This window comes from Brevibacillus agri (assembly GCF_004117055.1).
Taxonomy (GTDB): Bacteria; Bacillota; Bacilli; order Brevibacillales; family Brevibacillaceae; genus Brevibacillus; species Brevibacillus agri.
The window spans coordinates 1,383,427-1,610,828 of sequence record NZ_CP026363.1 but is presented as its reverse complement, the minus strand read 5'-3'; the positions used below and the strand labels follow the sequence as shown (position 1 = coordinate 1,610,828).

Annotated in this window: 230 protein-coding genes, 10 pseudogenes and 4 riboswitches (2 of these 244 only partly in view); of the genes and pseudogenes, 71 read left to right on the top strand and 169 right to left on the bottom strand. The window is 54.3% G+C overall.

Going from position 1 to position 227,402, the window contains the following annotated elements; genetic code table 11:
* The 7 genes and pseudogenes from BA6348_RS08080 to lplA form a co-directional block, all read right to left on the bottom strand.
* Positions 1-1,054, bottom strand: the 5' portion of a protein-coding gene (locus tag BA6348_RS08080; RefSeq protein ID WP_007783902.1) for a penicillin-binding transpeptidase domain-containing protein. It extends 263 nt beyond the left edge of the window; the window shows 1,054 of its 1,317 coding nt (coding positions 1-1,054); it begins with the start codon at positions 1,052-1,054; its stop codon lies beyond the left edge, outside the window.
* Positions 1,038-1,568 carry an RNA polymerase sigma factor gene (locus BA6348_RS08075; RefSeq protein ID WP_007783904.1) on the bottom strand — a complete coding sequence of 177 codons (531 nt, stop codon included), beginning with the start codon at positions 1,566-1,568 and terminating at the stop codon, positions 1,038-1,040. Before BA6348_RS08075 ends, BA6348_RS08080 begins: the two co-directional genes overlap by 17 nt.
* Positions 1,569-1,719: 151 nt before the next feature.
* A protein-coding gene (locus tag BA6348_RS08070) for an IS3 family transposase (RefSeq protein ID WP_375371914.1) occupies positions 1,720-2,870 on the bottom strand; the annotation gives its coding sequence in 2 pieces (ribosomal slippage) (positions 1,720-2,612 and positions 2,612-2,870; 1,152 coding nt in all).
* Positions 2,871-2,973: 103 nt separating this feature from the next.
* A pseudogene (locus tag BA6348_RS28185) lies at positions 2,974-3,045 on the bottom strand (SRPBCC family protein); the annotation flags it as partial.
* 236 nt (positions 3,046-3,281) lie between these two features.
* Positions 3,282-4,219, bottom strand: a pseudogene (locus tag BA6348_RS08065) (ABC transporter substrate-binding protein).
* 360 nt (positions 4,220-4,579) lie between these two features.
* On the bottom strand, positions 4,580-5,452 hold the full coding sequence (locus BA6348_RS08060; RefSeq protein ID WP_122952996.1) for an aminoglycoside 6-adenylyltransferase: 873 nt from the start codon (positions 5,450-5,452) through the stop codon (positions 4,580-4,582).
* A 181-nt stretch (positions 5,453-5,633) separates the two neighbouring features.
* On the bottom strand, positions 5,634-6,626 hold the full coding sequence (gene lplA / locus BA6348_RS08055; RefSeq protein WP_007781102.1) for a lipoate--protein ligase: 993 nt from the start codon (positions 6,624-6,626) through the stop codon (positions 5,634-5,636).
* A 321-nt stretch (positions 6,627-6,947) separates the two neighbouring features.
* On the opposite strand from lplA, the gene BA6348_RS08050 reads away from it, so the two are divergent.
* Positions 6,948-7,400, top strand: a complete 453-nt coding sequence (locus BA6348_RS08050; RefSeq protein WP_007781104.1) for a cache domain-containing protein — start codon at positions 6,948-6,950, stop codon at positions 7,398-7,400.
* 32 nt (positions 7,401-7,432) lie between these two features.
* Here BA6348_RS08050 and BA6348_RS08045 read toward each other — a convergent pair whose 3' ends face one another.
* The 3 genes from BA6348_RS08045 to BA6348_RS08035 all read right to left on the bottom strand — a co-directional run bounded on the left by BA6348_RS08045 (position 7,433) and on the right by BA6348_RS08035 (position 8,842).
* Positions 7,433-7,807 carry a hotdog domain-containing protein gene (locus BA6348_RS08045; RefSeq protein ID WP_025849067.1) on the bottom strand — a complete coding sequence of 125 codons (375 nt, stop codon included), beginning with the start codon at positions 7,805-7,807 and terminating at the stop codon, positions 7,433-7,435.
* A gap of 64 nt (positions 7,808-7,871) precedes the next feature.
* Positions 7,872-8,285 carry an AraC family transcriptional regulator gene (locus tag BA6348_RS08040; protein WP_007780284.1) on the bottom strand — a complete coding sequence of 138 codons (414 nt, stop codon included), beginning with the start codon at positions 8,283-8,285 and terminating at the stop codon, positions 7,872-7,874.
* 26 nt (positions 8,286-8,311) lie between these two features.
* Entirely contained in the window at positions 8,312-8,842 is a 531-nt protein-coding gene (locus tag BA6348_RS08035; RefSeq protein ID WP_007780281.1) for a LysE family translocator, read from the bottom strand.
* A 197-nt stretch (positions 8,843-9,039) separates the two neighbouring features.
* Between BA6348_RS08035 and BA6348_RS08030 the strand changes: the two genes are divergently transcribed.
* A complete protein-coding gene (locus tag BA6348_RS08030) occupies positions 9,040-9,747 on the top strand; it encodes an ArsR/SmtB family transcription factor (RefSeq protein ID WP_122952997.1) in 708 nt (235 codons plus the stop codon).
* Positions 9,748-9,765: 18 nt separating this feature from the next.
* On the opposite strand, the gene BA6348_RS08025 is transcribed toward BA6348_RS08030, so the two are convergent.
* From BA6348_RS08025 to BA6348_RS07975, 11 genes are all read right to left on the bottom strand, one after another.
* Complete coding sequence (locus tag BA6348_RS08025; RefSeq protein ID WP_007780273.1) at positions 9,766-10,662, bottom strand: DMT family transporter; 897 nt, start codon at positions 10,660-10,662, stop codon at positions 9,766-9,768.
* Between the two features lie 96 nt (positions 10,663-10,758).
* Positions 10,759-11,919 carry a GNAT family N-acetyltransferase gene (locus BA6348_RS08020; RefSeq protein WP_051353958.1) on the bottom strand — a complete coding sequence of 387 codons (1,161 nt, stop codon included), beginning with the start codon at positions 11,917-11,919 and terminating at the stop codon, positions 10,759-10,761.
* Entirely contained in the window at positions 11,897-13,234 is a 1,338-nt protein-coding gene (locus tag BA6348_RS08015) for a F390 synthetase-related protein (RefSeq protein WP_122952998.1), read from the bottom strand. Before BA6348_RS08015 ends, BA6348_RS08020 begins: the two co-directional genes overlap by 23 nt.
* A complete protein-coding gene (locus tag BA6348_RS08010; protein ID WP_005827454.1) occupies positions 13,222-14,079 on the bottom strand; it encodes an MBL fold metallo-hydrolase in 858 nt (285 codons plus the stop codon). Before BA6348_RS08010 ends, BA6348_RS08015 begins: the two co-directional genes overlap by 13 nt.
* Positions 14,069-15,070, bottom strand: coding sequence for an NAD-dependent epimerase/dehydratase family protein (locus BA6348_RS08005; protein ID WP_025849078.1), 1,002 nt, complete (start codon positions 15,068-15,070; stop codon positions 14,069-14,071). The genes BA6348_RS08010 and BA6348_RS08005 overlap by 11 nt, the downstream gene beginning before the upstream one ends.
* A gap of 45 nt (positions 15,071-15,115) precedes the next feature.
* Positions 15,116-16,315: an ATP-grasp domain-containing protein gene (locus tag BA6348_RS08000; protein ID WP_005827457.1), complete on the bottom strand. Its 1,200-nt coding sequence runs from the start codon at positions 16,313-16,315 to the stop codon at positions 15,116-15,118.
* Positions 16,305-17,300, bottom strand: a complete 996-nt coding sequence (locus BA6348_RS07995; protein ID WP_025849082.1) for a beta-ketoacyl-ACP synthase III — start codon at positions 17,298-17,300, stop codon at positions 16,305-16,307. The genes BA6348_RS08000 and BA6348_RS07995 overlap by 11 nt, the downstream gene beginning before the upstream one ends.
* A 159-nt stretch (positions 17,301-17,459) precedes the next feature.
* Positions 17,460-17,960 (bottom strand): hypothetical protein, encoded by a 501-nt coding sequence (locus BA6348_RS07990; protein WP_026558138.1) that lies wholly within the window; start codon positions 17,958-17,960, stop codon positions 17,460-17,462.
* 27 nt (positions 17,961-17,987) lie between these two features.
* On the bottom strand, positions 17,988-18,683 hold the full coding sequence (locus BA6348_RS07985) for a response regulator transcription factor (RefSeq protein WP_005827462.1): 696 nt from the start codon (positions 18,681-18,683) through the stop codon (positions 17,988-17,990).
* Complete coding sequence (locus tag BA6348_RS07980; RefSeq protein WP_122952999.1) at positions 18,661-20,157, bottom strand: sensor histidine kinase; 1,497 nt, start codon at positions 20,155-20,157, stop codon at positions 18,661-18,663. The genes BA6348_RS07985 and BA6348_RS07980 overlap by 23 nt, the downstream gene beginning before the upstream one ends.
* A gap of 60 nt (positions 20,158-20,217) precedes the next feature.
* Positions 20,218-21,123, bottom strand: coding sequence for a hypothetical protein (locus BA6348_RS07975; RefSeq protein WP_122953000.1), 906 nt, complete (start codon positions 21,121-21,123; stop codon positions 20,218-20,220).
* Between the two features lie 213 nt (positions 21,124-21,336).
* Between BA6348_RS07975 and BA6348_RS07970 the strand changes: the two genes are divergently transcribed.
* Complete coding sequence (locus BA6348_RS07970; protein ID WP_005827466.1) at positions 21,337-22,215, top strand: proline iminopeptidase-family hydrolase; 879 nt, start codon at positions 21,337-21,339, stop codon at positions 22,213-22,215.
* Positions 22,216-22,580: 365 nt separating this feature from the next.
* Here the strand turns inward: BA6348_RS07970 and BA6348_RS07965 are convergent, their stop codons facing one another.
* From BA6348_RS07965 to cuyA, 9 genes are all read right to left on the bottom strand, one after another.
* Entirely contained in the window at positions 22,581-23,165 is a 585-nt protein-coding gene (locus BA6348_RS07965; protein WP_007780251.1) for an NTF2-like N-terminal transpeptidase domain-containing protein, read from the bottom strand.
* A 344-nt stretch (positions 23,166-23,509) separates the two neighbouring features.
* Entirely contained in the window at positions 23,510-24,202 is a 693-nt protein-coding gene (locus BA6348_RS07960; protein ID WP_007780247.1) for an FHA domain-containing protein, read from the bottom strand.
* Between the two features lie 200 nt (positions 24,203-24,402).
* Positions 24,403-24,675 (bottom strand): cupin domain-containing protein, encoded by a 273-nt coding sequence (locus BA6348_RS07955; protein WP_005827474.1) that lies wholly within the window; start codon positions 24,673-24,675, stop codon positions 24,403-24,405.
* A 314-nt stretch (positions 24,676-24,989) separates the two neighbouring features.
* Positions 24,990-25,886 carry a LolA-like protein gene (locus BA6348_RS07950; protein ID WP_025849093.1) on the bottom strand — a complete coding sequence of 299 codons (897 nt, stop codon included), beginning with the start codon at positions 25,884-25,886 and terminating at the stop codon, positions 24,990-24,992.
* Positions 25,887-26,038: 152 nt separating this feature from the next.
* Positions 26,039-27,022: an ABC transporter substrate-binding protein gene (locus BA6348_RS07945; protein ID WP_007780240.1), complete on the bottom strand. Its 984-nt coding sequence runs from the start codon at positions 27,020-27,022 to the stop codon at positions 26,039-26,041.
* A 242-nt stretch (positions 27,023-27,264) separates the two neighbouring features.
* Positions 27,265-28,275, bottom strand: a complete 1,011-nt coding sequence (locus BA6348_RS07940; RefSeq protein ID WP_005832578.1) for a helix-turn-helix transcriptional regulator — start codon at positions 28,273-28,275, stop codon at positions 27,265-27,267.
* Between the two features lie 123 nt (positions 28,276-28,398).
* Positions 28,399-29,292 carry an AEC family transporter gene (locus tag BA6348_RS07935; RefSeq protein ID WP_005832580.1) on the bottom strand — a complete coding sequence of 298 codons (894 nt, stop codon included), beginning with the start codon at positions 29,290-29,292 and terminating at the stop codon, positions 28,399-28,401.
* A gap of 202 nt (positions 29,293-29,494) precedes the next feature.
* A complete protein-coding gene (locus tag BA6348_RS07930) occupies positions 29,495-29,794 on the bottom strand; it encodes a PfkB family carbohydrate kinase (protein ID WP_007784498.1) in 300 nt (99 codons plus the stop codon).
* Positions 29,795-29,860: 66 nt separating this feature from the next.
* Positions 29,861-30,865 carry a D-cysteate sulfo-lyase gene (gene cuyA / locus BA6348_RS07925; RefSeq protein WP_005832585.1) on the bottom strand — a complete coding sequence of 335 codons (1,005 nt, stop codon included), beginning with the start codon at positions 30,863-30,865 and terminating at the stop codon, positions 29,861-29,863.
* A gap of 293 nt (positions 30,866-31,158) precedes the next feature.
* On the opposite strand from cuyA, the gene BA6348_RS07920 reads away from it, so the two are divergent.
* A complete protein-coding gene (locus tag BA6348_RS07920) occupies positions 31,159-31,527 on the top strand; it encodes an HsmA family protein (RefSeq protein WP_007784503.1) in 369 nt (122 codons plus the stop codon).
* Positions 31,528-31,738: 211 nt separating this feature from the next.
* Positions 31,739-32,293: a hypothetical protein gene (locus BA6348_RS07915; protein ID WP_007784504.1), complete on the top strand. Its 555-nt coding sequence runs from the start codon at positions 31,739-31,741 to the stop codon at positions 32,291-32,293.
* A 146-nt stretch (positions 32,294-32,439) separates the two neighbouring features.
* On the opposite strand, the gene BA6348_RS07910 is transcribed toward BA6348_RS07915, so the two are convergent.
* From BA6348_RS07910 to BA6348_RS07875, 8 genes are all read right to left on the bottom strand, one after another.
* Positions 32,440-33,219 (bottom strand): IclR family transcriptional regulator, encoded by a 780-nt coding sequence (locus tag BA6348_RS07910; RefSeq protein WP_005832591.1) that lies wholly within the window; start codon positions 33,217-33,219, stop codon positions 32,440-32,442.
* 50 nt (positions 33,220-33,269) lie between these two features.
* The gene (locus tag BA6348_RS07905; protein ID WP_122953001.1) at positions 33,270-34,541 is read right to left on the bottom strand and encodes a M20 family metallopeptidase; all 1,272 of its coding nucleotides are present in this window, start codon (positions 34,539-34,541) and stop codon (positions 33,270-33,272) included.
* Positions 34,538-35,485: a DUF1177 domain-containing protein gene (locus BA6348_RS07900; protein ID WP_005832596.1), complete on the bottom strand. Its 948-nt coding sequence runs from the start codon at positions 35,483-35,485 to the stop codon at positions 34,538-34,540. The genes BA6348_RS07905 and BA6348_RS07900 overlap by 4 nt, the downstream gene beginning before the upstream one ends.
* A 19-nt stretch (positions 35,486-35,504) precedes the next feature.
* On the bottom strand, positions 35,505-36,485 hold the full coding sequence (locus BA6348_RS07895) for an ABC transporter ATP-binding protein (protein WP_025849105.1): 981 nt from the start codon (positions 36,483-36,485) through the stop codon (positions 35,505-35,507).
* Positions 36,478-37,488, bottom strand: a complete 1,011-nt coding sequence (locus BA6348_RS07890; protein WP_026558134.1) for an ABC transporter ATP-binding protein — start codon at positions 37,486-37,488, stop codon at positions 36,478-36,480. Before BA6348_RS07890 ends, BA6348_RS07895 begins: the two co-directional genes overlap by 8 nt.
* A 37-nt stretch (positions 37,489-37,525) precedes the next feature.
* The gene (locus BA6348_RS07885) at positions 37,526-38,425 is read right to left on the bottom strand and encodes an ABC transporter permease (RefSeq protein ID WP_007784508.1); all 900 of its coding nucleotides are present in this window, start codon (positions 38,423-38,425) and stop codon (positions 37,526-37,528) included.
* A gap of 6 nt (positions 38,426-38,431) precedes the next feature.
* Complete coding sequence (locus tag BA6348_RS07880; RefSeq protein ID WP_005832604.1) at positions 38,432-39,391, bottom strand: ABC transporter permease; 960 nt, start codon at positions 39,389-39,391, stop codon at positions 38,432-38,434.
* Between the two features lie 96 nt (positions 39,392-39,487).
* The gene (locus BA6348_RS07875) at positions 39,488-41,104 is read right to left on the bottom strand and encodes an ABC transporter substrate-binding protein (protein ID WP_005832606.1); all 1,617 of its coding nucleotides are present in this window, start codon (positions 41,102-41,104) and stop codon (positions 39,488-39,490) included.
* A 199-nt stretch (positions 41,105-41,303) separates the two neighbouring features.
* Here BA6348_RS07875 and BA6348_RS07870 point away from each other — a divergent pair, with 199 nt between their 5' ends.
* A complete protein-coding gene (locus BA6348_RS07870; protein ID WP_005832608.1) occupies positions 41,304-42,257 on the top strand; it encodes an aminopeptidase in 954 nt (317 codons plus the stop codon).
* Between the two features lie 170 nt (positions 42,258-42,427).
* On the opposite strand, the gene BA6348_RS07865 is transcribed toward BA6348_RS07870, so the two are convergent.
* The 9 genes from BA6348_RS07865 to BA6348_RS07825 form a co-directional block, all read right to left on the bottom strand.
* Complete coding sequence (locus tag BA6348_RS07865) at positions 42,428-42,658, bottom strand: DUF1450 domain-containing protein (RefSeq protein WP_005832609.1); 231 nt, start codon at positions 42,656-42,658, stop codon at positions 42,428-42,430.
* 206 nt (positions 42,659-42,864) lie between these two features.
* Complete coding sequence (locus BA6348_RS07860) at positions 42,865-43,800, bottom strand: cation diffusion facilitator family transporter (RefSeq protein ID WP_025849111.1); 936 nt, start codon at positions 43,798-43,800, stop codon at positions 42,865-42,867.
* Between the two features lie 211 nt (positions 43,801-44,011).
* On the bottom strand, positions 44,012-45,157 hold the full coding sequence (locus BA6348_RS07855; protein ID WP_005837477.1) for an IS4 family transposase: 1,146 nt from the start codon (positions 45,155-45,157) through the stop codon (positions 44,012-44,014).
* A 389-nt stretch (positions 45,158-45,546) separates the two neighbouring features.
* Positions 45,547-46,455 (bottom strand): N-acetylmuramic acid 6-phosphate etherase, encoded by a 909-nt coding sequence (gene murQ / locus BA6348_RS07850; RefSeq protein ID WP_122953452.1) that lies wholly within the window; start codon positions 46,453-46,455, stop codon positions 45,547-45,549.
* A gap of 42 nt (positions 46,456-46,497) precedes the next feature.
* The gene (locus tag BA6348_RS07845; RefSeq protein WP_122953451.1) at positions 46,498-48,099 is read right to left on the bottom strand and encodes a glycoside hydrolase family 3 protein; all 1,602 of its coding nucleotides are present in this window, start codon (positions 48,097-48,099) and stop codon (positions 46,498-46,500) included.
* A gap of 50 nt (positions 48,100-48,149) precedes the next feature.
* Entirely contained in the window at positions 48,150-49,121 is a 972-nt protein-coding gene (locus tag BA6348_RS07840) for a GNAT family N-acetyltransferase (RefSeq protein WP_007784521.1), read from the bottom strand.
* A 23-nt stretch (positions 49,122-49,144) separates the two neighbouring features.
* On the bottom strand, positions 49,145-49,972 hold the full coding sequence (locus BA6348_RS07835; RefSeq protein ID WP_005832618.1) for a carbohydrate ABC transporter permease: 828 nt from the start codon (positions 49,970-49,972) through the stop codon (positions 49,145-49,147).
* A 36-nt stretch (positions 49,973-50,008) separates the two neighbouring features.
* The gene (locus BA6348_RS07830) at positions 50,009-50,965 is read right to left on the bottom strand and encodes a carbohydrate ABC transporter permease (RefSeq protein WP_005832620.1); all 957 of its coding nucleotides are present in this window, start codon (positions 50,963-50,965) and stop codon (positions 50,009-50,011) included.
* A gap of 30 nt (positions 50,966-50,995) precedes the next feature.
* Positions 50,996-52,327, bottom strand: a complete 1,332-nt coding sequence (locus BA6348_RS07825; RefSeq protein ID WP_122953450.1) for an ABC transporter substrate-binding protein — start codon at positions 52,325-52,327, stop codon at positions 50,996-50,998.
* A 562-nt stretch (positions 52,328-52,889) separates the two neighbouring features.
* Here BA6348_RS07825 and BA6348_RS07820 point away from each other — a divergent pair.
* Positions 52,890-53,489, top strand: a complete 600-nt coding sequence (locus BA6348_RS07820) for an undecaprenyl-diphosphatase (RefSeq protein ID WP_005832622.1) — start codon at positions 52,890-52,892, stop codon at positions 53,487-53,489.
* Between the two features lie 60 nt (positions 53,490-53,549).
* Here the strand turns inward: BA6348_RS07820 and BA6348_RS07815 are convergent, their stop codons facing one another.
* Entirely contained in the window at positions 53,550-54,056 is a 507-nt protein-coding gene (locus tag BA6348_RS07815) for a DUF1648 domain-containing protein (RefSeq protein WP_005832623.1), read from the bottom strand.
* Between the two features lie 122 nt (positions 54,057-54,178).
* On the opposite strand from BA6348_RS07815, the gene BA6348_RS07810 reads away from it, so the two are divergent.
* A complete protein-coding gene (locus BA6348_RS07810; protein ID WP_122953449.1) occupies positions 54,179-55,519 on the top strand; it encodes an MFS transporter in 1,341 nt (446 codons plus the stop codon).
* Between the two features lie 333 nt (positions 55,520-55,852).
* Here the strand turns inward: BA6348_RS07810 and BA6348_RS07805 are convergent, their stop codons facing one another.
* From BA6348_RS07805 to BA6348_RS07780, 4 genes and pseudogenes are all read right to left on the bottom strand, one after another.
* Positions 55,853-56,317, bottom strand: a complete 465-nt coding sequence (locus tag BA6348_RS07805) for an OsmC family protein (RefSeq protein ID WP_007780521.1) — start codon at positions 56,315-56,317, stop codon at positions 55,853-55,855.
* 262 nt (positions 56,318-56,579) lie between these two features.
* Positions 56,580-57,132, bottom strand: a pseudogene (locus tag BA6348_RS27225) (IS3 family transposase); the annotation flags it as partial.
* Between the two features lie 701 nt (positions 57,133-57,833).
* Positions 57,834-58,979 (bottom strand): IS4 family transposase, encoded by a 1,146-nt coding sequence (locus BA6348_RS07785; protein WP_005837477.1) that lies wholly within the window; start codon positions 58,977-58,979, stop codon positions 57,834-57,836.
* 122 nt (positions 58,980-59,101) lie between these two features.
* Entirely contained in the window at positions 59,102-59,542 is a 441-nt protein-coding gene (locus BA6348_RS07780; RefSeq protein WP_242507461.1) for a hypothetical protein, read from the bottom strand.
* A 524-nt stretch (positions 59,543-60,066) separates the two neighbouring features.
* Between BA6348_RS07780 and BA6348_RS26555 the strand changes: the two genes are divergently transcribed.
* Both BA6348_RS26555 and BA6348_RS07775 read left to right on the top strand, forming a co-directional pair.
* Positions 60,067-60,207, top strand: a complete 141-nt coding sequence (locus BA6348_RS26555) for a hypothetical protein (protein ID WP_165328980.1) — start codon at positions 60,067-60,069, stop codon at positions 60,205-60,207.
* Between the two features lie 303 nt (positions 60,208-60,510).
* Complete coding sequence (locus BA6348_RS07775; RefSeq protein ID WP_005836460.1) at positions 60,511-61,107, top strand: sulfite oxidase-like oxidoreductase; 597 nt, start codon at positions 60,511-60,513, stop codon at positions 61,105-61,107.
* 171 nt (positions 61,108-61,278) lie between these two features.
* On the opposite strand, the gene BA6348_RS07770 is transcribed toward BA6348_RS07775, so the two are convergent.
* From BA6348_RS07770 to BA6348_RS07760, 3 genes are read right to left on the bottom strand one after another with little or no spacing between them, the layout of a single operon-like run.
* Positions 61,279-61,710 (bottom strand): CoA-binding protein, encoded by a 432-nt coding sequence (locus tag BA6348_RS07770; RefSeq protein WP_005836458.1) that lies wholly within the window; start codon positions 61,708-61,710, stop codon positions 61,279-61,281.
* Positions 61,711-61,737: 27 nt separating this feature from the next.
* Positions 61,738-63,237, bottom strand: a complete 1,500-nt coding sequence (locus BA6348_RS07765; RefSeq protein WP_005836456.1) for a leucyl aminopeptidase — start codon at positions 63,235-63,237, stop codon at positions 61,738-61,740.
* Between the two features lie 54 nt (positions 63,238-63,291).
* The gene (locus tag BA6348_RS07760) at positions 63,292-63,666 is read right to left on the bottom strand and encodes a DUF309 domain-containing protein (RefSeq protein ID WP_005836454.1); all 375 of its coding nucleotides are present in this window, start codon (positions 63,664-63,666) and stop codon (positions 63,292-63,294) included.
* A gap of 217 nt (positions 63,667-63,883) precedes the next feature.
* Here BA6348_RS07760 and BA6348_RS07755 point away from each other — a divergent pair, with 217 nt between their 5' ends.
* Both BA6348_RS07755 and BA6348_RS07750 read left to right on the top strand, forming a co-directional pair.
* Positions 63,884-64,360, top strand: a complete 477-nt coding sequence (locus BA6348_RS07755) for a divergent PAP2 family protein (RefSeq protein ID WP_005836453.1) — start codon at positions 63,884-63,886, stop codon at positions 64,358-64,360.
* Positions 64,361-64,384: 24 nt separating this feature from the next.
* Entirely contained in the window at positions 64,385-65,152 is a 768-nt protein-coding gene (locus BA6348_RS07750) for a cobalamin-binding protein (protein WP_007785710.1), read from the top strand.
* Between the two features lie 153 nt (positions 65,153-65,305).
* On the opposite strand, the gene BA6348_RS07745 is transcribed toward BA6348_RS07750, so the two are convergent.
* From BA6348_RS07745 to BA6348_RS07725, 6 genes are all read right to left on the bottom strand, one after another.
* Positions 65,306-65,923, bottom strand: a complete 618-nt coding sequence (locus BA6348_RS07745) for a 3D domain-containing protein (RefSeq protein WP_026558128.1) — start codon at positions 65,921-65,923, stop codon at positions 65,306-65,308.
* A gap of 145 nt (positions 65,924-66,068) precedes the next feature.
* Positions 66,069-66,329: a YuiB family protein gene (locus tag BA6348_RS07740; protein WP_005836445.1), complete on the bottom strand. Its 261-nt coding sequence runs from the start codon at positions 66,327-66,329 to the stop codon at positions 66,069-66,071.
* Between the two features lie 196 nt (positions 66,330-66,525).
* The gene (locus BA6348_RS26550; RefSeq protein ID WP_005836443.1) at positions 66,526-66,687 is read right to left on the bottom strand and encodes a YuiA family protein; all 162 of its coding nucleotides are present in this window, start codon (positions 66,685-66,687) and stop codon (positions 66,526-66,528) included.
* A gap of 153 nt (positions 66,688-66,840) precedes the next feature.
* Positions 66,841-67,323, bottom strand: a complete 483-nt coding sequence (locus tag BA6348_RS07735) for an NUDIX domain-containing protein (RefSeq protein ID WP_005836441.1) — start codon at positions 67,321-67,323, stop codon at positions 66,841-66,843.
* 88 nt (positions 67,324-67,411) lie between these two features.
* Complete coding sequence (locus tag BA6348_RS07730; RefSeq protein WP_005836438.1) at positions 67,412-67,663, bottom strand: hypothetical protein; 252 nt, start codon at positions 67,661-67,663, stop codon at positions 67,412-67,414.
* 3 nt (positions 67,664-67,666) lie between these two features.
* The gene (locus BA6348_RS07725; RefSeq protein ID WP_005836436.1) at positions 67,667-68,857 is read right to left on the bottom strand and encodes an NAD(P)/FAD-dependent oxidoreductase; all 1,191 of its coding nucleotides are present in this window, start codon (positions 68,855-68,857) and stop codon (positions 67,667-67,669) included.
* A gap of 337 nt (positions 68,858-69,194) precedes the next feature.
* Between BA6348_RS07725 and BA6348_RS07720 the strand changes: the two genes are divergently transcribed.
* From BA6348_RS07720 to BA6348_RS07705, 4 genes are all read left to right on the top strand, one after another.
* A complete protein-coding gene (locus BA6348_RS07720) occupies positions 69,195-70,205 on the top strand; it encodes an NAD(P)/FAD-dependent oxidoreductase (RefSeq protein ID WP_005836434.1) in 1,011 nt (336 codons plus the stop codon).
* Between the two features lie 225 nt (positions 70,206-70,430).
* Positions 70,431-70,700 carry a hypothetical protein gene (locus BA6348_RS07715; protein WP_005836432.1) on the top strand — a complete coding sequence of 90 codons (270 nt, stop codon included), beginning with the start codon at positions 70,431-70,433 and terminating at the stop codon, positions 70,698-70,700.
* Between the two features lie 209 nt (positions 70,701-70,909).
* Positions 70,910-71,869, top strand: a complete 960-nt coding sequence (locus tag BA6348_RS07710; protein ID WP_122952387.1) for an AAA family ATPase — start codon at positions 70,910-70,912, stop codon at positions 71,867-71,869.
* Entirely contained in the window at positions 71,859-72,515 is a 657-nt protein-coding gene (locus tag BA6348_RS07705) for an RNA ligase family protein (protein ID WP_005836429.1), read from the top strand. Before BA6348_RS07710 ends, BA6348_RS07705 begins: the two co-directional genes overlap by 11 nt.
* Positions 72,516-72,781: 266 nt before the next feature.
* Here BA6348_RS07705 and BA6348_RS07700 read toward each other — a convergent pair whose 3' ends face one another.
* The 4 genes from BA6348_RS07700 to BA6348_RS07685 all read right to left on the bottom strand — a co-directional run bounded on the left by BA6348_RS07700 (position 72,782) and on the right by BA6348_RS07685 (position 76,383).
* Entirely contained in the window at positions 72,782-73,420 is a 639-nt protein-coding gene (locus tag BA6348_RS07700) for a hypothetical protein (RefSeq protein WP_007785720.1), read from the bottom strand.
* Positions 73,421-73,574: 154 nt separating this feature from the next.
* Positions 73,575-73,937, bottom strand: a complete 363-nt coding sequence (locus BA6348_RS07695) for a hypothetical protein (protein ID WP_035317468.1) — start codon at positions 73,935-73,937, stop codon at positions 73,575-73,577.
* A gap of 607 nt (positions 73,938-74,544) precedes the next feature.
* Positions 74,545-74,937 carry a cupredoxin domain-containing protein gene (locus tag BA6348_RS07690; protein WP_005836423.1) on the bottom strand — a complete coding sequence of 131 codons (393 nt, stop codon included), beginning with the start codon at positions 74,935-74,937 and terminating at the stop codon, positions 74,545-74,547.
* A gap of 114 nt (positions 74,938-75,051) precedes the next feature.
* Positions 75,052-76,383 (bottom strand): helix-turn-helix domain-containing protein, encoded by a 1,332-nt coding sequence (locus tag BA6348_RS07685; RefSeq protein ID WP_122952386.1) that lies wholly within the window; start codon positions 76,381-76,383, stop codon positions 75,052-75,054.
* A 530-nt stretch (positions 76,384-76,913) separates the two neighbouring features.
* Here BA6348_RS07685 and BA6348_RS07675 point away from each other — a divergent pair.
* Positions 76,914-77,462 (top strand): hypothetical protein, encoded by a 549-nt coding sequence (locus tag BA6348_RS07675; protein WP_026558124.1) that lies wholly within the window; start codon positions 76,914-76,916, stop codon positions 77,460-77,462.
* A gap of 24 nt (positions 77,463-77,486) precedes the next feature.
* Here BA6348_RS07675 and BA6348_RS07670 read toward each other — a convergent pair whose 3' ends face one another.
* The 5 genes from BA6348_RS07670 to BA6348_RS07650 all read right to left on the bottom strand — a co-directional run bounded on the left by BA6348_RS07670 (position 77,487) and on the right by BA6348_RS07650 (position 81,500).
* Entirely contained in the window at positions 77,487-78,974 is a 1,488-nt protein-coding gene (locus BA6348_RS07670) for a DUF4153 domain-containing protein (RefSeq protein ID WP_025845303.1), read from the bottom strand.
* Positions 78,975-79,172: 198 nt separating this feature from the next.
* Positions 79,173-79,946: a hypothetical protein gene (locus tag BA6348_RS07665; protein WP_007785730.1), complete on the bottom strand. Its 774-nt coding sequence runs from the start codon at positions 79,944-79,946 to the stop codon at positions 79,173-79,175.
* Between the two features lie 103 nt (positions 79,947-80,049).
* Positions 80,050-80,634 (bottom strand): RNA polymerase sigma factor, encoded by a 585-nt coding sequence (locus tag BA6348_RS07660; RefSeq protein ID WP_005836412.1) that lies wholly within the window; start codon positions 80,632-80,634, stop codon positions 80,050-80,052.
* Positions 80,635-80,777: 143 nt separating this feature from the next.
* Positions 80,778-81,137: an iron-sulfur cluster insertion protein ErpA gene (erpA, locus tag BA6348_RS07655; protein ID WP_005836410.1), complete on the bottom strand. Its 360-nt coding sequence runs from the start codon at positions 81,135-81,137 to the stop codon at positions 80,778-80,780.
* Positions 81,138-81,281: 144 nt separating this feature from the next.
* Positions 81,282-81,500: an aspartyl-phosphate phosphatase Spo0E family protein gene (locus BA6348_RS07650; RefSeq protein ID WP_005836408.1), complete on the bottom strand. Its 219-nt coding sequence runs from the start codon at positions 81,498-81,500 to the stop codon at positions 81,282-81,284.
* Between the two features lie 323 nt (positions 81,501-81,823).
* Here BA6348_RS07650 and mqnE point away from each other — a divergent pair, with 323 nt between their 5' ends.
* Complete coding sequence (mqnE, locus tag BA6348_RS07645; RefSeq protein WP_005836406.1) at positions 81,824-82,927, top strand: aminofutalosine synthase MqnE; 1,104 nt, start codon at positions 81,824-81,826, stop codon at positions 82,925-82,927.
* Positions 82,928-83,035: 108 nt separating this feature from the next.
* On the opposite strand, the gene BA6348_RS07640 is transcribed toward mqnE, so the two are convergent.
* The gene (locus tag BA6348_RS07640; RefSeq protein ID WP_005836405.1) at positions 83,036-83,299 is read right to left on the bottom strand and encodes a DUF1450 domain-containing protein; all 264 of its coding nucleotides are present in this window, start codon (positions 83,297-83,299) and stop codon (positions 83,036-83,038) included.
* Between the two features lie 173 nt (positions 83,300-83,472).
* Between BA6348_RS07640 and BA6348_RS07635 the strand changes: the two genes are divergently transcribed.
* Positions 83,473-84,540: an NAD(P)/FAD-dependent oxidoreductase gene (locus tag BA6348_RS07635; protein ID WP_007785734.1), complete on the top strand. Its 1,068-nt coding sequence runs from the start codon at positions 83,473-83,475 to the stop codon at positions 84,538-84,540.
* A gap of 134 nt (positions 84,541-84,674) precedes the next feature.
* Here BA6348_RS07635 and BA6348_RS07630 read toward each other — a convergent pair whose 3' ends face one another.
* The 5 genes from BA6348_RS07630 to BA6348_RS07610 form a co-directional block, all read right to left on the bottom strand.
* Positions 84,675-84,950 carry a M55 family metallopeptidase gene (locus tag BA6348_RS07630; RefSeq protein ID WP_007785736.1) on the bottom strand — a complete coding sequence of 92 codons (276 nt, stop codon included), beginning with the start codon at positions 84,948-84,950 and terminating at the stop codon, positions 84,675-84,677.
* A gap of 316 nt (positions 84,951-85,266) precedes the next feature.
* Positions 85,267-86,655, bottom strand: a complete 1,389-nt coding sequence (locus BA6348_RS07625) for an AAA family ATPase (RefSeq protein ID WP_122952384.1) — start codon at positions 86,653-86,655, stop codon at positions 85,267-85,269.
* Entirely contained in the window at positions 86,656-87,537 is an 882-nt protein-coding gene (locus BA6348_RS07620; protein ID WP_025845294.1) for a tetratricopeptide repeat protein, read from the bottom strand.
* Positions 87,527-87,934 (bottom strand): hypothetical protein, encoded by a 408-nt coding sequence (locus BA6348_RS07615; RefSeq protein WP_025845292.1) that lies wholly within the window; start codon positions 87,932-87,934, stop codon positions 87,527-87,529. Before BA6348_RS07615 ends, BA6348_RS07620 begins: the two co-directional genes overlap by 11 nt.
* Before the next feature lie 613 nt (positions 87,935-88,547).
* Entirely contained in the window at positions 88,548-89,330 is a 783-nt protein-coding gene (locus BA6348_RS07610) for a hypothetical protein (RefSeq protein WP_007785742.1), read from the bottom strand.
* Positions 89,331-89,606: 276 nt separating this feature from the next.
* Between BA6348_RS07610 and BA6348_RS07605 the strand changes: the two genes are divergently transcribed.
* Entirely contained in the window at positions 89,607-89,939 is a 333-nt protein-coding gene (locus BA6348_RS07605) for a transposase (protein ID WP_005837502.1), read from the top strand.
* A gap of 497 nt (positions 89,940-90,436) precedes the next feature.
* Here BA6348_RS07605 and BA6348_RS07600 read toward each other — a convergent pair whose 3' ends face one another.
* From BA6348_RS07600 to cysK, 5 genes are all read right to left on the bottom strand, one after another.
* Positions 90,437-90,778 carry a hypothetical protein gene (locus tag BA6348_RS07600; protein WP_122952383.1) on the bottom strand — a complete coding sequence of 114 codons (342 nt, stop codon included), beginning with the start codon at positions 90,776-90,778 and terminating at the stop codon, positions 90,437-90,439.
* 144 nt (positions 90,779-90,922) lie between these two features.
* Entirely contained in the window at positions 90,923-91,816 is an 894-nt protein-coding gene (locus BA6348_RS07595) for a hypothetical protein (protein WP_122952382.1), read from the bottom strand.
* A gap of 409 nt (positions 91,817-92,225) precedes the next feature.
* Positions 92,226-92,561 (bottom strand): YuzD family protein, encoded by a 336-nt coding sequence (locus BA6348_RS07590; RefSeq protein ID WP_005836047.1) that lies wholly within the window; start codon positions 92,559-92,561, stop codon positions 92,226-92,228.
* A gap of 49 nt (positions 92,562-92,610) precedes the next feature.
* On the bottom strand, positions 92,611-93,744 hold the full coding sequence (locus BA6348_RS07585; RefSeq protein WP_005836046.1) for a bifunctional cystathionine gamma-lyase/homocysteine desulfhydrase: 1,134 nt from the start codon (positions 93,742-93,744) through the stop codon (positions 92,611-92,613).
* Between the two features lies 1 nt (position 93,745).
* Entirely contained in the window at positions 93,746-94,669 is a 924-nt protein-coding gene (gene cysK / locus BA6348_RS07580; protein WP_026558117.1) for a cysteine synthase A, read from the bottom strand.
* Between the two features lie 191 nt (positions 94,670-94,860).
* Between cysK and BA6348_RS07575 the strand changes: the two genes are divergently transcribed.
* Positions 94,861-95,082, top strand: a complete 222-nt coding sequence (locus tag BA6348_RS07575; protein ID WP_005836042.1) for a NifU family protein — start codon at positions 94,861-94,863, stop codon at positions 95,080-95,082.
* A gap of 52 nt (positions 95,083-95,134) precedes the next feature.
* On the opposite strand, the gene BA6348_RS07570 is transcribed toward BA6348_RS07575, so the two are convergent.
* From BA6348_RS07570 to BA6348_RS07560, 3 genes are read right to left on the bottom strand one after another with little or no spacing between them, the layout of a single operon-like run.
* Entirely contained in the window at positions 95,135-96,085 is a 951-nt protein-coding gene (locus BA6348_RS07570; RefSeq protein ID WP_122952381.1) for an alpha/beta hydrolase, read from the bottom strand.
* Entirely contained in the window at positions 96,082-97,041 is a 960-nt protein-coding gene (locus BA6348_RS07565; RefSeq protein ID WP_122952380.1) for a 2-hydroxyacid dehydrogenase, read from the bottom strand. Before BA6348_RS07565 ends, BA6348_RS07570 begins: the two co-directional genes overlap by 4 nt.
* Positions 96,998-98,083 (bottom strand): protein kinase family protein, encoded by a 1,086-nt coding sequence (locus BA6348_RS07560; RefSeq protein ID WP_122952379.1) that lies wholly within the window; start codon positions 98,081-98,083, stop codon positions 96,998-97,000. The genes BA6348_RS07565 and BA6348_RS07560 overlap by 44 nt, the downstream gene beginning before the upstream one ends.
* Before the next feature lie 123 nt (positions 98,084-98,206).
* Between BA6348_RS07560 and BA6348_RS07555 the strand changes: the two genes are divergently transcribed.
* Positions 98,207-98,728, top strand: coding sequence for a phosphatidylglycerophosphatase A family protein (locus tag BA6348_RS07555; protein ID WP_025843829.1), 522 nt, complete (start codon positions 98,207-98,209; stop codon positions 98,726-98,728).
* Here BA6348_RS07555 and BA6348_RS07550 read toward each other — a convergent pair.
* Both BA6348_RS07550 and BA6348_RS07545 read right to left on the bottom strand, forming a co-directional pair.
* Positions 98,711-99,490 carry a TIGR01457 family HAD-type hydrolase gene (locus BA6348_RS07550; RefSeq protein WP_122952378.1) on the bottom strand — a complete coding sequence of 260 codons (780 nt, stop codon included), beginning with the start codon at positions 99,488-99,490 and terminating at the stop codon, positions 98,711-98,713. The two genes, BA6348_RS07555 and BA6348_RS07550, sit on opposite strands and share 18 nt — an antisense overlap.
* A 159-nt stretch (positions 99,491-99,649) precedes the next feature.
* On the bottom strand, positions 99,650-99,904 hold the full coding sequence (locus BA6348_RS07545; RefSeq protein ID WP_122952377.1) for a hypothetical protein: 255 nt from the start codon (positions 99,902-99,904) through the stop codon (positions 99,650-99,652).
* A gap of 3 nt (positions 99,905-99,907) precedes the next feature.
* On the opposite strand from BA6348_RS07545, the gene BA6348_RS07540 reads away from it, so the two are divergent.
* The gene (locus BA6348_RS07540; RefSeq protein ID WP_122952376.1) at positions 99,908-100,093 is read left to right on the top strand and encodes a hypothetical protein; all 186 of its coding nucleotides are present in this window, start codon (positions 99,908-99,910) and stop codon (positions 100,091-100,093) included.
* Positions 100,094-100,202: 109 nt separating this feature from the next.
* On the opposite strand, the gene BA6348_RS07535 is transcribed toward BA6348_RS07540, so the two are convergent.
* Together BA6348_RS07535 and BA6348_RS07530 are read right to left on the bottom strand one after the other, a co-directional pair.
* The gene (locus tag BA6348_RS07535) at positions 100,203-100,829 is read right to left on the bottom strand and encodes a helix-turn-helix transcriptional regulator (RefSeq protein ID WP_005836603.1); all 627 of its coding nucleotides are present in this window, start codon (positions 100,827-100,829) and stop codon (positions 100,203-100,205) included.
* Between the two features lie 94 nt (positions 100,830-100,923).
* A complete protein-coding gene (locus BA6348_RS07530; protein WP_122952375.1) occupies positions 100,924-101,358 on the bottom strand; it encodes a DUF86 domain-containing protein in 435 nt (144 codons plus the stop codon).
* 240 nt (positions 101,359-101,598) lie between these two features.
* Between BA6348_RS07530 and glpX the strand changes: the two genes are divergently transcribed.
* The 3 genes from glpX to BA6348_RS07510 all read left to right on the top strand — a co-directional run bounded on the left by glpX (position 101,599) and on the right by BA6348_RS07510 (position 103,265).
* Positions 101,599-102,573, top strand: a complete 975-nt coding sequence (gene glpX, locus BA6348_RS07520; protein WP_005836600.1) for a class II fructose-bisphosphatase — start codon at positions 101,599-101,601, stop codon at positions 102,571-102,573.
* Positions 102,574-102,585: 12 nt separating this feature from the next.
* On the top strand, positions 102,586-102,855 hold the full coding sequence (locus BA6348_RS07515) for a DUF3055 domain-containing protein (protein ID WP_005836598.1): 270 nt from the start codon (positions 102,586-102,588) through the stop codon (positions 102,853-102,855).
* A gap of 155 nt (positions 102,856-103,010) precedes the next feature.
* Positions 103,011-103,265, top strand: a complete 255-nt coding sequence (locus BA6348_RS07510; protein WP_007777841.1) for a hypothetical protein — start codon at positions 103,011-103,013, stop codon at positions 103,263-103,265.
* 873 nt (positions 103,266-104,138) lie between these two features.
* Here BA6348_RS07510 and BA6348_RS07505 read toward each other — a convergent pair.
* Positions 104,139-104,777, bottom strand: coding sequence for a YutD family protein (locus tag BA6348_RS07505; protein WP_007777835.1), 639 nt, complete (start codon positions 104,775-104,777; stop codon positions 104,139-104,141).
* Between the two features lie 125 nt (positions 104,778-104,902).
* Here BA6348_RS07505 and BA6348_RS07500 point away from each other — a divergent pair, with 125 nt between their 5' ends.
* Positions 104,903-105,799, top strand: coding sequence for a YhcN/YlaJ family sporulation lipoprotein (locus BA6348_RS07500; RefSeq protein WP_005829443.1), 897 nt, complete (start codon positions 104,903-104,905; stop codon positions 105,797-105,799).
* Positions 105,800-105,879: 80 nt separating this feature from the next.
* Here BA6348_RS07500 and lipA read toward each other — a convergent pair whose 3' ends face one another.
* The 3 genes from lipA to BA6348_RS07485 form a co-directional block, all read right to left on the bottom strand.
* On the bottom strand, positions 105,880-106,788 hold the full coding sequence (gene lipA / locus BA6348_RS07495; protein WP_005829441.1) for a lipoyl synthase: 909 nt from the start codon (positions 106,786-106,788) through the stop codon (positions 105,880-105,882).
* Between the two features lie 99 nt (positions 106,789-106,887).
* Entirely contained in the window at positions 106,888-109,092 is a 2,205-nt protein-coding gene (locus BA6348_RS07490) for an ATP-binding protein (protein ID WP_122952374.1), read from the bottom strand.
* Positions 109,089-110,213: a metallophosphoesterase family protein gene (locus tag BA6348_RS07485; RefSeq protein ID WP_025843838.1), complete on the bottom strand. Its 1,125-nt coding sequence runs from the start codon at positions 110,211-110,213 to the stop codon at positions 109,089-109,091. The genes BA6348_RS07490 and BA6348_RS07485 overlap by 4 nt, the downstream gene beginning before the upstream one ends.
* A gap of 132 nt (positions 110,214-110,345) precedes the next feature.
* Between BA6348_RS07485 and larC the strand changes: the two genes are divergently transcribed.
* Complete coding sequence (gene larC, locus BA6348_RS07480; protein ID WP_005829434.1) at positions 110,346-111,107, top strand: nickel pincer cofactor biosynthesis protein LarC; 762 nt, start codon at positions 110,346-110,348, stop codon at positions 111,105-111,107.
* 54 nt (positions 111,108-111,161) lie between these two features.
* Here larC and BA6348_RS07475 read toward each other — a convergent pair whose 3' ends face one another.
* Both BA6348_RS07475 and larC2 read right to left on the bottom strand, forming a co-directional pair.
* Positions 111,162-111,713 (bottom strand): DJ-1/PfpI family protein, encoded by a 552-nt coding sequence (locus tag BA6348_RS07475; RefSeq protein WP_005829432.1) that lies wholly within the window; start codon positions 111,711-111,713, stop codon positions 111,162-111,164.
* A 45-nt stretch (positions 111,714-111,758) separates the two neighbouring features.
* Complete coding sequence (gene larC2 / locus BA6348_RS07470; protein ID WP_122952373.1) at positions 111,759-112,802, bottom strand: nickel pincer cofactor biosynthesis protein LarC2; 1,044 nt, start codon at positions 112,800-112,802, stop codon at positions 111,759-111,761.
* Between the two features lie 164 nt (positions 112,803-112,966).
* Here larC2 and BA6348_RS07465 point away from each other — a divergent pair, with 164 nt between their 5' ends.
* The 3 genes from BA6348_RS07465 (at position 112,967) to BA6348_RS07455 (ending at position 116,265) form a co-directional block, all read left to right on the top strand.
* Entirely contained in the window at positions 112,967-113,974 is a 1,008-nt protein-coding gene (locus BA6348_RS07465) for a M23 family metallopeptidase (RefSeq protein WP_005829427.1), read from the top strand.
* A 108-nt stretch (positions 113,975-114,082) separates the two neighbouring features.
* Positions 114,083-114,733 (top strand): TetR/AcrR family transcriptional regulator, encoded by a 651-nt coding sequence (locus BA6348_RS07460; RefSeq protein WP_122952372.1) that lies wholly within the window; start codon positions 114,083-114,085, stop codon positions 114,731-114,733.
* A 2-nt stretch (positions 114,734-114,735) separates the two neighbouring features.
* The gene (locus tag BA6348_RS07455; protein ID WP_005829423.1) at positions 114,736-116,265 is read left to right on the top strand and encodes an aldehyde dehydrogenase family protein; all 1,530 of its coding nucleotides are present in this window, start codon (positions 114,736-114,738) and stop codon (positions 116,263-116,265) included.
* A 114-nt stretch (positions 116,266-116,379) separates the two neighbouring features.
* Here the strand turns inward: BA6348_RS07455 and BA6348_RS07450 are convergent, their stop codons facing one another.
* From BA6348_RS07450 to BA6348_RS27975, 4 genes are read right to left on the bottom strand one after another with little or no spacing between them, the layout of a single operon-like run.
* Positions 116,380-117,399, bottom strand: coding sequence for a Ger(x)C family spore germination protein (locus BA6348_RS07450; RefSeq protein ID WP_242507460.1), 1,020 nt, complete (start codon positions 117,397-117,399; stop codon positions 116,380-116,382).
* Positions 117,396-118,481 carry a GerAB/ArcD/ProY family transporter gene (locus BA6348_RS07445; protein ID WP_025843844.1) on the bottom strand — a complete coding sequence of 362 codons (1,086 nt, stop codon included), beginning with the start codon at positions 118,479-118,481 and terminating at the stop codon, positions 117,396-117,398. The genes BA6348_RS07450 and BA6348_RS07445 overlap by 4 nt, the downstream gene beginning before the upstream one ends.
* Before the next feature lie 4 nt (positions 118,482-118,485).
* Positions 118,486-119,985, bottom strand: coding sequence for a spore germination protein (locus BA6348_RS07440; protein ID WP_122952371.1), 1,500 nt, complete (start codon positions 119,983-119,985; stop codon positions 118,486-118,488).
* A gap of 58 nt (positions 119,986-120,043) precedes the next feature.
* On the bottom strand, positions 120,044-120,427 hold the full coding sequence (locus BA6348_RS27975; RefSeq protein ID WP_122903161.1) for a transposase: 384 nt from the start codon (positions 120,425-120,427) through the stop codon (positions 120,044-120,046).
* Between the two features lie 337 nt (positions 120,428-120,764).
* Between BA6348_RS27975 and BA6348_RS26545 the strand changes: the two genes are divergently transcribed.
* The 4 genes and pseudogenes from BA6348_RS26545 to BA6348_RS27970 form a co-directional block, all read left to right on the top strand.
* Complete coding sequence (locus tag BA6348_RS26545; protein WP_165328979.1) at positions 120,765-120,920, top strand: hypothetical protein; 156 nt, start codon at positions 120,765-120,767, stop codon at positions 120,918-120,920.
* Between the two features lie 103 nt (positions 120,921-121,023).
* Positions 121,024-121,593, top strand: coding sequence for a hypothetical protein (locus BA6348_RS07430; RefSeq protein WP_141333640.1), 570 nt, complete (start codon positions 121,024-121,026; stop codon positions 121,591-121,593).
* Positions 121,594-121,912: 319 nt separating this feature from the next.
* Positions 121,913-122,056 (top strand): annotated as a pseudogene (locus BA6348_RS07425) (IS256 family transposase); the annotation flags it as partial.
* Positions 122,051-122,197 (top strand): annotated as a pseudogene (locus BA6348_RS27970) (IS256 family transposase); the annotation flags it as partial. The pseudogenes BA6348_RS07425 and BA6348_RS27970, both read left to right, overlap by 6 nt.
* Positions 122,198-122,550: 353 nt before the next feature.
* Here the strand turns inward: BA6348_RS27970 and ribH are convergent.
* From ribH to BA6348_RS07395, 5 genes are all read right to left on the bottom strand, one after another.
* Complete coding sequence (gene ribH, locus BA6348_RS07415) at positions 122,551-123,015, bottom strand: 6,7-dimethyl-8-ribityllumazine synthase (RefSeq protein WP_005829418.1); 465 nt, start codon at positions 123,013-123,015, stop codon at positions 122,551-122,553.
* Positions 123,016-123,029: 14 nt separating this feature from the next.
* Positions 123,030-124,229 (bottom strand): bifunctional 3,4-dihydroxy-2-butanone-4-phosphate synthase/GTP cyclohydrolase II, encoded by a 1,200-nt coding sequence (locus BA6348_RS07410; protein WP_005829416.1) that lies wholly within the window; start codon positions 124,227-124,229, stop codon positions 123,030-123,032.
* Between the two features lie 18 nt (positions 124,230-124,247).
* A complete protein-coding gene (locus BA6348_RS07405; RefSeq protein ID WP_005829414.1) occupies positions 124,248-124,919 on the bottom strand; it encodes a riboflavin synthase in 672 nt (223 codons plus the stop codon).
* Between the two features lie 107 nt (positions 124,920-125,026).
* Positions 125,027-126,127 carry a bifunctional diaminohydroxyphosphoribosylaminopyrimidine deaminase/5-amino-6-(5-phosphoribosylamino)uracil reductase RibD gene (gene ribD / locus BA6348_RS07400; RefSeq protein WP_005829412.1) on the bottom strand — a complete coding sequence of 367 codons (1,101 nt, stop codon included), beginning with the start codon at positions 126,125-126,127 and terminating at the stop codon, positions 125,027-125,029.
* Positions 126,128-126,260: 133 nt separating this feature from the next.
* Positions 126,261-126,412: riboswitch (FMN riboswitch) on the bottom strand.
* Between the two features lie 105 nt (positions 126,413-126,517).
* Positions 126,518-126,663, bottom strand: a riboswitch (FMN riboswitch).
* Between the two features lie 86 nt (positions 126,664-126,749).
* A complete protein-coding gene (locus tag BA6348_RS07395) occupies positions 126,750-127,400 on the bottom strand; it encodes an HAD family hydrolase (RefSeq protein ID WP_025844110.1) in 651 nt (216 codons plus the stop codon).
* A gap of 187 nt (positions 127,401-127,587) precedes the next feature.
* Between BA6348_RS07395 and BA6348_RS07390 the strand changes: the two genes are divergently transcribed.
* Entirely contained in the window at positions 127,588-128,004 is a 417-nt protein-coding gene (locus BA6348_RS07390; protein ID WP_025844111.1) for a hypothetical protein, read from the top strand.
* An 11-nt stretch (positions 128,005-128,015) separates the two neighbouring features.
* Here BA6348_RS07390 and BA6348_RS26540 read toward each other — a convergent pair whose 3' ends face one another.
* Genes BA6348_RS26540 through BA6348_RS07380 form a run of 3 tightly spaced genes read right to left on the bottom strand, consistent with a single transcriptional unit; the run spans position 128,016 to position 130,168 of the window.
* Complete coding sequence (locus BA6348_RS26540) at positions 128,016-128,162, bottom strand: hypothetical protein (protein ID WP_157179491.1); 147 nt, start codon at positions 128,160-128,162, stop codon at positions 128,016-128,018.
* A 32-nt stretch (positions 128,163-128,194) separates the two neighbouring features.
* A complete protein-coding gene (gene yunB, locus BA6348_RS07385; RefSeq protein ID WP_035316748.1) occupies positions 128,195-128,920 on the bottom strand; it encodes a sporulation protein YunB in 726 nt (241 codons plus the stop codon).
* Between the two features lie 42 nt (positions 128,921-128,962).
* Positions 128,963-130,168 carry an MFS transporter gene (locus tag BA6348_RS07380; RefSeq protein WP_122952370.1) on the bottom strand — a complete coding sequence of 402 codons (1,206 nt, stop codon included), beginning with the start codon at positions 130,166-130,168 and terminating at the stop codon, positions 128,963-128,965.
* 341 nt (positions 130,169-130,509) lie between these two features.
* Between BA6348_RS07380 and BA6348_RS07375 the strand changes: the two genes are divergently transcribed.
* A complete protein-coding gene (locus tag BA6348_RS07375) occupies positions 130,510-130,989 on the top strand; it encodes a cysteine dioxygenase (RefSeq protein ID WP_025844114.1) in 480 nt (159 codons plus the stop codon).
* A gap of 69 nt (positions 130,990-131,058) precedes the next feature.
* Here BA6348_RS07375 and BA6348_RS07370 read toward each other — a convergent pair whose 3' ends face one another.
* The gene (locus BA6348_RS07370; protein ID WP_122952369.1) at positions 131,059-132,375 is read right to left on the bottom strand and encodes a globin-coupled sensor protein; all 1,317 of its coding nucleotides are present in this window, start codon (positions 132,373-132,375) and stop codon (positions 131,059-131,061) included.
* A 179-nt stretch (positions 132,376-132,554) separates the two neighbouring features.
* Complete coding sequence (locus BA6348_RS07365; RefSeq protein WP_025844116.1) at positions 132,555-133,346, bottom strand: hypothetical protein; 792 nt, start codon at positions 133,344-133,346, stop codon at positions 132,555-132,557.
* Positions 133,347-133,703: 357 nt separating this feature from the next.
* Between BA6348_RS07365 and corA the strand changes: the two genes are divergently transcribed.
* Entirely contained in the window at positions 133,704-134,639 is a 936-nt protein-coding gene (gene corA / locus BA6348_RS07360; RefSeq protein ID WP_005829396.1) for a magnesium/cobalt transporter CorA, read from the top strand.
* Positions 134,640-134,644: 5 nt separating this feature from the next.
* On the opposite strand, the gene BA6348_RS07355 is transcribed toward corA, so the two are convergent.
* The 6 genes from BA6348_RS07355 to BA6348_RS07330 form a co-directional block, all read right to left on the bottom strand.
* The gene (locus BA6348_RS07355) at positions 134,645-135,739 is read right to left on the bottom strand and encodes an HD-GYP domain-containing protein (RefSeq protein ID WP_122952368.1); all 1,095 of its coding nucleotides are present in this window, start codon (positions 135,737-135,739) and stop codon (positions 134,645-134,647) included.
* A 162-nt stretch (positions 135,740-135,901) separates the two neighbouring features.
* A complete protein-coding gene (locus BA6348_RS07350; protein ID WP_005829391.1) occupies positions 135,902-136,204 on the bottom strand; it encodes a YunC family protein in 303 nt (100 codons plus the stop codon).
* A gap of 83 nt (positions 136,205-136,287) precedes the next feature.
* Positions 136,288-136,527: a DUF6154 family protein gene (locus tag BA6348_RS07345; RefSeq protein WP_005829389.1), complete on the bottom strand. Its 240-nt coding sequence runs from the start codon at positions 136,525-136,527 to the stop codon at positions 136,288-136,290.
* Positions 136,524-138,002, bottom strand: coding sequence for a bifunctional metallophosphatase/5'-nucleotidase (locus tag BA6348_RS07340; RefSeq protein WP_007787461.1), 1,479 nt, complete (start codon positions 138,000-138,002; stop codon positions 136,524-136,526). Before BA6348_RS07340 ends, BA6348_RS07345 begins: the two co-directional genes overlap by 4 nt.
* Positions 138,003-138,030: 28 nt before the next feature.
* Positions 138,031-138,855 carry a sulfite exporter TauE/SafE family protein gene (locus BA6348_RS07335; RefSeq protein ID WP_005829385.1) on the bottom strand — a complete coding sequence of 275 codons (825 nt, stop codon included), beginning with the start codon at positions 138,853-138,855 and terminating at the stop codon, positions 138,031-138,033.
* A 21-nt stretch (positions 138,856-138,876) separates the two neighbouring features.
* Complete coding sequence (locus BA6348_RS07330) at positions 138,877-139,728, bottom strand: DUF72 domain-containing protein (protein WP_007787458.1); 852 nt, start codon at positions 139,726-139,728, stop codon at positions 138,877-138,879.
* Between the two features lie 112 nt (positions 139,729-139,840).
* Here BA6348_RS07330 and BA6348_RS07325 point away from each other — a divergent pair, with 112 nt between their 5' ends.
* Positions 139,841-140,284 carry a M67 family metallopeptidase gene (locus tag BA6348_RS07325; protein WP_238502922.1) on the top strand — a complete coding sequence of 148 codons (444 nt, stop codon included), beginning with the start codon at positions 139,841-139,843 and terminating at the stop codon, positions 140,282-140,284.
* On the opposite strand, the gene BA6348_RS07320 is transcribed toward BA6348_RS07325, so the two are convergent.
* On the bottom strand, positions 140,209-141,618 hold the full coding sequence (locus tag BA6348_RS07320) for an aspartate kinase (protein WP_122952367.1): 1,410 nt from the start codon (positions 141,616-141,618) through the stop codon (positions 140,209-140,211). The genes BA6348_RS07325 and BA6348_RS07320 overlap by 76 nt on opposite strands.
* 174 nt (positions 141,619-141,792) lie before the next feature.
* Between BA6348_RS07320 and BA6348_RS07315 the strand changes: the two genes are divergently transcribed.
* Positions 141,793-142,548: a polysaccharide deacetylase family protein gene (locus BA6348_RS07315; RefSeq protein ID WP_007787453.1), complete on the top strand. Its 756-nt coding sequence runs from the start codon at positions 141,793-141,795 to the stop codon at positions 142,546-142,548.
* 105 nt (positions 142,549-142,653) lie between these two features.
* Here BA6348_RS07315 and BA6348_RS07310 read toward each other — a convergent pair whose 3' ends face one another.
* The 3 genes from BA6348_RS07310 to BA6348_RS07300 form a co-directional block, all read right to left on the bottom strand.
* Complete coding sequence (locus BA6348_RS07310; protein ID WP_005829374.1) at positions 142,654-144,240, bottom strand: flotillin lipid rafts scaffold protein FloT; 1,587 nt, start codon at positions 144,238-144,240, stop codon at positions 142,654-142,656.
* Positions 144,241-144,257: 17 nt separating this feature from the next.
* Positions 144,258-144,779: an NfeD family membrane protein gene (locus tag BA6348_RS07305; protein WP_005829372.1), complete on the bottom strand. Its 522-nt coding sequence runs from the start codon at positions 144,777-144,779 to the stop codon at positions 144,258-144,260.
* 110 nt (positions 144,780-144,889) lie between these two features.
* On the bottom strand, positions 144,890-146,149 hold the full coding sequence (locus tag BA6348_RS07300; protein ID WP_005829368.1) for an Nramp family divalent metal transporter: 1,260 nt from the start codon (positions 146,147-146,149) through the stop codon (positions 144,890-144,892).
* 481 nt (positions 146,150-146,630) lie between these two features.
* On the opposite strand from BA6348_RS07300, the pseudogene BA6348_RS27220 reads away from it, so the two are divergent.
* The 3 genes and pseudogenes from BA6348_RS27220 to BA6348_RS27655 all read left to right on the top strand — a co-directional run.
* Positions 146,631-147,566 (top strand): annotated as a pseudogene (locus BA6348_RS27220) (spore germination protein).
* On the top strand, positions 147,560-147,889 hold the full coding sequence (locus BA6348_RS27660) for a Ger(x)C family spore germination C-terminal domain-containing protein (RefSeq protein ID WP_081414767.1): 330 nt from the start codon (positions 147,560-147,562) through the stop codon (positions 147,887-147,889). The pseudogene BA6348_RS27220 and the gene BA6348_RS27660 overlap by 7 nt, the downstream one beginning before the upstream one ends.
* Positions 147,890-147,908: 19 nt before the next feature.
* Positions 147,909-148,064 (top strand): annotated as a pseudogene (locus tag BA6348_RS27655) (Ger(x)C family spore germination C-terminal domain-containing protein); the annotation flags it as partial.
* A 264-nt stretch (positions 148,065-148,328) separates the two neighbouring features.
* Here the strand turns inward: BA6348_RS27655 and BA6348_RS07275 are convergent.
* Positions 148,329-149,765 (bottom strand): aminotransferase-like domain-containing protein, encoded by a 1,437-nt coding sequence (locus BA6348_RS07275; protein ID WP_026558095.1) that lies wholly within the window; start codon positions 149,763-149,765, stop codon positions 148,329-148,331.
* Positions 149,766-149,914: 149 nt separating this feature from the next.
* Between BA6348_RS07275 and BA6348_RS07270 the strand changes: the two genes are divergently transcribed.
* Positions 149,915-151,099, top strand: a complete 1,185-nt coding sequence (locus BA6348_RS07270) for a DMT family transporter (RefSeq protein ID WP_026558094.1) — start codon at positions 149,915-149,917, stop codon at positions 151,097-151,099.
* A 109-nt stretch (positions 151,100-151,208) separates the two neighbouring features.
* Here the strand turns inward: BA6348_RS07270 and BA6348_RS07265 are convergent, their stop codons facing one another.
* Together BA6348_RS07265 and BA6348_RS07260 are read right to left on the bottom strand one after the other, a co-directional pair.
* Positions 151,209-151,673, bottom strand: coding sequence for an NUDIX domain-containing protein (locus BA6348_RS07265; RefSeq protein ID WP_005829358.1), 465 nt, complete (start codon positions 151,671-151,673; stop codon positions 151,209-151,211).
* Between the two features lie 16 nt (positions 151,674-151,689).
* Entirely contained in the window at positions 151,690-152,226 is a 537-nt protein-coding gene (locus BA6348_RS07260) for a suppressor of fused domain protein (protein WP_005829356.1), read from the bottom strand.
* A gap of 505 nt (positions 152,227-152,731) precedes the next feature.
* Between BA6348_RS07260 and BA6348_RS27965 the strand changes: the two are divergent.
* Positions 152,732-153,184, top strand: a pseudogene (locus BA6348_RS27965) (protoglobin domain-containing protein); the annotation flags it as partial.
* 60 nt (positions 153,185-153,244) lie between these two features.
* Positions 153,245-153,754 (top strand): methyl-accepting chemotaxis protein, encoded by a 510-nt coding sequence (locus tag BA6348_RS27960; RefSeq protein ID WP_375371911.1) that lies wholly within the window; start codon positions 153,245-153,247, stop codon positions 153,752-153,754.
* A 262-nt stretch (positions 153,755-154,016) separates the two neighbouring features.
* Here BA6348_RS27960 and BA6348_RS07250 read toward each other — a convergent pair whose 3' ends face one another.
* The 3 genes from BA6348_RS07250 to BA6348_RS07240 all read right to left on the bottom strand — a co-directional run bounded on the left by BA6348_RS07250 (position 154,017) and on the right by BA6348_RS07240 (position 157,355).
* Positions 154,017-154,601, bottom strand: a complete 585-nt coding sequence (locus tag BA6348_RS07250; protein WP_051353956.1) for a hypothetical protein — start codon at positions 154,599-154,601, stop codon at positions 154,017-154,019.
* Between the two features lie 254 nt (positions 154,602-154,855).
* Positions 154,856-156,058, bottom strand: coding sequence for a transposase (locus tag BA6348_RS07245; protein WP_129552163.1), 1,203 nt, complete (start codon positions 156,056-156,058; stop codon positions 154,856-154,858).
* Positions 156,059-156,299: 241 nt separating this feature from the next.
* Entirely contained in the window at positions 156,300-157,355 is a 1,056-nt protein-coding gene (locus tag BA6348_RS07240; protein WP_007780192.1) for a hypothetical protein, read from the bottom strand.
* A 392-nt stretch (positions 157,356-157,747) separates the two neighbouring features.
* On the opposite strand from BA6348_RS07240, the pseudogene BA6348_RS27200 reads away from it, so the two are divergent.
* Positions 157,748-157,909: pseudogene (locus BA6348_RS27200) on the top strand (AbrB/MazE/SpoVT family DNA-binding domain-containing protein); the annotation flags it as partial.
* A 285-nt stretch (positions 157,910-158,194) separates the two neighbouring features.
* Here the strand turns inward: BA6348_RS27200 and sufB are convergent.
* The 10 genes from sufB to BA6348_RS07180 all read right to left on the bottom strand — a co-directional run bounded on the left by sufB (position 158,195) and on the right by BA6348_RS07180 (position 168,479).
* Positions 158,195-159,592, bottom strand: a complete 1,398-nt coding sequence (gene sufB, locus BA6348_RS07230) for a Fe-S cluster assembly protein SufB (RefSeq protein WP_025844056.1) — start codon at positions 159,590-159,592, stop codon at positions 158,195-158,197.
* A gap of 40 nt (positions 159,593-159,632) precedes the next feature.
* Complete coding sequence (gene sufU, locus BA6348_RS07225) at positions 159,633-160,070, bottom strand: Fe-S cluster assembly sulfur transfer protein SufU (protein WP_005832076.1); 438 nt, start codon at positions 160,068-160,070, stop codon at positions 159,633-159,635.
* Complete coding sequence (locus tag BA6348_RS07220; RefSeq protein ID WP_007780199.1) at positions 160,057-161,283, bottom strand: cysteine desulfurase; 1,227 nt, start codon at positions 161,281-161,283, stop codon at positions 160,057-160,059. Before BA6348_RS07220 ends, sufU begins: the two co-directional genes overlap by 14 nt.
* On the bottom strand, positions 161,283-162,581 hold the full coding sequence (sufD, locus tag BA6348_RS07215; protein WP_025844055.1) for a Fe-S cluster assembly protein SufD: 1,299 nt from the start codon (positions 162,579-162,581) through the stop codon (positions 161,283-161,285). Before sufD ends, BA6348_RS07220 begins: the two co-directional genes overlap by 1 nt.
* A 21-nt stretch (positions 162,582-162,602) precedes the next feature.
* Complete coding sequence (sufC, locus tag BA6348_RS07210) at positions 162,603-163,391, bottom strand: Fe-S cluster assembly ATPase SufC (RefSeq protein ID WP_005832072.1); 789 nt, start codon at positions 163,389-163,391, stop codon at positions 162,603-162,605.
* A 525-nt stretch (positions 163,392-163,916) separates the two neighbouring features.
* On the bottom strand, positions 163,917-165,497 hold the full coding sequence (gene pckA, locus BA6348_RS07200) for a phosphoenolpyruvate carboxykinase (ATP) (protein WP_005826578.1): 1,581 nt from the start codon (positions 165,495-165,497) through the stop codon (positions 163,917-163,919).
* A gap of 360 nt (positions 165,498-165,857) precedes the next feature.
* Entirely contained in the window at positions 165,858-167,018 is a 1,161-nt protein-coding gene (locus BA6348_RS07195; RefSeq protein ID WP_122953063.1) for a M20 peptidase aminoacylase family protein, read from the bottom strand.
* 78 nt (positions 167,019-167,096) lie between these two features.
* Positions 167,097-167,438: a hypothetical protein gene (locus BA6348_RS07190; protein WP_005826582.1), complete on the bottom strand. Its 342-nt coding sequence runs from the start codon at positions 167,436-167,438 to the stop codon at positions 167,097-167,099.
* Between the two features lie 185 nt (positions 167,439-167,623).
* The gene (locus BA6348_RS07185) at positions 167,624-168,016 is read right to left on the bottom strand and encodes a VOC family protein (RefSeq protein ID WP_005826584.1); all 393 of its coding nucleotides are present in this window, start codon (positions 168,014-168,016) and stop codon (positions 167,624-167,626) included.
* 28 nt (positions 168,017-168,044) lie between these two features.
* A complete protein-coding gene (locus BA6348_RS07180; protein WP_005826586.1) occupies positions 168,045-168,479 on the bottom strand; it encodes a hypothetical protein in 435 nt (144 codons plus the stop codon).
* 304 nt (positions 168,480-168,783) lie between these two features.
* On the opposite strand from BA6348_RS07180, the gene BA6348_RS07175 reads away from it, so the two are divergent.
* On the top strand, positions 168,784-170,838 hold the full coding sequence (locus BA6348_RS07175; RefSeq protein ID WP_007780223.1) for a methyl-accepting chemotaxis protein: 2,055 nt from the start codon (positions 168,784-168,786) through the stop codon (positions 170,836-170,838).
* 307 nt (positions 170,839-171,145) lie between these two features.
* On the opposite strand, the gene gcvH is transcribed toward BA6348_RS07175, so the two are convergent.
* From gcvH to BA6348_RS07145, 6 genes are all read right to left on the bottom strand, one after another.
* The gene (gene gcvH / locus BA6348_RS07170; protein ID WP_005826591.1) at positions 171,146-171,526 is read right to left on the bottom strand and encodes a glycine cleavage system protein GcvH; all 381 of its coding nucleotides are present in this window, start codon (positions 171,524-171,526) and stop codon (positions 171,146-171,148) included.
* 59 nt (positions 171,527-171,585) lie between these two features.
* On the bottom strand, positions 171,586-171,849 hold the full coding sequence (locus BA6348_RS07165) for a hypothetical protein (protein ID WP_005826592.1): 264 nt from the start codon (positions 171,847-171,849) through the stop codon (positions 171,586-171,588).
* Between the two features lie 56 nt (positions 171,850-171,905).
* The gene (locus tag BA6348_RS07160) at positions 171,906-173,093 is read right to left on the bottom strand and encodes an aminotransferase class I/II-fold pyridoxal phosphate-dependent enzyme (RefSeq protein ID WP_025844052.1); all 1,188 of its coding nucleotides are present in this window, start codon (positions 173,091-173,093) and stop codon (positions 171,906-171,908) included.
* Positions 173,094-173,096: 3 nt separating this feature from the next.
* Positions 173,097-173,459 carry an arsenate reductase family protein gene (locus tag BA6348_RS07155; RefSeq protein WP_005826597.1) on the bottom strand — a complete coding sequence of 121 codons (363 nt, stop codon included), beginning with the start codon at positions 173,457-173,459 and terminating at the stop codon, positions 173,097-173,099.
* Between the two features lie 139 nt (positions 173,460-173,598).
* Positions 173,599-173,787: a hypothetical protein gene (locus tag BA6348_RS07150; RefSeq protein ID WP_005826599.1), complete on the bottom strand. Its 189-nt coding sequence runs from the start codon at positions 173,785-173,787 to the stop codon at positions 173,599-173,601.
* Positions 173,788-173,845: 58 nt separating this feature from the next.
* Positions 173,846-174,658 carry a DUF2797 domain-containing protein gene (locus tag BA6348_RS07145; protein WP_005826602.1) on the bottom strand — a complete coding sequence of 271 codons (813 nt, stop codon included), beginning with the start codon at positions 174,656-174,658 and terminating at the stop codon, positions 173,846-173,848.
* Positions 174,659-174,799: 141 nt separating this feature from the next.
* Here BA6348_RS07145 and BA6348_RS07140 point away from each other — a divergent pair, with 141 nt between their 5' ends.
* On the top strand, positions 174,800-175,501 hold the full coding sequence (locus BA6348_RS07140) for a polysaccharide deacetylase family protein (protein ID WP_122953064.1): 702 nt from the start codon (positions 174,800-174,802) through the stop codon (positions 175,499-175,501).
* A gap of 55 nt (positions 175,502-175,556) precedes the next feature.
* Here BA6348_RS07140 and BA6348_RS07135 read toward each other — a convergent pair whose 3' ends face one another.
* Positions 175,557-176,285, bottom strand: coding sequence for an amino acid ABC transporter ATP-binding protein (locus BA6348_RS07135; protein ID WP_005826607.1), 729 nt, complete (start codon positions 176,283-176,285; stop codon positions 175,557-175,559).
* Between the two features lie 181 nt (positions 176,286-176,466).
* Between BA6348_RS07135 and sppA the strand changes: the two genes are divergently transcribed.
* From sppA to BA6348_RS07120, 3 genes are all read left to right on the top strand, one after another.
* Positions 176,467-177,438: a signal peptide peptidase SppA gene (gene sppA, locus BA6348_RS07130; RefSeq protein ID WP_005826609.1), complete on the top strand. Its 972-nt coding sequence runs from the start codon at positions 176,467-176,469 to the stop codon at positions 177,436-177,438.
* A gap of 15 nt (positions 177,439-177,453) precedes the next feature.
* On the top strand, positions 177,454-177,927 hold the full coding sequence (locus tag BA6348_RS07125) for an RDD family protein (RefSeq protein WP_007776457.1): 474 nt from the start codon (positions 177,454-177,456) through the stop codon (positions 177,925-177,927).
* Between the two features lie 132 nt (positions 177,928-178,059).
* Entirely contained in the window at positions 178,060-179,070 is a 1,011-nt protein-coding gene (locus BA6348_RS07120) for a CAP domain-containing protein (RefSeq protein ID WP_005826615.1), read from the top strand.
* A gap of 95 nt (positions 179,071-179,165) precedes the next feature.
* Here BA6348_RS07120 and BA6348_RS26535 read toward each other — a convergent pair whose 3' ends face one another.
* From BA6348_RS26535 to BA6348_RS07080, 9 genes are all read right to left on the bottom strand, one after another.
* Positions 179,166-179,306: a hypothetical protein gene (locus tag BA6348_RS26535; RefSeq protein ID WP_165328977.1), complete on the bottom strand. Its 141-nt coding sequence runs from the start codon at positions 179,304-179,306 to the stop codon at positions 179,166-179,168.
* Positions 179,307-179,483: 177 nt separating this feature from the next.
* Entirely contained in the window at positions 179,484-180,668 is a 1,185-nt protein-coding gene (locus BA6348_RS07115) for an MFS transporter (RefSeq protein WP_005826616.1), read from the bottom strand.
* Positions 180,669-180,707: 39 nt separating this feature from the next.
* A complete protein-coding gene (locus tag BA6348_RS07110) occupies positions 180,708-182,795 on the bottom strand; it encodes an ABC transporter ATP-binding protein (RefSeq protein WP_122953065.1) in 2,088 nt (695 codons plus the stop codon).
* Positions 182,796-182,822: 27 nt separating this feature from the next.
* Positions 182,823-184,565, bottom strand: coding sequence for an ABC transporter ATP-binding protein (locus tag BA6348_RS07105; protein WP_005826618.1), 1,743 nt, complete (start codon positions 184,563-184,565; stop codon positions 182,823-182,825).
* A 227-nt stretch (positions 184,566-184,792) separates the two neighbouring features.
* Positions 184,793-185,347: a GNAT family N-acetyltransferase gene (locus tag BA6348_RS07100; RefSeq protein WP_007776467.1), complete on the bottom strand. Its 555-nt coding sequence runs from the start codon at positions 185,345-185,347 to the stop codon at positions 184,793-184,795.
* Positions 185,348-185,506: 159 nt separating this feature from the next.
* Entirely contained in the window at positions 185,507-186,547 is a 1,041-nt protein-coding gene (gene mtnA, locus BA6348_RS07095; RefSeq protein WP_005826621.1) for an S-methyl-5-thioribose-1-phosphate isomerase, read from the bottom strand.
* A complete protein-coding gene (gene mtnK, locus BA6348_RS07090) occupies positions 186,544-187,773 on the bottom strand; it encodes an S-methyl-5-thioribose kinase (RefSeq protein ID WP_005826623.1) in 1,230 nt (409 codons plus the stop codon). Before mtnK ends, mtnA begins: the two co-directional genes overlap by 4 nt.
* A gap of 180 nt (positions 187,774-187,953) precedes the next feature.
* Positions 187,954-188,099, bottom strand: a riboswitch (SAM riboswitch).
* A 92-nt stretch (positions 188,100-188,191) separates the two neighbouring features.
* Positions 188,192-189,385 carry an anti-sigma factor gene (locus tag BA6348_RS07085; protein WP_122953066.1) on the bottom strand — a complete coding sequence of 398 codons (1,194 nt, stop codon included), beginning with the start codon at positions 189,383-189,385 and terminating at the stop codon, positions 188,192-188,194.
* A complete protein-coding gene (locus BA6348_RS07080) occupies positions 189,382-189,900 on the bottom strand; it encodes a sigma-70 family RNA polymerase sigma factor (RefSeq protein ID WP_035316625.1) in 519 nt (172 codons plus the stop codon). The genes BA6348_RS07085 and BA6348_RS07080 overlap by 4 nt, the downstream gene beginning before the upstream one ends.
* A gap of 157 nt (positions 189,901-190,057) precedes the next feature.
* Positions 190,058-190,211, top strand: a riboswitch (SAM riboswitch).
* A 119-nt stretch (positions 190,212-190,330) separates the two neighbouring features.
* Between BA6348_RS07080 and BA6348_RS07075 the strand changes: the two genes are divergently transcribed.
* The 4 genes from BA6348_RS07075 to BA6348_RS07060 are packed head-to-tail and all read left to right on the top strand — an operon-like array spanning position 190,331 to position 193,397.
* Positions 190,331-191,545 carry a 2,3-diketo-5-methylthiopentyl-1-phosphate enolase gene (locus BA6348_RS07075; protein ID WP_122953068.1) on the top strand — a complete coding sequence of 405 codons (1,215 nt, stop codon included), beginning with the start codon at positions 190,331-190,333 and terminating at the stop codon, positions 191,543-191,545.
* The gene (locus BA6348_RS07070) at positions 191,542-192,210 is read left to right on the top strand and encodes a 2-hydroxy-3-keto-5-methylthiopentenyl-1-phosphate phosphatase (RefSeq protein WP_005826634.1); all 669 of its coding nucleotides are present in this window, start codon (positions 191,542-191,544) and stop codon (positions 192,208-192,210) included. Before BA6348_RS07075 ends, BA6348_RS07070 begins: the two co-directional genes overlap by 4 nt.
* 3 nt (positions 192,211-192,213) lie before the next feature.
* The gene (locus tag BA6348_RS07065; protein WP_005826636.1) at positions 192,214-192,867 is read left to right on the top strand and encodes a methylthioribulose 1-phosphate dehydratase; all 654 of its coding nucleotides are present in this window, start codon (positions 192,214-192,216) and stop codon (positions 192,865-192,867) included.
* Positions 192,868-192,884: 17 nt separating this feature from the next.
* Positions 192,885-193,397, top strand: coding sequence for a 1,2-dihydroxy-3-keto-5-methylthiopentene dioxygenase (locus BA6348_RS07060; RefSeq protein WP_005826638.1), 513 nt, complete (start codon positions 192,885-192,887; stop codon positions 193,395-193,397).
* Between the two features lie 78 nt (positions 193,398-193,475).
* Here BA6348_RS07060 and BA6348_RS07055 read toward each other — a convergent pair whose 3' ends face one another.
* The 3 genes and pseudogenes from BA6348_RS07055 to BA6348_RS07045 form a co-directional block, all read right to left on the bottom strand.
* Positions 193,476-194,531, bottom strand: coding sequence for a Ger(x)C family spore germination protein (locus tag BA6348_RS07055; RefSeq protein ID WP_242507459.1), 1,056 nt, complete (start codon positions 194,529-194,531; stop codon positions 193,476-193,478).
* A gap of 65 nt (positions 194,532-194,596) precedes the next feature.
* Positions 194,597-195,688, bottom strand: a complete 1,092-nt coding sequence (locus BA6348_RS07050; protein ID WP_122953070.1) for a GerAB/ArcD/ProY family transporter — start codon at positions 195,686-195,688, stop codon at positions 194,597-194,599.
* Positions 195,685-197,218 (bottom strand): annotated as a pseudogene (locus BA6348_RS07045) (spore germination protein). The gene BA6348_RS07050 and the pseudogene BA6348_RS07045 overlap by 4 nt, the downstream one beginning before the upstream one ends.
* A gap of 450 nt (positions 197,219-197,668) precedes the next feature.
* Here BA6348_RS07045 and BA6348_RS07040 point away from each other — a divergent pair.
* Complete coding sequence (locus BA6348_RS07040) at positions 197,669-198,127, top strand: GerAB/ArcD/ProY family transporter (protein WP_206699385.1); 459 nt, start codon at positions 197,669-197,671, stop codon at positions 198,125-198,127.
* A gap of 49 nt (positions 198,128-198,176) precedes the next feature.
* The gene (locus BA6348_RS07035) at positions 198,177-198,824 is read left to right on the top strand and encodes a Ger(x)C family spore germination C-terminal domain-containing protein (protein WP_025844040.1); all 648 of its coding nucleotides are present in this window, start codon (positions 198,177-198,179) and stop codon (positions 198,822-198,824) included.
* 84 nt (positions 198,825-198,908) lie between these two features.
* On the opposite strand, the gene BA6348_RS07030 is transcribed toward BA6348_RS07035, so the two are convergent.
* The 7 genes from BA6348_RS07030 to BA6348_RS07000 form a co-directional block, all read right to left on the bottom strand.
* The gene (locus BA6348_RS07030; protein WP_005826652.1) at positions 198,909-200,687 is read right to left on the bottom strand and encodes an acyl-CoA dehydrogenase family protein; all 1,779 of its coding nucleotides are present in this window, start codon (positions 200,685-200,687) and stop codon (positions 198,909-198,911) included.
* Between the two features lie 36 nt (positions 200,688-200,723).
* Positions 200,724-201,902, bottom strand: coding sequence for an acetyl-CoA C-acetyltransferase (locus tag BA6348_RS07025; protein WP_005826653.1), 1,179 nt, complete (start codon positions 201,900-201,902; stop codon positions 200,724-200,726).
* Between the two features lie 19 nt (positions 201,903-201,921).
* Positions 201,922-204,330: a 3-hydroxyacyl-CoA dehydrogenase/enoyl-CoA hydratase family protein gene (locus BA6348_RS07020; protein WP_005826655.1), complete on the bottom strand. Its 2,409-nt coding sequence runs from the start codon at positions 204,328-204,330 to the stop codon at positions 201,922-201,924.
* A 368-nt stretch (positions 204,331-204,698) separates the two neighbouring features.
* Positions 204,699-205,814: an S-layer homology domain-containing protein gene (locus BA6348_RS07015; protein ID WP_025844037.1), complete on the bottom strand. Its 1,116-nt coding sequence runs from the start codon at positions 205,812-205,814 to the stop codon at positions 204,699-204,701.
* 259 nt (positions 205,815-206,073) lie between these two features.
* A complete protein-coding gene (locus BA6348_RS07010; RefSeq protein WP_005826658.1) occupies positions 206,074-207,741 on the bottom strand; it encodes a putative ABC transporter permease subunit in 1,668 nt (555 codons plus the stop codon).
* The gene (locus tag BA6348_RS07005; protein ID WP_005826659.1) at positions 207,734-208,459 is read right to left on the bottom strand and encodes an ABC transporter ATP-binding protein; all 726 of its coding nucleotides are present in this window, start codon (positions 208,457-208,459) and stop codon (positions 207,734-207,736) included. Before BA6348_RS07005 ends, BA6348_RS07010 begins: the two co-directional genes overlap by 8 nt.
* A gap of 171 nt (positions 208,460-208,630) precedes the next feature.
* Positions 208,631-209,047, bottom strand: coding sequence for a hypothetical protein (locus BA6348_RS07000; protein WP_005826661.1), 417 nt, complete (start codon positions 209,045-209,047; stop codon positions 208,631-208,633).
* Between the two features lie 196 nt (positions 209,048-209,243).
* Between BA6348_RS07000 and BA6348_RS06995 the strand changes: the two genes are divergently transcribed.
* The 7 genes from BA6348_RS06995 to BA6348_RS06965 all read left to right on the top strand — a co-directional run bounded on the left by BA6348_RS06995 (position 209,244) and on the right by BA6348_RS06965 (position 215,238).
* Complete coding sequence (locus BA6348_RS06995) at positions 209,244-209,858, top strand: hypothetical protein (RefSeq protein ID WP_025844035.1); 615 nt, start codon at positions 209,244-209,246, stop codon at positions 209,856-209,858.
* Between the two features lie 374 nt (positions 209,859-210,232).
* Positions 210,233-211,345, top strand: a complete 1,113-nt coding sequence (gene proB / locus BA6348_RS06990) for a glutamate 5-kinase (RefSeq protein ID WP_122953071.1) — start codon at positions 210,233-210,235, stop codon at positions 211,343-211,345.
* Positions 211,346-211,377: 32 nt separating this feature from the next.
* The gene (locus tag BA6348_RS06985) at positions 211,378-212,646 is read left to right on the top strand and encodes a glutamate-5-semialdehyde dehydrogenase (protein ID WP_005826665.1); all 1,269 of its coding nucleotides are present in this window, start codon (positions 211,378-211,380) and stop codon (positions 212,644-212,646) included.
* Between the two features lie 20 nt (positions 212,647-212,666).
* A complete protein-coding gene (proC, locus tag BA6348_RS06980) occupies positions 212,667-213,509 on the top strand; it encodes a pyrroline-5-carboxylate reductase (RefSeq protein WP_122953072.1) in 843 nt (280 codons plus the stop codon).
* A gap of 146 nt (positions 213,510-213,655) precedes the next feature.
* Complete coding sequence (locus tag BA6348_RS06975) at positions 213,656-214,471, top strand: hypothetical protein (protein ID WP_005826668.1); 816 nt, start codon at positions 213,656-213,658, stop codon at positions 214,469-214,471.
* 110 nt (positions 214,472-214,581) lie between these two features.
* On the top strand, positions 214,582-214,890 hold the full coding sequence (locus BA6348_RS06970; RefSeq protein WP_005826669.1) for a ferritin-like domain-containing protein: 309 nt from the start codon (positions 214,582-214,584) through the stop codon (positions 214,888-214,890).
* Between the two features lie 15 nt (positions 214,891-214,905).
* Positions 214,906-215,238: a spore coat protein gene (locus BA6348_RS06965; protein WP_005826671.1), complete on the top strand. Its 333-nt coding sequence runs from the start codon at positions 214,906-214,908 to the stop codon at positions 215,236-215,238.
* A gap of 180 nt (positions 215,239-215,418) precedes the next feature.
* Here the strand turns inward: BA6348_RS06965 and BA6348_RS27955 are convergent, their stop codons facing one another.
* Both BA6348_RS27955 and BA6348_RS27645 read right to left on the bottom strand, forming a co-directional pair.
* On the bottom strand, positions 215,419-215,508 hold the full coding sequence (locus BA6348_RS27955) for a hypothetical protein (RefSeq protein ID WP_375371915.1): 90 nt from the start codon (positions 215,506-215,508) through the stop codon (positions 215,419-215,421).
* A gap of 130 nt (positions 215,509-215,638) precedes the next feature.
* Positions 215,639-216,610: a transposase gene (locus tag BA6348_RS27645; protein ID WP_165328976.1), complete on the bottom strand. Its 972-nt coding sequence runs from the start codon at positions 216,608-216,610 to the stop codon at positions 215,639-215,641.
* A gap of 125 nt (positions 216,611-216,735) precedes the next feature.
* Between BA6348_RS27645 and BA6348_RS06950 the strand changes: the two genes are divergently transcribed.
* Positions 216,736-217,068, top strand: a complete 333-nt coding sequence (locus BA6348_RS06950; protein WP_005833669.1) for a hypothetical protein — start codon at positions 216,736-216,738, stop codon at positions 217,066-217,068.
* A 50-nt stretch (positions 217,069-217,118) separates the two neighbouring features.
* Here the strand turns inward: BA6348_RS06950 and BA6348_RS06945 are convergent, their stop codons facing one another.
* The gene (locus BA6348_RS06945) at positions 217,119-218,567 is read right to left on the bottom strand and encodes an aminotransferase-like domain-containing protein (RefSeq protein WP_005833671.1); all 1,449 of its coding nucleotides are present in this window, start codon (positions 218,565-218,567) and stop codon (positions 217,119-217,121) included.
* Positions 218,568-218,711: 144 nt separating this feature from the next.
* On the opposite strand from BA6348_RS06945, the gene BA6348_RS06940 reads away from it, so the two are divergent.
* From BA6348_RS06940 to BA6348_RS06925, 4 genes are all read left to right on the top strand, one after another.
* Positions 218,712-219,326, top strand: a complete 615-nt coding sequence (locus BA6348_RS06940) for a LysE/ArgO family amino acid transporter (protein ID WP_005833673.1) — start codon at positions 218,712-218,714, stop codon at positions 219,324-219,326.
* Between the two features lie 76 nt (positions 219,327-219,402).
* The gene (locus BA6348_RS06935; RefSeq protein ID WP_005833675.1) at positions 219,403-220,020 is read left to right on the top strand and encodes a DUF47 domain-containing protein; all 618 of its coding nucleotides are present in this window, start codon (positions 219,403-219,405) and stop codon (positions 220,018-220,020) included.
* A gap of 19 nt (positions 220,021-220,039) precedes the next feature.
* Positions 220,040-221,047, top strand: coding sequence for an inorganic phosphate transporter (locus tag BA6348_RS06930; protein ID WP_005833676.1), 1,008 nt, complete (start codon positions 220,040-220,042; stop codon positions 221,045-221,047).
* Between the two features lie 67 nt (positions 221,048-221,114).
* Positions 221,115-221,642 (top strand): GNAT family N-acetyltransferase, encoded by a 528-nt coding sequence (locus BA6348_RS06925; RefSeq protein ID WP_081414677.1) that lies wholly within the window; start codon positions 221,115-221,117, stop codon positions 221,640-221,642.
* A gap of 179 nt (positions 221,643-221,821) precedes the next feature.
* Here the strand turns inward: BA6348_RS06925 and BA6348_RS06920 are convergent, their stop codons facing one another.
* From BA6348_RS06920 to BA6348_RS06900, 5 genes are all read right to left on the bottom strand, one after another.
* Positions 221,822-222,373, bottom strand: coding sequence for a DUF4825 domain-containing protein (locus tag BA6348_RS06920; protein WP_122953075.1), 552 nt, complete (start codon positions 222,371-222,373; stop codon positions 221,822-221,824).
* Between the two features lies 1 nt (position 222,374).
* Positions 222,375-223,052, bottom strand: a complete 678-nt coding sequence (locus tag BA6348_RS06915; protein ID WP_122953076.1) for a permease prefix domain 1-containing protein — start codon at positions 223,050-223,052, stop codon at positions 222,375-222,377.
* Positions 223,052-223,399, bottom strand: a complete 348-nt coding sequence (locus tag BA6348_RS06910; RefSeq protein ID WP_005833681.1) for a PadR family transcriptional regulator — start codon at positions 223,397-223,399, stop codon at positions 223,052-223,054. Before BA6348_RS06910 ends, BA6348_RS06915 begins: the two co-directional genes overlap by 1 nt.
* Before the next feature lie 210 nt (positions 223,400-223,609).
* Entirely contained in the window at positions 223,610-224,548 is a 939-nt protein-coding gene (locus BA6348_RS06905) for an ATP-grasp domain-containing protein (RefSeq protein WP_025846279.1), read from the bottom strand.
* Positions 224,549-224,608: 60 nt separating this feature from the next.
* Entirely contained in the window at positions 224,609-225,664 is a 1,056-nt protein-coding gene (locus BA6348_RS06900; RefSeq protein ID WP_005835715.1) for an LLM class flavin-dependent oxidoreductase, read from the bottom strand.
* A gap of 322 nt (positions 225,665-225,986) precedes the next feature.
* Between BA6348_RS06900 and BA6348_RS06895 the strand changes: the two genes are divergently transcribed.
* A complete protein-coding gene (locus BA6348_RS06895; RefSeq protein ID WP_005835716.1) occupies positions 225,987-226,373 on the top strand; it encodes a cupredoxin domain-containing protein in 387 nt (128 codons plus the stop codon).
* On the opposite strand, the gene BA6348_RS06890 is transcribed toward BA6348_RS06895, so the two are convergent.
* On the bottom strand, positions 226,363-227,402 hold the 3' portion of the coding sequence (locus tag BA6348_RS06890; RefSeq protein ID WP_025846280.1) for an MFS transporter. 181 nt of this gene lie beyond the right edge of the window; 1,040 of the gene's 1,221 nt are visible here — the last part of the coding sequence; its start codon lies beyond the right edge, outside the window; the stop codon is at positions 226,363-226,365. The two genes, BA6348_RS06895 and BA6348_RS06890, sit on opposite strands and share 11 nt — an antisense overlap.

Here is a 227,402-nt window from a genome sequence, read left to right as displayed (position 1 = left end):
CAACTCCGGAGCCGTGAACGCGGTTGACCACAGAGTCCAATATGTCGCGAACTTTTTCCGCCGTTTCCTCCGAGACGACCTGGCGGATCATGTAACGGCTGTTCTCCCCCGCTCCCGCCTGTTTAAACAGATGCGGCTGCATCAGTTTTCCGCCATTGGCGATCGCCCCCACCGCAGCAACCTGTTGCAGAGGAGTAACCGCACCGCCCAGCCCCGTGGCCGCCAAAGCTACCTGGCGCGGCTCGTCCAGCTTGGGAAGCTGCCCCGCCTCTTCATCTGCCACCCCTGCCCCAGTTTTTTGCCCGAAGCCAAATCGCTGCAAATATTGTTGCATCGTCTCCCGCTGCAATCGTTCGTGGGCAAGCTTGGCGAATGCCACATTCGAGGAACGAAGAACTCCTTCCAGATAGGTGATTTTCCCCCAGCCGATGCCGTTGTTGAAATCTTTGATCGGTTCGCCCGGAATATCGGTGTACGTCCCGGATTCGTAAATTTCGCGCGGATCAAACTTGCCTTCCTGTATCGCTGCCGCCAGCGTCACAATCTGATAGGCCGCGCCGGGGTCAGGCATTGCTTTTACCGCGCCGTCAAAACGACTTTCGCTTTCATCCTTCCCCCGACTGCCTATCCCCAAAATCTCGCCGCTGTTCGGGTCGGCGACGATGACTGTCACGCTTTTCGGACGAACAGCTTCGTGCGTCTGCGCGAGCGCCTTTTCCACATACGACTGGATTTGCGAGTCGATCGTCAGCACAAGGTCTGTCTCCGTCGCTCCCGCAGCCGGCCGACTCTCGCCCTCTGTCTTCTGGCTACCGGGAGGGGATGGAGCTTGTGACGGGGGCAGAAACGGAGAAGCGAGCCACACCGCTGCCAAAAAAGCAGCGATCCCTCCGATAGCTTTGCGGGACGTTGTCCGTCCTTTCCGCTTTTCGAGCAGCGCCTTGTCCTGGCGAAGCTGACGAATGATGTCGCGCTGCTTGTCCTCCTCCATGCTGAGCCTCGGAAATGATTGCAGCAGCCTGCTAATCTCTTTTTCTTCAGAAGATGACGTCATGTAGCTGGACCTCCTTGCCGCGATTGCGCATTCGTTTTTGCAGCTCTTTGACTGCCCGGTGCAGCGTGGTGCTCACTTTTGCTTCGCTCCACCCCAAAATTTCGGCTGTCTCCTCCGTCGATACGCCTTCGATCAGGCGCAAGATCAAAACTTCGCGATACGTCCTTTTGAGCTGGTTCATCGTCTGGTACACCTCTTGTAGCTGCTCCTTTAACACCAATGCTTTCTCCGGCGTGCGCTCCCTGGAACGGAGAAACCGGAGGATCGACTCCGGGAACCAGTCGATCATTTTTTGCTTGCGCAGATGGTCGATCGCCGTGTGCCGCGCGATCGCAAGCAGCCACGTCCTGGGCTGCGCCCTGCCTTCATAGCCGGACAAGGCTTTCAGCGCCTTCGTGAATACTTCCTGAACCAAATCCTCCACGTCTCTTCGGCCTGTAAAATAGGCCAGGTACTGGTACACATCGTTGCCGTATCGTAGAAACCATTGCTCGATTCTGTCATCCGGCTCCATTGCTTCGCTCCTTCATCTAACGTTGTTCTTATTGATTAGACGAAAAAATAAAATTTGCTTACATTTTTTGCGCAAAAAAAGAAAAAGCCGCCAGCTCCACAGCCAGGCTGGTCATAGCCCCGTCAAGTAGACACTAAAAAAAGACGCTATCTTAAGCGGCGATCGATTCCCGGTATTGGACTGGGGAGAGGTCGCCGAGTTTTTTCTGGAACCGCTCTGTATTGTAGAATTCGATGTATTCAGCGATCAGCTTGCGAGCGTGAGCTATATCTCTTGGTTTCTCCAGATACAACTTTTCCGTCTTCAGGTGTGAAAAAAACGATTCAACACAAGCGTTGTCGAAGCAGTTCCCCCGTCTGGAATGGCTTCCGGTTAGCCCTTGTTCTTGCAACAGATTTGCGTATGTCTTGGTAGTGTACTGGAATCCTTGGTCGGAGTGCAGGATCGCATCTCCAATACCCAGTTGCTTCACCGTAGACAGCACAAGATCAAGATCGTTCCTCTCCGACACTTCCCAAGCAACCGTTTCGTTATTATACAGATCCAGGACCACGGACAGATAAATGAAGTCATCGACGACTCGAATATAGGTAATATCGGTTACATATTTCTTTCTAGCCTCGTCCGCAGCGAACTGGCGATTGAGGACATTATTGAACACGATGGAGGGCTTGCGGCCGACAAATGGACGCTTTTTGCGGATCACTGAGCGGATGCCCAATTCTCGCATCAGTCGGCGAACTTTCTTAGTATTTACTTGTAGTCCCTCTTTGCGTAGAGCCGTGCGCATTCGTTTATACCCAAAGTATGGGCGAATGCGGTGAATTGCCAGTATATGTTCCTTTAGGTCGGCATCCTGCTCCACACGTACCTTACGATCCTTCTCCGTCGCCTTCCACTTGTAGTAACCCGCCCGGGAGACTTCCGCTATTTCGCATAGCATGACCACAGCGTACTTGCAACTCATTTCTTCGATGGTCCTAAACCGGGTTTGCTTATCCAACTTCCCTCCCCGTGTAGATTTGGATTGAGCTTTTTTAGGTATTCGACCTGCGCTTTCAAGTAGTTGTTCTCTTCCTCTAGACTGCTGAAATACTTCTTGATCCATCGCCCTCTATAGTCTTCAAACGTTTCACCGTTTTGCCGTTTCTGTACCCACTCCCGAATCTGTGTCTTACTTTTAATGCCTAATTTCTCCATTATCATTGGGTAGCTCCAATGCTCCTCAACCCGCAAACGTACTGCTTCGCTCTTCGTTGCTTCGTCATATTGCTGCTGTTTTTGCCCTTTACGTGGCGGCATAAGAAAATCCCCTCCGGTCAACAGTGTTGATCTCATCATACCATGAGGTCTTTTTTTACTGTCTACCATGAGGGGATAATACCAGGCGGCCTTGCTCGATCTCTTATTTTATTTCGTTCAAGCGCTCTTCCAAACGGTCCCACGTCTCCGTGATGCCTTGCAGCATGCCCATGTCCGGATTGTTCCCTGACATGTCATTCACCTCATTACATGATGATTTCTCGGTATTTTCTCATCTCCTTTGCCACTCCGGTCATCTGTCTGTTATCCACAATATACGCGATAGGGAATATTCTCGTAAAGGAATATTTTAAAAAAGGAAACGCTCGTCTGTCCAACAGTCTTCCCCAAAAAAAGAAGCCGGAAGAAACATTGCGTTTCTTTCCCGCTTCTACTGTGCCGAGCGCATGGTTATTGCTTTTTCAGCAACATCGCCCCGATCTCCCCAAGCAGCATTTCCTTGCCGATTGGGCCAAACGCTTTGATGTTGAACGTTTCGTTCGTCACTTCATAAAGATGGCCTTGTTGAACGGCTTTGTTGCTGTTCCAAACCGGGCTCTTTTTCAGCTCTGCGTAAACCTCATCCGCTTTGCCGCCGAAGTTGACGAGGAACAGATGGTCCGGCTGAAACTTCGACAGTCCTTCCAGCTCGACCATTTCCATTGTTTTATCGGCAGGTGTTCCCGCTGCCGGCTTTAAGCCGAGATCCGAGAACAGGATGTCCGCATAGCCGTAGTTTCCGTACACGCGGAACAGTTTCGGCGTTACAGCGAGGAACATGAAGCTCTGGTCGCCGTATGTCTGCTTGAGCTGCTCGCGCATTGTTTTCGTCTTCTCGTCGTAGCCAGCCATTTGTTCACATCTTCTTCCTGTCCGAACAGGCGGCCGATTTCTTTAAACTTGTCCCGCCATTTGTCCATGTCTGTTTCCAGCACGACCGTTGGCGCGATTTTGGACATTTGCTCGTACAGCTTTTGCTGGCGGTTGTTCATAATAATCAGGTCTGGCTTTGTTTCCACTACCGCCTCCAGATTGATGGAGTCATCCCACATCCAGCCAACCGGTTTTACATCTGTCAGCTTGTCCGCTATGTGGGACATGATCTTTGTTTTGTATGTATTCGCCGTTGCCACCGGCTTGTGTCCCAAAATCAAAAGTTCCTCGGCTGCCCCCGACACGTCTGCAATCCGTTTCGGCTCCGCCGGAATCGTCACTTCCCCCATCAGATGCTTGACGACGCGTGTCTTTGGCTGCGTATCTGCTTCCGAAGCGGTTTGGCTTGTGCCACAACCCGCCAATACGGCTACGGCAACCAAGCAGGCCAGTGCGATTCGTGCTGTTTTTTTCATGCGTTCATTTCTCCTTGCTCCATGGTGTTTGGTGTAAACCATTTTTATGATAATAATTCTCATTATCAGTTACGGAGTTGATAATCACATATTCGAACGCTTATGTCAATGATTTTTATTTACGTCGTGCATATAAAATCAAAAAAGAGGCCGTCCCGTTGTCTTGCGACGATTGGGACAGCCTCCTTTTCATTTTGAAACGTTACCTTTTAACTTGGTGCAAACGATCACGTCTGCCCGGCCGTATCACGGTCACGGGGATCACCATGATAACGCTTGCTCCCGAGCCAACCGAGCAGCCACTGTGCGATCCGCGTCCTGGCTACCTGCTAGGGCTAGGACCCTCCCCTGCTCGTGTGGTCAAAAAATTTCCGTGGCATCGGGCGCAAGCCGGGAAACACGCTGCAAATAGTGCGTCACCCGCTCGTCATCCCCCTGCGGGTACGCGTAGCCCAAGGCAGCCGCCACCTCGTTTGCGACCTCGCGGAACAGCTCCCCCATCGCAAACAGTGCCGCCCAGACGCCTTCGTAGCTGCCGCCGGGATAGGTGGACAAAAGCTTTTGCCACCGCTCGGCTGTCAGATGTGCCTCCAAATATTTGCCGCCCTTCCCGATGCTCACGGAAAAATCGGTTTGAATGCCTACCCGCCACTCGACCATTTTCATCAACATCGGCCGGACGTAGCGCTCCAGATACTCGATGGCAAACAAAATTTCCCGTCGCCACAAGCCTTTTGCCACGTACGTCGAGACCCACCAAAATTCGTTGCAGCAGTCGCGGAAGTATTCCGCGGAAGGCCGCTTCACCCAGTAGTCCTCGTCCGTCGACGGCGGCACCTCCGGCAAGCATTGATCTTTGTCCAGCAACACGCGCAGCAGCTTGTCCTCCCGGCAGTACTCGTCCTTTTCGTCCAGCGGAATCAAGGTCAGGTCGATCCGGTTGCCGTCCGTAAACAGCATCAGGTAGGAAAAGCGTCTGCCCAGGTCTGGCGGAAACATCGCCATATCTTCGGGCGTTTGCAAAATGATTCGCTCGCCAAACACATCAATCCAGTCAGGGTCATCCAAAAACGATTGCATGTCTGTGACAAGATAGCTGATGTCGTAATCCTGAAACATATCTTTCGGAGCGCGCGGGTTGCTCCGCGAGCCTTCCAGCGTCACGGCGCGAATCCGTTCGTCTGCGCGCGCGAAGTCCAGCACCAGCTCCATCATTTCTCGTTCACTTCTCATCGTCTGCTACCACCTTTTTTTTGTGACAGGCGGCTCGCCGTTTTCCGGCGAAGCGGCAGCAACCGCTTGCGATCAGCGAAACCGTCACGTCCGTTTGTTTTTTTGCCGTGCCTGTTCTTGCCTGTGCCAAAAAACAACAGACTGGCGGCGGTCCGCGAATCCGCTTCGGACGATGCGTGTTTTATGCGATCAGCAAGGAGACGAACGCTTCCCGGTCGAGGTTGCCGAAAAACTCCTGCAGGTTGACGCCGGCGAGCCGCTCGCTGACAGACGCGCGATCATACGGCGTATCGCGCAGCAGTTCCTCCAACTCGGCTACGTCTCGCACGCCGAAGAAGTCTCCGTATATTTTCGCTTCCTTGATTTTTCCCTTCTCGATATCGAGCTGCACCTCAATGCTGCCAATGTTCTCAAACCGCTTCGTCTGGCGGTAGTTGCTCTTCGGCGATTTGCCGTAGTTCCAGTCCCAGCTCTGGTAGCGGGCTTTGGACAGCTCGTGAATCTTCGCCCAGTCTTCGTCGGTCAGCTTGTATTCCTCGACCTGGCCCTCCCCGAAAATGGAATGGAGAATCGCCAGGCGAAACTCTTCAATCGTCATCGGCTGCGGCAAAAACTCGGAGATGTTGGCGACGCGGCTGCGAATGGACTTGATGCCCTTCGACTGGATTTTCGCGGCGTTTACTTTCAGGGCAGACACCACGTTTTCCATTTCGGAGTCAAACAGCAGCGTGCCGTGGCTGAACATCCGGCCTTTGGTCGAATACTGCGCATTGCCGGAAATTTTCCGCTCTCCGACCTGAATGTCGTTGCGTCCGGTCAGCTCCGCCTCGACGCCCAGCTTTTTCAGCGCCTGGACGACCGGCTCGGTGAATTTGCGGAAGTTGTGAAAAGACTCGCCGTCGTCGTTGGTGATGAAGCTGAAGTTGAGGTTGCCGAGGTCGTGGTAGACGGCCCCGCCGCCAGACAGCCTGCGCACGACGTGGATGTTGTTTTCCTCGACGTAGGCGGCATTGATTTCTTCGATCGTGTTCTGATTTTTTCCGATGATGATCGAAGGTTCATTTATGTAAAACAACAAGTAATCTTCGCTTGCGGGCAAATGTTTCAGCGCGTATTCCTCAATAGCCAGATTGATGCGGGGGTCTGTAATGCCTTGGTTATCTATGAATTTCATCACGCAGCCTCCATCCCAATTCGTTCTCTCTCTTCTATCATACCACGACTCGCTGGCAAACACTGCAAGATCGCCTTTTCTCCATTCCTGAACATTGCCAGGCAGACTTGCTACACATCGTTCGGAAAAATTTAAAATTTTCTGCTGAATTAGACTAAATCTATTTCTAGCTTTTGTCGATAACTATACATAGGTATTTTAGACTAAACCTAGACGAATCTTTTTCCCTACTGTGCGTCTATGAAAAATGGTCGGCCCGTCGAGATCATCTTGGTGTTTCATTCATCCGAAATCTTATGAAGCAGTGAGTTTTTCAGTTTTATGAAAGCAGTCCAGCATTCCCAATCCGTATCATTGCGTACCAAGCTCGTGATGATGTGTCTGCTGCTGCTGGCAATCCCCAGCCTTATCATCGGCTTTCAAGGCTACAACTCTGCCAGCGCTGGACTGAGCGAACTAGGTTCGCGCATCCTGAAAAACAACGTGCATCTGACGATAGAGATGATCGAAGTCCTGCAAAAACAAGTCGACGCAGGCAAAATCAGCATAGAAGATGCACAAGAGCAAGTGAAGCAGCACATCCTCGGTCCGAAGCAAGCGGACGGAACACGAACGATCAACCCGAACATCGACTCCGGTGCGAGCGGCTACATGTTTGTACTGGACGAAAAACGTCCCCAGCAGAGCCATTCCTTCCATTCCCTTTTTCATGCCCATTTCCCCCCTCCTGCTGGATCGGTTTTCCGGTCCTGCATACGCTTTGTGACGCTGTGAATGCCTTTCGTTGTTAAAAAAACAGACACCGTTTACAAGATTACGCCTGAAAAATTCCCTTTCAAAACTTCTTTCTCATGCTGATTTTTACATAAAAAGGATGCACAAATAGCCGTTCGATTCGCTTGCTTTTCAAATCGCTCAATGGTGACCTCACAAATGATTGTATCTCCCGTAAATACCGGCCTTATAAACTCAAAATTCATCGTGCGGGCGAGTACGTTGTAATCTCCCCCTACTTTGGTTGGCAAGGTAGCAGTTAATAACCCTTGGACGACCAGCCTTCCCTGTTCGTCCGGGGTAACATGATGAACTCCTTCATCACCGGAAATTTTCGTAAACCCTTTCACGTCTTCTGCCGTAAAAGTTCGTTCAAACGTGATAACCTCTCCCACTTTTAATGACACAGGAATCTCCTCCCTTATTTTCGAATGCCGACTGATTCGCGCTCGTCCAGATAACTTCGCTCAATCATCTACATGGCCTGCGTCCTCCGCCATTCACATGCGACAAATATTCAAAGGCAGTTGTTCCATACACGCTTTTAAAGTGTTTATTTACATGCGCCAAATCAACAAAACCACATTCGGCGACTGCTGAATAAATATCTCTCTTTTTTTCTATGAGTTGTTTGGCACGTTCTATCTTGCAATTAAGAAAGTACTGGTATGGTGAAATTCCGGTATGCGCCTGTTCCGGATGAAAAAGCATCACACCATTTTGATACAATAATTGCAAACTGCCATCCAACGTATAATGTTGAATCCCCCGCAATGTGACACCGATTGCATATTCCTTGTGGGAATGCTTTTTATACGTAAACTCCGTAATACTTGCCGCTAGGGCAGTAATACCTGCCGATTTTTTATAGATAAATTTGTCCATCCCGGTTCACCTCTTCCTTCGCTTCCCTACACCCATATCATTATGGCAGCATAAACCAAAAATAACGCCATGATTACATTCACTGTCTTTTTATGCTTCTGTAAAAACTGCCTGAAGATTGTACCGAAAACAATCCAGGTAATCATCGTTATCGCGATCACACTGAGAGTCACCGCAGGCATAGCGTTGTAGTAGGGCATGATATAGCTGGGAAAAACATTTAAAAACTGCATAAGGAAGCCGGTCAGAAAGGGGCCGGTCTGGTTTACAGTTCGGTCTGATGAATCCATTTTGTAAATTTGGTAAGCGAGATAGAACATATAAATGGTTCCGATTATCTGCATGATAATGAAAATTTTGGGGATGATCGTCGCCAGCATCGTATTCAACGTACCAGAAACAGCAAGTAAGATTCCAAAAGCAATCGTTGCTCCATACGTATATTCCATTGCCTTTTTTGTCCCCAAATGATTCACTGTGGACAATATGACGATGTTAGTAGGTCCTGGTGTAAACGTAACAATAAAACAGTAAATTAGCAAAGATGTAATATTCATGAGAAAAACTCCTTTCAGGATTCTCATGTAATTTACACCTTAAAATGAATGGCGATATAGTACATTATTGCAGGATGCCGATACGTCTGTTGTGTAATATCATTGCGCAGCCAATGCCTCGGGCATTTTTTCGCCGTTGTCTTCGCACACACACTTCGTTTATGATCGAATCATGAATGAAAGGAGTGTGTCGCCAAATGAACACTAGCCCGAATATTGCGGAAATTACCTCCCTGATCGGCGAGCCGTCCCGCGTCTCCATGCTGGTCAGCCTGATGGGCGGCAAAGCGCTTCCGGCCAGCGAGCTTGCCCGCCTCGCCAGGATCACCCCGCAAACAGCCAGCACCCATCTGGCCAAGCTGGTCGAAGGGGGGCTTTTGCAAAGCGAATCCCATGGCAGACACCGCTACTACCGACTGGCAAGCCCCGAGGTCGCTCACGCCATGGAGGCGCTTTTGACGATTGCGAACCCGGTGCCTGTGCGCTCGTTGCGCGAGTCCGAGCAACTGCGGGTGTTGCGCTATGCGCGCACGTGCTATGACCATCTCGCAGGAGAAGTCGGCGTCGCCCTGACGCAAAAAATGATAGAGCTGCGGCTTTTGGAAGCATCCGGCCAAGACTTTGTGCTGAATGAAGCTGGCAAAGTTAAGCTGCAATCACTCGGCGTCGAGGTGGACGCCCGCCCGAAAAGCAGACGGCGCTTTGCCCGCCAATGCCTGGACTGGAGCGAACGCCGCCATCATCTCGCAGGCAGCCTCGGCGCTTCTCTGACCAACCGCTTGTTTGAGCTAGGCTGGATCGAAAGAATTCCCGGCGGCCGGGCTGTACGCGTCACGCCGGACGGCGCGGCCGGATTTCTCGCTGAATTTGGCTTGGAAGTCAAAAGCGGCAAGGAACGCGTCTAGGCGAGCTTTCCTGAGGCCTTACGCTTTCGCCTTTGCCGCATGCGAGGAAGCAAGCAACTGTTTTTGGGGGCCAAACGTCCAGTTGACGAGAAATATGCCCGCAAAAATCAACAGGCCCCCGGCGTACACGTGCCACATGACGACCTCCCCCAGCAGCACCCAGCCCGAGAGCACGCCGAAAAACGGGGCGAGAAACAGAAAAGCGCTGGTGCGGCCCGGATCTCCCTGACTGAGCAAGTAAAACCAGGTGGCGAACTGCACGATGGAAGCCATGATCGCAAGCCACAGCACGATCAACAGCGAAGCAGTGGTCACGATCAGCTTGGGCGTCTCCAGCGTCACGCCCATGAGCAGAAGCAGCAGGCCGCCGAACAGCATTTGATAGGCCGTCATCACCCAGACGTTAAAGCGGACGCCCCACCGTTTGACGAGGATCGTGGCAATCGACCAGGCGAGTGCCGAGCCTAGCCCGAACAACGTCCCCGACTCCCACTGCAAATGAAAGCCGAGCGTGATGAACACGCCGCACAGCCCGATCAGCACCCCGAGCCATTGCGAGAGCCGGTAGGTGACTCTGAGAAACAACGTCCCCCAGATGACGACGAGCAGCGGATTTAGGAACGTCAAGATCGAAGACTCGCCCGCCGTAATCGTGCGCAGGCTCAAAAAGATACAGCCCATGACCGCCGCCGTCTGCAAAAAGCCGATCAAACCAAGCTGCCCCCACTCACGCCCCGATCTCGGGAGCGGTTTTTTCCGTACCCACAGCGCCAGCAACAGCCCGGCGAGCGTAAAGCGCAGACCGACGAGCAAAAGCGGCGAGAAGTAGGCCAAGCCGATTTTTCCTACCGCAAACGACGAGCCCATCAGCGACGTCGTGACCACCACGAGCATTCCGAACCACAACCGATTCATCTCGTTTCCTCCTTCTTGCAAACAGGTAGCAAGTGATACCGTCAGTGTACACAAAGGAAGTTACGATGCGGATCGAAGTGTATAAGTTCGCCGTCGCTACAGCTCGTATTTTTCCACCAGCCTGATCCCGATTCGCTCCAGCAAAAAGGCCAGCGCCTGCCATATCCAGCGCCGATAGGGCGGCAGATGCCTGACGTAGACCGCGGTGTACTCCGGCTCGCCGATCGCGCCCCTGTCCGCCTTGAAGGCGCCCACTCCCGCGCTCTGATGCAGCAGCAGTCCTTCCCGCTCCGCCTCCTGCACCAACAGGCTTGACAGCATCCGGTACAGCCCCGTCTCTCTCGGCAGTCTCGTATCGTAGCCGAACAAAGGCGTGGTCATGACTCCGTTGCGCACGAAGTAGCCGAGAATCCCGTCCAGCCGCCCGTCCTTTTCCAGTCCGATCAAAGTCAAAGTCCGCCTGCGCATCGCCAGCCGGACGAACTCTTCGCTAAACTGCGGGTTTAGCCGCGAGTATTTGTCCAGGTACAAAGCGTTGTACAGCTCGACGATCCGCTCTGCCTGCCCTTCCGCCAGCTCATCGTGGCGCAGGACGCGGTAGCCCGATTTCGCCAGCAGCTTGCGGTCGCGGGACAGCGTATTGCGCACCCGCCACGTGCCCTCGCCCGGCCAATCCGGGTGGAACAGGTAGACGTAGCGGCTCGGCACCATGATGCAGCCCGCTTGCTTCAGACCGCTGTACAGCTCCGGGCACAGCCGCTGGCAAACAGAGCGAAAAGCAATGACGTGGCGCGGGAACTTTTTGGCGCAAAAGCGCGCAATCTCCCCGGCCTGCTCCGCCGTCCAGGCGTGGTACAAATTCGTCGACAACAACCAGTTGTTCACGATCGCAATCTGATTGCAGCGGCTTCTTTTCATCCATAGTCCAACTCCTGCCAGAACGGGGGTAAACAGCCTCTTCAACAGCCGGGAATCCAGCATGTCCAGTTCCTCGCGCGCATAGGCGACAAAGTGCGTGTACGGCGAGCACACATACGAGTTGTCGTACTCCGCGTCATTGACCGTCACAGGCATGACTCGCCCTCCTGCCAGCAGCCCGAGCAACTGCGTGCGCACGTTGTGGACGTGGCGCGTCGGCGTATCTGCCAGAAGCGCCGTCAAATAGTCGCGAGCGTACTCCCCGTCCTCAAGCTGCCCCCAATCCATGCGAGCCAGCTCTTGTGCCTCGCAAAGCCTAATTTCGTCCTTGCTGCTCATCGAACGCAAACACCCTCTCCACGCGCCGCAGTTTTTTCGTGCCCGAGTGAAGCTGGTACGGAACAAAGTCAATCGCTGGCACTTTTCCCCCATGCGAGCGAATGACCGCCGCGAGACTTTGCCGCACTTGCCGCTTTGCGTCCGCCGCCTGTGCGCCGTTCACGAGCAGCGCGACTTCCACCTGCTCCATGCTCAGTTGACGAACCGTATATTCCTCGATCTCGGCAGACGCGGCGATCACCGCCCGCCGGATGAAGTCCGGGAAGATCGAGACGGGGCGGTTCTCGGTTTCATGCCAAAACCAAAACAGATCATCCGAGCGGCCCTCGACCGACTCCAGCGCCATGAAGATTGAACCGCACGGGCACGGCGTGCGCCTTTCCGTCAAAATGTCATTCAGACGGTAGCGGATGATCGGCTGCGTCTCGCGGGAAAAATCGGTCAGGATCGGGAAAAACCGCTCTTTTCGCTCATCGAGGTACTCTTTTACCATCACCAAAATGTCTTCGTTTACGTGCAGCGTCCCGTGCGCGCAACTGACCGCCAAAAGCCCTTCCGTGCATTGATAAATCTGGTGAACCCGCTGATCGAAGCTCGCCTCGATGTACGCCTCGTCCAGCGGGTCGAGCACCTCCGCCACCGAGATCACTTTCACAGGTGACACCCGCAGGCTTCCTTGCCGCTGCGCTTTTGCCAGCATGCGCAGCATGGACGCCGGGGCCACCAGAACAGTCGGCTGATAGCGATTCAGCCGCTCCAGATGTTCGGCCAGCGCATGCTGCAAGTCGAAAAAGGCGAACTGAATGCGCCGCCTGTCGACCGCCTCGTACAAATTGCTGTTGGCCCGCAGGAAAAAGGCAATCCGCTGCTCGGACCAGAGCTGCCCTGGCAGCGCTTTGGCGAGAATCGTTCCGGCCCACTTCGCCTGTTCCTGTGGCCCGACGAGAAACAGCCCGCGATTGCCGGACGTGCCCGACGACAGGCCGACCGTAATCCCTTTGATCTGCGGCGTGAAGTCGCGCGTGTTCTCCGCCGCAAGCGCGATGCGAAACGCCTCTTCTTTAGCGATGCGCCGCGTGTTCAGTTCGTCAAAATGCTCCATCATCAGCTTTTTGTCAATCGGCGCAAGCTTGCGCCACTCGTCGAGCCGCAGCGTCCCCATCCGTTTCAGGTAAAAGGGAGAGGCCGGCAGCACGCGGGCAAGCAGCGTCTGTACTTGGCGATCCTGCCATTTTTCCAGTTGCTCGCGCGTGGAAAAGCGCCGCGCAAGCCATTTCGTCCGTATGTATTGCCCAAGCAGCGTCATGATCTCCATGAAAAATCTCCGCCCTCTCTCGTCGTCTCCCACACTTCCCCGCAATGGGTCGGCATGATCCGCACGTCCGCGCACTGGCGCGACAACAGGTGCAACCTGTGCAGCTCATCCCGGTATGCCTGGCGATCGGACATGATGAGCCTGGCCAGCGGATGCGGCAGCAAATTGCCCCGGTACGCCTCGCTCGACCAGGCCGCATCTGCGCATAAAAACAGCTCGCCGTGATCGCGGTCGCGCAGGAACAGCCCGAATTGCCCTTTGGCATGGCCGGGGAGGTCGACTGCGAGCAGGCTCCCGTCCGCAAACAGGTCGTACCCTGTCGTATAGGGCGCGTACTTTTGCGGCAAAGCAGTCGGCGCCATGCGGTCAACAAACGTCGCGCGCTCTTCGAAATCATCCGGCATGAGGTCCGGCAAATACGCTTCGCGCACGGCCGCCAAGCCTGTTTTGCCCTTGACGTGCAAATAGGCGCTCTCGAAGCAATACAGCCGGGCGCGCGGAAAATCGCGCAAGCCGCCGATATGGTCGGCGTGAAAATGCGAGAGCAAAATGCCCTGCACCGCGTCCGCCGCGATTCCGTGCCGCGCAAGCTGCGCCCGGACGCTTTGCTCGGCCTGTGTGACGACAGGCGTGATTTTGCTGTAGAGCGAATACGGAAACGCGCTCGTCGCCTCGAAAAACCGCGGCGAGTAGCCCGTGTCAAACAGCCACAGGCCGTGCTCCGGGTGCTCGATCAGCCCGGCGAGCGCATGGAAGCGGATCATTTTCAACTTCCCGCCTTGGCGCGAAAACAGCTCCAACTGGCGGCAGTAGCCCGTATCCAGCCATGTCAGTTTAACGTCCATGCTCCGTCCTCCACCATGCTGCAAAAGTGTCGATCCCTTCCGCGATGCTCACGCGCGGCTTGTAGCCAAGCTCCCGCCGCGCCTTGGAAATGTCCAGCGTCTGCGATTTGGCGAGCACCCCGACCGAGTAGCGCGTCAGCACAGGCTCGCGGTAGCCCAGGACGGTGCGCGAGAGGCTCTCCAGCACCCATGCGGCCGCGTAGGCTTTCCAGTAGGGCACTTCCTTTGCCCGCAGCGGCATGTCCAGCCGCCTGAACACGTCTGTCAGCACGTCAACGAGCGTGACAGGCTCTCCGTTCGTAATGTTGTAAGCTTGCCCAAACGTGCTGCCGGGCGAGTCCATGCACAACAGCAGCGCGTCGACGACATTGTCCACATACGTCAAGTCGATCAGCGCTTTTCCCCCGCCGATCAGCGGGACGTACTTCTGCTCGTTGGCGCGAATCAGCCGCGGCAGGATCGCATTGTCTCCCGGCCCGAACAGCGCGCGCGGCCGAATCGTAATCGTCGGCAGCCCTTCGCGGTACGCCTTGGCCACCGCAAGCTCTGCCAGGTGCTTCGTCTCTGCATATGTATTGGCGAATCGGCGCGGCAACGGCTGCTCTTCCTGGATGCCGTACGCATCGGCAAACGCAAAGTAAATGCTCGGGCTGGATACGTGAACGAGCCGCTCGATCCCGTGCTGCTTGCAGCCTTCGATGACGTGAACGGTGCCGCTCACATTCGTCTCGTACATGTCCCCGTACTTTCCCCATGGCGAGGAAAACGCGGCAACGTGCTGGACAATCTCCTGGCCGCGGCAGGCGTCCGCTACAGCCTGCCTGTCCCGGATGTCGGCGCGGACAAAGCGGATGCCGCGCTCCTGCAGCTTGCGCCCGATCGTTTCATCCCGCCCCAGCGCGGTCACCTCATGCCCCTCTTCGTGCAGCCGCTGCACCAGCTTTTGCCCAAGGAAGCCTGTGCCCCCTGTAACGAGCACGCGTTTTTTCATCTGCCTTTCCCTTCCTTTCCGGTAGAAAAAATCCGCTTTTGGCCGTTACTGCGGCGTTTCTCCGTTCCATTCGATATCGCTCGTACTGCAAGCGAGCAGGCTCGTCTTCGTCCGCAAGCTCTGCCAGGCCAGATCGCCGAGCATCATAAACTGGTCGAAAAACGGCCGCGGGTCCTCCGCGCGAAACAGCACGTCTCTTGCGTTGCACAGGTCGCGGACCCAGCGCGTCCAGCCGCGCCAGTCTTTGACGTTCGCCAGTCCGTAGGTCAGCATCGCCATCGTCAGCATGCAGGTCTGGCCCGCCTGCGGGACGACCGCTTCCGCCCTGCCTTCCGCTCCGCCCTGCGATTTGCCCGCCAAAAAAGCGTCCGCTGCGGCTGTTTGTCCCGCAAACAGATGGATGCCGCTCGTCAGCCTCGGGTTGCACTCGATCACGTACAGCTCGCCTGTCTTGCTCTCGATGAAGTCAAAAGCGATTTGCCCGCTAAGCCGGTGCCTGCGCACAAAGCGGGTGACAAAATCTTTGACGCCTGCGTGCGCGGCATAGGCGAAATGAATCGTCGCCCCCTGCCCCGCCGTATGCACCGTCTCGTAGTCCGCGTACAGCGCAAGCTCCCCTTCGCGCGCGACCGCGTAGCTGCACAACTGGCGCCCCGCGATAAACCGCTGGACGAGCCACGGCTGACGGGCGGAAGGGACGGGCAGCGCAGACAGCCTGGCCCGGGACGGCTCGGAGATGATCTGGACGTGGGCAGCGAATCTGGAGTAGACGGGCTTTAGCACGACCGGGCCTGTCGCCTGGCGAATCGCCGCATCCCGCTCATCTGCCGATTCCGCCCGAACCGTATGCGGAACGAGCGCCCCCGCGCCTCGCGCCAGCTTCCCGAACTCCGATTTGTCATGCAGCGTCCGCAGCACGGCAAGCGGCTCTACCAGCACATCGCCATGCGCAAGCAGACGCTCGCGGCCGTGCGCGACGTAAAAAATTTCCTCGCACGTCGGAATGAGCAGGTCGACCCGTTCCTTGCGCATGATCTGGCACAGCTCGTCGATGTACGCCTCTGGCTGCGTCCTGGGCGGCGGGACGCGATACGAGCGCTGCACGTAGCGGGAATGCGCGCACAAATGCCGGGCCGCGCTCTCGGCCACAATCACGCGCTGTCCCGCTGCACGCAGCAAACGGGCCAGCTCCAGCGTGGCAGGCGCCCTGCCTCCGGTCAGCAAAACCGTCCGCTCAATACGCAAGGACGATGCCCCCGAGCGACAAGCCAGCGGACGTGCCCAAGAGCAGCATGTAGTCTCCCCGCGCCACCCGCTCTTGGCTGATCGCCTCGTGCAGCGCCATCGGGATGGAAGCCGCAATCACATTGCCGTGGTCTTCCATGATGTTGACCATCTGCTCGGCGGAAAAGCCCAGCTTGCCTTGCATGATGCGCAGCGCCATGCCGCTCGCCTGGTGAGGGATCACGGCCCGAAGCTGTTTTTTGCCGACAGCCGCACTGGCGAGCAGGCTGTCTACAAACCCGGTAATCAACTGCGAGGTCAGCCGAAAAATTTTGCGCCCATCCATATCAAAAGCAAAGTCGTCCTCGTACCCGTTCACGTACTCGCGCGGGTGCAGCATCGTTCCGCCGCCGCGAATTTCCGAGTAGTGGGCCCCTTCGCTATACGTTTTCATCGCCGAGCCAAGGATGCGGGACGCCTCGTGATCCGGCGTCCGGCCGACGACCACAGCCGCCGCGCCGTCTCCGAACAGCACGCAGCTTTCTTTTTGCTTCCAGTTCAGTCCCGCCGAGGCGATCTCCGTCGAAACGATCAGCACGCGCTCATACACGCCGAGCGCCATCGTACAGGACATGACATCCAGTGCCGTTACAAAGCTCAGGCAGGTAGAATTGATGTCAAAGCAGGCGATCCCCGTCCCTGCAAGCCCCAGCTCTTCCTGAATCAGCGCCGCCGTGCACGGAATCTCCTGCTGGGCCGTACCGCTCGCACACACGATGCAGTCGAGCTCTGAAAGCGCGATGCCCGCCGCCGCGACTGCCTGCCGCGCCGCGCTTGCGCCCATCTGTGCCGCAGTTTCCCCCGTCACATAATGTCTGACGCGAACCCCGGATTTCTTTTCCGTCCATCCGGCGGCAAGCCCCAGCCGCTCATCCAGCTCGGCTGCCGTCACTTGCCGTGCAGGCAGGTACTTCCCGGTGCCCAACAACTTGATTCTTCTCTCCATCATCTGGCTCTCCCTCGGTTTTGATGTCTCTCACACTGTATGCCGTCACTTTTATCCATTTTACGAAAAAGAATGGCAGCTTGTGGGGATTATTTCTCAAAAGCAAAAAACTACCTTTCGCCTGTACGCAAAAGGTAGTCTCCAACAAAGACGTTTGTGCTAGCTTTTTCGTTTCCCCCACGGCTTGAAAACAGACAAAAGAAATAACAGGAAAAGCGAGAGCACCTGCAAGACAATGCCCGTCCAGAGCTGCCCGCTGTTGACGAGAAAAGCCGAGTTTTCCGCCGCCCCAAGCCCTTCTGCCCGGGAAATCGTCACCGCCTGCAGTGTCCACACATACATGCCGATGGGCCCGAGCAGTACAGCGACCAGCGTGAGCACTTCCTTGGCGATTATCCAGTAGTAGCGAAACAGTCCCCAGTGCGTCCAGACAGACAAAAGCACTCCGGTCACAATCGTCCCGATCGTCGACGCCCGCACACTCGTTTTCGCCAGCGCATGCATGGCGGTGTAGCAGGCAGTAAAAATGCCCGCATCGTCCGTATTCGCCGCCACGATGCTCAACACGAGAAAGATGACGGCTCCGCCCAGCATGATCGCGGAAAAGAGCAAGTGCAAAAGCAGCAGCCATTTTTTCTGGTTCAAACCGATTCTGGCCATGGTTTCACCTCTGTGCGCTCCCCACCGCTACAGTTGAAAACGGTACCCGACTCCCCAGACCGTTTCGATGTACTGCGGCTTGGATGGATCGCTTTCGATTTTTTCGCGCAGCTTGCTGATGTGCACGGTCACAGTCGCAATGTCGCCAAGGGAATCCAGTCCCCATATTTTTTCAAACAGCTCGTTTTTGCTGAACACCCAGTTCGGATGCGTCGCCAAAAAAAGCAGCAGCTCATACTCCTTCGAGGTCAGCGGAACTTCCCCGCCATTGACGTACACTTTGCGCGCGAGCTTGTCGATCCGGATGCCGCGGATGCGCAGCTCGTCCTTCGGCGCGCGCTGCGCCGCTTCGGACACGAGGCGGTCGTAGCGCGCCAGATGTGCTTTCACCCTCGCCACCAGCTCGCCCAGGCTGAACGGCTTGCTGATATGGTCGTCTGCGCCCAGGCCCAGCCCGCGAATTTTGTCTACGTCTTCCTTTTTCGCGGAGACGAGCAGGATCGGAATGTTTTTCGCCGCGCGCACCTCGCGCAAAATGGCAAATCCGTCTACCACGGGCAGCATCAAGTCCAGGATGATGAGGTCGTAATCCTCCGCCAGCGCCTTTTGCAAGCCGACCTCGCCGGAGTGCGCGACTTCGACCGCATAGCCGTTCGCTTCCAAATAATCTTTTTCCACCTCGGCGATCACTGTATCGTCTTCAATAATGAGAATGTGCTTCATCCGCTTCACCCCCTGTCCCTTTTTGCAGTGGCAAGGAAACATGAATGCTCGTCCCGCGACCGACCTCGCTGTGCGCCCAGACCCGTCCGCCGTGTCCTTCCACCAGTTGCCTGACGATGGCAAGCCCGAGCCCGCTGCCGCCTGTAGCGGTAGTGCGGGCACGGTCCGCGCGGTAAAAGCGGTCGAAGATGTAAGGCATCGCTTCCTCGCTGATCCCCGTCCCGTTGTCGGCAACCGTCACGATCGCCTCGTCGGCTGTCGCTTCCAGTTGTATCGAAAGCCGCCTGTTTTCCTGCTCCATGTATTTCAGGCTGTTGTCGACGATGTTCATTAACACCCGGTGCAGCTTTTCGCGGTCCGCCATGACGATAAGCGGCTCGCCCGCCGTCCCTGCCGCGCTGATGTGCACACCGGACAGCCGCGGCTCTAGACGCAGCTCCTGCACGCAGTCTGCCACATAGGCGCGAATGTCGACCGGCTCCAGATGAAACGGCAGCTTGTTCAAATCCAGCCGCGAATACAGCAGCAGCTCGTCGATCAAGCGATCCATCTGCACAGATTTGCCCGCGATCATCCGCATATATTTTTCGCGCTTGGCCTCTGTGTCGGCAATTCCGTCCAGCACCGCTTCCACGCACGCCTTGATCCCCGTAATCGGCGTTTTCAAATCGTGCGAGATGCTGGAGATCAGCTCTTTGCGGTTTTCCTCGTATTGCAGTTGCAGCCGGATCGAATCGTGCAGGCGAACGCGTATTTCTTCGAACGCTTCGCCCAGCTCGCCCAGTTCGTCTTTTCGCCCGAGCAGGACAGGACGTTCCAGGTTGCCTTCCTTGATCTCGTGCGCCGCCTGCTTGAGCGCGTACAGCGGGCGGATGATGCTGCGCGAGACGAGGTAGGTCAACACGCCGTTCGTCAGCCCGACAATGGCGAGGAAACTGACGACCATGGCCGCAAAGAAAGAAACGCCTGACGTAAACGCAGGGCTGTCATCGCGAAGAAAATAGAGCGTGCCCTCGCTTTTGTCCGCAAAGGCAAACGAATGCGTCTCGACGGCGTAGCCTTTGCTGCTCCACGGCGGCAAGCGGCGCGTGCGCTCATCGTGCGCAGGCGGCTGCATATACTTCGCCCAGTCCGCCTGCTCAAGCGAAGGGGAAGCGAACAGCACCGCCCCGTTTTTAGCTAACATCAGCGCTCCGCCAAGACGCCGCAACTCTTCGTCTGTCTCGGCCAGCACGTCCTGCTGCAAAAGCCGCTCCGCGTCGTAGCGGGCCAGAAAAGCAAGCCCGGCGAACAGCTCGTCCCGCCGTTCTTGCGTCTGCCGGAACAAGGGCTTCCCCGGCTCTTTTCCTGTTCCGTGCGGGAACGACTCCCCCAGAAAAAAAGCGCCCAGCAACGAGGCCACCAGTGCGAAGCAGACGACGGGAACGACAATCATGGCGATATATGATAGCAGCAGTCTCGTTTTGATCGACATGGCCGTTCCCCTCCCGCGCGTATGATTGCTGCCATTATACTACAGTCGTTTGCAAAAGGCTTACTGCGCCTCGTGCTGTCCCCAGCCGCCTTGTTTCCAGTGGCTTCGCAGCTCCTCGCGGGTGACCTTCTCCACCTGTTTTCCCGTCAAGTCAATCTGCTCAGGCACAGTTGCGGCCAGGTCGGACAGGCGGATGTCCACAGACAGGCGCAGCGTGTGCTCAGTACCTGCCGCGTCTGTGCCCACCAGCTCTACCTCGGCGGTTTGCCGCTCGATCTGGTTCTTTTCGTTCATCGTCGCGTTCAGCACGACTTGCGCAAGCTGGACGTCTTCTTGCAGAAGCGGCAGCTTCACGGCTGGCCCGTGCTCGCGAGCCGCCGCTTCCTGACTGCGCTCGGCGATCTTCGCATAGATCATCGGCCCGGCGAATTTGGCGAACATCGGCAGTTGCTCCCGGGAGAGCTGCAAGGTGACCTGCTTGCCTCCGTTCGGCAAATTCTCGACGGTCGCCTCTCTGCCAATCTCGCCGAACAAGGCGTTGTGCAACTGGCTCATCATCGCACTCGGCTCCCCATGAGCGCCTCGCCGACCCTCGCGTCCCCAATCCATTGCTTCCATGACGCGATACACGTCGCGATCCCCTTGCTTAAAAACAACCTGATCCTGCTTGCGAAACACCTGAAAGCTACCCTCGCCGTTCGCGCCGGAAAAAGTCCCGTTCACGCTGCCCAGCCGCTGTTCGTGGTCGACTTTTGCCACCCCGTCGACTGCGAGCAGCGTCGTTTTGTTGTCCGTCAGCTCAAGCTGCGCGTGCGCGGTCATGCTCCCCGCTTCTTTCGTCTGGCGCAGAGCCGATTGGTACACCGCAAAGCCCGTGCTGTCCGCATTCGCGGATACGCCGATTCCCCACGCCATCGCTCCGCCGATCCCGACAGCCAGTCCGATTGCCAGCCATTTTTTTCGCATTCCTCATCCCTCCAGTTCAGTTCGAAAGCGACTGCTTCACTTTCTCTACCTGCGATGATAAAGGCGAGGTCTAAACGCGCTCTAAACCAATTCTAAAAAAAGTGTAAAAACAGGCCCGTGCCCACAGCGCATCTGCGGCGCACAAATCTTCCAGACATGGTATATTGGTAAAAATAACTTTACAAGAATGGACGAAAAGCGAGGTTGGAAACGATGAACAAGCAGGAAGGCTACATAGAGGTTCCTGGCGGCAGAGTGTGGTACACCCGCGTCGGCACAGGCGAACAGACACCGCTGATCGTGTTGCACGGCGGACCCGGCAATACGCACGCTCCGCTCAAGTCAACACTGCACGTATTGGGCGACGAGCGCCCCGTCATTTTTTACGACCAGCTCGGCTCGGGCAACTCCGACAGGCCGACCGATGCGTCCTTGTGGAAAACGGAGCGGTTCGTGGAAGAGCTGGCCTGCATCCGGCAAGCGCTCGGATTGGCGCAAGCGCACATCCTCGGCCATTCGTGGGGAACGATGCTGGCGGCGGCGTACTTGCTTGACACCAAGCCTGCTGGCGTCTCGAGCGTGATTTTTTCCAGCCCGTGCCTGAGCGCCCAGCGCTGGAAGGAAGACGCAGACCGCCTGATCGCCCGCCTGCCAAAAGAGGTTCAGCAGACGATTGCGCAGCACGAAGAACAAGGAACGACCGACTCGGAGGAGTATCAGGACGCGATGAAGGAGTACTACGCGCGATACGTGTGCCGCCTGGAGCCATTGCCGGAAGTTCTCGCCGAAAGCCGCCCGAAAGCGAACAAAGACGTGTACATGACGATGTGGGGGCCGTCCGAGTTTTGTCCGACAGGCAACCTGAAAACGTTCGACTACACGCCGAAGCTGCATCAGCTCGACATCCCTGCCCTGTTCGTCTGCGGCCGCCACGACGAAGCGACGCCCGAGTCGACGCGCTACTACCAGTCGCTCGTGCCGGGCGCCGAGTTTCACGTCCTGGAAAACAGCTCCCATATGGGCTATTTGGAAGAAACGGCCGAGTACGTGCAGACCGTCCGCGAATTTTTGCGCAAGGCGGACAAGCGCTGATTTCCGCCGCCGCAAGCAAAAGCCCCGTCTCGCAGCTTTTTTTAGCGAGACGGGGCTTTGCGTTTATCCGGAAACGATTCGCATCGCAGCGGCTCGCTGCAAAAATTTGACCGTCCCTTCTCCGCTGTCGGGCAGAACCGCCGGATGGCAGTTTAAAAGGCAGCCTGCCGTCCCGCAGTGAAAAACTCCGTTCGTTTTGCTCGTCTGAGAGGTGATCTCCACTTGATAGCGATCGGGCTTAAAGAAGACAGCACGATCATCGGAATTTACGCCTATTACCAAAACGGCGCGCTCCCCCTTTCTCCCCGCTAATTTCTTCCCGAGAAAAAAACGATACTCCCGTCCGGGGAAGTATCGTTTTTTGCTTACAAGCCTTGATTGGCTGCGGATTGCCGGGATGTGACCGCCACTCTCCGCCCTGCCCGGTCCAGTACCTCTCCCCGCTTCGGACGAAACGTATTCACCCGCAGCTTGTCCCCGTGCTCCAGCTCGGGCAGCAGGAAGGACGGGTTCCAGTTGATGTACCAATCTTGCTTGTCGTTTTGCGTTTCTTTAACCAAAATGGCTTTGCCTGTAAAAGAAATCGGCTCGCCAAACGTCTGCACGCTGAGCCGGTAGTGAAAGCTGATTTTCCCGTCTTCGCCCGGGACGACGTCTTCGTTGTACAGCGGTTCCACGCTGATATGCGTAGCCTCGATCCCGCTGTAGATGTTTTCATAGCGCGAGACAAACTCTTCTTTGCTCACCTTTGCTTTCGCATCCAGCGAGAGCTGCTCGTACATGTCGCTGAACTGCTGCTGCTTCCATTTCGCCGTATAGGCGGTAAAAGCCGCCTTTGCCATTTCTCCCTCTTGCTTCGACCCCTGCTGCCAATAGTCCCAGATGAGGAAGAAAAATCCCGACAAAATGACGAGAAAGACACTCCAGAAGCAAAACCATGCCTTTTTCACCAGTTCCTCACCTTCCTTTTCACACGATAAACCAGCGGAAACAGAGAATATATGGAAGAAAGCTGATGAAACGATGATATTTTGCTCACAAACAGATGTTAAGTGTCAGACAATTCTCTTCGCAGGCCGCTCGTTCATTTGCTGGCCCCGTTTTTTGGCGCAGCCGTGTTTCGCGTACAGCCAAATTAGCCAGATTAGCCAAAACAGCCGCTCCCATTTTCAGCCATTTACAAAACTTGGCTGCGCCAAGCCTTTGGTGCAGCCTTAGTTGCCCTTATACTGGACAAGAATCTTATCCCTTCTTATCTGTACAAAAAGGAAGACCGCTGGCTCGTCTCCCTTTTTCACTCTTCCCACATGTAGCCGAATCGGGGAATGGTCGTTATTTTTTTCCCGTACTTGCCCAGCCGCTTGCGCAAACGGTAGACAAGCGCATTGATTTCGGCGCGCCCGACATCCGGGACGCTGGTTTCGGCGTGAACCATTCGCTCCGGCCAGATCGACACCATGATTTCCTCATAGCTGACGGCCTGATTGGCCCGTTGATACAAAAGCGTAAGCAAGTCCATATCTTTTCCCGTCAAAGGAATCCGCGCGCCGTCCAACCGGATTTCCCGACGCTCCAGATTGATGACCAGACCGGAGGACACGGCAGCCGGAACGGTTGACTGCAGCAGCGGAAAAGAAAATTCTCTGGTGACATCCAGCTCGCTGCCTTCCGCAAAAAAGACCAGCTCGACGACTCCTTTGGCGAGACTGATGAGATCGCCGTGAAACAGCGGCTGCGGCGTTTGGTGGATCGGTGTCCCGTTCACCTCTGTTCCGTGCTTGCTCTCCAGGTCGGATATTGTATAGCGATTGCCGATTTTGCGAATCACGGCATGTCTTCTCGATACATATGGGCTGGAAAAAGCGATGTCAGGTGCAAGCTGGCTCCCTCGCCGTCCAATCGTGTACTCGTCCCTGCGCAGGAACTGGCGCTTTTGCACAAGCTCCGGATCGCCTTTTTTGATAAGGACATAGACGCCGTCTTCCAACGTTCATCACCTCAAAAAAGAGTTGCAGCTATCCGTATTTAATTACATACCAAACTGCCGGAAAGTCAACCCTTTTTTCCCTATATAGAAAAGCCGCCATCATCTTCGGCTTCCGAAAGCGCCTGACAACGACAGCTATGCTCGTTCCTTTTTGTTTTGCCTGAAGTATGAACGTCCGTGCTCTTTCGCTTGCGAGGAACTCATGAACAGCGCTTGAGTGCCGCCAGCTTTTTTGGCTCGATCGTCAGCAGGTGGCATACCCCGTTCGGGACGAACAGCTTGTACGCCATTCCTTTTGGCACAACCAGCAGCTCTCCCGCCTCGATCCAAATATTGCGCTCATGGGACATCATCAGCAATCTTCCGTTGACGACCAGAAGCATCTCGTCCTGCTGGTCGTTTTGTTGCCAGGGATACTCTCCCGAAAGCTGCTCCAGCTTGATCGCCGAATCGTTCAACTCGCCCACGACCATTGAGCTCCAAGACTCCTGTAACAATGAAAACTGTTGCGCGATGTTTATTTTCTCCATGATGGTTCTCTCCCCTTTGTCCCCACGATAATACAAAAGAGAGCCAGGAAAAATAGCAGCGATCTGATAGATTTATGATATTTGCGATCACAAAGCGATAATAAGATGCAAAAAATTGTAACGAATCAAACAGGCCGGACGCGGCTTCCTCTCCGCCTCCCATCCCATAGCGAGTTTCGCCCGCCCTGGCTGGGGCTTGGCCAAGGCGAGCGTTGGAGATGGTACACCCCGAATGCGCCGCCAGCGACCTCATGTGTTTATTTTTTATTTTGATGGGGAGGCTCAAACATTTTCGTTTCAACCGGGACGTTCACGTGAAGTTCTACTGGTTTCAAATAGCTAACAACGTTGCTGTTTCCATCGTATAATTCGTATTTAGCGAGAATCCCCGAATCTTTGTCGACCCAAAAGCGAAAGGTCTGCGCGCCATGTTTGTCGCTATTCTTAATCTTGCCTGTTAAAACGATCGTATGGTGATCTAGCAACCGTTCATCCTGTTTTTCAATCTCCCAGTCGTTGTAGTCGCGCGTAAAGTTTGAGGCGATTTCATATGGAAACAAGGAGCTTTGCGCGATGCCAATGGGAGGTCGCTCACGGTAGGTTGTCACTGTCATTCCCTGAGAATCGGTACGGAAAGCTTCTTCAGGAATAAGCGTCGCTCCCGAGCGGTTGAATTTGTACTTCTTTGCGTCCAATGTTGCCGAGGAACCGTCTTCCGTACGCCATAACGTACCGTTTTTGTAATAAGTCAGCCATACTCTTGAAGGCTTGGAATCGGCATCATAGTCAGTGACTTTACTGTATCCTCCCTCCATTTCGCTCAGGCTGAGCTGATACTCAACAAGCGACTTTTTCCCTTTTCGCAAGAGCTCAAACTTGCCGACCGCTGTCTCAAAATAATCAACCGTATTCAGCAACTTCGTCAGAACTTCCTTTTTGGTCATGTCGCTTGCGATTTCCGCTTGTTTTTGTGGCGAAAAAACAGTCTCCTGTTCAAGCGGCTTGGGAAGCGACGGACCCTTTTGCGCATCAGCGTGCGGTTGTACAGCTTCGCTTTGTGCCTGGGGAGAATGATTCAGGTCGGCGGCATTTGGATGGGAACAGCCGCCTGCGATCAGTGCTACTAGCAGGTGTAACCATACGATTTTCTTCACGTTTCCTCCTGATTACATTTACTTCCAAACTTTCCTTACATAATAGACGAGCGTTTGCGCAATTTGTTTCTCGGAAAATTCAGGCCCACGTGCGTTTCTCTGCTCTAAAAAAATAAGGAGGGGCTATTTCCCCTGCCTTAATTACCAATGCCCTACTTTTGATTTTTCTGCAAAATGTCCGCAGCTATCTGCTCGATCATCGCCTTTTTCCCGAGCGCGAAAAACGCTTCGTCGTAGTTTTGCTTCGTGGTTACGCGGTACACCTTGCCGTTTTTGTTCGCGCGCATATTGCTCCAGATCGCCGTGTCTTCCAGCACGTTTTGCTCGGAATCGGCGAGCAGCACGATGTGGTCAGGGTCGAGCGTCGACAGCCCCTCCAGGCTCGTCTCCTTGCCGCCCCACGGGTCCGGATCGGGAATCCCGGCCGCTTTCGGCAGCTTCAGGTCGGTGTAGATCATGTCCGCCAGCCCCGTTTTCGCGTAAATGCGAATGCCCTTCTGGGTGGCTTCGATGACCGCAAACGTTTCCTCGCCCGTCGCCGCCGCGATCTGGTCGTGCAACTCCTTCGCCCGGTCGTCATACGCCTTTAGCCATTCCTCCATTTGCGGCTTTTTCCCCAACGTTTCCGCGATGAAGTCAAACCGTTCGCGAAACGCGTTGAAGCCGTAGGGCACGCGCACAGTCGGGGCGATTTTGTTCAGTTGTTCGTATATCTTGTTTTGGCTCGGCCCGGCGAAAATCAGGTCCGGATTCGCCGCCGCAATCGCCTCGACGCTTACTTCGTTTTGAAACCAGCCCGCTACGGCGACGTCTGTACCCAGCTCTTGTTGCAGGATCGGCGTCAGCTCTGTCGGGCTCTGATACTGGCTGTTCCCCGTCAGCACCGGGCGAATTCCAAGCGCCAACAGCTCCTCTGTCGCCCCGGACACGTCCGCGATTCGCAGCGGGTTGGCCGGGATCGTCACCTCTCCGGCCGCGTCCTTGACCGTCCGTGTCTTTGGCGCTTGCGCCGCCGGCTTGTCCGCCTGGCCTGTTTGTCCTGCTTGACCGTTGTTTTCCGCCGCTTGGCTGCAGCCGCCTACGAGCAATGCCAGACCGAGCAGTCCTGCGATCCAGCCGTTCTTTCTGTTTGCCATACGTTCCGTCATCCCCCACCATTGTGATAATGATTCTCAACAACTATGCTTGATCGTACTCTTGCAAGCCGTTTGCAACTACCCGATGATGGCGAAAAATACGGTTGGCGGGATAAGAAAACCTGTAGCGAAGCCTCCCCAATGACGAGCGACCGCGTTTCGGCGGAAGGTTGTTCTCGCTGAATCGGGTAGTTTGCTCTCGAAGTTTGATCCTTTCCGATTCAGTAAAAAAAGCGGGAGAATTATCTCCCGCCTGATGCATACGGCAGCACGTGCCTTCCCCGCTTCACGTCGGACGGGTTAAGCCCGTACTGCTTGCGGAACGCCTCGGAAAAGTGGCTGAAGTTGGAAAAGCCCACAGTCAGCGCCACCTGGCTGACGTTCAGCTCGCCTGCGCGCAGCAGCTCCAGCGCTTTTTCCAGCCGCTTTTCCCGCAAATAGGCGAACACGCTCGTGCCGAACTCCTCTTTGAACCCGACTTTCAGCTTGTATTCGTTCAGTTGGGCCATGCGCGCCAGCTCGACCAGAGAAGGCGGCGCCTCCATGTGCGCGAGCAAAATTTCCCTGGCGTTGTGAATCTTCTCCCGGTCGCTGCGCGACATGCCGGGCTTGTTGCCCTCCGGTTCCCGCCCGAACAACAAAGTGTCGAACGCATGCGCGGCGATCTCCAGCGTCTTGCCTTCCGCATGCAGCTTGCGCAGTTTGGGCTGGGATGCCGGCGGCGCGATCAACTGCCGAAGCCGCATCGTCATATCCGGCCGTAGCGGCATGCGAAACATCCGGAAAGAACGGCCGCCGAGCAGCCCCTCAAATGTATAGGGCGTCCCTTCGTCCATCTGCGCGAGCCATTCGTTGAACAGCTCCACCGAAATGCCGATCGCCACCGAACGAAACGGCGCTTCGGCCAAATAGCAAAAATCCGCCTGAAAGTCGCGCATCAACTGCAGCGAGCAACTGTCCGGCACCAGGTCGTGCTGGGAACTGCCCGAGACAGCCACCTCTCCCGTCCCTTGGAGGCAAAAGCTCAACTCGACCATGGCCGCCTCCGAGCGAAAATGCATGGCGTGGTCATCCGGAAAACGGTGAAAGGAATCGACAATCTCCAAACCAGGGCGAGGCATCATTCTGTTGATGTATCCGTTCCAGCCGGACAACTCATCCCCCGCCAACTCTGTGCCGATGTCATCGAGCCGAACGTTCGGCAGCGCGTCAATGTAACTGTCGTAGATGGAATGTATGGATGTGGAATGCATGGCAATCTCCCTGTTATTAATATTTATTCTTTGCTGAAAACGATTCTTGTTCTCATCATAAAGAAAAAAGCATGGCCTTGGCAACCTTCTCGCCACGAATGATTGCCTTGGCACATGCATCGACTAATGCAAAATGTTTAACAAAATCGTCAGCGTCCCTACGCTGAAAAGCGTCGTAACCAGCACGCTGCTGGAAACGAATTGCGGGCGCATGTTGAACTGGATGGCGTAAATCGCCGTAGTCGCCGCAGAAGGCATCGCGGCGAGGATGACCAGCACCTTTTGCAGCAGCGGGTCAATCGGGAAAAACAGGCAGATCACATAGGCCAGGACAGGCGAAGCGATCAGCCGAATTACGCTGGCGGCGCTGAGCCCTTGCCACTCCAACGCTTTGGACGACACGTTGGCAAGCTGCATCCCCAGGATGAGCATGACGACCGGAATCGCCGCCTGCGCCACGAGGTCGATCGCCTGATAGTAGCTCTCGGGAATGACGATGTTGAGCTGCTGCAACAAAATCGCCAGGACGACCGCGTAGTTGGAAGGCTGCTTGAAAATCGCCCGAATCGCCGTGCCCACGCCACCCCCGCCGCGCGAAGCGAAGTAGACTCCGAACACCCCCATGATGATCGAGTGAAACACCATGATCTGGACCGCGTACGTGAACCCGGCATCCCCGTATGCGAACAAAATGATCGGCGTTCCGTAGTTCCCGCTGTTCATGAAGGCGGTGGAGAGCATCAGGGCGCTCTCCTGCGACTTGTCGTACCTAAACAGCCGCGCCGTCAACTGCGTGAGCACGATCAGCGCGCCCAGCAGCAATAACGAGATGATGACGATGTAAAACAATTGCAGATCAAGCTCTGTCTTGTAAAACGTGCGAAAGACAAGCGCCGTAGTCAAAATGTAAATCGCCAGCGAAGAAATCGGCTTCAAATCCATTTGAAACTTGCGTTGGAGAATGTACCCCGATAAAAAAATGAGCAAAACAGGCAAGATGACTTCGAGGAAAATCATGGTCCATCCCCACTTCTGTATTCGAGTCTTGAATTAAGAATAGTATAGCAAAATTCACAAAACATTCATGACCGTTTTATCGGCCGCAAACGGTTTCATTTCCTTTTATGAAGCTCACCGGGATTTTTTCCCGAAAAAAGCCGATCCCCTCGCCAAAAAGCCGTCTCCCTGTTTCCAGGAAGACGGCTGGATGGCCGCGCCACTATTTTGCTTGTTGCAAAAAACGTTCTACCTCTGCCAAAACAGGCAGCGCGGGAATCGCGCCCGTCCGCGTCGTCGTAAGCGCACCTGCGGCGTTGGCAAAGCGGACCATGTCCCTTAGCCTCGCATCCGTCATGGCGGCCAACGGTTCAGCCGCATCCAGCAATTGGCTGAGCAGGCCGCCCCAAAAGGCGTCTCCCGCCCCGCCTGGATTTTGCTCATATGCCGCTTTTCCCGGCTCGGGATGGGGCATCGGCGTGAAATCAATCAACAGCTCGCCGCAGGCAACTACATCGGGCATGGTTCTCTCTCCTTTTCTTGCTCTGAAATCAACCTAGCCAGGCCGTCAAGGCAACAGGCAAAGCGTTCACTTCTTCGGCAAAAACAGCTCCGGCGCCGTGTACAGCGCGGGAGAGCCGCCTGTGTGCAGGAACAGCACGTGATCGTCCCGGCCAAAGCGCCCTTCGCGGACAAGCCCGATCAGGCCGGCCATCGCTTTGCCCGTGTAGACCGGGTCCAGCAAAATCCCTTCCGTCCGGGCGACAAGCTGTACAGCCTCGACCATTTCCTCTGTCGGAATCGCGTAGCCTGGCCCGACAAACCTGTCCTCGCACTGCACCCACTCCGGCTGAATCTGCCCCGTGAGGCCGACGGTCGCGGCTGTGCGCTGCAAAAGCTCCAGCACCTTCGCCTCTTGGGCGGCACGGTCGCGGCTGACGTTGACGCCAATCACCTTCGTGCCAGACTGCCTCGCTGCGAACCCGGCAATCAGCCCTGCCTGCGTCCCGCCGCTGCCTGTTGCCGTCACGACGTAATCGTATGGCGTGCAGCTCTCCCACGCCTGCTGCTCGATTTCCTCCGCGCACGCCATGTAGCCGAGCGAGCCGACCTCGTTGGAGCCGCCAACCGGAATCAGGTACGGCTTTCTCCCCGCTTTTCGCAAGCTTTCGGCGAGCACGTCCATCTCTGCCAGCAAATCTTTGTCTGCGGGAACGACTTCGATTTTTTCAGCGCCCAGCAAATGGAACAGCAGGTGGTTTCCGCTCGCCTGCGGATTGTAATCGCCTGTCTCGGGCGCGGACAAAACAAGCTGGCAGCGCAATCCTTCGCGAACCGCCGCGGCCAATGTCAGGCGGCAATGGTTCGATTGGACGGCTCCGCACGTAATCAGCGTGTCCGCTCCCTGCCTGATCGCGTCGGCGACCAAATATTCCAGCTTGCGCGTCTTGTTGCCGCCAGCGGTCAAGCCGAGCAAATCGTCGCGCTTGATCGAAATCGTCGGTCCGCCCAACTCCTGCGACAGCCTGTCCAGACGCTCGATCGGCGTCGGTCCTGGCGTATATGTTCTGCGCTCATAGCGAATTGGCTTCATCTCATAAGGCTCCCTTCGAGCTTGATGGAATAATAATACGCGCTGGCTTTTGCTGATTCCTGCTCTCGTGACGGGCAGCCGCTTGCCAAGCTCTCTCGCCACAGCCGTACCGCTTTTGGACAAAAGCGCGGAAGTCTGCCGCCACCTCCGCCGATTATTTGGCTGCTGCTGCGAAAAAACCGCCCCGCCTGATAAGCGCAACATCGTTCTCGCCCGCTGTTCATCTCTTGTTCATCTTCTTCTGCTACACTCCTTCTTGTAGACAATCACGAAGCGAATGGGAGATGATTTTTTTGCTGGTATGGGCTGTACTCTTCATCAATCTGGCACTGGTTACGTACACGATCGGCGTCTGGGCGGAACGCCGCTCCAGGGAGCTTGCCTGGGGGCACTTCGCCTTTTTCTGTCTGGGGCTTGTGTTCGACACGGTCGGGACGGCCTTCATGAAGCTTTTGGCTGACGGCGCCCCTTTGAATTTGCACGGCATCACCGGATTGGCTGCGCTCATCCTGATGTTTTTGCACACCGCCTGGGCAGGCTTCGTCCTGTGGAAAAAGCAAGACAGCCAGCGTAAGCAGTTTCACAAATTCAGCCTGTTTGTCTGGATTCTTTGGCTGATTCCGTACTCCATCGGTGTCGCCTTGAGCTTTCTCAACGGCTAGACGCCCCTTTTCAAAAATAAAAGCGACAAGCAGGCTGTCCAGGCGTTGGGCAGCCTGTTTTTGCGGAAGCGGAATGTGCTTTTCTCGCGCAAGAACGGGATTAGACTTCGCTTATTCCGGGTATAGAATACAAACGCCTGCTCGCGTGCAAAGGACAGGGAATCCGGCACGCGAGCAGATCGCTACAGTCTGCCAGCAAGAAGGGGTTTGGATGAAGAAAAGAAGAACCTATACGCTTCGCTTTATTTTGGAAATGCTTGTTGTTTTTTCTGTGCTCGCAACGATCTTGATTGAGGTCATTTCTTCTCTTCATGTCAACCGAACCTCACTCTCCAGCAACTATTTGGAAAACAACTATCATTACGCCAAAAAGCTGGCGAAAAATACAACAGACATATTGACGGCGCTGCAAAACAACATCGACGCGATTGCCAAACAAGCTGGCGACAAGCCGCTCAAAAACACCGACCTGCAAGCGTGGTACATGGCCAATCGGCAGTATTTCCACTCGCTGCTCATAGCAGATGCGACTGGCCACATCCAGGCGGTCAGCCCGGCCGCATCAGGTGTCACGGCAGGCACCTTGCTGACCTCCCATGCCGCCCGACTCGCCCTGTCCACTATCCGCTGCACGGCACCTGGGCGGTCGACATCATCACCTGTGCCGATCAGGCATTGTACCACTCCAAAGCTACAGGGCGGAACAAGACGACCTGCTTTCGCCTGGAGGTCGCGTCCCTGTAGTCCGGGCGCCTCCCGCTGTTGAATGGATGGGGGCTGCGCCTCCACTCTTCGGCCATGTTTTCGCACGCTGCCGCAATCAAACGGCCTTGCCCTGCCCGCAACTGTCCGCCAGAGCAAAAAAAGCTGCCGACAGATCGCGGTTGATCTGCGACAGCTTTTGCTCTTGCTCTAGCCAAACAAATAGTAGCGGGAAAGATCCACGCGGTAGTTTTGGACAATCTCGTCGATTTCCTGTTTGCCCCGCATCAGGATGTCCATGTACTTTGCTTTTTTCTCCTCGCTCATCCGGTAAATCGGGCCGGAGATCGTCAACGAGCCCATCACATGTCCGTCGTAATGGAACAGCGGACAAGCGATGGCCAAAACGTCCGGCGTGTATTCGCCCGTGCTGATCGCCCAGCCGTTTTCGCGAATATGCACAAGCTCCTCGCGCAGTTTGTCCGGATCGGCAATCGTATTTTTCGTGTACTGCCGCAGGCCCTGCAAAATGATTCGCTCGATTTGCTCCTGCGGCAAGTAGGCCATGATCGAGCGATACGAGGCCCCCACGAACAGCGGCGCCCGGCTGCCGACGGACACGGAGTATTTCACGACGTTGTCCGGCTCCAGCGCATCGAGGGTCAGTGCCTCATCTTCGTCCAGGCAAGTCAGGAAAATGGATTCTCCCGACTCTTCCATCATTCGTTGCAAAATAGGCCGAATCAGTCGTGATACATGGAACGACTCTCTCATTGTCAGTCCAAGCTCCCACAAGCGAATGCCTAATGAGTATTTTTTGGTCTTGGGATCTTTTTCCAGAAAGCGATTGGCTTCGAACGTAGACAATACGCGGAATACATTGGCGTGATTCAAACCGACTTCCTTGGCGAGTTCCCTGGCTCCCCACTCCGGTTTTTCTTTCGTGAAAAGCTGTAACAATTTGAGTGATTGATCCAACGTTTTTAACACGACGACTCCCCTTATTCACGATTACTTGTCTCGCAAGCGAAAGCTTTTCATCAGTTTTGCTCGTACAAAAAGTCGATGGCAGCCGCTACGTACACCTTCGCGCAGCGGATGACATCCTCCACCAGCACTTTTTCGTTGAAATTATGGATGCTCGGCAAGTACGCCGGACCGTATTGCAGGACCGGAATGTCGTACGCGCGGAAATGTCGGGCATCGCTGCTCGCCCACTGCTGAACGCCAAAAGCGTGCTCGCCTGTCACGTACGTGATGTTGTCGACAATCGCCCGGCAGACCGGGTCGTCAGGCGAGGTGTAGTTGGCGTGGCTTTGCGTTCCCATCGGCACGATTTCATAGTCGATGTCCAGCTCGTCCAACTGGCTGGTGATGTAGCCCATGACTTCCGCTCGCGTCACGCCGAACGGCAGGCGGCAGTCCACTTCTACCGTGCAAGTGTCCGGCACGACATTCGCTTTTGTCCCGCCCTCAATCGTCCCGATGTTGCAAGAGACGCGCTCCAGCACGTCCTGGTACGGTTCCCGCTCGGTGCCGAGCATGTACTCCTTGGACACCTTCACCAGTTCCTTGACTTCATCCGGAATGACGACGGGATAATCCCAGACGGTACGAATCCGTTCGATTGCGCGAATCGCGTCCATGATCGCGTTTTTTCCGGCAATCGGACCCAGGCTGCCATGTGCCGGTTTGCCTTTGACCGTAAGCTGGAACCAGCAGGAGCCCTTTTGCCCCAAAGTCGGATTGTGCGGCGAGGACGGCTCGGCAATCAGGCAGCCGTCGCCTTCGACCAGCTTGCGCTCCAAAATCCACGGTACGCCCAGCGCGCCGCCTGTCTCCTCATCGGGCACGATCGCCAAAATCAGTTGTCCCGGCAGTTCGATCCCCAGTCGCTGCAAAATCGTCGCGGCAAAAATCAGCCCAGCCAGGCCGCCTTTCATGTCGGAGGCGCCACGGCCCAAAATCCAGCCGTCTTTGACTTCTCCGCTGAACGGGGCAAACTCCCACTTGGAGAGGTCGCCCGCAGGCACCACGTCGGTATGCCCGCAGTAGATCAGCTTTTTGCCGCTCTCCCGATTGCCGATTCGGGAAATGAGGTTGTACATGTTCGGCCCTGCTTCGTGCCAGTCTGTCGCGATGCCAAAACGCTCCAGATATTCGGTAATATAGCGGCTGATCGGGCCAGAGTCGCCCGGCGGGTTTTCGCTCGGGAACTGAATCAGGCGGCAGCACAGCTCGATCAGCTCTTCCTTGTTCTCTTCGACAGCGGCGATGACCTGGTCTTTTAACGCTTTGATCGCAGCGCTCATGATCCGCTCACCTTGCCATCCAATGTGAGCAGATGCTTCATCGAGCCGTACAGCGACGTCAGGCGCGCAAACTCGGCTTCGTCGTAAAACGCGCATTTGCCAACGCCAAACAGCTTGGCTACCTCGATCACGAAGCGCACCACCTGCTCGACGTGCACGAGATGAGTCGCTCCTGTCGCGCAGCCTGCCACTGGCACCTGCGTCGTCAGCGCGATGCCGACAACCGGGCTGTCCGTGACCACGCACGGCTGCATGATGCTGTTGATATGATGCAGATTGTTGCCGTACGGTGTAATGTCCTGCACCGTGATCGGCAGCGTCACGGGCATGTTGCCGGACGTCTGCTTCATCACTTCCAACAGATCGTTGCTGATGCGCAAGATGTACCCTTCCTTGACCGTCGGGGTAATGGCATAGCCTGTATGGTTGAGAATCATGTTTCCTTTTGTCGTGTCGATGGACAAAATCGCGTCCATCTCCGCCGCCACTTCGTTCGCATTCATGATTTGCATGTCGACAGGAGAGTTCATGAACGGCACAGGGTCGTGCGGCAATGTCGGCGCATCCGGGCAAATGTGCGTGGTGAGCAGGATATCGCCCGCCAAAACGTCCCCGCGCTGCTGCATCTCCGCCAGCTTGGCCGCTGCCGCCATGCACGCGAGAGCGCCGTCGCCATCGGATACGAAGCCGATTTGCTCGGGACGCGCACCGATCCCGCCCAGGCGGCCAATGACGCCCAGTGTCGGCGCTGTGCCGCCGCTGCTTTTGCCGTTCTTTCCTTTTATCAATACTTTGACGAAGTCGGTTTTTCCTTTTTGTCCATGGACCGTAGACATTTCTACGTCGCGAAAACCTCTTTGCTCAAAATACCGCTTCAGGTCGTCTCCTGTAACGTAAGCGCTATCCATGAGATCGTACATCTCGATTACATGCTTGAAAGACATAAAGCAAGTCCCCTTTTCATTATGATAGATTTCCTAAAAGATGACAAGAAACCATATGCTGCTCTTCGTACAGCGTGAGGGCAGGCGCTTCTGTCTGGCAGCGGTCGGTCGCATACGGGCAGCGCTTGTGAAAATGGCAGCCGGACGGCGGATTCATCGGGCTTGGCACGTCCCCCGTCAGGATGACCCGCTCCTTTTTCACCAAGGGGCTTTCCTTCGGCACGGCGGACAGCAAGGCGCGCGTGTACGGATGCTGCGCGTTGTGGTAAATCTCCTCGTACGTTCCCATCTCGACCACGCGGCCCAAGTACATGACTGCAATCCGGTCGCTGATGTAGCGCACGACGTTCAGGTCGTGGGAGATGAAAATGTAGGTGAGGTTGAAGCTCGCCTGTAGCTCTTTGAGCAGGTTGATGACCTGCGCCTGAATCGAAACGTCGAGAGCGGAGACGGATTCGTCGCAAATGACGACTTCGGGATTGAGCGCCAGCGCTCTCGCGATGTTGATCCGCTGTCGTTGTCCCCCGGAAAACTCATGCGGATAACGAGTCGCATGGTAGTCAGACAGGCCGACGACGGCGAGCAGCTCCTTCACCTTTTTCACCCGCTCCTGGTGGGTCCCGACCTGGTGGATGACGAGCGGCTCCATGATGAGCTGTTCGACCGTTTTGCGCGGATCGAGCGACGCGTACGGGTTTTGGAAAATCATCTGGATCGACTTGCGCGCCTTTTTCATTTCCTTGTCCGACAGCTTGGCCAAATCCTGGCCGTTTAAGATGACCGAGCCTTCTGTCGGGCGAATCAACTGCATCACCAGCCGGGCCAGCGTCGACTTGCCGCACCCGGATTCGCCGACGATGCCGAGCGTCTCTCCCCGTCTGACCTCGAAGCTGACGTCATCGACCGCCTTGACGACCTTGGAAGACTTGGCGAACAGCGACTGGTCCTTCACGGGAAAATACTTTTTCAACTGGTTGATCTGGATAATCGCCTCACTCATGTGCGGCTCCCCCCTTCCGTTCGAGACGTTCGTCTGCTGTCTGGAAATGGCACGCCACCAAATGGTTCGGGCCTGCTTCTACCAGCGGCGGTCTTTCGCTCAAGCATTTGTCTTTGGCATATGGACAGCGGGGAGCAAAATAGCAGCCCGCGATATCTTCGCGCAGATCAGGAGGATTGCCCGGAATAGATGGCAGCTTGCCTGCGGTGTCTGACTTGATTTGCGAATCGAGCAATCCCCACGTATAAGGATGAAGCGGATTTTGGTACAAATCTTCCACCGTCGCGTATTCCACGGTGTTTCCGGCGTACATGACGAGAACTTTTTGGCAGCTCTCCCACACGACGCCCAGGTCATGCGTAATCATGATGATCGAGGTTTGCAAATCGTCTTGCAGCTTTTTCATCAAATCCAAAATTTGCGCTTGTACCGTCACGTCCAAAGCGGTTGTCGGCTCGTCCGCAATCAACAGCTTCGGATTGCAGGCCAGCGCAATCGCGATCATGACGCGCTGGCGCATCCCTCCGGAAAACTCGTGCGGGTACTGCTCCAGACGCTTTTCCGGCTCCGGGATCCCGACCAGCTTCAGCATCTCGATGGCGCGCTCACGGGCGGCTTTTTTGTCGAGCTGCTGGTGCAGGCGAATCACTTCCATAATCTGATTCCCCACGGTAAAAACCGGGTTGAGGGAGGTCATCGGGTCCTGAAAAATCATCGAAATTTCATTTCCGCGAATCTTCCGCATTTCCGCCTGAGAAAGCTTCGTCAACTCTTTCCCCTCAAACAAAATGCTGCCTCGTTCGATTTTTCCAGGGGGAGACGGAATCAGCCCGAGAATGGCGGTCGAGGTGACGCTCTTGCCTGAGCCTGATTCTCCGACAATCCCGATCGTCTCCCCCTGCTTCAAGTCAAAGCTCACACCGTTTACCGCCTTCACGACCCCGGACGAATAAAAATAAACGGCCAAATCTTGCACGCTGAGTAGTACATCTGACTTTGCCAATTCCTCTTCACCCCAATCTATGTTTCGCTTTCGTCGCTTACACTTTCATTTTCGGGTCGAGCGCATCCCGCAAGCCGTCACCGAACAGGTTGAAGCCGAGTACGGAAAGCAAAATCGCCAGCCCGGAGAAGGTAGCCATGTGCGGGGACAGGACGAGGAAGTCTTTTCCGTCCTTCAGGATGCTGCCCCATGAGGCTGTCGGCGGCTGCACGCCCAGACCGAGGAAGCTCAAGGCCGCTTCGGAAATGATCGCGCCGGCTACGTGCATCGTCGCGTACACAATGATCGGTGCCATACAGTTTGGCAGGATGTGGTGAAAAATGATCCGGGAATCGTTTGCCCCGAGCGATCTCGTGACCTCGATATACTCCTCTTCCTTGACCGCCAGCACCTGGCCGCGGACAATCCGGGCAAAGCCGGGGATGTTGGCGATCCCGATGGCGAGAATGACGTTGAACAGTCCGGCGCCGAGCACGGTCATGAGCGAGATCGACAACAGAATGAACGGAAAGGCGAACAGGCCATCCATGAGGCGCATGATGAGCGCGTCCCATTTGCCGCCGTAATAGCCGGCGAGCAGCCCGAGCAACGTGCCGATCATGCCGCCAAGCCCGATGGCAAAAATCCCGACGATCAGCGAAATTCGCGTCCCGTAGACGATCCGGCTGAACAAATCGCGTCCGTAGTTGTCCGTCCCGAGCAAATGGCCGTCGATGCCAGGCTCGGACAGCGAATTTGCCAAATCCATCTCATTCGGACCATGCGTGGCGATCAGCGGCGCAAACAGGGCGAAAATGACCATGATCGCGATGATGACCAGGCCGATCATCGCCAGCTTGTTTTTCAATAGCCGTCTCCAGACACTGTTTTCCTTGCTTTTTTTCTTCGGTGCGAGCGTCGCGGGAGCTGGCGATAGCGGTTGCGCATGGTTGCTCATATCGGATCAGCCCTCCCCTTTGTTCGATAGTTTCACGCGCGGATTGACCACGGTGTACAAAATGTCGACGAGCAAGTTAATCAACACGAAAATGACGGCGATGAACAGCACGGTTCCTTGGACAACGACAAAGTCGCGGTTTTCGATGGCGTCCACCACAAGCCGTCCCATCCCCGGCCAACTGAAGATCGTCTCCGTCAACACCGCGCCGCCGAGCATGGACGATATTTGCATCCCCATCACCGTGAGCAACGGCGTCATCGCGTTTTTCAGAGCGTGCTTCCAGACGACGAAAAATTCGCGCAGCCCTTTGGCACGAGCCGTCTTGATGTAGTCCTGGCGGATCACTTCCAGCATGCTGGAGCGTGTAATCCGGGCAAAAGTCGCCATCGGAATGGTCGACAAGGCGATGCTCGGCAAGATCAGGTGGGTGACGACGCTGCCGAAGCCTTCGGACAAAGAGCCCATTCCCGTTGCCGGCAGCCAGCCGAGATACACGCTGAAGTACAGGACGAGCATGACCCCGAGCCAGAAAATCGGCATCGACACGCCGACGAGCGAGAGGATCATGACAGTGTAATCCCAGACGGAATACTGCTTGGTCGCAGAAATGATGCCAGCCGGAATCCCGATCAAAAGCGAGAGAGCGAGCGCACAGGCGGAAAGCAAAAGCGTGTTCGGGAAGCGCTCCATAATGAGCGACATCACAGGCTGGTTGTAGCCGAGCGAAGTGCCGAGATCGCCCTGCAAAAGACTGCCGAGAAACTCGACGTATTGGAGGTACAATGGCTGGTTTAACCCGAGCGATTCCCGCATTTTGGCGATTTCATCCGGAGAAGCCTGCGGCCCGAGCAGTACCGCCGCCGGATCGCCGGGAATCAGCCGCGTGATGATGAAAACGGTCGTGGCTACAACAAACAGCGTCGGGATCAAGTCGACTAACCGTCTGAAAATCAGTTTGAGCAATCCATTCTCCTCCTTTCAACCACTCTTGCTTGATGAATCATGTCCGAAGAGAGGACCAGGCGGCCTCTCTTCGGACGGGAAAAGCTTGCCTGCTGTTTACTTGTTCAGCCAGACGTTCGTTTCGTCGTTCACCAGGAAGATCGAGCCGTCCGCGCGCACCTGGTAGTCTTGCACGTATTTTTTCATGCCCGTTGCCACGTCAAGCAGCCCCAGCTCCACATGGACGCTGTCGTCGTTGATGAGCTTCATGGCCTGGCTGTACAGCTCTTTGCGCTTCGCTTCGTCTGTCGTTTCCGCTGTCGCGCGCTCCAGGAGCTTGTCTACTTCCGGGTTGCTGTAAGCGTAGCCGTTTCCGAGAGAGCCGATTTGCTTGCTGTGGAACATTTGGTAGAGGAAGAAGTCAGGGTCTGGGTACCAGGACCAGCCCATGATGTAGAGCGGCGCTTTTCCTTTGGCGACGATGTCGCTGAACGTTCCCCACTCTACTGTCTTGATTTCCGCGTCAATGTTCAGGTTGTCTTTCAACTGCTGAGCCGCGATAGTCGCCTGCGGCACGCGGGAAGCGATTACATACAGCTCGGTTTTGAAGCCGTCCGGATAGCCTGCCTCTGCCAGAAGCTGTTTTGCTTTTTGCGGGTTAAAGGCAGGTACGGCTGCTTCGAGCGACGCGTCATAGCCCCACGATGCTTTCGGCAGCGGCAGAAACGACTTCTCCGCTCCGCCCCACTTGAACACGCCTTTTACCAGCCCTTCCACGTCAACCGCCATGCGGATGGCTTCCCGAACCTTTTTGTCTTTGGTCGGACCTTCGATCTGGTTCAGGCCCATGTACTCGATGGACAGGCCCGGCTTGGTCTGCAGGTTCAGGTTTGGATCCTTCTCGATGATCGCGCGGTTTTGGCCTTTTACATCCGTCACCATGTCGATGTCGCCGGAACGCAGGGCGTTGGTCATCATGTTTGCATCTGTAATGAATTTGAACTCTACGCCGTCCAGATGCGGTTTTGGTCCCCAGTATTTATCAGAACGCTTCAAATTTACAGAATCATCTTGATTGAACTTGTCGATCATGAACGGCCCGGTGCCAACGAGATGCGTGCCGAACTGATCTTTCCAGCCTTCTACTTCTTCACGCGGCACGATGATGTTGCCGCCATCGGTCAGCATCGCCAGCAAGGCTGCGTTTGGCGCATCGAGGTGAATCGCGACCTCGTTTTCGCTGATGACTTCGACTTTTTCCACGCCGCGCAGACGCTTGAGCGCGGATTGCTTCGCGGAGCGCTCCAGGCTGTACTTCACGTCTTCCGCTGTCATTTTGCGCCCGTCCTGGTATTTGCCAGGCTGGAAGTACACGTTGTCACGCAGCTTGAACGTGTACACCTTCATGTCATCGGACACTTTCCACTCCGTAGCCAGGCTCGGCTCGATTTTGGACAGGTCGCTCGTGTAGCGGACGAGCGTGTCGCCAATGCTGCGGATGATGTTCGATTCATAAGCTCCGGTGTACGCAATCGGGTCCAGCGTTTTTGCTGTAGACGACAAACCGATTTTCAGCACGCCGCCGTCTTTCGGCTGCCCGGCAGCCGCCTGCTGCTCACCGCCCTTTGACTCTTGGGCAGGTGCACTGCCTTGTCCCCCACATGCAGCGAGTGCCAACATTGACACGACCATGACAGAAGAAAACAACGCTTTGGCTTTGCTAATTTTCCTCACTACGATTCCCCCAGTTAATGTTTTTGTATCAAATAACGAAACACATATTCACTATGTGTTACGTTTGGATTATAGCAAATGGCTTTTTTAGTGTAAATAGTCGAAAAACAAAAAAAGTTAAGACTTGATTCACAGCGTTCGCTTTCAGTACAATCTCTTCAAGATTCGCACCTACTAAAAAATCAGGAGTGTCTAACCGATGAACCAACTTGTGGAAATTAGCCGCAATTTGCTGGCAACTTGTTTAGGGGTAAAAGAAACAGAAGAGCTGGTCATTGTCACGGATGAAGACAAGCGCCCTTTGGCGGAAGCCCTCTACGCAGCGGGAAAGCTGCTCGGAGCCGAAACGATGCTGCTCGTCATGCAGGAGCGTGAAAAATCAGGCCAGGAGCCGCCGCAGACGATTGCAGAAGCGATGAAGCAAGCAGACGTCGCCGTGTGCATCACGAAGTATTCGCTGACGCATACGCAGGCGCGCAAAAATGCCGCCGCCAACGGGACGCGCGTCGCGACCATGCCCGGCATTACCGAAGATATGTTCACCGCTGGCGCCATTTCCGCCGACTATCAGGAGGTCAAGCGGCTGACGGAAACCGTCACGGACATCCTGACCAAAGGCAAACAGGTACGGATCGAAAAGGGCGGGTACACGCTCGAATTTTCCATCGAGACGAGAAACGGCGTTCCCAGCACTGGGATGTATTTGGAAGCGGGCCAGTCGGGCAACCTGCCGTCGGGCGAGGCGTACATCGCCCCCGTGGAAGGTTCGGCGAACGGCCAGATTTTGGTCGACGGCTCCATCGGCGGAATCGGCAAAATTGACGCGCCGTTGCTGCTCACCGTCAAGGACGGGAGACTCGTCGACGCAGAGGGGCCGATGGCTGCCCGCCTGCTCTCCACGCTCGGGGATGGCGACGGACGGATGCTTGCAGAATTTGGGATCGGAACCAATCACAAGGCGAGAATTATCGGAGTTGTACTGGAAGATGAAAAAGCGTTCGGGACGATCCACGTTGCGTTTGGCAGCAACGCTACTTTTGGGGGAACGATTCAGGCGGGCGTGCACATTGATTTAATCGTAAACGAACCGGATGTGTACATCGACGGAGTGCCCTTGCAGGAAAAAGGACGCTTTCTGTTTGCGGCACAATAGCGAGCGACAGGCGTGAAAACGAAAAAGCAGAAGCGAATACACTCGCTCCTGCTTTTATTCATGCCCCAGGCCCGCGCCAAAACAGCGGACTGTGGACAGGGGACAGTGGGCACCAAGCCACCCGGGCGCTGCGCTCTTGCTCTTACTGTTGCTCTTGCTTTTGCCTTGCGCTAATTCGCTGCCGAGAGCTTTTCCACCAGCCGCTCGAGCAGTTCTTGCCCGTCGCTGCCCACGATATTTTTGCCGTTGTACAGCGCAAACGGCTTTTCCAGACATTGGCCGCAATAGTTGACACACCGCTCGTCGATCAACTGCACATCGGGAAATTTCCTGACCTCGTTTCTCACCCACTCCAGACTGCCTTGGAGATTGCACGGGCAAAATTTGATTGTATGCACCATCGTCTTCCCCCATCAATAAATGGCATTGCGCTTCTACCTGAATTTTACAGTCAATTCAGAATTAACAGCAAGAACACGCATAAAACCGCAAACGCTTTAAAGCGGCGAGGAAGCCGAAAAGGCCGGGCAGGCTGCCAGAACTTGGGCGTCTGGAACCGCTCGGCCTTTTTTGGTTATAGTCGCGTGCGTACAGCTCAAGCAGCCCTTTACGCCTCTTGCAGCAAAAACTGTTTGCCGTACTCTCCGTGATCGAGAATCATCGGATGCTCAATCTGGATCGTCGAATGCTCGATGCCGTACTTCGTTTTCAGCAGATGATTGATGCCGAGGATCACACAGTACGGCTGAATATCCTCGCGCACAAACACGTGTGCCGTCAGCGAGTAGTGCTCTGTCGATACCGCCCACAGGTGCAGCTCGTGCACGTCATAGACGCCTTCCACACTGGCGAGGTCTGCCCGGATTTGGTCGAGATCAAACTGCTCCGGCACGGATTCCATCAGGACGGCCAGCGATTCGCGGATGATTTTGAAGCCGCCCATAAAGATGATTCCTCCGATCACCATGCTAATCAGCGGGTCGAAGAGGTAGTAGCCTGTGAAGTAAATGAGAATGGCAGAAGCGATGACGCCCACAGAGCTGAGCAGGTCGCCGATGAAGTGCCACAGGGCGCTTTTCACATTCAGGTTGTCTTCTTCCTTGGTGCTTCTGGACAGCACGATCGTCAGCACGATGTTCACGATCAGCCCGATGGACGCGATCGTCAGCATCAGTTGCAAGTCGACGTCTTGCGGGTGAATCATCCGGTTAATCCCTTCAATCGCGATGCCGATTGCAATTACGGCAAGCGCCAGGCCGTTCAAAAACGAAGCGATGATTTCAAAGCGCAAAAAGCCAAACGTGTACTTTTTGGTCGGCTTGCGCGTCGCCATGTAAATCGCGGTCATGCTCAAACCGAGCGCGATGACGTCCGAGATCATGTGCGCCGAGTCGGACAGAAGCGCCAGCGAGTTGGACAACAGGCCGCCGACGATTTCCACGATAGTAAAAAACAAAGTCAGGATCAGTGTAATCCACAACGTTTTCTTCGATTTTTGCTGTTCCTTCACGTGATCGAGATGATGATAATCAGCGTACTTCACGTGTTTCATAAGAGCCACCCCCACTATCAAAATAGAAAAATTACAATCTAACACTAGCGTTGCATAAAAAATGCGTTCGTAATTTGTCAAAGTATTCTGAATGACATTTTCAGCTACACAACCAAAAACGGCAGCAACCAAGCAAAAGGTAGCCACTGTCCATTTGGTAGTTTTATACATTTATTACAATCGTGATAACAGCAACCAATACCTAATTCCTTTTCTGTCGCCCTCTGGATGTTCGTTTGGACTGGTAATTCATTCTACCTATCCATTGTTCGAACGTTTGCCAAAGAAACACTTTTAGCCATCTCCTGATCTGCAACAAGCTGTGCTGACTGTTTTGTTCCAGTTTGACAAGGAGCAACAGGCAGTAGGCAATGAGTGCGAGTAATACTTGGTTTCGTACCGCATTTTCACTCGTTCCATAGAAGTTCTTGATCTTTACATGCTGCTTTATCCACTTGAAAAACAGCTCAATTTGCCAACGCCAACGATAGATGTCGCTGAGTTCTTCTGCTTCCAGGTCGAACCGATTCGTAATGATTCGAATGAGATTTCCCTTCGAATCAAGCGTTTCAATGAGTCGCAGCACGTTATCTACCCGCTTTTGAGGCGTTCCAAGAAGGATCATGGAATCCGATAAAACGGAGCTTTCCAAGGGGATTTTGAATTCATAAAGATGACGGATTTCGGCGTTATCTTTTAGACGAGAAGCGAAAAAGATGCCTTTGTCCGTGTATTCATCAAATTTTTCATAATCCACATACCCTCGATCAAAGACGTACATCATACCGATCTCATCAATCAACGATTCCATTTGAGTGCGGTCATTGGACTTGGCACCCGTGATGGTTATTTTTTCAGGATACACATCCCCCTGGTCGGCAAAGACGAGACGAAGATGAAGTTTGATGCCAGCCTTGGTTTTACGGAAAGTTGCCCATTTGTACTTCTGCAAACACAGCCCAATCGTTGTAGAATCAATGATTTTCATGTCTTTTCGAAGGGAATACGTGTTGCCCGAGTGTCTCTGAATTTGCCCTACAAGGTCAACAAATATTTCTTCAAGCAAAGCTGGATCTACTCGATTGTTTTTGCGACTAAGCTGAGCGGGACTAATCGACGACAGTCCTAACTCTCGCTGGAATTTCTTTGATAAAACATCATCTGCAATGGCTCGGAGTCCTTCTCGTTGCTGAAGTTGAGCATGCAAAAACAGGAGTAGATATGCTTTGGTCGTTAACTTTTTCACGTACTTGTCCTGATCCGTTTCGTCTATCCGTTGTTGAAATTTCACAATATTAATGGGTGAAATGTATTTACCAAATGAAGAAAATAGGGTATTCTTGTCCATGGTCTATCCTTTGCGTTGGATTTGGACAGGAACTACCTGACCTTTCCAGTGTAAAGGATTTTTTTATGCCTGAGAACACTTGAACGCTGAAAGTTATGATGATTTTGAATGGTATGAAAAGATTAATGCAACGCTAGTGACAATCTAATAATTAATTTAATTATAGGGTGTTTTTGCCACTTATTCAAATGAACATTTTATGGATCATACTACTGATTTTCATTCCCAGCCCAGTCGTTTCTCACGGAGAGACGCGGGGAAAACGCGGTTTCGTTCAGCATTTTGGCCCGGCTCCTGTTGCCAACGCAAAGCAAACAGCCTTCTCCCCCTCTGGAAAAGGCTGTTTGCTTTGCGCGATTTACTGGCAGCCTGTTTTGACACACCTCAAGCTACGAGACATACCCCTCGACAATGCGCCGAATATTCCCTTTGTGCTGCTCCAGCAACCGAAGCGACTCCGCCTGCGACAGCGCCGTTTTTTTCATCACAATCGCAAGCCTGGCGTCGCCTTGCGCCCTGTTCAACAGCTCATCGGCTTCCTCCAGCGAGACGTCGGCCGCTTCCGCGACGATCTGCTTGGCCCGCTCCTTCAGCTTTTCGTTCGTCACCTGCACGTTGACCATCAAATTTTTGTACACCTTGCCCAAGCGAACCATGCATGCGGTCGTAATCATGTTGAGCACCATCTTCTGCGCCGTCGCCGCTTTCAGCCGGGTCGAGCCTGTGACGACTTCCGGGCCGACCACGACGTTGATGGAGACGTCCACGCCTTCATTGATCTCAGCCGTCGGATTGCACGACAGCGACACAATTTTCGCCTTGAGCCGACTCGCCTCTGCCAGTGCGCCTTTTACATAAGGCGTGCGCCCGCTCGCCGCAATTCCCACTACAGCGTCACCGGCCCTGACTCCGTGCGCCAAGACATCCTCCTGGCCCAAATGCGCGAGGTCTTCCGCTCCTTCAATCGCTTTGACGAGCGCTTCCACTCCCCCGGCGATCACGCCTTGCACGAGGGAAGGGTCTGTGCCAAAGGTCGGCGGGCACTCCGCCGCATCCAGCAGTCCTAAGCGGCCGCTGGTGCCTGCGCCAAAATAAAACAGCCTGCCGCCGTTTTGCAAGCATTCGGCAATCATGTCCACCGCCCGGGCAATCGCAGGCAGCTCCTTTTCCACGCAATAGGCGACTTTTTTGTCCTCCTCGTTCATGAGCCTGATGATGTCGAGTGTCGAGAGCAAGTCCAGGTCTTCCGATTGCTTGTTTTTCGTCTCGGTCGTCAAACCGCTCAGTTGATTTCTCATCCGCTACCTCCCCGTCAGTCTCCAGTTCGTCCGTTTTCTTCATCAAAAGTGCCCCTGTTGCTTCCACATACTGACAGGCAAGCGACCGACTGCCTTTTGCTTGCCGAACAAAACGTCCGCAACGACTCCCAGCGCCCGTTCACTCTGGTCGTACACCGCAAGAAAAGCGTCCACCTCCGGAAAAGCGGTCAGGTCGTACGGGTTTCTGAGCGCCACTGCCACCACCTTTTTGCCTCGCGTGGACAGTTGCTGCACCAGTTGCGCCTGACCGCTGTAAAGATGGGCGTTGTACGTAAAAACGATCACCGTATCGCAGGGCGCCACGGCAGCGACAGCCTGCTCGATCTCCGCCTGCGCAGGTTGGAGTGCGGACAGAAAGTGGGCATGCACCTGTCTGTGCGCTTGCAGCGGCGCTACCAAAAGCTCCGCGCCCGCCTGCTGATCCTCTGCCTGCGTCAACCGGCCCACTCCCGGCAAAATCACGCCAAGCGCCCCCGCCTGCTCCGGCAAAGGGACAAGCCCCTGGTCGTTTTTCACCAAGGTCACAGCCTGCGCGAGCGCTTCTTTGGCCAGCCGCTCGTGAGCCGTCCGGTCAAAACCGGGACCTGTCGCCGCCAGACACTGCTCCCAGGAAAGATAGCGCTGCTTCAGTTCCGTGATGCGCTCGACAGCCTCCTGCACCCGGGAGTCGGGAATTTCACCGCTGCGGATCGCTTCGGCCAGACGATCATACGTCTTTTGCTGCACCTCGGGCGTATGCGAGACGAGCACCATGTCCACGCCCGCCTGTATCGCCTGCACCGCTGCTTCCGGCACGCCTGTGGAGTTGGCGATCGCGGCCATTTCCAGACAATCGGTAATCGCAACGCCCTGAAAGCCGAGCTGCCCGCGCAAAACGTCCGTCACCAGCCGCCGCGAGATCGAGGCAGGCGCACCGCTTTCGTCGACGGTCGACAGGCTGACATGTCCGATCATCACCATCGGGGCTTTTGCCGCGATACAGCGGCGAAACGGAACCAGCTCCACCTGCGAGAGCCGCTGCCAGTCGTGCCGCAGCACCGGAATCGCTTCGTGCGAGTCTGTGCTCGTGTCGCCGTGGCCGGGAAAATGCTTGATCGCAGCAACGACGCCGCTTGCAAGCAGCCCTTGCACGGCGCTCTCGCCAAAACGCCCGACCGCTTCCGGCTCCGCGCCGAACGAGCGCACTCCGATCACCGGATTGGCCGGATTGTTGTTCACGTCGACGACAGGGGCAAAATTAACGGTAATGCCCGCGGCCCGCAGTTCCTCTCCAGTCGCCGCATAAACCCGTCCGGCCCACTCCGGGCTTCCCGTCGCACCGAGCGCCATCGCTCCGGGAAACCGGGTAGCACCGCGCATTAGCCTCGCCACGACGCCGTTTTCCTGATCGGTTCCGACCAACAGCGGATGCGGCTGTCCGGCTTCCTTCGCCCAGCGTTGCAACGTGCGCACGCGCCGAAACGTCTCTGCGACTGAACCGATGTTGCGGCTGAACAAAATCACGTTGCCAATCTGCCGCTCGCGAATCCACGTCTCCATCTCACCGGGTACTTCCAGCGTCGGGTAACCGATCATGAGCAGTTGCCCGACTTTTTGCTCCACACTCATCTGCTTTGCACGCATGGAGAACCTCCTTTTTTTCGCACGCTCGCAGCCGCGAATGACGCGAATGATTAGACAAGCTCCTTGCTGTACTTGGCGTACTGCTTCCAGCTTGAATAGCCGAGCTTGGCGTAAAAGTCGACGAGCGCCGTCCAGTCAATCACGATCTGCTGAATCCCGCGCTGCCGCAGCATGGCAATCCCCGCCTGCACGAGCGCCAATCCCAGGCCGCTTCCCCTGTGCGCCGGGTCGATGCCAAGCGGTCCGATCCCGCCCAGCTCCCGCGCAAAAAGCGGTGCCCAGTAGACGTTTTGCGCAATAAACGGCGACTTCGCGTCATTGATCCGGCAAAAGCCGACGATTTCCCCCTGCCGCTCCAACACGACGAACTCGCGCCCAGTCCCGCCGCGCTGAAAATAGTGAATCGCCTCGTACTCCCAGCGCCCGGGAAAGCAGCGATGCAAAAAGGACAAGAACGCGTCTTTGTCGTCCGCCGCAAGCAAGCGGAAGCGCCCGTCCGCGACTTGCGGCAATGGAACGGATTTCTGATCGTCCTGATCGGAATAGCGGCAAAGCAAATCGTTTTCCAACGGCTCCAACAAGCGGTACCCACGCGCGGCAAACCAGGCTGAAACCTCTGGCGACTCAACGGGAATCCCCGGGAAATAATGATACGGGTCGCGGCCGAGCCATATTTTTTGCACGCCGCGCTGCCGCAAAGCCCGCTCTGCTCGCGCCAGCAGCTCGCTTCCGATTCCTTGGCCGCGATCGTTGCGGTCCACGAGCAACACCTGAATCCAGCCGACGCCTTTTCCCAGTTGCACATCGAGCTGTTCCTGCCAGCATTTTGCCACGACAAATCCTACGGGACGCCGCGCAACCGCATCCATGGCAATCCAGGAGCCTGCCTGCAGCACATTGCGATCTTCCAGGCTGTTCTGGCGGAGCAGCTCGGGACGCATCGGGAAGCGCTCTCCCAGCTCCCGGTTCCACAGCTCGCACAGCGCATCCAGGTACAGCGCGTCCAATGGTACGTAAAACATGCGTTCATCCGCCTCCTAATGCCCTACTTCAACCCGGAAGTTTTGGAGCCTTCGACAAAGTATTTTTCCGCAAACAAAAACACGAGCAAAATCGGAATCAGGCTGATTAACGCCCCCGCCACCAGCAGTTGGTCGTCGGTTTTGTACTGTCCGCGCAGCGACAAAATCCCGATCGGCAGCGTAAAATGCTCCTCGGAGATGAGATAGATGACAGGCGCGAGAATTTCGTTCCATTTGCCCATAAACGTAAAAACCGCGAGTGTCGCGAGCGCCGGCTTGCACATCGGCAAAAACACGCGCCAGTATATTTGGAACGGATTGCAGCCGTCCAGCTTGGCCGCTTCCTCATAATCCTTAGGGATGCTCAGGAAAGCCTGCCTCATCAGGAAAATGGCAAACGGCTGGCCCAGCCACTCCAAAATCCACAGCGGCGTCAGCGAGTCGAGCATCCCTAAGTTTTTGAAAATGATAAACTGCGGGATGATCGTCACGATTCCGGGAATCATCATCGTCCCGAGCACGATCATGAACAGCGTATCGCGAAACGGAAAGCGCAGCCGGGCAAAGGCAAAGGCGATCATCGAGCTGGAGAGTAGCGTGCCGACTACGGACAGTACCGCGACGATCACGCTGTTGACCGTGTAGCTGCTGAAGTTCGCCTGCTCCCACACTTGCGGGTAGTTGCTCCACTTCACAGGATCGGGCACCCATTCCGGCGGAAATTGCATGTACTGCTTGTACGTTTTCAACGAGTTGAACACCGTCGTCAAAAACGGCACGACCATAATCAAGGTGCTGACGAGAACAAACAAGTATCCCAGAACTTTATGGAGAGGAAAACGCTTTTGCATGGCTACCTCCTTTTCCTCCGCGCACGCCATCGTAAATTAATCATAGTGAACCCATTTCTTTTGCAGCTTGAATTGCAGCAAAGTAATCGCCAGCAAAATGAGGAACAGCACCCAGGCGATCGCAGAGGCGTAGCCCATCTTGTAAAAGCTGAAGCCTTGCCGGAACATGAGCAGCATCAGGACGAGACTCGCGTTGTTCGCGCCGCCCGTAGACCCGGCCTCGGTGGAGCCGCCCGTCATGACGAAAATTTGCTCGAAATTTTGAAACGAGTAGATCGTGTTCAAAATGATGACGAGAAACGTCGTGCCGGAAATCATCGGAACGGTGACCTGCCAAAATTTTTGCCAGGCGTTCGCGCCGTCAATCGACGCTGCCTCGTACATGTCATGGGAAATCCCTTGCAGCCCGGCCAAAAAAATAATCATCATGTAGCCGACCGACTTCCAGATCGCGATGAGCACGAGCACCGGGATGACCCACACTTCGTCAATCAGCCAGTTTTGCGGCGCGATGCCGAATTTGGCGAGGATGGCATTGGCAAAGCCGATCCGCTGGTTGAACACCGCATCCGCCACATACGCGATCACCGTCCACGACGAGATCACGGGCAAAAAGTGCGCCATCCGAAACAGCTTCAGCCCTTTCAGCTTCTGGTTCAGCGCGACTGCCAGCAAAAGCGCCAGAAACGTCTTGGCCGGAACGTACAACAGCGTGAAGTAGACCGTGTTCCACAGCGCCTGGTAAAACAGCGGGTCGGCGAACAGCTTTTCGTAGTTATCCAGCCCGGTCCACTTCGGCGGATTCAAAATATCGTAGTCGGAAAAGCTGAAGTAGAGCGAGGCAAGCGAAGTCCCCAGGACAAACACGAGAAAGTGGACCAGGTAGGGGGAGACGAGCAGCAGCCCCCATCTCCCCTCGCTGTCCAGCCAGTTTCGTTTCTGCTTCGTTTTCACATCAGGCTGTGCCTGTAGCTTGTTTGGTAGCTCCAACATCGTTGGCTACACTTCCTCCCTGATGGTTTGCTACTGCTTCTTGAAAAACTCATCCAGAACTTTTTGCACGCCCTCGTCTGTCTTGGTGATGTAGTCGTCCACGCTCATCTTGTCCATAAACAGCTCGGCCAGATTGTCCGTGACGACCTTCAACCATTCCGCGAAAACGGCGTTAGTGTCGATCGTGCCCGCGAACTCCAGGCTGTCGAGGAAAACTTGCTTGTTGTCCGGCTTGATGCTCGGGTTCAGAAACATCTCGGAGTTCGCCACCGATTTTTTCACCGGAATCGCTTCCCCTACCTCTGCCCATTGTTTTTGCGCCTCGTCCGAGGTCGTCCAGTACGTAATCCATTCCTGGGCCGCTTTTACTTTTTGCTCCTCGGCTTTCTTGTTGATGACCCACGAGTTGGCGATGACTGGCGCGAACCGTTTGCCATCCGGACCTTTGGGCAGCGGCGCCACATCGTAGTTCAAGCCGGCTCCGTTCATCGAGGTCGTAGCCGCGTAAATGTCGATCTGCATTGCGGTCGCTCCGCTCAAAAACACTTTGAAGTTGCTCTGGAACGCCTTCAATTCGGCCGGGTTCGGGAACAGCTTGCGCTTCATGCCGTCCGCCATCCACTCCACCGCTTTTTTGTTTTCCGGAGAATTGACGATCGACTGTGTCATCGTCGGATCGAGCACGCCGCCGCCGTACGCTTTCATGATGTTAAACGCCCCGCGGGAGCTGCCGAAAAACGTAAAGCCGTACTGCTTCACCGCATTTTTGTCAAAGGCGGGGTCGTCCGCATTTTTCCCGTTAGCATCGAGCGTCAGCTTGGCGGCCGCCGCCTTCAGGTCATCCCACGTCCAGTCTGCCGTCGGATACGCGACTCCGGCCTGGTCAAACAAATCCTTGTTGTAGAAAAGCGCCCCTACCTGAATGCCCTGCGGCACGCCCCAGTATTTCCCCGAGGCGTCCTTGTTGAACTCCACGCCGAGCACCTCGTCCTTGTTGACTTCCTTCGTGACGTAATCGGTTATATCGCGAATCGCCCCGCGCTGCGCAAAGCCGAATACTTTCGTCCCGTCGCTTTGCCAGATGTCTGGCGCGTTTCCTGCGGCAATCTGCGTCGTCAGCTTCTGGTAAAAGTCCTCGTAAGGAGCCGTCACGGTCTTGATTTTGATATGCGGGTGCGACTGTTCGAATTTTGCGATAATTTCCTCCATCTTTTTCTTCGTAGGCGGATCAGAGGTGTAACCCATGTACAATTCCACCTGGTCCCCCTGCTGCGTCGAAGATTGGCTGCTACATCCGCCGACGAGCAACGCCGCTGCCAGACTGGCGATTCCTGCTGCTGCTAGAAACCTGCTTTTTTTCATGGAAAACCTCCCATTTTCGAAAAGATGCATACTTGTACAAAAAATGATTGCTCTGCCCTGCTCTTACGCGCTGCAGCGGATCGAGCCAGGCTTCGTATTGGCGTCTCGATCCGTCCGCCAGTTGCTACAGTTGCTGGTTAGCGACTCGCCCGTGGACAGCCAATCGCCCCGCACTAACGACAACTCCCCCCTCATCCTGTATGAAGCGCGCTTCATTTGCGAGAATTTACTGTCAATTCGTTACATACCTGTATTATAGACTCTTGAAATAAAATATCAAGATATTAACGTAATCGTAAAATAAAATTTCAAAACAAACATTTCGACATTCTTCTCCCTGTTTCTTTTCCTGTGACGAAGCGGCTCGAACGCGCAGCTCGGCCCGGCCTGCCCTGTTTTCGCCAGCAAAAAGAGCAGGAAACGAACCGCTTGATCGCCCTCGTTTCCTGCCCTGAAGCCTTATCTTACAATCCTGTAATTTTGTGTAAGGTAATTCGATTTCTTCTTTTCTCGCCTTTGTTTACGATTTTCCTATTGTCATAAAAAAGGAGGATCACTGTTTGTGGACGCCATGGAGATGAATATTCATGCTTTCCGATTGATTAATGACCTGGGTAAGCAGTACCCGGCACTCAATCCCGCGTTTTACGCCATTGCCGAGTACACCGTGTACGCCCTGGCCGTCTGCGTGCTTCTGTACTGGCTGACGCGCAGCTACCACAATCGCGTGATGGTGGTTTGCGCCGCGGTCACGTTTGCGCTTGCGGAACTGCTCGGAAAAATCGCAGGCAGCCTGCACGCCAACAACCAGCCGTTTGCCGAGTTGGCGAATGTGAATCAGTTAGTGCAAAAAGCGGTGGACAATTCCTTCCCCAGCGACCATACGATTTTGTTTTTTTCCTTTTGCATGAGCTTCTGGCTGTTCAAAAGAAAAGCAGGCATTCTTTGGATGCTGCTGGCAGTATGCGTAGGGCTTTCCCGCATCTGGGTAGGCGTGCACTATCCGGCGGACGTCATCGTCGGTGCCTTAATCAGCATCGGCTCGGCCTTGACCGTTTTTATGGTGGTACCGCGGCTATCCTTCGTACACAGCGCGCTGGCTCTGTACGAAAAAGCCGAACGGGCTGTTTTGCCTGCCCGGCTTAGCTCCAAAGACTTTTGAGAAAAGCGAGCCCAAAACACTCTGTTTTTGCAAAGTGCTTTGGGCTCGCTTTGTCGTTTGCTAGCGGATTTTGCCGAGCGTAATCAGGCCATAAACCAGTTGGATCACGATGCCGCCCACCACCACAGGCACAAACCACATGCCAAACCAGCTTCCCCAGCCCATCGCAATCGAAATCGCTTCCAGCAAAATGACAGAAAACACAATGACGCATATATTTTTGAGCTGGTTCACGATTTTTCGGCTTTGCAAGTAAAACTGCTCCGCGTTTGCTTCGTTGAACCGCTTCGGATAGTTATAAACTTCCGGATGCTTTTCCAGCGCCTGCATCAATCCAAACAGCAATGCCCCAATCCCTGGCAAAATGAGCAGCTCCCACTTCGAGCCCCAGCGATCCACTTCTCCTGCTCCGTTAAAATGAGCGGGCACCTTGTCAGGAAGATCGCCCCACAGCAACAGGAGAGAAACGATTCCCCCGATGTAAAAGACCGCTCCCAAAATGTCCCAGATCCATTCGCTTTTGGTCTTTGCGATGTTCAGCTTCGGACGCCCCCACCAATCGGCCATGCCTGTCCCTCCTTCAGATCGTCCATCCAGATTGACTTTTCTAAAATTTGGAGATAAGATTCATCCCATTCAGCCTATTGCGAACTATTCGACCCAACAAACCGTGAAAAAGAGGGGATTTCATGTCACACCCACCTAATCATAATTGGCTGGCCAGCCAAAATCAACAAGCCCACTTCCGATGTTACATCGATTCACCCCAAAAGCAGCAAAAGCTTTACAAACGAACGCTGGCCATCGTCGTCATCTCGCAAATTTTCGGAGGGGCGGGACTTGCGGCAGGCGTCACCGTCGGCGCTCTGCTCGCCCAGGAGATGCTCGGAACAGACAGTCTCGCAGGCATTCCCGCCGCGTTGCTCACGCTTGGCTCCGCCTTGGCAGCGCTGTTTGTCGGCCGACTCTCGCAACGGTTCGGCCGCCGCTTCGGGCTGGCAGCAGGGTTCCTCGCAGGAGGCATCGGCGCAGTCGGAGTCATTCTCGCTGCGGTGACACAGCATATCTGGTTGCTGTTTGCCTCGCTGCTCGTATATGGCGCCGGAACGGCCACCAATCTGCAAGCCCGCTACGCCGGAACCGATTTGGCCCAGCCCCGGCAGCGCGCGACCGCCGTCAGCATCGCGCTCGTCTCCACGACCTTCGGCGCTGTAGCCGGACCGAATCTGGTGGAAACGATGGGCCACTTCGCCAGCTCGATTGGCGTGCCGCCACTGGCCGGGCCGTTTATTTTGGGCGCTGCGGCTTTCCTCTGTGCCGGGCTGGTCTTTTTATTCCTGCTCCGCCCGGACCCGCTGCAGGTCGCCAAAGCCATTGCCGAAGCGCAAGCAGAGGAACAGAAAGCCTCTGCGGACATCCCGGGAAGCCTGCCTGCCGCCGACAGTCGCGGCATCATCGTCGGCGCGACCATCATGATTTTGACCCAGATCGTCATGGTCGCGATCATGACCATGACGCCCATCCATATGAAGCACCACGGGCACGGCTTGAGCGAGGTCGGCCTCGTGATCGGCATTCACATCGGAGCCATGTACCTTCCCTCGCTGCTGACCGGGGTTCTCGTGGACAAAATCGGCCGCACAGCCATGGCCTTTGCCTCCGGTGTCACCTTGCTTGCGGCTGGCCTGTTGGCTGCACTTGCCCCGGCCGATTCCATGACGCTGCTCATCGTTGCCCTTGCCTTGCTGGGGCTGGGCTGGAATTTTGGCCTCATCAGCGGTACTGCCCTGATCGTGGACGCAACCCACCCCGCTACCCGGGCCAAAACCCAAGGAACCGTCGACGTCCTGATCGCCCTGGCTGGCGCATCGGGCGGAGCGCTTTCCGGCATGGTCGTCTCCGGCGCCAGCTACGCGACGCTCTCGCTTGGCGGCGGCTTCCTCTCCCTGCTGCTCGTCCCAGTGCTGATCTGGTCGAGACGGAAGCAGAGGCAGATGGAGGTTCAAGCGGAGCAGTCGTTGCGTCAGTGAGTCCGTTCACAGTCAACACTCGACTGACCGCCGCTTTTTTCGCCTCGCTGCTCGCTGTGCAAGACCGGAACGTCGAGTCGAGGAATTGGCGCAAAAAACGGTCGCGCACGGCGGCAAGTTGCTCACGCCGATTCGCGAGTATTGCGGATTACCTGGGAGAAAAGCCTTTTGAAACAGTTTTACTGTGCTGTGAAGATCCGTTCGGGGGGGCAGCGCGAAATTTACAGGGGCCTCTACAAGCTAACCTATTCTTCCGTGGCTTACTGAGTTTTTCCCACAGAAAAAGAGGCAGAGCTTGTTCTGCCTCTTTTCTTTTTCCTGGGCCACGGAAAGTTAGCCGAGCTTGCTGCCGGAGACGTCTTCTATGACAATTCCGTTTAGCTTGAGGTTGACCGGATTGGCAATCGTGTCGCCCACCGGGCATGTCCGCTCCAAAAACTGAATGAAGGCTTCCACCTGCTCTTTGGCGGCATCGGTCTTGATGTGAAAGGTGTAGCGAATCTCAGAATACCCACGGCGCACGTCGGATTTGTTCATGAAGCCATCCGTATCCAGATCGCCTTCGACCTCCACCCAAAAATCGTCGAGATGAACCCCAAACTTTTTCGCATACACGCGAGCCACAATCGACTGGCACGCGCCCAACGCGGACAGCACCAGCTCGACAGGATTCATCGCGGTATCCGTTCCGCCAAGGCTTTTCGGCTCATCGACAGTGACCTCAAAATTTCTGGAACGCGCCTTGACGACCATTCCTTCCTGCAAATGGGCGGTGGCTTTGAATGTTTCTACTGGCATGCTTAGCACTCCCTTTCAGATCGTTTGTGTGTTATTTTGAATTTTAGCACACTTTTCCGATTTGTATTATATGAATTATTGCGAAAGGGCTGAAAAAAAACAAAAAAACGACTATCGTTTGACCGGTCTGCCTATATGTAGTGCGACCGAACAAAGATCATCGTTTTTTCTCTTTAACTACAAGGAGCTATAGCGAGATATATTCAATCCCAGAAGAACGTCTTTCCTTGCTTCTCCCCTGCAAAGGATTAGTAACCCGGTTTTATTTTTTAAGGGCTGTCTGGCGATACTGAACAGGTGTCAAGTATGCCAGCGTTCCGTGAATCCGATGCTTGTTAAACCAGTTGACGTAATCGTATAGCTCCAATTCCAGATGACGAAGGCTTTGGAAGCTCATCTGGTTGATGAACTCCGTTTTCATGATTTTGTAGGTGGCTTCAGCCACGGCGTTGTCATAAGGACAGCCTTTCATGCTGAGAGATCGACCGATTTCAAAGGTCTCCAGAAGCTCATCCATCTTTTCATTTTTAAACTCACTGCCACGATCCGTATGAAACCACTGTCAGATCACTAACGACGAAGCGTTTGGATTCCGTTTGCTCAAACTCACGATCCAGGACATTCTTCGTCGTCGCTTCATTGCAAGCCGTTTTATTGGGCTTATACTGAGCTATGGTGTAGGTGGAGACCAGCCCCTGCTCTTTCATGATTCGGCCAATTCGACGTCTGGTAGCGACCAAGCCGCGCTCTTGAAACTTGAATTTGAGTTTGCGAGTACCATAAGCTTTGCGGTTTTTGTGGAAAATCTCCACAATCGCCGCTCTGGGTTTCCCATTTTCATAGAGCTGCACCATTTGTTTTTTGAATTCGGATGCAAACGTACGTCGTTGTTGTTTGGGCTTTGTAGAGATCCGCTCCTTAGTTTAATAGGTTTATTCTACAAGCCCTTATTTTTTCTGTCCAACTTAGTGTAACCGATCCAAGAAGCAACTTTATTTTGTAAAGGCATGCCATATACTCACAAATATCCAGTATATACACTATAGTTTAATCGTTTTACGACATAAACAAGAAAGATCAGCCTTTAGGCTGACCTTTCTTGTTTAAAAAATGAATTCACAGGCATTTTCTATTCGATTAGCACAGAACTTGTTCCATAACCTTCATTCATTTAATCAGTAATTTTTTTAAGCTCAAAAATAGTTGCCTCTGATAACAAGATAAGCCTATCGTTATTAACAACCAAAAAACTTAAACCTGCAGGTATTCTAAGTTCTGTAGAAGGGTCACTTATACCTACTGCTTTTACTACATCATTTTCGTTTAAGTCTGGGATATCTATTTTATATAATCTATCACTAGCGTTGCATAAAAAATGCGTTCGTAATTTGTCAAAGTATTCTGAATGACATTTTCAGCTACACAACCAAAAACGGCAGCAACCAAGCAAAAGGTAGCCACTGTCCATTTGGTAGTTTTATACATTTATTACAATCGTGATAACAGCAACCAATACCTAATTCCTTTTCTGTCGCCCTCTGGATGTTCGTTTGGACTGGTAATTCATTCTACCTATCCATTGTTCGAACGTTTGCCAAAGAAACACTTTTAGCCATCTCCTGATCTGCAACAAGCTGTGCTGACTGTTTTGTTCCAGTTTGACAAGGAGCAACAGGCAGTAGGCAATGAGTGCGAGTAATACTTGGTTTCGTACCGCATTTTCACTCGTTCCATAGAAGTTCTTGATCTTTACATGCTGCTTTATCCACTTGAAAAACAGCTCAATTTGCCAACGCCAACGATAGATGTCGCTGAGTTCTTCTGCTTCCAGGTCGAACCGATTCGTAATGATTCGAATGAGATTTCCCTTCGAATCAAGCGTTTCAATGAGTCGCAGCACGTTATCTACCCGCTTTTGAGGCGTTCCAAGAAGGATCATGGAATCCGATAAAACGGAGCTTTCCAAGGGGATTTTGAATTCATAAAGATGACGGATTTCGGCGTTATCTTTTAGACGAGAAGCGAAAAAGATGCCTTTGTCCGTGTATTCATCAAATTTTTCATAATCCACATACCCTCGATCAAAGACGTACATCATACCGATCTCATCAATCAACGATTCCATTTGAGTGCGGTCATTGGACTTGGCACCCGTGATGGTTATTTTTTCAGGATACACATCCCCCTGGTCGGCAAAGACGAGACGAAGATGAAGTTTGATGCCAGCCTTGGTTTTACGGAAAGTTGCCCATTTGTACTTCTGCAAACACAGCCCAATCGTTGTAGAATCAATGATTTTCATGTCTTTTCGAAGGGAATACGTGTTGCCCGAGTGTCTCTGAATTTGCCCTACAAGGTCAACAAATATTTCTTCAAGCAAAGCTGGATCTACTCGATTGTTTTTGCGACTAAGCTGAGCGGGACTAATCGACGACAGTCCTAACTCTCGCTGGAATTTCTTTGATAAAACATCATCTGCAATGGCTCGGAGTCCTTCTCGTTGCTGAAGTTGAGCATGCAAAAACAGGAGTAGATATGCTTTGGTCGTTAACTTTTTCACGTACTTGTCCTGATCCGTTTCGTCTATCCGTTGTTGAAATTTCACAATATTAATGGGTGAAATGTATTTACCAAATGAAGAAAATAGGGTATTCTTGTCCATGGTCTATCCTTTGCGTTGGATTTGGACAGGAACTACCTGACCTTTCCAGTGTAAAGGATTTTTTTATGCCTGAGAACACTTGAACGCTGAAAGTTATGATGATTTTGAATGGTATGAAAAGATTAATGCAACGCTAGTGATAATCTATAAAAAGAGAGAGAGTTATAGCATGTCGCTGTAATCTCATATAATGGATTTTTTAGTTCATATTGATATTTCTTATAGTTTTTAAGTCCTTTTGATGAAAAAAAGTCTTTTTTGATTATAATTTCATCTCCAATAAATTTTTGCCCTGTTGGATATTCAGAAGCATCATTCCATGAATTTGCAAATCCTAAAAGCTTCTCAACTTTCCACGTTCCATAGAAATATTTTTCAGTTTCACTATCCAAATTTATACGTTCTACAGTACAATATTCAGTGGTATTTTTTGGAATAATAGACTCATCCGTTTCAGGTTTAGGCTCATTAGAAGTATTTGGATTTGATGTCATTTCAACATTTCCACAAGCCGATGCTAGCATCGACATTATCATGATACAAACCAATAATATTTTTTTCATATTTCACACTCCTGTTTATTTTTTGATTGTGTCACAATCTCTTCAGACATCATATGGCTCTTTACTGCGTATCATTTTTTGCGGTGATAGCAGGATTCAATATGTCAAAACACTCCCGTACGCACTTCATTTGCGTATTTTGAAAAGCTTACCATTAAGCCATTATTGCTTGGCTTTGCCCAAAAGCTCTCCATTGGAGCGTTATCCCAACAGTTCCCTTTCTGGCCCATGGAACACCGATAGCGAAACATCCTTTGATAATCGTTTGAGCACTATCGGCTCACGACGTTTATTATATTCACCTGTTATGACGTTTTGGCATACAAAAAAGTTCTGGGGATTTTTTCCTGAATATTTTCGGGTTCTCAAGCTCCGTCTCTGCTATTCCTTCGCATTAATTCGCTTCTGCTTACGCAAGCATACAAAAAAGGTCCTCGCATTTGGTATTATCCCCTTACGGTAGACAGCGAGAAAAGCCCTCATGGTATCATGAGAGGAACACTGTTGACCGGAGGGGATTTTTTATGCCACCACATAAAGGGCAAAAGCAGCAGCGGTATGACGAAGGAACAAAGAGGGAAGCTGTACGGCTGCGGGTAGAGGAGCAATGGAGCTACCCGATGATTATGGAAAGCACAGTTTACCGCCAAGGCAAAAGCCGCTGACCCTGCTTGTCATACTCCTTTTTTGGGCAACCTATTATCTTTGGGTTTATTTCGAAAAAAATAACAAGTGAGACAAAAACGGATGAGCTCGCCGCCACCCCTGGCGTTTCGTGTATATGACAATAAGCAGAGACGTCGTCTCCAGCGTGACCCCGTCGGCTCGTATCGCTTCTGGCGTTCGCGTACGACAATAGCAGAGACTGCAACTGCACTTCCGCCGCTGTTTTTCTTGCACGCGATTGCTTTTGCTGGATATGATAAGAAAAGAAGGACAAGCGGATATGAACAGCGAGGAGTGGAGCTATGTTTATCAACCAACCGACAGATACAAAGCGCGACCGCATTCCCCCTAACCAAAAGCAGACGACAGGCTTTCCGGTATTGCACTATGGAGAGGTTCCCGAATATACGGACCTCGCTACCGAGTGGAGCTTCCGCCTGTTCGGACTCGTCGAGGAAGAAGTCACGCTCACCTATGAGCAAATGATGGCTCTGCCAAAAAGCGAAGTCACGAACGACATTCATTGCGTGACGGGTTGGAGCAAGCTGGACAACAAATGGGAAGGCATCCCGGTGGAAGAAGTGCTGAAGCTGGTAAGAGTCAAGCCGGAAGCGAAGTATGTCATGCTGCACGCCGAGCACGGCTGGACGGTGAACATGCCGCTGGCCGACTTCATGAAAGCCGGCAATCTGTTCGCCACCAAGCACAATGGCGAGGACCTGACACCTGAACACGGCTGGCCGCTGCGTTTCGTCCTCCCGCACCTCTACTTCTGGAAAAGCGCAAAGTGGGTGCGCGGTGTCGAGTTTTTGGAGAAGGACAAGCAAGGTTTTTGGGAGAAAAATGGATACCATATGTATGGTGATCCTTGGAAAGAACAAAGGTTCGCATGGGATTGATTGAGGTTTACAGGGGCGGGAGACCGCCTCTTTATTTTTTCGATGAGTTTCATTCACATCGTACGCAGCTACCGAGACGAGTTGCTGCTTTTTTGCAAGTGCCGCCAACAAAAAAACCCCCGCCAAACAGCGAGGGTCCTTTCCAAAGCTCCACAACTCCACCACTAACACTTATTTCCCCACACGCAGCAGCGCGTGGTCTACCTTGATGCACAAATCTTGCACAACCTCGATGTCTTCCGCGCGGACAAGGCTCGCCGCCTCTTCGTTGGCGATTCCTTGCTGCATCCAGAACACCTTTGGCTTGTGCTTCATTTTCAGCGCATCCTGGGCGACAGGCAAAATGTCCTCGCTTTTGCGGAACACGTTCACGATGTCCACCTGCTGATCCAGCTCTTGCAGGCTGGCGACGGCTTTTTCGCCCAGAACGGTTTCTCCGGCGATGACAGGGTTGACCGGGATGATGCGGTAGCCGGCATTTTGCATGGCCTGCGCCACCATGTAGCTGGTGCGGTCCGGTTTGTTGGACAGTCCTACCACGGCGATAGTCTTCGCTTCCTCAAGCAGTTGACGACGGGTTTCGTTGCTAGGATTTTGGCTCATGTCAAAACACTCCTTCTCTTTTTCGGTTTAGGATTGGCTGCGGCCTGCGACAAACTCGGCAATCGTGCGGGTCATGACGCCTGTGCCGCCAGCGGGCTGCATATCGCCTGCTGTAGCGGTGTACGCCGTACCGGCGATGTCCAGATGCACCCATGGCGTATCGCCGACGAATTCCTGCAGGAACACGCCGCCGATGATGCCGTGACCATAGCGCCCGCCCGAGTTTTTCAGGTCGGCAAAACGGCTCTTGTTCAGGCTGCGGTACTCTTCAAACATAGGCAACTGCCACAGACGCTCGCCAGCGGTGTCTGCTGCGCCAAGCAGCTCGTTCATGAGCGCCTGGTTGTTCGTCATTGCCCCGGAGCAGTAATGTCCGAGAGCGACGACGATGCCGCCTGTCAGCGTAGCGGCGTCGACGATGCACGACACGCCCTGCTCTTTTGCATACGTGATGCAGTCAGCCAAAACGAGGCGGCCTTCCGCATCTGTCGTGATGATCTCGACCGTTTTTCCGCTCATGGTCGTAATCACGTCGCCAGGGCGGAATGCCGTGCCGGATGGCATGTTTTCCACCGTTCCGATGACGGCGAGCACGTTGACCTTCGGCTTCATTTGGCCCAGCGCTTCCAGTGCGCCGATCATCGCAGCCGCGCCGCCCATATCCGACTTCATGTCTTCCATGCCCGCTACCGGCTTGATGGAGATGCCGCCTGTATCGAATGTCACGCCTTTGCCGATCAAGCCGATGACGTCGTCCCATGTCTCTCTGCCCTGATATTTGACCGCTACCACGTACGGCGCAAGCTCGCTGCCTTTTGCGACGCTGAGGACGCCGCCCATGCCCAGCTCTTCCAGCTTCGCTTTATCCAGCACCTCCACCGTCATTCCGTAGCGCTCCGCTACGGCGACTGTCGCATCTTTCAAGGCGCGCGGCGTCAAGTAGTTGGCAGGCTCGTTCACGAGCGTGCGCGCCAGGTTGGTGCCGGAAACGAGCGCACTGCCGCGCAGCACGCCTGTCTGCACGGCGCTTGCGGCGTCATCGGCAGCCAGAATCCGCACGGTTGCGATCGGCGGAAACTCCCGCTTCGCTTTTTGGCGGTAGCCTTCGTAGTTGTATTCAGCCAGTCCGAACGCTTCCGTCACGGCCTGGGACAGACGCTCCGCGCTCATGTGCTCGGTTGTCGGCAGGTCAATCGCGACGATTTTCGCTTTGCCTTTGGAAGCGACCGTTTTTGCTGCCCGTCCCCACGCATTGCGCGCTGCGACAAAGTCAAACTTGGCCGGCTCGCCCATGCCGACGATGAGCAATTTTCTCGCGGCGATCCGGTTCAAACCATGGATCACCGTTACCTCTTTTGCTTCGCCCGTAATCTCTCCTTCTTGCTGCAAACCGCTGAGGCTTCCGGCAAAAGCCGCTTCCAGCTCCGGGTACACCTGGGAAAGCTGCTCCCCTTTCCAAAGCGGCACGACCAGCTCGTCGCATGCGTAGCTCACGAGCTGCGAGCGTTTTTCTACGGTTACTTCCATATACTCTTCCCTCTTTCGCTGTGATAGGATACAATTATGGGCACATTTGTGTTTTTAACACGATGTGTCTACATACAAGCGCAAGGATGGAAACGTCATGGCTTTCGCCTCTGCGTACGGGATGGCATCCTGATCCGGCAATACAGCCTCGCACTTCTCTATGTAACGAAGCACTTCCTCTACGTCTAGCCCCCAATGCACGGGTCCGTAGCGGGACAAATACTTCCGCGCATTGCCAAACATCCAGCGAGCGCCTTTCAAATTGCCGTATTCGAGATGGTACAGTCCGACTGATAGTTGCAGCAATCCTTGCAAAAACTTATCGGATTTGTCCTCCATCCAGATGTCTTCCAGCAGATCGTGGCATTCGTAGTACTCCCCTTCATTGAACTTTTCAATGAACTGCAAATACTGCGCGGGATACTCCATGGATGCACGCCTCCGTTTCACACCTGCTTTTTTCCAAAAAAGCTGCCTCGCGAAGAAGCGCCTGCACGTATATGGCTGACCTTCCAACCAGGAGCTTTCCTTATGGTACCACAGATTGGCAACGCTTAAAATCCAAACGAAAACTTCACGGATTAAGACAACGCCCTTCTGTTACAATAATCAAGAGAAGCGTACAGTAGAAAGGAATGGATTTTCCGTGGCGGATATTCTCGAAAACTTCCCCTTATGGGCTGCACTAATTGCCATAGGAATCGCCCAATTTATCAAAATTCCCCTCCATTTTTTTGCAACGAAAACATGGCAATGGTCGCTGTTGCTCAGCACTGGCGGTATGCCCAGCTCCCACTCCTCTGCCGTGACCGCACTGTCGACCGCTGTTGGGCTGCGGGAAGGCTTTTCCAGCAACATGTTTGCTATCTCCGCCATTCTCGGCGTGATCGTCATGTTCGATGCCGCAGGCGTTCGCCGTCATGCCGGTATGCAAGCCGTTGTCTTAAACAAGCTCGTGGACGAATTTAACCACCTTCTGGGAGGCATGAAATCGTTAAAAGTGCGCCCGAACCAGGAAAAAGCGAAGAAGCTGAAAGAGCTGCTCGGCCATCAGCCGATCGAGGTGCTGATTGGCGGATGGCTCGGCGTCATGATCGCATTGTTGGTGCAGCCGTTTTTTTAGGACGTTTCCACAGGGGGGATTCACATGCGTATCGTTTCCATCTGTCCGAGCAATACGGAAATCCTCTATTATTTAGGTCTGCATGAGCACGTAGTGGGGCTGGACGATCACTCCGACTGGCCTCCCGAATGGCAGCACTTGCCCCGCGTCGGCCCCGACCTCTCCATCGACATGGAGCGGGTAGTTGCGCTCCAGCCTGATCTGGTCGTCGCCTCGCTGAGCGTCCCCGGCATGGAAAAAAATGTGGAGGCGCTGCGGGAGCGAGGAATCCCGCATATCGTGCTGAATCCGTCGCGAATCGGCGAAATCGCCGCTGACATCAGGCTGGTCGGCGAAGCGACAGGCTTTCACAAGCAAGCCGAGCAGCTTGCGGCTTCCTTTGACGAAAGAATAGAAAGCATCCGACAACAGACCGCTGCCTTTTCCCGCCGCCCTAAGCTGTACTGGGAATGGTGGCCCAACCCGATCTACACCCCGGGCCGGGAAAACTGGCTGACAGACGTGAGCGAGATCGCCGGGGCCGTCAATGTGTTCGCCGACTTTCCCGTCGCCAACGTGAAGGCGACGCGGGAGATGGTGCAGGAGCGCGACCCTGACCATATATGCGTCGTCTGGTGCGGGATCGAGCTTCGGCGCATCAAGCCGGAAACGATCACGAGCCGCCCGGAGTGGAGCGACATGACAGCGATTCGCCAGGGCCAGGTTCACTTGCTGGAGGAAGGGCTGTACTGCCGTCCGTCTCCCCGCATTCTCGACGGGCTGGAGCAGCTCGTCAAGCTGATTCATACATAAGCCAAGGCTGCGCCGCCAATCCGCGTACTTGCCAGCCAAGCCAAAAAACGTTCAAAGCCATCGCCTTGAACGTTTTTTTCTGTTTGCTTTCCTACCGCCGTTGCGGTATTTTTTGTCTTCGCTTTCGTTATGCAGTTGTTTTGGTCCGGGCATCTAGTTGGCTACTTCCGCCATCGCGGCGATGCCCTTTTGGTTCAGGTTGTTGAGAAAAGCCTCGGTCAGCTTTCCTTCCCCGCGTCTGACGATATATACATCGACTGATTTTTTGCCCCATTGGTTGAATACGTCTTGCTTCGTCTCGAAGTACAGGTCGATCTTGTGTCCGCGAATCGCTCCGCCCTTGTCCGCCACAACCCCGTATCCGTAGCCTGGTATGTACAGGATCGTTCCCAGCGGGAAAATGCGCAAGTCGGCGGCAATCGTCGAATAGTCGTCCCGGCGAACCTTCACGCCCGAGTACGTAATCCCGTAGGACGGGTCGGAAGGTTTTTTTCCGGTCGACTCGAACCCGGCGTAGTAGCCGGTCGCGACGACGCGAACTTTTGGGTATTGATCGAGAACTACATCCGCTTTATCAATGACTTGAGTGAGTGAACTGGCCGATACTGTCCGTTTTTTGACGACCCGTTGCCCCTCTTTGATTTCCTTGATTCCGAAGGTGGATTGGAGATTGTGGTCTCCTACCACGTTGTAGCCGTATCCATCGCTTGCAAACGCCGTCAAGACCAGGATGAACAGCGCGAGGATACTTACGAACTGCTTCCCATTCATTTCTTGGTAAACCTCCTCTCGGTTCTAGTCATGTCCCGAAGAGGAGAAAACTATACACAAATTTTGGATTGTTTCAGAAAGATTCAGTATGTTTCTTCATGGCAAAAGAAAAACAGGCCCTCAAACAAGGCCTGTCTTGCATCCGCTAAAACATCCGGTATCCTTTTTTGCGCAGGGTAGAAATCGTCCAGCCGCTGCCGACAGTCCCTGCCATTCCGCAGCCGAGAATCACGGCATCCCAGACGCCGGGAACGATCTTTTGATAGATCAGCGCCCCTACGACCACGCCAACTCCGATCACGACTGGAAGCCATGTCGTTTTCAAAATCATGTTTAAAATAAACCCAATGCCAAAACCGAGCACGGTGAACAAAACGATGGAAACCATAAATTGCAATAAGCTCATCGACCGCAAGACCTCCTGCCATCGTCTCCGGCTTTGCCTTTTTTCGGTCGGCAAATCAAAGGAGGACGGGCTGTTTTCGCCTTTTAGTGTAGCAAAAATGGCAGATACAGGTCAATACGAACAACCGCCGCGAGCGCAAACGAAAAGAACCGCCGGGTCCCCTGACGGCTCTTGCTCTATGCAACAACGGTGTGTGCTATTTGTTCGTGGATACTGCTTCCTGATGAACGTCTTTTCCTGCGCCATCACAGTTCGGGCAATTTTCCGTGCCACCCAGGAGCAGTTGGAAATACCCTTGGCCATGGCAGTACGGGCATTGTTCTTGGTTATGTCTCATGATGAGCTCCCCTTTCTCCATACATGCTCCGTTATTAATTGCATGTATTTTCAGATTATTTCGATGTATCTAACTATAGCAGAACAGAACCGTTCTTCACAACACAGTTTTTCTCCGATATCGCAGAAAAAACCGCGATGTAAGCGGAAACATCGCGGTTTAGCTTTCCTATTCTCAGCCTTGCTTGAAGATTTTATAGGAGGTGTACTGAAAGACGGGATCAATCTCATAGGATTGCCCTTCCATGCCTTCCTCCCGTCTTGTATAGCCAGGCAAAATAATTTTCAAGTATGTAGAAGAAAGCGGGTCATCCATCAGCTCGCGAATCGGCAAAAATCGCGCCTCGACAATTTCGCCCTCCTGTGGACGAGGTTCGCCGCTCACGTAATCCATCCAGAAAACGACCATGTTGTCGCTGATCGACTCGCGAATGACGCCCGAGCGGATGCCCGCGATCTGCCGCACGACAGCCTTGACACCCGTTTCTTCCAAAACCTCGCGCGCCGCTGCCTCGTCGACCGTCTCGCCCTCCTGCACAAACCCCGCCGGAAACGACCATTGTCCCTTCAGCCCGCTGTACGCTTTTTTGACTACCAGCGCTTCTTCCCCGCGGATGACGATCCCGCAGGCTCCCAGCCACACTTTTCCTTCGCGCATGCTGCTCGCTTCCTTTCTCCTCCAAGCTTTCTGTCCCACTTTTGATTGTACACGAAACCCCCGGCAATCGCTCGCCGGGGGTACCAGATCAATCGTCGTCGTCATCCAGAAGCCCATTGTCAATCATGTAGCGCAGATTTTCCCGATCCCTCTCCCGGCCCTTTTCCTTGAGCCGATCGATGGCAGGCAGGATGAGAATATCTACCTCACGCTGTACAAGCCATGCCAGGTCGTGCCGCCCTTGCTCTTCCAAAAAAGCGCCCACTTCCATCAACGCATTGTACCGCTCCATTTCGTCGCGGGTCATCAGCCCTCTGACTTGAATGCTCGCGTGACGCATCGCTTACAGCTTCACCTTTTTCAGCGCAAGGCCGACGCCGCCGATTTTGTACAGGTAGCGCAGGTCGCTTGCCTTTTTCATCATCGCTGCTGTGCTGCCAAACAGCTTTTTCGAGCCGACCTGGCCGATTCCTTCGCCTTTGCCGAGAGAGGCCAGCGTGCCTTGCAGATGCGGGACGAACTTTTGCGGAAGCTCTCCGCGAATGAGCGCGGCGAGGTTTTCTCCGAGCGTCTCGCCTTCCTGCACGGCGATTTGCGCTGTCGGCGGATACGGACGTCCTTCCTCGTTGAAAATGAGGGCGCAGTCGCCGACGACAAACACATTTTCATAGCCAGGCGCACGCAAGTATTCGTCTACCTTGACGCGGCCGCGCATGACCTCGAAGCCCGCTTTTTCCACGATGCTGTTGCCGCGAACACCCGCTGCCCAGACCACCGTTTTCGATTTGATCTCTTCCCCGGTCGCCAAAAGCACTCCATCCGGCGTGCACTGCTTGATCGGGGTGCCGATTTTGAACTCGATGCCTTTGCGCTCCAGCACGTCCATCGCGTACTGAACCAGCTCGGGATCGAAGCCCGGCAGCGCAGATGGCGCCGCTTCGATGCAATACACCTTGACCAACTCAGGGTCCACGTCAAACTCCTGGCACAGCTCAGGCAGGCGATCGCCCAACTCTCCGCAAAATTCGATTCCCGTAAAGCCAGCGCCCCCGACCACGAAAGTCAGATAGTCAGTGCGGTGCGGCTCGTTTTTATATTTGGAAAACATGTACTCGATATGCTCGCGAATATGGCGGACGGCGTTGATGCTGCGAATGCTGAAGGCGTGCTCTTTCAGCCCTTCGATGCCAAACGTCTCCGGCTCGCTGCCAAGCCCGATCACGAGGTAATCGTACGTCAGCACGTCGCCGCTTTCCAGCGTGACGCTCTGTTCTTCCGGCTGGATCGACTGGACCGTGCCTTTGACAAACTGCACTTTGTCCTGATTCAAAAGCTTTTCCAGATTGACGCGCGCATGGTCAGCAGAAGCCGTGCCCGCAGCCGGCTCGTGCAGCCAGGTCGTGATGTAATGATAGTTGTGCTTGTTTACGAGCGTAATTTCCGCCTCGTTGTAATTCAGCTTTTTTTGAAGCTGCAACGTGGTCAGCAAACCGCCGTATCCTGCGCCAAGAATGAGGATTTTGGGTGTACTCATCGGTATCCCTTCCATTCATTGTTAATGGTAACCAGAGGAAGTTTGTGCGAAATTTCACGTAGGCTGTTACGTACTAAGATGCCCCAACGAATAAAAAATGACGTATCGAAAATGATTGCCTGTTATGTCCTAAAATCCAACCTGTGAAAAAAAGCACAAACTTGCAAACAACAAATGTGACAATTTCTTTACAGTCACCCTCATCTTATCGGGTGCTACCGTGATTTGCAAGGGTTTTTTGCCCAAGAAGCCGAATTTTCCCTGCTTTTTTTTCTTTCATTTGTTGGGTTATAATGGGTGGGGAGTTCGTTTTTCGACTATTCGGAGGTGCTTTCGATTGAATTTTCTGCAAAAGGACGAGCAAATCTACGACATTACGATCATTGGTGGAGGTCCTGCCGGTTTGTTCACCGCTTTTTACGGCGGCATGCGGCAGGCAAGTGTGAAAATCATTGAGAGCATGCCCCAGCTTGGCGGGCAACTGTCTGCTCTCTATCCGGAAAAATACATTTACGATGTAGCCGGGTTCCCGAAGGTTTTGGCGCAAGATTTAATCAATAATCTGAAGGAGCAGATTTCGCGTTTTCAGCAAACCGTTTGCCTGGAAGAGAAAGTGGAAAACGTAGAGAAAAAAGCGGACGATGTATTTGAAATCACTACGGACAAAGGCGTACACTACTCCAAGTCTGTCATCATCACAGCCGGCGTGGGCGCGTTCGAACCCCGCAGACTGGAACATCCGGATGCCGTCAAATTTGAAAAATCCAATCTGCACTATTTTGTCACCGACCTGAACTCCTTCAAAGGACAGCGCGTCGCCGTCGTTGGCGGCGGAGACTCCGCTCTCGACTGGTCTTTGATGCTCGAACCGATCGCGAAAGAAGTCCACCTCATCCACCGCAGAGACAAGTTCCGCGCCCATGAGCACAGTGTAGAAATGCTCATGGCGTCCAAAGTAAACGTCACGACGCCTTTTGAAATATCCGCCCTTCACGGCGAAGAAAAAATCGAACGGATTACCCTCACGAACTGCACCACGAAAGAAGAGCGCGATCTGGAAGTCGACGCCGTCATCGTCAACTTCGGCTTTATCTCCTCGCTCGGCCCGATCAAAAACTGGGGGCTTGAGCTGGAAAAAGGCTCGATCGTCGTCAATTCCCGTATGGAGTCGAACATTCCTGGCATTTTCGCTGCAGGCGACATCGCCACCTATCCGGGCAAAGTCAAGCTGATTGCCGTCGGCTTCGGCGAGGCTCCTACCGCTGTCAACAACGCGGTGGCCTACTTCAATCCGGACGCCAAATTGCAGCCGGGGCATTCCTCCAGCATGGACAACTTCAAGTCTTGATCGTCCCAAACCGTTATGGCCGTCTTGCCGCGCGCAGGCGGTCACACTGTTTTGCTTTTTTACAATCACCCCGTCCTTGTGCTGCCTGTGCTGTTGCGGCGCAAGGATTTTTTTCGTTACGGCTACGAGCCAGGCGTGCGGGTGTACGCATAGCTGACGGCGTTCTGACACACAGTAGAAAAAGCAAAGCGATACGCATGCGCCTATGTTCTGGAGGGAAAAACCATGGACCACCTCTGCCCGGTTTGCAATGGATTGGCTTCTCTCTCGCAAGCTTGCCAACGCTGCGGCACCCTGCTCGCAGACGCCGGACGCCTGTACGACTACTACGGCGATTACAGCCCTTATCGGGAAATCGACGACGCCAAGCTGGACAACGGCTATCCGGATCGCCGCAACCACCAGTGCCTGCACACAGGCTGGTGCAGCTTTTGCCAGGCCGAACAAACCGTAGCTGTGCAGGAATGGACACCCGACAAGCTATTTTACGAGTAAACGAAAAACACGCAAGCATCCCGTCCGCTTACGGATACGGGATGTTTTTCCTGCCTCGCTCCCTCTCCCATTTTTTTCTTCCCTTTTGCCAAATTCACGCTATAATATAAGGAATTATTTGTTAAAGGACGGAATCAACATGTAATGCGCAAACAGTCGACCCCCTGCACCTGTCACCTGACATCACCTTTGAGGGGAGACGTCTTTTTATGAACAAATTAATCATGATGGTCGGCATTCCCGGCAGCGGCAAAACCCGTGCGGCAGAGCAGATCGCGAAAAAGGAACGGGCAGTGCTCGTCTCCACGGATGCCGTTCGGCTGGAGCTGTTTGGCGACGAAGCGAAGCGGCGCAAAAATCCGCTCGTCTTTCAGGCTGTTTACGCCCGTATCGGGCAGGCGTTTGCTGCGGGAAGCGACGTTGTCTTCGACGCGACCAATGTCGATCGGGACAAGCGGATAGCGGTTCTGGAGCGTTTTGCGCCAGCGATCGCGGAATGCTACTACTTGAATACGCCGTTTGACGTCTGCCTGCAACGAAATCAGGCGCGAAAAAGAAAGCTGGACGCAAGCGTGCTGGAAAAGTACCGCAAAAACCTGCATTTCCCGCTGCACCGGGAAGGCTTTTCCACGGTTCATCTGGTGCACCAGCCTGCTGCTTACGGCATGACCAAAGAAGCTTTTACCGCCTTGCTGCAAAGCGAGCCTGCCTACGACGAGCTGTTCGCTGCCATGGGCAAGGTCTCGTTTTTTCAGCAAATGAAAGATTTTCCGCAAGACAACCCGCATCATCAGCACACGCTCTGCCGGCACACGTACCACGTCCTCGAGTACGTCAACACCTTTTACGAAGAGGACGACAAGCTGCTGCTGCAAATCGTCGCGCTGTTTCATGACGTGGGAAAATTGTACACAAAAGTGTTCAAGGAAGCGAAAGGCCACTATAGCTACTACAGGCACGAGTACGTCTCCAGCCAAATCGCCGCGCATTTTTTAAAGGAGCTGGGCTTCGCCGACGCGTTCGTCTTCCAGGCTGTCGCGCTGATCGAGATGCACATGAAAATTGCCTACGGCGGCGACGAAGGCGCTTCGGAGATTTACCATCTGGCAGGAGCGGACCTGCTGACGAAGCTGTACTTTTTCAAAGAGGCGGATCACTATGGAAAATAAGCAGACGACCTTTTACCGAAAGTATCCGCGCACCTTTCATCTGCCCTGGTCCAGAAGCAAAACCGACGACGATCGGATTTTGCGCGATACCTCTCACTTTGTCGGCAAAGAAATCGTCGTGACGGAAAAGCTGGACGGAGAAAACACCAGCCTGTACCGCGACTATATGCACGCCCGCTCGATTGACAGCCGCGACCACCCTTCCCGCCATTGGGTCAAAATGCTTCACGGCTCGATCGCCCACCTGCTTCCCCCCGGCTACCGCATCTGCGGGGAAAACGTGTTTGCCAAACATTCGATTGGGTACGCGGAGCTGACGAGCTACTTCTACCTGTTCTCCGTCTGGGATGACCAGAACGTCTGCCTCGGTTGGGACGATACCGTCGAGTGGGCGGAGCTGCTGGGTCTGAAAACGCCGCCTGTCCTCTACCGCGGCCCGTGGGACGAGGAAAAGGTGAAGGCGTGCTACACGCGGCAATCCGTGTTTGGCGGCGAGCAGGAAGGGTACGTCGTGCGGCTTACCACTTCGTTTGCCTACGCCGATTTCAAATACAGCGCGGCGAAGTTCGTGCGCAAAAATCACGTGCAAACGGATCAGCATTGGATGGCGAAGGCTGTGGAACCGAATATGCTGAAGCTGGAGTAACTGCTGGAGTTGGGGGTATTGGCTGGTGCTGTCGTGAGTGGCTAGCCGCTGCTGTCGCCGTAATTGACTGCTGTTGTCATGACTATTAACCGCTGCTGTCGCCGTAATTGGCTTTCCTGCTTGGCGGCGGGATGCCGTTTCAGCTCCTTTTCGTTGCCGTACCCAGCCGAACGACGACACTTTGACGTTGCCCGAACTGGCCCCGCAACAAAAACAGGCGTGCTCGAACCCTCATCCGGTTCGCACGCCTTTTTCTTTTCTCCCGCCTACTTTTTCCTTTGCTCCAGCTTTTTGGCCAAGAGCGCATTTTTTGCTTTCATTTGTTCCAGCATTTGCGGCAGCACCTCTTTGATTTTCGCCGCATCTCCCGATTCAATCGCGGCGTGAAAGGCTTCGTGCGTCATGCGCATTTTTTCCATCCGGGCTTTCCTGGCGTCGCGATCTTCCTTCGCGCCCGGCATCGCCATGTTTTTCTCCTTCCACTGGGCGAGCTGCTGCTCCATTTGCTCGTTGGTGATTTCGCCTTTTTTCACCTGCTCGTTCAGCTTGCTGACGAGCTGCCTGCGCTCCTCGCGCTTCGCCTTCCATTTCGGGTCTTCGCGCAGGGCGGCAAACTCGCTCATCAGCCGCTCCCGCTCCTTGAACACCTCTTGCCACTGGGCCACGCTGTCCGGGGTGTATTTTTCTGCCAAAAGCAGCATGTACATCTTCTGATGAACGCTCCCATGCATGCCGTGGCGCATTTTTTTGTGCATCTGCCCATGCTCGCCATGGTCGTGCGCCATCCGGCTCGCTGGCGTCATCTCTGTGTCGGGCAGCCCCGGCTCCGCCGCCTGTGCGAAGCTCGGCAGGGCCAGCCCCATCGCAATCGTTGCAATCACCATGCTGTTTTTCCACTTGTTCATGCTGCTTTCTCCTTTTCGCTCATCCTTGGCTTGGCATTGCGTTGCGCCAAGGGGTATTTGGTTTTTCGCCTTGCTAGTCGTCAGTTTTTCCAGCAGTTGTGGCAGGATTGTCGTGGAATTATGTAAAAATGTGTAATTTCTTTTCGCTGCCCGTCTATAAAGGCCGCAGCCCTGCCCTGTTCAGGCCAAACAGCTTCACCAATCCCATCTGCTCCAGATCATGCCGCGTCTTTTCCGTACCGTGCTCGTAAATCAGCCGATAAATATCCCGCAAGTTGTCATCGTACTCGTCGTTGTCCCGGTCCGGCATGTCGGACCAGAGCGTATGTCCATGCATCCACATCATGAAGTCGCCGTGCATACAGTTGTTGAACAGGTCACGCATCATCCCGACTTCCACATCTGTCGCCTCGATTTCAAAATCGTAAGTGGCGGAGCCTTTTTCATCACGGATCTCGGCAACCGTCGTCCCGGCCTGCAGCGTGACGTAATATTTCTTTTTTTCCAAGGATGTCATCTCCATTCGCGAAAACCGACTTGAAAACATTTCCTCCTTACCTTGTGCAAAAAGCGCGGAAAACATGTGTTGTCCGGGCTGAGCAGAGGGGGTGTCGCTGCTCTTTCGAGGCGCAAGACGGTCACAGGTGGTCAACCGTTGCCTTCATGCCGCGGAACTTCGATGTCGCTGCTCTTTCGTTTCGCAGCGTTGTCACAATGCGGCCCGGTACTGCGCTTTTTGCAAGCTGGTCGCTGTGCGGCATTTTCTAGCTTTTTCACGCGAGAACACCTGGCCCCGCCACGCTTTTTGGGCTTATGGCAAAGTCCTCACCCTACTTCTACGCACGAAAAAGCCCTCCGCGCAAACGGGGGCTTTTGGTTGTCTGGTCTTCTATTTGTCTTCCTTGCGCAAATTGTGGCCCGTATTTTCTCCGGTCTTGGGCGGCGTGCTGCGCGAGCCTGCCGACGCTTCTGTCGGGCGCTTGTCTTTGTTGTTGTGCTTGGACATGAGGGACCCTCCCTTGTTGTATCATGCTGTGCTACCTGTGTAGTATGCCCCATGTCCCCGCGAAAAAAAGAAAACACCCTGACCCGCGAAAAGCAAGCCAGAGTGTTTGGTTCCGTGTTTATTTGACTACCAGTGTCGCGAGCATTTTACCGTGATCCGGCCCGCAGATGACATTGCAGAAAATTTTATATTCACCAGGCTGATCGACTTTCAACGTTTTGCTGCCGTCTTTTTGAATATCTACGTCCAAACCTTCAATCCCGATTCCGTGGAAGCCTTCGGTCGACTTGAAGTTAATCGTAAACTCTTCGCCTGCTTTTACTTCATAGGTGTCCTGGTTAAACTTCCAGTTGCTAGCTTCGATGTTGATCGCGTTGCCAGTAGTCGCCGTTGCTGGAGCCTCTGTAGTAGAATTGCTATTCGCCGCCTGCTCCTTTTCGCCGCCGCATGCTGTCATCAGCATCGCCGAGAAGGCAACTGCCGAAACCAACAGAGTCCACTTCTTGTTCACAATGACCCCTTCTTTCTACTTGATTCTACACTTCCATCTTACTGGAAAGTAGCTGTCCAAAATCTGGGAATCTGTGACCGAATCGTGACGAATTTGCTACCAATTGTTGAACACTCAAACAGTTTGGCCGTCTGTATTCGCTGGCAGTTGAATCTGGTAAATCTTCGTCGGACGCCCCCGCAGCTTCTCCTGCTTTTTGTACAAAATTTTCGCGACGCCTTTTTCCTCCAGCCGATTCAGGATGCGGTTGGCGCTGCGCACCGTAAGTCCCAGATGGTACGCCAGCTCGTCCGCCGTCAGCTCGTTGCTCTCCGTTTTGGCGAGCACGGCCAAAATTTTTTGCAACTGCAACGTCGACAAGTCCGTCTCTTCGCTCCAGCGCTGGATGTAGTCGGTGATCTGGTTTCGGTATTGCAGGCACGTCTCCTCGCCGAGCGGCCCGATGACCTGGTCGCTGTCCGTCACGACGTACGTGCCGGAAGTTTTGCCTGCTGCCGACATGCTGTTCGCCGATTGGGCATTCATCCTCGCCTTGTACATGCTGTTGCCCACTCCCCAGCCGATGTGCACCGGAAACGGCAGCGTCTTTTCCAGATAGGTGAGCAAAAGACAATGAGTGAGGTTGTCCGTCAAGAGCTTCAAGTCTTTGAACGAGCTGATGATTTCGAAGCTCGACGCGGATTTCTGGATGATGAACGGCACTTTTTTCTCGGTGCTGAACTCCAGCAGCGATTTGTGCAGCAGCATTTGCCGCAGCTCCCACTCGTTGAGGCTCTCTTTTTGTGTCTCGACGTTTCCAATCGTAATATGTCCGATCGCGATCCGGCTCTCCGCCAGCTTGATCGCGGAAAGCTCCGTTGCCATCTGCTCAAACTGCGCGGCAACCGACTCCGGCGAAGGAAACACGTACAGATGCGGCACTCCGCGATCGGTCAGCGCCTGCACGATGTTGCTCATCCTCGTCATCGAAAAGTCGATCTTGCCCGCTTGCCACAGCCGCAAATGCTCATCCAGTACCGCTTCGTAAATCTGGTCGTTCACTTCCACCGGTGAGAGCGTGTACGGCATCGAGTCCGCTCCGACGACTTCTTTCAAGCCAAGGAAGTTGTTTTGCGCAAAAACAAAATCAATATACACTCTGGAAAAATCCAGGTCGCGATTGCGCAGGCTAAGCTGGAACAGCTTTTTATAAAATTCCTGCTCGCTGATCTGGAGGGTATATGTCGGGATCGGGAAGCTGCCCCATTCTTGCATGAGGTACGCATACGCAAGCTCGGTCAGGACAAAGCCGTCGACATGCTGCTGGTTTTGCCGGTAGAGGTTCGGCGTTTCATGCAGGCGATGATACGACAGCATGACCAACTCGCAACTGTCCTGGAGGCGCATGGGCACGGATACCAATTCTTTCAAAGAGTGCTGGGCAATGATCGCACCCAAACGGATCATCAAGATTCCTCCTTTCACTCTTTTGTCATTATAGGAGATTTACGCTCCTTTGAAAATATTTCGAAAAGACTTGCAATACACAAAACGATGGCGTAAAGTTATTTTCAGAAAACGTCTATAAAGTGTCTAAAAATAGTTTTCAGAAAGGAGGAACGCGCTCCCCTGTCGCCTGAGACGGTCATGTCCCGCCATTTGCCCACCCAACAATGAAAACGCTATCAAGGAGGCCTTACGATGAACAACCCGGCTATCGCCAACAGCAAGAACAAGTACCTGGTCCTCGGACTTCTCTGCCTCGCCGCTGATCGCTGACCAAAAAAAAGCGTGAACAAAAGCCCTTGCGCCGCTGCTTTGTCGAGTAGACGGCGAGAAGGGCTTTTCCTAATCGTGGTTAATCCGATAGACGGTGATTTCCGGAAAGCAAAAAAGACGGACAGGCAACCTGGCTGTCCCCAAGCCACGGCTGATGCCAAACAGGCCGACGTTCTCGTCCGCTTTTTGCCCGACGTGAAAATGCTTGTAGGCGCCGATTGTGCGGCCAAAGATTCGGACCTGCCCACCGTGCCAACCATACCGCAGCTTGCAGTTGCGCCCGCCCGCCTGATCCGCTGACGGCACTGGAGCGATCGGACGCTGTTTTCGCCGGAAAAGTGCTGCAAGTAAACAAGCACACGAACTGGCGCAACTGGATTCCGTTTTGGACTTCGCCAGGCATCTGGGGCTACGACGTTATGTTTGAAGTGCAGACCGCCTGGAAAGGGGTAGACCAGACACAGGTCCTCATCGTCACGGACGGCGTTGGCGGCGGATGCGGCATCGCTTTTCAGCCTGGTGACGACTATCTCGTGTACGCTTCGTATTGGGAGGGAAGCGATCTGGCGACCAACATTTGCACCCGGACTACCTTGCTCGCGAATGCCGCAGAAGACATGCAGGTGCTGGGAGCCGGTGCCGCTCCGACCAGCCCGGCCGATTCCGTCTGGACGCGGCAGCTTGGCGTGTACGGCTGGATAGCCGCCATTGCTGCCGCAGGTGCACTGCTTATGTTTTATGTGTCCAGCCAAAAGCGGAGACGATAGCCTCACCCGTCTCCGCTTTACTCCCTACGGCAACTGCAATTGCTGCCTTGCCCGATACTTCGACAGGTTGAACGACTGCCAGCTCGCCTCTGCCTGCAATTCCTCCCGCATGTTTTCCAAATAATACGCGACGTCCTCGCGCAGCGATTCGTCCGCCTTCAGTTCCAGCAAATACGGAACCACATCGTACGACAGCCTGCCCAAATACTCGACGTCGATACTTTTCGTGGCATAGTAGCGCTCCATGTTGTTTTTGGCGATGATGACGTCCATGTTGATGTAGTTGAGCAGCACGTAGCTCACGAGCGACACCACCGCATAATACTTGATGAGCGAAAACGTATGCCGCCAAATTTTGCACAAGGCGATCGCGAACAAGATCAGCAAAAAGATCATGAAGATGTGCGCGAGCAGACGGCTATGCGTGTAACCGTACGCCTCCTCATACAGCGACAGCCGAAAATAGGCGGAAAAGAGCATGAAGCTCGTGCATACCGTCAACACAGTGAGCAGCACCTGCACGACCCGGTACAGCAGCCGCTTGGCCCGCGAAACCAGGTGCATGGTGCAGAGCAGGATCAAAAAATTAATCACCGTTACCGTCACCAGCTCATTGAAGCCGTTTTTGGCGTACTCGGCATAGGTCAGGCCGTCCGGGAGCGCCGCTTTGGCTCCGCTGAACAAATACGAAATCTGGACATATGTAAACGCGGCGTACACCAAATCAATCATCGCCAGAACCGTCACCAAAATCACGCCGTCCCAGACCAGCTTGCCCTCTTTTGGCGGCAGCGGAATTTCTACAGCTTCCTCCCTTTTGCCAAAAAGCGAGTACAGGTAGCCGAATACGAGCAGCGTCACAAGCCCGATCAAAAACAGGCGAAAGGCGCCTTCTACCGCATCCAGGTCAATCATCCTGTTCGGAATTTCGTGCAAAAAATGCCCAAACACCTGATCTGCTTGCGACAACAGCGTCAGCACGACGAGCAAAATCGGCAGCGAGATTCCTACCCCGATCATCACTTTTTTCAGCACGCCGTACTTCTCCTGATTCATCCGCGCCTTGAGCCATTCTCTCGTCAAGGCAAAGGGCAGGCGCGTATGCTTGAGCGTGAAGTAAAACAGCGTTTCCAATAACTCGCCCACAAAGCCAAGCTCGTACCACTTCGCCTTGTGCCGCCCCGTGAGCAACATCGTCTGGAGCACGAACAAAATCGGCACGAGAACAAAGTTGAACAATTGAAAATATTCGTTGGAAAACAGGGCGAAGGACAGCGCCAGCAGGACAATCGGCACCGTCAGCAGCCACCCGTACACATGCTTTCGCGAAAAGCTTAGTTGCCCGTGCCGCCTGGCCTGCCAGCCGTACAGCGCATACATCGCGATGACAAACAGCAAATACGAGATGCCAAACTCCTTGCCGTAAAACAAAAGATCCCCCAAACAGCCGATTGCGAACGCCCCCAGCAGCAACCACTGCAACGCTTTTTGCTCTTGTGACCATTCCGCCACACGATTCACTCCTTACGATACGATATTCGCTCATTGGAAAAAGCAACGAGTCCGCGGCTTTTTGTTGCGCTGCTGCCTTTGGTTAGTACGCACAGGCTCGGCTGTTTGTTACAAATTGCTGGAAAATCCACCTTTCTTTCCTTTTCGACCGAAAAAAAGCCCAACACCAGGTGTCGGGCTTTCGCGCAGCGCTTATCGCTAATTCAGCTTTTCGGCAATCGCGAGCAATTCCTCTTTTGTAATCGCTGCGGTCTTCGTGCTCACCTCGAAAAGCAGCTTGCTGTTGTCGTTGTAAAACTTCACGGTGCGCATATCCGTGCCGTCTGGAAGCTTGTTTGCGACATACAGCGCTTCTTTTTTCTGTACGCTCACTTTTTCCACGGTTTCATCCGGTCCCGCTTCCTCCGTGATGTACTGCATCCGGTCGAAGTTCGTAATGACGACCGTGACCTTGCCTTTCGTTCCGTTGTACTCGGTCGCGACGGAATCAATGCGCGGCTCGGGGGAGACTTTGCGAACCACGAAGTCTTTTTTGCCCTGCTCTGCTTCCTTGTACATGTCTTCGAACAATTCCGGCTGGCGATGGTTGAACGAATAATTGACCACTCCGGTTGCAAACCGGTACCCGCCCGCGAGGCTCTCCGGGAAGGCATAGAAGCTTCCGGTTTCTTGTTGCAGGGCAGACGTCGTCTCATGAATCACGGGAATGCGTGTAAAAAATACTCGTTTGTCCGGGTTGTCTGGCCCTGGTATGTAGATCGCCGCACTCTCTCCCGGTTTGAGCGTATCGCGCGCCTGATCGAATTTGGATTTTTTCTCTTCGTTGACTTCCGTTTTGTTCTCTGTTTGCTCCACCTTCACGACGACTTCGCCCTGCTCGTTTTTCAGATCGTACACTTTCATCGCCGCATAAGCGGATGTCACCCCAAAGGCGAGAATAACTGCCACAATCAATCCGATTCTTTTTTTCATAGGAACCTCCCGCGTTTTTTGGTTACGTTCTTTGATTTTTTGAAGGACCCGATTTTTGACATCGAAATCATCGTCTGCTGCTTCCATCAGTTGCTGCTTCCACTCACCTTGTTGCTGAGATCGTGTCATGACTATCACCGCCTTCACTTACGAGCATGTAGGATTTGCACTTTTTCACAATTCGCTCATACTGCTTTCGCAGCGTGGCAGGCTTTGTATCGAACAAAGCGGCCAGCTCGTCGTAGCTGTATTCCTCGACGACGCGCAAAATCAGCAGGTTGCGCTCACTCGCTGACAGCTTGGATACCGCCATGTGAAGAGGGGTGCTCACATACTCGGTGTCTTCGACTTTCTTCTCGCCCTCATGCTTGCTGAACGTCTGCATCCCGGCGCGCAGCAAAGTGAGGATACGCCCGCGTTTCGCCCGGTTTAACACGTTGACGCAATGATGGTAGGCGATCTTGTACAGCCAGGCGGAAAAAGAGACGGTCTGCCGATAGCTGTCCAATTGCTCGTACGCTTTCAGGAAAACTTCCTGGACGGCATCCTCCGCTTCCTGGCGATGTCCCAGCATGTGGTAGCAGTAGACGAAAAGCTGCCTTTGCATCGCGTCGATGATGATGCCAAACTGGTCAATATCCCCGGCTCTGACCTCCTTTACTACTTGCTCGATCTCGTTACGATCCAACCCTCTCACCTCCAATTGACACATATAACAAACAAAGCGGTCATTTTGTGACAGGAAACCAAAAAACCTCCCTGACCTGTGCATCGAGCGTGCACAAGCCAAAGAGGTCTGATCTTCTTGCTATTCATCCTGTCCAGGACAGCTTAGTCGTCGCACTTCTCCGCCTTGCCCTCAGCCAGCGCCGTCTTGAACGACGAGCCACAGCCGCAGGAAGCAATCGCATTCGGATTCTCGATGGAAAAGCCTCCGCCCATCATGGATTCCTTGAAGTCAATTTCGGTTCCTTTAATGTATAGGTAACTGTCCTTGTCGACAACAATTTTCACGCCATGCTGTTCGAAGGTGACGTCGCCTTCCTTCATTTCCTGATCCCAGCCCATTCCATAGGTGAAGCCGCTGCATCCGCCTGGTCGGACGCCTACCCGCAAAAACAATCCGGGTTTATTTTCTGCCGCCAACATTTCCTTTACTTTCAGGCTGGCTCTCTCTGTCAATGTAATCATGCTTGACTCCCTCCTTTGCAGGCTACCTTTACACTTTCTATATGTTCAGTATACAAAAGAAGCAACCTTTCTCACAAGGTTCCCCTGCACTTCGGGCGCTCATACCGCCTCCCAGGCAAAACAAAAAAGAGGGGCTCCCCCTCCTTATGCAAAAAAAGCATTGTTCTCGGTCAAATAAAAACGATACGTCTTCTTTCGGCCTGCCTTAGACAGATTATGATCTATCTGGTTCAGTTCGTTGTGTAGTTGATCAATTTGCATACTGTATTCTAGGACTTCTGGATGATCCAACCCAAACTCTAACCCCATATTTACCATACGCTGTCGAAGGAGTTCGATTTTTTCGAGCAAAACGTCCCTCATGCTGAAGCTCCTCCTAATAGTAGATCAGGCTTTCTTACTATATTTTACAAGAACGGCTATGATTTCGCAAACAAAATTTCCCACATTCCCCAAAATTCCCGCAAAAAAATGGCGATAAATGTTAGAATTTTACAAGAGAGAGTTGGAGAACTTATGTTATTGTTCGTACATACTAACAGGTTTATAATATAGATGCCTTGTTGCCCGAGATTTTCCCTTTTTCTTAGAGCTTTCTCCACCCCCAAGGAACGTTTTTGAGTGGGTATGGCCTGGATGTACAGCTCTTATCCCTTACCATTCGATCTAGAAAGGAAGTGTTTGGAATGGCGCTTGATACGATTGCCATCCAAGACAAATCACTCGCCGGAATCGCGGAAAAAGTCTTGCACGGTGAACGCCTGACTTTGGAAGACGGCGTTACTCTGTTTAACTCCAACGATCTCCTGACGATTGGACAATTGGCAAACATTGTCAATTATCGCAAAAACGAAGATAAGGTTTACTTTTTGCAAAATCTCTACATTAACCCGACAAACGTTTGCGAAGCTCACTGTAGATTTTGCGGATTCCGTCGCGATGAAGGCGACGAGGGTGCTTACACAATGAACAAGGAAGAGTTGCTTCATTATGTAGAAACCCGCTTCCATCCGGGTATCCGTGAATTTCACATCGTAGGCGGCCACAATCAGCACAAGCCGTTCGAATACTACGTGGACAACGTTCGCATTTTGAAGCAGGCTTATCCCGATGTCACCATCAAAGCGTACACCGGGGCTGAAATCGAGTTCTTCTCCCGCATCTCTGGCCTCTCCATTCGCGAAGTATTGCAGGAGCTGACAAAAGCCGGACTGGAAACGTTGACGGGCGGCGGCGCCGAGATTTTGACTGAGCGCTACCGCATGAAAATGAGCCCGGAAAAGGCGAGCACAGACATGTACTTGCAAGTTCACCGCACCGCTCACGAACTGGGCTTGAAAACACATACGACCATGCTCTACGGCTCCATCGAAACGTTGGAAGAGCGCGTCATTCACATGCTGCGCCTGCGCGAGCTGCAAGACGAGACGAACGGCTTCATGGTCTTCATCCCGCTCGCCGTTCAGCCGATCAAGGCAACGGCCGGAATCAAGCGCCGCAACTCCGCGATCGACGACCTGAAAACGATGGCGATCAGCCGCCTCATGCTGGATAACTTCCAGCACATCAAGGCTTACTTCATTAATATTGGGACACAGTTGACCCAGCTTTCGCTGACGATGGGAATTTCCGATGCGCACGGTACGTTGATCGAGGAGCGCATCAGTCACTCGGCAGGGGCCCTCACCCAGCAGGCACTGACTGTCGATGAACTGGTCTGGCTGATTAAAGGCGCTGGCAAACGCGCCCTGGAACGCGACACCTTCTACAACGTCATCAAAGAACATTAAAAACGCCAAAAAGCTGATGCCCGCCACCAACAGGCATCAGCTTCTTTTTTTATTTTCCGGGCACACGCGTTTGTTCGCGGGCCTCAATGAACATCCTAAGAAAACAGCTTACAGAGGAAAATCTGCGTCCAGCATCTCTTCTTCCTCGCGCAAGCAGTGCTTGATTTTCGCAAGCAATTCATCGGCTGACGGAGCTTTCAACAGTTTGCCGTTCACCAGTGCGAACGGCTCCATGTAGCATTCTCCGCAGTAGCCAAGACAGCCGTATTCGAGAACATCCACATCCAGCTCGGGGTCGTTTTCCAGCGCATCTACGACGGGCTGCGTGTAGGAAGAAACGTTGCTCGCGCAAAATTCTACCAATGGTTTCATCTATGTTCACCTACCGATTATACCGACATCGTCACGTACTTTATTGTACCGCGACTTTTCCAAAAATCCAGCGGAGAAAACGGGAAAAAGATTCTGCTTGCATTTTTACGGAAAGAGACTAAAAATAGAATGGGTGCTGTAAAAAACGGACATAAGAAAGGACTAGACCTTCTATGAAACGACTTGTGATCCTTGGTGGAGGATACGGGGGTCTTCGTATTATCGAGCGAGTCCTGTCCCCTGATTTACCAGACGACGTGTTTATTACCCTTGTGGACCGTATGCCGTTTCACGGCCTGAAAACAGAGTACTACGCTCTGGCCGCGGGCACTACGCCGGAAGCCCACTTGCGGGTCAATTTTCCAAGCGATCCTCGCCTGACCGTCAAATACGGCGAAGTTACCGCAGTGGATTTGGACGAGCAGGTCGTCAACTTTGCGAACGGGGACGCCCTCTCGTACGATTGGCTCGTCATCGGATTGGGCTGTGAGGACCGTTACCATGACATCCCTGGTGCAGATCAGTTTACTTGCTCGATCCAAACCATGGGAGCTACCCGCAACACATACATGGCAATCAATAATGTAAATCCATATGGTACGGTTACCGTTGTGGGTGGTGGTCTCTCCGGTGTGGAAATGGCGGCAGAGCTGCGCGAAAGCCGTCCTGACCTGAATGTGCGGATCATCGACCGTGGCCCGAGCATTTTGAGCCCATTCCCGAAAAAGCTGCAGGAATACGCTTCCCAATGGTTTATCGAGCACGAGGTACAGCTTGTCTCCATGGCCAACGTCACCGGAGTCGAGCCTGGCGTCGTGTACAACCATAACCAGCCGGTTCCAAGCGATGTCATCGTCTGGACAGCCGGCATTCAGGCCAACCGCATCGTCCGCGCCCTGCCGATCGAGACAGACAACATCGGACGAGCCAAGCTGAATCAGTATCACCAGATTCCTACCCATCCAAACGTCTACGTCGTAGGCGACTGTGCGAGCACGATCACTGCGCCGAGTGCCCAGACAGCCGAGATTCAAGGGGATCAGATCGCCCTGATGCTGAAAAAAGACATCAAAGGCGAAGAATACCCGGCTTCTCTGCCACCGCTCAAGCACAAAGGCTTCCTCGGTTCTCTCGGCAAAAAAGAAGGCTTTGCCAGCATGGGAAAAGTCTCCCTGGTCGGTCAGATGGCCCGCGTCATCAAAAGCGGACAGCTCTGGATGTACAAAAAACATATGGGATAATCGTCAAGCCTGTTGGCCAACTGGTCAAACAGGTTTTCTTTTTGGATCAAAAAGTTTTGAAGCCAAATGACGAAGGAGCTGTCCCCGAGGCGTAATCGGCCTTGGAACAGCTCCCCTTTTTTACGGTTCGCACCCTACAGGACGAAAAACAGAAAGCGCAGCACGTCCATGTAATCGTTCGATTCGTACTCGACGGTTTTCGCTCCCGTCTGCTTCGCGCCCGGGTAGAACGAACCGCGATACGCCAAGTAATGCTCGCGGAAGGCGATCTCTACGTGGAACGTTTCCGGCAACGCTACCCGGTATTTGGACAGGTCATCCGCCAATACCGCCGAAACCTGCTCCTTGATGTTTTTTTGCGCGACGTTCGGATGGATCGAGATTGCCGCATTGCCGATGCCTTCGCTCACGGGGACCGTCTTGATGTGCGGATTGATTTTTTGTGCTGCCTTTGCGGGCCTGGCTATAAGAAAAGGCAATGGACGGCGGCTGCGGACGGGGCTACAGGAAGCCCGCTGGCGCCTCTTGCGCCTCTTGCGCCTCTCGCGCCTTTCGCCTGCCTGCCGGAGCGTAAGCAAGCATGAGAGGGCGTCTGCACGCTCGGTTGCCCCCTCTTTTTTGGCGAAGTCCCGCCTTCGTTGTCCTTATCTCGAGACGAAAAAAGCTTATTCCTCGCGCTCCGATCACGCACGCGGGAAATAAGCTTTTGCTGTTGGTGTCGTGTCGTTAAATCCGCTTGTAGCGGGATAAAAACGATTCTACATCGTTGTACAGACCGCCCTGGTTTGCGTATTTGACGTAGTTTTTCACCGTGCGCAGCCAGTCGATCGTGGACGGCTGCGTCGACTGGATCGCGTTTTTCAAGTCCTTCATAGTGAGTGGCCGCTCTACGCCCGTGCGCATAATCTCGGTGATGACCTCTTCTGTAGCAAGCTCGACGACGTTTTCGATGTCTGCGCCGGAGTACAGGTCGGTTTCTTTTGCCAAAAGCGCGTAGTCGATCTGCTCGATCGGCCGCTCGTGCAGCTTGATGCGGAAAATGGTCGCGCGCGCTTCTTCATCCGGCGGCGAGACAAAAATCATTTTGTCGAAGCGGCCCGGACGCTTGAAGGCAGGGTCCACGTCCCACGGCATGTTCGTCGCCCCGATGATAAGCATTTTGTCCGTATTGGTTTCGATGCCTTCGATCTCGGTCAAGAGCGTGTCGATCACGGCCCGCATCGTATCCGTCGAAGATCGGCTGCGGTTGTAGCCGATGGCATCCATCTCGTCAAGAAACAGCACGCTCGGCTTGGTCGCCCGCGCCGACGCAAACACCTCCCGCAAATTTTGCTCGCTCACCCCGATATACGGGTCGAGAATGTCCGAGACGTGAATCGGGATAAACCGGGCGCGGCATTCGCCCGCTGTCGCTTTGGCGATAAACGTCTTTCCGCAGCCGGGAGGGCCGTACAGCAGGATGCCGCCCCCGACCTTTTTCCGGAATCGCTCGAACAGTCCGGGAGACACGAACGGCTTCACAATTTTCATCTGGATCGCGTTTTTCACCGCATGCAGCCCGCCCACATCGGCAAACGTAATCGGCGGCGCTTCCCTGTCTCTTTTCCCCGCTTGCCCGCCAGAGATGACTTGAAATGGCCGCTCGCTGCCCGGCCCTTGGGCATGGCTGGCGGACGGGGGCCGGGTGGTTGCGAGGACGGGGGCTTTTTCGGGTTTGTCGTCGGCCGCGGCTTCGGGTTTGTTTCCGGCTATGTCGTCGGCCGTGGCTTCGGATTTGTTTTCTGCCGCCGCTTCGCGCACCGTCTCATGCAGTTTTACATGCTCGATCTCATGCACCGCTACAACCCCCGATTTCCGGGCTGTCGCCTCCCCTGAAACGGCTGGCTCGCTTTGTACAGGCGCAGAAGCTGGCGTCGGCGCGAGGGAGAGCTTGCCCAGCTCCCCGATGATTTGCGGCGTAAGCGCCGGATCGTTGCAGCGCAGCGCTTCCGTGAACGCTTGCAGTGCCTCGTTGTTTTTGCCCGTCGCGGCGTACTCCAGCCCGAGCAAATACCACGCCGAAGCGTTTTCCGGGTTGCTTTTTGTCATATGCAAAAGCACATCGATTTTGTCCACTTACTGACTCCTCACTTTACACACAAGTTTATAAACTAGCGGCGAGATCCACGTGTAAATCCCGAACACAATCCAGCAGACGATAAAGTACCCGACCGCAAACGGGGCAAGGTAGCTGATGAGAAACAGAAGAACAACAAAAACTACCCACATCCCGATCGGGCCACCCAGCTTGTCTACGAGCCGATTGGGCCAAAAGACGATGTGCGTCTCCTTGTCGATCGCATCGAGCAATTCTTTGACCCGCTCATTGGTTGGATCGAGCAAAAACGCCTGGATGAGATTTTCCTTTGCGGTTTTGTAATCGTCGCGAAAGTACGCCTCTTCCCCGATTTTTATCAGCTTGTACAGCTCGTCGTCCGCGACTTCCACATACGTCTCCAGCGTTTTGCGCTGCTGCTTTTTGTTGCTGGCAATCAAGTCGATGTAAAACTGGTAGTGCAGCACCGTGCTGTCGTTCGGGTTCAGGCGCTGCGCTTCCGCCATCAGCAGCCTTGCTTTTTTCACGTGTCCCGTGTGGAACATCAGGTACGCGTAGGTCGCAATAATCCCCGGCTCCTGTGGGTTCAAAGCGAGAGCTTGCAGCAGCGCCTGCTCGGCTTCGTACCACTTTTTTTGCGACTGCAAAATCAGCCCGAGCAACTGGTACACGTACTCCGTGACCATCCCTTTTTGCAGCACGTCCACGCACAGCTCGTAGGCTGCCTCGTCATTGTCCAGTTGAAACTCGCAGTAGCTCAGCATGTAAAGCACGGTCGGATTGGTCGGCACTTCCCCCAGCGCCTCGCGCAAATGCTCTCTGGCCTGCTCATAGCGCTTCATGTCGTAGTAATGCTTGCCCAGTTGATAATGTCGCGAATTTTGCAACGCTTCAGTTTCCATGGAACAGTTGCACTCCTTTTGCTGCGAAAAACCACTCTACGGCCTTGCCCAGCAACGCATATAAAACAGCTTCCGGCAGGATCGGCTCCGTCTTCGCGTAAAGCCTCATATGAATGCGGTACTTGCCTCTCATCAGGAAGTAATACATGATTCCGGTGCCGATCGCAAAAAAATGCGCGTACCTTGCTGCGAAGAAGAAAACGGCAACGCCTGCTGCCGCAATCACATAGCTCCAAAGCGGCTTGATCCGCAGCCAGCCCGCGTTTTTAATCCCGAGCACGATCGCTGGCAGCAAGCCTCCGAGGAAGACAGCCAGGAGGTAATGGGTAAGATTGTACGATTTGGTTTCGTAGTCGACATTTGGCTTCAACGTCGGCTGAAACAGCTCGTGGTTCATGTTTTCACGCTCTTTTCCGGGTGAATAGAAAGGATATATATACCATATCGGCTGCGAACAGCAGCTCGTTGAGTTAAGACACGATATTAGTGTCACTAGGTATTTCTAATGTTGGATTACCATTAACTGTTATTTTTAGGTTTGCTCCCCTCGTATGTGAATGCTAATCAAAAAGTTGACCATTTTTGGAGCAAACGCTCATCTTCGAGTTGACCACCTACGATGCTTTTTTTCACACAAAGTAGCATTTTATTTCCTGCACCAAGGATCGTCAAGGATAAAGGGTAAACCCCTTGCTACGCAAGCCCTTGACGATCCTTGGCTCAGTAAAAACATTTGCAATTAGGTGTGAAAATGATGACGTGTGCTCAAACTGTCAGGTGGGTAACTTTATGATGAGCAAAGTGGTCAACATTTTGGTGAGCGTTCACACTCGTACTTTATTTTCCGTCGAGTTGGTCGCAATACTACTCCCCAAAAGGGATTTTTCTATGGATTCATTGAAGGCATAAGGCGAAGCTTATTCTGATATAAAAAACTCCCTATCTTCTAATTGTGGTTAGAGATGGGGAGTTTTCATAGTTTAAAGCCCACTTGTAAGTGGTTGTTTTGTTTAATTTTCTTTAGGGCTAGGGAAAAATGCAGAATTAACAGAAGGCAATGAATTTGCTAGATTAATAATGTTTTGTTTGCCAATATTTCCGCATACAACTATTAGTTTTCCAGAATCAAAATAATACAAATAGCTGTTTTTTAAATTTTCTTTTGAGACATATGCTTCATTCTTATTGGTTAAAGTAATTTTTTCAGGATCATTTGTTTCAACAAAAGGAAAACGATTATATACGGCAATCGTGACTATCTCTTTTTCATTAGCAAATGCCCAAATTTTTTTGTTTTTTTTCGGTATTTTGAGATTTAATGCATTAAATTTATCCATTGGCAAATCTAAGCCTTCTTTATTCATAAACCCCGTACCACCCTGTAATCTTAAAAAACCATCAATAACCCATTTTTTGGTATTATTGTACTCATAGAGAAAAACTGTATAATTAGTTTCGCCTTCAGGGGAACGTATAGCAACAATACTGGTATCACCAAGAGTTGATTCGAAAACGATATCATTTTTTTGAGGAAATGCACTTTTTCCATCTTTAAAAGTAACTTTATATTGGTATGTTACTGCTTCAGAAGGGGAAGAGGCATTTTTTGGTGATTCTAGTATTGTAACCGACTCCACTTCTTTATCTTTAGTTACTTTAGATAGTCCATTAGGAACTTTTGTATCTTCAATAATTATCTCTTTATTTTGCTGCTTTGATGTATCCTCTTGACAACCTAATAAGGCACCGAAAAGAATTAGGAGTAAAAAAGTAAACAGTAATTTGATACGCATTGAAATAACTTACCCCTATCAGTAGCTAAAAGGTTCGCTTCTAGCCATCTTGGCTTTATATTTTGGTCCCATTACTTTTATTTTGGTATTATCTTTAATATTACATGTGGACGTTACATAATAGTAGTCACCTTCCCAAGTCTCTGTATATGCACCGTAATCAATCCATCCCCAATAGCCAGGCCTCACTGTAACTTTTAAGCCCCAAAATTGGATTTGAGTCATACCCCCTTATCTTGTTAAGCTGATATCAGAAGAACAGAGGGGGATATTTTTATGCAACGGAGACGCTATTCAATCGAGTTCAAACAACAATTGATCCAGGAAGCCCACGAAGTAGGAAACGCTAGCCAAGTAGCCAGACGGCATGGGATAGACCCTAAAATGCTGTATCGATGGATACGTGACTCCAAACACGCAGATTGGCAGAATACGTCTTCCGAAGCTAAAGCTGTAACAAGCTATACACCAAGTCCAGGAGAGTTTCGGGAACTGGAAACGGAGAATGATAAACTGAAGAAATTACTGGGAGAAAAGGACTTGGAAATCGCGATCCTTCGTGATCTTGTAAAAAAGGTGAACCCAGCTTATCGGACAAAATGGAGATAGCCGACAAGTGGATACAGCTGGGGTACACAGCCAAACTAGTGCTACGTATTGTCGGCATCCTGGAAGCAACCTACTATTACCGAAAAAACAAAGCCTCCCAAAAACCTCGCGTTTATCACGGAGGAAGACCTATACCCGGTTATTCGTTGTCAAAAGACGGACAACCTGTCAGTGACGAACAAATCAAAGAATGGCTATCATTTTCCTCCTCTCCGCAATCGGTCCTATATAGATTGGAGGATTCTTGCTGTTCCGTTTGTTGCTTTGCTGTTCTACCATCCAATGTATATATAAAAAGGAATTAAAACCCATCACCACAGATATCGGATTGTTTCCATTCTTTAACAATGGACAAAAAGTCACAAACAACGATTACATATATAGGATTTTAGAACTATAAAACTTTCTACAGCCCGAAATGCAATGCGAGCAAAAAAACAGACCGCCAGCACTTTGTCTGACGGTCCTCCTGTCTGTATTCAATTGACTTTTCTTCCTCACCTCTTCTGCACCCGCAAAACCGGCACCTTCTTCTGCTCATACGTCCCCTCCAATATCCCCTCATGGATGACGTTCAGCTTGAGCAGGCTGGCGATTTTCCCGGTGTCGGCCCGGGACATGAGGCGCCAGAGGGTCGGGTCGGGCAAGGAGTTGTAGAGGCGGTCGTCGCTGTATTCCCGGCGTTCCTGGTAGCTGATCGACAGCTTGAAGTCGCCTTCCTCGGCGCTGCCGGCTTCCGCGTAGATGTCGATCAGCTTGCTTCGCAGCGCGCCAAGTTCATCCTCTACCTGCTTCTGAATTTCTTTCAGTTCGTAAAAGCGGGCGATTAGCTGTTCCATCTGCTCGTCCTCCTTGGTTTGGGCTGTTCCAATGAAGGATATGAGCGTGCAGCGGACAGTAGAACAAGACAGCCTACACAAAAAAATCCTCTCTTCCGTCTGGAAAAGGGGACGCTTCTTTGATCTTGCTGCAAACAAACAAGCTTACTTCTCGATCGTCGTGTTGATCGCTTCGCCTGGGTGTTTTACCAGGAAGGTGGAGTATTCCACTTCCCACGGGTTCCATTTGCCTGCGCCCTGGTAGCCCCAGACGGAGTTGATGCGGGAAACGGTATCCGTGTTGTTCATGCCCACGATTCGTTGTTGTCCTGCGAGTTCATAGGTTCCGTTTCCGTCCATGTCGATTGGCGTCAGCGAGCCAAACGGATACGAATATACGGTGACGTCTTCGCCGTCTGCCTGCACTTTTCCGGCTTTGTCGTACAGCTTGGCCGCCACGTAAACATCCTGGTTGGCACTTACGTCAATGCTCAACGGCTTGTCCAACTGAGCGCCTTTGCCCTCCACCTTGAAGCCATTCACGAACTTGCCTTCGTAGCGGATGCCTTCGTTTTCCTTTTCGCCAAAAATGACGGTTGGCTTGTTGTTTGCAAACGTTGCGATCACGTGATGGTAGATGCCGCCGCTGCCGCCCGTCGCTGTTTTCACGAACGCATCGGCTACGTGATCTCCGGTGAAGTCTACGAGCGTCAGCTCGCCTTCGTAGCCGCCCAGCTCCTTGATGTCTGTTGCGCTGTATGTCTTCGATTTGCCGTCTTGCACGACGATGTTCATGTTGGACGCGTAAATGTCGTCGGCTTTCTCTTTTTGTCCGACCAGAAAGACTGTATCTTCTACCTTATCGCCGTTTACATCAGCGGACTTCACGTCGATGACATAGGTGTTTTTGTCGAGCTTCAATTCGTCTGCTGCTGCGAAAAGCTTGCCTTTCTCAGAGGCGGCATGCGCTGCCTTCGTACCTGCCAGATTCAATCCTGCTACGCCTACCACTCCTGCCAATACGAGAAAGGCGGCTGGTTTCATCCATTTTTTGTTCATTGTTTTTTCCTCCCTGGTTGTTCTTGACTACATAGACAACTATAGGACGAAGCCGCTTTTTTTTCGTTACAAATGGTTTACGAATCAAATACAAAGAGGTAAAAACTCTCTATTCCGGGCGGGCTAACCAGTGGCGGCGAGCAGCCGACGGGCACACAGCGAGCAGCCAGCGGCCGGCCTTCTTCGTGCAGCGGGGCATTGCCTGCCGTAAGATGCACAAGGTGCTAACGGTAGATTTCCTCGCCAACAGTTCTTGAGGGGTTGACAGTTGCTTATAGGGCTGGCAGCCAAGCAAAAAAACATCCTTCCCCACCCGTCGAAAAGCCCCCAACTAATCAGCGACGCAAAAAACCGACCAGATATCATCATCTGATCGGTTCCTTAATCGGATCAAGCCTTGGGCGGTGGCCTATTCGCTTTCAGTCTGCGCAGCCAGCGGAGTGACGCCCATGCTTTCCAGCTTTTCGTAAATGTCTTTGAGCTTAGGATTTCCCTCGCCGACAATTTCCCCGGAAATTACGACAAGCGGATACCATAAATCTTCCTCAATGATGCGTGTCGCCCAGCTTTTGTCATCGTCTGTCTGCGGGTGTTGAAAGTCGCTGTACACGATGCGGATGCTGCCGCTGCCGTATTTGCGGGACAGAGCAGCCTGCAGCCATTCTGCCGTTTCTTTGGCCGATGGCAAATTGACGCAGCTTGCGCAGAGCTGTTCGGTTCCAAACACCTTGATTTCCACACTCATCTCATCCGCCTCCTCTCGGTTCCGTCGCTGTGCGAGATGTGTTGCGGGATTAAGACAGCGCCTGGTCGAGATCCTCGATCAAGTCTTGTACGTCTTCGATCCCTACAGAAATGCGCACCAAGCCGTCCGTAATGCCCAACTCGGCGCGGCGCTCTGCCGGGATGGAGGCGTGTGTCATGCGGGCAGGCACGCTGATGAGGCTTTCGACAGCTCCCAGCGATTCAGCCAGCGTGTAATACTTCACTTTTGCCAAAACTTCATCGGCGCGTTCAGCGCTGCCGACGTCAAACGAGATCATGCCGCCGAAGCCGCGCGCTTGTTTTTGAATCAGCTCATGCCCGGAGTGGCTGGACAAGCCCGGATAGATGACCCGTTTGATGTCGCTGCGCTCGGACAGCCATTTTGCCAATGTGCGCGCATTGTGCTCGTGCTCTTCCATGCGAATGCCAAGCGTTTTCATGCCGCGCAGAAGCAGCCAGGAATCTTGCGGGCCGAGGACGCCGCCGATCGCGTTTTGCACGAAATGCAGGTCTTCTCCGATCTGTGCATCTTTGGCGACAACCAGACCTGCGACGACGTCACTGTGGCCGCCCAAATACTTCGTTGCGCTGTGGAACACGATGTCTGCGCCCAGATCGAGCGGATTTTGCCAGTATGGCGTCATGAACGTGTTGTCGACGACGAGCAGTACGCCTTTTGCCTTGGCGATGTCCGCCAGCGCGCGAATGTCGCTTACTTTCAGCAACGGGTTGGTCGGCGTCTCCATGATGATCGCTTTTGTTTCCGGGCGAATGGCTGCCTCTACCGCTTCCAGATTGCTGGTGTCGACGTAGCTTGCTTCCAGGCCCATGCGGGAAAAGACGCGGGTCACTACGCGATATGTACCGCCGTACACATCGTCGCCGACTACGAGATGATCGCCCTTGCTGAACAGGGAAAGAATCGTGGACAATGCCGCCATGCCGGAGCCAAAAGCAAAGCCGCGGGCGCCGCCTTCGATTTCTGCAATGTACGTCTCCAGCGCGTGGCGCGTCGGGTTGCCGGTACGGGAATATTCAAAGCCTTTGTGAACGCCGATTGCTTCCTGCTTGTACGTGCTCACCTGGTAAATCGGAACGGAAACCGCCCCTGTATGTGGATCTCCATCGATTCCGCCGTGGATCAGCCGAGTTTTGATGCGCATCTTAGATTCCTCCCTGGTAAATTTTTTTGCTCAGATAGCGTTCGCTGCCATCAGCGAACAAGGTGACGATGTTCGTGCCTGGGGCTGCTTCTCTCGCTTCGCGCAGAGCCGCTGCCATCGCCGCTCCGGCAGAGCTGCCGACGAGCAAGCCTTCTTTGGCGGCGAGCTGCTTGACCAGATCGAATGCTTCCACATCGAGAATGGTGTGAATCGCGTTGAAGTAGCTGGTGTCCATGAACGGCGGCAAAAACTCCATGCCGATGCCTTCCGTTTTGTGCGGACCAGACTCTCCCCCGTTCAGGATCGAACCCTCCGGCTCCACAATCACGGTCTTAATGTTCGGATTTTGCTCCTTCAAATAGCGGGCTACGCCCATGAATGTACCGCCGGACCCGGCACCTGCGACAAACACATCCACTTGGCCGTCCATTTGGCTCCAGATTTCCGGGCCTGTCGTCTTGTAGTGGGCGTCGGGGTTCGCCGGATTTGCGAATTGCTGCGGCACGAACGAGCCTGGAATCGACGCGGCCAGCTCCTGTGCCTTGGCGATTGCTCCTTTAATGCCCAGCTCGGTCGGGGTATTCACAACCTCGGCTCCAAGCGCGCGCATCAGCTCCTGCTTTTCCTCGGAAAACTTGGCCGGGACGCAAAAAATGACTTTATAGCCGGTTCCTACAGCGGCGAGTGCCACACCAATTCCTGTATTCCCTGCTGTCGGTTCGATAATGGTGCCCCCTGGCTTCAGTTGGCCATTTTCTTCAGCGGCGCGGATCAATTCCATGCCCAGTCTGTCCTTCACACTGCCGCCTGGATTAAAATATTCCAGCTTGGCAAACAAGCGTACTCCCTCGGGAAGCTCAAACTGTGTAATTTCGACGATTGGCGTATTGCCAATCAGTTCCTTCACATTGCGAAATACGTTCACGAAAATCTGACTCCTTATGTTGAAGTACTTGCTTTTTCATTATAACATGCTGCTATTGCAAAAAGTCCATGCGGTTCACATTGATTATACTTCTGGCGTGAAAGTGCTAACAGGGCATGTAAGCCATGGATTTATCGCCAGCGTACGATTATAATAAAGGAGAGTTGGAAAGGAGTGAATGTAACATGGATATGATGGATCAAGTACAAGAAGTTCTCGATAAACTGCGCCCTTACCTGCAACGTGACGGCGGTGACGTACAACTTGTTGACGTAGAAGATGGCATCGTGAAGCTGCGCCTGATGGGTGCATGCGGCAGTTGCCCTTCCTCCACCATCACCCTGAAAGCAGGGATCGAACGCGCACTGGTGGAAGAAATCCCAGGCATCAAAGAAGTGCAACAAGTATTTTAATCCAGGCGCACAGCCATGAAAGCAGCTACCGTCTTCGGCGTAGCTGCTTTTTTTATTTTCGCAGGGCGAATGCTCCCACGCTCTTGCCTGCTTTTCTCATCCCTTTTTCCAAAAAGGCAATGACCCGCTCCGCGTACTCATCCGGAAGCAAAGCGAAGCTGCGCACGTGCCCGGCGTGCGGAACGAGCCAAATTTGCGAGTCCTCATCCTGTGCCAACGCGTGCAGCCGCTTGCTGTTTTCCGCGGGCACAGTCGAGTCTTTGGTCCCATGAATGAACATGATCGGCTTTTTCGCGCGGCTTACGATTTCATACGGCTTGACATGGCGCGGATTCGCGCGGAGCAAAACCGGGCTCAAGGTCAAAATCAGCCAGCTAAAAGGAAAGCGCGGCAGGCCCGTCCATTGCGGCAAATTTTCCTCCAAATATTCCCTGAGCGAATAAAACGGAGAGTCTGCCACAACAGCCGCAATTCTTGGGTCCGCCCCGCCGACGAGAAGCGACGTCGCTGCCCCCATGGAAAAGCCGATGAGGCCGATCGTCTGTCCCGGCTTTTTCGCTTCGGCAAAATCTATGGCGCCGAGCAAATCCTGCTGTTCGCGCAACCCGATCGTGGTCAACGATGGGCTGGACTGGCCGCTGTTGCGGAAGTCGAACATGAACACATCATAGCCGGCATGCACCAGCTTTGCGGCGAGCGCCAGCGCGGGCAGATGCGGCTCCTGCCTGTTCTGGCTGTAGCCGTGGGCAAAAATCACTGTCCGGCCATTTGGCGTTCGCCCATTTTGGGTAGCGGACAGATACCAGCCCGCCAGTGAAATCCCTGCCTCTCTGCTTGGGAATACCACCGCCTCCGCTCCCTCGATCCCGAAGTCTTGCGGGTCCATGTCGATCGGCTTGCGCACGGGATGAGTCAGACGCCAGGTGACATGCAAGGCTATAGCGGAAGCCGCTACGACTGCCAAAAGCAACAGCCCCGCCGCCAGGATCAACACAGTGCTCATAGCGCGGTCAACGGCTCCTTCCCGCTCAGCACAGCGACGATGTTGTCTGCCGCCAGCCGTGCCATCTCATCTCGCGTCTGGATCGTGGCGCTGCCAATATGCGGGAGTGCGACTACATTTGGCAGGGACAAAAGCGGATGGTCGAGCGGAACCGGCTCCTGTCTAAATACGTCCAGCCCCGCCGCCCATATTTGTCCGGAAACCAAAGCCTCGTACAAGGCGGCTTCGTCGACGGTGCCGCCCCGGGACACATTCACGAAGACAGCCGACTTTTTCATCAGGGCAAATTCTCTTCCCCCCATCAAATGCCGCGTCTCTTCTGTCAGCGGCGTCAGCAGCACGACGTAGTCCGACTCCTGGAGCAGCTCATCCAGCCCGGCCAGCCGCGCTCCCGTTTTTGCCTCCGCCTCTTCCTTGCGATTGCGGTTGTGATACAAAATGCGCATGTTGAAGCCCGCTGCTCGCCGGGCAACCGCCTCGCCGATCCGTCCCATGCCGATAATGCCCAAGGTCGTTCCGTACACGCTTTGCCCGGCCATCAGGTACGGGCTCCACGAGGTCCATTCTCCGGCGAGCAAAAAACGGTTCGCTTCCGTCAATCTGCGGCCAGTCGCCAAGAGCAGCGCAAACGCCAAATCCGCCGTCGCCTCTGTCAACACGTCAGGCGTGTTGGTCACCGTGACCCCTCGTCTTTTACAGGCGGCCACGTCGATATTGTCATAACCTACAGCCATATTCGCAACGATGCGCAGCTTCTTCGCACGGCGCAAAAGCTCCTCATCCACCCGTTCGGTCAGCATGGTCAGCACCGCGTCCGCTTGCTCGATCTCTTCCAATAGCATCGCGCGCGGCACTGGAGTATCTCCCTCCCACACGCTGACATGGGCTACTGTCTCCAGCATGGCTATGACTTCATTGGTCAGTTTCCTCGTGACGAATACTTGTGGCTTGCTCATTGTTTTGCCTCCACAGCCAATCAATTTGTGGAATGGACACGCCGTAATGCTCTTCGACCAGACGGGGATAGTGCCGGAGTCCTTCTTCCATTTTCGCCAGCTCGTCTTCCAGTTGGGATTGCCACGCTTCCACGTTCACTTCCTGCTTCTCCTCCAGCGGAAGCTCCTTGTAGGCTTCCACCAGCTTTAAAAAGCGGCCCGGATAGAGCATGAGCGCGTAGATCACGGCGTACTCCCCGGAAAGCAGCGGCGCAACGCTGTTGTAGCCGTCGAAAAAGTTGATCGTGGCTTCGTCATTCCAGCCGTTGCGTCTCGTTTCGGCTTTCAGCCATTGCCCCAGATCGCGAGCCCGCATGTCGAGAACCCAGTTCCATTCCCCCGCCATCAGGCGTACATCCTTCTCATTCCATAGCATATACCCTTGGTCAAAATTTTGGTAGGCTACTTTTCCAAGCCCGGCCGTTTCCTTCACGACTTTGTCGTAGCCCGCTTCCTGCAAGTACTGGACCGAGATTTCCCCGAGCTGATGCACGTACGTATAGCAGGTCAAAAGCAGCTCATCCATCGGCGTCAGCTCGACGTCCGATTCGTCCAATTCATCCCGGTACTCGTTGTAATGCCGTAGCTTTCTGCGCCACGTGCTCGGCCAGTTCCCCAGCGAGCTGTACGGAATAAACAGTTTGTCTCCGGAAAAATTTTTCGTAGCCTGATGAAATTGCGCCAGCGACTGGCCGCTTGCATAGGGCGCATTTTCCGGAACGGCCTCGCGCACTCCGCGATACAAATAGTAAAGCTGGTCGTCCTCGACAAAATGGGACTGTCCGCCAGTGGTCTTGACCAGCTTCAGCATGCGGATGTCTTGCTGCTGGCTCAAATGCTTGCGCACGCGCTCGACGAACTTGCTTTTGTACCGATAGCCGGCAGGCGCTTCGAACATGTAATACAGGCCCTGGTCGGTTTCGAGCACCTTGCTGGCGCCCGTCACGCGGTAGTTTTGCAACTGGAAGCCATATCGCTCCTGCAGCAGCTCTTTTTCCTCCATACGGGTCCATCCTCCTTGCACACCTTCTCTTGGCGCATTGTATGTCGCAAAACCGGGATAGGTGCCTATCTGGATGCAGATACTAGAAGAACTCATGATCGCCGGAAAAGGAGGAAAACCTAGATGATCGAGCATCCGCTCAACAGCGAGAGCTGCCTGGAGGTGGTCATCGGGCTTTTGGGAAAACGCGGCGTTTCCCTCGATGACATCGCCGAGATTGTGTTTTTCTTGCAAACGAAATACGTCCCCGACCTGACGATGGAGCTGTGCCTGGACAGCGTGAAGGCCGTGCTGAAAAAGCGCGAGGTGCAAAATGCGCTTCTGACTGGCATCCAGTTGGACATGCTCGCGGAGCAAAAACAACTGCTGCCGCCGCTTCAAAAAATTATCGAAACGGACGAGCCGCTTTACGGCGTGGATGAGGTAATGGCGCTTGCCATCGTCAATCTGTACGGCAGTATCGGCTTTACCAACTTCGGCTACGTCGACAAGCTCAAACACGGCAAGCTGGCCCAGCTCAACGACAAACGCTTCGGCGTCCACACGTTTTTGGACGACCTCGTCGGAGCGATTGCCGCTGCTGCTTCCAGCCGGATTGCCCATCGCCAGAAGCAGCAGGAAGAGTGCCTAGAGCGAGATGCGTAGCTGCCACTCCGGCAAGTCTTTGGCGATATGCGTCGGCTGCACCGCGTGGCGGGCAGCTTCTTCCCGCGTCGAATAGCCTGTCAGGACGAGCAGGCTGTCCAGGCCGCTGTTTGCTCCAGCTTCAATGTCGGTGAACAGGTTGTCGCCGACGATCAACGTCTCGGATGCCTCTGTGCCGAGGACGGAAAGCGCGTAGCGCACGATGATCGGCTCCGGCTTGCCGATGACGATCGGCTTCGTAGCGGATGCGACCGACACGGCGGCAACGAGCGAGCCGTTTCCTGGAAACAGTCCGTTGTCTGTCGGCAGCGCGGCATCTGCATTGGTCGCGATAAAAGTAGCGCCTGCGCGGATGGCGCGGGTAGCGATCGTCAGCTTTTCGTACGTGAAGGCACGGTCGATTCCAACGATGACGTAGGCAGGATCGTCTGCTGTCAGCCTGAAGCCTGCCGCTTCCAGTTGTGACAGCAAACCTTCCTCGCCAATCGCATACACGCTTGCCCCTGCGGGCGCCTTTTCTTGCAAATATTCAACAGTCGCCATGCTGGTCGTATATACATCCTGTGCGGTTGCCTCAACTCCCATCCCGCTCAGTCGCGCTGCCACGCGCTCGGCCGATGCGGACGAATTGTTGGTCAAAAACAGGTACGGAATGCGGTTCGCTTTCAAGTAGCGGACAAATTCGGCAGCGCCGGGAATCGACTCATTGCCGCGGTAAATGGTTCCATCCAGATCAATCAGGTAGCCTTTGTACGGTTTCATGTTGCTTCTCCTCCATCCAGTCTGATCTATCTCTGTTGCCAAAACTTCTGGCCTTCCTTTACGATACCCGCTTTTGCGCCATTTGACGAGCCGCCCGTCTGCTTTTGCCCGCCAAAAAAGGCAGGAAAACGGGCTCTGCCGCTTCCTGCCTTCGTCTCGCTACCTGGCTTTTTTCCACTGCTCTACGATCTTCTCGGTCCATGCTTTTACCTGTTCGCAAGACAGCACTTCGACCAGTTCTGCTTGCGGGGTCAGCGCATTGTGAACCGGAACGCAAAAAGACAAATCCCATGAGCGCGTAAACAGATGAAAGTTGTTTTGCACCATCGACAGCCGCAGCCTGATCCCCGTCGATGTCTCCGGGTGCAGGGCCACGACCTCCAGATCGTCTTCGCTGCCCAGCACGATGTTCACAAAATGCAGATTGTCGATCTGTTCCTCCAGCTCCTCGATCAGTCGAAGCAGTTGCTGATTTTATCTCAGCTCGATTCTCGCCTGCTGCAGTACCTCTCCCATCCCCACTCACTTTCCTCCTTTTTCTTCTCTACTTTAAAATTGGATAGTGGCAAGGAAAATCCTGTAAGTTACAAACAACAGCTTTAGCCGGAGGGGAAAACGAAGCCGCTACCACCTGCCACAAGTTCTGTTTTTTCCCAGCAAAAAAGCCACCCTGCACCGAATCGTACAAAAGTGGCGATCATTGACACTGTTTTTACGCTTTTTTGATTTCAAACACGCACTTGTCTCCGCCTTTTGCCATGCAGGACGTTTGCTCCACGTCGGCTTTCAGCACCCGGCGAAACAGCGACAGCTCACAGGTGCAGGCCTGATTGAATTCGCGCGCGACCTGGGCGATTGGACAGTTGAACTCCTGGATGCGATACGTGTTTCCATCCGTATCCGCTTCCCACTCGACCATGTAGCCTTTTTCGTTTTGCAGTTCGGCAAGCTTGGCCACGCGGTCCCGCAAGTCTCCTTGCATATGGGCGCGATACGTTTCCTCCAGGCGATTTTCGCGGCGGCGGAACAGCATTTCGACTTTTCCCGGCCCGTCAATCTCCTTTAAGTCTTGCAAAAAGTCGAGCGTTAAATGAGAATAATTGCGCGGAAACAGCTCATCTGCTTCCTGCGACAAGGAATATACGTTGGTTGGTCGTCCCATCGCTTGCCTCACAAGCGTAGACTTAATCAGATTGTCTCTCTCCAGGGTGTTCAGATGGCGTCTTACCGCCATTTCTGTAATGCCAAGATCGACGGCCATGTCGCTGACAGAGAGTGAGCCTTTTACCTTGAGCATGTGCAGGATTTGGTCACGAGTGGACGTCCCCTCGTTTGTCATACGTATCACCGTCCTTTCTACTTATTGTAGCGGATCGGCACGCTTTAGTAAACAAACGAAAGTGTTTTGTATAAAAAATCCGCTTCTCCATTTTCTAGAACAATTCTTTCTGCAAAAACGCACGCACATGCGGGTCAAACTGCCGCATCGCTGCCACGGCTTCGTTCACCAGCGCGAACATTTCCTCCGCCGGAACGCTCGTATAGTCAATGACCAGATGCTTGCGGAAATCAACAACGCGGGTCAGAATCGCCGCCTGCTCATCGGTAACGACTTGCTCGTCGCGCAAAATTTCTACAATATCACTGTAGCTGCCAGGATCGCGCATGATAAAGCCGTCGATCAGCGCATTTCCGACATCGACAATTCCTTCGATGGACAAGTGCAGGGCTCGCTCCATCGCTGCAACAGCCACTTCGTCCGACAAAACCGCTTCGGCTCCCCGTTCCCTGAGCTTGTCCAGCAGATCAAGCATGCGAGACATATAGGACAATACTTGGTCAATTCGCTTTGTATTCACGTCGTACATGAGATTCTCCTTATTTTCGCTTTTTTGCTTTTCGTTTTGCATAATAGGTAGTAAACACAAACGTCAGCACCAGGACGAGAAGGACCAATTCCCCTTCCTGCAAATAGGAATTGCTCACGGCTTTCACCTCTTTTCCTCCAACAGTATACCAAATTTGTCCCGGCTGTCACGAATCAGCTTGTACTTTATGTTACAATGATGGGGTGAATTTTTTGCCGGCATAAAGGGAGGAACACAACTGTGGAACGCGAACTGGCATTGGAAATCGTGCGGGTGACAGAAATGGCTGCCCTCGCCTCGTCACACTGGATGGGACGAGGAAAGAAAAATGAAGCGGACGGAGCAGCGACCAGCGCCATGCGCGCCATGTTTGACACGATCAACATGAGAGGGACGGTCGTCATTGGCGAAGGCGAGCTGGACGAAGCCCCGATGCTGTACATTGGCGAAAAGCTCGGCCACCCGGATGCGGTCGGCCCGGAGGTAGACGTCGCCGTAGACCCGCTGGAGGGAACGACGATCGTCGCCAAGGGACACAACAATGCCATGTCGGTGATCGCTGTCGGTGACCGCGGAACCTTGCTGCATGCCCCCGACATGTACATGATGAAAATGGCGGTTGGCAAGCGGGCTGCGGGAAAAATCAACCTTTTCGATCCCGTGGATAAAATGATAGAAGTAGTAGCCAAAGCGAACAACAAACGCGTTCAGGATGTGACCGTCATCATCCAGGAGCGGGAGCGGCACCAGGACATCATCGACACCGTCCGGGAAAAAGGCGCGCGCGTCAAGCTGTTCGGCGACGGCGATGTCGGCGCAGCGATTGCCGCCTGTCTGCCGCATACAGGGATTGACCTGTTTCTCGGAATCGGCGGCGCACCGGAAGGCGTCATCAGCGCGGCGGCGATCAAATGTCTCGGTGGCGACATGCAGGCGATGCTCAAGCCGCAAAACGACAGCGAGCGGGAGCGCTGCATCAAGATGGGGCTTGCCAATCCGGAGCAGTTGCTGACGTTGCACGATATGGTAAAAGGAGACGACGCCATCTTCGCGGCAACAGGGGTATCGGACGGCGAGCTGCTGCAGGGAGTCCGCTACTTGGGCGACGACATGGTGGAGACGCACTCCATCGTCATGCGCGCCCAGACGAAAACGATCCGTTTTGTCCGCGCTTTGCACAATATCGAGCACAAACCAAATCTGGCATGGAAGTAGAGGAGCGTATTTATGGCGAATGACTTGTTTTATTTGTACGACGAATCGGAGGACACCAAAACGCGATTTGTCAGCTTCACAGGCGAAGCGACCCGCTTCGACCTGGCTATCACGACGACCAACCGTTTTTACGGCAAAAAGCTCGTCATTAACATCCAAAACGGCCGTTCTGCCATTATCGGGCACGACGATCTGGAGGAAGAAGGCTATCTCGAATTTGCCTTTAACTTGAACGAGCAGGAAGCGGAAGAGCTGAAAACCTTTTTGGAAACTGTGATTTAACATCCGTCTTCTGCATGTCCCAAGCCCATCTCGAAACGAGCCTTTCGGGATGGGCTGTTTTGTGCCCAAATCCATGAGGACAACTCTCCACACAGGCGGATGTCTCGTATAATGCTACTGCACGTACAGACAAACGAGAGGAGTGCAGTCGCACCATGCAATCTTATCAAGCTGACGATCAACAACTTCAGGCTCACCAGGCGGAAGACCAATACCAGACGATTCCGGAAGATCAGGCGCACCCCGTCTTCTTTCGCAGAAGAAGAAACGACAGCGGGTTCCCTCTCATCATCCCGCTCCCTTATAGCTTCTATCCGCCCTATTACTATCCGTACCCGTATCCATACTCGTATCCGTACTATCCATATCCGTACCAGCCCTATCCGTTTTTCGGCGGATACGGGTTCTAACGCTAAGAGCTGAGATGGTATAAAAAGGGGTTGTTCCAAAGGGGAAAATCCGCTCATTTCTCAAAATCAGCAGCATGATCGACCAAGGTTTTTGAAATGGAAAAGGGGCATCTCCAAAGCCGAAAAATCGACTTGGAGACGGCCCCTTTGGCTGGTAAGTACGGGAAAATACCCCTTTACTCTCTTGTGTCCTGCGTTGATGGAACGTCATTTTTATATGAAATAACCCCTAAGGTTATCACTCCCTTTTTCTTGCAGAAAAGCACATTTATAACTATACATCGACATTCAGAAAGTTGGCGGTTGAAAAAATTTGAATAGTAAAAAAAATCATCCTCTTTTGAGGATGATTTTTCTCCATGTTTATCCGCGTTTACCCGCCAACACCGTGTTCATATTGGATAACGGTTCCTTTTGGGATTGGTGCTTGTCCACTCGTAACGCTACTATACAGTCCCAAAACTAAAACGATTGCTAGCAAAATCGACTTCTTCATTTCGTATCCCCTCCATGATTTGCTTGTATTCCGTTTTTTGTTGATCTGTTGCGTGTGGTCGGAAAGCTTCGAATAGTGTCACACAACGAATGAAATCGCTGTCATTCTTCATGATAGTGGCTAAAACCAGACAACGTAAAATATCATGGTCTTACATTCCCCCATATTTCCTCCCCCCTTCTTCGCACGAATATACAAATTTTACTACATTTTACAAAAAACGAGCAGATGCATGTAAATATTTTACATAAAACGACTGGCGTTTTGCAAGATTTGTTCAGTCTACGAATCAAAAAAACAAAGCCGCTTTCCTCAAATGAAAAAGAAGCCGGAGAAAAACGCGTTGTTTTTCCCAGCTTCTTTTTTGTTTGTCTTCCTTATGTGTCACGCCTCGGCGTGCTTTGGCCTTGTCCGGTTGGAACTTTGTCGCGCTCGCGATTGGGACGCGACTGGTTCGGGCGCTTCTCCCGCGAGGACGAGTCCTTGCCGTTTTTCTCCGGCTTATCCTTGTGAAACTTCGGCTTGTCCGAGCGCTCATTGCGGCCTCCGGACCGCTCGTTGGCGCCTCCGTTGTTTCGTTCCTGGCGCTCCTGCCTGTTTTGGCGCGGATGAAAACGGCGCCGCTCCTTGCGCTCGACAATCAGCGGAGAATTGTCGCCACGGGATGCGTTCTGGCGGATATCGAGAATGTTATCCTGATTCTCGTCCTGGCCGTCCTGTTCCGGGCCGTTGTTGCCGACCGCCGCTTTTACTTTGCGCAAGACAAAGTACGGGCAACCAAAGTTGCAAAACTCGTGCAGGTACTCATCCAAAGCGGCGATCCGCTGCTCGAACGGTACTTTGCGGTTGGAATCTGTATAAAATCCCCGCAAACGAAGCTGTCCATAGCCCCAGTCTCCGACGATGTAATCGTATTTGTCGAGGATATCGCTGTAACGCTCCCTGAATGCTTCCGGATTCCAGCCGTCGCGATTTTCTTCCATGACTTCATAAGTACCGGCTTGCGTGCGAATCAAGTCCGCTTCCTCCTTACACTTGTGTACTTTCGTCCATCTTATCACATTTCAAACAGCAAGAGATAAAATTCCCACGAAAACTGCGCAAGCCCCCTGGACATTCTATCGTGTAGGGGGTGTTACCATTGAAAAAGACATGGTTGTATCCTGCGATTGCAGGCATTGCTCTCTTGGCTTCCGCATGTGCGAACAACGCTGCGCCGAACTACACGCATCCAAACCAGACCGCTCCTCACGTCACAAACGTTGACGAGCTGCATGTCCGCAACTACGACGGCGTGCGCTCCGCAAACTTTGACGGACTGCACGTCCGCAACGGTGTCGGTCTGAACAACACGCCGGGCGTCGATAACGGCCTGTACCCGAATGGGACGTATCCACGGGCGAACGTCAACAACTACAACGCCTACACCAGTGGCATGCGACCTTACAACGCCTTTACCGACCATAACGACGGAGTGTTGGGCACGCCGAATGGAATGAACCATTCCATTTATCAAAAGCGGGCCTGGAATCGCGCAGGAGCCGGCATCATGCAAACCGGCATGCCGAAAATGGGCTACGTCCAGACAAACCGGGCAGGCATGAAGACCGCTGGCGCCCAAAACGTCTACGTAGACCGCGACGCTCTGGCGCAAGCAGTCGGCAACGTCACCACGAGCTGCCCTGGCGTTCAGCGTTCTACTGTCCTGGTGACGGATGAAGAAATTTTCGTCGGTCTGAACACCCAGGGAGTAGACCCGCGCACAGCCAAAAACCAGGCGAAAATGAATGCGCAGTCGATCTCGCCACGCTATTACAAGGTGTATGTGACGGACAACCCGAATGACATTCAGGAAATTGTCCGTGTCGCCAGCCGTTCCAGCAATGTGCATACAGCGCGTACCGAGGATGCTGCGAGCATCGATACGCTCATCAAGCGCATGGGCGGCGTAACAGACGGCGAGCAAGCAAAAAGCATGAACACTCAAAAGAACGCGAATGCGACTCAAAAAGCGAAAATGGGTACAACCAGTCGCTAAGGCGAATCTCCCCTGTATAGAGAAGAACCCCCTTTTGCAGCGATTCCTTTTCGCATGCAATGAGGGGGTTTTTCTTCTTATTACTGACCTTGCGCCTGTGGCAAGGCCTCCTTGGCAATCGTTTCCTTCGCGGCATTCGCCTGTTCGTGTGCGTGGTACGAGCTGCGCACGAGCGGCCCTGCTTCCACGTGGCTGAAACCGCGCTTCATGCCTTCTTCCTTCAGGCGGGCAAATTCGTCCGGATGGTAGTAGTGCTCGACCTTCAGATGCTTTTTCGTCGGCTGCAGGTACTGGCCGATCGTCATGATGTTGACATCCACGGAACGCAAATCGTCCATGGTTTCGATCACTTCTTCAAGCGTCTCCCCGACTCCGATCATCAGGCTGGACTTCGTCGGAATGTTCGGCTGGAATTCCTTCGCCTTTTTCAGCAGCTCCAGCGTCCGGTCGTACTTGGCGCGTGCCCGCACGCGGTCAGACAGGCGGCGGACTGCCTCAATATTGTGGTTCAGCACGTCCGGCTTCGCGTCCATCACAAGCTTGAGCGCATCCCAATTCCCTTGGAAGTCCGGAATCAGCACTTCCACAGAGGCAAACGGCAGACGGCGGCGAATCGCCCGAATCGTCTCCGCAAAAATTTGCGCGCCTCCGTCTTTCAGATCATCACGGGCAACGGAGGTGACGACGACGTGCCGCAAACGCATTTGCTCGGCAGCTTCTGCCACGCGTTCCGGCTCGGCCACATCAAGCTCTGTCGGCAATCCGGTTTTTACGGCACAAAACCGACAGGCACGGGTACATATATCACCCAAAATCATGAACGTAGCTGTACCGCTGGCCCAGCACTCATGAATGTTGGGACATTTTGCTTCTTCGCAAACGGTATGTAGTGTCTTGCTGCGCATGGTTTGCTTCAGCTCTTTGAAGCTGGCGAGTTCTGGTCCTGAAACAAGGTTGATCTTGAGCCACTCCGGCTTGCGTTGCGTCATAGGGCCCACTCCTCATGTATCTTGGTACGAGACATAATCAAACTCCATTATAGAGGTTGGAATTACAAGGGGCAACCTCTTTCACAAGTCAGGTAACAATTACCCGAGCTGATGCGCCTTGTGCCAATCCGATCCGCGCAAGAGCGGCGCAAGCAAGCGCTGCTCCCGTTCGTGGCAAGTAAACAGAAAGACCTGATGCTGCTCCGCCAGCTTGGCGATGTACGCCAGCGTCCGCTGCAGGCGCTCGTCATCGTAGTGGACAAAATGGTCGTCCAGAAACAGCGGCAACGGCTCTGTCCGTTTGCTTATGTGCTGCAGCAGGGCGAGCCGCTGCGCCAGGTAGAGCTGATCGGCCGTTCCCGTGGAGCATTGCTCGTGGCTGACGATCAGGTTGCGCGTCGGCTCCAGCAGCCGCACCGCGAAGCCCTCTGTCGGGTCGAGCCGCACGTCGCGGTAGGCTCCCCCCGTAATTTGCGCCATCACCTCGGAAGCCGTCCGGTTCACATCCGGGGAAACGTCGCGCTTCCATTCGCCTTGCGCCTCCTGCAACGCATCCCGCGCAAGCTGGAGGGCGTCCCGGCGCTGCAACAACCGACGCAGCGCAATAGCAGCCTCTTCGTATTCGTCTCTGGCTCTCGCTACGGACACGCCTTCATGGGCGGCCATCTCTCCGTAGGCGCGGGCGATTTTTTCCCGCAGCTCTTGCAGCTCGTCCTCCATCCGGGACAACTGCGCCAGACAGTCGCTCTCTGCTTCCTCGCGCTGCCGCTTTTCCTGCCGCAAAATCGCTCGCACCGCCTCGCCCCAGTCGGCTTGCAGCATTTCCTCCCGCTTTGCTTTGGCCAGATCGCTCTCCAGCCGGACGGCCCGCTGCTCCTGCGCGCTTCTTTGTAGCTCTTCCCTTTTTGCCAGAAAAGTATCCCAATCCCGAACATCCCAGCGCTCCAAAAGGGACGCCCATTCAGCGTCGATGGCGGCAATCTCCTGCTGCAGCCGCTCGCTTTCTTGCAACTGCTCGCTGGCGGCAACAGGCGCAACAGCATGTCCGCTCCCTTTTGCCCGCAGCACGAAAATCCCGAGTGCGAGCAACAGCAAGCTCAAGCCGAGCGAACTGCCGCCAAGGACGGGATGCCCCGTCGCCAGGCCGACGGCGCCGAGGATAGCAAATAGCCCAGCGCCGCCCCACAGGCGTACGGCTCCCTTTTTGCGCTTGGCCCGATTCCCTTGCCGCTGCGTCCGCGCCTGGCTGCGCGTCCCGGTGGACAGGGCAAGCACAGCCAGCTCGGCCAGCCGCATATGCCGCTGCTCCCGCGCTTTGCGCAGCGAAGTGCCGCGCTCGTAATCCGCTTCCAGTTCGCCCAGCGCTTGACTCGCCGCTGTTCCCTGCGCACCGTCTGGCGTCTGCTCGTCCCATGCCATGATCGAGCTGCGCGCTTTTTCGTGCAGTTGCCGCTCCTCTTCGCTCGCAGCCCGCGCAAGCCACCATTGCCAATCTTGCGCGTCGATGGGCGAATAGCTTCGCTGCCAGCTTTCTTGCCAAAGCTGATCCTGCTCCTGCCACTTCTGCATACGTTCCCGCAGCCGGATGCGCCGCTGTTCGAGTCTTTCGCGCTCCTCCTCCCAGAGCTGGATCGATTGCGTCAGTTGCCGGATCAGGCGCCATGCCGCTTCGGCGTGAGCCAGCTCCTGCTCCTTGCTCGCTGCGCGCGACGCCGCTTTGCCCAACAGCGTGTTTTCCGCCCGCTCCTTTTTGCCGATGCTTACAAGCTCCCGGTCCAGCTCCGCCAAAACGGCGTGGACGTGCGGGCTTGCCTCCTGTGCATCTGCAAAAGCAGGCATGAGATGCTCGGCAGCTTCCAGCGGCTCCCGTCTGATCCAGGTCAAATCCGTAAACAGGCTGCGGGTAAGCCCCAGATGCTTTTCCAGAAAGTTCCGCTCCTTGCGCCGATCCTCCATGTACACGTCTGTCAGCTCCGTCCACTCCGGGTCGAGAAACAGGCGTGCCTGCTCCCTTTCTTTCGCCAGCGTCCGGTGCAAGCGGTACTTCTTGCCCCCGAGCTGATAGGTGACGATCGTCTCGTAGTCCCCCTGGTGCCAGGGGCGGTATTTTTCATAGGCAGGCAAATAGCGCGCCGTTTTGACGTAATCGCGCTTCATCCCGTACAGGGCGGCGAAAATGGCTTGCAACAGCGTCGACTTCCCCGCTTCGTTGGGAGCGTAAAACAGGTTCAGTCCGGGAGCGAAGCGAAAGTAGGCTCCTTGCCATTTTCCAAACCCCGTAAGCGATATTTCCTCGATCCTCAACGGATGCTCCCCCCAATCCGCGCGAGCGCCTCCTGCCTCGCCAGCCGGGCAATTTCGCGCTCTTCGTCGTTTCTGGCGCTCGCCTCGGCCTCCGCCAGCTTGGCGAGCCATTTGCCCCATACGCCGCCTTCTGCCACCAGCTTGTCTGCGTCGATGTCAGGCCACGTCTCGTCTGTGATCGCCAGTGAAAAAAATCGCGAAAAGCGCTGCTCCAAGACGGAAATCGCCGGCACAAAATGAGCGGCCCGCTCTCCGGTCAAGGTCACGTACACAAGATCCGTGCTGGCGATTTCCGCAAGCTGCGCGTTCATCACCTCGACGAGCTGCTCGGTCGTTTCCGCCCCGGCGGCGTGAATCGTCACTTTGCGAACCTGGCGCTGGCAGACCGGAAGCGCCTGCAGCGTCAACCTCCCGGCGTCATCCAGCTCGCCGTACAGCACAGAGCGCTCTCCCGCTTCCTTGCTCGTCAGCCCTTCCGGCGAGCCGGGATAGGCGGCGAGCGGCTGCCTTGTTTGCGGGTGCACAAATTGCTCCGGCTTGTGAATATGGCCGAGCGCCACGTAATCCATTCCGGTTTCGACCAGCTCCTGCAACGTAACCGGAGCGTACGGCTGGTGCTCGTCCCCTGCCCTGTTCAGGACGCTGGCATGAAGCACCATCAGGTGGTGCCGATAGCCGTCCAGCTTGCCTGGAAAAGAGGCGAGCGGCGACTCGTAGACATGCGGCTGCCCAAATCCCCAGCCGTAGACGACGCATGACTTTTCCGGAAACTCAAAAGCGCCCCACTCCGGCGTAAACCAGTACACGTTGCCCGGCCACTCCAACGTCTGGTAAAACGAATCCGGCCGCCACGGATCGTGGTTTCCCGGCGCGATGCAGACCGGGATCGGGGCGATGCTCGCAAACAGGTCGCGCAAAAACATGGCCGTGGAGCGCCTGCCCCCGTGATATTCCAGCAAATCTCCGGCAATCAGCCAAAAGTCGGCCTGCTTTTCTGCAACCAGATCGCGAATCGTTTGCAGGGTGCGGCGAAAATCATCCTGCCGAAGCTCGTAAAGATCCGCCAGCATATGTAAAGGCGCGTCCAGATGGACGTCCGCCGTATGAATGAATGACAACACGAACCGATCAACTCCTCGCATGACAAACCGAATCGGCAAATGGTACACTTTGGACAACGAATCAGTAAATAGACGAACATACTTTCCCTATATGATACAGAGGAAATGACTGGTTGAAAAGGAGTGTTTCTCGTGCGCATTGCGTATTTGGACTGCTTTTCGGGAATAAGCGGCGACATGCTTTTGGCCGCGCTCGTCGACGCCGGGGCTGATCGCGACCGGATCGAGCAGGAGTTGCGGAAGCTTCCCGTAGGAGATTTCCGTCTGGAGTGGAAAAAGGTCGTCAAAGCAGGCGTCTCCGCGCTGAAGCTGGACGTCGTGGACGAGAGCCAGGCTCCTGCCCTTCCGCTCAAGCCGTTGAAGGTGCTCGGCAACGATCACGAGCACCGCAGCCACAAAGACATCGTGGACATGATTCAGGCAGCCGGGCTGGCCCCGCGCGTAACGCGCCGCTCGCTGGCTATTTTTGAAAAAATCGCGATCGCCGAAGCGAAAATTCACAACGTCCCAGTCGATACTGTCCATTTTCACGAGGTAGGGGCGCTCGACTCGATCGTCGACGTCGTAGGCATCGCGCTCGGACTGGAGGAGCTGGACATCGGGCAATTGCATTGCGGGCCGATCCCGACAGGCAACGGCTACGTGCGCTGCGCCCACGGTCTTTATCCGGTTCCGGCCCCCGCTACCATGGAGCTTTTGGTCGGCATACCGCTGCGCGAGACGCGGATCGACAAGGAGCTGACCACTCCGACCGGAGCGGGTGTTGCCGCCGCGCTGGTCGAGCAGTTCGGCCCGCTGCCGTCCATGACCGTCGAGGCTATCGGCTACGGCGCAGGAACCCGCGACTTGCCCGACCAGCCGAATGTGCTGCGGCTCTTGGTCGGACGCCGCTAAACGCAAAAAAAACTTCCGTCGACATTCGGCGGAAGTTTTTGGTTTGTCTATCCGTTAGCGCAGCAGGCGGAGAAACTCGCGCATGAAGCCGGGCAAATCCGGCCATGCATGACCAGACACGAGATTGCCGTCTACGTGGAGCGTTTCTTTTTCGTAAATCGCGCCCATCGCCTCTACGTCCGGTCTGCACGCCTGGTAGGCGGTCAGCTTGCGACCGGCGAGATGCTCGGACACGATCGCAAGCACTTGCGAGCCGTGGCAAATCGCCGCAACTGGTTTGTTCGCCTCAAAAAAATGGGCGACGATCGGCTTTAGGCTTTCGTTCAGCCGGATGTACTCAGGCGCTCGCCCGCCGGGAATAATCAAGGCGTCGAAAGCTTCCGGATTGATGTCGGAGAACGCGGCGTGCGCAGGCAACTGATAAGCAGGCTTTTCTGTGTACGTCTCGCTGTGTGCTTCAAAGTCATGGCAAACGGTGTGCAGCGTCTTCACGCTGGGCGCGGCAATCACGGCTTCGTAGCCTTCTTCCAGCAAACGGTAATACGGATAGAACACCTCCAGTGCCTCTACGGCATCCCCTGTCACGATCAACACTTTTTTGCTCATCACACGAGCCTCCTCCATACATGTTTGGTTGGATACTCCACGTTTTCAATTCTTTGGAGGCACGTCTCGCTCCTGCCTTTCTGTCCATTTTTTAACAGAACTTTTACGGGTCGCCAATTCCAGCGCTTCCTGATGCACCTGCTTCAACGAAACGCCATTGGCTCGGGCAACCGCCGCGCAGCTCTCGTACTCCGGCGCGACCTGCACCCGCTGACCCCGATGGTAGCCGAGCTTGACCGCGACTTCGCCCCAGCTCGTCTCTACGCGGACATGGCGTCGCGCCAGGCGATGGCAGGCCACAGGGAAGTAGCGGATGCCAAACGTCGTCGTTTCCTCGAACAACAGCGTTTTCATCGCGTCCAACTGGCTTGCATAGCACATGACCTGCACCATGGTCCCCGGCCTGCTTTTTTTCATCGTGACTGGCAAAAAATGAACGTCGTTGGCCCCTGCCTTGAAGCATTGCTCCATGAGGTAGGCGAGCCACTCCGGACTGGCGTCGTCCACATTCGCTTGCAGCAGCAGCATGCCTTCGTCGATATGCTCATCGGCATGCTGCCTGCGCTCGCGAAAAACGGGGATCGCGTCCTCGCCCTCACTCCTGCCGTCTGATGCAAGCAAAAGCACCGCTGTGCCGTCTTCGTCATGCTCCACCTGTAGCAGCTCGCCTTCCAGCGTCCGCAGCGGCTTTGCGCCCATCACTTGCAGCCAGAGCATGGCGACTGCCGAAAAGTCTCGCGCTGCGTCCAATCCATCCGTCTCCCGCACGACAAGCCCGGATGCGAGCGACAAAACTTGCGGCGACAGGCCGAATGGCACGGCAAGCGGCTGCACATACAGCTCTCCCCCGCACGAGCCGGCGCCATGGTCTGCCATCAGCTCGCGCAAGGCAGCCGTCTCCCGCTGCCAGCGCTCCTCCTCCATATACGGGCGATACGGTTCCGCCATGTCCAAAATGCGCCCGGCGTCCACCGCGTCACCTGCCGAAAACGCAGACGATCCCGCACACTGTCTGCCTGCAATGCGCTGCAGCGGCTTCACGAGCGACTCCAGGAAGAGCGGGCCATTTGCCCGAATGACCAGCTTCATTTTTTCTCCCTCCGTTTTTGAAAAAGCATTTCTTCCTTGCATCATACACCAGAAGCTTGCGCTGCGCGGAGAAGTTCAGCGGCCGCTTCCAAAAAGTCTCGCGGATAATCCGCAGAGACTGGCAGAAACTACAACGGAAACTACCCGGGCTGGAGGGAGTCGGCATGCGAGTTTTCCGCCTCATCATTCAGATCAGCTTATGCGTGGCAGCAGTCATTTCGCCGCTGGAATCTGCCTTCGCCAAAGGCTCCTCTGCCAACCAGGCAGACCCTCTCCTGCGGGAACGGCTGCAGCTTTTTTGGCGCATGGAGTCTTTGTACGGCATTCCCTGGAACTATTTGGCGGCTATCGATCAGTACGAGCGCACGATGAAAATACGCAAAAAGCAAACGGACAACCAGGCATCGTCCTCGCGGCTGACTGCCGTTGATATCCCGAGTGATCGCTGGACGGGCAGCATGAACCCCGACCAGGAGGACACGAATCCGGTGTCGATCCAGTTTTTCGGCGGGATGGGCATGGACGGCGACGGGGATGGACTCGCCGACCGCAACAACGATCTCGACGCACTCACTTCTCTCATTCATTACCTGGCGCAGTACGGCTTTTCTGCGGATGACTGGCAAATCGGCGTCTGGTCTTACTACCAGCGGGATCGCTCGGTGAAAACGATCCGGCAGTTCGCGCAGGTGTACGAAAAATACCAGCACCTACAGTTGGACGAGCGTCATTTTCCCATCCCGGCGAGGTACGATTACAGCTACCGCAGCACCTGGGGAGACGCGCGCGGCTGGGGAGGGCGGCGGATTCACGAAGGCACCGACATTTTCGCCCGACACGGGACGCCCGTGCTCTCCACAGCTTACGGAGTGATCGAGGTCATCGGCTGGAACCGCTATGGCGGCTGGCGGATCGGCATGCGCGACATGGGCAATGTGTATCATTACTTCGCCCACCTGTCGTCGTTCAAAAAGGGACTGAAGCCCGGCGACATCGTGGAGCCGGGGCAAGTGATCGGATACGTCGGCAGCTCCGGCTACGGCAAGCCTGGCACCGCCGGAAAATTCCCGCCCCACCTGCACTACGGCATGTATCGGGAGACTGGGGGAGCTGACTGGGCTTTCGACCCTTACCCGTATCTAAAGCGCTGGGAACGACAAAGGAAGCGGTAGCACAGCCGCTTCTTTTTTGTGTGCCCATTCGGGCGTTGACAGGAGCAAGACGGACGCATTACAATCAAATCAAAATTTGGACGATCGTCCAAAAACGAGGTGCACAGCATGACTCCCCCTTCGAAAAGCCAGGCGAAAGCCGAAGCGAAGCGGGCCTTTTTGATCGAGCAGGCGACGATCTGCCTCGCGGAAAAAGGCTATGCCCACGTCTCCTTGCGCGATATCGCCAAGGAATCCGGCGTCTCGCTCGGCATCCTGCACTATTATTTTGCCAGCAAGGAAGAATTGCTGCTCGAAGTGATCGCCAGCTACAAGGAACGCTTCATCGCCGAGCTGGAGCGCGAAGTGGTTGCCGCTCCCCTGGACAACTTTTTCCCGGCTCTCGCTGCCGTTCTCGGCCGCAGCCTGCTGGAAGACCGCAAGCTGCATCGGCTCTGGTACGATTTGCAGGCGCAGGCGCTGTACACACCTGTCTTTTTGGAGCAGGTGCACCACACGCGAAACCGGCTGCACGACCTGATTGCCCGCATGCTCAAGCGGCTGCAGACGGAGCGTGGAGCCGCGCTTGCCGTGGACGTGAGCGCGGCAAGCTCGATCCTCTATTCCTTGATCGACGGCATGATCTTGCAATGCTTGCTGGACGAATCCCGGACGGCCGCAGAAGCGATCAGCCGCTTTCAGCTTGCTCTCCACCATGTTCTCGAGTCGCTTTTTTCTTCTGGTTCACCTGCCACCCATCCTGTCGAACGAGGTGATTGATAATGTCCGTACTCCCTCTGCGCAATCCGGCCACTGGCGAGACATTCGGCTCCGTGACTGAAGCCAGTCCCGCCCAGGTAGACGCGGCAGTCGCCAAAGCCCGGCTCGCCTTTGAAGCGTGGTCCTCTACCTCCCTGTCCGAACGGCTGCGCTACTTGACGCGCCTGCGCCACTATCTCGTCGAGCACGGCGAAGAACTGGCGGAAAAAATCAGCCAGGCCACCGGAAAAGTGACCATCGAAGCGTACATGACCGAAATTTTTGTCACTGCCGATACGATCCGCTTTTACGAGAAGCACGCGCCGCAAATGCTGGCTGCCCAGCCCGTGCCGACCCCGCTCGTGCTCTGGCCGAAAAAATCGTACATTCACTACAAGCCGATGGGGGTAATCGCGGTCATTTCGCCGTGGAACTATCCGTTTCAACTGGCGATCATCCCGATGCTGTCCGCGCTTGTCGCGGGAAATACGGTCATTCTCAAACCGTCCGAAGTCACCCCTTCTACTGGCCTGCTCATCGAAGAGCTGTTTGCCGTTGCCGGGCTGCCGGAAGGAGTCGTCACCGTCCTGCACGGGGGACGCGAGGTCGGCAGTCGGCTGGTGGCGGCCCGCCCGGACAAAATCTTTTTTACAGGCTCGGCCGCCACAGGCAAAAAAATTATGGCCGCAGCAGCGGAGCATCTGATTCCGGTCTCGCTGGAGCTGGGCGGAAAAGACCCGATGATCGTCTTCGAAGACGCGAATCTGGAGAGGGCGGCAAACGGAGCGATCTGGGGCGCTTTTACGAACTCCGGCCAGGTGTGCATGTCCGTTGAGCGGCTGTACGTGCACGAGCGTGTGTACCCCGAGTTTTTGCGGTTGGTCACGGAAAAAACGAAAGCGCTGCGCCAACGGTTTCCCGCTCAGGCGGAAGTCGGCTCGATGACTTCGCGTGAGCAGCTCGGCATCGTCCGGGCGCATATCGAGGAAGCGCTCGCCGCCGGAGCCAAAGCCGTCACAGGCGGGCTGCCGCAAACCGACAGCATGTTCATCCCCCCGACCATCCTGACAGACGTCACGCCGGACATGAAGATCATGCGGGAAGAAACATTCGGCCCTGTCCTGCCGATCATGACGTTTTCCGACGAGGCAGAAGCTATCCGCCTGGCAAACGAGTCGCCCTACGGCCTGAATGCGTCTGTCTGGTCGTCTGACAAACAAAGAGCGCAGCGCGTAGCAGAAAAGCTGTTGAGCGGCAACGTGTGCATTAACGACGTCATCATCAGCTACGCCAATCCGCACCTCCCGTTCGGCGGGGTCAAAGAGAGCGGCATCGGCCGCTACCGCGGGCCAGCCGGGCTGCAAGCGTTCACGCACAGCATCTCGGTCATTCACGACCCCGGCTCGAAAAAACGCGAGTTCAACTGGTACCCGTACACAGAAGACCAGCAGTTGATGTTCAGCGGCTTGACCCGTTTTCTGTACGGAAAGCGGCCAAAATGGGACCGCCCGACGCTGAAAGCGATCTGGCGGGAGCTGAAACGGTTGCGATAACGCGAGCGGCCACGCTTACTTGATCGTGCCGTAGCCGAGTATATCGAGCTTGACCTTGATGTTGAATCCGGCCTGCTGATAGAGCGCGAGCCCTTTTTCCCGCGTCCATTTTCCCTAGTATTTCTGGCGCAGGCTCTCTTCGATTCCGGCCGGATCAACGCCCTCTTGTTGAAATTTTTTCAGCATCACAGTGGTCTCCCGTTTAATCAGCGCTTCCATCTGCTTCACGAGCTTTTCCATTTGCGGTCGTTTGTCCAAATTTTTCTTGCCATCGTAGCCTACCACCACTCCCCGCAGTTCGAGGTTGATGTCAATGACGGGCTTTTTCTGGTTGCCGTTGCTCCGCACTTTTGACTTGGACCAGACAAAATCGAAAATGATCTCTTCCAGACGCTCGCCTTCGTTCGTCTGCTCCGTCAGCTCAAACTTGACGCGGGGAAGCCGCTTTTGTCCGAGCAAGCATTGCACCAGCTTGCCTTCGCGCTGCGAGTAGAAGCCGATCAGCTTGTCTTTGCGCAGCAGAGCGACTTTGGCGATCTGAATGTTTCCGTTTTGCTTGATTAAATAGGGCAAGTTCGGATCGCCCGTCTTGCTGGTCATCATGAACACAAAGTCGTGGATCGTAGAAAAAGACGAAAAAGCCGTTTCCACCCGCGGACGCAGCAAATCGTTCAAATACGTGTTCACTTCCGGCTTGTTTCGGTACTCGCCCCTGATGATATCTTCCGCTTTGCCTTTGACAATTGCGATGAATACGTTCTCGCCCACAATCGGATTCCGGTACAGGTCGAGCACGACTTTGCCGATGCCTACTTTGCGCGCCAGCTCCTCGCTGAACAAAATGACGCGAAGCTGTGACAGCGTCATCGTCCGTTCGGATTTTGTGGCGAGCTTCAACATCGCTTCGCTCGTCATGGAAGCTTTGGTCGAGTAAACTTGTGTCGATTCCTTTCCTCTGGCGGGAACGGGGATGGCGACAACGACGTTCATTTGCTTGTCGTCGATGTAGTCAAAGCCCATGACGCCGATCATCGCCATGTCTTCGAGGGCTGGCCGCTCGAACTCTCCCGTGCATCCGGCAAGCGCCAGGGAAAAAACCGTCGATATCAAATACCAGCAGATCCACCTCATCATGCTCCCTCTCCCCTTCCCGAACGCAGGGCGTGCAGCAGCAATAAAAAGATCGGCCACAAAATCAAGCCATACCCCAAATAAACGGTCACATAGTCATAAATGAACCGTTGGTCTTCCACCGCAAGCGGGCCGCGAATCATGTAGTAGGAGATCGCCGTCGGCAACAGAAGATGCCAGAGCCGCTGTTTTCTTGCCATGTCTTCTATCCCCGTGCGAGCCATCCACAAATACGTCGTGGACGTGCTGAGAATGAGAAACACCCACAAGCCGATGCCGAGATTTTCGATCCGCTCCATGAAAGACAGCTCCACCGCCTTGAACAGATTCAGGATCGGATAGACGAGATTCGCCATCTGCCATTCGGAAAAGTAGGCCACACTCGTAATCAGCACCAACACGTAAAACAAAACCACTGACCATACGCCGATCAGCACGTGCTTCAACGCCTTTTTCTTTTCGACAATAAACGGATAGTAAATCAGCAGCACCTCATATCCGAGCATGCTCCCGAACGATTGGTTGAGCGCGTCCAGCACGCTGGCCAGATCCGTATTGAACAGCGGAAAGATGTGCGTGATTCCCCCTTCCTGAAAGCCGTATTGCAGCAGCAAGAGCATCCAGCCCGTAAAGAACAGCGCCAGCAGGCAAAACCTGGCGACCAGCTTGATTCCGCCGTTGGTAATGTAAAACATCACGAGCGTCAGGCCGAGCAGCGGCACGGTGATCGTCTGGTTGTTCAGCATCGACGTCTGCAAAAGCCGCACATAGCCTTCGTTCGCGGTAGAGGCGTTCAAGATGGCGTAGACAATCACCACGACGTTGATCCCTCTGCCCAGCCACTTGCCGAGCAGCTTTTCATGAATCCGAAAAAGCGTGTCCTCCGGGTAGCGCCTGCACAAAGCGATCATCGGAAAAATCGTGAGCGTGACGATCAGCCCCATCAAAATCGGCGACCACCACAGGTTGTATCCCATTTTGCTGGCATAATGGGCAAGGGACAGCAAATTGACCCCCACCATCGTATTGATTACCAGTCCTACAACAAGAACCGGACGCAGGCTGTGAATCTTTCCTCTGTCCATCTATCTACTCCTCACCAATGGGACGCGTCTGTTTGCGTTTTGCTCGGGACATGCGGTTGCGATAGACGATGAACTTCATCGGTGCGCGCACGAGGCCGTTCAACAAGTCTGTCCACTGACGCGGCACGCCGGGCGCCATGTACGGAGTGCCGAGCGAGGTCAGGTTGAGCAGATGCGCGAACAAAAAGGCCAGCATGAGCATCTGCCCGTACATCCCCATCAAGCCAGCCATCAAAATAAAGCCGTATCGCACCAGCCGAATGGCGTTGCTCATCAAAAAATTCGGCGGCACAAACGAGAGCAGCGCTGAGATGGACACGAGAACGATCAGAATGTTGCTCGCCAGACCCGCCTGCACAGAGGCCGTCCCGATCACGATACCTCCGACGATACCGATGGTTTGCCCGATTTTCGTCGGCATGCGTATCCCGGCTTCCCGCAAAACTTCGATGACCAGCTCGATGAACAGCACTTCGATCACAGGAGGAAACGGAACCTGGCTGCGCGACTGGGACAAAATCGTCAACAAAGCGGGAGGAAGCATTTCCGGATGAAAGGTCAGGACAGATACGTAGCTCGATGTGAGCAAAATCGTGACAAACAGTCCGAAAAAGCGGATCATCCGCAGCAGGCTGGCGGTCGACCAGCGGTTGTAAAAGTCTTCCGGGCTGCTGAACATCTCCAGAAAGGAAGCGGGACAAATCGCCGCATCCGGGCTGCCGTTGAGCATAATGATGATGCGGCCGTCCAACAGCGCTGCTGTCACATTGTCAGGCCGCCCCGTCAGCCCGAACTGCGGGAACGGCGAGTACGGCTTGTCCTCCAGCATCTGCTTCAACACGGGCATCCCGACAAAGCCCTGGTACTCGACGTTTTGAATCCGCGTTTTTACCCGCTCCACGTTTTCGTCATTCGCGATATTTTCCAGGTACAGCACGGCTACCCTGTTCTTCGTCTCGGTGCCGATCGTGTAGGCGAGTATTTTCAGATTCGGCGTGGTCAGCCTGCGCCGCAGCATCGACAGATTGATTTCCAGCATCTCCACAAACGAATCCTGCGGCCCGAGCACAGTCGCCTCGCTCTCCGACTTCGTGATGGAGCGATGCTCGACCTGAAACGTATTGACGTGCAAAATCAGCTCCCTGTCCAGGAAAAACAGGATCGTATGGCCGCGCAGCAAATTGTTCATCAGCCTGCCCATGTCATCGGACTGGCACGGCTGCGCATAAGGCAACACCCGCAACGGGTCTTTTCCATCCGAGCGTTGCAACGGCAAAAAGACGGTTTCGTACACTTGCGTCAAATCTACCATCGTATCTAGAAAAAAAACGTGTACCTCTTCCTCATTGATCGTCAAGGACAGACTGCTGAGGTCATCCACGTTCGCCAATTGTTCTTTTACCATGTGCGGCGTGATGCGTTCGCCGCGACCAGACGGCTGCTCGTGCCTTCTGGCTTCTGCGACCTTGGTTACTTGCTCTCTCCACCAATCTGTCGGCCTCATGTTGAATCCCCTCGATCTGCAGGAAAATCCTTCTTACTTTGACCGATACGTGGTGATTTTATCCATTGGCGTGTGCTTTTGAAGGGAGTGGAGTAAGAGGCATTCGTGATCCGAAACGAAAAATAATTCTGAATCGGCTCGCGCCAATGGACAATTGTTTTTGCAATCGACTGAACCAGGCTTTCAATTCCTCTTGTTCCTCAGGTTTTCGTTTATCGGGAGATGTGTGGAGCAGACGTTGTTCATGTCTACCCCGGCGATGAGTTGCCCGCGAATGGGTACGTTTTCGCGTAGCTTCTAGTGATTTGGAGAAAAGTTGAATGACATTGAACTTGTCTGCTACTACAGTTGCATCCTTCCAAACGCTTCGAACTATCTCAGCCATTCTATGAGCCAAGTCGGTCACAACAACTTGTGGAGGCGTAGCAAAGGGCCAGTTCATGAGAGCGTTACGAACCTGTTTACGTGAACGACCTTCTGTGACCTGTCAGATATGTCCACTTTGTGCATCCATGAGGTTGACACCGTACTTGTGTCCTATTGGTAGAGCAAATTCGTCCAAGCAGACCATGGTAGGCGCAAGACGCTCCTGTGGTAAACTTGTTAGACAACGTTAGATTTCCTCTCTTTCAATGGTTTGTCTCGACAACAACCACGATGGAGGAACATCTACGTTTTTTCAATGTCTATCACGGATTTATGGTGATGAATCTTTAAATTGCAATTTTTACCTATATTTGTTATATTGCAAACAAATTACAAATATGGAGGTGTTGGAAGTGAAAAAGTTTTACTTAAGTGTTTTGGCTTTGAGCTTATCCCTATTAACTTTCGTTGCTCCTTCTACTGCTAAACAAACGCCGTCATGGGAAGAAGAAACTACTTTAACAAAAAAAGAAATCAATCGTATAGTTGACGATATAGGGTTAACATGAAGAAGAACTTGCGAATTTCCCAGATGATGTACTCAAAGAATTACTTGAAAACAACGCTAAAAAGTTGGCATCTAATAGTAAAACTGTAAGAGAAGAAGAATTTATGGATAAGAATACAATCACACCTCAAGTAGCTTTAGATGGTGGAATACTAGATTTAAACGCTACCGCATTTTCGGTAAATAGTGACATGACTGGTTATAAAAAGTTTTATTTATATGGAAGTTACGAATGGTCAAAAAGTCCTGAATGGGAACTTACAGACGGCTTGAGTATTGGTTTTCCAGTTACATCAAAATGCTTCCTCCCGATGTCATCACGTGGAAAAGTTCAGCAGCATGAATACAGATATTGTTATAGACCTGACAACAATACTTCTGCTAAATGGAGTTGTTCAACCTATACTACCCCTGATGATTGGGATCCTGGTGTTGGCGTAGGATCGAAAATTGATTTGGAAGCAATGCCAAGTAATAATGCTCACAAAGGGTATATATCACAATATGTATACGTCGAAAAAAATGAGTCTGGTACAGTAAACGTAAAATTTGAATATGGTCATCAAACTTGGACTTTGGGATCTGTTGCCTTTGCTGTCTATCCAGCAAGTTTTGCTATTGAACCGGCATCAGTTACTAAGGTTGAAGACTTCGGTATTGTGTTTCGATACTAATCTATATAACTAAAACTAGATCCTCCCCAAAGTAAGAGAGGATCTAGTTTTAGTTATGGTGAATTTATTACAATCAGAAACAATAATTGGCCAACTTTTTTGGGGAGTGATTACTTTTGAAAATTTTCTACTTATCATTCTACCTATCAATAATGGTTATCGTAGCGTTATCATTCATATGGAATCTTATTGAAGTAATGAAAGCATTAACTGAAAAAAACAATACAAGATTTAAAACCGCTAAAACAGTATCCATAATTAGTTTCTTACTTCTCCTTGTCCTCTATATCATTATTTTTGAATACATCGGGCGTTAACCATGACGATCAAAGCATTAGCGAAAGATTGCCGAGCCATCGAGGACGTTCATGAGATGCTCAAGAACCTCTTTTGTGACACCATCCAGCAGTTGTTTGAAGCGGAAATGGACGATCATTTAGGCTATGCCAAACATAATGCTGACGATGCCTTACGGAAAATTATCTAACTGGCAACCATGGAGGCATCAAATAAATGAACCATGCCACTTCGGTGCTGGAAAGAATGTATATCGCAACTGGCCATCCATTTTGGAAGCCGCTTGCAAGGGGAACTGTCCGCATAAAGAGGCTGTTAGGTCGGCCTGACATGGAGCCTCTGCGGGCATGATTCCTTGCGATTGGGCGATGCCAGTCAACCATGCATAGCATGGCTAACGAATCTATCATGCCCGCTCCTCCATGTAAAGCCGTTGACGTAACTATTCACCTGTTAAAAACCCATTTACACAAAAAAAATTACATTACTCTTCCTACCAGGCATTCCCTTTACTTTCCTTCATTGGTTTAGCACTTCATTCACAAAAAATATCAGCCAAATAACATGAATCAAGAATGGGATCTATGTGTGCTTTCGGGCAAACGAAAAAACGGGAGCCGCAGCCCCCGCTTCCTCACCTAGACAAGCGATTCGTATCGTTTAGGCGAACTGTTTGGACAGGTTCGCCATTTCAATCGCTGCCGTTGCCGCTTCCCAGCCTTTGTTGCCCGCTTTTGTGCCGGCGCGCTCAATCGCTTGCTCGATGTTGTCCGTCGTCAGCACGCCAAAAATGACCGGAATCCCGGTGGAAAGCGACAGCGAGGCGACGCCTTTGGCTGCTTCGTTGCAGACGTAGTCGAAGTGCGGAGTCGCTCCGCGGATGACCGCGCCCAATGTCACAACCGCGTCATAGCGCCCCGACTCGGCCATTTTTTTCGCGATCAACGGAATTTCAAAAGCGCCCGGCACCCAGGCCACGTCTACGTTGTCTTCCTCTACGCCGTGGCGCTTCAACGCATCGAGCGCACCGCCTACCAGCTTGCTGACGATCAGCTCGTTAAATCTTCCTGCTACAATCCCTACGCGCAAGCCCGTTCCTACCAAATGTCCCTCAAATGTTCTCATCTTCTCCACTCTCCTTAGCCTTTGAAATGAAGCAGGTGTCCCAGCTTCTCCTGTTTGGTCGACAAATACCGTTTGTTGTGCGGATGTGCCTGCATTTGCAGCGGCACCCGTTCCTCCACCTTCAGCCCGTAGCCGTCCAGCCCCCGGATTTTGCGCGGGTTATTGGTCAAAAGCCGCATTTTTTGCACGCCCAGGTCGCGGAGAATTTGCGCCCCGATGCCGTAATCGCGCAGATCGGCGGGGAATCCGAGCTTTTCGTTCGCCTCCACCGTATCCAGCCCTTCCTCCTGCAGCTTGTAGGCGCGCAGCTTGTTAATAAGCCCGATGCCGCGGCCTTCCTGGCGCATGTACAAAAGGATGCCGGAGCCCGCCGCCTCGATCTGCTCCAGCGCAGCATGCAGTTGCGGGCCGCAATCGCAGCGGTGGGACCCGAAAATATCTCCTGTGAGGCACTCGGAATGCACCCGGACGAGAACGGGCTTGGCCGAATCAATCTCGCCCTTGATGAGCGCCACGTGCTCTTTGCCGTCCAGCTCGTTCGTATAGGCGGCGATCCGAAAATCGCCATAGCTCGTCGGCAGGCTCACTTCGATTTCTTTTCGCACGTGCGATTCGGTGCGCATCCGGTAGGCGATCAGATCGGCAATCGTAATCAGCTTCAAGTCGAAGCGGCGAGCGATCTCCACGAGCTGCGGCAACCGCGCCATCGAGCCATCCTCGTTCATGATTTCGCAAATGACACCTGCGGGCACGCTCCCCGCCAGCCGGGCGAGGTCCACCGCCGCTTCGGTATGGCCCGCCCGCCGCAAAACGCCCCCGGCTCTCGCAATCAGCGGAAAAATATGCCCCGGCCTGCGAAAGTCCTCTGCCGTCTTCCGCTCGTCCAGCATCGCCAGCACGGTCTGCGAACGCTCCTGCGCCGAGATGCCTGTATGCGTGCTCACCTCGTCAATCGACACGGTAAACGCCGTCCCTTGCTTGTCCGTGTTGTGCCTGACCATTGGGGTGAGCGCAAGCCGCGCGGCCTGTTCCTCCGTCACCGGGACGCAGACAAGACCGCGCCCGTGCGTCGCCATAAAGTTAATCATCTCCGGCGCAGCCGCTTCCGCCAGGCAGACGAAGTCCCCTTCATTTTCCCGATCCTCGTCATCCACGACGATGATGGCTTTTCCTTGGCGCAAATCTTCCAGCGCCTCTTCTATGCGATGAAACATGGGCTTGTCCCTCCTCGTTCAAACGAATCCGTTTTCCTGCAAAAAAGCCATGCTGATTTTCGCGCCTTTTGCTTCGGTCTGATTGCCGCCTGCTGGCTTGCCGCGATAGCCCAAAAGCCGCTCGACGTACTTGCCGATAATATCTGTCTCCAGGTTCACCTGATCGCCCGCGCGCCGATCGTGCAGGCTGGTCGCTGCCAGCGTATGCGGGATGATCGACACCGAAAAATGCGCATCGGCAACGTCCACGACCGTAAGACTGATGCCATCGACGCAGATCGAGCCTTGCCTGATGACGTATCGTAACAGCTCCGGCGCGGCTTCAATGCGAAACAGCACAGCGTTGGCGTGCGGCTCTCGGGACAAAATCGTGCCCGTTCCGTCGATATGCCCGGAGACGATATGCCCGCCAAAGCGGTCGCCCAGCCGCATCGCCCGCTCCAGATTGACCCGCTGGCCTGTGCGCAGGTGACGGAGGGTTGTCTTTTTCATCGTCTCCGGCATGACATCTACGCTAAAATGCCGAGCCGAAAAAGACGTGACCGTCAGGCAAATCCCGTTGACGGCGATACTGTCGCCGAGCTTGACGCCTTCCAGCACCCGCTGCGCCCGAATGACCAGCCGACTCGCCTGCCCGTTGCCTGTGCTGGATTCCAACGTTCCGACTTCCTCCACCAGTCCGGTAAACATCGGCCTTTTCCTCCTCTTTGTGCTTTCTGAACAAAAATTTGCTCCCGTCGTCTGGCGACTGCTGCTCTCTGGCGCGAATGCGCAGAAAACGGAAAACCTGCTTCCAGCTACTTTTCCCATAGCGGATAACCGCTTATGCGCACGTCCTGCTCATCCAGCAGCTCGACAGTTGCATCCGCAAGCCGGACAGTCTGATCCATCGTGGCGAAGCCCGGTCCGCCAAATGGCGTGGGCGCGCCGCTTCCGCCGATCAGCTTCAACGACACGTAGCTGACGATCTTCTGGATCGCGCGCGCCTGTAAAAACGCCCCGTTCACTGCCTGCCCGCCTTCAACCAGCAGCGAAGTAATCCCGCACTCGCCCAGCGTATCCAGTACGTTTTCCACCGAAATTTGTCCGCTTGCCACAAACAGCCTGACGCCTTTTGCCGCCAATGCCGCACGCTTTTCTGGCGGAGCCGCCTCTGTCGTGAAAATCCAGGTCGGCGCATCCGCATTTTCGATCACGCGCGCTGCAAGTGGCGTGCGAAGCTCGCTGTCCAGGACGATCCGCACAGGCTGCCGTCCATACAACTGCTCCCCTTGTCTGGCCGTCAAAAGCGGATCGTCCGCCAAAACGGTTCCTACCCCGACCAAAATCGCATCGTGCTGTCTCCGCAGTTCGTGCACCTCCGCGCGCGCCCGTTCGCCCGTGATCCAGCGGCTGTGTCCTGTGACCGAAGCGATTTTGCCGTCCAGCGTGCTCGCCGTTTTCACCGTCACAAACGGGCGCTTCGTCGTGATGTAGTGGAAAAACACCTCGTTGAGCCTTTTCGCTTCCGCTTCGCCTACCCCGACGAGCACTTCCACTCCTGCGGCGCGCAGCTTCTCCACGCCTTTTCCAGCCACGAGCGGATTCGGGTCCAGCGTCGCAATCACAGCCCGGCGAATCCCCGCCGCCACTACCGCATCGGCGCAAGGGGGCGTTTTTCCGAAGTGGCTGCACGGCTCCAGCGTCACGTACAAAGTAGCGCCAGCCGCCTTTTCCCCTGCCATGCGCAGCGCATGCACCTCCGCATGCGGCTCCCCGGCACGCAAATGCGCGCCCATGCCTGCAACTGCTCCGTTGCTCACCAGGACTGCACCGACCAGTGGATTGGGGCTGGTCTGGCCGTGGGCCGAGCGCGCCAGCTCCAGCGCCAATGCCATGAACCGCTTGTCCTGCTCCATGTAAAACCTCCTTTTTCCTGCCTGGATTCCAGCCAAAACAAAAAGCCCTCGAAACCTCAAGCGTTTCAGGGCATAGGGAAAGAAGCCTTCTCGCATTCGTTTTTTGCAAAAATAACGATGCCAAAAAGCGCAGTCAGCTCTTCTTCCATCCGGACTTTACCGTCGGCTCTGGAGTTGCACCAGATCAGTCGCAAACCGTCACGGTCCACGAGTCGCGGGCTCAGACGATGGTTCGCCATCGCCATTACCGCCGGTCAGGAATTTCACCTTGCCCTGAAGATTTTCGCTATGAAGTTGCGGAATAAAAAACGCCCGTGAGAACATGCTCAGGGCGTAGGGAAAGAAACCTCGCAAATGCCTGTTTTTGAAAAAACAGCTCTGAGGTTATGCCAATACCTTCTCCCATCCGGACTTTACCGTCGGCCTTGGATTTGCACCAAGTCAGTCGCTATCCAACTGCGATAGCGAGTCGCGGGCTCAGACGTGCGTTCGTCATTACCGCCGGTCGGGAATTTCACCCTACCCTGAAGGCTGGTATTCAGTTAGGCAAAGTATAGCACATTTTTCACGTTCGCTGTCATTTTTTTAGGCAGAAGTGTTTTTCTCCTGCCTGCAAGCTTTGTTACAACATAGTCAGCAGCTCGCGCAAATCCGCAATGTACGCTTGCGGTGCCACGTCATGGCGCTCCATGTCTTGCGCATGTCCCTGGTAGGCGATAAACGCCACCTCCCCGTCCTGCGCGGCTTTTCCGTCAATCCAGGAATCCCCGACCATCGTCCAGGCCGAAGCAGGCATATCGGGATACTGCCTGCGAATGTAATGAATCCCGGACGGGTGCGGCTTCAAGGTCGTCATCTGCTCGCGCGCCACAATCTTCTCGAAGCAGCCCGCAATACCGGTTTGGTGCAGCGCTTCCTCTGCGGCAGCGTAGGCGTTGTTGGTCAAAATGAACAAATGATGCCGCTCCATGAGCTGCGCGAGCACTTCCTGGGCATGGTTCTCGAGAACAGCCTCGTGCATCCCCGCCTTTTCGATTGCCGTGACGGCTCCCCACATCTCCTGTTCGAGCTGGCTGGTCAGCCTGCCCGACTTTCGGCCAAGCTCGATCAGTTGCGAGGCGGTATGGCTGTGCCAGTCGAAGGTCGGCTCTATCAGACCATGCTCCGTCCACAACTGAAAAATTGCCTGCTTCATTTCCGCAAAATTGATCTTCGAGTGCAGCAGCGTATTGTCCATGTCAAAAATGATGCCTGTTGCAAAGCGTCTGTTCATTTCCTTTCCAGCCCCCTCGTCTTCGGTCCGTTCCCGTCTCTTGCGCTCGCAAGCCGCTTTTTTCAGTATAGCAAACAAGCTGCTCCCCCGATTGCCGAATGCTGGAAACAGGACTTTTTCCATATGGAGAACCAAAAATGACATAGAATATTTTCTACGTATGATGAAGAGGAGATGATGATACGTGATGAAAAAGAAAGCGTGGGCGCACGTCGCTCTGTCGCTCTTCGCAGCAGTGGCGATCAGTGCGTGCAGCCAGCCAGCTTCAGTGGATCAACCGGCACAGCAAGCGGAACAGCAAACACCGCAACAGTCAGCGCAGCAACCAGCACAGCAGACTGCGCAACAGCCGACCCAGCAAACTTCCGGCGACACTGCTGCCCAGCCTGCCTCTGAACAGAAGCGGCCGGAATATCTCCCAGCCGATTTCCCGCTCCCGGAGGTCGCCGAAATTAGCACCTCGCATTCCGAAATCAAAGACGGCAAAAAGTTTGTCCTGCTCATTTTCAGCACAAAGGAAAGCATGCCAGCCGTAACCAAGCTGTACAAAGACTACTTCAAGACGCAAAACCTCTCTGACTCCGGGCAAACCATCGACGACTAAAACATCATTATTCAGGGAGGCAACATCGAGAAAAAACAGTCCTGGTCGATGATCGGCGGCCCGCTCAGCGGCCAGGAAGGCGTCATCGAGCTGACTGTCACCTGGGCGGAGCAGTAAGCAAGGGCAGCCATCTCCATGAAAAAAGCGACAGCTCGCACGCTGCCGCTTTTTTTCGTTTCCGCCGCGCCTTCTACGGGCTGTCGTCCATACCTTCCATGGGCGCACGCGGCACATCCGGCTTGCCTTCCGGATTGTTGTACAAATACTGCGGCACGTCGCCGATGATGAGGGAGTGCGTGATCGGGATTTTCGTCGTAACCGTCTGCTCCTCGGTCGCAAACGGAATGACGATGCGCAAGTCGACCTCTACGAAAATGTAGACCGTGGCGAGCACCATGTTGATGCCCGCCTCCTTCAGCTCTGTCTCCAGCTTCGTTTTCACAGAGCCGATCGGCACGAAGGTCACGGGCAAGTTCGGCCCCATTTGCGCCAGAAACGTATTCCCTGTCGCCAGGCCAAGCGGAATCGTGCGGTCCACTTTTTCCGTCTCGAACTCCTGGAGCTTGTTCTGGACGCGCGAGGTGGTTTCGCCGACAATTCTTGCGTACTCCTTGAAGTTGAACTGATACGCCTGAATTTGCCCCTCGTTGTTCTTCTCGATCTTCACGATCTGGTTGAAGTCGACGCCTTGCTGGGAAATCCGCTTGGTGACCGCATCCGTAATCGCTTCCTTCGCCAATTGCTCTGCTTTTTGAGTAGCCAGGATCAACAGTGTCGGCTCCAGCCGATGCTGCAAAAAAACGAGCGTCTGAATCGACAGCACAAAAAAAATCACCAGCGCGATCAAAAACGCTTTCGTTCGGGAAAGCGGGTTTCTCCAACGCCGACGGGGTCGAAATATAGCCACTCCCGTCACCTCCCAATTGGTACATCCTATGGTGAGTGACGGGAAAAAAGACTACCCGCGACGAGCGCCGCCCGCTTGCTGTGCCTTGCGCACATAGCATCCCAGACCGAGCAGTGCCAGAGCCAAAAGCGCCTGCGCGACGGCGACCATCGCTGCCAATCCTAAGACAGCGGAAATCGCGGGCGCCGCCAAAAATCCGACAAAAAACCCGCTGCGGCTAAACAAGCCCTGTACCCCCAGCACCTTGCCGCGCACCTCGTTTTTGGCCTGCTGCAACAGCGTGCTCTCCAAGACTTGAGCCGCTCCGCCAAAAAGCCCCGCGCCCGCGAGCAAAAGCAGCGCCCAAACCGCACCGTCGGCGGCAAACGCAAGCACGATGAACACAGCCAGGAGCCAATGCGCCCCCAGCATCCCAGGCCAAGGCGCAACGGGAATGCGCCCCACCAGATAAGCGCCGAGCAGGCCGCCGACACTCATGACTGACCACATCATCCCGTGCAAGGTCGCGTCCCCGTGGCTAATCTGATCTGCCAAAAACGGCAAACCGTAGTTATGCGAAGCCGTGCTGATCGACAGCGGCGCAGCCAGCAGGCTGATGGCAAGCAATACGGGCGCGCTTTGCAAGTACCTGACGGCTGCCCGCATGCCACGCTCCTTTTGCTTCCCCCCGCTGTCTCCGGCAGAGCGCTCGCCAGCCGCCCCGCTTTTCGGCCATGCCCGGCTCTCCCAGCGCATCCGGGTCAAGAGCAAAGCCGAGAGGAAGAAGCTGGCTGCATCTGCGCCAATGACGAGCGCGTAGCCAACACGGTCAGTCAAAAAGCCCCCCAGCACAAAGCCCGCCATGCCTACGAGCGATTCCAGGCGCACCTTGAGCCCGTTCACCCACACCAGCCGCTCCATCCCGAACATCTGCGGCAGCGAAGCCTGAAAGCTGATCGTAAACAGCGTGTACAGCATGCCTTTGAGAAACGCTGCGGCAACCACGACATACGGATGCGGAGCAGCGATGATTGCGAGAAGCGCAAGTCCTGCTCCGATATCGCTTGCGATCATGGCATGCCTGCGGTCCATCCGGTCAGCCAGCATGCCCGCAAACGGGCTGAACAGCATGCCGCCTACCTGACGGGCGACAAAAAAGGCCGTCAGCCAAAAGGCGCTATGCTCAAATGTGAAAATCAACGCGCTGCACGCGATCAAATCCATTCGCGAGCCAAGCGAAGACAGCGCATTGACGTACAAGTAATGTTTTACGTTCATGTGTGCCAAACCTCCTGTCAGTCGCAGGCGGTTCGGACAGACGCCCCCCGCTACAGGGTGCGTACACTGATTGTGGCAGTTGACATGCGCATGCCTCCTCATGTGTTGAGTTGGGTACAAACCATTGTTGAACTTGGACAATCACTTTTGACGGGGGCCGTCCCCTCACCGTCTTCGTGCGGCACCAACTGCCGTATCCCCATGATAGAGCGAGGCAAGCTGCCTTGTCACGCCAAATCGTTTGACTGGCCTTCGCAAAAAAACGCGCTTCCCCTACGTCAGACTGCAACCGTTTCTCATATGGTAAGGGGAAGATCTTTTTTCGCCTCAGGAGGTTTGTCATGAATTTGCAACGTTTGGAACAAGCATTTGGCTCCCTCGTTTTCCCCAGTCACGCTGAGCTGAGGCAGGCGCTCGTTTCCCTTTCGCTCTGCCCAGAAGATATCGCGTCCCACATTCCCCAGCCTGAACAGCTCCCCTACGGACGCAAAATTTTGTACCAGACGCCGCACGTCGAAGTCGTCCTGATCCATCTGCCCAGCATGCAGGAGTCTGTCCCGCACAACCATGGCGATTCCTTTGGCTGGGAATGGATCATTTCCGGGACGCTCACCAATGTCGTCTACCTTCCTGCCGATCGCGAGGGAGAGGTGTTTCGCGCCCAGACAACCCATGTCAGCGCCGGAGACTGCTACTACGTCGCCCCCGGCGAAATTCACGCCATCCGCAACAACACAGACGCGCCGGTGTACTCGCTCAACGTCTACACGCCGCCGCTGCAAAACTCCCGGCAGTATCACCCGACCACTTCTGCGACCTGACGCAACGAACACACGCTCATGAAAAAAACAGTACGCCCCCCACCGACGGCCGTACTGTTTTTTCTTCGCCTACAAATTTTCCGTGATCTCCGACAGCTCGTCCGCGGAGCTGGCTACTTGCGCCACAGCCTGGTTCATATCCTCCATGACCTTGAAGAAGTTTTCCAGCTCTTTTTGAATGTGCGAGCTCTGCTCCTTGCTGTCCGAGACAGCGTTGATAATGCCCTCGAAAAACGCATTCGTCTCGTCCGTCATTTTTGTGCTCGACTTCACGAGCCCCTGGATTTCCAGCACGACCGATGACAGGACAGTCGTTTGCTGATTCGTTCTCTCGATCAGCTCCCGCACGCCGAATACCGATTTTTTCGTCTGCTCGGCCAGCTTGCGCACCTCGTCGGCTACGACCGCAAAGCCTCGCCCCTGCTCTCCGGCTCTCGCGGCTTCGATCGCCGCATTGAGCGCCAACAGATTGGTCTGCTCGGCAATCGCCGTCACCACGTCGACAATTCCGCGAATTTTTTCCGCGTTGTCCTCCAGCGTGTTCATTTCTTCGGAAATTTGCTTCACGCTCTGCTGGATCAGCCCCATCTGCTCCTGCTGCTTCTCCAGCTTTTCCTTGCCCTCCCGGGACAGCTCCTGCGCCTTGCTGGAAAAATCCGTGCCGTTTTCGGCGTAGCGAAGCACTTCGCGCGACTGCTCCGTCAGTTGCTCGACGGACGCGCTGTTTTCCTCCGAGACGGCTGCCAGCTCATGCGCGGAATTGGTCAGCAAAACCCGCAGTTCGTCCTTTTTGGCCTGCTCGGCGCGACGAACACGCTCATGTTCATTCTCGTATTCTTCCAGCACGATTTGCTGCTCGATGTTGAGAATTTTGCTCACCGCAGTGAGCGCCAGCACGAACTCATCCTTGTCCGCGATGTTTTTATGCAGAATATCCATAATGGATATGAACAAATTTTGAAACGCACTCAAGTACCATTTCGGCTCCAGTCCGATCCGCATGTGAATGATGGCGATCCTGCTGCGCTGCTCGATGTACGCGGCGTCGATACAGCCGTTGAACATCTCTGTGATATGGCGGGTCAGTGTGCCCTTCAGTCTGGCAATGGTGCTGTTTTTGTCCACAATGCTCATGAGCAGTGGTTCAGTTTCAATATTCGAATAAAAGAAGTCTACAATTTTGTCAATATTGCGAACGATAAGCGGTTGAAGCGCTTTGACAATCGACAAGTCCTCCTCTGTCAGATGGATCAGCGCCAGTTGCCTGGAGAGGGTGGTTTGCCCGTGAAGCTGTACTTTTCCCTGTTCCTTGCGCTCCTGGAAAAACGACTCCTTTTTGACTTTTCCTTTCAATCCAAACAGGCTGGAAAATGGACATGTACTCATACGCCGAACTCCTTTTTACCGAATAAAAAATGGCTGTACTAACCATATTAGGTAGAGTAAACGAATAATTTCCAATTGGCATATCCTTTTAATTATATACCCGATTCTTCTATCGTGTAAACCACGCCCCAAACAAAGAGAGCGCCCTTTCTCTTGAAAAGGAAGGCCCCCTCCACGCTCTACATCTCTGCTTTTTTCACTTCTGCCTTTTGCAGCTTCCAGCCCGTCTTGTCCCATTTCCACAGCGACTCGACGTAGGCAATCGTGTCGGCGTTGGCTACGCCGCTCACCCGCTGCACGCCTTTCAGCTCGCAGACGCCGTCGCGGTTCTCGTCCACAGGCGTAAGCACGCTGAAGCTGTTCGGCATCACCTCGGTCGGCGTCAGCAGCTTTCCGTCCTTGTACACCCCGTTTTCGTCGTATATTTTTTTGCGGTCAGTCAGGTCGAGAACGGTGGTATGGTTCGTCTCCTTGATGTGAATCGGCACTTTGTAGTTGTCCTGGTACGAACCGGTGATCGTCAGCGGCTGCGGCACCGGCAAAACGACAGGCTTGTTGTCCTTGTTGCCAAACAGGTAAAACTCCGATGTTCCGCCGCTGCCGCCCGTCGGCGCCTGGAGCAAAATTTGTTTCGTGCCGTTTCCGATGAAATCGCAAAAAGCCATGTCCGGCTGATACCCGCCATACGGTGTCGTAAAAAACACCGTCTTTTTCGCCACCGGATCTTGCACCATCACCTTCAGCTTTTCATAGTACGGGCTGTCAGCGGCAAAGCGGTGGCCGAGCAGCGTCACGACATCCGGACGCCCGTCTCCTGTGACATCTTGCCGTTTGATCTGAATTTCCTCATACACGCTCGGCGGCGGCTGAACCTGGCGCGCTTCCCGAGCGCTAACCGGTTGCCCTGCTGCTCCCGCGATCAACCCCCACGCCAGCACGGCTGCCATCCCTACTCGTTTACCCTTCCACATATGCATCCACCTTTTTACGTTTTCGCTATCGTTCGTAGTATGTTAGAAAAATCGCCAGGCCATGCCGTTATTTTTGCGAAAACTGCCCCGTTTCCAAAATGGCTAGATGCAGGAAAGTGCGGTACACTATTCCAAAGAACGTTGACCGTCTCTGGCAAGCAGACGAGCCGATTGTCATACGTATGAGAATGACAGCCAAACAAGGAGGCGAGACAAGGGTGGATACGCCAAAAAAACGGCGGGCCGCACAGGCTCCCCCCAGCCGCGAAGCGCTGCGCTCTGCCTATGAGCTGATTCTCACACGTATTTTGCCACGTCTGCCGCCATCCCCTCACTCTACTGGCAGGAGATGCACGCATGAAGATACGACTGATCGAAAACGGCCTCATAACGGAAATAGATGACGTGGAGGAAGCTGTCGCAGTGCCCGGAAAAGGCTTCTATTGGATTGACGCTTCTCCCTTCGACCTCGATATTTTGCAGCCGCTGTTCGGGCTTCACCCGCTCGCGGTCGAGGACTGCATCGACGAAGAAGAGCAGCGGCCCAAGCTGCAACTATACGACGACCATTATTTCATGGTGCTAAACGGCATCGCCTTCCACAATCAGGACATTTTCCTACGGGAGATCAATATTTTTCTCGGCAGCCATGCGATCATTACCGTGACCAAGCAGGAAGCGCCAGAGTTCGCTTCCATGCTCCCCATCGTCCGGGAAAAAGAAGTGAACCACCCGGACACTTTTTTGTATCATCTCGTCGATCAGATTGTGGATCGGTATTTTGATGTGACGGAAAAAATCGAGGACTTGATTGAAGCGCTGGAAGAGGAAATTTTGATGAACACCCGCAAATCCCACCTCGACCAGATCATCGGGCTGCGCAGCGAGATTTTGTACGCGCGAAAAATGCTCGTGCCGCAACGGGATTTGATTGATGCCTTGCACAAAAAAGAACTCCCGCTGATTCGGCCGAAGCTGCGGAAGTACTTTGGCGATATTTTGGAGGATGCGAGCAAGATCGTGGAGAACTTCGAGACGTTTCGCGACTTGATCGGAAACTTGCGCGAAGCCTACCAGGCAGCTCTCGCCGGGCGGGCAAACGACATCATGCGCGTGTTTACCGCCCTGACCACGATTTTCATGCCGCTGACGATCGTCACGGGGATTTACGGCATGAACTTCGACTTCATGCCGGAGCTGCACTCTCCTTACGGCTACTACATCGTGCTTGGCTGCATGGCGGCGATCGGCTTGACGATGTTCATCCTGTTCAAGAAAAAAGAGTGGCTGTGAACTGGCTAGACGAGGTCGCCACACGCCACGATCATCAGCGAAAGCATTTTCGACAAATCGCATTCATACGGCTGAGCCAGATCCTGCCCTTCTTCATTGACCAAGATGCGGATGATGGGGCGGCTTGGCATGCCTTTGTTGGAATCCACAACCACGCCGGATACGCCTGTGTTGAGCGTCACGCTCAAGCCTACCGGGTAGAGCGCAATCTTGTCGCGCAAAGCTTCGACATAAAACTGGTCAAACAATACGCCTGACCCGGAATAGAGCACTTCCATCGCTTCGTGCGGCAGCATCCCCCGGCGGTAGACGCGATGCGAGGTCAAGGCGTCGAATACGTCAGCGACGGCCATCAGGCGGCCAAAAGGGTGAATCTCTTCTTTTTTCAGATGACGCGGGTACCCGGAGCCGTCCCAGCGCTCGTGGTGCTGGAAGGCGCAGTGCGCGGCGAGCAGCGGGATGTCGTCCTGCCTGCGCAGCATCTCGAAGCCGATTTCGGCATGCTTTTTCATCACTTCAAACTCTTCTGTCGTCAAGCGGCCCGGCTTTTTCAGGATTTCATCCGGAATGTGCATCTTGCCGATGTCGTGCAGCATGCCGCCGATGGAGATATCCAAAATCTCTCTTTCCGTACAGCCTGTGTTGATCGCCAGTGCCGTACTGTAGAGCGCGACGTTGAAGGAATGGCTGAAAATGTAGTTATCGAAGGCGCATGCGTCGGCGAGCAGGTTCATGGCTGATTTGCTGCCTTTCAGTTCGTCAGCGACAGCCGACATGACTTGCCTCAACTGGCGGCCCAGATTTTTGTCCGTTAACAGTTGCTGCCATTTTTGCGGCACTTCCTGAACACTGCGAAACGTATCGTGAATAATGAACATCGCCTGTCTGCGCGTGCCTTCGGAAATGACTGTATCCACCATGATATCGTCCGTGCGAGTATCTTCTATGTACAGGCTGTTGATGTTCTTGCTCTTGAGGCGCTCGATCATTCGCTGGGTCAGCTCTACTCCCGCCCCAACGAGTACCGTTCCGTTTTCTGCGTAGATGGAACGGGCAAGCTTGTCGCCCGGCCGGCATTTATGAATGGATTTCAGTCTCATTTCCAACCTTCGCCTTTCATCAGAGTACCCCTATTATAGCGTGATTCGACGTAATTCTACATGAAAAAATTTCTAGCTCCCAAGAAATCGCGCCCACAAAAAACACCTTCGTCTCATCGACAAAGGCGTCCTTGTTTCAGCGTGTATCGTTATCTGTGTATGCTACAGCATTTTGACGACGGCTTCCCGCCCGATCATGCCGGCCGTGATTCCTTGCGCCTCTGCTGTCGTCGTCACGGATTCCAGCGGCGCGTCCAGCAGCTCGTCGATCGTCTTGACGCCGACGGCTCTGCCCGCAATAATTTCGCGGCTGGCCAGCCGTTCATTCAGCAAGCCCACGTCCAATGCCCCGCACATGATGTAGCCTTTGTCTGTCGTCACCGCAAGCAATGTCGTCTTGGGCAGCCGCACGGTGACTGCGATCGCCGTCCCTTCCGGAAAGTGGATAGGCTGTACTTCGACCATCCCGCTCCCTCCTTTTCTCTCCTGCTTTTGCGTTACCATCCTATGACACAGGAGCCAAAAGTGTGTGCCGCCAAGCGGCGCATTCAATGCACGAGCGGTGCCGGGAACTGTTCATCCTCCATCGCGACCTTGCGCTTCATCACTTCGATCATGTACGTAGCCAGCATGTGAAACAGCTCTTCCTCGTCCATGCCCTCCACCAGCTCAAGCAGGTCGTCGCGCGTCTGCTCGTGCAAAACGCCGACAACCACTGCCGTAATATCCTCCTCGTCGCCATTGAAGTGTCCTTTGTACAGTTCGTAAACTTCGTCGATAAACCTCATCGCTCATCCCCCTTGCTTCTCTCGATAGCATGCCCAGAACCGGGCGAGGGCACTTTTTCCCATCTCGGCAAAAAAGCGTTTTGCACAAGCGCTGTGTCGGTAATCGTGCTGGCGATCACCTCGCGAAGCATTTCCGGAAGAAAATACTCGATCTCCCTGCCCTGCAGCAAATCGGGGAACAGGCGGTTGTACATGAACATGTCGACCGTTCCGACCCGATACTCCCGCTCCCTTGCCAGCGGCTGACCGTTGACCTCGATCGCCACGATATGCGGCTCCTCGGAGTCCTCATACCGGATGCGCAGCCCGTCCACCGCCATCCAGCCTTCGATTTTGCCGCGAAAACCGCAGCCGCGCAGCTCGCGATGCACGATCTGCGGCTGGATCGCCTGCTCCAGCACGGCAGCGAGCTGACTGCCGGTGAGCGTCACGGCACAGGCGTTGATCGGATGAGGCACACTTTTCAGCAGTTGGGCAAAAGTCAGGCTGCCGCGCTGCAAGTCAGACAGCAAAAGCCCGCCGTTGGCAATTCCCACTTCAGCCCCTGTCCACTTGCGAATGCTGGCTGCCAAAAAAGAGCCGAACGGAGTCTCCTCCGTCCAGTTGACGCGCAAATCCCGCTCCAGCCTGGCAATCGGCCGAATCAGGCTCGCATGGGCCCGTTCGTGTTCTTTTTGCAAAAAAGCGAGCAGCCGCTGGTCCGGCTCGTACTGCCCGGTTTCAAACAGCTCTGCCGAAACGTCTGCGATCTGTTTGGCCGCGCGGTCCCAGACGAGCCTGATGTGGCCGACGTGCTCGCCGAAGCGGCCCGTCTGGGCGATCAGCGTGTTGCCCACCCGTTCGCCATGCGGCAGCGTATGATGGGTATGTCCGCCGAGGATCACATCCAGTCCCTCGACCTCTTGCGCAAGCCGGCAATCGGTCGGGTAGCCGAGGTGAGACAGCAGGATGACGATATCGACAGAAGAACGCAAGGCGGCCACTTGCTCACGCAAAACAGGCAGCGGCTCGCGGATTTCCCAGCCCATGTTCTGATAGGAGGAAAAAGGGATGGTCATGCCGAGCAAGGCGATGCGCAGCTCCCCAAACGTGTGGATCGCATACGGGACAGCCCAGGCCGGAGGGGCCATCGTCGCTCTGTCCAGCAGGTTGCCGACGATGACGGTGAAGCCGGCTTGCTCGTACATCGAATCGAGCTTGCTTTTCGGCAGCGTGATCCCCTCGTTGTTGCCAATCGTCGCGTACTGGTAGCCGCATCTGTTCAGGACGCTCACATTCGTTTTCCCGAAGCTCGCCTCCGAGCGGACGTCCATCCTGTCCATATGGTCCCCGATGTCGACGGTCAGCACATGCTCCTGCTGGCTCTCCCACTGCTCGCGGCGCGTTTTCAGGCAAGTCGCAATCTGCGGCATTTTTTCGAAATGGCTGTGCAAATCGTTGGTGTGCAGCAAATGCAAGGTACAGGTGTCCGCCACGACTTTCCCCTCCCTTTGTCTCTCTTCGTTATCCGATAACCGCTTTTATTATCATTTGTACCGCAATCGCCAAAATCAAGATGCGCAAAAACAGGACGATTGTGCGCCCTTTCAGCTTGCTCGCCACGATGGCGCCCAGCTTTCCGCCCGCCCATGCGCCTGGGGCAAGCATGGCGGCGTACAGCCAGTTCACATGGTCGTGGAAAATGTTCGTCACCGAGCCAACCACCGCCGAGAAAAAAATGACCAGCATGGAGGTAGCTGTGGCGATATGCGGAGGAAAACGGTACAGCAGCATCATCGCCGGAACCATCAGCACGCCGCCACCCACGCCGAACAGCGAGGACGTGATCCCGACAAAAAAGGCGATCGTAATGACGCTCCACCTGCTATATCCATACTCGTATTCCTTGCCTTCGTTGTCGACGAACTGCCGCTTCACTTCCCAGTTGATCTGGCGCGGCCGGAGTTTGTCCTTGACCATCAGGACCACGAACATGCACAACTGAAACAGGCCAAACAGCAGTGTAAAATCTTCTGTTGCTAGTAATGTATTAAGGTAGACACCCACGATAGCACCCGGTGCGCTGCCGATAAAAAAAAGCAGGGCACTCTGCATGTCGACCTTTTTTTGTTTGATGTACGAGATGGATGACGACAAGGCCGTCACCGCAATCACGAGCAAGGAAGTCGCAGCCGCCACCTGCGGAGGCATCGAACCCGGCTCATACCAGTTGGCGAAAAACATCAGCGCCGGCACAAAAAAGATGCCGCCGCCCAGCCCGGCGATACTGCCGATCACGCCAGCGACTACCCCAATTAGCAAAAACAACGCAGCGATAGCTACAAGCATGGCTACCCTTCTTTCTTCCTTTTAGAACAACTCCATCTGTCGAGGGTTCAAACCGCTCGGATCGAGTCCGAGCATGTCTGAAAACTGCTTGGCATTCGCTGCCGCATCGCCTCCAGAGTTATTGTTGAACAAAATGCAAACTTCATCCGCTTCCTGCTCGATCTTGCGAATGTGGACGAGCCACTCTGTCAGCTCCTGCTCGCTGTAGCGGTACAGGTAGCGCACGTCGCGCCAGTTTTGGCCTTCGCCCGGATCGCGCCACCCTGCTTTGTTGCGCCCGTGGAACCGGACAATCGCCAGAGCAGGATGCGTGACGGCTGGCACGATCGGGACCGAACCTGTTCCCACCTGCGGCTCGTCGCACAGGACGTGCACCGCATGGATCTGGCGCAAAAAGTCCAGTGTGCGCTCCGCAAAACACGCTTCAAACCAGCTCTGGTGGCGAAACTCCACGGCAAACGGATAAGCGGCCAGCGCCTGACGGCAAGCCTGGACGTACTGGACGTGCTCGCGCGTGCAATCGAACCACGGCGGAAACTGAAACAACAGCGCCTTCAGCTTGCCCGCCTCCACCAGCGGCTGGATGCTCTCTTCAAACTGCGCGAACAGCTCGCGGCGGTTGACAGGGGCATCCCCTCGCAGATGGCCGGTCATCGCTTGATGCGGCTTCACGATAAATCCAAAGCGGTCCGGCGTATCCCGGACCCACGACTCGTAATTGCGCTGTGGTAAAATGGCGTAGAAGGAGCTGTCCACCTCCACGATCGGAAAGTGGCTGGCGTAAACAGCCAGCTTGTCACGGCTCCGTACACCCTGGCCGTACAATGTGTCATGGTCGCCCCACCCGCAGACTCCCACATGTATCGTACTCATGGCACAAAAAACCTCCGGATTTTAATGGAATAGAGCAGAAGGAGGACGATTCCTCATGCAATCAACGGACTGGTTAGGTGAACCCTTTGCGTCTAAGGATAACAAAATATGTTTGGAGCGAAAAGTAGCGAAACGCCTCCTGTATGCTGCACAAGAGGCGTTTCCCTATGAATATTCTGCCCTGCTCGTTGGCAGAGGGGCAGCGATTACCGATTTCATTTCCATGCCAATCTCTTTGGACAAGCACGCCTTTTCCTGGGATGGCCCTGCGTTTCTCCAGGCGGTTGGCGACATTCGCAAGCGCCATCTGCAATGGCTGGGCGTCCTGCACACCCATCCGCACACCGCTCCCATCCCTTCCGCGCGGGATGCGGCGGGCTGGCACTACCCATCGCTGTCCTACTGGATTGTCGGCCTGGCCGCGGATGTTCCCGATTGGCGCGTCTACCAATGGCAGGACGGCAGATTCGTTGCGCGCGACTACACGCTTACGGACGCAACAGAAGTGGCAGACACCTCGTCTGCCGACTCCGCGTCGTCTCCAAAAAATTCCTGATACAAGGCGATGACGGCGCGGTTCGCTTCGGCCGCTTTGACGCCGAACATCATGCTGACCTCAGACGAGCCTTGGTTAATCATCTCCAGGTTGATTTTCGCCGCCGCGAGCGCAGTCGTCGCTCTGGCGGTCGTGCCGACCGATTGACGCATACCTTCCCCGACAATCATGACGAGCGCGAGGCTGTGCTGCACCGCGACATCATCGGCTTCCAACTCGCGGAAAATGCGCTCGATAATCCGCTTCTCCTTGTCTTCCGTCAGGTCTTTTTCGCGCAGGATGACGGAAATGTTGTCAATGCCAGAAGGGGTATGCTCGTAGGAAATGCCTTCCTCCTCGAAAATTTGCAACAGCTTGCGCCCAAAGCCGATCTCGCGGTTCATCAAAAACTTGCTGACGTAGATGCTGCAAAAGCCGCTGTCGCTGGCAATCCCCGACACCCGGTTTGTCGCGTAGGGACGCTCGGCTACGATCATCGTTCCCGGCGCAGACGGGTTGTTTGTATTTTTGATGCAAACGGGAATGTCCGCCTGGTACGCCGGAATGAGCGCTTCCTCGTGAAAGACGCTGAAGCCCGAATAGGACAGCTCGCGCATCTCGCGGTACGTGATTTCTTTCACTTTTCGCGGATTGGCGATCAGATTGGGGTTGACGACGTACACCGAATCTACGTCGGTGAAGTTTTCGTACACGTCCGCAGTCACCGCCGCAGCGAGAATCGAGCCGGTAATATCCGAGCCTCCACGCGAAAACGTCACCAGCTCCCCGCTCGCCGCATAGCCGAAAAAGCCCGGAAAGACCGTAATCCCCTTTCTCTCCCGCAGCGCGGCAAGCTGCTCGTACGCCTCCGGCAAGACGTGGGCGTTGCCCGCTTCATCTGTCACCAGCATTCCGGCGTCTTTCGGATTCACATAGCTGGCCTCTTCGCCCAGGCTCCGCAAGTAGTGCGCCACGATCTTCGCGCACGTATCTTCTCCTGCGGCTTTGACCGCGTCCATAAACCGTTCAGCCGACAGCCCCTTTCGGTTGCTCAGCACCGCATCAAGCTCGCTTTCCAGTTGCTGCCCGGCTTCCTCTCCCAGTCCCAGCTCCGCCACGATCTCCCGATAGCGCTCAAAAACAGCCTGTTTTTCCGCGTCCGCCTGTCCGTCCAGCAAAAAACGGGTGGCGTAGCGAATCAACAGGTCGGTTACTTTCGTGTCGTCCTTATGTCTTTTGCCAGGTGCCGAAACGACGACAATCCGCCGCTTTCGATCAGCCAAAACGATGCTGCATACTTTTTTTATTTGCTCGGCATTCGCCAGGGAAGTGCCACCAAATTTTGCTACTTTCATCTCTACTCCTCCATCTATCCGCTCTTGTCCGTTCTTTTTCGTTCAGGAAGTCTGTTACTAGCTTAATGTATCCACCCAAAAAGTACAAGTGTCTTTTCCACGAGGACTGAAAAGAATATTCCCGAACGGTTGGCGCATAGTAACGGGAGATAGATTCAATGAGAGGTGCCACCGATGAAAAAACATATGCGCTTTTGGCTCATCACCTGTGCCGTTTTGCTCGTTACTTCCTATAACCAGTCCGCTTTGGCGCTGCGTGAAAAAAATCGCGAATACTACGAGACGCGCGGCGAAATCGTCTGGGAGGTGCCGACAAACAGCAAGGTGATCGCCCTCACCTTTGACGACGGCCCCGACCCGAGGTACACCCCGGAGATCGCTGCCCTGTTGAAAAAGTATGAGGCAAAATCGACGTTTTTCGTAGTCGGCTCGCGCGTCAGCCAATACCCGGAATTGGTTCGCTCGCTCGCCCAGGATCAGCACGAGATCGCGAATCACACCTTCAACCACCCCGACATTCGCAAGCTCACTCCCGAACGGCTGCGCGACGAGGTAGAAAAAACGCAGGAGGCGATTTTCTCCGCAACCGGAGTCAGGCCTCCACTGTTCCGTCCGCCTGGGGGATACTACAGCGAGTCTGTCGTCCATACCGCGAAGCAGGCCGGCTTTTTGATTGTCATGTGGTCGTGGCACCAGGATACGCGCGACTGGACAGACCCCGGCGTCAAAAAAATCGTCGACAAGGTGCTGGGCAACGCCCGCAATGGCGACATCGTCCTGTTCCACGACTACGGCGGAAACCGGAAGCAGACCGTACAGGCGCTGGAACAGATTTTGCCCGAGCTGCAAAAACGCGGCTACCGCTTCGTGACCGTCAGTGAGCTGATGAAGCACTCCGGCAACTTGAAGCAGGTGGACAGGGCCGATTAAAAACAGCAATCCCCCTTGTAAGCGAAGGGGGATTTTTGCGATGCGTTTTGATGCGTTTTGATGCATTTTGATGTGGCTCTCTATGCTTGGGTTATGCCTTGGTTTCTATGCTTGATGATCCGTCGGTTTGGCTGCTTGCGCCTTGTCTTCTGCGGCTTTTCCCGCCAGCAGGTTAGAGACGGATGGAGCGGATGGCTGGCCAGGAGCGGCAGCAGGATTGGCTGGGGCAGAGCCGCCCTTTTGCATGAAATCGCTAATCATTTTGTTCATGTCTAGACCGGAGACGTCTTTCAGCATCTCTGGCAGTTGCGCCATCAGCTTGGTGACGTTGCCGCTCAGCCGGTTGACGCCGTCGCCCTGGCCGCCGCCTGCATCCACAATCGTCACCTTGTCGATCGCTTTCATCGGCTCGGCAATTTTCGCAGCCAGCTCAGGCAGCATCTTGGCGATAATGTCCAGGACGGCCGCATGCCCGAACTTTTCGAATGCTTCCGCCAGCTTTTCCTTCCCTTCCGCTTCGGCTTCCAGCTTGAGACGGGTAACTTCTGCCTCGGCGCTTCCTCGCGCCTTTTCGGCTTCCGCGATCGCCAGACCTTCGAGTCGCTTCTGTTCCGCCATCGCTTTTGCCTCTGCCTCGATCCGGTACTTGAGCGCATCCGCTTCTTTCAGCTTTTTCGCCTTTTCCGCTTCTGCCGCCTGCTCCACCGAGTAGCGGTCCGCATCGGCTTTTTTCTTCACTTCCGCGTCATATTGCCGCTCGCGGCGCAAAATTTCTTTTTCCTCCAGCTCGATCTCTTTTTGCTTGCGCACGAGATCAATCTTCATTTCCTCTTCCGTTACCTGCTGTTTGGCGACAGCCTCCTGCAGCTTGTAGGCTTGGTCCGCACTGGCACGCGCTTTGTCCTGCTCCTGCTTGAAGGCGGCCACCTTCAATTCTTTTTCTTTTTCCGCTTCGGCGATGTTCGTTTCCTTCAACAGCTCGGCCTTGCGCGCTTCTTCCTCCGCCTGGGCCTGTCTGATCCGCGCTTCCTTGTCTGCGTCGGCCTGGGAAATCGTCGCGTCCCGCTTCACAGCCGCGATCTGCGGAATCCCCAACGCCGCCAGGTAGCCGTTTTTGTCGCGAACATCCTTGATCGTGAAGCTGACGACGGACAGTCCCATTTTTTTCAGGTCCTTCGCCGCGACCGACTGAACCTCCTGGGCAAAGCGCTCACGGTTTTTGTAAATTTCCTCTACCGTCATGCTGCCGAGAATCGCGCGCAGGTAGCCTTCGAGCACCTCCTGCGCCTCTGCGCGGAGCGCTTCGTCTGATTTGCCCATGAACTGCTCGGCTGCTGTGGCAATATCCTCAATGGAGCCGCCTACCTTGATGATCGCCACGCCGTCCGCCATGACGGGTACGCCCTGCTCGGTGTAAACCTCCGGAGTGGACACATCGAGCTTATGAGACAGAAGACTCAAAAAATTGGCCTGTTGAAAAATCGGAAGAATAAACGCGCCGCCCCCGCGGACGATCTTCATCTTGCGGCCGGATTCGTCGCTCAGCACGTTTTTCGTGCCCAGGTAGCTTCCCGTCACGATCATGGCTTCATCGGCGCCAACCGTTTTATACCGCGCCCAAAACGCGATACCTAACACGAGAAAGACTGCGACGACGACACCGACCGTTGTCAAAATGCCAGGTTCAAACATGTTCGCTCAGCTCCTTTTTATGAGTCAGTAGAGAAAGGGATTACGTACAGGACATGGTCGCGCACTTCGACCACCACGACACGGGTTCCTTGCGGGATGCTTTTTCCTTCCAGACTGGCTGCCATGTGGTAGGTCGTCCCGCTAATCATAGGCAGCAACACTTCGCCCAAGCCTTCTGCCGGAATCGTCGTCCCTACCTCGCCAAGCTTTCCGCCTAGCTGGGCCATCGAATAGCCCGTCGAGTTTTCCGCCTTGCTCATCGGCTTCACCCAGAGGAAGTACGCGAAGACCGCAAGCCCCGCCCCAATGACCACGGCCAAAGCAAACACGACCAGATCAGACAAGGAGGTAAACCGGGACATAATATACCCGGCGCCGCCAAAAGCGGTGAGGCCGCTTACAAAAGTGATTGGCTGAAACAGCGGCAGATGAAGCTGGTCGAGCCAATCCGAGACCGTATCGCCGAATAAAAGCGATATGACGGTATAAATAATGCCACTCACAAGGCAAACCATGTAGACGGTTTCAAGCACGTCCATATCCTGTCACTCCTTTCAAAAAATGCTTCTATTTTTCATACGAGCCAGCCGGGAAAAGGTTGCGTAAATAAGGAAAATCCCCCCTGGCAAACAGAGAGGATTTCCGTTGTTTATCCGAAAAACGTTTGAAAAAGCAAATACAGGTTCAGCCCCATGATGACTGTGGCCACGATCCAGGCCAGCCATTTCAGCCATCCGGCGTTGGCAAACTCGCCCATCTTCGCCTTGTCGCTAGTGAACTGGACCAGCGGCACAACAGCGAAGGACAACTGCAAGGAGAGGATGACCTGGCTCAAAATCAGCAAGTCAGTGGCCCCGCTCTCGCCGTACAGCGCGGTGACAATGACGGCTGGCACAATCGCGATCAGGCGGGTAATCAGCCTGCGCAGCCAAGGCGTAATCCGCAAGTTCAAAAAACCTTCCATGACGATCTGTCCGGCGAGTGTCCCGGTCAAAGTCGAGTTCATGCCCGCCGCAAGCAGCGCGACGCCGAACAAAATGCTTCCGAGCGTAGTTCCGAGCAACGGCGCCAGCAAATGGTATGCATCGGCAATATCGGCCACGTCCGTCATGCCTGCCTTGTGAAAGGTCGCGGACGACAAGATCAAAATCGCGGCGTTAATCGCCATCGCGAACACAAGGGCAATCGTCGAATCGAGCGTCGCGTATTTGATCGCTTCTTTTTTCCCCAATGTCGTCTGTTCGTACTGGCGCGTCTGGACGATGGACGAGTGCAGATACAGGTTGTGCGGCATGACCGTCGCTCCCAAAATCCCGATGGCGATGTAGAGCATCTCCGGATTTTTCACAATCTCGGCCGTCGGGATAAAGCCCCCGAAAATGCCTGCGATATCCGGCTGCGACCAAATCATCTCAAACGCAAAGCAGGCGCCAATCGTCACAATCAGGGCGATTACGAGCGATTCGATGTAGCGAAAGCCTTTGTTTTGCAAAAACAGCACGATCATCACGTCGAGAGCTGTAATGAGCACCCCGTACACGAGCGGAATCCCGAAGAGCAGGTTGAGCGCGATCGCGGCGCCGATGACTTCCGCGAGGTCGCACGCCGCAATGGCAAGCTCGCACAGCACCCACAGCCCCATGGCGACAGGCTTGCTGTAGTGATCGCGGCACGCCTGGGCCAAGTCCCGTCCGGTCACAATCCCCAACTTGCCGGCCAATGCCTGCAGCAAGATCGCCATCAGGTTGGACAGCAGGATGACCGACAGCAGCGAATAGCCGAAAAGCGAGCCGCCTGCAATGTCCGTCGCCCAGTTTCCCGGGTCCATGTAGCCGACTGCCACGAGATAGCCCGGGCCGGCAAAAGCAAGGAACTTGCGAATCCAGGAGCCTTTGGCCGGGATTTTCATGGAGCGGTGGACCTCCGGCAGCGATGGCGCAGCAGCCTCATTTCTCCAGCCTTGCTGATTTTGGGCCGCTTCGCTCGAATTTGATCTGGTTAGCATATGTCCTCACCCCAATTTGTGCATCAAGTCACTTTTTTTGCCCGAAGGCAACTTTTCGACAAAAAAATATAGGCACGAGCCTTCGACGCAAATATTTACCTAGCAAATTATATTTCTCATTATACTCCGATCGTGGCCTTTTGCAATGGCTGCGGTTCATTTCTGCTTGCGTCTTTTTTCTTCTCCTGCATATATTTGGACGCTTGTTAAAACACTACTCGTATTCCTTTTCAGGAGGTTTTGCTTTGAATTGGGAACAAGAAATCACAGAGAAAATGAATGGCAGCTTTGATTATGTAAAGCGGCAGCTACAGTGCGGGGAAAATGACTACAGCTTATTTTTTTAGAGTGCTTGGTCGATAGCAACTATATTCAGGATAAAATTGTGGAAAAACTGGCGGTTCCGGATTGCCCGTTTCCTTTTCGCTCTTTGGAAACAGCCCAGGAGGCCATAGAAGCGGTTTTATACGGCAATGTCGCGATCTACAGTCGTGCAGATCAAAAATGGTATCGGGCAAGCGGAACCGGGATGGAGCAGCGCAGCGTGCAAGAGTTGGAAAATGAAAGTACGCTCCGTGGCCCTCGTGACGCATTCGTGGAATCGTTGAGCACCAACCTTTCGCTCGTCCGGCGCAGATACCCGGAACTGAAAGTGGACATTCGGCAAATCGGCAGGCGAACGAAAACAAAAGTCGCGCTCCTGTACATAAACGGCATCGTCAACCCGGTCATTCTCGATGAAGTGAAAACCCGTCTCTCGACCATGGAGATCGACGGGGTGCTGGACAGCGGAACAGTGGAGCAGTGGATTGAGGATAGCTGGTACACTCCTTTTCCGCAGACGCAATACTCGTAGAATCCGGCGCGAGTCTTGCACATGCTGCTGGAGGGGCGCATTGCCATCATGGTAGACGGCACCCCGTTTGTGCTGATCGTCCCTGTCACATTTTCGATGCTGTTTCAGGTGCCCGACGATTATTACGAACGGTGGATGATCGGCTCGGCCATCCGCCTCGTCCGCATTTTCGGAGCCAGTATCGCTCTCATTTTGCCTTCCTTGTACATTGCGCTTATTTCCTACCACCCGGGAATGATCCCGACCCAGCTTGCGCTCACCATCTCTTCCGCCAGAGCGGAAGTGCCGTTTCCTTCACTTATGGAGGCATTCTTCATGGAGGTAACGTTGGAAATGTTGTGGGAAGCCGGGCTGCGTTTGCCTAAGATCATGGGCCAGACGATCGGCATCGTCGGCGGTCTCGTCATCGGACAAGCTGCCGTAGAAGCAGGCATCGTCAGCCCTGTGCAGGGGGCGCGATCCTGAAAGGAGATCGTCTCATCGGCTGGCTGAGCGATCAGGAAGTAAAAACGCTCCGCTGGATTAACGGAACGTTTTTGGCAGGCGATGAAGTGATCGTCAAGCAACTGGACAAAGACAAGAGGCCCCATTTCATTACGATGGAAGTAAAGGGCGCCCGCTCTACCGTCAAAACATCGGTCGAAAACGGGAAGCCGGTAATTACGCTGTTGATTCGCGGCGAGGGCAACGTGGCCGAAAACAGCTTCGACCATCGCCCTACTCTGGAAAAATCAGGAAGAAAGAAGAACAAATTAACCACACGCTCAAGCATCGGGCGGAAAATCTGATTGCCATGATGCAAAAAAATACGCGACCGACATCTTCGGCTTTGGCGAAGAATTTCGCAGGCATCAGTACGCTTACTGGAAAGCGCACAAAGACGAGTGGGATGACTTGTTCGCGCAGGCGGAAATCCGCGTACATGTGCAAACGTACCTCCGCCGCTTCGGCCAATTCAAATAACGATCATATGGGCGATAATCACGACCCCTGACAAGATGATGAGCGCGTAGCCTCCCCCTTTTGCGAAGGCCGCATCGCGGGTCAGTTGCCGATTGCGGTAGGCGATATAGTAGCGAAACGCAGGATCAGTCCGATTACCAAAGCAGAAGCGCCAAATAATACGAGGTCAGGATTCGATAAAACCGATGATGAGCGAAAATCCCATGGAACTCCCCCTTTTCCATACCGGTGTGATTTTCCTAGTATGGTCCAGGGAAGCGCTCCTTAACGCCTGCTTGTTTGCAGCACTTTTTTCAGGCGGCGAATCCCTTCCTCGATCTTTTCCGCGTCCTCCCACGAATAGGTCAGCCTCAGCCAGCCTGGCTCGGCGCCGTACACGCCGCCCGGTGTAAAGACGACTCCTTCTCTGATCGCCGCATCCAGCAGCTCTTTTTCCTCGATCGGTTCGTGCAGTCGGCACCAGATGTGATAGCTCCCGCCTGGCCTGTTCCATGCCGCAAACTGTTTGATTTCGGTTTCGAGTACGGTGTGCATCGCTTTTTGCTGCTGCAGCAAGTAGGCCGATAGCTTTTGCAACTGGCCGCGCCAGCATGCTTCCTGCAAAAAATGCCGCGCCAACTGCTGGGAAATGCTGCTCGTGCCGAAATCCATCTGCTGCTTGGCATCGGCCAGCCGCTCTACCACAGAGCGCGGCCCGACGAGCCAGCCGATGCGCAGCCCGGGCGCGATCGTCTTCGACAAACTGTTTACATACAGCACGTTGCCGGACTGGTCGATTGCCTTGATTGGCTTGGGAGGCCGGGGTTGGCCCGCCAGCGTAAGCGCCCCGTAGGCGTCGTCCTCCACCAGCGGAATCCGCTGCTCCTGGCATACGGCCAGAAGCTGCGCTCTCCTGGCTTCGCTCATCACGATCCCGGTCGGATTGTGATAGGTCGGGTTGACAAACACCATACGAATGCGCTGCTCGCGGTGCAGCGCCGAAACCGCCTCTGTGATGATGCCCTGCTCATCTTGCGGCAGGCGATACAGGCGCAAGCCCGCGGAGCTGAACAGCGGAAGCGAATACGAGTAAGAAGGCCCCTCCATGGCAATGGCATCTCCCGGATTCAGCAGGCATTGCGAAATCAGGTGCAGTGCCTGCTGCCCACCCGAGGTCACCAAAATCTCTTCGCTCGATGCCTCGATCCCGTAGTTCTCCGCCAAATGCGCCACCAGCACCTCGCGCAGCGCCGGGTCGCCTTTTGGCTGGGCGTATCCAAGCTCCAGGTTCATGTGCTGTAGCCCACCCAATTTTTCTGCGGACAGCGACGGGATCATCGAACTGTGCAACTCTGCTTTTGCCAGATTGATAATCCCCTCGTCCAGACACGCTTCCTGGATGCGCTTCGCCAGCGGATAGGCAGGCAAAAACGCCCCGCCATTTGTGTACTTGTACCAATTCGGCATCTGCCGGACTCCCCACAAATGGCGGCTTACCCATGTCCCGCTCCCTTGCCACGATTGCAGCAGCCCCATCGCGCGCAACTCCTCATAGGCCGCCGACACCGTCCCGCGATTGACGCCGTATCGCCTCGCCAATACCCGCTCGGGAGGCAGGGACGCCCCGGGCGGCAGCTCGCCGGAAACGATTTGCTGCTCCAGTCTCTTCGTAATTTGCTGATACACCGGGGCTCCCGCATGTTTGTCAGGCTTCCATTCCATCCTCCTACGCCTCCCCCCATGTCTTTGTGCCACTGCTTCGACAAATTGGCTTACTCCTCCTGCCGCCAATTGGCTCTACCGTTCCTGACTGTCCTCCACTAAGCTGGAAAAACAGTTCGCATTTTTTACAAGCAAAGGACGGGATACAGATGAAAGCAGGAGGTTCGCTGGGGAGAGCTGGCTGGATGCGGAATGTGGCGGGTGTGGGGGCTCGGGCAGTGATGGATGATGGCGAGTTGTTGAAAATGAGTGCGCTGGCGCAGTCGAGCGGTGACTCGATATGGAACAGTCGCCTGCCCGTACAACTGAGTGGCAAGTCGGCAGCGGACAGAGGTGTGCAGGGACAGTCAAACAGCGACACGATGCTACCAAGCACGAGCACATGCCCGCCATCCAAACCACCAATTCCAGGCAACAGCATGCCCCCCGAAAAAGCAGGCTTGCTCTACGGCTTGCTCGGAGTGTGCAGCTTCAGCTTGACCTTGCCCGCGACAAAAGTCGTCGTCACCACCCTGTCGCCCGTGTCAGCCGGCCTCGGCCGCGCACTCATTGCCGCGCTGCTCGCCGCCCTCGTTCTTTGGCTGAAACGCGTTCCGCTGCCAACCTGGGCACAGCTCAAGCAGCTAGTCCTCGTCTCGGCAGGGGTCGTCATCGGCTTTCCGTTTTTCTCCTCGTGGGCGATGGAGCGCGTCCCCGCCACCCACGGGGCGGTCATTATCGCCCTGCTGCCGCTTGCGACCGCAGGAGCCGCCGCCTTTTTTTCCGGAGAGCGCCCTGCGAAAATGTACTGGATCTCCAGCGGCGTCGCCTGCCTGACGATTATCGGCTACGCCGTCTTCTCCGGCTTCAGCGCCCTGCAATGGGCCGACCTCGCCCTGCTCGGCGCCGTCATCTCCGCTGCAGTCGGCTATGCAGTTGGCGGACAGCTTTCCAAAACAATGGGCGGCTGGCAAGTCATCAGTTGGTCGTTGCTCATCGCCTTTCCATTTCTCGTCGTGCCCATCGCCGGGCCGCTGCTTGAGCAATTGCAGCACGCCACCTGGACCGTTTGGGCAGGCTTCGGCTACATCAGCGTCGTCAGCATGTTCCTCGGCTTTTTTGCCTGGTACCACGGACTGGCGCTGGGCGGAGTTGCGCGAGTCAGCCAGACCCAGTACTTGCAGCCGTTTCTCTCAATCCTCGCCGCCTGGCTGCTCCTCTCCGAGCCGTTCACGCCGGGAGCCGTGCTGGCCGCCGTCATCGTCGTTTTCGCCGTTGCCAGAGGGAAAAATGCGTCCATACAGCAAAAGCAAAAAGCGCCGTCGACTAACGGCAAAACGGCGAATAACAAGTAGCTTCCGGTCAGACGGGGCGGGGCGCACAAGCAGCTCCTCGGCGAGAACCCGGGAAACAACGAAAAGCACCGTCCCGCTTTTGCAGGACGGTGCTCACGCGTCTTTTCGTTCAATTGGTCTGATCCAGCATGTTCCCCATATACCCCGGACGATAAACCGGGTCGCTCAACGCTTGCAAAACCTGGTCAGGCCGCGCGCTATGGTACTGCGGCAGCGCCCGCCACTCCTCCAGCGTCACCCAGCCAGCCCAGTCGATTTCCTCATCCTCCAGCCCACCGGGGATTGGCGTCGTCTCCTCGCCAACCAGTTTGGCCAGCACGGCAATCCCTACGGTGTGCTTTCCGTTGCCTTCCTGGTCAATCCGGTCATCCACCCACAGCAGACGCTCCATTTCGACGAGCAATCCCGTTTCTTCCCACACTTCTCTTCTCGTCGCATCTGGTATCGCTTCCAAATACTCCACGTTTCCGCCCGGCAAACTGTAAAAAATCCCTTTCTTGCTCTTTTCCCGGATCACCAAAATTTTGCCTTCATGCCAAACCACTACGGTCACTCTCAACCGAATCTCTTTCATCCCGCTCGCTCCCTTCTCAGATGGCAGGGGGACGCAATACATGCAGGGAATCGACACCAACGTCCGCAAACCGTTCCTGCAGTGCATCCAGTCCAAAGCTCTCTACATACCGGGCTTCCGATTCCGCAATCGCATGCAGCATCATAAACCGGATTACATCCGTACCGTTTGTATAATATTCAAAGCCGACTTCCTCAAAAAAGGCTGGAGTAAGAACCGCGTGATTCAGCACAGAGCCCTCCACAATAGCGTCGGCAAGCATAAACACATCTCCTGCCTGCACGCGCGTCCGCTCTTTTTCCCACTGACGAATCACCTGCGAAGCGATCGTTGCGAGGTGCGCAATCATTTCCTTTTGAAAGCGGTAGGAATACAGCATACATTCGCTCGCTCCCGTTTTGTGCAGCTCCAGCGTAACGTATGTCCACCATCCGCGCCTGCGCGACGCCGGATAGACGCCAATCAGCACATCCGCCTCTTCCGCCTGATACAGCTCTCCCCGGCTCCCCCAAAAACGCTCGCAATGTTGCATCAGTTGCCCTGTTACTAGCATATGTATATCCCCGCTTCAACAAGAAAAAAATGTGCGGTTCCCCAGGCGAAAACTTGGCTTCGCCAGTCTTTTTGCCCGGACCTCCGCAGTCTTTCTCCGTTGCCTTTATGTCGAGATGGATTTTTCTCAAGCGTGATCGCCCCAAAAAAGCATGCCCGTAAAAGTAAGCATACTTTGCGTGCGTGTCTTATTGGCGATGCAGCGTGTTCAACCATACTTATTTATTTTAGCACTGCCCCAAAGGAATGTACAAGCCAAGCGCTGGTGCTGCCCTCGGTCAAGCAAGTGTCTCCCGCAAAAAGACATGCTCACGGAGGGATGCCTTCCTCGGATGACCTGCTTTTTGGTTTGTCTTTAGATTCTTGTTTAGGTTCGCTTTTTTTGTTCGGTTTCTGGCCCTTTTCGACGCTTCCGAAGCGTTTTTCCCGGACTTTTTTCAACCAATTAGCAAACCATTCTCAAAATCCCTTCATTCTCCCATGAATTTTCTGATAGAATTTGAATAGTGTTTACCAAAACATATCAGACAAGCAGACAAGAAAAAGGGGTCGTCAACATAGTTACAGTAGAACAGAAGTGGAGAGAATTACTGGAGTTTTACGCTTTGACAGAGGCGGATTTGGATCTGTTAGCCAGTCAGAAGGGGTTTTTTCAGGCTCACTTGCACGAAATCGTGGACTGTTTTTACGAGGAGCTGGAGCGGCATTCGCACCTGCGGCAACTGATTCACGCCAATGCCGCGGTAGACAGATTGAAAAGCATGCAGTACGACTACATCGAAACATTGGCGAGCCATGTCATTGACGAAAGTTATATCGCCAGCCGTCAACGCATCGGCTCGACGCATGCCCGGATCGGTTTGTCTGCCTCCTGGTTTTTGGGAGGCTATTCTCTTTATTTGCGGCTATTTGCAGAACGGCTGCACGCCCTCCCCGATCCAGACGCCTTCTACCAGGCGCTGTCCAAAAGGGTGTTTTTCGACTCGGCTATCATTTTGGAGCAGTACATCGGCGAAACGATGCGCGAAAACGCCGCCTACCGCAACAACATGGAGCAAATGGCCGCCGAACTGGCAACGACTACCCAAGCCGCGCTGCAAATCTCCTCCGTCTTCGCCCAATCCGCCACCACGCTAGCGGAATACAATGAGGAAATCGTCCAATCGATGCGCGTGCTCAAGCAGCAAAACGAAGAAATCGAAAGCTTAAGCCGCTTCGTCTCCGACGTATCTGCCCAAACCAACCTGCTCGGCCTGAATGCCGCCATCGAAGCTGCCAGAGCCGGAGAGCACGGCCGCGGCTTCGGCGTCGTCGCCGACGAGGTGCGCAAGCTCGCCGACAAGTCCAACGCTTCTTCCAAAGAAATCAACCAATCGCTATCCAGCATCAATCAGCAACTGCATAAGATCGAGGAGCAAGTCACGCTTTTCTCCCAGTCCGCCGACCAACTGGATTCATCCTCGGAGCAATTATTATCAATTATTCAAACGCTGGATGAGCTGTGCAGCCGGTTGCAGGGCAGGGGGTAGTGTTGTTTCGATGGGAGAGCGCCAGGAGGGGGGCATAACGCGCCTTCTTCTTGGCGCTTTTTTTGGTAAGGGGCTGTCTTTGCGAAGGAAGTGGCAGCAACATACTCTCGCATATTCGGGGTTTTAAAGTCAGACTTTAAAACTCTGATCTCGGTGGGCAACAGTTGAAAAAAGGACCGTTTAGTTTTGCTTCCGCCATCTGTGGTCAAACGGTGGCGACTGTTTCACTGACAAGACAGCGATTCCGTTCCTCCTTGAAAAGCTATATTTTTCGATATTGAACCAAGTTTAAATTACTTAGTTTTACAGCTATTTTCTTCCCGCTAAATTGTTCCATTTCCTTTTTCCCAAAACCTAGCGTTATCAAGTCATCTGGCCCTATCCCAGTGCTATACTCCATGGCAAGTTCTTCGTTGTTTTGCACATCATAAAAGCGCGGCTTGATTAGAACACCCGAATAATTCAATTGGCCGTTGTCTTTGTGAATCACAGTAGAAGTGACAAACTTCCCTCCCTCTTTATTGTAATTCGAGCTGAATTTCAAATTTACATATGTCATTTGTCCATTATTTTTGACCTCGCTAACATAGATTTGAGTATTGTTAGCATCGTAAAAAATGAAGTCAATAGTTTTGCTTTCTCCTGCTTGGGGAACCCATGTTGGGTCGAAAATAAACTCAGTAGCGATGCTTTCTGATTGGCTTACAATCTTATATCCTCTCTCTGCAAAGATTTGTTCTTGTACAGTGTCTTGGGCGGGGATGTAGTTGAGCACTAACAAAAATACCAGCCCCGCGAATATCACAGTGATCCAGTAATGCGCGTTCTTTGCGTCCAAGCTTGTCACTTCCTTTAGTTTTCCTAACCTGTTTTTCCAGTTACACTATAATATAACTAATATTTGCGATTTCAGAAAAAAACAGCACGCTTAACAATCGTGCTGTTTTTGTATAATGAGCCTTTTGCAAAATTAGGTTTTCGTTTAAAAAATGAAGTTTAATGGTACGTAAAGTGGGAAATGCCACTTTTATAAGGTAAAGCCTAAAAGCAAGATGGGCATTCGGACAGAATTTTGCGATGCTGCTTTTTTCAAAAGAGTGCTTAGGCCGTTTTTTTGGATGGCTTGGCTTTCTTTCCTGCCAGAGCAGACACCAATAATACGATAGCATTCAAATACACATACGTTTTCACTTTTTGAATGCCACCGACATGTAGATCATTCGCTGTCAGGTTTTCCTTTAAACGGGCATTGCATCGCTCTACACTCGTCCGTTTGTGATACATCTTCTTCCAATTCTTTGTGTCCCGATGTGGCAAAGAAAATCTGCGGAGATCATCGTGGACGTTCACTTTTACGACCATTCCGTAGTTGGAGGAAGAGCACCAAGCTGAGCCGTGTGGGCACTCTACTTTTCCCATCACATGCGGGCAACGAAATTTGAGATGGGTTCCGTCAGCACCTGCGTACACCATTTCAAATCCCATGCTGCATCGAGGCGTTCCGTTTGACGTATAACCAGCAGGTGGCTCTTTCTCGTTTCGGAGGTTTAGAGGAATGATAGCCTGTGCCTTGTATTGATGAGCGATTTCGTAGTTCTTGAGATGATCGTATCCACCATCCATCACGTAATTCTTACACACTTCCTTGGCTTGGTTGTTCACTTGTGCCAGGAGAGGAGGAGCCATGTCTCCATCGTTGACGTGAGCAGGAGTGACTTCTAAAGCAACAGGCAATTCGCTGTCCGCGTCTACTGCCAGATGAATTTTGTAACCGAACCACGTGATTTTATTGCCAAAGGAGTCGAACTTGGCTCCCCAGGTGGCGTTTCCTGTTCCTTGGCAGCGAGATTTCGGTTGCTTTTTTTCATACGCATCAATCGCCGTGCTGTCGATGGCAATGGTCGTTCCTGTAATGATTCCCTCTTCACGGCATTGCATGACGAGGTCGTAAAACAGCTTCTCGGCAACGCTTTTCTGGACAATTTGAGCAAATACGCGACTAAACGTTGCAATGGATGGAACGGGTCGATCAATGGGAAACCCACACTGGTAACGAAAGCGTAAATCACTTGTGAGTCTCAGATGAAGAGCAGTAAATTGCGAAATTCCTTCGAAAGGAGCCGCCAACAAAGACCGTAAAATCGCTTCGCGGCTGTGTCCCGTTGCCCCTTGGGGCGTAATGCTTCTCAATTCTTTGGCGTACGGGCGTAAGTCCAGAACCGAAAAAAATAAGGGCAGACGTTCTTTCGATTCAAGTTTTTGCAGTTCCTCAAAGGAAAAAAGTGATGGCTGGAGAATATACAAGTGACTTCACCTTCCTCGAAAAGTTTTCGTGTGTGGTTGCTTGAAAACTTCTCCTTCTTGGGGTGAAGTCCTTTTTTATGCTTTTCAAGTGCTTGATACGAAAGGGCTCAGAAATCTGCAAAAGGCTCAAATAAAAACACCCCTCCCTACATCGATTAGATTAGGGAGGGAAGCTACGCCTACATTGTCTTAAACTCGCATGAGTAATAATTTGAGAGTCTAATAAATACCCTCCACACTCTTAGTATCCGCTAACAATCTTCATTCTTACATTCGTCCAGTTTTTGTAATTCAATTCTTTTCTAGCGTTATCTAGATTTTCTGCTGCAATATTTGAGTAACCCAAGACCGCCCCTGAAGCATAGGCTTGTGTTGTCCAAAGGGCTAACTTAGCAACCATGAACGCTTTTCCAAGGTACTTAACTCCTTTAACCCATCCCGCTGGTCCTTTTAAATATTCTCCTCCGTATTGGCCAATAGTAAGGAAGGAAGAAATACCGCTAGCCCAAGCATTTACCTCATCTCTAAACTCTTCTCGATCCATTTTTGTAATAACTGCATCTTCATAAGCTTTTATATAGCTCTTGAAATTCGACAAAGAGTCAGAGTTATCCCCATCATCTTCATTACCTGTAATCCTAATATATTCATGTGCTGAGGCACTCAAAGCCTGAATTTCAAAGTCTCCCGATTTATTATCATGGTTGTAATAATTGTCAAAAGCTCCTCTGGCTAAAACAGCCTTTAAACCAATGGAATTATTATTCTTTTCAATTTCTTTATTTATTGTTTCCTTCTCTTCTTTAACGTCTTCTAGAGTATACCCCTCGATTTTATCAAATGCCCCCTCTTCATCTTCAAAATAACTTTCAATCTCTGCTTCAAAATCAGTAATCTCAAAAGAGACAGTTTTTTTACTTGACAACGTCTTTCTTCCTTTTTCATCATGAACCGTTTTAGTTAGGAATTTATTCTTTGCCTCTCCAGTCTCGAAATCATTGTGGAAAGAAGAAATCTCAAGGACAGTATTTTGATATTTACCGTCATTATCAAAAAAATCCTCTCTTGAATAAACTGATGTCTCGATGAAATCATCATTTTTGTTTATTTCAACACTTTCGGAAACAATTTTATATCCATCATTTAACTCAATCTTATAAGAATCAAATTTAGGCTGAGGAATTTTTTCATAAGCCTTGCTACTTTTCGCGAAAGTTGTAGGTACTACAGCAAAATTCGAAAATATAGACATTCCTACAACCGATAAAGCTAACAGTGTGCTTGTAATTTTCTTCATTATTCATGACCCTTTACTATTTATTAACAGTGAAATAAATGGTAATATTGTGTAATAAACCCAAAAGAGGTGTTTACTTTGAAAAACAATGATGATCAAAACAAAAGCCTTGCAGACAAAGCTTTTGAAAATATCACGTTTTTCTTTACACTTGGTTTCTCTAATTTTATTCGTGATTCGATTAAGAATCCAAAAGAGACACTAATAATTTTTATCATTGTATTTCCAACATCAATAATCTTCTTTTTTTGGCTTTTCAATTATCTCTCAAAAAATTAACCATCACCCTAATTTTACAATATTACCCATATACCCCTTTTTAAAATTTAGCGTAATTTTAGATTTATTTCCACTTTTTTGCTCAATTTTTATTCAGTTTCGAGTAATAAACGATGAATGCAACCGGGGTTGTTAGAAAAGTCGATGAGTTTGGACGCATTGTGCTTCCAAAGGAGCTACGAGCCATTTTTGATATTATCCTCAAAGATCCATTGGAGATTTACGTTGTTGATGAATGTAACATATTGAAGAAGTATGAACTGGCATGTGTATTCCTGTGCTAGTGAAGCAACATGAATCAGAATAAACAAGGGAAGCCCTCTCCAGACTAGAATTCTGAAGGAGGGCTTCGTCATATTTCAGGATACCCCGCGTCACGCAAAGCGTTCGCAGCGCAGTGAGCTGCTTCTCTCGCTCCTGGTCCATCGCCGAAAAAATGGAAGAAGACGAACATAAAAGTTCGCCTTCTACACCAAAGGAACATTTTGAATCGGCACGATTATTTTTTAAAACACGTATGCCACTTATAAAATGCTGGGGCAACAACGTTTTATCGTTTCCTACCCAATACTGCCTTCCATCTCAAACTTAATCAATCTGTTCATCTCCACCGCATACTCCATCGGCAGTTCCTTCGTGAATGGCTCGATGAAGCCCATGACGATCATTTCGGTCGCTTCGGCTTCTGTCAGGCCGCGGCTCATCAGGTAGAAGAGCTGGTCTTCGGACACTTTGGAGACAGTCGCTTCGTGCTCCAGCGTGATGTTGTCGTTCATGATCTCGTTGTACGGGATCGTGTCGGACGTGGACAGTTTATCCAGAATCAGCGTGTCGCACTTGATGTTGGACTTGGAGCCTTCCGACTTGCGCCCAAACTGGGCCAGACCGCGGTAGGTTACTTTTCCGCCGTCGCGGGAGATCGATTTGGAAATGATGGTCGATGTGCAATCCGGTGCCAAGTGAATCATTTTCGCACCTGCGTCCTGGTGCTGGCCTTTGCCTGCTACCGCGATGGACAGGACAGTACCTTTGGCGCGTGGGCCTTTCATGATAACTGCAGGGTATTTCATGGTCAGCTTGGAGCCGATGTTGCCGTCGATCCATTCCATGTTCGCGTCTGCGTAAGCAACCGCGCGTTTGGTCACGAGGTTGTAAACGTTGTTCGACCAGTTTTGGATCGTGGTGTAGCGGCAGCGTGCGCGCTCTTTCACGATGATTTCTACAACGGCGGAGTGCAGGGAATCCGTGCTGTAGATCGGAGCTGTACAGCCCTCTACATAGTGCACGAACGAATCTTCGTCAGCGATAATCAGCGTGCGCTCGAATTGGCCCATGTTTTCCGAGTTGATGCGGAAGTACGCTTGCAGCGGAGTTTCCACTTTTACGCCTTTTGGCACGTAAATGAAGGAGCCGCCGGACCATACAGCCGAGTTCAGCGCCGCAAACTTGTTGTCTGCTGGCGGGATGACGGTCGCGAAGTATTCCTTCACGATATCCGGGTACAGCTTCACTGCCGAATCCATGTCGCAGAACAGAACGCCCAGTTTTTCCAGGTCCTCCTGCATGTTGTGGTAAACGACCTCGGATTCGTATTGAGCGGATACACCCGCGAGGAATTTTTGCTCTGCTTCCGGAATCCCCAGCTTGTCAAAAGTCGCCTTGATTTCTTCCGGCACCTCATCCCAGCTACGGCCTTGCTTTTCCGAAGGCTTTACGTAGTACGTGATGCTGTTGAAATCGAGGTCGTCCAGGTCGCCACCCCATTTCGGCATCGGCATGCTGTTGAAAATGTCCAGGGCTTTCAAGCGGAATTCCAGCATCCACGCCGGCTCATCCTTGATCTTGGAAATTTCCTCGACGATTTCGCGGGTCAGACCCTTTTTCGTCCGGAATACAGAGACGTCCTTGTCGTGAAAGCCGTACTGGTAATCCTGTATCTCAGGGGCTTTTTTAGCCATCGTTGCTCACTCCTTCTTCATTCATGTCCATACCTGACTGCTATTTCTGCTCTGCCTGCTTGATGCCTTGCTCCAGCGCCTTCCAGGCCAGAGTGGCGCACTTGATGCGCGCCGGGAACTTGGCTACGCCAGACAAAGCTTCGATGTCACCCAGATCAATGGAATCGTCGATCTCTTTGCCCTGCATCATATCGGAAAACTTGTGCGCCAGCTCAAGTGCCTTTTCCACTGGCAGGCCCTTGACCGCATCCGTCATCATCGAAGCGGATGACATGCTGATCGAACAGCCTTCGCCTAGAAACTTCGCGTCCACCACCTTGCCCTCCTCAACCTTCAAGGAGAGCGAGATGCTGTCGCCACAAGTCGGGTTATTCAAATTCACAATGAGTCCGTCGGATTCTTCCAGCTTGCCGCGATTGCGCGGCTTCTGGTAGTGGTCCATAATGACGCGGCGGTATAAATCATCAAGAGAAGACATTGCCGAAATACTCCTTCGTCTTCTTCAATCCCGCTATCAGCACATCTACTTCTTCTTCTGTGTTGTACAGGTAGAAGCTTGCCCGAGCGGTAGCCGTCACATTCAGCCAGCGCATAAGCGGCTGGGCGCAGTGATGGCCCGCACGAACTGCGATTCCGTAGCTGTCCAGCACAGTCGCCAGATCATGCGGATGTACCGTATCCAGATTGAATGTAATTAAACTGCTGCGGTCCTGCTGCGGGCCGTAAATCGTCAGTCCTTCGATCTCGCGCATTTGCTCCATGGCGTATTTCACCAGATGCTTTTCATGGCGCTCGATGTTTTCCAGACCGATTTCCTGCAAAAAGTCAATCGCTGCCCCGAGTCCGATCGCGCCTGCGATGATCGGCGTGCCGCCTTCGAATTTCCACGGCAGCTCCTTCCACGTAGAGTCGTACTTATCCACGTAGTCGATCATTTCGCCGCCAAATTCCATCGGCTCGACCTGCTCCAGCACCTCGCGCTTGCCGTACAGGACACCGATGCCTGTCGGGCCTGCCATCTTGTGCGCAGAAAACGCGTAAAAATCGCAATCCAAATCCTGGACGTCGATTTTTTTGTGCGGAGCGCCCTGGGCCCCGTCCACAAACAGAAGAGCGCCGTGCTGATGCGCGATCTGGGCAATTTCCTTGATCGGAGTAGTATCCCCAAGTACGTTGGAAATATGGTGAATCGCTACGATCTTGGTATTGTCCGTAACCGTTTCTTTTACCGCGTCCAGAGTGACGGTCCCGTCCTCTGCCAGCGGGATGAACTTGAAGGTCGCTCCGGTTGCCTTGGCTGCCTGCTGCCACGGAATGAAATTGGCATGGTGCTCTACCAGCGTTGTGACAATCTCATCCCCAGGCTTCAGAACCAGGCGAGCGTAGCCGTAAGCAATCGTGTTGATCGCGGAGGTCGTGCCGCGCGTGAACACGATTTCCGCTGTCTCGCGGGCGTTGATGAAGGCGCGGACTTTCTCGCGCGCGCCCTCGTAGCCGTCAGTCGCTCGGTTGCCCAAGGTGTGCACGCCACGGTGCACGTTGGAGTTGAACTCCTTGTAGTATTTATCCATCGCCTCAATTACCGGAAGCGGCTTTTGAGAGGTTGCTCCATTGTCCAGATAGACGAGCGGGTGCCCGTTTACCTCTTGGTGAAGGATGGGAAAATATTTCCGAAGCTCCTTGGCGTCCATTAGCCTAACTTCCTTTCAAGCGCCTGACGGAGTTTGTTTCTCACTTCTTCCACCGGGATTTCGGACACAACCGGATCGAGGAAGCCGAGAATAATCAGACGTTCTGCGCCCTGACGGGTAATTCCACGCGACATCAGGTAGTAGATGGACTCTTCGCTGAAGCGTCCTACCGAAGCAGCGTGCCCCGCTTTAACGTCATCCTCGTCGATCAACAGGATCGGGTTGGCGTCGCCGCGAGCTTTGTCACTCAGCATCAGGATGTTTTCCGCCTGCACACCGTTTGCTTTTTCAGCGCCTTTTTCGATTTTGGTGATCCCATTCAAAATGCTGACTGCTTCCCCTGTCATAACGGCCTTGCTCACCATGTCCGACTCGGAGTGGGTGCCGATATGTTGAACCTGGGAAGTCAAGTTTTGACGCTGGGAACCTGTCCCTACCGAAATGGATTTGGTCAGTGCATTCGAACCAGTTCCTTTGAGGATGGTTGTGTTGTTGGCAACGGTGTTGCCGTCGTTCATCTCGCCCAAAATCCATTCCATTTTGCCATCGCGGTCAACCGTTGCGCGACGGAAGCTGTAGTCGTGAACCTCTGCGGACAAGGAACGCACAGAAGCTACCTGCACGGATGCGCCTGCCCCTACGAACACTTCGACAATGCTGTTGGCTACCATGCTTTTGCCTTCGCCAGATACGTATGTATCCACGTAGGTCACTTTGCTGTTCGCTTCTGCCACGATCAGCACATGCGGGCAAAGAAGCGCATGGTCGCCAGCGATTTCGTAAACAGCCTGCAACGGTACATCCACTTCCACGTTTTTCGGAACGTAGAGAAAAACGCCGCCGTTTACGACTGCGGCATGCAGCGCGCTCAGCTTGTGCTCGTCTGGCGCCACTACCTGGTGCATGTATTTTTGTACGAGTTCGCCATGGTTTTGCAGCGCGTCAGCGAGCGTAGTGAAAATGACGCCTTGTGCCTTCAGCTCATCTGTCACGGCATGAAAAACGGCGGAAGCATTCTTTTGCACCACCAGGTTTTTCACGCTGTCCACGTCGATTTGCCCTTTTACCAGTTCGCTCAGCTCATTGGCCGACGCGATCTTGGCAGTGGTTTGAAACGGGTCGAACCCGGCAGTATTCCATTTATCAATCTTCGTTTTCTCCAAAGCGGGAAGCGGAAGCTCTCCCGCCGCCTTCAGTCCAGCGAGGCGCTTTTCAAGGAACCAAGCAGGCTCCTGATTAGCTTTGGAGTACTCGGTGATCGCTTCGGAACCGAAGCGGAGCTGTACATCCACACTCATTTCACTGCTGCCTCCTTCTTCCTACACGTTGGCGTTAACGGTTTCGTCCTCGATGCCGAGCTCTTCCTTGATCCAGTCGTAGCCTTCTGCCTCCAGGCGTTCAGCCAGCTCAGGACCACCGGACTTCACGATACGACCTTGCATCATGACGTGTACGAAGTCAGGCTTCACATAGTTCAGCAAACGCTGGTAGTGCGTGATAATCAGGAAACCGCGGTCAGCAGAACGCATTTCGTTTACACCGTTGGCTACGATTTTCAGCGCGTCGATGTCGAGACCGGAGTCGATTTCGTCCAGGATACAGATACTTGGCTCCAGGAGCATCATTTGCAAAATCTCGTTGCGCTTTTTCTCCCCGCCGGAGAAGCCTTCGTTCAGGTAGCGGTGCGCAAAAGAATCGTCCATTTCCAGCGTGCTCATCTTTTTGTCCATCTCGCGGATGAATTTCATCAGGGAGATTTCGTTGCCTTCGCCACGGCGCGCGTTGATCGCAGAACGCAGGAAGTCGGAGTTGGTTACGCCGCTAATTTCGGATGGGTATTGCATCGCCAGGAACAGACCTGCGCGTGCGCGCTCGTCTACTTCCATTTCCAGAAGGTCGTCGCCGTTGATAAGCACTTCGCCATCGGTTACCTCGTATTTCGGGTGGCCCATCAGCGTAGATGCCAGTGTCGATTTACCGGTACCATTCGGTCCCATGATCGCGTGCACTTCGCCGCCCTTGATTTCCAGGTTCAAACCTTTGAGGATCTCTTTGTCCTCGATCTTGGCGCGAAGGTTTTTTATTTGCAAATGCGGTACTGCTGTCATCTGAATTCCCTCCATACACAAAAGTGAGTTGGTAATTCTCAATCCATTCTCAATAACTATCTTATAATAAGAATAATTATAAATCAAGGAATGAAACATATCTGTATTTTTTATATCATTATATTTAGAAAGTCCGTTTTTGCTTCCAAAAACCTTCCCAAATACAACGGCCACGTAAGCATTTTCTCCCATGCAACTTTTTCCAATACATCGCCTGGCATTTTCCAGGAACTTTTCTCCCGATTCGCCTCCCGAGCGCCACAAAAAAAGGCACAGGTGCGTACAGCCAGTTCAGCAGCTTGCCTCGTGTTGGTTATGTATCCAATCCGCTCGTTTCCATTCGCTGAAAAAGCCTCCTATGGAAGCTTACCTGACCCTTTTGCGCGAGTCAAATGGAAAAGCTGTGATAGCGGCCCTGTCCACAGCCTGCTGATTGGCAGCGTTGCCTGGCCGCTCTCGCCTTGGACAAAACAAAACGGCTAGACGCTATTGTCCAGCCGTTTCCTCCATATATATAGCCGTTGCTTACGCTTTTGGACCTGCTTTCGCAATGTCTGTTGCATCCGGGAACTTCTTCTGGAAGTTCTCGATGAAGCGTGCAGCCAGTTCGGCAGCTTGCTTGTCGTAGTCTTCCTTGTTTGCCCATGTGTTGCGCGGCTGAAGCACTTCTGCCGGTACGTTCGGGCAAGTGGTCGGCACTTGTACGCCAAACGTTGGGTCTTCCACGTACTCTACCTTTTCCAGATCGCCGTTCAGCGCTGCCGTTACCATCGCACGCGTGTAGGAGAGCTTCATGCGCTGTCCAACACCGACAGGGCCACCCGTCCAGCCTGTGTTTACGAGATATACTTGCACATCGCGCTCGTCAATTTTTTTGCCGAGCATTTCTGCGTACACAACCGGGTGCAGCGGCAGGAAAGGAGAGCCGAAGCACGTGGAGAACTCGGTTTGCGGAGCCGTTACGCCGCGCTCTGTACCGGCCATTTTGCTCGTGTAGCCGGACAGGAAGTGGTACATCGCCTGCTCTTTGTTCAGTTTGGAGATTGGAGGCAGCACGCCGAACGAATCGGCTGTCAGGAAGATGATGACGTTTGGCTGACCGCCTACACCTGGAATCACAGCGCCGGAGATTGCGTCTACCGGATAGGCTGCGCGCGTATTTTCTGTGTACTTCGTGCTGTCGTAGTCGGCGACATGGGTAGCCGGGTCTACATCTACGTTTTCAAGTACGGTACCGAACTGGATCGCGTTCCAGATTTGCGGTTCGCCCTCTTCGGACAGCTTGACGCATTTTGCATAGCATCCGCCCTCGATGTTGAATACGCCATTGTCAGACCAGCCGTGCTCGTCGTCCCCGATCAGGAAGCGGTTCGGGTCAGCGGACAGCGTTGTTTTGCCTGTACCGGACAGTCCGAAGAACAGCGCGACATCCCCGTCTTTGCCCACGTTGGCCGAGCAGTGCATGGACAAAACGTTGCGCTCAGGCAACAGCATGTTCATGACGCTGAAGATCGACTTTTTCATCTCGCCCGCGTACTCGGTGCCACCGATCAAAACGGTCTTTTGCTCGAAGCTCAGAACGATGAAAGTCTCGGAGTTGGTTCCGTGTACAGATGGATTGGCTTTGAAGCCAGGTGCGTAAAGCACGGTGAACTCAGCCTCGTGTGTCGCCAGCTCCTCTGCAGATGGACGGATGAACAACTGGCGCGCAAACAGGCTGTGCCAAGCGTATTCGGTTACGACCCGGATTGGCAGACGGTAGGTTGTGTCTGCACCAGCAAAACCGTCAAATACAAACAGCTCGCTTTTGCCTTGCAAGTATTGCAGCACGTCCTGCTGGAGTGCCTGGAACTTCTCCGGAGAAATCGGCTGATTCACCGGACCCCAGTTGATCTTATCGTGTACGGAAGCTTCGTCCACCACAAATTTGTCCTTTGGCGAACGGCCGGTAAACTTGCCTGTCAGCGCATTGAGCGCCCCCTTGTCGGTCAAAATCCCTTCGCCACGCTTTACTGCCATCTCAACGAGCCCAGCTACAGGCAGGTTGCGGTAAACCTGTGTAGCTCCCAGAATGTCAGAAAGCTTGTGAACCGTATTGGTTTCCATGTGTGAACGATCTCCTTCCCAAAATGTATATCCAAGTAAAGTAACTTTTCTCAATGTCGTTCGATTTGTAATTAGTATATCACATTCAATCAAATAAGCCACATAATTTTATAATCTCTTGTGGAGAATGTGTGAATAGCCTCCCCAGTAGTTTTCCCCACCCTACAGTATTTCAGTTCTTCGACTCTATGTCCACCCTTTCGTAAATGAATGGATATTTTGAAAATTCGCTGGTCTGACCAGTTGGCGCGACAAAGTGCCTGGACAGCGGCCCGCCTTGATCCGCCAGCCCTGGATGGTGCCTGCGCCATGGCTTACACAAAAAACCCGCTGCATGAGCGGGTCTTCCAGCGCATTCGCTTAGCGGGAGGCATTTTCTCCGAGCTTGTCAAACGTGCGCACGATGACACGGCTGAGAATCTGGACGCCGTCGCGGAGTGCCGACCGTTCGAACTTCATCTGCGGGTGGTGCAGTCCAGGCTGCAAATCGCAGCCGAGAGCCAGCATCGTCGCCTTGATGTGCGGACGCTCTACAGTGTAATAATGAAAGTCTTCCGCTCCCGGGCTGACAGGCGCCGCCTTGAGGTTGTCCACCCCGAGCACGTCGACAATCGCTTTCTCCATCAGCTCCTTCGCTTCCTCATCGACTTCCGCCGCCACCATTCGCGATCCGGCCGTAAGTTCGATCGACGCCTGGTAGGATGTCTCGATCCCTTCGATCATCTGGCGGACGCGCCCGACTAGCTCATCCATCGCCTGGTTGGTTTGCGCCCGCAAGTCAAGGGCGAATCTCGCTTTGTCCGGAATGATGTTGTAGCTCTCTCCTCCGGCTTGCAGCATGGTCATTTTCACTGTCGCCGGAACCATCGGATTGATGTGAATTTGTCCGATCCCGGAAATGATCGCACCCGCGACTTCAATCGCGTTGATTCCGAGGTGCGGCCTTGCTCCGTGTGCAGATACGCCTGTAATTTCTCCGTACAAAAACATCGCGGCGCCGTTGTAGATGGCTGGCCCCGCCGTCCCGTTCGCCATTTCCTGAATCGGGCGCAGATGGACGCCGTACAAATAGTCGATGTCGTCCACGACGCCTTTTTCCACGAGCTTCAAGGCGCCTGTTCCTTTTTCCTCAGCGGGCTGGAACAAAACTTTCAGCGTGCCCGGCTGCTTGTACCCGGAAGCGATCAACGCCTCTACCGTTTCGACAATCATGGTCATGTGCGCGTCATGCCCGCAGGAATGATTGGCGCGCCACTCTCCGTCTACTTCCTGCCACAGCGCGTCGATATCGGTGCGCAGCCCGACGACAGGCTTCCCTTCTCCCCACTCCGCGACAAGCCCTGTACAATCTGCAAAAGTAGTGACTGCAAGCCCCAGTGCTTGCATTCTCTCGGCCAAGTACTTCGTCGTCTCGACTTCCTGCCAGCTAATTTCCGGATTCGCGTGCAAGTGACTGAATGTTTCGTCAATGTTTCGCGCACGTGCAGCGACTGTTTCTTTCAACGCCAAGCTATCAGACATATTTGCGCCTCCCCCATCGTTTCTTCCTCATTATAGCACATGCGGGCGCCTTTATTTGGAAACGGGATCAGCCAGCTTTTATTTGCACGTCAAGCGCAAAATCGCATCCAGCTTCAACTGGTCGCGCAATGTCCCTGCTATTTTCACCTGCTGCTTGGCCAAGGTGTAGACCAGCTCGTCTCCGCCAAACAGCATCTCCATCTGCCGCTCGCCGCCCCTGACGATCAGATCGGCGGACTGCTCCTCCTCCCAGACGCCTGCCGAAATGCTGCCTTTTGATATCGTGAGTTGCCAGCGCGACTGCGTGTCGTCGACGACGATCCCGATCCGCTTTTCCCAACCTGCTGTCATATAGTGCAAATGCGTTTTCTTTTGTAGGCGCTCGCCTACCTCGTAAAGCAGTCTGCCAATTCCGATCATAAAAATCCGTCCCCCTCTCTTCTCCCATTGGGTTCGTGGCTCGCTCAGTCGAATCCTTTGGCGAGGGATGAGAACCACTGTCGGGTCTTGTCAGGGCGGCCGACTTTTTCTCGACAGGCTTTTTCATCTGTTGCGCAAAAACGAAAAGAGCACCCGCGGCCGCAGATGCTCTTCTGATCCATCCGTTATTCATCAAATTCGTCTTTATCCAGTCGGACTTCCAGATGGTGACCATCCGGTGTCTCAAAATACAAATTGTAGCTCGTAGGCTGCGTGATCGGGCCACGGTAGCAAATGTTTTCCGCCTCGAGCTTGTCGACCAGATAGTCGAGCTCAGCGCGGCTCGTTACCGAGAAAGCGAGGTGATCGACCTGCCCTACGCCGCCTTTGCCTTCCGCCCCGTCGTGCGGATGGAGACCGATCCGTGTGTATGTGCCGATTTGAAAGTAGACAGGCGCTCCTTCCACCATATTCTCTTCCGGGATGGGGACTTCCAAAATGTCCTTAAAAAACCGAGCTACCTTCACGACATCGCTGCAATTCAATGCGATGTGGTGAACGCCTTTCAAATGAAACATTCACACTGCCTCCCACGTCAACTAAAGGTCATGCGCTTTTTTGCGACACCTGCTTGCGTTTATTGTACTGCTTCAGTCGCTCGCTTAACCGTTTTAAACGAATCATGAGTGCTTCGCGCCACTCTTCATCCTTTAACTCCTTGGCAATACCGAGCAAATCCAAGGAGATATCAATCTGCTGCTTCAAAACATCGGCGAAGCTGGCTGCTTCATCCGTCATGGTACAATTCTCAAACAACTCCGATGTATTGTCAACACTCACAAAATCGGCGAAATCGACTTCGGGCGCCTGATCCCCTTGAGCATATTCTACTAAAATTTCGTACTCTCCCTCAATACCGGGATGAACCTCAATTCTGTCACAAACAGGACAAAACATGATGGGGACATTGTGTACAAGCGTTTTATAATGACGGACTGAGCCTACGGAACCTACCATTCCTGCACCGCAACAAAAACTCATAAATAGTCTCCCTCCTTCTTCGCCAAACAGCGAAAGCGTTAGAAGCGTCTGGTCGAAACTCTCTGTCTGTATCCGCATTGTAACCCGTAATCCCTCTGCTGCTCTACCGCAAAAAGATACCAATCGGTTTATGGCAAAACAAATTGTCATACCATTGTACTCGATTTGCCTGCGTTTGAACACCGTTTTCTGATTAGTTTGAAGTTTTTGTCGGTACATGCCTAAAAATCGTGCAAAGAAGTTTGAATCACGCCGATAAAGAGAATAGTTAGTCAGCTAGTCACAATAAAAGGAGAGCGGTTTTATGTTTCGTTTTAAAAGTCTTCGCGCCCGGACACTTGCGATTACCCTTCCAGTCATTGTCCTTACCTTAGTACTTCTGATGAGCATGGCCTTCATGTTTTCCCACGCCCAGTTGAACAAGGAACTGACGGAGAAGATGAACTACCAGTTGGACGTGCTCGGCAGCAAAGTGGAGAAAGAACTGGAAGCACACAGCAAGGTGACGCTGAACATGGCGCGCGTCATCGAAATGAGCCCCATTACTTATTCGCTGGAGCAGTTGGATTCCCTGCTGAGCAAAACAGTTCTCGTCAACGAAACGTCTGTTGGCATGGGAATTTTCATGGAGCCTTACGCTTTTGATCCGAGCAAGCAGTTCGTTGCTACTTACGCTGCCAAAAAAGACGGCAAGGTGAGCATTACGTACGAGTACAGTACATCGTCCTATAACTATCCTGAGCAAGAGTGGTACAAGATCGGTGCGTCGACCCAAAAACCGACAAATTACTCACCGCCGTACTATGACGAGATTTCCAAAGTCTCCATGACGACAGTCGTAGCTCCGTTTTACTCCCCAGACAAAAAGCTTTTGGGTGTAGCGACAGACGACATCACGCTCACGGATATTCAAGCGATGGTCTCGGGTACAAAAGTAGGCGAGACGGGCTGGGCCTTTTTGCTGGATCAGAACGGCAAGTACTTGTCCCATCCCCAGTCGGACAAGCTGATGGTCCAATCCGTGCAAACCGACAGCAACGCGTCGCTCGCAGAGATCGGCCCCGCTCTTCTCGCTGAAAATGAAGGCATGACAACTTTTTCCGATGACAATGGCGTCAATCGCGTCTATTTCCAAAAAATCCCTGACACAAATTGGACTATCGCGCTCGTCATGCCGGAAAATGAATTTGCCAAGCCTCTGAACGCTCTGGCTTACCGGCTTCTCGCTGTCAGTCTGCTTGGGCTGTTGATCCTGATTGCCGTCATTTATTTTTTCAGCAAGTATTTGACCGGACAAATCAACAAGGCCAACCAGCTTTCTCAAGCTCTCTCCTCCGGCGATTTCACCGCTACGATGGACGTCAAGACAGCCGATGAAATGGGCGTCATGGCAAGCCGCTTCAATACGATGACCGCCACCTTGCGCGAAACGCTCAGCCAGGTCAGCTACAGCGCCCAGCAAGTCGCCGCTACTTCCGAACAACTGATGGCGAGCGCAGAGCAGACGAGCAAAGCGACGGAGCAAATTGCCCAGTCTGTGCAGGAGATCGCCTACGGAACAGAGCAGCAGGTGGACGCGACCAATCAGGGCAGCGATGTCATCAACGAAATCGCCCAGCATATTTCGTTGATGGAAAAAGGCATCGAGGAAGTCAGCTCCTCTACTCGCGATGCCAATCGCCAGGCTGCAGAAGGAAACCAGATGGCCGCGAAGACAGTGGAGCACATGACGGTAATTCACGGACAAATGGAGCAAACCGCAGCGGTGGTCAACGCACTTGGACAGCGCTCCCAGGAAATCGGCCAAATGATCGCGCTGATTACCTCGATTGCCAGCCAGACCAACCTGCTTGCCTTAAACGCAGCGATCGAAGCCGCCAGAGCCGGGGAGCAAGGACGAGGCTTTGCCGTTGTCGCTGACGAAGTGCGCAAGCTGGCGGAACAGTCCAGCTCGGCCGCCGAACAGGTGAGCAGCCTCGTCACGGACATTCAGCGCGATACCGAATCGGCCATCTCCGCCATGAGCCACGGCTCCATCATCCTCGGGGAAGGCATGACGCTGGTCACCGCGACCGGAACCGCCTTCGAGCAAATTTCCGACTCTACCGCCCACTTGCTTACCCGCACAGACGAAGTGTCGGCGGAAATGAAAAAAATCAGCCAGGAAATGCAAACGATCGTCGCAGCGATCGACCATATTTCGCAAATCGCCATCCAGTCCGCCGGCAATTCGCAAACCGTCGCAGCGGCAGCAGAAGAGCAAAACGCGTCGATGGAAGAAATTTCCGCAGCCGTGACCATGCTCGCGAAGATGGCAGAAGAGCTGAACGATACGGTGCGCTCGTTTAAGCTTAGGTAGTGGTTTGAGGTTTTGACGTTTTATCATAGAAAGGCTTCGCCAAGCTTTAGCGGCTCGGCGAAGCCTTTTTTCTTTTGTATCTGCCTTTAAGCGTCCACCTTGAACCCGCTTCCCTGAATCCTCCACTTTGGACGCGGTTTTCCTTTTTCCCCGCAGGCGGCCAGTCTCCGCTTCCTCGCTAGAGGCCCAAGTACCTGTAGCGTTTTCTCCTGTTTCCTCCCTCCACTGCGGCAACGGTCGACTGGCTTTTGCCAAAAAGCTAAAAAAGCCAGAGCAACAATGCCCCGGCTTTTTGTGTGTCTGCAAACTATTCTTTTACCATTGCCTCGTACTTGTCGGCATCCAGCAGCTTGTCCAGCTCGGCTGTGTCGGACAGCTCGACAGCGATCATCCAGGCCTGCTCATAAGGCGAAGAGTTCACCAGTTCTGGTGCGTCTTCCAGTTCGCCGTTTACTTCCACTACTTTGCCAGATACAGGAGCGTACAGCTCGGAAACGGTCTTTACCGATTCCACACTGCCAAATGGCTCATCCTGTTGAATTGTCGAGCCTACCTCTGGCAACTCGACAAACACGATGTCACCCAGCTCTGATTGAGCAAAAGCGGTGATTCCGATATACGCTTTGTTGCCTTCTACTCGCACCCACTCATGCTCTTCACTGTAACGTAGATTTTTCGGGAATTCCATCGTTTACATATCCTCCTATCGGGTACAATCCATTACACATACATAATTAGACGAACATTCTAGGATTCCTCTTCGCTCCACAAAATTCTGAACAGACGTTTTGGGGACCAGCTTGAAACCCTTTTCGCCTGCCAGAAAATGGCGCGCTGGAGCCTCTCGTCAAACAGGCCAAAAACAGAGACATGTCCATCCGGCAGCGCATCGACCTTTTCGTCGACGACCGCAAGCGAATACCTCAGGCCATGCTCCGCAATCGCCTGTTTCCTCACTTCAATATCTGTAGCTTTTTCCAAATCCGGCACAGGAATACGTGTAACTTTCAAACCATTCGCCGACGCCGATTTGCCACACCGTCCCTCATTTGCCGGCCAGCCTGCGCCTATGCCCCTGTTTTTCTCGCCAAAATGCCTGACTCCGCAATCGAGCGAGCGGCCTGGCGCAATACTTCCGGGCTTTGCACGAGCGCAATCCGGACGTAGCCTTCCCCTTCGTCGCCAAAGGCGCTACCAGGAATGACGACCACCCCTGCCTCCTCCAATAGCGCAATGGCAAACTCGCGGGACGTCCAGCCAGTTGGCACGGGTGCCCAGACGAACATCGTCGCTTTCGGCGGCACAATGTCCCAGCCCGCCTCGGCCAGTGCTGCCAGCAAGACGTCGCGGCGCTCCTGATAGACAGGGCCGACGCTGCTCTTGCCGCCTGCTTCCCGGTCCATGCGCAAAGCCGCGACCGCCATCTGCTGGACAGGCAAAAAGACGCCGTAGTCGACATTCGACTTGACGATGGCCAGCGGCTTGATGATCTCGCTGTTGCCGACTACATACGCAATGCGGCAGCCTGCCATGTTAAAGCTCTTGGAAAACGAATTGAACTCGATCCCGACCTCTTTGGCTCCCGGCGCTTGCAGGAAGCTGGGCGGGCGATAGCCGTCAAAAGCCATCTCCGAATAAGCGAGGTCGTGCACGACGATGATGTCGTGACGCTTGGCGAATGCGACGACCTCTGCAAAAAAGTCGACGGTGGCCACAGCCGATACAGGATTGTTCGGATAGTTCAGAATCATGAACTTCGCACGAGCCGCGATCTCGTCCGGGATGTCTGCGAGCCTGGGCAAAAAGCCGTTTTCCGCGCGCAGCGGCATCCGGTAAGGAATCGCCCCGGCCAGATGCACGCTCCCCTCGTAAATCGGGTAGCCGGGGTCAGGCACGAGCACGATGTCGCCCGGATCGGTCCAGGCCAAAGCAAAGTGCGCGAGTCCATCCTGCGAGCCCATCAAGGAATGAACCTCGCCGTCTGGCGCAAGCTCCACGCCAAAGCGGTATTGATACCAGCGCGCCACTTCTTCGCGAAAAGCTCCGGTACCCTCGCTCAAGGCGTAGCCAAATGCGCCCGGCTGTCTGGCAGCAGCGAGCAATGTTTCGAGCAACTGGTCTTCAGGCGGTTGGTCCGGGCTGCCGATACTCAAGTCGTACACGGTCCTTTTCTTCGCGACTTCTTTTTTTCGCGCAGCCATCTCGGAAAAAATCGCGGCAGACAAGTTTTGCAGTCTTTTGGACGGTTGGCGCATCCCCTACTTGCCTCCCCACGCTTTTTCCAGCTCGTCTTCCTTGAAGCCCAGCGTCACTGTATCATCGCTCGCCAAGAGAGGGCGCTTGATGAGCTTTCCGTTGGAAGCGAGCAAGTCAAGCATTTCCTCGTCTGTCATCGTCGGCAGCTTGTCCTTTAACCCAAGCTCGCGGTATTGCACGCCGCTGACATTGAAAAACTTGCGCAGGTCAAGCCCGCTCGTCTGCCAAATCCGACGAAGCTCTTCCTTGGAAGGCGGCGCATCGACAATCGGCACTTCCTCGAAGCTCACCTTGTGGTCTGTCAGCCATTTTTTCGCTTTGCGGCATGTATCGCATTTGCTGTACAAATACGCTTTCATGGTCATGGTCGATTCCCTCGCTTTTCGTTATGTAGTCATTCTCTCTTGTAAAAGAATACCACACCGTCCTGGACAATGTTTGCCTGCTTGAAAAAAACGACAGCCCCACTTCAACGGCTGCCGTTTTTCGCGTTTTGCTTTGCTGTTAGTGGCCCGGGCTTTTGGACGGATCGGCTTTTGCGCCTTCCGTCTCGACGGCTTCGGCCCCGGGGTTCACCTGCCACATCTGGGCAAGCGGCGAATAAGGCACCCCTAGCTGCTTGTCGTTTTGCGCTTCTACCGCTTCCGCCAAAGTCCCCGTCAACGGCTGGGTGTACTCGATTTCTCCATCCACGAAAAAGCTCCCCCTTCAGCTTGGCCTGCTTTTTTAAGTGTGGGGAGTTTGCCTGAACTTATGCAGAGTGGCTTGCCTTGATCTCTACCTGGTAGCCGGCGTGCTTTCGCACCTGGAAAACGCCGTTCTCAAAAATCAGGTACTGCGCCTTGACGCCGATCAGCCGCCCGCCGAGCTGCTCCTCTTTGTCCAACGTTTTCGAGTTGATCTTGTCCAGCGACTCCAAAATCGGATATGTAATATCCACCCATTCGTCTTCCCTGTATTGGAAAGGTTTGAACGGTTCGGGAAAATGGCTGTACACCTCGTCGCGCATAGCAATCAGGTCGATTTCCTTGACGTCGCCCTTGAGCATTTTGCGCCAGTTGGTCTTGTCCGGCAAAAACTGGCTAAGATGGTACTCCAGTTCTCCCGCCATCCGGCGCGTCGGCACTTCCGCAATCGGGATCGCGCGAATCGCGCCCTGATCGACCCAGCGTTTGAGCTGGTTGTGCTTGCGCGTCAGTCCGACCTTGATGTCGCTGGAAACTGCCAGATAGACGTAGTGCGGGATCATGCAGTATTGCTCGCCGAAGCTCTCGTCCCGGCACGTCCCTTGGTCAAAATGACATTCGTGCGGCTTGACGATGCACAAGTCATTTTCCGGCAGTTTGGTAAAACAGGGGTAGCAGTACCCGCTGTTGAACGTTTTGTTCGTTTTGCGCCCGCAGGCGATGCAATTTTTTTGGCCCAGATAGGAAATGGTCAGTTCGCTGCCGAGCCATTCATTTAAAGGCAGACGGTCTTCGCCGATGTTCAAATAGTAGTCGACCGGCTTTTCTCTCCCGTGATAATCGTGGCTCAGACCGTGCAAAATACCGCGGAGTTCCACTTCATTCTCTCCTCTCCCATGTACAGTCCTTTCATTTTAACATATCGCCTGTGCGCACCGGGCGCTGTTTTCTTTTGGCAGCATGTTTTCCAGAGCGGAGGGTGAACCTAAACTATCTCAATCAAAAGGAGGGCGTCCGTCATGAGCCGCGTCGTGCTGTATGCTTTGTTGCTTGCCTGCCTGCTCGGCTACGGGATATCTCCTGTTACGGCCCGGGAACTGCTCCCCTCTTACGAACCGATTCACCGGATCGACACGAACAAAAAGGTAGTCGCCCTGACCTTTGACGACGGTCCGGATGCCACCTACACCCCGAAAATTTTGGAGGTGCTCCATAAAAACCGGGTGCCCGCCACCTTTTTCGTGCTCGGCTCCCAGGTGGACAAGCATCCAAAGGTGCTGCAATGGATTTACAAGGCCGGACACGAGATCGGCAATCACGGCTACCACCATTTTGACTTAAACAAGCTGACAGAGCACGAGGTGTACGAGGACATCAAGCAAGCAGAGCGCTCCATCCTGAGGACGACGGGCATTCTCGCCCAATACTACCGTCCCGCCGGGGGTGTCATGACCCACGACGTCATGGACGCCGTCCAGGCGAGCGGGTACGACATCATTCACTGGTCGGTCGATCCGCGAGACTGGTCGCTGGCGAGAACGGCGTCTGTCATTGCGAAAACCGTGAAAAGCAACGTGTCGTCCGGCGACATCATTTTGTTTCACGATGGCGGCCTGAACCAGAAGCAAACCGTGGCCGCCCTGCAGGAGCTAATCAGTGACCTGCGCTCGCAAGGCTACCGCTTTGTCACCGTATCGCAACTGCTCGATGAGGCCAAGTAATAGGCACCAACGCCTCGCTCTTTCGCGAAGCAACTGGTGCCTTGCCTTTTGCCTTTTAGGCCAGAACTTTTCCGAGGAAAGAACGCAGCCGCTCGTGGCTGGTGTTGTCAAAAAGTTCCTCGGGGCTTCCTTCTGCCATAATCACGCCCTGATCCATGAAAATGATGCGGTCGCCGACTTCCCGCGCAAATCCCATCTCGTGCGTGACCACGACCATCGTCATCCCTTCCTTGGCCAAGTTTTTGATGACGGTCAGCACCTCACCCACCAGCTCCGGGTCGAGGGCGGAGGTCGGCTCGTCGAACAGCATGACTTTCGGGTTCATCGCCAGCGCGCGGGCAATCGCCACCCGCTGCATCTGGCCACCGGACAACCGCTCCGGGTACACGTCGGCCTTGTCTTCCAGCCCGACCTTTTTCAGAAGCGCCAGACCCTGCTTGCGCGCTTCTTCTTGCGCGAGCTTTTTGACCTTGATCGGCGCCAGCATGACGTTTTCCAGAACCGTTTTATGCGGAAACAGGTTGAAGCGCTGGAACACCATCCCGACTTCTTCCCTGACCTTGTTGATATCTGTCTTGGGGTCTGACAAGTCATGCCCGTTAATGACGATCCTCCCGCCCGTCATTTGCTCCAGTTGGTTCAGACAGCGCAAAAAAGTACTTTTGCCCGAGCCCGACGGCCCGATGACACACACGACTTCCTTTTCCGCCACCTGTGTCGTAATTCCTTTTAACACCTGAAGCTCTCCGTAGCTTTTCGTCAAATCGGTCACTTGAATAATCATGGTCATCCCCCTAATTGCGGTAAATGCGTTTGCTGTAATCTATGTAACTATATTGTACCGCAATAGTTTGAAAATTGCACAAATAGTCTCTCGCCCAGTTTTTGCACTCCCTGTTTTTCCAAGCCCGGCCCGATGCGTAACTCTTCCCCTCGCGGCTCATGCTAAGGGGGAGGTGGTTTTCATGCAACGAAAAAAATGGGTGGCGCTCCTGATCGTGCTGGTCGTCTTTGTCGCGGGAATAACGGTAGAAGGCTTGGCCGGAAGCTACAAGGAGCTGGCCGACACCCCCGGATTCTCCTGGGAGGAAAACGTCGTGTACGGGTCAGGCAGCAACAAAATTGTGCAGTTGTTCGTAAACGGCGTCATTTCCGGGGAGCCGAACGCTTCCGGGATGCCTTCGATGGCAGAACTGCTCGCCGAGCAACTGCGGCGGGTCGAGGAAGACGACATGGTCAAGGCGCTCGTGCTCAGGATCGACAGCCCTGGCGGCGAGGTCGTCGCTACGGATGAGTTGCATACCCGGCTGATGCGGCTCAAGCAGTTGCGCGACATCCCGATCGTCGTCAGCATGGGCTCGACCGCTGCGTCGGGAGGCTACTACCTGGCAACGGCTGGCGATGCGATTTTTGCCAATCCGAATACATTGACCGGGAGTCTCGGCGTCATTTTTCAACTGTTTAATTACAACGAGGCCGCAGCCAAGCTGGGCGTCAAACAGTACGCGATCAAAAGCGGGCGCTACAAAGACATCGGCAGCCCGGCGCGCCCTTTGACCGATCCCGAGCGGCAAATTTTCCAGTCGCTGGTCAACGAGAGCTACCGAAAATTCGTCGATGTAATCGTCAAAGGCCGCAATCTCTCCCGCCAGCGCGTCTTAGAAATTGCCGATGGCCGCGTCTACTCCGGCGAGCAAGCCAAGCTGCTCGGACTGATCGACGAATTTGGCGATCTGGAAGAAGCGACCCGGCACGCACTCTCGCTCTCTGGCGAGCAGGAAGCGATGGTCGTGCGCTACAATGACCAGCTCTCCATCAGCAAGCTGTTGTTCAGCCTGAAGCAGCACTGGTCCAACCCTGATCCGCTCGGGCTTGCGCAGCTCGTGCAGCGCCAAAGCTCGCCGCGGCTCCTGTACCAATTCATCCCGTCGTTTTAAAAAGGAGTGAGAGGAATGAGCGACCTCATGGCAAGGCAAGAGCCGGACGGCTGGCAGGAGCCGCCTCGCGAGCACCACTTCGCAGGCTTTTGGATACGCGTAGCGGCCTCCCTGCTGGACTCCCTGTTTCTGGTCGGCGTCAGCCTGCTCGTGTTCAATCCGCTGCGGCGCGCCATGGGCGTATCCGGCGACTTTTTTTCGTTGATCGATCTGATGGAGGCACTGTTCGGACTGTTGTACATGATCCTTCTGACCTGGTGGACGGGACAGACGTTGGGCAAGCTGATTACCGGAATCCGGGTCATTAGTGCCAGACAGTCCCGGGGCAACCTGTCGGGCGGCCAGGTCATCCTGCGCGAAGTGATTGGCAAGTTTTTGTCCACGCTGCCTTTTGGGCTCGGCTATTTGTGGGTGGCATGGAATCCGCAAAAGCAAGGCTGGCATGACTTGCTCGCGAAAACATACGTCGTCTACGACCGCAAAACGTGAAACCTCCGATCGTCTATTCGGAGGTTTTTCCTTTTTTCGTAACAGATTTGCTTCCTTTGACTCTGTTTTTGGCCCGTCTTTGCACTGATACTGGTAACAACCAAGGCAATTCCACTTCGAGGAGGTAGACATATGCACAAGAAAAAAGCAATCAGCATCCTCGCCTTAGGTCTTTCACTGGCTCTGCTCGGCCAGTTGTCACCCGTTTTTGGTGTGTCCGCCGCTCCTGTCGCAGCCGCAGAGCAAGCAGTCAAATCGGTGTCCACGTACGGCATCCAGCTCGGAATGAGCGCCGCTCAGGTCGAGCAAAAGCTGGGCAAGCCCGCACGCAAAGACCCGAGCCACACCGGAGTAGAATGGTGGATCTACAACAAAGATTTGAACAACTACATACAGGTGGGCATCCAAAACAGCAAAGTCGTCACGCTGTTTACGAACGGAGCGAAGATCAATATCGGGGGAATCACGATCGGTTCCACCACCAAAGCGTTGCAGGAGGCATGGGGAGCGCCACAGAACACTCTGGCTATTACTCCATCGCTGCGCATCCAGGACAATACGCTCAAACATCCGACTTATCTTCAAAACAATCAGGTCATCACCTTTTCCATCGATCAACTGGGCGGCAACAAAGTCGCAGGTGTCCGCATCTCCACGCCGGAGCACTTCGCCACGATCGCCATGGGCCTGATGTACCCGATTGTCTATACACAGTTGCCGGCACAGCCGAAGCTGACAGACGCCCAGATCAAGCAAGCCGCCATCGCTTATGAGAAAGAAAATTTCGACTTGCTGAACGTCGCTCGGCTGCGCGCCAAATTGCCTGTCCTGACCTGGGACGAGCAGGTCGCGGCTGTCGCCAGGGCGCACAGCAACGACATGGCGCAGCACAACTACTTCAGCCACACCTCGCCGACGACGGGAAGCCCGTTTGACCGCCTGAAAAAAGCAGGCATCCGCTACAGCTACGCGGGCGAAAACATCGCCTACGGCCAACTGGACGGCATTGAAGTCCACATGGGCTGGATGAACTCCTCCGGCCATCGGCAAAATCTTTTGAATCAAAACTTCAAACAGTTGGGCGTCGGTGTCGTCATCAAAGACGGCCGCCCGTTCTACACGCAAAACTTCGTCTCGAAGTAAGCGCTCGCGAAAAAAGACACGCCAGCACAATCGCTTGGCGTGTCTTTTGTTGCTCTAACGAAGACTTCTTGCCTCATCCACGGACAGAGTCGAAGTTACTGCTGCGCAGCCGCATTCGTAGCAGGAGCTGGCGGCGGAGCCTGACCCTCTTCGGAAAAAAACGGGATGATGACCAGACTGAGGACGAAAAACAAAATCCAGACGATCCCCCGCTTGAATATGCACGGAGTCAGCATCGGGTCAACCCCTTCCAAAAAAACAATTCTTCTATAGTAATACGCTTCCCTCCCCTGCGCCCGTTTATGCTTTTTTACGAAGAAAACTTACAGTTCAGCAAAAATGGTTGGGAAACCCCGGCAGCACAAAAAGCCATCCTCCACACATGCAGAGAATGGCTTCGTTTTTGGCATCCATCAGCCTTGTTTTTGCAATGGCAGCGGATAGCCCTCTGCCTGGGACTTGCTGTTTCGGGCAAACAGGCAGGCGGCGGCGAAGACCACGAGAAGCGCCCCCATCAGCCAAAACATCGTCCACGGCTCCCACAGCTCCATGAGCACGCCGTTGACGTTTGGCGCGAGAATGCTCGCGATCCCGAAGTTGATGCCCGCAATAATCCCCGCAGTCGGCACCATGGCGGCAGGCAAAATATCGGCCGAATAGGCCAGACCGAGCGAGTAAAACGATCCGACTGCCGCCCCGGCAAGCGCGAGCAGCAGCATCATCAGCCAGACGTTTTCCCCGGCCAGCGGGAACAGGAAAAAGGCAATCCCCCCGACAAGCGCACAGGCGAGCATCACTTGCCTGCGCCCGATCCGGTCGCTTAGCGTCCCGAGCGGCATTTGCAAAATAATGCTGCCGACTACAAACGACGGCAAAATCAGGGAAACCCACTCCAGCGACAAGCCTGTGCGCAACGCGTAGACCGGAAAGCTGCCGTTCAAAGACGTCTCCATGAACCCGTATAAAAAGGAAGGAATCAGCGACAGCCAGCCGATGCGCAGCACGGTGGCGTATTTGTTTTGTTTCTTTTCCGTTTGCTTGAGCTGTTCGGGATATTCGTTTTTAATCCGCGACAAAAGCACAAAAGCTACGGCGTACAAAAAAAGCAAGACGCCAAACGGCACCCACAGCCCGAGCGGCAACAAATTCAAGCCAAGCGGCCCGATGCTGAAGCCGACGCCATACGCCAGCCCGTACAGGGACAGGTCGCGTCCCCGCGTTTGCGGCGCGGCGATTTTCGTCACCCACATCTGGCTGGAGTAGTGCAGGCTGGAATCGCCAATCCCCATCAGCATACGCAACACAAACCAGACAGCCAGGTGGCTGAACAGCGGGATGAGGGCAGTCGCAATCGTGAGCAGCAGCATTCCCCACAAAATCGTGGAACGGTAGCCGATCCGCCTCAGCGGAATTTCCAGCAAAGGCGAGACGAGCACCATCCCCACGTACAGAGCGGCGGCGTTCAGCCCGTTCATGACCGACGACACGCCCTGCTTTTCCAACAGCACAGCCAAAAGCGGAATGCTCAAGCCTTGGCTCAAGCCCGAGATGGCTACCACCAGGATCAACACCCAGAAGGTGTATCTCGACGAAGACATGGTGTTGAAGCTCCTTTCCCCTAAATCCTCTGTAAACCTCTATCCATTCACTTTAACAGAAAGACTCCCTTGTTGAAGCTGGTACATTTTTTGATACAGTCCATCCTGTGCCATCAGCTCGTCATGCGTTCCCCGCTCCACGATTTCCCCGCGGGACAATACGAGAATCTGGTCCGCGTGCTGGATCGTCGACAGCCGATGGGCAATGATAAACGTCGTCCGCCCGCGCGACAGGACGTGCAGCGCTTCCTGGATCGCCAGCTCGGTTTCGCTGTCGATGCTCGCCGTCGCTTCGTCGAGAATCAAAATCGCCGGATCGGCCACAAGCGCCCGGGCAAACGAAATGAGCTGCCGCTGTCCCGCAGACAACGTCATGCCGCGCTCGACAACCGGCTCGTCGTACCCTTGCGGCAGGCGCGTAATAAATTCGTCGGCCCGCACTGCCTTGGCGGCCTGCACGACTTTTTCATCGGAAATCGCGTCGTTGTACATGCGAATGTTGAAGCCGATGCTGCCCGTAAACAAAAACGGGTCTTGCAGCACCAGCCCGATATGACTGCGCAGCGATTGCGTGTCGATCTTGCGCATGTTCTTGCCGTCGATCAGGATGCGCCCTTTTGTCACCGGATAAAAGCCGAGCAAGAGGTTCATCAGCGAGCTTTTCCCTGATCCGGTATGGCCGACGAGCGCGATCGTCTGGCCCGGCTTCGCGGTGAACGAAACGTTTTTCAGCACGTACTCATCTTCGTTGTAAGCAAACGACACCTGGTCGAACACCACTTCCCCGCGCGGCCGCGCGATTGGCGTCCCCGCTGTTTGCGATTCGGCCGCCGTGTCCAAAATATCGAAGACGCGTGTGGCCGAGATCGTCGCCTGCTGCATTTGCGACAGGCGGTTCATAATCATGTTGATCGGCTCGAAAAAGCGACCCATGTAGTCTACGAAGGCAAACAGCGCCCCGAACGAAATGACGCTGTGAAACGACGCGGAGCCGTAGTACCAGATAATCAAGGTCAGGGCGATTTTCCAGATCAGGTCGACAGCGGGCCGCAGCAGGAGCGACTCCAGGTTGATTTCCTTCATCCGCACCTTGAAGTAGCTTTCGTTCACCTGCGCAAACTCTTTTTGCACGCCTTCCTCGCGGCGAAACGCCTGGACAATCGCCATGTTTTGAATCATCTCGTTGATCGTCGCGTTCATGTCGCCGAGCTTCGCCCGAATCACCGCGTAGTAGCGGGAGCTGTACTTTTGATAGACGTAGACCAAGAGCGCGAGCAGCGGCACAGTCAGACAGCAGAACAGGGCCAGTTGCGGCTGGAGCACGAACAGCGCGATCAAGATTCCGAGCAAATAAATGCCGTTTTGCACAAACGTGGCAAGCACGCTCACGTACAGCTCGCGAATCGCCTCGGTGTCGTTGCTCACGCGGGAGACGAGCGAGCCAACCGGCGTCTTGTCAAAAAAGGAGACCGGGAGCTTCTGCAAATGCACGAACAGCTTCATCCGCATCTGTTGAATGATGCGCTGGGCAATCGTTTGCAGCCACAAAATCTGCACGTAGTTGAAGCCCGCCGACAGCAAAATCAGCGCTCCGTACCCTAACGACAGCCAGATGATCGGCTGCACGTCGTTTTGGTACATCGCCAAAACTTCTTCGCCCGTCAGCCGGATTCCTGTCGGAGCCACACTTGTCCCCGCCGCATCGCCCGCCGTCACCGCAAAGCGCTCCCGGCCATTTTCCGGCTCGATGGGCGTGAACTGCTTCTCGCCGTTTTGCTCGATTTTTCCCTCGATCAAGTAATACGTCGTGCCTGCCGCAACTACGGTCGCTTCGCTCGCCTGGATGCTGCCGGGTGTCAAGCCCGCATCGGCCAGCGCATCCTCCCGTATATAGTAGCGATCGTTTATCGCAACCACCAGGTCCTCGGGCACCTGCGGCTTTTGTTCAAACTCGTACCAGGGCTTCTGGATGGCGAGGATGTGATTGTCGATCATCGCCTTGGCCAGAAATGGTCCCGCCAGCTCCGCACTCGTCCCGAGCAGAAGCAGGATCAGCGCTCCCCCTATTTGCTTTTGAAACGGCCGCGCAAATGCGGCCAGCCGCTTCCATACGTGTTCTTTCCCCACGAAACGCTCTCCCTCCCTCTTCACGGCTTAGCCGGCAACATCCCGCTCCATTTGCTGTCTGCGATACTGCTCCGCATACCAGCCGTTTTGCTGCATCAGCTCATCATGTGTTCCCCGCTCGACAATCCGGCCTTCGTCCAGCACGAGAATCAGCTCGGCGTGTTGCACGGCAGACAGGCGGTGAGCGGTAATAATCGTCGTTTTGGCGGCGCGCTCCTCGCGCAAATGACGCAAAATCGCCTCTTCCGTCCGGGCGTCGACCGCCGACAACGAATCGTCGAGAATGAGGATGCCTGCATCGAGCAGCAAAGCCCTGGCAATCGAAATCCGCTGCTTTTGCCCGCCGGAGAGGGTCACGCCCTTTTCGCCCACCATCGTTTGCAGGCCATCGCGGAACTGGGCCAGATCATTGCTCATTTCCGCCAGCTTGAGCGCGTGCAGTACCTCCGCCTCTGTCGCTTGCGGCCGGCCAAACGCTACATTTTCCGCAATCGTCCGCGAGAACAGTAAATGCTCCTGCGGCACATAGGCGATTTTTTCCCGCAGCGCTGCAAATGACAGTTTTTCAATCGGCACTCCGCCGACAAACAGCGACTGCTCCTTCAACTCGTATTGATGCAACAGGGCGCGGCACAGCGTCGACTTCCCGCTCCCCGTCCGCCCGACAATGCCCAGCGTCTCGCCTGCCCCGAGCGAAAAGGTGATGTCAGTGAGCGCAGGCTTTTCACTGCCCGGGTAGGCAAAAGAAAACTGGCGAGCTTCTACCGTATTCGGCGTCTCGGCCGTCACCGGGTGGGCGACTTCCTTCACATCCGGCTGTTCCACCAACAGCTCGGAGAGGCGCTTGTGGGACGCTCCGCCGCGCTGCAGCACGTTGACCAGCCAGCCAAAGGCGAACATCGGCCAGATCAAAAGCCCGAGGTACAGGTTAAAAGCGACCAGATCGCCCAAAGAAATCGCGCTCGTAAAGACGAGGTATGTTCCATAGCCAAGCCCGATCAGGAAGCTGAAGCCGATAATGATCGCAATCGTCGGCTCGAACAGCGCGTCGATCCGCGATACGCTCACGTTGCGCTCCAGCGTTTTTTCACTGACCCGGCGATAGGCTTCAATGTCTTCCTTTTCCTGCACAAACGCACGCAGCACACGCACGCCGGAAACCGATTGCTGCACGTGGTCGTTCATCTCGCCAAACGCTTCCTGGGCGAGATAAAAGCGCTCGTGCAGCAGTCTGCCGTAGTAGGCGGTCGACCAGGCCAAAAAAGGCATCGGGATCAGCGCCGCCAACGTCAGCTTCCAATCGATGACCGTCACCATGACCCCGAGCGTCAACAGCGTCATGAACAGCGAATCGACCAGCGTGAGCACGCCTGTACTCGCCGTTTGCTCGATCGCCGGAATGTCGTTGGTCGCGACAGCCATCAGATCGCCGCTGCGCTTGCGATGGTAAAACGACGGCGTCATCCGCGTCAGGTGCGCAAACAGACGCTCGCGCAAAGTCCGCTCCAAAATCAGCGCACCGCCGTTGAGCAAGTGCCGCCAGGCAAAACGCATCGCGTACAGCCCGACACCAAGCGAGAGCAGGATCGCAACCGTCCTGGTCAAATCCTGCGTCGTCAAAGAGCTGTTGCGCATCGCATCGACCGTCTCTCCGATCAGACGAGGCGGCCAAAGCATCAGGACGTCGATGAGAAATAAAAACAAGATACCGATTGTGTACCGTTTCCAGTACGCGCGAAAAAACCACGATAGCTCCTTGAGTGTATGCAAGCAGATCCCCCTCTCATGATGTAGCCTTGTATGGAACTCAATTGCAGCCAGCGCTTTTCTCCTGGGCAACTGCACCTTTCCAGCGAATGGACAAACCCGGCTACGCCAAACCAAACCATGGGCGAAACCGTAATTGTACTAATATATAAAAAAGGCGCGCGCATCACGCACCCCTTCTTGCTTCCTTCATCGTAATTTACTGAATTTTCTTTGTCAATCCAACTTTTTCAGCTACGTCTTGCCAGCCATTCTTCCTTCAACATGCTGTACACGGCATGGTCGACAAAATGGTCGTACAGAAACTCGTTGCGGCGCAGGATTCCTTCCAGTTGAAAGCCCAGCCGCTCCGGGATCGCTCTGCTCCTGTAATTTTCCGTCGCCGCCTGAATCGTGACCTTTTCCAGCCCCCACGAGCCGAAAATAAGCTGGTCCATGTACGCCGCCACTGCCCCGGTCATCAGTCCCTTGCCCTGGAACTGGGCGCCGAGCCAATAGCCGATCGCCGTTTTCTTGTTGATCCAGTCAATATTGTGCACGCCCAGCGTTCCGGCCAGCCGTCCGTTGTGCCAGATTCCGTAGTGAATGCCCTGATTGTCGTTATGCTGCTGGATCGTTCGCTGGATAAAATGGCTCGTATCCTCGACACGCTTCGTAAAATTCAGCCAAGGCAGCCATTCCTTCAGGTAGGGTCTGTTGGTGTCCGTGAGCCAGAACATTTCGGCGGCATCGGACAGCTCAAGCTGTTTGAGAAACGTCTCCTCATTAATCGGTATCCTTCTCATGCAAAAGCCCTCCTTTATTATGTAGATGCAGCGACTAAAGACTGGCAAACGACTGCTTACGCTCGATTATGCGACCGGAGCCATTGTTTGGCAAGCGGCAGGGACGCTTCTTGCGCAAAAAGCGCCCGCCAGCGAACTGGCAGACGCTCATGAGCGTGATTATTGTTTGCTTTTCGCAATCTCTTCCGGTTTGAAAATGCCCGTCTCGGTGACAATCGCCGTAATGTATTGGGCAGGCGTCACATCGAACGCCGGATTGTACACTTTGATGTCGTCAGGTGCTACCTGTTTGCCCAGGCCGTGCGTGATCTCCTCGGCCGGACGCTCCTCAATCGGAATGTCCGCGCCTGTCGGTGTTGCCAGGTCGACTGAGGACAGGGGAGCTGCCACGTAAAAAGGAATGCCGTGCGCCTTTGCCAAAACCGCTACCCCGTAGGTGCCGATCTTGTTGGCGACATCGCCGTTGGCCGCCACGCGGTCCGTTCCGACGACGACCGCCTGCACTTTGCCCTGCGACATCACCATCGCCGCCATGTTGTCGCAGATCAGCGTGACGTCGATGCCCGCCTGCTGCAATTCATACGCGGTCAGGCGAGCGCCTTGCAAGACGGGACGCGTCTCGTCTGCATATACTTTCAGATTCCAGCCGCGTTCCTTGGCCAAATAAAAGGGAGCCGTAGCCGTTCCGTACGCTGCCGTCGCCAGCGCCCCCGGATTACAGTGCGTGAGAACGCCCATGCCGTCTTGCAGCAGCGTGAGCAGATGCTCTCCGATCGTCCGGCACACCTCGGCGTCTTCCTTTTGAATCGCCAGCGCTTCGTCAAGCACAGCGGCTTTCAGCTCTGCGATTGGCAGGGCAGCGTCTTTTTTCACGCGCGCCTTGATCCGGTCGAGCGCCCAGAACAGGTTGACAGCGGTAGGGCGGGATGTGCCCAGGTAGTCTGCCTGGCGGTTCAACTCCTGCCAAAACGCTTCGTACGTCTGTGCCTCGCTGCCGCGAATCCCCAGGTACAGTCCATATGCTGCGGCCATGCCGATTGCCGGCGCGCCGCGCACTTCCAGGCGGCGAATGGAGCCCCATACTTCTTCTGCGGTCGTCAGCCGCAAGTAAATCGTCTCTACTGGCAAACGCGTCTGGTCAAGCAAGACGAGCGCGTCGTCTTCCCACTTGACTGGCGTTGTTTGTGTACTGGTTGTCATACTGTCGTTGCCTCCTGATAGTAGCGTGCGGTTACCTGGCGGACGATGTCCGTGATGTCTGTCGATTCGTCGACGTTGCTGCGGCCGAGAATCAGCGCTTCTCCGATCGCCAGCGCCAGTCGCTCGGCTTCTGCCCGTTTTTCATCGTCTGCGATGGTGTTCAGATCAGCCACTCCCGCAAGCCCGATCACGCGGCGCAAAATTTTGCAGCCGGCATAGCCCGCCGTGTCCTGAATCAGTCGCTTCACGTAGCTTTGCCACAAGCCTTCGACGTGAGCGCTGCGCTCTTTTGCCTGTTTGTGCCAGAGCTGAACGAACTGGGAAACGAATTCGTTCCAGACATCTTCCACCGTTTCCAGTAAGTATTCGCGGTACGAGTCGCGTTCTCCTGGGTCTTCTTGCAATCCGTGTTGACCTGCGTAGTTGAGCAGCAGGTTGGCGATGACCGCGCCGATGTCAAAGCCGATTGGCCCGTAGTAGGCAAATTCCGGGTCGATCGCTTTCAGGCTCGTCTCGGTGATGAAAATGCTGCCCGTGTGCAAGTCGCCGTGCAGCAGCGCTTCTGCGCGCGTGAGGAAGTCGTATTTCAGCTTGGCGATCTCCAGCTTGAGCGGCTTGTTGTTCCAGATCGCTTCCACTTCCCGGCGAATCAGCGGGTTGAAGTCGTTGGTCGGCGCATTTTCGTACGGATCGGTAAAGACGAGATCTTCTGTGATTTTGCACAATTCCGGATTTATGAATGTTCCGACGAGCGCTTTTTTGTCGTACGGATGCGCGCCCAAATCCGATGTGTAGAACAAGGTGTGCGCGAGAAAACGGCCGATCTGCTTCGGAAAAAGCGGATAGCGCTTGCCCTCAATCAAGCCTTTGCGCATGATGATGTGGTCGCCTACGTTTTCCATCACCGTCAGGGCCAGCTCCTGATCGAAGTGGTACACTTCCGGCACCAGGTCCGGTACGTATTTGTGCTGGATGCGAAGCGCTTCGCTCTCGATCCGGGCGCGGTCGATGGTCAGCGGCCACGACTCGCCCACGACTCTCGCAAACGGCAGCGCCTGCTTCACGATCACTTTTTTTCCGGTAGCCGACTCCTGAATATCGAACACCAGATTCAGGTTCCCGTCCCCGATTTCGCGGCTGGTCAGCTCGGCCCCCTCTGTAAACAGACCCGGCAAGCCTTTTACGTACTCTACTGCTTCCTGTTCAGTCAATGCGCGGTATGCCATGATTGATTACTCCCCTCGTTAAGTAGTTTCTCTCTATCTGTAGCGGACTGGTCATATCCCCCAGCCTTGCGGTCAAACGGTGTCATGCGGCCATCGGCGTTCGTGCTGTGACATACAAAAAGACCTCTTTTCCGAAGAAAAGAGGTCGCTGTCGTCACGTACAAATAACGTGTCATGTCCCCCTTATCTTCCAGACCACTTTTGTTTCTGCAGGAATTAGCACCGTGCACGTCGCTTTTTGCTTCAATCGCTGCTCGCGTTGAAATCGCGTCGTGTCGGTTGCCGGGTATCATCGGGCCAGTCCCTCCACCTTCTCTGGATAAGGTATCCAAACGTATGCGGTTTTGATTTAGTTTGAATCATACAACCTGCGGTTCCACGATGTCAACACTCTTTTTTTGCAAAAACGGCTCGCCTTCTACCAGCTATTCTGCGTCCCCGAGGCGGCGGGGCGCTCCCAGTTCCACCAGTCGATTTTGCCGACAAACGCGGCGGTAATCGACTTTTCCTCCTTGAGCCTGAGCAGCTCCTTCGTCGGCCCGGTCAGGACGGCGCCGTAGATGCGCACGCCTTTTTCCTGCAAATAGCGATAGCGCTCCTCGAGTTGCGGATTGCCGCCCGAAAGCAGCGCGTAGCCCATATCGCGCGCCAAGCTTTTTTGCTCGGTCAAATACTTCATCTCGCCCATGAAGGCGGCCATTCGCCGCTCGCCTTCTCCGTTCACCTGAATCGGCGCGGTTCCGTAATCCAGCTCCCGCTCGGCAAAGCCCCAGACCTCCCCCGGGCCGAGTAGCAGATTGCCGGCTTCCCCGTCAACTTGTTTCACCTCCACGCCAGTGTCGACGGCAAACCAGACCGTCTCCTGGTTGTAGCTGCTGACATGGCGGGAAACCAGCTCGACATACTGCTCATACGTCAGGAAGCTGTCAAACGAGATCGCCAGTTGGGAAACCGTTCCTTCCGGCAGCTTTTCCAGCGTCGTCCAGGCAGGCGTGCGCAAAAAGGACGTGTCTTCTTCCGGTTCTCCGGCCGATAGCGGGTAGCGGAAAAACAGCTTTTGCTCCCGGACGCCCCCTGTCCACTCCGGTCTGGCGCTCACGTTCCACAGCACATTCGTGCTCCGAAAGCGGCCAGCGCTTTTGGCCTCGTTGCCAACCTGCTCTCGCAGCTCCATGTCGATGCTGCCGTACAACAGCCCCACCTGCGAGCCGCTGCTGCCCACGCTCACGCCAGGCTGGGTAAAATTGACCATGTCCCGTGCCACCCGGAACAAATCGTCATGCATCAGCCTTCCCACCCAGCCGTTTACGAACAGCAAGAGCACACCCGCGAGGCAAGGAATCGCGAAGGCATAGAAGGAGGTCGTCAGCCTGTTTTTCCACTTTCCCCGGCGGACGATCGCCCGCTGTCTTGCTTCCGAAAGCCCTGGCGCAACCTCCTGCTTGCCGTCTGTCCCTTGTTCTTCCCCGAGCAATAGCCGTTCCAGCCGCTTCCCGTACTCTTCATCGTCTGCCAGTTCCTCGCCCAGCCGTTTCGCTTCCTCGCCCGTCAAATCCCCTCTCAGGTAAGCAAGCAGTTTTTGCTCGCGGTCATCCCCGTTTTGGTTCGTCATAGCCCTTCCTCCTTCCACAGTTGCCGCATCTTTTGCCGTCCCCGAAACAGGGAGCGCTTAACATCCGCCAGTTCGATTCCCAGCACCTCCGCCATTTCCGCGTAGGAAAACTGCATCGCCGACAGCAAAATCACCTGTCGCTGCTTTTCCGGCAGCCGCTCCAAACAGGCGGATGCCGCCTCCCACAACTCCTGGTTCACGAGCTGGTCAGCGGGATCGACGGCGGAAGCATCCAGTCGTTCCGGCACGCTCCCGACGTAATCGACTGGCCGCCGCTTCTGTTTGCGATGCCAGTCCACGAAGGCGTGGTATGCTACCTTGAACAGCCACGGCCGCACTTTTTCCCCGTGATAGTCATCCAGGGAGGCATACGCGCGAAAAAAAGTCTCCTGCGTCAAGTCTTCCGCCTGCCTCCGATCGCGTGTGAGCCGGAAAAGATAGCGGTATATATCGTTTACGTGCAACTGGTACACGTCCTCCAAGCCTACTTTCCCAATGCCTCCACACCCTTTCATCCGATACCACGCACGCTGAGTAAAAAAGTTTCACTTGCTGCCTCCTTTTCCCTGTGAGCAGATGCACATTCTCGGAAAAACAAAGATTGACTAGCGGAACGAGAAGGCATATCATGGGTGTATCGCACACGGATAGATGACGTGTGAACCACATAAACTCTTATCGCGAGCTGGCTGAGGGACTGGCCCTATGATGCCCGGCAACCGGCGCTATTTTTTTGCGTTCGACCAAAAATAGCGAAACGGTGCTAATTCCAACGGATAAGAGTCGGAGCTTTTTTTGTTCCGGCTACTGACCCGAGAGATGAGAGGAGACGAGACGTTTTCATAGTCGACAACCGCCTCCCCGCTCAAGTGGGGAGGCTTTTTTGCATGATTACATGTTTCGAAACGACCACGACAGCTTTTCAAGCTGCCAAGGAGGACTAGCATGAGTGAGCAACGCATCCTCGTCACCTATTTGACACAAGCCAAAGACTTGAACAAAAAAGCCGCTGCCATCGCAGTCGGCATGACGGTCGGCTCCTGGACGGACTTGCCCGCTGCCAAGCAAGCGGAGCTGGCGCCGTACCTAGGCGAAGCCGTCAGCGCCACTCCGCTGGAAACATTGGAAAACGGGGATGTGCGCGGGCTGATTACCGTCAGCTACCCGCCCCGCAACTTCACCAGCGACATTCCTTCGCTCTTGACCGGAATTTTCGGAAAGCTCTCGATGGACGGAAAAATCAAGCTAGTCGACATCGCTTTTCCCGACTCGTTCCTCCAGGCTTTTCCCGGACCGAAGTTCGGCATAGACGGACTGCGCGGACGACTGGACGCCCAAAACCGTCCGCTCCTGATGAGCATTTTCAAATCTTGCCTCGGCCTGCCGTTCGACGATCTGAAAACGCAATTTAAAGCACAGGCGCAGGGCGGCGTCGATTTGGTCAAAGATGACGAAATTTTCTTCGCGGACGACCGCGCACCGTTTTTGGAGCGCATCCAGGCGTTCAAACAGATCGCCCTGGAGACCGAAGCCGAGACAGGCAAGCCTGTCCTCTACGCCGCCAACCTGACCGGGCCGATCAACGAGCTGAACGAAAAGGCAAAACGCGCGGTCGAAGCGGGCGCCGACTGCCTGCTGTTCAACGTGCTGGCCTTCGGCTTCGATGCCCTGCACCGCCTGGCAGCCGATCCGGATGTCAACGTCCCGATCATGGCGCACCCGGCGCTCGCAGGCGCGTACTATCCGTCGCCTGACTACGGCATCGCCACGCCGCTTCTGCTCGGCACCTTGATGCGGATCGCCGGCGCAGACCTGGTGCTGTTCCCGTCTCCGTACGGCAACGTGGCGCTGGACAAGACAGAAGCGCTGCAACTCGCCCACAACTTGACGACGCCGCTGGAGGGCGTGCGCCGCTCGTTCCCGGTTCCGTCCGCAGGCATTCATCCCGGACTCGTGCCGCAGTTGTATCAGGACTTCGGTCTCGACCAAATCGTCAACGCGGGCGGCGGCATTCACGGCCACCCCGGCGGCGCGACGGCCGGAGCGAAAGCTTTTGTCGACGCAATCGCTGCCGTCACTGCCGGGCGCAGCCTGGAAGAAGCCGCTGCCGGATCGCCTGAGCTTGCCATCGCCCTGGAAAAGTGGGGTGGCGCACGATGAGCAAAAAGCTCGTGCTGTTCTGCGATTTCGACGGAACGATTACGGAAAAAGACAACATCGTCGCGATTGTGAAAAAGTTCGCTCCCCCCGAATGGGAAGCACTCACCAAACAAATTCTTTCGCAACAAATAAGCGTACAGGAAGGCGTCGGCAAGCTGTTTCAGTTGCTCCCTTCTTCCTTGCGCCAGGATATTGTAGACTACATCGTCCAGGAGGCTACGATTCGCCCCGGCTTCGCTGACTTCGTCCGCTTTTGCCGCGAGGAAGGCATCGAGCTTTTGATTACGAGCGGCGGCATCGACTTTTTCGTCCAGCCGATTCTCGCTCCGTTTGACCTTAGCGGTGTCCCGATCTACTGCAACGGCAGCGACTTCTCCGGCGAGAACATCACGATCACGTGGCCGCACTCCTGCGACGAGCAATGCACAAACGGCTGCGGCATGTGCAAGACGACCATCATTCGCCGCTACGACCCTGCCACTCACTATCGCGTCGTCATTGGCGATTCGATCACGGACCTGGCTGGCGCAAAGATCGCCGACTACGTCATCGCCCGCTCCTTCCTCGCCGAGAAGGCACAGGAGCTTGCGCTGCCGCACAGCACATTCGCGACCTTCCACGACGTGATTGGCACGCTGACCGAACTGAAACAGGAGGTTGTCTAATCCATGACCGCAACACTCGAACAACGTCTGGACGCTTTTCGCCGTCTGGACGACGCCAAGCTGACATTTGCCCGCCGGGACTGGTTTCCCGGTACCAGCGGCAATCTCTCGATCAAAATCCAGAACGAGCCGCTGCAATTTGCCGTAACCGCAAGCGGCAAAGACAAGACCAAGCTGTCGCCGGAAGACTACCTCGTAGTCGATCGAGATTCCCGCCCTGTAGACGCGACTTCGCTCAAGCCGTCCGCAGAGACGTTGATCCACGCCGTCGTCTATCAAAAGTTCCCGCAGGCAGGTGCCTGCTTCCACGTCCATACCGTCTGGAACAACCTCATCTCCGAGCTGTACTTCGGCCAGCGCGCCTTCTCCATCCAGGGGCAAGAGCTGATTAAAGGCTTGGGCATTTGGGAGGAAAACGCGCGTATCACTGTTCCGATTGTTGAGAACTTTGCCGATATTCCGACCCTGGCCGCCGCGATTGAAAAAGTCATCACCCCGGAAATTCCGGGCGTGCTCATCCGCAACCACGGCATTTACGCCTGGGGCGGCAACGACTTTGAAGCGAAGCGCCACCTGGAAGCATTTGAATTTCTGTTCGAGTACCACGCCCGCTGGCTGCAACTGCGCCAAGCCGTCGTGTCCACTACAACCAATTAACCAAGGAGGCAAACAAGATGGCACAAATTCGTTTCCACGACACTAACGAGTACATTTCCGCACCGGAGGAAGTCATTTCCTTCCTGGACAGCCAAGAGATCATTTACGAAAAATGGGGCGTAGACCGCCTCGATCCCAAGCACCGCGACAACTACAGCCCGACAGAGGAAGAAAAACAGGAGATTCTCGCCGCCTTCAAGCCGGAGATCGACGCGATCAGCGAGCGCCGCGGCTACCTGACTGCCGACATCATCGTCCTCTCTGACAAAACCCCTAACCTCGATGAGCTGCTCGTGAAATTCAAGAACGAGCATCATCACACCGACGACGAGTGCCGCTTCTGCGTAGACGGCCACGGCATTTTCGCGATCAAGGGCAAAGACGGGCGCTACTTCGACGTCGAGCTTGAGCCAGGCGACCTGATCTCCGTACCGCCGAACTTCCGCCACTACTTCACCTTGATGGACGACCGCAAAATCAAGGCAATCCGCCTGTTCGTCACTCCTGCAGGCTGGGAGGCTATCTACTGATACGTATCGCAAAAACAAACAAGCACCTTGGACCATAGCCTTGGCGACAAGGTGCTTTTCCTTTTTCCTGCTATTTACTCACTTAATGACGCCATCGCCTATAATCGACACCTCCGGCACAATACGGACATCGGCTCTGGCAAATGCCGCCGGCCAATCTTCCTGTACCTTTTTCCACTCCTCGTACTCATAGGCACGGGCGTACACGCCAAAGCCAAACGGGTCTGTTCCACTCTCCTGGCACTTTGTGACCAGATTTGCGAACTCTTTGCGCAGTTCCTCGCTAATCATTTGCTCCATTTTCCTGTAGTCTTGTTCCATGTCGAACAAAAACAGCCTTTCGGTGATGGAAATGCGAATTTTCATTTTTACGTCGAATTGAAACCGATTGTTACGGTAGCTTGTTTTCACGGAGCGATTGACGCCATTCACCAAAAAACTGAGCCGATCCCTCGCTATGTGATTGCTGCCACCGTTTACGGGAAGCGGAAGCGTCAAGGATGTCTCTCCCTGCTTTTGATGACGGAGCATCTGCAACAGCATCGTATCTCTTGGCTCGAGCAGCGTAGCGTACTTGCCGCCCTTGTTTAGCAGTGCCGTCCCCAATACTTTAACAGAGCGTCCTGAATTGATTTCAGCGAGTAACGGTGTGCCTCCTTTTTCAAACATTTGTCGATGAAATTCCTGTAACCTTGTTGTTACTGTCAAATTCCTTTGGCTTGCCTTATCGAGCAGCCTGGTTAGGTGAAGCGGAAGCCGCGGCTTATCCGTCGGATTAAAATTGAACAGCTCCTTGACCGGCCCGTCGCAAACGATCACTCGCGCATTCACCGTAAATCGCGCATCGCGAAACATCACATCCATAATGGGAAACCAATCGGGATGTTCCAACAGTTTTTTCCCGATAACGAACACCTGTATTTTGCCTGATAACGAAAGGCCCGTCACCAGCCCGTCAAACCGTCCTCTTGCCTGACGAAGCGATTCTATCTTGACTCCGTACTCCTCTTCCTTATCCTTGGCTTCCTTGCTGAACACCGGACTCGATAAATAGACGAGAAGCTGATCTTTTTCATTCAGATCTATCCCTGTCATCAGGGTGATCGTCGCGTCTTCCAGATCAATCCGATCCACACACCCCGTCAGCAGGGAGACTACACACAAAATCAATAGAACGTGTACGTATCTTTTTATAACCTTCACTCCTTCACTGACCTACGCAGCAGCCAGATCGGCACAAAAGCCAGAACGGGCAGCGCGTATCCGAATAGCAAACCGCCAGTGCTCCACCACTGCTTCCATTTGAGTAAATCCATGAACGTAGGCGTATACAGCCAAAGCAGTAAAATACCCAACAGCAAAGCGATGCCTAAATGCTTGCGATGATCTGCTGCACCGAACAATTGACTTGACGAGAAGACTGAAAAATACAGATAAGGGAAGCTGGTTGTAGACAAGTAAAATAAATAGAAAGCGAGAAAGATAATATCCATTCGTTCCAAAAATCGATACTCAATCACCTTCCATAAATTCAATGTTGGCCACGTATATTGTAGAATTTCATCGGGGTTGAAAAACACGAAACTGAACAAGGTGATGTTCATAAAAATCAGCATGGACAACGTATTGGCCACAACGATACCAAGGACTGCATACTGCTTTTTCTGCAAAAAAGGATAGAGAAAAAAAGCCAGTTCAAATCCTAAAAAAGACAGAACCGTTGATTTTGTTCCCGCCAGAATCGGCCACCACCCTTCCTTGAAAACAGGGAGCAAATAAAGCCAGTTCGTTTTCGGCAAGACAGTGACCAAGACGATCGGCATCCACAGCGTCAGATAAAAGATCAGCTCGGCATACCGTCCAAGCACCCGCAAGCCGCCTTGGAGAACCATATAAGCCGGAATGGCCAGCAAAATAACTACCATGTAAATCGGTGTCTGACTAAGAATCCACGTATTGACGATGGCCGCAGTGTTGGCCATGACAGTGAAAGAGGCAAAACCGCAATAGACGGCGATTCCTGCAACACAGACTTTCCCCAGCCATTTACCCAAAAACAACGGCTGCAGATCCACAATCGTTTTGCCGGGATAGCGCTTCATGATGCCGATGATGACCAGGCTGACCGCCATAGCCGCGAACCAACCAATCAAAATTGAGAGCCATCCGTCCGTCCCTGCCACCTCGGCCAGCTCTCGCGGCATGGACAACACCCCGATCCCTACCTGCGCACCGTGAATCAAATAAATGTACTGGAAGACCGTCAGTTCATTGAAGGCATATTTTTTCATTCGCCATCTCCCCTTGGACGATTATCTCCCTGCCTTCTCGCTTGAATGGCCCTCGTACTGACTGGCCGATCCCGCATCGTCCAAAACGGCAAGCGGACAAAGAAATCTTTCCAGTCGCTGAAACGAGCGGGCGCGAGCGGACTTCCGTAGGGAACGCCAAGCGATTCCAACTGGATCAGATGGGCAATGAGGCCCATCAGCCCGACGATAATCCCGACGATACCGAACAAAGCAGCCAGCACCATCATGAGAAACCGGAGCAGTCTAACCGCAGACCCCATATCGTAATTCGGGATGATAAAGGAGGAGATCGCTGTAAACGCGACCACAATCACCATGATGTTGCTGACAATCCCCGCCTGAACTACTGCCTGTCCAATGACGATCCCCCCCACGATGCCTACCGTCTGTCCGATGGGCGTTGGCAGCCTGACCCCTGCTTCCCGCAGCATTTCCATAGTCAGCTCCATAAGCATCGCTTCGAGTAAAGGCGGAAAAGGCACTCTCTCTCGACTCTCCGACCGATAAAATCAAGTCGAGCGGAATCACCTCGTAGTTAAACGAGATCAGGGCGATGTAGAGAGCCGGAAGAAAGGTCGCGATGATAAAAGCCAGCCCCCGCAACAGACGAATAAACGACGAAACAAGCCAGCGCGTGCTGTAATCGTCCACGTTTTGAAAAAAGGAGGAAAAGGTGGCAGGGCCAATCAAGACGCTGGGAGAACGGTCTACCACGACGGCGATCTTGCCTTGCAAAATGTGCGAGGCCACCGAATCGGGCCGCTCCGTCATCATCAACTGCGGAAAAGGGGAAAACGGATTGTCCTCAATCAACTCTGCCAGCTCGCCTGTATTGAGAATCGAGTCGATCTTGATCTGCTTGATCCGGTCCTCCATTTCTTGCAAAACCTCCGGATGTGCGACATCTTGCAAAAATAGGATCGACACCCGGGTAGCTCCCCTGTCCCCTATCCAAAATTCCTTGATTTTCAACTCCCGATTAGGCAAGTAGCGGCGAATCAGGGCGATATTTTGCATCCCTGTCTCCACAAACCCCTGGTGGGCGCCCTTCAAAGACGCTTCCAGTTGCGGGTCCTCAATCGCCCGCTGCGGCCAGCCGTGCGTATCGAGAACGAACGCCTCGTTGCGCCCTTCTACAAACATGACACAGCTGCCGTCGAAAATCTCCTTTTCAACGGTGCGAAAATCGCGGGCAATCGAGACATCTCCTACCGACAGCAGGTCGAGAATTCCCGCTTTTCCCCGATCCCGCTGAGCCAGCATCGGCCGCAGCACATTGTTGTTGATGGAGTTTTTGTCCACAAGCCCAGTTAAATACACGATCGCTGCCGAACCTTCGAGCATACTGCTTTCAAACGTGCGAATCACCAGGTCAGGTGTCAGCGTGAATATGCGCTCCAGTTCGCTAATATTTTCGCCCAGGCTGTCGCTTATCGGGTGGGCATGGGACGGCTGAATTCTGTCTTTTGCCGACACCCGTTTCCTTCTCAGCCATCCTCTCATCGTCATCTCGAACCGTTCCCCATCCTCTGCTCAGTATGTTCTCTTAGCTTTCGTGGCAGCTTCCAAAAATATGCATGCAACCTTCGAAGGCACGCCTGTCCTGTCGCATAAATCGAGACGACCTGCAAATACTGACAAGAGAACTGGAACAGTCTGGCGGGAGAACCATGAAAAACGGACTAGCTTTTACTCAAATCGTAACAATACTGATGCTGGCCAACGGCTTGATGAACCATGTCATCGTCATCCCCATGATGCTCGACTCCGCCAAGAGAGATTCGTGGATTTCCGTCCTTTTTGCCGGGGCTCTCTACCTGATCTGGACGTGCTTTCTTTACTTTATCTATCTGAGAACCGGGCGCGAACACCTTTTTGTTTGGTTGCAGAACCGATACGGCTTCTTCGTTTCCCGCCTGTTGGCGCTACTGACCTCTCTATTGCTTTATTATCGGGAAGATGACCATAACAGACACGGTCACCTGGATCAACCTGTCTTTTGCTCCCCAGACTCCGCTGACGGTTCACACTGTCCTCTTCGCCGCTTTGTGTCTCGTCAACGCTCTGTTCGGGATACGCTCCATTGCAATGACGTCGACGGTGTTGTTGCCAGTCGTCGTGATTCTAGGATTTTTCGTGATGTCCACGAATTTTCAGAACAAAGACTACCGCCTGCTTCTGCCGATCATGGAAAACGGGATGGCCCCGGTGCTCAAAGGCATGATGTACGCGGGAAGCGGCTTTGTGGAACTGCTCCTGTTTTTGTTTCTGAAGCATCATCTGAAAAGCAAAGTGCCTTACTATCAGTTTTTCTTGCTGGCGATGTCGCTGATTGACTTGACCTTGGGGCCGAACGATTGGCGCGATCGTCGAATTTGGCCCGGCGGAAGCCGCCAAGCTGCGCTACCCGGCCTATGAAGAGTGGCGGCTAGCCAATATCGGCATTTATATCGAGCATCTCGATTTTTTGAGCATTTACCAATGGTTCAGCGGGGCTTTCACCCGAATCGCGCTCGCCCATCTGCTGATCGTGGAAATCTGGATGATACCTGGCGGGCGAAAACGGATCTGGTGGCTGACCGGACTCTTTTTCCTTTCGTCGACGCTCTCGCTCCTGCCGCTCAGCGCCATCCAGTTTTACAGCTTGCTGGCCGCGCTCCGAGCTGCTCGGCTTGCGCTGGATGGACAAGCATGTAGTCCGTACGCTTTTGGAGGTAAAAAAGACAAACAGACGCTCGCCATGCTCGTGCTCGAAAAGCCAAAAGCAGCCATACGTCCGGTGCTCCGCGGCGAGAACGTCGTTTTTCAGGTGGATGTCGACATCTCCGGCTTTATTACCCAGCTTTTCCGCCAAGGCCCTGTGCGGGAAATCGAAATCGAAACGGAAGCAGCCAAAAAAATCGAGGAAGAGATTCGCGGACTGTTTGAAAAAGGGCTGAAGCTGGGCGCAGACACTCTCCAGCTCGGGCACACGCTCTATCGCAAGCACCCGCATGAGTGGCACAGACTGCAAAAAAACAGCGCGCTCCCGCTTCGCCCCGACATGCTGGAGTCGGTAAACGTGCAGGTGCACATCAACGACGGCGGTATTTCCAAAGTGAAGCAAAAGCCTTGAGCCAAGCTTTTTGGCTGCGGGCAAAAGAAAAAGGAGCAAAGAATGACTCTTCGCTCCTTTTTTCTGTATGCGTGTCTGTGCGGTTTACACCACGTATCCGCCTGCTTCGATGACGCGATCGGCAATCGACCGTTTCAGCGCAACCGTATTGATCGGCGTACGGCGTGTCAGCTTTTTCAGGATCGAGAGGCGCAGGCGCAGCTCATCTCCTTCTTCCATGGCAGCGAGCGCTTCCTTCGCCCACGCTTCGATGCGATCAAACGCTTCATGCACATAGACCGCTGTCAACTCCAGCTTTTGCTGCTCCGCTTCCAGTCCGTTGGCCGCAATCGCTTTTTCCGTGCGCTTCACGATGCTGTCCATTGCGTACAGCTCGATCAGCATGTCGGCAGCGAACGCCAGCAGCTCCTGCTCCTTGGAAATCGCTTGCTGGTACTTCATCAGCGCGGAGCCTGCCACCATCAGGATGATTTTGCGCGTCATGCTGAGCAGGTGCTTCTCCACCGCAAGCGGCGCTTCCTCGATCTCCTCCGGGTAATAGCTCATCAGCTCGGCTTGCAGGCTCGTCGCTGCTTGCAGAAGCGGCAGCTCGCCCTTCATCGCCTTTTTCACCAACGTGTCCGGGATGAGCAGTCGGTTGATCTCGTTCGTGCCTTCAAAAATCCGGTTGATCCGCGAGTCGCGGTACATGTTTTCGATCTCGTACTCGGACATGAAGCCGTATCCGCCGTGGATTTGCACGCCTTCGTCCACGCAGTAGTCCAAAACTTCCGTAGCAAACACTTTGTTGATCGAGCATTCGATGGCGTAGTCGGCAATCGCCTTCGCGACTTCTGCGCCGTCATCCGCTTTTTCGCCCAGGCGGCCGAGCGCGGTGTCGAACAGGCCGACTGTCCGGTAGACGGAGCTTTCTGCGGCGTACGCTTTGATCGCCATGTTCGCCAGTTTGTTTTTAATCAAAGTGAAATTGGCGATTGGCGTTTTAAACTGCTTCCGCTCCTTCGCGTAGTTCGTCGCCAGCTCCAGCGCTTTTTTCGCGGAGCCGACTGCGCCGACTGCCAGCTTGTAACGGCCTACGTTCAGGATGTTGAAGGCGATGACGTGGCCTCTGCCCGGCTCGCCCAACAAGTTTTCCACAGGCACGGGCACATCCTGCAAAATGACGGTGCGAGTCGAGGAGCACTTGATGCCCATTTTCTTCTCTTCCGGTCCAAACGATACGCCAGGGAAGGTGCGCTCGACGATGAAGGCCGTGAATTTTTCCCCGTCGATTTTCGCATAGACGATAAACACGTCAGCAAAGCCTGCGTTGGTGATCCATTGCTTCTCTCCGTTGAGGATGTAATGCTTGCCGTCAGCAGAGAGAGTCGCTGTCGTTTTGGCTCCCAGCGCGTCGGAGCCGGAGCCTGGCTCTGTCAGGCAATAGGCCGCGATCCGTTTTCCGGACGCCAGATCAGGCAGATAGCGCTGCTTCTGATCTTCGTTTCCAAAGTACACGATCGGCAGAGAGCCGATGCCCACATGTGCGCCATAGCTCAGCGCGAAGCCGCGCGCAAGCGAAAACTTTTCGGTGACCAAAGCCGTGCTGACTTTATCCAGGCCAAGTCCTTCGTACTTCTCCGGCACATCGCCAGCCAACAGGCCAAGCTCCCCTGCTTCCTTCAGCAGACGGACGGAAATGTCGAAGTTGTGCTGCTCCAATTCTTCCAGATGCGGACGAACTTCGTTGACGACAAAGTCCTCCGTCGTTTTCGCGATCATTTTTTGCTCCTCGCTGTACTCCTCCGGCACGAACACGTCGTCTGCCGAACCTGCGTCAATCAAAAAGCTTCCACCACGGATCAATTCTTTCGTATCTGCCATGCTATCCCTCTCCTTTTATGAAAATGGACGTACGTGCTAGATCATTTCAAAAACGCCTGCGGCTCCCATGCCTCCGCCGATACACATAGTGACGACGCCGTACTTGCCGCCTCTGCGCTTCATTTCATTCAAGAGCGAGACGGTCAGCTTCGCGCCGCTGCAACCGAGTGGATGGCCCAAGGCGATAGCGCCGCCGTTGACGTTTACTTTTTCCGGGTCCAGGCCAAGCTCTCGAATGACCGCAATCGACTGGGACGCGAATGCTTCGTTCAGCTCGAACAAATCGACGTCGTCCAGGCTGATCCCCGCCAGCTTCAACGCTTTCGGGATCGCGACGACCGGACCGATCCCCATGACATCCGGGTCCACCCCGCCAACGGTAAAGGAGCGGAACTTCGCGATAGGCGAAACGCCCAGCTCTGCCGCTTTGTCGGCTGACATGACGATCACCGCTGCCGCGCCATCGCTCGTTTGCGAGGAGTTCCCGGCCGTTACGCTGCCCTGCACGTGGAAGACCGGCTTCAGCTTGGCGAGCGCCTCCAGCGTCGTATCTGGGCGCGCGCCTTCGTCCTTGTCAAAAATGCGCTCGCGGATATGCACCTTTCCGGCTTCGTCTACCGTGTACTGCTTCACCGTCAGCGGCACGATTTCGTCCTGGAACTTGCCCGAGCTGATCGCCGCAACCGCGCGCTGATGGCTGCGGAGCGCAAACGCATCCTGGTCTTCGCGGGTCACATGGTAGCGCCGCGCCACTTCCTCCGCCGTATGCCCCATGCTCATGTACGCCTCAGGCTTCGTCTCCACCAGTGTCGGATTGAGCGCGACCTTGTGGCCGAGCATCGGCACGAGGCTCATGCTCTCCACTCCGCCTGCCACGACCACGTCCGAGCTGCCGACCATAATCTGTTGCGCGGCATAGGCAATCGTCTGCAAGCCGGAGGAGCAAAAACGGTTGATCGTAATGCCCGCGACATTTGTCGGCAGTCCGGCGCGCAGTCCGATCAGCCGCGCCATATTCATGCCCTGCTCTGCTTCCGGCACCGCCGTCCCCATGATGACGTCCTCGATATCCGCCGGGTCCAGTTGCGGAACGCGGCGGAGCAAATCCGCTACGACGGCTGCCCCCATGTCGACGGGATGTACGTCTTTGAGACTTCCTTTTTTCGCTCGGCCGACCGCAGTCCGGGCCCCTGCGACAATTACTGCTTCTCTCATCGTTTTACCCTCCTTCTCCCTAGTTGCGCAAAGGCTTGTTTTTGGTCAGCATGTGCTGCATCCGCTGCTGAGTCTTAGGCGTCTTAATCAGCGAGAGGAACGCTTGCTTTTCCAGCTCCAAAATGTAGCTCTCGGTCACTTCCGTACCCGCCGGCACGTTGCCGCCAGACATGACATAGGCGATTTTGGACGCGATCAGCTCGTCGTGCTCGGAAATGTACCCGCTCTTCTTCATCGCATAGATGTTTTGGCGCAGGTTGGCGTAGCCCGTCTCTCCGATTACGCGGATTTTGCGCGGCTTGGGCGGCGTATAGCCTTCTTTGTCCATCGCGAGCACGAGCTGCTTCGCATCGTACAACAGATGGTCAGAGTTGATGCTGATCCGGTCAGTCGGCCGCAAGTAGCCGAGGTTGATCGCTTCCTGTCCGCTAGTCGAAACTTTTGCCATCGCAATCGTTTCAAAAGCTCTGGCGACAAACGGGAACGGGTCGACTGGCACGCTGCCGCCCTCCGGCACGTTTTCCATGGCGCGGAACAGCATTTCCTTCGTACCGCCGCCACCTGGCAAAAGCCCGACGCCGACCTCGACGAGTCCAAGGTACGTTTCCGCTGCCACCTGTACACGGTCAGCCAGGTACGTGACCTCGACGCCGCCGCCCAGCGTCATGCCGAACGGTGCCGCCACGACCGGGCGGTGCATGTAGCGAATCGCTCTGGCCGCTTTGTGGAAATTGCTGACGAGCATGTCGAGCTCCAGCCAGTTTTCATCTTGCGCTTCCATCAGCGCCATCGCAAGGTTCATCCCGACGCAGAAGTTTTTGCCCTGGTTGCCGATCACCAGTCCGGCGAAGTTTTTCTGCACTTCTTCTGCCGCCTGGTTCGCCATCTGCAATACATCCAGTCCGAGCGCGTTGTGCGGCGAAGTGAACTCCAGACACGCGACGCCATCGCCCAGGTCGATCAGGGCAGCGCCCGCGTTTTTCTTAATCAACTTGCCTTGCTCCTTGAGCGCGGCGAGGTTGATGTTTTCCTTGTTTTCCTCGATGCCTTTGTAGACGCCACCGATCGCAAACGCCTGGCGCTTGCCTTCTGCCTTTTGGTAGAAGGAGGTTTTGCCGCTCGCGAGCAGCTCCTCGACCAGCGCGGGAATCCGCTCGTTTTCCTCGCGCATCCGCGCCACTGATTTTTCCACGCCGATGGCATCCCACGTCTCGAACGGCCCCAGCTCCCAGCCGAAGCCCCACTTCATCGCCTGATCGACTGCAACGATGTCGTCGGCGATCTCGTAAGCCTTTTCAGCGGAATACAGCAGCACTTTTTTGAAAACGCTCCAGACAAACTCGCTGCCCTTGTCCTTGCCGTATGCGAGCGCCCGCAGCTTTTCCGGCAATGTTTTCGCCGTCTTGGCCGCGTCCAGCGACGGGAACTTCGGCTTCACGCTCGGGCGGTATTCCAATGTGTTGATGTCCAGCGCCAAAATTTCTTTGCCCTGCGCCGACTTCACCTGTTTGAAAAAGCCTTGCCCTGCCTTTTGTCCGATCCAGCGCTTCTCGACCATTTGCAAAACGAAATCCGGAACCTCAAAGACAGCGCGCTCCGCTTCGTCCGTGCTCTTGTTGCGGACGTTTCCTGCGACATGCACATACGTGTCCAGCCCGACGACATCGAGCGTGCGGAACGTCGCGCTCTTCGGACGGCCGATTACCGGGCCTGTCAGCGCATCGACTTCATCTACCCCGAGGCCAAGACGCACCATCTCGTGGATCGAAACCTGCAATCCGTATGTACCGATGCGGTTGGCGATGAAGTTTGGCGTGTCCTTGCAGACGACCATTCCTTTTCCGAGCACATGCTCCCCGAACTGCTTCATGAAAGCGACGATGGCCGGGTCGGTATCGCGTCCGGGAATCAGCTCCAGCAGCTTCAAATAGCGCGGCGGGTTGAAAAAGTGCGTGCCGAGAAAATGTTTGCGGAAATCGTCAGAGCGGCCTTCTGCCATCTCGTTGATAGAAACGCCGGACGTATTGGAAGAGACGATCGTCCCTGGCTTGCGGTGTGCTTCTACTTGCGCGAACACACTTTTCTTCACTTCGAGGTTCTCCACGACGACCTCGATGATCCAGTCGACTTCGGCGAGCAGCGGCAAATGGTCTTCGAAGTTGCCTACCGTTATCAGCTCGATGTTCTTTTTATCGTAGAGCGGAGCTGGCTTTTCCTTGAGCAGCCTGTCTTTGCCCGCCTGTGCAATGCGGTTTTTCACTGCCGGATCAGCCAGTGTCAGTCCTTTTTTACTCTCGTCCGCCGTCAGTTCGCGCGGTACGATGTCCAGCAAATAAGTAGGGATGCCGACGTTGGCGAGATGTGCGGCAATCCCGGCGCCCATGACGCCAGAGCCGAGAACCGCCGCTTTGCGAATTTTGCGTTCCATCTTCAAATCCTCCTTTAGAGAACCTCTGTCGAGGCATAATCACAATGGCTGCCATCCTTGCTCAACTTTTCAGATTAGTAGATCATTTCCATAAGTTCTACTATTCTTAACCATATTCCTGTATGCCAAGGCTCATGCTCTTGTTGAATGAATGCTCATTCAGTTGGTGGGCCAAAAAATACATCCCACGTGTTGGCTATGTTACCCGCCCTGAGATGTTTTGGCTGACCCCCTACTGAGTCACCGTTCAGTTTTATTGTAATCGAAAATTCTGTCATTTGCAATCGTCACTTGTCGATGTTTCTTCCTCTTTTCCATTTCAAAACAAAGAGGAGCATCCTGCAACAGATGCTCCCCATAGTGCTTGCCTATTTTTCCGAATAAAGAACGGCTGTGATTTTGCGCCCATAAGCATTCGACGCATCCTGCTCCAGCTTGTATTCGACCTGGAAGTCTCCGTTTACCGGGTCGCGATAGTGGCCGATCAGCCAAAGAATTTTCGGGTCATTCATGTCTGTCTTGCTTGTAATCGTCACCGGGCCGTTGTACTTCGGCACTTGCGGAAGCGTTGTCATCGCTTTTAACGGTTCGGGAGCGAACACGGCGGCCAAGCGGGCCTGCTGCTTTTTCTCCAGCGCGAGAGTAGCGGAGCGCAAGTACAGTTGGGCGATATTTTGCTGCTGCGCCACCGTGCTGCGGAACTGGGCTGCCATATCGGTGCGGTAATAATCGAGCAGTCGCTTCATGACGACGGCATATTCCGCGCGGGTCATGATTTTCTCGGGTGAAAACGTCTTTTCGGTCAAAAACAACTGAAACTCGCGAATAGCCAGCGGGTATGGAGAGTATGTATCGCGGTAGAACCGATCCTGCTTCCACTCGTAAAAGCTGTTGAAGTACGTCACCGCGTCTTGCGGCTTCAAATTGGCCGTTCTGAATTTTTGCGGCGCCAGCACGTGGAACAACAGCAGGCTCGCCTCTTCTCGGGTCAACGGCCGCTGCATGGCTTCGCTGGACAGCCACCAGTCAGGATTTTCTTTTTGCTGTTTTTTGAGCAGTTGCCCGCTTTCGGCCAGGTACAAGTAATAGAGCATTCTGTCGCCCGGATCGTAGCTGGACAGCGCATTCGTTTCTACTTGCCAGATCGCTTTCATGTTGACCAACAGTTGTTCTACTTCCCCCCGAAGCAGAAAGCGGTAGTCCAGGTTGCTTTTTCGCTGCGGCAGCTCAAGCGAGCCGTAGGCCGTCTCAAATACGCGGTTGAGCAGAGCCAGCGCTTCGCCGCGCGTAATCGGCTTGTTCGGATAAAACGCGTGGCTGCTGTTTCGCTTTACAATCCCCAGGCTCGCCAGTTCTTCAATTTGTTGCTCTGCCCAGTGTCCTTCGGTGTCATCGAAAACACCTGCAGCATGTGCACCGCCCGTCCATGCAGTTTGCACGAGCAGCAATGCCATGAGAAAACAGAGAGCAAAACGCTTCATCATGTTATACGCATACTCCTTTCTCCTTTGCCAGAATCTTTACCCCTTTTTCTATGTAGTTCTCCCTGCCGTTTCTGTGGCAGAAAGGTCCAGGACTCGACGAGCGTCCCGGACAACAACGATCCCCCTTTCATGTATCGGGATGGATCGCGCACTTCTTTATACCCTCTTTTCACAAAATGTTCCTAATTGGCGTTGACCATGTGAAAAAAGCCGCACTCCAGCACGGGGAGAACGGCTTTTCAGCAGCCAAACCTTATCCTCACTCTTCGATCTTTTCCAGCCACCCTGGTCCTTTGGCAACAAGCAATCGGTAAATCCCGAAGTCCAGAAGGGCAAAAAGAGCGAAAAGTCCCAGAGCCGTTGCAAACAGAGAAGTCCCCGCAAAACTAATAGCCACGACAACCAGTCCTCCCGCCACCAGGCCGACGAGAAGCGAGAACAGCGGATTGAGATTCTGCTTCACCGCTTCCTGCTCTGAGCTCCATCCCAGCTTGGGCAGGTGCAGGTCGACCATGATGCCGACCAGGTTGATGAAGATCACGCCCGGAATCCCGCACAGGATCGCCCAGACGATGAACTCCCCGGACAGCGCCAGAAGCCAGACAGCTTCGGCCAGCAGCAACAGCATGCTGATCGTGCTGAGGATGATGCCCGGCATGACTTTTGCCAGCAAAAGGTGCTGGGGCAAAATCGGCAATGTCTTGTTGTAAAAGAACCCTTGTCCATCCCTGGAAATCGCCGTAACCGAAGTGCTGTTGAGAGCACCCAGCATCACAAAAGCGGCAAAGGCAATCGCCAGGCTGATGGCTCCGGCGTGCTCGCCCTGTAGCGTCGCTTGCAGGCGCGCTAGCATCTCTCCGCTATCCCGGCGGGCGAGCAAAGGCAGCAAGGCCAGGATCGGCACGAGAATGCCGGAGAGCGTGCAGTTCAGGAAAAAGGCAGGCGTCCGCCAGAGCATTTTCCATTCCTTCCAGAAGTAGGACAAGAGTCTTGAGCGCTGCTTCACGAGCTTTTGAAAAGCCGCATCTCCGACCGTTTTTCGTTTGGCCACAGCGTCGCTGATCCCCATGACCCCAGCGAAGTACAAGCTGTTTCCGACCACAAGAAAGACGATCAGACTGGCAACCGCCACCAGGAAAAAGACTGCCAGATAGCCGAGCGATTCCAGCGTGCCGCTGTCTTGCAAGGCGAGTGCCGCGAGCCTGCCCGCAGGGAAAAACTGCGTCACCAGGTTCAACAACGCGTTCTCCTGGCTGGCAATCAGCTCCTGCAGTTGTTCTATGCTGTCTACCCCGCCGCTCGTCTGGCGCTGCACGACCATTTGAAACCCGACTGCCAGACAAATCGCAAACAGGCCGCTGATTAAGCGGAAGCGCTCCTTGCTTTTGCCCATGTTCGTAAAGCGCATGAACAGCATGACCACAACTGCCGCCATCACAAGCGGAACGATGGGCACGAGCAAAAAAATGAGGACGGCAAACAGGTAGTACAGAAAGCCTCCCCCGCTCTTCACTCCGTATGTTACCAGAAGCGGTCCCAGCAAGACCAGTGCCGTAAGATACTCATAGCAGAGCGCGACAATGAATTTGGCCCCAAGAATGTGCATCGGCCGAAGCGGCAACGGCAACAGTTGCTCGACATCCTGCGAGTAGTAAAACACGCTCAGGACGTACAAAATCCCGAAGACGAAAATCGCCACCGAAACCACCGTCACTCCCAGTCCGAGCAACGCCGCTTCCTGTCCGAGCAGCGCCAGCCCGTCGTACATCGCGGAAATAAAGACGACAGCCCCGAGCATCATCGGAATCAGTCCGATCAAAATCGCCAAGACAAGCAGCAGTTTCTTCCAGCCGCTTCCTTTTTTCGCCCCCCAGGTCGAGCCCGCATTTTTAAGCAGCACTTTGGATAACAGCAGGACTTTATTCATGCTTCGTCAGCTCCAGGAACAGGCTCTCCAGCGAAACATCTGACTGAAAATGCTGCTGCATCTCTTTGAAGGTACCGCAAAACAAAATTTTCCCTTTGTTGATGATCGCGACACGGTCACAGAGCTTTTCCGCCACTTCCAGCACGTGGGTCGAAAAAAATACGGTGCGCCCGCTGTCGGCATGCTCCCGCATCATCTCTTTCAGCGTAAACGACGACTTGGGGTCCAGCCCGGTCAACGGCTCGTCGAGAATCCACACCTCGGGGTTGTGCACAAGCACGCCCATAATCATGATTTTTTGCCGCATCCCGTGCGAGTAGCTCTGAATCGGGTCGCCGAGCGCGTTCGTCATTTCAAAGCGGTTCGCCAGTTCCAGAATCCGCTTCCCGCGCACGTCTTTTGGCACATCGTACATATCGGCCATGAAGCTGACGTACTCCAGCCCTTTCAGCCGCAAAAACTGGTCCGGGCTGTCCGGTACATAGCCAAACTGCTGCTTGGCTTCAAGCGGCTGGGAAGCGATGTTTTTTCCGTTAATCGTAATTTCGCCCTGGTCCGGGCGGATCACTCCGGTCACCATCTTGATCGTCGTCGTCTTCCCTGCTCCATTGGGGCCGAGGAAGCCGAATATTTCCCCCTTCGGCACTGTCAGATTTAGCTGATCGACCGCTTTGTTTGTCCCGTTGTAGCTTTTCGTCACATTCACCAGCTCGATCATGTCCGTCCCTCCTTCTATCTGTTTTACTTTTCCCATTTCCAACAGATTCCACTTTATGCTATACGCCCAACGGCAGGAAAAAGTTGCGGATACGAAAAAAGCCGTCGGTTTCCCAAGGGCTTATCATGTATTCTGCCCAGCGTAAGGCCGGCTTCAATATCCGGGTATTCTTTACTCTTGCGGTACAAAGCTGCCATCGCGCAGCATCGTCAGCTCGCCCATGATGAACGCCAACTCTTCGGATTCACCCAGCTTGCCGCTCTCCGCCAGCGCTTCCAGGCGGCGGAGCAGGATGTTTGCGAAATCGGCAATTTGTACAGGCTGCGCTTCCATATCCGCGTCATCGAGCACATTGTAGCTGGTCAGCGCTTCCAGGTGAGTTACGATGCGAAAGCCGCCGATCTCGCCCAAAAATTCTTGCTGGTTGATTTTCGATTTTTCCAGCTTTTGCAGCATGGACATCACATCGTTTGCTACCACGCTGGGAAAAGCAACCTGGTAAAAGTTGCGGTTTTTCGCCTCAATGGTCTTGATAATCAAAATATCAATGCCGTCTAGCTTCTTTGCCTTTTTTCCAAATCCAAACATGTATTTTCCACCTCAATCGTTCGATCTGCACAACTCTCTCCATGATAGACATAATCCCGTTGTCAGACAACCCCTATCCTGTTTCCTTTTTCCGTGATCCCGCCCTGTTTTTCAACTGGCATCTTTTCACATGGTTATTTATTTCTTTTGCCACACACGCTAACAGGTAACAACGGCTTTTCAAGTGAGGTGCGCAATGAAAACCAACTGGAAAAAATGGATGATTTTTCTGTCCCTCTCCCTGATCGTTACAGGCTGTGCCCTTCCCGCCAAGGAAGAGAGCAAAAGCAACACGAAAGCCCAGAGCAAGCCCGTGAAGCTGTCTGCCATTCAGAAGCTCGGCGACAACAAAATGGATGTCGTCCTGTTCCTCAACCGTGCCGAACATCTGCTGGAGGAAGTGTACTTCGCCGCGCTCGACAACGCCAAAGGCAAAACCGTCTACGAGGACGGGCTGGCGTTCCGCGAGCTGCCGAAGCAATTTGACAGCAAGGACAAAATCGTCAAGTACTTCGGCCGTTTCTGGAGCACGCCGCTCGCGCTGGCGATGTACGACAAGCTGACGACGAAGCTGGTCAAGGAAAAGCTGTACATTGCGATTCCGCGCGTCGACTATCCGGTCCTGATCTCCGTCCGCAATACGACGGTCGCCAAAGCAAACGGCGAGCTGAACGTAACGGTCCAGGACGCGACCGACTCGTCTTTTGCCTCCGACCGCACGCTGCACTACCGCCTCGTTCGCGATCAGAAGACGAAGCGGTTCGAGATCAAAACAAGATCGGGCACGTACGGCAGCGAACAATTTCAATAAACCCTCTTGACATTTCTTATAGGCCCGGCGAATAATAGTGAATTAACAAGCGCATAGCGAGCGGCAATGACGGGGAACAGTAAAACCGCCCTTCAGGTCCAGAGAGCGAAATCCAACGGCTGAGAGGTTTCGTCCATGAATCGGTTTGAACCCACCCCAGAGCATCCAGGGAAGACCTGGACGGGTTTCTTTCACCTGTTATCAAAGAAAGAGAGCTGGATGTTTGCGACTTGACGGGTATCTTCTGTCGGCAGACGTCAATTAAGGTGGTACCGCGTAAGGCTAACATGCCCTTTCGTCCTTATCAAAGAGACGATTGGGCTTTTTTTATTGCTTTTTCACATGGATACAAGTAAGTGCTAGGAGGTCAAAGTATGAAGAAGGGAAAAATGCGTTTGGTTGTCAAAGTGGGCAGCAGTTCGATTGCCGCGGCAGGCGGTGGCGTGGACCCGGCGAAAATGTCCTTGCTCGTCTCCGCTGTCAGCAAGCTGCGCGAGGTAGGGCACCAGGTCGTGCTCGTTTCCTCGGGCGCGGTCGCGAGCGGTTATCAACGTCTTGGCTACCAGCAGCGCCCCCGCTCTCTCGCTGCCAAGCAGGCCGCCGCAGCCATCGGGCAAAGCCTGCTGATGCAGACGTACACGCAAATGTTCGCGGCCCATCACTTCAGCGTGGCGCAAATTTTGCTGACGCGGGGAGACTTCTCCGATCGCGAGCGCTACCAGCACGCTTTTCAAACGTTGTCGCTGCTTTTGGACAAAAACATTTTGCCGATCATCAACGAAAATGACACGGTATCTGTGGCGGAGCTGACCTTTGGCGACAACGACATGCTCGGCGCGCTGGTGGCCGGACTGGTCCACGCTGATTTGTACATGATTCTCACCGATACGAACGGACTGTACGACAAAGACCCGCGCCACCATCCGGACGCCCGGCGAATCGGCTCGCTTGAGCAGGTGACAGAGGAAATCGAGGCGTTGGCAGGAGGCGCGTCACAGCTCGGCACGGGCGGAATGCGCTCGAAGCTGATCGCCGCGAAAACGGCGCAAGGCTTGGGAATCCCGAGCTTTATCGGAAAATTGGCGCAATCGGCTGATCTTATCAAGGTGCTTGCGGGCAACGGCGATGGCACCTACGTCGGCTACCGTCCCGAATCCCCTGCAACAGCCGGCGTTTCCACGCGCAAGCAATGGATCGCGCTCCACTCCCCTGTTCGCGGCACGATCACGGTCGACAGCGGGGCGGCGGAAGCGATTTTGGAAAAAAGCCGCAGCCTGCTTCTGGCGGGCGTACGCGATGTCTCGGGGATGTTCGAGGAAGGCGAGGTTATCGAGGTGTATTGCGAAGGCGCTCTGATCGGCCGGGGCGTCAGCAGGTACGGCGCTGCCCAGCTCCTGGATTCGCTCTCACCTTCTGGCTTGACGCGACGCAGCGGTACCGTAATCCACCGCGATGAATGGACCCCGGCACGCTCGAAAACGTTTTGAAACCGAAAGAGAGAAAAGGAGATGGGGAGACAATGGAAAGCTTGAAAGAAAAAGTGTATGCACAACTCTCGCTGGCTAAACAGGCTTCACGGCAAATGGCGCTCTTGACCCGTACAGAAAAAGACAGGGCATTGGCTGCCATCGGCGAAAAGCTGCTGGCCGACGAAAAAACCATCCTGGCGGCAAACGAGCTGGATATCGCCAAGGCGGAAGTTGACGGACAGCCCGCCTCTTACCTCGACCGCCTGCGCCTGACACCTGCGCGTGTACACGATCTCGTGGAAAGCCTGGCTTCCTTGGCCGCTCTCGATGATCCTGTCGGACAAAAAATGGATTCCTGGACGCAGCCGAATGGTCTCGTCATCGAACAGATTCGCGTCCCGCTTGGCGTCATCGGCATGGTGTACGAAGCTCGGCCGAATGTCACCGTCGATGCGGCGGCGATTGCGCTGAAAACCGGCAATGCGATCGTCCTGCGCGGCAGCCACAGCGCCGTCAACAGCAACGTCGCGCTGGCCCGCTCGATTCGCGAGGCGCTGGCAGCGACAGAACTACCCGAAGCCGCTGTGCAATACCTGCCTTTTGCCGAGCATGCTTCTGTCGACCTGTTATGTACCGCAAACGGACTGGTCGACGTCATCATCCCGCGCGGCGGAGCAGGTCTGATCCAGCGCGTGCTGCAACTGTCCAGCGTGCCTGTGCTGGAAACGGGAGTAGGCAACTGCCACATCTATATCGATCAGGCGGCCCGCTACGACATGGCAGAAGCAATCGCCGTCAACGCGAAAACAAGCCGCCCCGCGGTCTGCAACGCAGCCGAAACGCTGCTCCTCCACCGCAACTGGCCGCACGACTACCAGCGGGCGCTGCTGCAAAAGCTGCTCGATCAAGGAGTCGAACTGCGCGTCTGCGCCAAAACGCGAGAGGCGCACCATGAGCTCGCTTCTCTCCTCCGCGAAGCCCAGGCGGCGGACTGGGATACGGAATACTCCGCTCTCATCCTGGCTGTCCGCACAGTCGACAGTCTGGCCGAAGCGATTGAGCATATAACCGCGCACAGCTCAGGCCACTCCGAAGCGATCGTGACGGAAGACGACGCCGCAGCGAATCAATTTTTGGCCGCTGTCGACGCAACTGCTGTCTATCACAACGCCTCTACCCGCTTTACCGACGGCGGAGAGTTCGGCTTTGGCGCCGAGATCGGGATCAGCACGCAAAAGCTGCACGCCCGCGGGCCGATGGGCTTGCCCGCACTCACTTCCTACAAGTACGTCGTACGTGGAACGGGACAAATCCGCTAGTCCAAAGGGAGGAAACAGCGATGAGCAACCAAACAGCCAGTATAACAACCGGACAAATCGGCTTTCTCGGCGCAGGCTCCATCGTGGAAGCGATGCTTTCGGGGATTTTGAAAAAAGGCTTGACCGCAGCAGACCGCATCTTCGTCACCAACCGCAACAACTCGGAGCGCCTGGAGCAGTTGACGGACGCATACGGGGTCAACGCCACCACGGATAAACTGGCGGTGGCGCGGGCATCTGACATTTTGATTTTGGCGATCAAGCCAAAGGACGCGGGGGAAGCGCTACTCGAACTGCGCGGAACCATCTCTCCGAACCAACTGATTATTTCCGTCATCGCAGGCGTTCCTACCAGCCTGATCGGCGAATGGCTGGGGGTAGACTGCCCGATCATTCGCACGATGCCGAACACGTCATCCGCTGTCGGGCTGTCTGCGACAGGACTGAGTGCCAATGCGTTTGTGCGTCCCGAGCAGCTTGCACTCGCCACGCGCCTGTTTGAAGCGATTGGCACCGTGCACGAAGTCGCAGAAGAAGAGCTCGATATTATCACAGGGCTGTCCGGCAGCGGCCCGGCCTATATTTATTATTTGGTCGAAGCGATGATGGGAGCAGGCGCGACAGCCGGGCTGGATCGGGAAATGGCCCGTCAGCTCACTCTCCAGACGGTGATCGGCGCGGCCCATATGCTGCTGGAGACGCGCGCAGAGCCTGCCCTGCTGCGCAGGCAAGTCACCAGCCCTGGCGGAACTACGCAGGCCGGGCTGGAAGTGTTGGAGTCGTATCGGTTCCAGGAGGCGGTAACAGCAGCCATCCTGCGGGCGACAGAGCGCGCCAGGGAAATGGGCGCGCAGTATCGGTAAGTATCGGTAAGAGCTTTTCGCAAAGATGGTTGCTTCGTGAGCCGCCTGTGCGTTACCATGTTGAAACAAAGCATGTCCGGGCGCGCACGCAAGCAGGCGCACCGTTGCCCTATTTTTTGCGAGAAGCTTAACGAGGGAGGTATCCGATGGAAATCTACGCCTTGTACGGCACCAGTGGTACAGGAAAAAGCTCCAGTGCACTAGAACTCGCCCACCGCATGAATATCGACGCCATTATTGACGACGGCATCCTGATCTACCAGGGTCGCAAGGTGGCTGGTACCTCCGCCAAGTACGAAAAGACAAAAATCCAGGCGGTCAAGCGGGCGATTTTTCACTACGACGAGCACGCAGAGGAAGTGCGGCGCAGCCTGGAGCAGATTCAGCCGGGACGCTTGCTGATTCTCGGTACGTCGCAGCGCATGATTACACGGATTGTCGAGGCGCTGCACCTTCCTGCTTCTATTGAATACATTCCCATCGAGTCCATCAAGCCGCCGCAGGAAATCGAGGCGGCGCGCTACGTGCGGGAGACGATGGGCAGGCACGTCATCCCGATCCCGCGGGTCGAGGTTGAAAAAGACTATTTGCAGCGGCTGATTGCTTCTGCCACCCGCATTTTCAGCTCGAAAAAGGAAGTCATCGGCGAATCGACCGTGGTTCACCCGCCTTTTTCCGGCGGCCGCATCCTGATTCATCCCCAAGTGCTGCGCAAAATTACGCTGGCTGCTTGCAGCCGTTACGAAGAAGTCAGCCAGGTCGTCAAAGTTGCCTTTTCCTTCGACGATTTGCCTCGCCTGCAGATCACGCTGGCCCTCAAGCTGCCTTTTTTGGCGGATATGACCCGATTGATCCGGGACATTCAGGAAGATTTGCACAAGGAAGCCAGCTTTTGCCTCAACATCGCCCCGGCCAGCATCGACATTCAGGTCGCCTCGCTGGAGCTCGCCTCTGCAAAATAGCGGAACCGGTCCTTTCTCGGATCGGTTCTTTTTTTGGCGGAAAGAGGCAGGGTTACTTGCTGTCTTGTTGCCCATCCTATACGTGTATCACACATGAAAGGAGCAATCAGATGCCATCCATCATGTCTTCCACGCCTTTTCAACAAGCGCCGATTCCCGAGCCGCCCAAAGTCATCACGACCAAAGACTTGAGCTACCTGAAAGATGCGTTGTCCTGGGAGCTGCTCGCCTTTAAAAAGCTGCATTTCTTTGCCCAGCAAGCCACAGACCCGGACGTGAAGCAATGTCTGGAGAAAACGGGCCGCATGCACCAGCAGCACTACGAAAAGCTGCTCTCCCACCTGCAAAACAACAACACAGCCGTCATGGCGACCTTGCCGCAGACCCAATCCCAACAACAGCAACAACAGATGCAGTAAGGGAGGAGAACAAGGATGCCAAACCAAAACCAGATCGCAAACCCGCAATCCGGACAGTTGCCGCAAATCAAAGGGCCGCAAATGAATGACCGCGATTTTCTCAACGATTGTCTGGCGACCTGCAAATACGTCACCGACAGCCTGAACGTCGCGGTGCGCGAGATGAGCCACCAGCAACTGTACAGCGACATGCTGCAACTGTTGAACGAGACGCACCAGTCGGCGCGCGATACGTTCAACCTCATGTTCCAAAAAGGCTGGTACAAGCTCGAAGCGGAGGAACAGCAAAAGCTGCAGCAAGCTTACCAGCAGTTCTCCGGCTACTCCAGTCAGTTTCCGTATCAATAGTTTGGCTTTTCCAGCATGGGTGATGCAGCCCTGGTCCGATTCCCATTCGGGCCGGGGCTGTTTGTTGTGCTTGCGGCGTTTTCTTGTGGAGGGGCTTTTTACTTCTTTTTCCAAATTGTATAATTTTTAGCTCTTCACCGTAAAACGTGCTTGATCTCCCTCTATCGCAGTTTTTCGTAGTTATGTAGCCGGTTTACACTCCAGTCTAATGCGAATCTTGAATCTCTCTAGATTGCGGTAGCCGTAGGCTCTTCGTTTGATTACCCTCACTTTGTTGTGTGTCCCTTCAATCTTGGCATTCGTTACCCGAAAGGAGAAATCATTCTAAATGGGCTCTCGCCACTGGACAATCGTTTTGGCAATGGAACGAACCGCAGGAGTCGGAGAATAGAGATGGTCGTCAATCCATTTCTGAAGTGCTTCCTCGCCTGTCTCTTGGGTTTTGAACGGCATACACGGTTCTTATGTCTTGAAGCGCAAAGTAGAGTCGTTTGAGGTGTGGATCTTCTGCTAACCAAATCTTCAGTTCCTGAAGCTCTTCGGGCTTCAGCTTGTCAGGGATCGTATGGAGCAGGCGTTGCTCATGTCTGCCCCGACGATGTGTTCCACGAGCATGAGTGCGTTTTCGGGTAGCTTCCAACGCTTTCGAGAAAAGCTGGATCACGTGAAATTTATCTGCTACCACAAGGGTATGCTTCCAGACCTGGCGTACTGTTTCAGCCATTCCTGGAGCCAAATCCGTGACAACTACATGGGGAGCCTTACGAAAGGGCCATTGCTGCAGGGCGTTTCGTACCTGTTCACGTGAACGTCCTTCTGTGACTTGCCAGATATGACCGGTTTGAGCATCCATGAGGTTCACGCCGTACTTATGTCCTTTTTGCAACGCAAACTCATCCAGACAGACCACTTCAGGAGCTTCATGTTCTTTTGGTTGAGCAAGGCGTTGGGGGGCCAGTTGGTAGTACCAGCGTTCAAGTGTCGAGTAGGCCGCACTCAATTGCTTGGCAACAGAGAGCAAATCCCGGCCGCGGCACATATCCACCGCCATCTCTTGAAAAGCAGAGGTGACCAATCCTCGAGGCGGGATACCGTTCCATTCCACTGTCCATGTAAGCCCACAACTCGCACAGCGCTGGCGATACACGGGAACGGATACCCAGACGGTCCCCCAAGCAGGAACGAAACGATGACGAAGAATACGCCGTCCAGGACGGGCATGGTTGGTACTGGCTCGGAGACAGATCGGACAAAGATGACAGGCAGAATGCGGTTCCAGAACAGCGATCCAATCCGTTTCCTTTGTTTTTTCCCAATGTGTGAGATGGAATGATGGAAGTCTGATAAAGTCTGTGCTAAAATCAAGGCACAACGCAGATTTCCTCCTTTTCAGTGGTTGTCTCGACAACTCCCACGATAAAGGAACATCTGCGTTTTTTCAATGTCTAGCACGGGTTATGGTGATGAATCTAATTTATTGGAGAAGGAGGGATTCAAGTGAAAAACCGTTTTTGGTTTTGGCTCTCTTTGCTTTGCGGCCTGCTCGCTTCTGCAGGCTCCCTTGTTCTGTGGTACGTTTTGCTTTCTGAAAAGTCCCCCAGTTCTGTGTTGACGTTTCTTTGCCTCGGGCTTCCGGCGTTGCTCGGCTTGGTTGCTTCCTTTGTTAAGCCGCCCGTCATTCTGCTTTCCTTTGTCGTCTCTTTGCCGCTTTGCCTGTACTTGTCCATGAATGCAGACAAATTTTTCTTTTTCCTCATTGCCTCCTTGCTGTATTTGCTGTCCGGCGTGTTGAAATGCAAGACGGCAAAAGCCAGTTGGCTACCCTGGTAACTGGCAGCTTTGCGCTTTGTGCTTTTCGCAAACAGCCTGTCACCTCGCCTTCATCCTTTGCCCCGCAAGAGCCGGGCGACCGCAAACAACGCCCGCTCCAACTCGTCGTCTGCCGCATACGCATACGACAAGCGCAGATGTTGGCTGTCCGTCTGGTCGTACACGAAACCGGGATTGAGCAGGACGCCTTCTGCCAGCGCCTGCGTAAACAGCTTGCGCATCGACACGGGCTGGCGCAGACGCAGCCAGATGTAAAAGCCGCCCTGCGGCATCTGCCAGTCGGCCAAGTCGGAAAACCAACGTTCGAGAAGCTCGCCCATCCGCCCTCTTCTCTCCTTGAGCGCCGTGCGGATTCGTTCGAGGTGACGTTGATAGCGCCCGCTCGTCAGCCATTCTGTCGCCGCCCATTGCGAGAGGGCGCTGGACCCGTAGTCAATCTGCATTTTCACATCGGCCAGCCGTTCAATCACAGGCTGCGGCCCGACGATCCAGCCGATTCGCAGGCCCGGGCTAAGCGTTTTCGACAAGCTGCCAAGGTAGAGCACCAACCCGCTCTGATCGCTCGCCTTGAGCGGCGCTGGCCCCGGCTCGTCCAGCCACAGCTCGCCGTACACATCGTCCTCCAGGACAGGCAGCCGCTCCTGTTCGCATACGGCCATGAGCTGCCGCCTGCGCTGTTCGCTCATCAAAATCCCGGTCGGATTGTGAAAAGCCGGGATCGTATAGAGCAGCGCTCCGTTATGAAGCTGCTTCTGCCGGACGACAGAGGCAGGCGCTATCCCTTCCCCATCCATTGCTACGCCAGCCAGCCTCATCCCTGACGACTGGAATAACGGCAGCGAAAACAAGTACGAGGGCTGCTCCAGCAAAATCGTCGAGCCACGGTGCAAAATCCCGAGCGAGATCAACTGCAAAGCCTGCAACGCACCGGATACAACCAAAATGGACGCCGGGGAAGCTTCGACCCCTCGCGTGCGCAGGTGAGCGCTGATCGCCTCGCGCAGCGGCAAAAGCCCCTTCGGCTCGGAGTAGCCGAGCTGAATCATTTTTCCCCGCAGGTCGCCAAGCACTTCCTCCATCTCCGCCGTCGGGATCAGCGCGGGCGAAAGCTCTCCTGTACCCAGGCGGATGAAGCGCGGGTTTGGCTCATAACGGTTAATGTCCTGGATCGTCGGCGAATTGGGCAGGTGCGTGCCCGCCCGCACATAGCCCAGCCAATCCGGCGGCGGTGTGGTCGTCAACAGCGACCATGTGTTGTTGCAGATGACCGAACCGCTCCCGACCGTCGATTCGATCAGCCCTTCCGCTTTCAGCTCCTCCAATGCAGTCACAACCGTGCTGCGGTTCACCTCGAAGGCAGCAGCCAATGCGCGCTGTGTAGGCAGCTTGCTGTTGACCGGCCACTCCCCTCCGGCAATTTTTCCTTTGATGTACGCGACAATTTGCGCGTAAACAGGCATGTCACCGGATTTGTCCGGCTTCCAGTCAATCGTCAGCATCCGTTCCCCTCTCCTTTGCTCTATTGTACAAATTGGTTGGTCCAGGAGTAAACCAATTGGCTGGAGACATTCTGCCCTTCCTCATGAATAATGTCCATAGCGCCATTATTTTGTTTGCTTCTATCGTAAAAGGAGGAAGGAATTGTGCTGGAAGCCATTTTGCACGGGTTTGTGCTCGCCTTCGGGCTGATTTTGCCGCTGGGTGCGCAAAACGTGTTTGTATTCAACCAAGGGGCCGCACAGCCTACGCTGTGGAGAGCTGCTCCCGTCGTCCTGACGGCAGCCGCCTGTGATGCGCTCCTGATTTTGCTCGCCGTCCTCGGCGTTTCGCTGGTCGTCTTGACTGTTGCCTGGCTGAAAACCGTCTTGTACGTCATCGGGGTTTGTTTTTTGCTGTACATGGGCTACCTGACCTGGAGCAGCCGACCAAGCCTGGATAACGGGGAAAAAGCAAGCTTTTCCGCCAAAAAGCAGATGATGTTCGCCGCTTCCGTCTCTTTGCTCAATCCGCACGCGATCCTCGACACAATCGGGGTCATCGGGACCAGCTCGCTCAGCTATGCGGGAGCAGAAAAATGGGGCTTCACCATCGCCTGCATCCTCGTCTCCTGCCTCTGGTTTTTCGGCTTGTCCGTGGCAGGCAGAATCATGGGCAAGCTGGATCGGTCAGGGTCCTTGCTGCGCAGCCTCAACATCGTCTCTGCGCTCATCATGTGGGGAGTCGCCGCCTACATGGCAAGCCAGCTATATTTTGCCTAGCTCTGCGAAAAGTGCATAAATGCTCACGCCTCCACTTAAAATATCCCTAGTCGGATTCCTATGTGGAGGTCTTTTTATGCTTTTTACCAAATCGGACGCCCTGCTGGATGAGTTATACGCCATCGCCAAAAACGTGTACGACTCGGCCATTTATTTCAATAAGTATAAAATCAAGTCGCTGGATACGCTAAAACGCTTTTCCGAGGAAATGAAAGAGTATGAGTCAAAAGGCGACAAACTGATTCACGAGATCATCGTCCGGATCAACAAAACGTTTATTTCCGCGATTGAACGCGAGGACGTGCTGAATCTGGCCGTCAAGCTGGATGATGTGCTGGACGGCCTGGAGGGGTGTGCCGCTCGCCTGTACATGTACGACATCATGGAGCCGGATGAGACGATGGTCAAATTCGGCCAACTGATTGAGGATGCGACCCAGCAAATTTTGTTCGCGATTGAACTGTTGCAAAAACAAAAGCTGCCCGGCATGAAGGAGTACATCATTCGCATCAACGATCTGGAAAGCGCCGGCGATGAGCTGGTGCGGGAAAGCATCCGGCGGCTTTTCAAGTCGACGAGCGATCCGATTCACATCATGCAGTTCAAGGAAATTTACGATGTGCTTGAGGATGTCATGGATCATTGCGAGGACGTCGCCGATGCGATGGAGACGGTGATTATGAGCAATACATAAACGAAGGAGGCTCCCTTCCATGCACACTAGCCTGCCTCTTGTGATCGCTGTCATTGTTCTGGCCGTTTCCTTTGACTTCATCAACGGCTTTCACGATACAGCCAATGCCATCGCCACCACAGTCTCGACCAAAGCTTTGCCGCCGAAAACCGCCATCGCCCTGGCCGCGATCATGAACTTCGTCGGCGCGCTTGCTTTTACAGGAGTCGCCAAAACAATCGGGGGAAAGATTGCCGATCCCGCCAAGCTGGAATACGGCGTGCTGATCGTGCTGGCTGCCTTGGTCGCGGCGATTTTCTGGAATCTGGTCACCTGGTGGTACGGCATTCCGAGCAGTTCGTCCCATGCGCTCATCGGTTCCGTCGTAGGTGCCGTTTTCGCCTCGGCTGGCGTTTCGCAAATCAACTGGAACGGCTTTTTGGAAATTTTCGAGGCGCTGATTTTGTCGCCGATCATCGCGCTTGTGGCTGCTTTTCTGCTCATGAAGCTGGTCTACGCCCTGTTCCGCAGCATCCAGATACCGCCCGCCAAAGTAAACCGGGGCTTTCGCTACTTCCAGATTCTCACCGCCGCCCTGCAATCTTTTACCCACGGCACCAACGACGCGCAAAAAGCAATGGGGATCATCGTCTTCGCCCTGGTGGCTGCCGATTTGCATGCGGATACCGCGTCGATTCCGTTTTGGGTCCAGCTTATTTGCGCGATTTCCATGGGGCTGGGAACGTCTGTCGGCGGCTGGAAGATCATCAAGACGGTCGGCGGCAAAATTACGAAAATCGAGCCGATCAACGGCGCTACCGCTGATTTAAGCTCCTCCACGATCATTTTTACATTTACGCAGTTGGGGCTTCCGGTCAGCTCGACACACGTGATTTCCTCGGGGATTATGGGGGTCGGCGCAGCGAAACGGCTGAAGGGCGTCAATTGGGGCGTCGCCAAACGGATCATCATCACCTGGTTTATTACACTGCCGATCTCCGCACTGATTTCAGCGGCGCTCTACTACATGTTGAGTTTGTTTTTTTGAGCGAAGGCGATTGTAACCCTCTCTGGTATATAATGGACGAAAACCTGAATACAGCGGAGGATTGTTCATGACCATTCGCACAGAAGAACCGCAAGACTACCATACGACCGAGCAGGTGGTGCAAGCAGCGTTTGCTGGCCAGCCTTTCTGCGATCAAACGGAGCATTTGCTCGTCAAGCGCCTGCGGGAATCAGCCGAGTTCGTGCCTGCGCTCTCGCTCGTTTTCGAAGAGAACGGCCGCATCGTCGGCCATCTGCTGCTGAGCAAAATCAAGATCGAGCACGATGGCGGCTCCTTTGACGAGGCGCTTGCTCTCGCCCCCGTCTCCGTACTCCCCTCTCATCAGGGAAAAGGCATCGGGGCGGCACTCATCAACCATTCGATCAATGCCGCCCGAGCGCTCGGCTACAAAGCGCTTGTCGTGCTCGGACATGAGCGCTACTATCCCAAATTCGGCTTCCGCCCCGCCTCTCATTGGGGCATCCGCGCTCCGTTCGAGATTCCCGACGAGCTGTTTATGGCGCTGGAGCTTGCGCCCGGCAGCCTGGACGGGGTTCATGGCACGGTGCGTTATTCGCCTGCTTTTTCTGGCTGAAAAAAGCGTACAAAAAAGCCTTTTCCCTTCATCGCAACTGCTTTGCGCAGAGCGTAGACGGGAAAAGGCTTTTCTACTTCACGGCCATGTCCCCTCGTCGCCGACCGTGTTTCATCTCCCGCTGGTATTGGGCGAAGAGGCGGTCGACCAGAGAAGATGCGCCTTTTGGCTTTGGCCTCCTACTGCTTTTCCTCCAGCGCCTTCACGCCTTCTTGCAAAAACCGGGCATCCTGCCATTTCTGCTGCACGTTTGCGCGCCATTTTTCCGTCGTCAAAAGCGCTGCCAGATCGTCCCCGAACAGTTGCTGAATCCGGGAGCGAGTGACAGTCAGCGTCCGGTCCAAAAACCGGTAGTCAATCGTCTGCAAATTGTCGATCAAGGCGAAGGCGGCGACCGAATTGTAGAGCAGCATCTGCCGGATCGCTTTTTCATCCTCGCGCAGCTCGTCGGCTTCGTAATGAACTTCTATGGCAAATTCGTCGGAGCGCAACTGATACGACCGTTTCAAGTCTTTCAACGGCAGATGGTTGAACAGATTCAGGTTGGAAACATCGCCCATGTACTTGTTTTTGTACGGCAAAATCGTTTGCAGATCGTGCGTCAGCGGGCTTTGCTGGTCAGCGAGGTACTGCTCGGCAGCAAGCTCCTTTTTCGGGAGAATCCAGCCTTGAATGACAGCAAACAGGCCAATCCCGAGCAAGGCGAGCAACAAAATCAGCTTATTTTGCACGTCACTCCTCCTCTCTCGCTTCGCATTTCATGATCGCTTCTGGCAGCGCGTGCAGCAAAAGCGGCACGATGATCGACACGGCGGGCAGCACGTACTCTACCGCTACCGTGGCAAACTGGTAAGGCCCTGACAGGCTGACCGCTCTGGCGAACCATATATGGCTGGCAAAGTGAATCGCTGTCGTGTACGCGAAAGAAACCGCCATATACAGCGCCCACAGCGACCACCCGATTTTGCGCAACAGAAACGCCGTGCGCAAATTCAGCTCGCTCTTTTTTGCGGCAGCGGACAGGCGCTTGCTCCGGAGCAAGACGGCGTAGACGATTCCTTCGAGCAAACACAGTACCAACAAGCCGTGGTTTACCGAAATGCCCATCCCCCAAATGCGCAGCGGCATCGTCGCAATCCAGGCTACCAAAGTGTAGAGCAGGGCCCGCTGCAGCAGCTCTTGCCAAAAAGCAAGGACGTAGACCGACCGGCTTTCCCCGACGAGCGAATCGACCGAGGGAAGCTGGTCTGTCGCCTTTTTCACCGCCTGTTCCAGCGGCATCCCGTCTGCGACCAGATCCGCCACTCGCGCCTCCAGATTGCTCAGCACTTCCCACTTCAGCTCTTCGATTTGCCTGCTGCTTTTGTACTTGGCGAACAGCTTTTCCACATGGATTTGCAGACTATGCATTACGCTTCCTCCCGCCTTTCGATAAGCTGATCGATTAATTGCCTGGCAACCTTCCAGGACGCGAGCGCACTGGCATACGCCGCTCTTCCTGCCTCGGTCACCTGATAATATTTGCGCCTTCCGCCCTGGCTCTCATCGCCCCAGTACGACACGATCAGCTTTTGCGCCTCCAACCTTTTCAGGCTCGTGTACAAGGAAGGCTCTTTCAGCTCGTATTGTTCACCGCTGTTTTTGAAAATCGTTTTGATGATCTCGTAGCCGTAGCTGTCTTTTTCGCACAGCACCCGCAAAATGATCGCATCAATATGCCCGCGAATAATGTCGCTGCTGATGCTTTTGTCGCCCATCCGGTTCACCTCGCATGTACAGCATAACACATATTACTACGCATGACAAAGTAATGTGTATGAAGAAGTATGGCACGCATGCTTGAGCGCCCGCCGCCGCCCAGGCGCACTGGACCGATAACGCCGGAAGCTGTGCTGCTGTGCCCGTGCGCAAAACAAAAAAGCCCTCTTTTGCAAGAGAGCTTTTGCCGTCTGTCTGCCTGTATGCTGCTATTCGATCGCCGCCAGCTCGCGTCCGAGGAATTTGGCTACTTCCAGCATGCCGTAAATTCCCGAAGCCGCTTCGGCGTCCGAGTTGTAGTTCGTATTCGTGTTGATGTCATAGGTGAAAATTTCCCCGTCGCGGTTGCGGATGAACTCGATGCCTGCGACCTGGATTTTGTTCGCCGTCAAAAAGCGCTCGTACTGCTGAATAATCGGATCCGCAAAGCCTTCGATCACCTGGAACTTCGGCTTCGCAGGCACTTCCTCGCCCACCGGGCAGAACAGGTCGCCGATCTGGCACGCATCTGCCGGGCACAGTTCGAAGCCTTCCGACGTATCGACCTTCACCGCATAAATGAAGCGGCCGCCCACGAACTCACAGCGGGTAATGTACGGCTCCGGCGCCTGGATGTACTCCTGGATCAGCGTAATGCCGTCTACCGGCTCGTCAAAATCCGGGCCGTTCACATAAGCCGCCAACGCTTCCTGCGAATGGAACAACTGTACGCCCAAGCCTTTTCCTGCTCGGTTATGCTTGGTGATGAACGGCTGGCTTGCAAACGACTGTGCCGCATTTATCAGTTGCTTGCGCCCGACGGTGGCGATCGTCTTCGGCGTGCGAATTCCGAACTCGCCAAGCGCGAGGTATTGCGCCACCTTGCTCACTTCCAGCCGAAGCGCGCTCGTGCCGTTGAACACCTTGCGCCCGTGGCTTTCCAGCCAGTTCAGAACCGCTGCCGTCAGCTCCGGCGCATAGCGATGATCGCGGGTGTGGGAGGAAGCGCTCATGCGGCTGTAAAAAACGCCATTCGGCGGCTCTGCCGTCAAATCGACAGCGCCCTCGTCCAGATGCCATTCCTCATACGGCAGTCCCAGCTCTTGCAAACGTTTGGTCAAATGCACGGTCCACTCGCTGTTTTCATGGATGACGTAAATCTTTTTCATCGAAAAATCTCCTCTTTTCTGTCAGACTGCCCGCTCATCGCTGTGACCGGAACGGATGGCTTACGAAAGGCTGTGGCTCGCTTCGCGCAAGCTCTCTACCAGCGGCATGACTTCTTTGGCAAACCGCTCCATTTCCTCCAGTTGCGGCGAAAATTGCAGCAGCAGAAGATCAATGCCCGCTTGTTCGTAGGCGAGAATCGTCTTGGCGATATGCTCCGGCGTGCCGACCAGATTCGGGCGCAAGCCGCGGTTGGAGACGGAATAGTCCCGCAATTGAATCTGTGTTTCCAACTGGGATTTATTGATAAAGTCCTGATAGCCTGCATAGCCGCTCGATTCTTTCACGTCGGTGATGCGCGCCAGCTCCTCCTGCGCCTCTTCATCCGTCGCGCGGCAAATGACGTAGGCCGCCATGCCAAACGCTGCAAACGGCGCTTGTCCCGTCGCCTGGCGACGCTGTTTCATGTCGTTGATTTTTCGCTCGATTTCCTCTACGGTGCCTCCGTGCATGACATAAGCATCGCACGCTGCGGAAATCACCTGCTTGCCACGCTCGCTTTCCCCGCCCGCGTACAATACCGGATTCGGCTTTTGCACTGGTTTTGGCGCAAGTTTGGCTTCGCGAATTTGATAAAATTTTCCGTCATAGCTGAACGTTTCCTGCGTCCACAACCCTTTTAAAACGTCCAAAAATTCCAGCGTTCTCTCGTAGCGCTCGTCGTGCTCGGTAAAAATGCCGCCGTATTGCCGGGCTTCTTCCTCCCACCAGGCCGAGACGACGTTCAAGGTAAAGCGTCCGTTGCTGATGTGGTCGATGTTTGCCGCCATTTTTGCCGTAACGGCCGGGTTGTGAAAACCAGGGCGCACAGCGGTCATGATCTCGATTTTTTCCGTCACGGCTGCCAGTGCCGCTGCTGTCGACCACGCTTCGAGCGAGTCTTGTTCCGGGCCTTTGATGTCGTTCAAGTACAGCTCGGCGATGAGCGTCGTATCGAATCCCCACTTCTCCGCTGACTGGATGACTTGTTTTGCGTAATCAAAGGTAGGCGGCATTTGTTCATCTTCCACATTGCGAAGCCAACCGCCAAAGATCGGGAGCCAAAAGCCGTATTTCATCGTTCTCTACTCCTTTGCACGTGCGGGAATCGTGTTGCGCACTATAAAAGCAAAGTAATCCTACTACAAAAGTACGGATATTTCAATACGGAGAATTGGCAAAGTGAGCGCGTATTTGCCGCTTGGAAAATTTCTCCCCCGCCACGCCTTTTGTTGCACGCATGCCAACATGAAAAAACTCCCGCCAGGAGAAAATCTTCCAGCAAGAGTTCGGGAATGCCCATCGTCTGTCGATGAGGAAAAATGTGTTTACTGTTCACAGAGTGGGGACAGGATAATAGTAACTTCATCATGTTATTGCCGCAAAGGAGCTGATTTGCAAATGTCTCGTCAATGGTTCCGGCAGCTTCGCTATCCCCTCATCGCACTGGCCGTAACATTAACGCTGCTTTGGACGCATCACCAGCGCTTGCATACTTCCTACGCCGCCACTACGCGGTCGCACACCGTCACGATCTCCAGCGCCGGCTTTTTGCCCAACCAGCTAACGGCGCGGGCAGGCGAGCGCGTCTCGTTAATGATCGTCAACGCGGATACGCGCCCGCACAATCTCTCCATTCGCGATCTGAACCTGTCCTCGACAGAGCTGAAGCCGACGCAGTCTACGATGCTGCAGTTTTCTGCCGATAAAAAAGGGCGGTTTTTCTTTGTCTCGGACGCCCCCGGCTACCCGGAGAGCGGCTACCAAGGCATGCTTGTCATTGAGTAGCCTCGACTTTGTCGTCGGGAGCCGCTTGCTTCCACGGCCCATACGTAATCAAAACAAGCGGAATGATCCCGATTACCGTGATGATGCCAAAAAACAAATAGATGCCTAGCGTAGAATACGAATCTTTGATCCAGCCAGCCACGAGATTGCACAGCATCGTCCCCAGCCCGCCTCCTACCGAAAAGAAGATGGCCAGCGCCGTCACCTGCAGGGAGGCGGGCGTATTTTCGCGCACAAACTGGGCAGCCGTCGCCAAGTAAAAACCTACCGAGATGCCTTGAATGAAAAACATGGCGATAACGAACGTCGTGCTGGGTGCCGAACTGTACCAGAGCCAGCGCGCCGCCCCGCACACAGCAGCGAGCAGCAGCGTCAGCTCCAGGCCCCACCTCCGCACGAAAACGCCTGCCAGCTTCATAAACGGCGCTTCACTGCCTGCAAACAGCAGAAAAGCCAGCCCCACTCCCGCCACCGTGCCGCCAATCTCCTGATAAAACAAGGAAAACCAGATGTTGTTCGCGTTCACCGCGCCAAGCACGCAAAAGGACGCCAGCAAAAACAGCAGGTAGCGCGGAAGCCGCAGCAAATCCCGCATGCCAGCCAGCATGCCGACGCGAAAGCGCGACGTCTCCTCGGACTCGTCCGGCACCCGCAGCAAAAACAGCATGGCGATCAACAGCGCGAGACAGTAGGAGTAAAACAGCACGGATGGCCCCCACTGTTCGACGAGAAGCCCTGTCACAAAGGCGGCGAGCGCAAAGCCAACCGCTCCCCACAGCCGGATGTCGCCGAATTGCAGGCCGTTTTTTTTCGCGTAGCCCAAAGCCAGACTGTCCGAAATCGGAATGACGGCGCTCTGAAAAAATGAGAGGATCAAATAGAGCAGGAAAACAAAGGCGAAGCTGGACACGCCGACGAAGAAAAGTCCGGCCAGTCCCGAAGCGACAAGCGTCAGAATCAAGACAGTTTTGCGAATTTGAAAGCGGTCACAAAACAGCCCCCACATCGGCTGGGCGACAATCGAAACGA

Coding starts and splice junctions, on each gene's coding strand:
- BA6348_RS08075 (WP_007783904.1), bottom strand. CDS start 1,568: ATGGAGCCGGATGACAGAATCGAGCAATGGTTTCTACGATACGGCAAC.
- BA6348_RS08060 (WP_122952996.1), bottom strand. CDS start 5,452: ATGAGAAGTGAACGAGAAATGATGGAGCTGGTGCTGGACTTCGCGCGC.
- lplA (WP_007781102.1), bottom strand. CDS start 6,626: ATGAAATTCATAGATAACCAAGGCATTACAGACCCCCGCATCAATCTG.
- BA6348_RS08050 (WP_007781104.1), top strand. CDS start 6,948: ATGAAAGCAGTCCAGCATTCCCAATCCGTATCATTGCGTACCAAGCTC.
- BA6348_RS08040 (WP_007780284.1), bottom strand. CDS start 8,285: ATGGACAAATTTATCTATAAAAAATCGGCAGGTATTACTGCCCTAGCG.
- BA6348_RS08035 (WP_007780281.1), bottom strand. CDS start 8,842: ATGAATATTACATCTTTGCTAATTTACTGTTTTATTGTTACGTTTACA.
- BA6348_RS08030 (WP_122952997.1), top strand. CDS start 9,040: ATGAACACTAGCCCGAATATTGCGGAAATTACCTCCCTGATCGGCGAG.
- BA6348_RS08025 (WP_007780273.1), bottom strand. CDS start 10,662: ATGAATCGGTTGTGGTTCGGAATGCTCGTGGTGGTCACGACGTCGCTG.
- BA6348_RS08020 (WP_051353958.1), bottom strand. CDS start 11,919: ATGAGCAGCAAGGACGAAATTAGGCTTTGCGAGGCACAAGAGCTGGCT.
- BA6348_RS08015 (WP_122952998.1), bottom strand. CDS start 13,234: ATGGAGATCATGACGCTGCTTGGGCAATACATACGGACGAAATGGCTT.
- BA6348_RS08010 (WP_005827454.1), bottom strand. CDS start 14,079: ATGGACGTTAAACTGACATGGCTGGATACGGGCTACTGCCGCCAGTTG.
- BA6348_RS08005 (WP_025849078.1), bottom strand. CDS start 15,070: ATGAAAAAACGCGTGCTCGTTACAGGGGGCACAGGCTTCCTTGGGCAA.
- BA6348_RS07995 (WP_025849082.1), bottom strand. CDS start 17,300: ATGGAGAGAAGAATCAAGTTGTTGGGCACCGGGAAGTACCTGCCTGCA.
- BA6348_RS07990 (WP_026558138.1), bottom strand. CDS start 17,960: ATGGCCAGAATCGGTTTGAACCAGAAAAAATGGCTGCTGCTTTTGCAC.
- BA6348_RS07985 (WP_005827462.1), bottom strand. CDS start 18,683: ATGAAGCACATTCTCATTATTGAAGACGATACAGTGATCGCCGAGGTG.
- BA6348_RS07980 (WP_122952999.1), bottom strand. CDS start 20,157: ATGTCGATCAAAACGAGACTGCTGCTATCATATATCGCCATGATTGTC.
- BA6348_RS07975 (WP_122953000.1), bottom strand. CDS start 21,123: ATGCGAAAAAAATGGCTGGCAATCGGACTGGCTGTCGGGATCGGCGGA.
- BA6348_RS07970 (WP_005827466.1), top strand. CDS start 21,337: ATGAACAAGCAGGAAGGCTACATAGAGGTTCCTGGCGGCAGAGTGTGG.
- BA6348_RS07955 (WP_005827474.1), bottom strand. CDS start 24,675: ATGGTCGTGGGCGAGTTGAACGATTCGGCGATCAAGCTGGAGCAGCTT.
- BA6348_RS07945 (WP_007780240.1), bottom strand. CDS start 27,022: ATGGCAAACAGAAAGAACGGCTGGATCGCAGGACTGCTCGGTCTGGCA.
- BA6348_RS07940 (WP_005832578.1), bottom strand. CDS start 28,275: ATGCATTCCACATCCATACATTCCATCTACGACAGTTACATTGACGCG.
- BA6348_RS07935 (WP_005832580.1), bottom strand. CDS start 29,292: ATGATTTTCCTCGAAGTCATCTTGCCTGTTTTGCTCATTTTTTTATCG.
- BA6348_RS07930 (WP_007784498.1), bottom strand. CDS start 29,794: ATGCCCGATGTAGTTGCCTGCGGCGAGCTGTTGATTGATTTCACGCCG.
- cuyA (WP_005832585.1), bottom strand. CDS start 30,865: ATGAAGCCAATTCGCTATGAGCGCAGAACATATACGCCAGGACCGACG.
- BA6348_RS07915 (WP_007784504.1), top strand. CDS start 31,739: ATGAAGAAAAGAAGAACCTATACGCTTCGCTTTATTTTGGAAATGCTT.
- BA6348_RS07905 (WP_122953001.1), bottom strand. CDS start 34,541: ATGAGCGCTGCGATCAAAGCGTTAAAAGACCAGGTCATCGCCGCTGTC.
- BA6348_RS07900 (WP_005832596.1), bottom strand. CDS start 35,485: ATGTCTTTCAAGCATGTAATCGAGATGTACGATCTCATGGATAGCGCT.
- BA6348_RS07895 (WP_025849105.1), bottom strand. CDS start 36,485: ATGAGTGAGGCGATTATCCAGATCAACCAGTTGAAAAAGTATTTTCCC.
- BA6348_RS07885 (WP_007784508.1), bottom strand. CDS start 38,425: ATGAGCAACCATGCGCAACCGCTATCGCCAGCTCCCGCGACGCTCGCA.
- BA6348_RS07870 (WP_005832608.1), top strand. CDS start 41,304: ATGAACCAACTTGTGGAAATTAGCCGCAATTTGCTGGCAACTTGTTTA.
- BA6348_RS07865 (WP_005832609.1), bottom strand. CDS start 42,658: ATGGTGCATACAATCAAATTTTGCCCGTGCAATCTCCAAGGCAGTCTG.
- BA6348_RS07855 (WP_005837477.1), bottom strand. CDS start 45,157: ATGGACAAGAATACCCTATTTTCTTCATTTGGTAAATACATTTCACCC.
- murQ (WP_122953452.1), bottom strand. CDS start 46,455: ATGAGAAATCAACTGAGCGGTTTGACGACCGAGACGAAAAACAAGCAA.
- BA6348_RS07845 (WP_122953451.1), bottom strand. CDS start 48,099: ATGCGTGCAAAGCAGATGAGTGTGGAGCAAAAAGTCGGGCAACTGCTC.
- BA6348_RS07840 (WP_007784521.1), bottom strand. CDS start 49,121: ATGTTTTACGTACCATTGGACGCGCTGTACCTGGATGCGCTGTGCGAG.
- BA6348_RS07835 (WP_005832618.1), bottom strand. CDS start 49,972: ATGCAAAAGCGTTTTCCTCTCCATAAAGTTCTGGGATACTTGTTTGTT.
- BA6348_RS07830 (WP_005832620.1), bottom strand. CDS start 50,965: ATGTTGGAGCTACCAAACAAGCTACAGGCACAGCCTGATGTGAAAACG.
- BA6348_RS07825 (WP_122953450.1), bottom strand. CDS start 52,327: ATGAAAAAAAGCAGGTTTCTAGCAGCAGCAGGAATCGCCAGTCTGGCA.
- BA6348_RS07815 (WP_005832623.1), bottom strand. CDS start 54,056: ATGGCCGATTGGTGGGGGCGTCCGAAGCTGAACATCGCAAAGACCAAA.
- BA6348_RS07810 (WP_122953449.1), top strand. CDS start 54,179: ATGTCACACCCACCTAATCATAATTGGCTGGCCAGCCAAAATCAACAA.
- BA6348_RS07805 (WP_007780521.1), bottom strand. CDS start 56,317: ATGCCAGTAGAAACATTCAAAGCCACCGCCCATTTGCAGGAAGGAATG.
- BA6348_RS07785 (WP_005837477.1), bottom strand. CDS start 58,979: ATGGACAAGAATACCCTATTTTCTTCATTTGGTAAATACATTTCACCC.
- BA6348_RS07780 (WP_242507461.1), bottom strand. CDS start 59,542: ATGAAAAAAATATTATTGGTTTGTATCATGATAATGTCGATGCTAGCA.
- BA6348_RS26555 (WP_165328980.1), top strand. CDS start 60,067: ATGCCACCACATAAAGGGCAAAAGCAGCAGCGGTATGACGAAGGAACA.
- BA6348_RS07775 (WP_005836460.1), top strand. CDS start 60,511: ATGTTTATCAACCAACCGACAGATACAAAGCGCGACCGCATTCCCCCT.
- BA6348_RS07770 (WP_005836458.1), bottom strand. CDS start 61,710: ATGAGCCAAAATCCTAGCAACGAAACCCGTCGTCAACTGCTTGAGGAA.
- BA6348_RS07765 (WP_005836456.1), bottom strand. CDS start 63,237: ATGGAAGTAACCGTAGAAAAACGCTCGCAGCTCGTGAGCTACGCATGC.
- BA6348_RS07760 (WP_005836454.1), bottom strand. CDS start 63,666: ATGGAGTATCCCGCGCAGTATTTGCAGTTCATTGAAAAGTTCAATGAA.
- BA6348_RS07750 (WP_007785710.1), top strand. CDS start 64,385: ATGCGTATCGTTTCCATCTGTCCGAGCAATACGGAAATCCTCTATTAT.
- BA6348_RS07745 (WP_026558128.1), bottom strand. CDS start 65,923: ATGAATGGGAAGCAGTTCGTAAGTATCCTCGCGCTGTTCATCCTGGTC.
- BA6348_RS07740 (WP_005836445.1), bottom strand. CDS start 66,329: ATGAGCTTATTGCAATTTATGGTTTCCATCGTTTTGTTCACCGTGCTC.
- BA6348_RS26550 (WP_005836443.1), bottom strand. CDS start 66,687: ATGGAGAAAGGGGAGCTCATCATGAGACATAACCAAGAACAATGCCCG.
- BA6348_RS07735 (WP_005836441.1), bottom strand. CDS start 67,323: ATGCGCGAAGGAAAAGTGTGGCTGGGAGCCTGCGGGATCGTCATCCGC.
- BA6348_RS07730 (WP_005836438.1), bottom strand. CDS start 67,663: ATGCGTCACGCGAGCATTCAAGTCAGAGGGCTGATGACCCGCGACGAA.
- BA6348_RS07725 (WP_005836436.1), bottom strand. CDS start 68,857: ATGAGTACACCCAAAATCCTCATTCTTGGCGCAGGATACGGCGGTTTG.
- BA6348_RS07715 (WP_005836432.1), top strand. CDS start 70,431: ATGGACCACCTCTGCCCGGTTTGCAATGGATTGGCTTCTCTCTCGCAA.
- BA6348_RS07710 (WP_122952387.1), top strand. CDS start 70,910: ATGAACAAATTAATCATGATGGTCGGCATTCCCGGCAGCGGCAAAACC.
- BA6348_RS07705 (WP_005836429.1), top strand. CDS start 71,859: ATGGAAAATAAGCAGACGACCTTTTACCGAAAGTATCCGCGCACCTTT.
- BA6348_RS07700 (WP_007785720.1), bottom strand. CDS start 73,420: ATGAACAAGTGGAAAAACAGCATGGTGATTGCAACGATTGCGATGGGG.
- BA6348_RS07695 (WP_035317468.1), bottom strand. CDS start 73,937: ATGACATCCTTGGAAAAAAAGAAATATTACGTCACGCTGCAGGCCGGG.
- BA6348_RS07685 (WP_122952386.1), bottom strand. CDS start 76,383: ATGATCCGTTTGGGTGCGATCATTGCCCAGCACTCTTTGAAAGAATTG.
- BA6348_RS07665 (WP_007785730.1), bottom strand. CDS start 79,946: ATGAAAAAAAGAATCGGATTGATTGTGGCAGTTATTCTCGCCTTTGGG.
- erpA (WP_005836410.1), bottom strand. CDS start 81,137: ATGATTACATTGACAGAGAGAGCCAGCCTGAAAGTAAAGGAAATGTTG.
- BA6348_RS07650 (WP_005836408.1), bottom strand. CDS start 81,500: ATGAGGGACGTTTTGCTCGAAAAAATCGAACTCCTTCGACAGCGTATG.
- mqnE (WP_005836406.1), top strand. CDS start 81,824: ATGGCGCTTGATACGATTGCCATCCAAGACAAATCACTCGCCGGAATC.
- BA6348_RS07640 (WP_005836405.1), bottom strand. CDS start 83,299: ATGAAACCATTGGTAGAATTTTGCGCGAGCAACGTTTCTTCCTACACG.
- BA6348_RS07635 (WP_007785734.1), top strand. CDS start 83,473: ATGAAACGACTTGTGATCCTTGGTGGAGGATACGGGGGTCTTCGTATT.
- BA6348_RS07620 (WP_025845294.1), bottom strand. CDS start 87,537: ATGGAAACTGAAGCGTTGCAAAATTCGCGACATTATCAACTGGGCAAG.
- BA6348_RS07615 (WP_025845292.1), bottom strand. CDS start 87,934: ATGAACCACGAGCTGTTTCAGCCGACGTTGAAGCCAAATGTCGACTAC.
- BA6348_RS07610 (WP_007785742.1), bottom strand. CDS start 89,330: ATGCGTATCAAATTACTGTTTACTTTTTTACTCCTAATTCTTTTCGGT.
- BA6348_RS07605 (WP_005837502.1), top strand. CDS start 89,607: ATGCAACGGAGACGCTATTCAATCGAGTTCAAACAACAATTGATCCAG.
- BA6348_RS07600 (WP_122952383.1), bottom strand. CDS start 90,778: ATGGAACAGCTAATCGCCCGCTTTTACGAACTGAAAGAAATTCAGAAG.
- BA6348_RS07595 (WP_122952382.1), bottom strand. CDS start 91,816: ATGAACAAAAAATGGATGAAACCAGCCGCCTTTCTCGTATTGGCAGGA.
- BA6348_RS07590 (WP_005836047.1), bottom strand. CDS start 92,561: ATGAGTGTGGAAATCAAGGTGTTTGGAACCGAACAGCTCTGCGCAAGC.
- BA6348_RS07585 (WP_005836046.1), bottom strand. CDS start 93,744: ATGCGCATCAAAACTCGGCTGATCCACGGCGGAATCGATGGAGATCCA.
- BA6348_RS07575 (WP_005836042.1), top strand. CDS start 94,861: ATGATGGATCAAGTACAAGAAGTTCTCGATAAACTGCGCCCTTACCTG.
- BA6348_RS07570 (WP_122952381.1), bottom strand. CDS start 96,085: ATGAGCACTGTGTTGATCCTGGCGGCGGGGCTGTTGCTTTTGGCAGTC.
- BA6348_RS07565 (WP_122952380.1), bottom strand. CDS start 97,041: ATGAGCAAGCCACAAGTATTCGTCACGAGGAAACTGACCAATGAAGTC.
- BA6348_RS07560 (WP_122952379.1), bottom strand. CDS start 98,083: ATGGAGGAAAAAGAGCTGCTGCAGGAGCGATATGGCTTCCAGTTGCAA.
- BA6348_RS07555 (WP_025843829.1), top strand. CDS start 98,207: ATGATCGAGCATCCGCTCAACAGCGAGAGCTGCCTGGAGGTGGTCATC.
- BA6348_RS07550 (WP_122952378.1), bottom strand. CDS start 99,490: ATGAAACCGTACAAAGGCTACCTGATTGATCTGGATGGAACCATTTAC.
- BA6348_RS07540 (WP_122952376.1), top strand. CDS start 99,908: ATGCAGATTGTCGATCTGTTCCTCCAGCTCCTCGATCAGTCGAAGCAG.
- BA6348_RS07535 (WP_005836603.1), bottom strand. CDS start 100,829: ATGACAAACGAGGGGACGTCCACTCGTGACCAAATCCTGCACATGCTC.
- BA6348_RS07530 (WP_122952375.1), bottom strand. CDS start 101,358: ATGTACGACGTGAATACAAAGCGAATTGACCAAGTATTGTCCTATATG.
- BA6348_RS07515 (WP_005836598.1), top strand. CDS start 102,586: ATGGCGAATGACTTGTTTTATTTGTACGACGAATCGGAGGACACCAAA.
- BA6348_RS07510 (WP_007777841.1), top strand. CDS start 103,011: ATGCAATCTTATCAAGCTGACGATCAACAACTTCAGGCTCACCAGGCG.
- lipA (WP_005829441.1), bottom strand. CDS start 106,788: ATGACGCAACGCAAGCCGGAGTGGCTCAAGATCAACCTTGTTTCAGGA.
- BA6348_RS07475 (WP_005829432.1), bottom strand. CDS start 111,713: ATGAGCAAAAAAGTGTTGATCGTGACAGGGGATGCCGTAGAGGCACTG.
- larC2 (WP_122952373.1), bottom strand. CDS start 112,802: ATGAAGCTGGTCATTCGGGCAAATGGCCCGCTCTTCCTGGAGTCGCTC.
- BA6348_RS07465 (WP_005829427.1), top strand. CDS start 112,967: ATGCGAGTTTTCCGCCTCATCATTCAGATCAGCTTATGCGTGGCAGCA.
- BA6348_RS07460 (WP_122952372.1), top strand. CDS start 114,083: ATGACTCCCCCTTCGAAAAGCCAGGCGAAAGCCGAAGCGAAGCGGGCC.
- BA6348_RS07455 (WP_005829423.1), top strand. CDS start 114,736: ATGTCCGTACTCCCTCTGCGCAATCCGGCCACTGGCGAGACATTCGGC.
- BA6348_RS07450 (WP_242507460.1), bottom strand. CDS start 117,399: ATGATGAGGTGGATCTGCTGGTATTTGATATCGACGGTTTTTTCCCTG.
- BA6348_RS07445 (WP_025843844.1), bottom strand. CDS start 118,481: ATGGACAGAGGAAAGATTCACAGCCTGCGTCCGGTTCTTGTTGTAGGA.
- BA6348_RS07440 (WP_122952371.1), bottom strand. CDS start 119,985: ATGAGGCCGACAGATTGGTGGAGAGAGCAAGTAACCAAGGTCGCAGAA.
- BA6348_RS27975 (WP_122903161.1), bottom strand. CDS start 120,427: ATGAACTGGCCCTTTGCTACGCCTCCACAAGTTGTTGTGACCGACTTG.
- BA6348_RS07430 (WP_141333640.1), top strand. CDS start 121,024: ATGGATAAGAATACAATCACACCTCAAGTAGCTTTAGATGGTGGAATA.
- ribH (WP_005829418.1), bottom strand. CDS start 123,015: ATGAGAACATTTGAGGGACATTTGGTAGGAACGGGCTTGCGCGTAGGG.
- BA6348_RS07410 (WP_005829416.1), bottom strand. CDS start 124,229: ATGTTTCATCGCATAGAAGAGGCGCTGGAAGATTTGCGCCAAGGAAAA.
- BA6348_RS07405 (WP_005829414.1), bottom strand. CDS start 124,919: ATGTTTACCGGACTGGTGGAGGAAGTCGGAACGTTGGAATCCAGCACA.
- ribD (WP_005829412.1), bottom strand. CDS start 126,127: ATGGAGCAGGACAAGCGGTTCATGGCATTGGCGCTGGAGCTGGCGCGC.
- BA6348_RS07395 (WP_025844110.1), bottom strand. CDS start 127,400: ATGAACAGACGCTTTGCAACAGGCATCATTTTTGACATGGACAATACG.
- BA6348_RS07390 (WP_025844111.1), top strand. CDS start 127,588: ATGAAAAAGAAAGCGTGGGCGCACGTCGCTCTGTCGCTCTTCGCAGCA.
- BA6348_RS07380 (WP_122952370.1), bottom strand. CDS start 130,168: ATGAACGTAAAACATTACTTGTACGTCAATGCGCTGTCTTCGCTTGGC.
- BA6348_RS07375 (WP_025844114.1), top strand. CDS start 130,510: ATGAATTTGCAACGTTTGGAACAAGCATTTGGCTCCCTCGTTTTCCCC.
- BA6348_RS07370 (WP_122952369.1), bottom strand. CDS start 132,375: ATGAGTACATGTCCATTTTCCAGCCTGTTTGGATTGAAAGGAAAAGTC.
- BA6348_RS07365 (WP_025844116.1), bottom strand. CDS start 133,346: ATGTGGAAGGGTAAACGAGTAGGGATGGCAGCCGTGCTGGCGTGGGGG.
- corA (WP_005829396.1), top strand. CDS start 133,704: ATGAAGATACGACTGATCGAAAACGGCCTCATAACGGAAATAGATGAC.
- BA6348_RS07355 (WP_122952368.1), bottom strand. CDS start 135,739: ATGAGACTGAAATCCATTCATAAATGCCGGCCGGGCGACAAGCTTGCC.
- BA6348_RS07350 (WP_005829391.1), bottom strand. CDS start 136,204: ATGGTCGAAGTACAGCCTATCCACTTTCCGGAAGGGACGGCGATCGCA.
- BA6348_RS07345 (WP_005829389.1), bottom strand. CDS start 136,527: ATGAGGTTTATCGACGAAGTTTACGAACTGTACAAAGGACACTTCAAT.
- BA6348_RS07335 (WP_005829385.1), bottom strand. CDS start 138,855: ATGCTTGTAGCTATCGCTGCGTTGTTTTTGCTAATTGGGGTAGTCGCT.
- BA6348_RS07330 (WP_007787458.1), bottom strand. CDS start 139,728: ATGAGTACGATACATGTGGGAGTCTGCGGGTGGGGCGACCATGACACA.
- BA6348_RS07320 (WP_122952367.1), bottom strand. CDS start 141,618: ATGAAAGTAGCAAAATTTGGTGGCACTTCCCTGGCGAATGCCGAGCAA.
- BA6348_RS07315 (WP_007787453.1), top strand. CDS start 141,793: ATGAAAAAACATATGCGCTTTTGGCTCATCACCTGTGCCGTTTTGCTC.
- BA6348_RS07310 (WP_005829374.1), bottom strand. CDS start 144,240: ATGTTTGAACCTGGCATTTTGACAACGGTCGGTGTCGTCGTCGCAGTC.
- BA6348_RS07305 (WP_005829372.1), bottom strand. CDS start 144,779: ATGGACGTGCTTGAAACCGTCTACATGGTTTGCCTTGTGAGTGGCATT.
- BA6348_RS07300 (WP_005829368.1), bottom strand. CDS start 146,149: ATGAAAATCCCGGCCAAAGGCTCCTGGATTCGCAAGTTCCTTGCTTTT.
- BA6348_RS07275 (WP_026558095.1), bottom strand. CDS start 149,765: ATGGAATGGAAGCCTGACAAACATGCGGGAGCCCCGGTGTATCAGCAA.
- BA6348_RS07270 (WP_026558094.1), top strand. CDS start 149,915: ATGAAAGCAGGAGGTTCGCTGGGGAGAGCTGGCTGGATGCGGAATGTG.
- BA6348_RS07265 (WP_005829358.1), bottom strand. CDS start 151,673: ATGAAAGAGATTCGGTTGAGAGTGACCGTAGTGGTTTGGCATGAAGGC.
- BA6348_RS07260 (WP_005829356.1), bottom strand. CDS start 152,226: ATGCTAGTAACAGGGCAACTGATGCAACATTGCGAGCGTTTTTGGGGG.
- BA6348_RS27960 (WP_375371911.1), top strand. CDS start 153,245: ATGCGCGAAAACGCCGCCTACCGCAACAACATGGAGCAAATGGCCGCC.
- BA6348_RS07240 (WP_007780192.1), bottom strand. CDS start 157,355: ATGAAGAAAATTACAAGCACACTGTTAGCTTTATCGGTTGTAGGAATG.
- sufB (WP_025844056.1), bottom strand. CDS start 159,592: ATGGCTAAAAAAGCCCCTGAGATACAGGATTACCAGTACGGCTTTCAC.
- sufU (WP_005832076.1), bottom strand. CDS start 160,070: ATGTCTTCTCTTGATGATTTATACCGCCGCGTCATTATGGACCACTAC.
- BA6348_RS07220 (WP_007780199.1), bottom strand. CDS start 161,283: ATGGACGCCAAGGAGCTTCGGAAATATTTTCCCATCCTTCACCAAGAG.
- sufD (WP_025844055.1), bottom strand. CDS start 162,581: ATGAGTGTGGATGTACAGCTCCGCTTCGGTTCCGAAGCGATCACCGAG.
- sufC (WP_005832072.1), bottom strand. CDS start 163,391: ATGACAGCAGTACCGCATTTGCAAATAAAAAACCTTCGCGCCAAGATC.
- pckA (WP_005826578.1), bottom strand. CDS start 165,497: ATGGAAACCAATACGGTTCACAAGCTTTCTGACATTCTGGGAGCTACA.
- BA6348_RS07195 (WP_122953063.1), bottom strand. CDS start 167,018: ATGTCTGATAGCTTGGCGTTGAAAGAAACAGTCGCTGCACGTGCGCGA.
- BA6348_RS07190 (WP_005826582.1), bottom strand. CDS start 167,438: ATGATCGGAATTGGCAGACTGCTTTACGAGGTAGGCGAGCGCCTACAA.
- BA6348_RS07185 (WP_005826584.1), bottom strand. CDS start 168,016: ATGTTTCATTTGAAAGGCGTTCACCACATCGCATTGAATTGCAGCGAT.
- BA6348_RS07180 (WP_005826586.1), bottom strand. CDS start 168,479: ATGAGTTTTTGTTGCGGTGCAGGAATGGTAGGTTCCGTAGGCTCAGTC.
- BA6348_RS07175 (WP_007780223.1), top strand. CDS start 168,784: ATGTTTCGTTTTAAAAGTCTTCGCGCCCGGACACTTGCGATTACCCTT.
- gcvH (WP_005826591.1), bottom strand. CDS start 171,526: ATGGAATTCCCGAAAAATCTACGTTACAGTGAAGAGCATGAGTGGGTG.
- BA6348_RS07160 (WP_025844052.1), bottom strand. CDS start 173,093: ATGCGCCAACCGTCCAAAAGACTGCAAAACTTGTCTGCCGCGATTTTT.
- BA6348_RS07155 (WP_005826597.1), bottom strand. CDS start 173,459: ATGACCATGAAAGCGTATTTGTACAGCAAATGCGATACATGCCGCAAA.
- BA6348_RS07140 (WP_122953064.1), top strand. CDS start 174,800: ATGAGCCGCGTCGTGCTGTATGCTTTGTTGCTTGCCTGCCTGCTCGGC.
- BA6348_RS07135 (WP_005826607.1), bottom strand. CDS start 176,285: ATGATTATTCAAGTGACCGATTTGACGAAAAGCTACGGAGAGCTTCAG.
- sppA (WP_005826609.1), top strand. CDS start 176,467: ATGCAACGAAAAAAATGGGTGGCGCTCCTGATCGTGCTGGTCGTCTTT.
- BA6348_RS07125 (WP_007776457.1), top strand. CDS start 177,454: ATGAGCGACCTCATGGCAAGGCAAGAGCCGGACGGCTGGCAGGAGCCG.
- BA6348_RS07120 (WP_005826615.1), top strand. CDS start 178,060: ATGCACAAGAAAAAAGCAATCAGCATCCTCGCCTTAGGTCTTTCACTG.
- BA6348_RS26535 (WP_165328977.1), bottom strand. CDS start 179,306: ATGCTGACTCCGTGCATATTCAAGCGGGGGATCGTCTGGATTTTGTTT.
- BA6348_RS07115 (WP_005826616.1), bottom strand. CDS start 180,668: ATGTCTTCGTCGAGATACACCTTCTGGGTGTTGATCCTGGTGGTAGCC.
- BA6348_RS07100 (WP_007776467.1), bottom strand. CDS start 185,347: ATGAGAAGGATACCGATTAATGAGGAGACGTTTCTCAAACAGCTTGAG.
- mtnA (WP_005826621.1), bottom strand. CDS start 186,547: ATGACAACCAGTACACAAACAACGCCAGTCAAGTGGGAAGACGACGCG.
- mtnK (WP_005826623.1), bottom strand. CDS start 187,773: ATGGCATACCGCGCATTGACTGAACAGGAAGCAGTAGAGTACGTAAAA.
- BA6348_RS07085 (WP_122953066.1), bottom strand. CDS start 189,385: ATGACGAACCAAAACGGGGATGACCGCGAGCAAAAACTGCTTGCTTAC.
- BA6348_RS07080 (WP_035316625.1), bottom strand. CDS start 189,900: ATGAAAGGGTGTGGAGGCATTGGGAAAGTAGGCTTGGAGGACGTGTAC.
- BA6348_RS07075 (WP_122953068.1), top strand. CDS start 190,331: ATGAGTGAGCAACGCATCCTCGTCACCTATTTGACACAAGCCAAAGAC.
- BA6348_RS07070 (WP_005826634.1), top strand. CDS start 191,542: ATGAGCAAAAAGCTCGTGCTGTTCTGCGATTTCGACGGAACGATTACG.
- BA6348_RS07065 (WP_005826636.1), top strand. CDS start 192,214: ATGACCGCAACACTCGAACAACGTCTGGACGCTTTTCGCCGTCTGGAC.
- BA6348_RS07060 (WP_005826638.1), top strand. CDS start 192,885: ATGGCACAAATTCGTTTCCACGACACTAACGAGTACATTTCCGCACCG.
- BA6348_RS07050 (WP_122953070.1), bottom strand. CDS start 195,688: ATGAAAAAATATGCCTTCAATGAACTGACGGTCTTCCAGTACATTTAT.
- BA6348_RS07040 (WP_206699385.1), top strand. CDS start 197,669: ATGACCATAACAGACACGGTCACCTGGATCAACCTGTCTTTTGCTCCC.
- BA6348_RS07030 (WP_005826652.1), bottom strand. CDS start 200,687: ATGGCAGATACGAAAGAATTGATCCGTGGTGGAAGCTTTTTGATTGAC.
- BA6348_RS07025 (WP_005826653.1), bottom strand. CDS start 201,902: ATGAGAGAAGCAGTAATTGTCGCAGGGGCCCGGACTGCGGTCGGCCGA.
- BA6348_RS07020 (WP_005826655.1), bottom strand. CDS start 204,330: ATGGAACGCAAAATTCGCAAAGCGGCGGTTCTCGGCTCTGGCGTCATG.
- BA6348_RS07015 (WP_025844037.1), bottom strand. CDS start 205,814: ATGATGAAGCGTTTTGCTCTCTGTTTTCTCATGGCATTGCTGCTCGTG.
- BA6348_RS07010 (WP_005826658.1), bottom strand. CDS start 207,741: ATGAATAAAGTCCTGCTGTTATCCAAAGTGCTGCTTAAAAATGCGGGC.
- BA6348_RS07005 (WP_005826659.1), bottom strand. CDS start 208,459: ATGATCGAGCTGGTGAATGTGACGAAAAGCTACAACGGGACAAACAAA.
- BA6348_RS07000 (WP_005826661.1), bottom strand. CDS start 209,047: ATGTTTGGATTTGGAAAAAAGGCAAAGAAGCTAGACGGCATTGATATT.
- BA6348_RS06995 (WP_025844035.1), top strand. CDS start 209,244: ATGAAAACCAACTGGAAAAAATGGATGATTTTTCTGTCCCTCTCCCTG.
- proB (WP_122953071.1), top strand. CDS start 210,233: ATGAAGAAGGGAAAAATGCGTTTGGTTGTCAAAGTGGGCAGCAGTTCG.
- BA6348_RS06985 (WP_005826665.1), top strand. CDS start 211,378: ATGGAAAGCTTGAAAGAAAAAGTGTATGCACAACTCTCGCTGGCTAAA.
- proC (WP_122953072.1), top strand. CDS start 212,667: ATGAGCAACCAAACAGCCAGTATAACAACCGGACAAATCGGCTTTCTC.
- BA6348_RS06975 (WP_005826668.1), top strand. CDS start 213,656: ATGGAAATCTACGCCTTGTACGGCACCAGTGGTACAGGAAAAAGCTCC.
- BA6348_RS06970 (WP_005826669.1), top strand. CDS start 214,582: ATGCCATCCATCATGTCTTCCACGCCTTTTCAACAAGCGCCGATTCCC.
- BA6348_RS06965 (WP_005826671.1), top strand. CDS start 214,906: ATGCCAAACCAAAACCAGATCGCAAACCCGCAATCCGGACAGTTGCCG.
- BA6348_RS06945 (WP_005833671.1), bottom strand. CDS start 218,567: ATGCTGACGATTGACTGGAAGCCGGACAAATCCGGTGACATGCCTGTT.
- BA6348_RS06935 (WP_005833675.1), top strand. CDS start 219,403: ATGCTTTTTACCAAATCGGACGCCCTGCTGGATGAGTTATACGCCATC.
- BA6348_RS06930 (WP_005833676.1), top strand. CDS start 220,040: ATGCACACTAGCCTGCCTCTTGTGATCGCTGTCATTGTTCTGGCCGTT.
- BA6348_RS06925 (WP_081414677.1), top strand. CDS start 221,115: ATGACCATTCGCACAGAAGAACCGCAAGACTACCATACGACCGAGCAG.
- BA6348_RS06915 (WP_122953076.1), bottom strand. CDS start 223,052: ATGCATAGTCTGCAAATCCATGTGGAAAAGCTGTTCGCCAAGTACAAA.
- BA6348_RS06910 (WP_005833681.1), bottom strand. CDS start 223,399: ATGGGCGACAAAAGCATCAGCAGCGACATTATTCGCGGGCATATTGAT.
- BA6348_RS06905 (WP_025846279.1), bottom strand. CDS start 224,548: ATGAAAAAGATTTACGTCATCCATGAAAACAGCGAGTGGACCGTGCAT.
- BA6348_RS06900 (WP_005835715.1), bottom strand. CDS start 225,664: ATGAAATACGGCTTTTGGCTCCCGATCTTTGGCGGTTGGCTTCGCAAT.
- BA6348_RS06895 (WP_005835716.1), top strand. CDS start 225,987: ATGTCTCGTCAATGGTTCCGGCAGCTTCGCTATCCCCTCATCGCACTG.